Below are 228761 nucleotides of genomic sequence, written 5' to 3'. Positions count from 1 at the left end.
GCCGCCTGATGAAACCAGCGAGACAACGCTTTTCACCATGTCCTTGGCAAGATCGACCGGCGATTTGGGCGGATCGACGATCAGGTCGTTTTCCGCAAACTTGCCCTTGTCGACGACGCTGAGCGCCAGCGCCTTGGATTTCAGGATCTCGACCGAACTGGACATGCGGTTGTCGATCTGCTGCGCGGTCTGGCCTTCGGTTTCCTCTTCCGCATAGCGGGACAGGTTGTCGTCCACCAATATCTGCGTCGCGGCCGTGTATTTCGGCTGCGCCGTAAACAGATAGGCTGCCGCAAGCGCGACCATGGCGACCACGCAGATGATGATCACGCCAAGCCGACGCATAGCTGCCGACCACAGCTTGTCGAGGTCGATGAACGTGTCAGTTTCTTTTTGCTCGTTCGGGAAGATGTTCATCGGCCTATAATTAACCTGGTCCATGGCTTTGTCCGCTTTCCGGAATTGTCGAGAGGAACGGCAGAAATGGACTGCCGTTCCTCGGGCTTTGGTCTGACTGCGACGTTGGAGCGGCCCTTAAGCCGCCTTAACCTTCGATTCGTGGTTGGCGAGAAGCTCCTTGACGGAGTGATAGATCTCCTCGCCCATATCGCTCCGCAACATCGCGAAGGCCACATTGGCTTCGATGAAACCGCGCTTGGAACCGCAGTCGAAGGTCCGTCCGGTATAGGGCTGTGCGTGGAACGGCTGCTTCTGCAGCAGTTTCTGCATGCTGTCGGTCAGCTGGATCTCGTTGCCGGCTCCGCGTTCCTGGCTTTCCAGCAGTTCGAAGATCTGCGGCTGCAGGATATAGCGACCATTAAGGTAATAGTTCGACGGTGCATCGGCCGGTGCCGGCTTTTCGACCATGCCGGTCACTTCGAAGCCGTGCTGCTTGCTTTCGCCGATCGCGACGACGCCGTAGCTCGACGTCTCCTCGGGCGCGCACTGCTCGACACCAAAGACGTTGCCGCCGACTTCCTCGTAGAGATCAACGAGGCCTGCCATGCAGCCGCGGGCGCCATAGGACACCATATCCGGCAAAAGCAGCGCGAAGGGCTCGTTGCCCACCAGTTCGCGGGCGCACCAGACGGCGTGGCCGAGACCGAGCGGAACCTGCTGGCGGGTGTAGCTGACGGTGCCGGCGAGCGGCAGCATCTTTTCGAGCTGGGTCACCTGAACCGTCTTGCCGGCGCGGGTGAGGCTGGCGATCAGTTCGGGATTGCTGTCGAAATAGTCTTCGATCGCAGTCTTGTTGCGGCTGGTCACGAAGATGATGTGCTCGATACCGGCCTGCATGGCCTCATCGACCGCATATTGCACGACGGGCCTGTCGACGATCGTCAGCATTTCCTTTGGCATCGCCTTGGTAGCCGGCAGGAACCGTGTTCCATTGCCTGCAACCGGAATGACCGCCTTGCGAACAGGTCTCATTTCCATAGTGTCGTTGTCCTTTCCGGGACGCCCCCGCCCCGTCGATCGGATTGTCAAGAAACGCCGGCAGCTCTTGCGAACCGGCGCATACGGACGGCAATCGGCATGCGCAGGTGCTTGAGCGCCCGCGGGTTGTCGATTGCCGTTTTCAGAATCCCGCCGAATGATCGTTTCTTGATCTCGTCGACGAGTGTGAGGAAGGAAGCCGCTTCGCGAATGCTCTGCGTGCGGCGGCGCTGGGCGCTCGTTGCCCGCGGCTCGAGAGAGAAGCGCTTGAGGAACTTCTCGTCGCCGGCAAGCATCGCCGTGAGATGTTCGGGTTTGAGGACCCGCGAGATCGAACCGTGGCGCAGATGGTAGACGTAACCGGCCTCGGGCTCGATGGCGCAGATGCCGCCGCTCGCGATCGCAGAGGCAAGCAGGATGTAATCCTCGCCGATCCGCAGGTTTTCGTCAAACCGCAGACCGTGCTCGTTGAGGAAATCGCGGCGGAAGATCGGCTTCATATAGCCGAAATTGAAAGTGCTGCCGAAGATGATGTTGGACTGGATGAAATCGGCGAGATCCAGCACCTTGCGCGTCTCGAGATCGGCGCGCGAAAACATCGCCGTGGGCTGACCGCCCTCGAGCGGGACGACATCGATATTGTCGACCACGATCCGAGCATCCATCGTCTCGGCGCGTGCGATCATCCGCTTCAGGCGCTGCGGATGGATCGTGTCGTCGGCATCGAGCACGGCGATCCAGCGGCCGGTTGCGGCGTCGAAACCGGCATTGCGCGCGGCCGCCGGTCCGCCATTGGCGGGCTGGACGATGAGCTTCACGCGATCGTCGCGATCGCGGCAGCGAAGCGCAAGCTCGCGCGTGCCGTCGCTGGAGCAGTCGTCGACGACGATTACTTCCAGGGACACGTCGACCTGGGAGAGCGCGCTATCGATCGCGCTTTCCAGCGTCTCCTCAGCATTGTAGGCGGCGATGACGAAGCTGACATCGGGTGCGGTGACAACGGAAGTCATGTGGCCTCCACCATGCCGTACTGGCGGATCTCGCGCATGCCGAGCGTCCCCATGACCGAACCGGCGTGAAGCGCTGCCCGCAGAGCATAGCGCGTGCGGGTAACTGGAATTGCGACAGTTGCGATGGTGACGACGGCGCAATAGCCAAATTTTAGCGCAGCGCTTGCGGCTTTCTTCACCCGTGACAGGCCCGCACTCTTTGCAGCAACGATGCGGCCATGGGTCTGGCCGGAGCGGAAGCGGCGTTTGGCAAGCCAGGAGAAGCTGGCGCGCTTGTGCGGCACAGGCTCTTCCAGCAGGGCGTCACGGGCAAACTCGATTTGTCCGCCGGCATCGGTCAGCTGGGTGAAATAATGCGTATCCTCGCCACCGCTCTGGCCGAGCGACAGCGCGAACTTGCGCGCCGCAAGCTTCGGCGAGCGCATGTCGAGAAGCACGTTGCAGGTATAGCCGGTGACGATACGGCCATCGACCCAGACGGGATTGGTGGAGTGGAAATCACCGCTGCGCATCCAGGCCGGCACATCGTCGGGATAGATGGCGCGGACAGGGCCGAGGACAGCATCGGCCGACGTCGCTTCGGCGCGGTCGACAAGCGCTGCAAGCCAGCCAGGACCGGCTGTCTCGTCGTCGTCGATAAACGCCAGATAATCGGCCTGGCAGGCAGCAAGGCAGGCATTGCGGGCAATCGAGATGTTCGATTTCGGGCAGTGAACATACTGGATCTCGAAGGGTGAGACGGCTTTCAGCCGCTCCACCAAGGCTTGCGCACTCGGCTCCGCGTCATTGTCGGCGACGATCAGCCGGACCTGCGTGTGTTCAGGCACGTCGAGCGCGAACAGCGACCGCAACGTGACCTCCAGTTCCGGGCGCCGATAGGTGCAGATGCCGATATCGATGCGGAGCTTGCCGCTGCCAGCCACGATCATGCACGCCTCCTCGATTTGATGCCGATCAGTTCCATCCAGAAGCCTGCCGACCAGGCGAAGTGCATGATCATCGCGGACACCGCAGCAAGCGGGCCGAGCGGGTTATTTTGGCCCACAGCCATCCAGACGCCGTAGCCGAGGCAGGCGACCGCCCAGACAACCAGCGGAATTGCCGCCCACCAGTAGAGGACGGCAAGCACGGCGCCGATCACGACCGGTGCGACCGCCAGCGGAATGGCCTGGCGGATCTTGGGGATCGACCGATGCTTCAGAAGGTTCTTTGCCCGGCCCCGGCCATAGCCGAGATACTGCCGGAACAGCGCCGAGGCGGTGGAGCGCGGATAATAGGTCATGTAAGTCTTGCCGGTCATCCAGATGCGAAAGCCGGATTGGCGAAGGCGGAAATCCAGTTCCGCATCCTCGTTATGGCTGAAGCTCTCGTCGTAGCCGCCGACAGCCTGAAACGCGAAGATGCGCATCAGGGCGTGGTGGCCGTGATCGACCCACTCGCCGCCGCCGCCGGCCCGGTGCTTGGAGCCGCCATTGCCGAGCTTGGAGTTTTGCGCCGCAGCCGTTGCCCGCTGGAACAGGCCAAAGCCGACCGTTTCCATGCCGACCACGATGGAATCCGCCTCAAGCGACACCGCTTCCTGCAGAAGCGTCCGGCAATAATCGTCGGGATAATCGCCATGCGCGTCGATGCGGATCAGATATTCGAACTCCGCGCCGAAGCGCTGGACGGCGAGATTGATCGCCGCACTCTGGATGCGCTTGGCATTGTGCATCAGCGCCACGTTCGGCAGTTCCTGAGCGACGCGAAGGACGATCTCCTGCGTGCCGTCCTTGCTACCGCCATCGGCAACGACGATCATGTCGCTGGCCGAGCTACGCTGCTGGTCGAGCTTGCGCAAAAGCGGCTCGATGGTCTCTGCCTCATCAAGGCACGGAACGACGATCAGTGTCCGGATCAAGGACAGGTCGCCATAGGAAACATCGGCATTCGAAGGCACACGCATGACCTATCTCACCTCACGACTGCACGGTTGAAATGGCCGGTACCGACGGTACGGCCAGCGAAATATTGCGATTGAGGCCCGCAAGCCTGTCGACCAGCGCGCGGCAATCGTCTGCATCAGTAACCCACTGGCTGCGATCGACGGCCGCAAGCCGGGCGAACCGATCGAGGTAGAGTGCGTCGGTCATGCCCGAGAACAGGGTTTCCAGATCGGTAGGCGTCGCGTTGTCGAGAAGGATGCCGATATCGCGCTTAGCCACAAAGCGGCCGGTCTCGGTGCGCGCAAGCGCGATCGGAACCGCGCCATGCAGCCCGCCTTCATAGAGACGGTTCGGCAAAAGCCACTCGGAGTTCAGCCCTTCCTCGAAGAAATCGATCGCCCAGGTGAACTGCACCTCGTTGTAGATCTCCGCCAGATCCTCCGGATTGCGGTAGGGACCCTCGAAACGCACGAACGGCGCGTTCTTCACCTGCGCGTCGAAATCGGCAAACTCGCTATAGGCCGGCCGTCCGCGGATGATGACCTCGACCCCGCCGTTCATCTTTTCGGCGAAGGCCGTCAGGATATCGAGCGACTTGCGGCAGCGGATCGCACCGAACCAGCCGATCTTCCAGGGCTCACCCTGCTTGGGCAGACGCGGTTGCGGCTTTGCGACGGACGCTTCGCCCAGCTGCAGAACCTTGTTCTCGAGCAGAAGGACCGGAAGATCGAGCCCGGATTTCGGCTTGAAGAAGTTTTCGACAAAGGCCGGCGAGCTGGTGATCAGCAGCCGGGCCGACTTTGCGAAATGCCGCTGCACGGCACGCAGCACCCGCCCCTTCACACCCTCGTCAAGCAGCAGGCGGTGAATATCGAGACATTCGTAGACGACAGGAACGTCGCCGCCGAACAGCGACGCTGCCCCCTCGGCGAGAACCAGCATTTCCAGATTGCGGGCGATGATGACATCCGGCATCGGAACGCCGACAAGCCTCTTTTGCAACTGCATCCGGGCAGCAATCACGGCCTTGATGCGCTGGCTGAACTGTCCGTCCTGCGTTGAACCGAGATCGATGGAGCGCACGCCTTCCTCCTGACCCAGCAGGTTTCCCGCGCGCCTGAAGCCTGCGACCGTGACGCTGGCGCCGCCGGTCTTCAACGTCAGCACCCGCCGGCGAATAGCCGGGTCGGCAAGATCATGGGCCAGATAGAGGACCTGCAGTGTCACGTCGTTCAACTCCCTGTCGAAAGATCAGTCGAGCGTGCAGAGCACGGATTGCGGGAAAGCACAGTCTTCGCCGAGCGCCGTATAGGCGATGCGATCGACTTCCATCGTGGTGGGACCGGAATAGGCGAACGGGCCCATCCAGGATTTCAGCGTATCGCTGCCCCACAGGCTCAGAAAGATCTTCTGGGCGTTCTGCGGGATCTTCGACGGGTCGGTGACTTCCTGCACCAGCTTGCCGTTGAGGAAGTAGCGCAACCGCTCCGGCTCCCAGATGAAGGCGTAGTCGTTGAAGCCCTTGTCGGCGCCACCGGCGACGGGAACGATCTTCTCGTTCTTGCCCTTGCCGTTGATATACTGGTTGAGCTGAACCTGATCGACGTTCTTGCCGAGCACCTCGAAGTCGATCTCGTCCCAAGGCTTTTTGTCGGTCGGGCCGATGTAGGTGAAGAAGGCTGAGTTGAGGCCAGGACCGGTCGCCGACTTGTAGCGCGCCTCATAGGTACCGTAACCGAACCGCGCGCGGGTCTGGACCTCGCCGCAGACGTTTTTGCGGTCCTTGTTCTGGCGCTCCTCGAAGGTGAGCTTCAGATTGCCGCCATCGGTCGTCACCTGGCGCTGCGACCAGGTGCAGTTCTGATGGGCGCCGTTGTTCCAGCCGTTCGACACGAACCAGAACGACCGGTCGAGCCGATCAAAATTCTCGACGAAGGACGTGCCCTTGGCATCCGGCTGCGGCTTGCCGCCCGGATGGGGTTTGGTATCAGGACGGTGCTTTGCGGCCGGATCCTGCGCTTGGGTCGCCGGAGCTTCGGGGGCTGGCGGCGCCTGGGCATAAGCTGGAGCGCTGGCGAGCACTGCCAACGTGGCAAATGCCGTTGCAGCGGCCCGGAAAGCGGGTCGAATCTGTCTGGCTGGTGCCGTCATGTTTCACCTCTTCTGTGGGTCAGGGCGGGCTCGCGGCCATGCGCGGAATGCCCGGACGAATTGGAGTTCTGTGTCTGCGCAAGCTTTGCCTTGCGGCCGCGACTGCCCGTCAGCGTCTGGTAAAGGCCGGGCATAAAGCGCGACACCAGCGCATTCGAAATCACCAGGATCACGAGGGCCGAGGAAATCGCGCCGACATAGAACAGCGGGTAAAGCTGATCGCCCGCAATGCGGTTCCAGACCATCCACATCACCACGAGCAGCGGGTAATGGGCGCAGAAGATCCAGAAGCTGAGGCTGCCGGTGGCGGCCAGCCGCTTCCCCAGCGTCGAGCGGATAGCAAGTGCCGACATCAGCCAGAATCCGCCCGCACCGATGATCGACAGCGCGTTGCGCAGAAGCTCAAGCGACCAGGAATAGTCCGGTCCCGTCTGATAAAGCGCGATCGACAACAGGACGGCGGCGGCGACAACCAGCGCCGTTCCGGGAACGGCGAAACGGTCGAGCGCCGAGAGATCGATCCGGTTCAAAGCGAGGAAGATGCCGAAGGTAAAGGAGAACAGGATCGACTTCTTCAAAACGATGAAGAGCGTGAGATCCGGCAGGATCGCCACCACGAACAGGATGACCAGCGTCGGCAACGCAGCCTTGCGCACGAAGAAGGCAAGGATTGGCGACAGCGCGATGCAGACGAAAAGATCACGCAGGAAATAGAGCGGGATGTCGACGGGAAAATTCTCGCTCGCAAACGCATAGTTCGCCAGTTCACGGGAGGATGCATTCCACAGGTCCGGGAAATACCCGATGCCCATGCCGGCGCGCTGCACCAGAAGGACGACGGCGAACAGGCCGAGGTTCCACAGCAGGAACGGCACAAGCACGGTCCGCGCCTTGGATTGCATCACCTTGCCGTAGTCGAAAGCATCCCAGCCACGGCGAAACAGCAGATAGCCGGAAATCGCGCTGAGGCACGGCACGCCGATACGAAACAGGCTGTCGCCGAAAAACACGCGGAGCCAATCGAAGAAACCGTTCTGGCCGAGGAACGGGCTGGTCTGCGGATCGAACGGGACGTGGACGAACACGATACCCGAGATCAGAAGGATGCGCATCAAATTGATACGGGAGGAAATGGTTTGATCAACAGTCAAACGAACTACCCTTTTTGGGCGGCGCCTCCCGTCACCACCGTTTCAATCAGAGCAGACTTTGAGCCCGCATTTTCGAGTGCCAAGGATCAGGTGCAGTTTGGCACAAAATGTGGCGGCGCAGCGAAAAGCCGGGATCCGCCCGGCCCGCAGCGGCATCCCCTTACCCGTTCCATTCGCGAGTTCTACTTTCGCGAGTGCTGAAACGCTATGGATTCCGGGGGGATCACTGATTTCTTATGCTGCACTGCACAACAGAGAAAAAAATCAATTCGTCGTGAAAATAACTTCGACCTCAGACGACACTCAATCAAATCAGTTCGCGTCCTCGCCCGATTGCGGCGCGACTAAGGCGAAAATGCGTCTCAACGATGAGGCAAGGGCATCCTTCGTTATGCAGGAGGTGCGTCCGCAACCGACCCACCACGACGCCGCTTGACCATGCCGATTATTTTTTTGACGAGCGCCCTTTCCGTCACGAGGAACATGGCGCCGTAGAGCACGCCGCCCACGACAGCGCCAACGAGGAGCTGGAGATAGGGACTGGTGAGCTGTGCTTCGAAGATGGAAAGGGTCAACCGGACCCCGACGCCCATGACGAGCGAGGTGAGCATCGACCGGCTGCTGGTCATCAGACCCCAAAAGAACGGAATGCCGTCGACCCGGAACACGGCCCAGGAATAACCGACCAGCGTGATGGCGTTGACGACGCAGAGCGCCACCATTGCATCGACAAGGTTGCCATAGGTGGCACCGAGGATGATGGCGAGTGTCGTTGCAACGGCCCGCAGCACCGCCGACCAGAACAGCACCCGGCTTTGGCCGGTGCCCTTGAGATAGGGTATGAACGTGCTGCAGGGCGTCACGATCGCCTTCGACAGCGCGAGCAGGCCAAGCACCGGCCAGGCATAGGCCCATTGCGGCCCGAACAGCACCAGCATCGCCGGTTCCGCCACCGCCCACAGCCCGAACATGGCCGGCGCCAGCACCACCGTCATTACCTGAGTGGACAGCATCAGGGCGTCGGTGCGGCGCTTGCGGTCGTCGCCCATCAGGCTGAAGGCGGGGAACAGCACGCCCATTACCGCCGACAGCACGACCTGGTTCGGAATGCTGGCAAACCGGTTGGCGGCCGAATAGGCGCCCGCATCGGCAAGCGTCAACATCCGCGCGATCACCACCATCGGCGCCTGGAAAGTCACGAAATTGGCGATCTCCGACCCCATCAGCCCCGAAGAATAGCGCACCAGCGGCCCCATCCGATCCGGCTTGATGACGAAACGCGGCACATAGCGCGTGATCGAGTAGAGGCCGACAAGCCGGATCACCGCCGAGGAAAACAGCTGCACGACCAGCGCCCAGATGCCGAACCCCATGAAGGCAAGCGCCAAGGCGACCAGCGCCGCCGTGGTTTCCGACACCGTGCTGAGGATCGCGTCCTTGCTGAAATTCATCTCGCGGGCGAGCAGCGAATAGGCGACATCGGCCGTCAGCTGCAGCGGAATGAGAAAGGCCATGATACGCAGGAGATCGGCGCTCTGGGCCGCACCCATCCAGCTGCCGATGCCGTTTGCACCGAGGAAAAGGATCACCGACATGATCAAAGACATCGCGAGATTGGCCCAGAAAACGGTGTGCACCGTATCCATGCCACTGTCCCGATCGACGATCAGTGCCGACGTCAAACCGGCACCACCGATCATCGCCAAAAACTGTACGACGGTGAGTGCGACAGCCACCGTTCCGAAATCTTCCGGGGTCAACAGTCTTGCCAATATCGGTACAGTGACAAATTTCAGCCCGAATGTGGCGGTCTTTGACAGCACACTCCAACCGACATTTGTCGTGATCGTCTTCACGCCTTGGGTTGGGGCCATCTTCGAATTCCTATTGTTGGATACTGATTGAGAGCCAGCGTGAAGCCGCAATCCAAGCCGTCGAGGCGGCTAGCGGTTTGCAATTCTTGAAAAAAGCAGGGGCAGAAACATGGCGACATTCACCGTAATTATTCCATTTTATCAACGGGAACCGGGTATCCTTACCCGGGCCCTGCAATCTGTTTTCAGCCAGAGCTTCGTGGATTTTGATATCATCGTCGTGGACGACGAGTCACCCCATAACGCAAAAATCGAACTTCAGGACGCCGATCCGACCTGGCTCGAGCGCATCCGAATCATCGAACAAAAGAATGGCGGGCCGGGGGCGGCGCGCAATACCGGGCTGGACGCGGTGCCCGCCGAAACGCGTTTTGTGGCGCTTCTCGACAGCGACGACGTGTGGCTTCCGGATCATCTCACCAACGCATTCGAGAGCATGAGCCGCTTCGGCGCCGAGTGCTACTGGGCCTCGATGCAGGCGAGCGAAGAGTTCTATTACCACTTCGGCATGGCGCAGTTGGAGAAGACCGAAGGCGGCACACGGCTATCGGAAAAGCCGCTCATCATCGAGCTTCAGGACCTGGCAAGCGTCATGCTGCGCAACTGGAGTTTCCTGCATCTCACCTGCATGGTGATGTCCCGCCCGGTCTTCGAGGCGGTCCGCTTCGAGCCCGAACTGAGACTGGCCGCCGAAGACGTGCTGTTCTTCTGCGACTGCATCCTGAAATCGAAACGGACGATCCTGTGCGACGAGCCGGGCGCTGCCCGCGGCATGGGCATCAACATCTTCCATTCGATCGACAACCAGTCGCCGGAATTCCTGCGCCAGCAGTTCAACACCTGGGTGGCGCTCGATACGCTGGAACAGCGTTTCAGCAACAGGCCGGGCGACGTCGCGTCGATTGCAGGGTATAAGAACACCGCAAGACGGCAGGCATTGTGGAGCCAGGCCGGGCGGATGAAGCGGCGCCAGAGCCCGGAATTCGGCCTGCTGGCCAAGTGGGTGATGCGCGATCCGGCACTCATCCGCGCGGCCTTCGAACTGGGCGCGGGGAAACTCGGCATGGGTGCGCGCGAGCGCTCGGCGACGTAAATTTCGCATTCTTTACAAAGACTTCACTCCCATCAGGAGGCTTGCATGCAACCTTATTACTGGGCATCCCACCACGGCAATTTCGGCGACGACCTCAATCTGTGGCTCTGGGATTATCTTCTTCCGGGCTTTCGCGACGTCCACGCCGATACGATGCTGGTCGGCGTCGGTACCGTTCTCAACCCCGTCCTGCTTCCGCCCGGGCAGAAGAAACTGGTGATCGGCAGCGGCTATGGCTATGGCGAGGCACCCGATATCAATGATCCCGAATGGGACGTGCGCTGCGTGCGCGGACCATTGACGGCGGCGAAGCTCGGTCTTCCCCTCGACAGAGGGATCACTGACCCCGCGGCCCTCATCCCCGATATGCCGGAATTCCAGAACCTGCCGAAGATCCACAAGAAGACCTTCGTTCCCCATTGGGAATCGGCGGAATTCGGCATGTGGCAATCGGTCTGCGAGCCCGCCGGACTGACTTGGCTCGACCCGCGCGGCGAAGCGAAATCGGTCATCCGGGCGATTGCCCAGTCCGAGATGATCGTTGCCGAATCCATGCATGGCGCGATCCTGGCCGATGCATTCCGGGTGCCGTGGATTGCCGTCAGCACCTCCCGATCCATCAACAATTTCAAATGGAACGACTGGGCACAGTCCGTCGGTGCGACCTATAACCCGCACTTCGTGCCGGTTTCGACGCGCGCCGAGGCGGTGGCCAAGAAAACCAAGTTCTGGGGAATGAGCTTCGATGGCGGCGGCCAGCAGCAGCCGGCCCATCACGAGCCTGCGGACACGGATGCGTCGGTAATGACGCGGACTTCTGCGCCGACAGCTCCTGCTCAGTCAGGCCTTCGCGGCATGGCGAAGCAGGTCCTTGCGGCACCGTCGATCCTGGCGCTCTGGCAGGCCAGCCGGACCGAGCCACAGCTCAGCCCGGATGCGATGCTCCAAGACAAGAAGCAGCGTTTTCGCGCTGTTCTGGACGAGATCCGCCGCGACTACTTCTGAACGGCGGCAGGGTCCGCTGCTGCCGGAACCCCGGCAAGCAGATAGCGCATAGCATGCGGCGTGGCGACCGGAACCGGTCCGCCACGTCTTGCCTCCATCTTGTCCAGCAGGATCGCCTGCGCGACATAGGGCAGGAACTGCGGCCGGCCGAACATGTAGCTAGCGGCCGCGACAATCCCCGAATTCGACTTGGTATCGAGGAAGGCGCGATGCTCGTAGCGTTCCCGGATGTGGTCGCGGTGACGGGTAATTACCGCCCTTGCCTGCGTCGGCAGAAGCGGATCCGACAGGATCGTCTCATCCGCTTCGTATAGCGTTTTAAGATCATGGGTCCGGTGGCGGCTGCTGAGCGAATCGGCCCTGACGACGGCGCCGTAGCCGCAATGCTCGATCACCTTGTAGCGCGCACCCTTGGCCAGAGCCCGCAGATAGAGATCGTAATCCTCGCCAAGCCTCAGGCCCTCGTCGTACCGAAGACGATGGGCATCGAGGAACGAGCGACGAATAATCGGCTTCAGAAACCCTGTCTCGCCGCGCGGCTTTCCGCGCTCAGAAATATTGCCCTCGACGAATTCGATGAGCGAGATCGTCCGCGCCCTCGACTCGAACTTTTCGGGCGGCACTGCGGCGGCAGGATCGGAGATGAAGGCGATGTTGTCGGCCAGCATGTCCCAGTCGCCGAGCGCCACCATTGGCTCGAACCGTCCGGGAAAGAAGAAATCGTCCGCATCGAGAATGGCGATCAGCGGCGCACTGGAAGCGGCGATCGCCCGGTTTCTCGCAGCAGACGGGCCCTGGTTCTTCTCCAGCGAGATGATCTGCAGCCGCCCGCTGCCATCATCCACACTGCGGGCAGCGCCGGCCGTGTCGTCGCTCGAGCCGTCATCGACCACGACGACTTCGCTGACAAGCGCTTCCTGCAACGCGGACCGGACGGCGGTGGCGATCGTGTCTGCTGCGTTCTTGGCTGCGATGACGACGCAAATCGTCTGAACATCGGGGTGGGCCGTTGCGCTCTCCATGAGACTGTCTCCATCGTTCGTCGTGCGAGGACCTGAACGCAGGAAGATGGCCTCCATATGGAAGCACTGCAACAAAAACCGAAATGGGACTGAGAGCGCCGGCTAGATATCCCGGGCAGGCAGGTGTGACGTCACGTCGGACGGAAGGTTGGACACCTCTCTCGAGCGCGCAGCGACGGCGGTATCTGTCCGACCCCTGCTGCCCGCGAGCTTCTCGCGGTGAACGAGGTAAACGATGCCAACGAAATAACCCACCTGGATAATAACCGCGCAGAGGAGCGTGTGTATAAATGCTGTGTAGACGGACCCGCTGATGAAAAAGGACGCGAGCGCGAAAACGACCAGGACGCAAAGGATACTTATAAATACGCGCGGCGCATACATGATCGCCCTCCCGAGCAGCTTATAGTTCTTGGCTTCTAGACGCAGGCTCCTCCCTGCACCGTCACGATAGGACCGGCAGTAGTCGGATGCAAGCAATACAGCATCTGCTATGCCGAGTATTAATGAAACTTTCGTAAGGTTTGCCGGTTCCCTGCCCCGCCTTGGCAGTTCCTTGCGATTAGCGTGAATGGTTTCTTACCTTGGTACCACAGCGCCCAATCGCATTTCCGCCACAATTTGGACGTGAAGCTCGCCGTCTGGAACATTCCGCTCCTGGATGTCGCAGTGTCGGGGTCACCGGCGTTCAACTTTTGTTACAAAGGTGACGAGGCCCGACGAAGCCATATTGCGCTGCATCATTGTATTGCGGTGCGAAATGCGTAGGCCTTTGGTCTTATACGCAAGCTACTTCCTGGCCCTGCTCAAAGAAGCAATCACAGGTTTAGCTCTGGACTGGCCCTGCGCAGAAGCCCCCCAATACGCTAATGGCACGGGTATTATTCTAACTCCGGGTATAGTTGCCAGAAAAGAACAGTAGACCTGGGGTCGCTATTCAATCGATTGTAAAAAAATCGGAGTGCTGATCGGATTTCGGCGCGCGTCGACCCGCATCGGGACAGCGCTCCCGGAAAAAATTGGCTGGCATCAAATTCCGAACACAGACTTATTATCAAATTGTCGACGAAAAGACCCGCCGAAAGGCATCACCGACTATCGCAAAACCTAAATGGAGTTACCCTCTATGAAGTCAGCGACACGTTCGGCTAGTTCGCCGTTTGTAGACTCCGACCAGGCCTTCGGTACCCTCCCGATCGGTGGCCTCGCTAAACGCAGCTTCGATATGACCGCAGCTGCATGCGCGCTGATCCTGTTCAGCCCGCTATTTCTGATGATCATGGCCCTGGTGAAACTCACCGATAAGGGCCCGGCCTTTTATGGCCATAGCCGTATTGGCCATAACGGACGCATTTTCAAATGCCTCAAGTTCCGGACCATGGCGACCGACGGCGACGAATTGCTGCGCAACTATCTGCGTAACAATCCGCATGCCGCGGAAGAATGGCGTCTGACGCGCAAGCTGAAAGACGACCCACGCGTGACGTCTGTAGGCAAAGTCCTGCGCAAGCTCTCTCTCGACGAGCTGCCGCAGTTGCTCAACATCGTGCGTGGCGAAATGAGCGTGGTTGGACCGCGTCCGGTCGTGGACGAGGAACTGAAAGTCTATGACGCGTTTGCCGTCTATTACCTTCGCACCCGTCCTGGCCTCACAGGCCTGTGGCAGATCAGCGGTCGCAACGATGTGTCCTACGAGACGCGCATCGCTTTCGACACGCAATACGTCCAGAACTGGTCGCTGGTTCGCGACATCGCCATCATTGCAAAGACCATCCCTGCGGTCTGCTTTGCCCGCGGCAGCTATTGATCTGCGTTTCTTTTGATAGCCTGAGAAATCCTGGTCGGTCACCGGCCGCAAGAAAAACCAAGAACAAGTCACCAGACGAACTCAACAGTCGAAACAAGCGCGAGCCGACCTCCCACGGATTTGCGTTTGAATGCGATTGAAGGACCCGTAGATGTTGAAGAACGATCATTCGAAAAGCGGTTCGCCGGCGCTCCTTTTTGCAGCCGGCGCCCTGCTGCTGAGTTCAGTCGCGCCAGTCCTGGCGCAGGACAAAGCCCCGAAGACCACACAACAGACCTCCACTGAGGCCGAAACCGCAACACCTGGCAAGGCCGCGGCACCCAAGACCCCTGCAGCGGTTGCCGCAAGCGGTCCTGCCAGCGGCGGCTATAAGCTCGGCGTCATGGACAAGCTGCGCATCCGCGTGGCCGAATGGCAGCCGGCCGATGGCACGGTGCGCGACTGGGACGTGGTCGGCGGCGAATACACGGTCGGCCCGTCCGGCGCGCTGTCGCTTCCGTTTATCGGCGATCTCGACGCAGCCGGAAAGACGACCGCCGAAGTTGCCGGTCTGATCGGCCAGCAGCTGCGCGACAAGTTTGCGCTTCGAAACCTGCCCTCGGCTTCGGTTGAAATCAGCCAGTACCGGCCGGTCTATCTCGCCGGCGACGTCACGACACCGGGAGAGTTTCCCTATTCCCCGAACCTGACGGTGCTGAAGGCGGTAAGCCTTGCCGGCGGCTTGCGCCGTTCCGACGCGGGTCAGCGCTTTGCCAAGGACTTCATCAATGCGCAGGGCGACGTTGCCGTCTACGACAACCAGCGCGGCCGCCTGATTGCCCGCCGGGCACGGCTTGTGGCCGAGGTTTCCGGATCGCGCGATCTGCCGATCCCGGCGGAGCTGAAAGACGTGCCCAATGCCGCGCAGCTGATTGCCAGCGAGACATCGCTGATGAAATCGCGCCGCGACCGCTATGAGCTGCAGCTGCAGGCCCTCAACGAGCTGCGCAGCCTTCTCGAAAGCGAAGTGAAGTCGCTCGCGCAAAAGACAGAGACGCAACAGCGCCAGCTCGATCTCGTGTCGGAAAACCGGGACAAGATGTCCCGGCTCACAGAACAGGGTCTGGCTACCAGCAGCCGCCTTCTGACCATCGAGGAGCGCACGGCCAGCATCCAGTCGACCCTGCTCGACATCGACACGTCGACCTTGAAGGCAAAGCAGGATATCAGCCAGGCGAACCAGGACGAGATCAACCTGCGCAACGACTGGGAAGCAGACCGGGCAAAGGAGCTTCAGGATACCGAAGCGGAACTCGAAAAGCTCGGCCTGCAGCTGACCACCAGCCGCCAACTGATCTCGGAGGCAGTTGCACAGTCCGCCGAGGCGCTGCGCTTCGACCCGAGCAAGACAGCCGCGACGATCAAATACACCGTCGTGCGCGACGAAGGCGACGGCCCCAAGGAAGTGGCCGTCGACGAGAATGCCCGTCTGATGCCGGGCGACGTGGTGAAGGTGACCTCCGAACTGCTGATGCAATAGGGGTAACCGGATGAAGATTGCCAAGTCGTCCCTGATCGACCCGGAGAAGAACGAGATCTACGGGATTGCCGCTGTCGCGCTGTCCTTTTTCGTCTTCGCCTATTCGAGCAGGTTCGGGCAGATCTCGATCCTTGCCTATTACGGCGTATGGTTCCTTCCGGTCGTGACCGACTACCGACGGGTCCTGGGCCGCTATTCCCGTTTCCTCTGGATCTTCTCCTTCGGCATCTTCTGCTTCATCTCCGCTTTCTGGTCGCCAGCCTTTGGCGTGTCGCTGCGCACGGCCATCCAGTATCTGACGCATATCGTCTGCGCATTGATTGCCATGCGGATGCTCAGCACCAAGACGCTGCTGCGCGGCGGCCTGATCGGAACCGGGATCGTGCTCGTCTATTCGATCCTGTTCGGCACCTATCTGATGGACGCGATGGACAATACGTTCAGCTTCGTCGGCGCATTTTCCTCCAAGAACCAGCTGGGTTTCTTCGCGTCCCTCGGCGTGATCTTCTCCTATGCGGCGGTGATGCTGTTTCGCATGCGCGGCATCTGGATGATCGGTGCCGGCGGCGGCGCGCTCCTGTCGGCCTACTGCTTGCTCGCCTCGCAGTCTGCGACCTCTGTCATAACCACGGCCGGTGTCGTTGCGCTCTGCATCGGCCTGCAGGGGTTCATGTTCTTTTCGCCGAAGCACCGACGCGGCTTCTTTGCGATTGCGCTCGTGTTCGGGCTTGCCGGCATTGTCGGTGCGCTGCAGTTTGGCGCGATGGATGCGATCCTCGGCGTGTTCGGCAAGGACTCGACCCTGACGGGCCGCACCTATCTGTGGCAGCAGGGCATTGCCGCCGCTGCACAGTCTCCCATCATCGGCATGGGCTACCAGGGATACTGGGTTCCAGGCGCCTCCGAGGCCGAACGCCTCTGGCAGGAATTCTTCATCACCGGCCGCAGCGGTTTCCATTTCCACAACACCTATATCGAAAGCATGGTGGAGACTGGCATCATCGGCACGGGCCTGCTTGTCTTCATCCTGATCGCCTGCCTCACCGGCCATCTGAAACGGCTGCTGACCATCTCGCGCACGCCGGAATCGCTGCTGTTTGTCGGCCTGTCGACCCTGCTTGCGATTCGGTCCTTCGTGGAGATCGACATCCTCAACCCATACCAGGTCGGGTCTTTCCTGTTCTACTTCATGGCCGGTCGTCTGACGCTGGCGGTCAGGCCGGTCAAGGCAAAGGCGGACCGCCCTCAATACGGTTTCATGCCGAATTCACCCACGGGGCCCGAGCGCGGGCAAAATGGCGAACCGGGCATTCCGGCAGGCTGACACGCCCAAACGGGCGTCGAAGGACGTGAAGACAATGCCTACTCTCTATTCAATCCAGTATCTGAGAGCCTTTGCGGCGCTGGCCGTGGTGCTGTTTCATGCTGGCGAGAAAAGCGGCCTGCACTTCACCATCGGTGCGGCGGGTGTCGACGTGTTCTTCGTCGTCAGCGGCTTTATCATGATGGCGATCAGCGACGCCCGCTCGGCAAGTCCCGGCAAGTTCTTCAAAAACCGGCTGCTGCGCATCGTGCCGATCTACTGGGCGGCGACGCTTCTGATGATCGCCGGCGCCCTCGCCGGTGCGTTTCCAAACCTCGTGCTGAGCCTGCCGCATGTGCTGGGCTCGCTGCTGTTCCTGCCCGTTGCCTCGCCCAGCACCGGCGCACTCTGGCCTGTCCTCGTGCAAGGCTGGACGCTGAACTACGAGATCTTCTTCTACGCCGTGTTTGCGCTGACCCTGTTTGCGCGCCCATCGGCCCGGCTTCCGTTGCTGGCGCTGGTGTTCGGAACGCTTGTCGCAATCGGCCTCGTCATGCCGCCCGAAAATCCGTCGGTTGGCTTCTACACGGCCCCGGTCATTCTGGAATTCGTGGCCGGTGCAGCACTTGCAAAACTCTGGCAGCGCGGCGCCGTCCCACCGGCCCCGATCGGGCTGGCGCTGATCTGCCTGTCGATCGCCGGGTTCGCGGCGATCCAGATTTTCAAGCTTGAATTCGATGCGTGGTCCTGTGGACCGCTTGCGATCATGCTGGTGACCGGCGCGCTCAGCCTTGAAAAGAGCCGCTCGGTCCCAAAGATCCCTGCCCTCGCCTATCTCGGCGATGCGTCATACTCAATCTACATCTGGCATACGTTTGCGGTCTCGGTCGCCGTCAAGATCCTGTCGTCTGCATCCCTGCCGCCTGTCGCGGCAACCACGATCGCCGTGGTCGCCGGCACGCTGGTCGGCGTCCTCGCCTATGAAGCGCTGGAGCGGCCGATGCAGGCACTGGTGAGGGGAAAGCGGACGAACCTGTGGCGCCTTCCGGCGAAGCAGACAGAAAGACAGCCGGTCCCTTGACCGGCCATCCGTTCTTAGTGGTGTGCCGCTAACTCAGGCGTATTGCGGCGGATCGTCGTTTTCATCCGGGTTCGGCACCGGATCTTCATCCGGCAACCTGTCGGGCTCCGGCTCACCGATCGGAGGGACCGGCGGAGCGGGTGTAGGCGGGATTGGGCCGGGTACGGGTTCAAATGGATCCTGGGCCATGGGCACTCCTCTCTCTTTGACTAAAGGGAACATCGCAGCCTCAAGCTGCCATGCGTTCCTCGACCGAACGCCAGTTCACGAGCTTGTCGAGGACGGCGCGGATATGCTCCGGCTTTCGGTTCTCGTAATCGACGTAATAGGCATGTTCCCAGATATCGATGCCGAGATAGGCGGGACGTCCGACAGCAATCGGGTTCTTGCCGTCCTCATAGCCGATCAGTGCCAGCTTGCCGGCGTCATCACGAGTGAGCCACACCCAGCCTGTGCCGAAGACCGTATCCGAGATATCGACGGCGCGCTTGATGAAGCCATCATAGTCGCCGAACGTCTCGTTGATTGTCGTTGCAACCTCGCCCTGCGGTCGGTTCGGGCCACCGGGAACGAACTGATCCCAGTAGGCCACATGGTTCCAGGCCTGGGCGGCATTGTTGAAGATCTTCTTGTCCGCATCGGCATCGGACTTGGCTGATTCCACAACGATCGCCTCAAGATCCATGTCGGCATATTTGGTGCCGGTCGACAGCGTGTTCAGCTTGTCGAAATAGGCCTTGTGATGCTTGCCGTAATGCAGGCCCACGGTCTTTGCGGAAATGACGGGTGCCAGATCGCCCTCGCCGAATGGCAGCTTCGGCTGCGCAAACGGCGCGGCGGCCCGCGCAATATTGGGAATTGGAAACACAGCAGCGGCCGCTGTGAAAGCGGTTGCGGTGAGAACGGTTCGACGGTTGAGTTCCATGAATTGAGCTCCTTCCCTGTTGTCTCTGGAAGGAACAACCCCTTAAGCGCTCATCGGTTTCCCGATTTCGCCGATTCCGCCTGACAATTGCGTGTTGTGAACCGCCGCCGTCATGCGTCCGGCACGTTGTCCTTGAGCTCTTTGATCCAGATCCGGCCATTGCCATCCGACGGTGCCCGCCAGTCGCCGCGCGGCGAGAGCGATCCGCCCGACGTCACCTTCGGCCCGTTCGGAGACGCAGAGCGCTTGAACTGGCTGATGGTGAAGAAGCGGAACAGGAACGTCTCCATCCAGCGCTTGATGACGGGAAGGTCGAACTGCCGCTTCTTCTCCTCCGGGAAATGCGAGGGCCAGGCGCCAGCGCCCGCATCCTTCCATGCCTGCAGCGCCATATAGGCGATCTTCGACGGCTTCAGGCCGAACCGGGTGAGATAGTAGAGCGTGAAATCATGCAGATCGTAGGGGCCGATCTTGTCTTCGGTGCTTTGCATGGCCCCGTCGGCGCCTGCCGGCACCAGTTCCGGCGAGATCAGCGTATTGAGGATGCGCTGCAGCGTTGCATTGGTTTCATCATCGAAGCTCTCGGCCTCGATGACCCAACGGATGAGGTGCTGAATCAGCGTCTTCGGCACCGAAGCGTTGACGTTGTAATGGCTCATCTGGTCGCCGACGCCGTAGGTCGACCAGCCAAGCGCGATCTCCGACAGGTCGCCGGTGCCGAGCACAAGCGCGTTGCGCTGGTTGGCAGCGCGGAACAGGAAATCGGTTCGCAGACCCGCCTGCACATTTTCAAACGTCACGTCATAGACCGGCTCGCCACCGCTGAACGGATGTTTGAGATCGTGCAGAAGCTGGGTGGCAAGCGGCTTGATGTCGACCTCTTCGGCCGTAATGCCCATGCCGCGCATCAGCGCCCAGGCATTCGACTTCGTGTCGTCGCCGGTGGCAAAGCCCGGCATGGTAAAGCCGAGAATATCGGTGCGCGGCCAGCCGAGCTGATCATAGGCCTTGGCTGCGACCAGCAGCGCATGGGTCGAATCGAGGCCGCCTGATATGCCGATGCAGAGGCGCTTGATGCCGGTCGATTTCAACCGCTTCATCAGGCCCTGGACCTGGATGTTGAAGGTTTCGTAGCAATCCTGGTCGAGCCGCTTCGGATCTGATGGCACGAACGGATAGCGCTGGATGGCCCGCTCCAGATCAAGCGTTTCTTGCGGCCGCTCGAAGTCGAACAGGACGCGCCGGAACGTCTTGCCTGCCGTCAGATGCAGCGTTGCGGCATCGTTGAACGTGCCGGTGCGCATTCTCTCGAGACGCAGCCGCTCGACATCGATATCGGCGACGCACATCTGCGGGCCGGCCGGAAACCGCTCGGTCTCGCCCAACAGATCGCCCAGTTCGTAGATGCAGGCCTGGCCGTCCCAGGCGAGATCGGTGGTGGATTCGCCGGGGCCGGCCGCCGAATAGAGATAGGCCGCAAAGTTGCGCGCCGACTGGGTGGCGCAAAGCAGCTTGCGCATCTCCGCCTTGCCGACGGTGATGTTGCTGGCCGACAGGTTGGTGAGGATCAGAGCACCGGCCATGGCGCCGAAATCGCTCGGCGGCGCTGGCAGCCAGACGTCTTCGCAGATCTCCACGTGGAAGATGAAATCGCGGATATTTTCAGCGGCAAACTGCAGATCGATGCCGAAGGGCACCGCTTGTCCGGCAACCGAAATCATCATGTCGCGCACGCTGCGGCCGGATGCGAACCAGCGCTTCTCGTAGAATTCGCGGTAATTCGGGATATGGGTCTTCGGCACCACACCGAGAATGCGGCCTGCATGGATGACGACGGCGCAGTTGAACAGACGTCCTTCGTGACGCAGCGGTGCGCCGACAAGAAGCACGGGAAGCAGCGCCTTGCTTTCCTCGACGACCGTTGCAAGCGCGCTTTCGACCGCATCGAGTAGAACGTCCTGGCCGAGCAGATCGTCGATCGAATAGCCGGAAATGCCAAGTTCCGGAAACACCATCAGCGCAACGCTGCGCGCGTGACCTTCACGGGCCAGATCCAGCGTCGCACGCGCGTTGAAGTCCGGGTCGCCGAGTTCGCAGACGGGCGTGCAGGCGGCGCCGCGAATGAAGCCGTGGCTATAGGGCGAATGGAAATTCATCTGGCACTCCGAAGGCATGGTCATTGGCCGCGATCGTGACGTCTCGCATTTGCGACTGCCCGAGACGCCTACCTAAATCATTGGCCTGTATAGCACCTCTGTAAACACGCGCCAGCATAGCGACATCAGAATCGGGTGACGTTGGAAATGGCAACGGCGATTGGCAAAATCGAATTTCCGTGACAGCTTGTCCGAACGTGTGACCGCACACGGTTTTTCCCGCATGCAATTTTTTTTAAGAAAGCCAAATTCAAACGTCATATTTTGGAGCGTTGTCATGTCCGTACTGGATGATCTTCTTCGCCAGAAAGCTGAGATCGAGGCACGCATTCTCGATGCCCGGGCGCAGGAAATCGATCGCCTCAAGCTGGAATTTGCCTTCCTCGCGCTCAAGCTGCGGGAGCTGAACGGTCTGCCGAAGCCGCTTGTGGACCTGTTCACCGACAAGGGAGGAACGTTCAACTCATTCCGGGCGCTGAACGTCAAGAAGCCATAGCCGCCAGCGTCAGAGGACCCTGCGATGGACCTGGCGCAGCTTGCGAAAGACTTAGCTCTCACCGAGCGGACACGACTGAAGATACTGCGTTCGGGCTTCACCGTCAGCGGACACAAGCTCTGGACGGACGAGGAAGACCTGATCTGCCGGATCTTTCATCCCGATTACTTTGCCATAAGCCAGGTTCTGCATGCCCGGTCGAAAAAGGCCATACAGACACGCTGCCAGAGACTGGGTCTTGCACCACGCCGGCAGGCCTGGGGATGGTCGGCCCGGCAGAAATTGCGCAGGCTCTATCCCGCCGCAGACCGGAAAGAGATCTGCGACGCGTTTCCGGGCGTCAGCTGGGACCGGATCCAGGCGGCGGCCCGCTATTACGGTTTTCGCCGCAGCCGGAAGCCCTACAAGCTGACAGGCATTCCGGCGCTGGATCAGCTGCGAAGCCGCTGCTACGCGATCCGGTGGATCATGCGCGATATGGATGAAGAGGCCGGCACCGGCCAGTATTTCCAGACCCGCGGATACAAGAGCCGCTACCCGGATTTCAAAGCCATCGACAAGGGTGTCCGGGCGCTCGGCGGCCATCTGGAAGTCCGCTGGGACGACGCAAAAGGCGGGCATGTCCCGCCGGACATACCCGCCTTTCAAACCAGCCTTGGGAGGCTAACTCGATAGAGACGTTCAGGCTGCGGCCTGGGCGCTCGCATTGAGCGGGATCTCGACGTCGATCTCCAGGATAGTGCAGTGCTCGTCGCGATCCATCTTTACCGTTACGCGGTCGGCGTCCAGCTGGACGTGTTTGGCGATGACGGCCAGAATTTCCTCGCGCAGCACGGCGACCAGATCGGTGCCGACAACCATGCGTTCATGAGCAAGCAGTACCTGGAGACGCTCGCGGGCCGCGGGCGCCGATTTCGGCCTGTTGAAAAGGCGGAACATGTTCATGCGGCCTTCCTTCCGAAGATCTTGCCGAAGAGACCGCGCTTTTCGCCCGGGATGGTCATGGGCAGGACCTCGCCGGCGAGACGCCGCGCGGCATCGAAATAAGCCTGGGCCGGAGCGCTCTTGGCGTCGGCCAGCGTCACCGGCGCACCGATGTTGGAGGCACGCAGCACATCCATGCTTTCCGGAATGATGCCGATCAGCGGGATCGACAGGATTTCCAGAACGTCGTCCACCTTCAGCATGTCGCCACGCTCGGCACGGTTGACGTCGTAGCGGGTCAGCAAAAGATACTTTTCCATCCGCTCGCCGTTTTCGGCCTTGAGCGTCTTGGAATCGAGAAGACCGATGATGCGGTCGCTGTCGCGCACCGAGGAGACTTCCGGATTGGTGACCACGACGGCCATATCCGCATGGCGCATGGCAAGTGTCGCACCGCGCTCGATGCCGGCAGGGCTGTCGCAGATGATCCAGTCGAAGTAGCGCTTCAGATCGGCCATCACGCGCTCGACGCCTTCGGATGTCAGGGCATCCTTGTCGCGTGTCTGCGAGGCGGGCAGCAGGAACAGGTTGTCGAGGCGCTTGTCGCGGATCAGAGCCTGCGGAAGCTTCGCATCGCCCTGGATGACGTTGACGAGGTCGTAGACGACCCGGCGCTCGGCACCCATGACGAGGTCGAGGTTACGCAACCCGACATCGAAATCGACGACGACGACCTTGTCGCCGCGGCTGGCGAGCGCTGCGCCGAGAGCCGCGGTCGAGGTTGTCTTACCGACCCCTCCCTTGCCCGAAGTCACAACTATGACTTTCCCCATACCAATCTCTCCTGTGTCCTGCCGGCCCGTTATCATTTGCTTTTTTTCATTTCTTAACTGAGCGTTTCTGCCATGATGATGTCGCCGTCGAGCCAGAGCTGGACAGGCTGCCCGCGAAGGCTTGCGTCCATGTCCTCGGCCATCTTGTAGATGCCGTCGATCGCGACCAGTTCGGCCTCGAGCTTGCGGCAAAATATCCGTGCCGTTGCATTCCCCAATGATCCAGCCATGACCCGGCCGCGTATTGCGCCGTAGACATGCACCGAACCGCCGGCGATCACTTCGGCACCGGAGGCAACCGAACCGATAACGGTCACGTCACCTTCCGCGAAGATGACCGACTGACCGGAGCGAACCGGCTCGTTGATCACCAGCGACTGGATGACCGGCCGGACCTCGGCAACCTTGATCGGCTCGTTGCGGAGCTGACTGTCGGTATCCGTTTCCGGCTGCTTGGCACCTTGCTTGGTAGCAACGCCAACTTGTCCGGAGCTTTCTTGAGCCGACTTATCCTCGGACTTTTCCGGGACTTCGAAATCGGATGCAGCCTTGCCGCCCCGCATCGCCGGCGGCATTCCGGGGCCAAGCATCGACGGGCGAGCGCCTTCGATCCCCATGATCCGGACATTGCGTTCGGCCAGCTGTTCGAGCAGGTTCTTCAGCTCGATCTTGTCGATCGAAACCTCGGAAATATCGAGCACGACCGGCCGGTCGAGAAAGAAGCCGGCCGAGCGGGCTGCCAGATCGTCAAGGCGCGAGAGCCAGTTGTCGAGCGGCAGATCGGGGGACAAGACGACCGCCAAAAACGAGCGGCCCTTGATACGGATTGAGCGAGCGTCTGTTAGCACTTTGGTCATCTACGTAAACAAATCGTTGACGTTAGATGTAGCGCCGGGGTGGTTAACAAAAGGTTAACGCACCCCTTCAAAGCTTTAACGAAGACCCTTTCTAGGGCAATTTCAGGCCGGCCGTTTCGGCAGCCTCGATCGCCTCGTCATAGCCGGCATCCGCATAGCGGATAATGCCGAGCGAGGTGTCGTTGGTGATCGAATGTTCAAGCCGTTCGGCGGCTTTTTCCGTCCCATCGGCAATGATCGTGACACCGGCAGATGTCATGTAACCCGCATAGCCGCCGCCGCCCGAATGGATAACGACAAGGTCCGCCATCGACGCGCACATCGTCATCGCGTTGATCAGCGGCCAGTCAGCGATCGCATCCGATCCGTCCTTCATGTTTTCGGTCATGATATTGGGATGCGCCATGGCGCCGGCGTCGAGATGGTCGCGCGAAAACGCGATCGGCCCGGCAAGTTCGCCGCTTGCGACCAGCGCGTTCACGGCCAACGCAAGCTTCGTGCGCTCGCCATGACCAAGCCAGGCGATCCGCGCCGGCAGGCCCTCGAAAGGCACGTTCTCGCGCGCCAGCCGGATCCAGTTGGTGACGATGAAATTATCCGGGAAAAGCTCGAGCACGAGATCGTCGATGCGGGCGATATCGCTCTCTTTGCCCGACAACGCCATCCAGCGGAACGGTCCGATCGCCTTGCAGAACAGTGGCCGCAGATAGGCTTCGGTAAAGATCGGAATGTCGAACGCGTTGGCAACGCCGCCCTCGCGCGCTTGGGTGCGGATCAGGTTGCCGTTGTCGAACACTTCCGCACCCCGTTCCTGCAGGGTCAGCATGGCGCGGACATGATCGGCGATCGAGGCGCGGCTCGCCGCCATCAGCTGGCCCTGGCCCTCCTTGCGAAGACGCCGCACTTCGTCAAGGCTCATCCCCTTCGGGACATAGCCATAGACCAGATCGTGCGCCGAGGTCTGGTCGGAGACGATATCGGGCACGATGCCGCGCTTGACGATCTGCGGGTAGATGTCGGCGGCATTGCCGACGAGACCGATCGAGACAGCGCGTTTGTCACGAACTGCCGCATCGATCATCGCAAGCGCCGTATCGAGATCCGGCGCGACCTCATCGAGAAACCCGATCTCGCGGCGCTTGGCGACCCGTTCCGGATCAATATCAACCACCAGGATCGCAGCGCCCGCCATGCGACCGGCGAGCGGCTGCGCGCCGCCCATGCCGCCGAGACCTGCCGTCAGGATGAAGCGACCGGCAAGCGAGCCGCCGAAACGCTTCTCGGCGATCCGCATGAAGATTTCATAGGTGCCCTGAATGACACCCTGGCTGCCGATATACTGCCACGCCCCGGCCGTCAGCCCGCCCCAGCAGATCAGCCCCTTTTCCTGCAGCGCATAGAAATACTCGGCCTTCGCCCACTGCCCCACGATGTTGCAATTGGCCATGATGACGAGCGGCGCCTTGTCATGGGTCTTGAGCAACCCGACCGGCTTGCCGGACTGGATGATCAGCGTCTGATCCTCGTCCATCGTCTTCAATGTGCGCACGATCGCCTCATGCGCCGCCCAATTGCGCGCCGCCTTGCCGAGCGCCGCATAGACGATCAGATTGTCCGGATCCTCGCCCACTGCCAGCACGTTTTCCAGAAGCCGCAGCAGAGCCTCCTGCCGCCAGCCCTTGGCGCGCAGTTCGGGCCCACCGGGGATCGGGAAGTTCGGATGGCGCGGGTTGGGCTTTGGCATGTGGATCGTGTCCTCTTTGATGTCGGGGACTTAGCCCCTCACCTGTTCTCTCGTCGCGTTGCTGCCCCTCACCCTAACCCTCTCCCCGCTCACGGGGAGAGGGGACGTGCCCCGATTCGGGCAGGGAGCGAGCGGCTTGCGTCCTTCTCCCCGCGCGCGGGGAGAAGGTGCCGGCAGGCGGATGAGGGGCAAGCCAAAACCCCCTCTGGCCTGCCGGCCATCTCCCCCACAAGGGGGGAGAAAATCTGCGGCACTGTCGCGTCCCAAAAAGGCTGTGACAGTGCGGCAGGTTAAGCCCCTCCCCCTTGTGGGGAGGGGTTTGGGGCGGGGTCTGCTCCGCCCTATCCCAGCGCATAATCCGCAATGCTGATCCCCAGCGCCGTCTCGCAGATCGGGTAGACCGAGGGATCCTTGACGCTCGACGACAGCGGGATGAGCGTCTTTGGCACATGCAGCAGAAACACCGGCATCCCGACTTCGAGCTGACCGACGCTCAACGGTTCGCCCTGCGGCGACAGTGTCGCGATGATGTCCGGGAAGGTGGCGAGCCGGTTGCCGCCGGCATCGTCCACCGCCATGTATTCGTTCATGACATGCAGCGTGATCGCCCGGTCGCCTGACCCAAGCGTGATCGTGCCGACATCGAAGGCTTCCTTGGTATAGACCACCGATTTGGCCGTTACCTCGGCCTCTGCCAGGATCGTGCCGCCGGTCGTCCTGACGATCGCGTCGATGACGGCGGATCCACCCTTGGCATCGGCCTCGATGATTTCTTCGCCGAGCGTCAACGCCAGGCTGATGCCGCCGAGCGCTGCATTTTTGCGCACATAGGAGGCGCGCAGCGGATTGCGGCATGAGGCGATGAAGCCGCCGGACATGTCCGAGGCGGTGCGCAGGATCGGCGAGACCTTGGCGGTGGCGCCGCGCACGACGAGTTCGATATAGCGGTTTTCCGCGCGGTTGCCGCCGACTGCGGTCTGGATCATCTGCTGCGGCGAATTGGCCATGCCGATCGAGCCCATGTCGCCGGTCGGATGGGCGCGCACGTCGCCGACCGCATCGAGCACCTTCGTGCCGAGGATGGCTGATGGCAGCCAGCCGTTGAGCGTCGAGGATTTGCCATTCTGGCCGATCATCAGCGCTGAGACCTTTTCGCCGAGCGCATCCTGCAGCAGCTGCACCGCCTTGACGTAGTCGATGCCCTGCATTTCCCAGGCCGTGGTCGAGGCTGGGGCACCGATCGCGGCAGCCGTCGCCACCCAGTCGTCGTCGGACAATTCGTCGATGGACACGAGTTCGGGCCGGCCGACCGAGACGGCCGCATAGCCGAGCATGCGGCCGTGATCCGACCAGCCACCGCCGCCGGCCGCATAGACCGAGCCGCCGCGAACCGCCGCCTCGACATCCTTCTCCGTCAGTATGCGACCCATGCCCTTGCCCCTATTGTTTGTCGAGTGCCAAGACCGCCTCGTAGAGAACGGCAGCGCCCAGCGCGATATCGTCGTTGTCGGACCACTCTTCCGCGGCGTGACTGCGGCCATCCTTGCTGGCGATGAAGATCATCGCAGCCGGCGCCACCTTTGAGAGAAAGGCCGCATCGTGACCGGCGCCCGACACCATCGGTCGGCTGGTCGCGCCGATCCGCTGCGCACTTTCGGCAAGCACGCCGGTCACCATGTCCGACATCGGCGTCGGCGCCGCATGCGAGACCCGGCGCGGGTCGGCGATGGTTACGCTACGCTCCGAGGCTGTCTGTGCACAAAGCGCGGTGACGGAAGCGACGAATTCGTCCATCACCGTGTCATCCACAGCACGCGCATCGATCAGCATGCGGACATGCGAGGGGATGACGTTGGCGGCGTTCGGCTCCATCGAGAACTCGCCGACCGTGCCGGCGAAATAGCTTTTACCCGAGGCGAGCTTGCGGGCGATTTCCTCGATGCCGAGCACGATGATGGATGCGGCCCCCAGCGCATCATAGCGGGCATTCATCGGCGTGGTGCCGGCGTGGTCGGCGCGGCCTTCCACCAGGATCTCGAACCGCGAGATGCCGGTGATCGCGCCGACGATGCCGATATCGACGTTTTCACGCTCCAGCACCGTGCCCTGTTCGATATGCAGCTCGAAGAAGGCTTTGATATCGGTGCGCGTGAACACGGCATCCGGATCTCCGCCGACCTGGCGGATGCCGTCCGCGAGCGTTACGCCATCGGTGCTGCGCTCCAGCCATTCCGGCGGGCGAACGCCGGTCATGCCGCGGCTGCCGATGCAGGAGACGCCGAAGATCGAAACTTCCTCGGCGAGAAAATCGACGATTTCCAGATCGTGTTCGAGCGCGATGCCGGCATCCTTGAGCGAGCGCGCCACTTCGAGACCCACGAGGACGCCGGCGATGCCATCGAACCGGCCGCCGTTCGGCACCGTATCCGTATGCGAGCCGAGCATGATCGTGCCCTTGCCCTCCACCGTTCCCCTGCGCCGCCCGGTCATGTTGCCGGCGGCATCGATGTGGGTTTCGAGCCCGGCCTCGCGAAAGATCTTCTCGACGTAAGCGCGGCCCTTCAAGAACATCGGCGTGAAGGCCCGGCGCGTCCAGGGCCTGTCCGGTTCGGTGATAGCAGCCAGCGCCTCGATATCGGCTGCGATCCGGTCGGCGTTGACGGCGAGATTGGAGGTCATGCGATCAAAAATCCTGAAGTGAAAGGTTGGCCGGGGGCCGCACGAACCGGCCGGTGCCGGGCTGCGCCAGCACCTTCGATCCGTCATAGGCGAGTGTGCCGCGAAGATAGGTTCCGGCCACCTTGTAGGGCAAGGTCATTCCGTCATAGGGCGACCATCCGACGACGTTGTTGCCGGTCTTCGACGCGTCGAACACATGCTCTTCCGCCGTCAGCACCGCGATATCGGCGTGCTTGCCGACTTCCAGCGCGCCCTTGACGTGATCGATGCGGAAATGCCGGGCGGGATTGAGCACCATCAGCCTCGCGGCCCAGGTGAGTGACACACCGCGTTCGAGTGCGCCCTTGATAAACAGCGGCACCATGGCTTCGAGACCCGGCAGGCCGGAGGCATTGGCAAGCATGTCCGGATTGGTCTTGCGGTCGAGCGACCAGCTGACGTGATCGGTGGAGAGAAGCGTGACATTGCCGGCCGCCAGATGTCGCCAGAGCTTTTCCACCTCCGCCCGCGGCCGGATCGGCGGATTGCATTTCGACTTGCCGCCGAGCCGTCTCGCATCGGTTTCCTGGTCGAGCGTCAGGTAATGAATCAGGCATTCGACCGTGGCGCGATGCCCTTGCGCGCGGTAGCCGGCGGCGATCTCGTAACCGCGACCGAGCGAGCAGTGCACCACATGGGCCGGACAGCCGGTGGCCGCACCGATCTCGTAGATCTCGGTCATCGCCAGAAGCTCGGTCAGCGGCGGACGCGACATCTCGTGGGCACGGTAATCGGTGATGCCGGATGCCTTCACCTCAGCCATCGCCCAGCGCACATATTCATCATTCTCGTTGTGGACGCCGGCCGTCAGGCCGGTTGGCGCGATCGCGGCAAAGCACTCGGCCATCAGCGGCGCGAAGATGCGCGGAAAACGCTTCGGGTCTGTCCCGAAGGTGGAGAACTTGAAGGCCGCGACACCGGCTTCAACCTGTTCGCGGATGCGCACCGCGCCCTCCTGCGGATCGACGGTGCCATAGAGCGAGAAATCGACCCGCGCTTGGCTTTCCGCATGAGCGGCCTTGCTTCGCACGGCATCCGCCGAGCAGACCAGATTGCCCTCGTCATAGGGCATGTCGACGATGGTGGTGACGCCGCCGGCAGCAGCCGAGCGGGTCGACCAGATGAAATCCTCCTGGTTCTTCTGCGAAAGCGAATGCACCTGCGCATCGACGGCACCCGGAAGGATCAGCGACGCGCCGAGATCGTGGCTTTCGCGCGCGGACGGCATCTGGCCCTGACCGACTGACGCAACCAGCCCGTCGCGGACCGCCACATAACCTTCGGGAACGATGCGGTCGGCAAGGACCAGCGTGCCTTTCAGAACAAGATCGAAATCCGACATCGGCCTGTCTCCTTGAAGCCTTGAAGCCTTGAGCCCTTTAGCCTTGGGGCGCGCGTTCGATCGGAACCGCTTGGGGGCAGACTAGGAGAATTTGATCGGCAGAGGGATATCCCATATCGTGAACGCACGATATCATTGCTGTCATCCTCTTATATGCTCACCCGGAAGCCGTCATGGACCTTGCCTCGCTGCTGATCGCCCATCATGTGCTCGCCTTGGGCGGCATCCGCGAAACGGCGAAGGTGCTGGACCGACCGGTCTCCAGCGTCTCTGCCGCGCTGGCAAGGCTGCAGTTTCATATCGCCACACCGCTGACGACGACATCCGGCAACCGCATCCAGCCAACGCTTGAGGGCGTCAGGATCGGTCGCGATCTGCAGCGAGCTGCCATGCTGGTCGGCGAGCTCTCGGGTCTCGGCGACAAGGACGGCTCGCCCGAAGACGGAGCCCGGCTTTCCGTACCGCTTCTGGCGCTGCAGCGTTTCCTCGTGGTCGGCCGCAGCGGCAGCATAAGGCGGGCGGCGCAGGAGATCGGCATCGGCCAGCCGCAGCTGACGCGGCAGATCCGCAGTCTGGAGCGCGATCTCGGCCTTCCCCTTCTCGACCGGGCGGCCGCCGGCGCCGTTCCCAATGCGAGCGGGCAACGGGTGATCGCTCTCGGAGAAGAGCTCGAAGCGATCTGGCTGAAAATTTCTGACCATGCCGGCGACCGTTTCCGGCGTGCCGCATCGACGACCCGCGTCGGCTCGGTGACGCCGCTCGGACGCGAAAGCCTGATTGCCCGGATCCTCGCAAAACTTGCCGCCGACTGGCCGAAGCACATGCCGCGACGGCCGCTCTATATCTCAAGCACCAATGCCGAGGAGCTTCTGTCCGGTATCACCGACCGGACGTATGACCTCGTGCTGGTCGACACGCTCGACATGCCGCCCGGCGTCGAACACCTGATAATCTCGCGCAGCGGACTTGCCATGGTGGGAGCAGCCGATGTGATCCCTGACCATCGCGGCGATCTGCGGCAACTGCTGCTGCGTCACCCAATCGCGCTGCCGAGCCTCAAAAGCGGGTTGCGGCAGAAATTCGGGGCGCTGACCGAGGACATTTTGACCCCGGACGAACGGGCGGCACTGACCTTCGTCGAAATCGATTCCATTCCCGTCATCGCCAACCTCGTCAGCGATCACGGCTATATCGCGCTTCTGCCGCTCTGGGCCATTCCGCAGCCGGACGAGCGGATGGCGGCGATCGCGCTTCCCGAGGCCTACGACATGCATCTGTCGCTTGCGTGGAAAAAGGGAGCGGCCGCCGAGACGATCGCTCGCACGGCCGAACAGATCCTGAGCTCGATGACTTTTCCGGTTACAGGACGAAATCGACCAGCAGCTTGATGTTGAGGGCGCCGATGACGATGGCGATCAGCCAGGCAAAGGCACGCAGCCAGAGAGGTGCGACGAACACGCCCATCTTGCGCTTGTCGGACGTGAACATCACCAGCGGGAAGACCGCGAACGAGAGCTGCAGGCTAAGCACGACCTGCGTCAGGATCAGAAGCTCCGCCGTGCCGCCATCGCCATAGAGTATGGTGACCGCGGCTGCCGGAATGATGGCGATGCCGCGGGTGATCAACCGGCGCACCCAGGCTGCCAGCCGGATATGCAGGAACCCTTCCATCACGATCTGGCCGGCAAGCGTCGCCGTCACCGTCGAGTTCAGGCCGCAGCACAGGAGCGCGATGCCGAACAGCGTCGGCGCGATGGCATAGCCGAGAACCGGTGAGAGAAGATTATGCGCATCGCCGAGTTCCGCCACCGCCGTATGGCCGTTGGCATGAAAAGCGGCGGCCGCCAGAATGAGGATCGATGCGTTGATCAGAAGCGCGAACATCAAGGCGACGGTGCTGTCGATCGTCGCGAACTTGATCGCCTCCCGCTTCTCCTCGACGCTGTCCCCGTAATTACGGGTCTGGACGATGCCGGAATGCAGATAAAGGTTATGCGGCATGACGGTGGCGCCGAGAATACCCAGCGCCAGATAGAGCATGTTGGGATTGGTGACGATCTCGGTGGTCGGCGCAAAGCCACGAATGACCTCGCCCCAGTTCGGGTCCGCCATGGCGATCTGGATGGCGAAACAAGCGGTAATGACGCCCAGCAAACCGATGACGAAGGCTTCCAGGAACCGGAATCCGAGCTTCTGCAGGTAGAGAATGAGGAAGACATCGAGCGCGGTGATGAGAACACCGATTTCCAGCGGAATGCCGAAGATCAGGTTGAGACCGATCGCGGTGCCGATCACCTCTGCAATATCGGTGGCGATGATGGCGATTTCGGCAAACAGCCAGAGCATGTAGGCGACGGGACGCGGGAATGCGTCGCGACAGGCCTGGGCGAGATCGCGGCCGGAAGCGACCGCCAGCCGGGCGCAGAGCGATTGCAGCACGATCGCCATGATGTTCGACAAGAGTGCGACCGACAGGAGCAGGTAACCGAACTGCGAACCGCCGGCGAGCGACGTCGCCCAATTGCCCGGATCCATGTAGCCGACGGCGACGAGATAACCCGGACCGAAGAACGCGAACGCCCGCCGGAGCTTCGATCCCTGTCCGCGCACCGGGATCGAGCGATGAACATCCATCAGCGAGGCATCACCGCCGCTTTTAAGCCAGCCGCTGGAATTCATTCGGGATCGGATATCCATCGTCGATCGTGCTCTCGTTGTTGCAATTGCAATTCATTCGCACATAAAGATCGTAGTTGCAAATTATTCGCAATAAGAAATCCGAAAAGCGGGAAACTGTTCCGCGCAGCTTCACATTTTGCGAAACAGCAGTATTTCAGCCATGCTGGGGAGATCTGGTTGCTTCGCGAAACGTGGAGCAGAACCAGTTGATCGGAGAACGACATGGCGCACGATAACGGCATCCGCGAGAACGAGGTTCAGGTCACGCCGCCGGAGGCGAACGATGCGGGGCTGATCTTCATCGGACGCATTTCGACCCCCTGGACCGCACGCAGCGAAACGCCGCGTCAGGGCAGCCATACCGGACCGATCTGCCGGATCGAGATATTCGAGCCCTGGGTTGCGGCCCTGAAGGGCGTCGAGACATTCGAGAGGCTGGAAATCCTCTACTGGCTGCATCAGGCGCGCCGCGATCTGGTTCTGCAGAGCCCGCCAGCAGCGGCAAGGTGCACGGCACCTTCTCGCTGCGCTCCCCTGTCAGACCGAACCCGATCGGCACGTCCATCGTGGTTCTCGAAGGCGTCGAGGGCAATGTGCTTTTGGTGCGCGGCATGGATTGCCTCGACGGCACGCCGCTTCTTGACCTCAAGCCCGACCGGAGCCTGTTCAAGCCGATCGTGTCGCCGCAGCCAGGCGAAGCCGAGCCTGACAGTAATGCACCGACGGCGCATTACTGTCAGAAAGCTTGATGCTCAGCCCTTCAGTGCCGGGCTGAAACGGATCAGGCTGAGGATTTCGAACAGCATCTGGGCGCCCGCATGCGCCGTGTTGGTGGTCGTATCGTATTGCGGCGCCACTTCGACGACGTCGCCGCCGACGAAATTCAGACCCTTTAGCCCGTGCAGGATATCGAGCGCCTGACGGCTGGTGAGCCCGCCGATTTCAGGCGTGCCGGTGCCGGGCGCATAGGCCGGATCGAGGCTGTCGATATCGAAGGACAGATAGGTCGGGCCATCGCCGACAATCTCGCGCGCCTTGGCGATGACGGCGTCGATGCCCATCTTGCCGATCTCTTCGGCATGAATGACGGTCATCCCGCTTTCGAAGGAGAACTCCCAGAGATACTCCGCCGCGCCGCGAATGCCGATCTGGATGACCCGTGTCGGATCAAGCACGCCGTCGAGAACCGCGTTGCGGAACGGGCCGCCATGGTGGAACTTGGTGAGATCGTAGGCGCCGCCCGTATCGCAATGGGCGTCGATATGGATCATCCCGACCGGTCGGTCGCGGCCGACCGCCTTGAGGATCGGATGCGTGATCGAATGGTCGCCGCCGACCGACAAGGGGATCACGCCCGCATCGACGACCTTGTTGAAATGCGCCTCGATATCGTCATGGCTCATCTCCAGCCGGTAACGGCTGCGGAACGGCACGTCGCCGATATCGGCCACCTTCACCTCGAAGGTCGGCGCTGTCTTCAGAACGTGGTTATAGGGACCGACGCGCTCGATCGTGCGTAGCGCCCGCGGCCCGAAGCGGGAGCCCGGACGGTTGGTGACGCCGAGATCCATCGGCACGCCGATCAGCGCTACCTGAAGATCGCCGAAATCCGGATTGTCCGCATCGATGTGGACGAGCGGCGCATCGAGAAGCGTCGGAACGCCCGCATAGGGGGCCGAGCGCGTGCCGCTTGCGGAAAAGATCCGGTCGGCGACGGCGCGAAATTCCGGATCATGGATGCTGCCGCCGTGGCCTTCGCCGTATTTTGCTCGAAGCTCTTCCAGCTTTTTCGTGTCGAACGTCATGTCGGTTTCTCCAGGTCTTTCTTAAAGCTCTGCGCGGGCCGCTTCCAGCGCGTCGAAATGGTCCGATATCTCGGCGCCCGTGGCAATCCAGACATCGGTTCTGCTTTGCACATGGATCAGGAAATCGCGCAGCAGATGCCAGCGCATCGGCCGTCCCGAAACCTGCGGATGGAGGACCAGCGTCGTGACGCCGCCCCAAGCATGTGTCGCCTCGAATTCGTCAATCCACAGCTGCAGCACCGCGTCGCGTCCGAAGATCGGCCGTGAACTGGTGCGGCTCGTCATGCCGAAATTCCAGTCGTCGAAGGCGAAGTTGACCGGGATCTCGATCAGACCGCGCTCGCCGCCATGATCCGCATGCCTGTAAGGCAGGATATCGTCGCGGAAGGAGCTGGAATAGCGCATGCCGGATTTCGAGAGATAGGCGAGCAGTTCCGGGAAATTCTCACCCGATGGTGCGCGGTAGCCGATCGGCCGCACGCCGAGCACCTGCTGCAACGCCTCATAGCCGCGATCGATTTCCTCGAAAGCCTCATCCAGCTTGTCGCGGTCGGGCAGCTTATGGAGATAGCCGTGATGGCCGATCTCGTGGCCAGCTTTCAGGATCGCTTCGCACTGGGCGGGATGCGCCAATGCCGTCCAGCCGGGAATGAAGAAGGTCGCCGGCAGCGACAATTCATCCATCAGCGACACGATTTTCGAAATGCCGACGCGGGCGTCGTAGCCGCCATGCGACGTCGTAACCATGCGATCGACATTGGAAGGATTGTTGCCGATCCAGGCGGTTTCCGCGTCCACGTCGAAGCCGATGAAGAGAGCGCTTTTCGCGCCGTTCGGCCAAACCATGGCGGGTGTGACAGGCGCCGGATTGAGCGGACGGGGAGAAAGGTCGAAGGGCATTATAAAACCTCCGGTCGGGAAGAATGCAAAGCCGGGCCACCGCTGAACAGATAGCCCGGCTTCCGATGCAAAACGGACTGGTCCGCCGACCGTCCGGCCTGAAGGAGATCAGGCCGGAGGCACCCGTTTTGCAAAACGTGAAAGCTTACTTCTGGGCTTCGCTGTTGACGTAGATGCCGTCGAGGGCAGCCGATTCCAGGTTCCACTTGGCAAGGATCGTCTTGTATTCGCCGCTGGCCATCAGGGCCTTCATCGCGCCGATATAGGCGTCACGCAGTTCGGTGTCCTTCTTGGAGAAACCGATGCCCTGGTAGATGGCAGTGAACGGCGCGCCGATCGAAACATACGCACCCTTCTCGAGCGTCATCAGGTAGGGAACGGTTTCCGAACCCTGGACGGCGGCATCGACGCGGCCCTGCTTCAGCTGGGTGCGGGCATCGGCCGAACCTTCAGTGCCGACGACCTTGACGGCCGGCAGGCCCTTGGCTTCGCAGTTGGCAGCGCTCCACTTTGCCGTTTCGTCCGGGAAGGACGTGCGGCGGCTCATGCCGACATTCTTGCCGCAGAGATCGGTTTCGGACTTCAGTTCATCCTTGCGGGCTGCCGTCGTGTAGAACTGGGCGCCGGACTTCATGTAGTCGACGAAATCGAGAGCGTCGCGACGCTTCGGCAGATCGCTCATGCCCGAATGGATGATGTCGACGCGGCCGGTGGCAACCGACGGCACCATCTGTTCAAAGCCGATATCCGACCATTCGACCGTCACGCCGAGCTGCTTGGCAAGCGCCAGACCAAGATCGATATCAAGGCCCATCAGCGTGTTGGTGGCCGGGTCCTTGTATTCCATCGGCGGATAGTTCGGCGTGTTGGCAACGACGATCTTGCCGGCGGTCTTGATACGCTCCGGCAGGGCCTGAGCTGAAACCGAGCTTGCGGCAGCAACGGCTGCGAGGGCGACGATTGCGAATGTCTTGGTCATGATATCCCCTGTTCTCTTGTTTTTGGTCGACTGGTTGAACGTGAAGGCGGTCAGTTATGGACCGCCCGGATGAATTCCGCGGTGCGCGCGCTTTTCGGCGCCGACAACACTTCCGAAGCGGGGCCGGTTTCAACGACCTTGCCCGCTTCCATGAACGTGACGGTGTTGGCAACGTTGCGTGCAAACCCCATTTCATGGGTGACGACGATCATGGTCATGCCGGACGCCGCCAGATCCTTCATCACGTCGAGCACTTCAGACACGAGCTCCGGATCGAGCGCCGACGTCGGCTCGTCGAACAGGATGAGATCAGGCTGCATGCCCATGGCACGGGCGATCGCGACGCGCTGCTGCTGGCCGCCGGAAAGTTCGGAAGGGTAATGGTTCGCCTTGTCGGACAGGCCGACGCGGGCGAGAAGCGCAAGCGCATCCTCGCGCGCCTTGGCGACCGGCTGGCCGAGAACCTGGACCGGTCCTTCCATGACGTTTTCGACAGCCGTCTGATGCGGGAACAGGTTGAAGCGCTGGAAAACCATGCCGATGCGGCGACGCTGGCGGGATATTTCCTTGTCGGCAAGTTCATGCAGGTTGTCGCCTTCGCGGCGATAGCCCATCAGCTCGTCATTGACCCAGATCGCACCTTCGTCCATCCGCTCGAGAAGGTTGATGCAGCGCAGGAACGTGCTCTTGCCGGAACCGGAGGGTCCAACAATGCAGGCGACCTCGCCGCGCCGGACTTCGAGGCTCACCTTGTCGAGCGCCTTGAACGCATCGAAGCTCTTGGTGACGTCGATTGCCTTGACCAGAATATCTTTCGTCATGTCCAACCTCACATCGATGCTCTGATAGACTTCGATCCGCGTCCGTAATAGCGCTCGATGCGCTGCTGGATGACGGACAGAACGGACACCACGACGAGATACCAGAAGCTTGCCACCAGCAGCAGTTCGAGAACGCGGGTGTTGGCGTAGTAGATGACCTGCGCATTGTGCAGGATTTCGGAAAACTGGATGACGCTGGCAAGCGAGGTGAGCTTGACCATGCCGATCACCTCGTTGCCGACGGGCGGTACCATGACGCGCATGGCCTGCGGCAGAACGATGCGGCGCAGCATCTTCATCTGCGTCATGCCGATCGTGCGGGCCGCTTCATACTGGCCACTATCAACCGACAGAAGGCCGCTTCGCACCACTTCCGACGTATAGGCGCCCTGCTGAATACCGAGACCGAGCATGGCGGCCACAAACGGCGTCATGATATCGACAGTGCGGAATTCGAACAGGCCGGGAATGCCGAGCGTCGGAAAGATCAGCGCCAGATTGAACCACAGCATCAGCTGCAGCAGTGCCGGCGCGCCGCGGAAGATCCACAGATAGCCGATCGCGATCCACGACAGAACCGGGTTGCCGGAGATGCGCATGATGGCGATGACGACGCCGAGCACGATGCCGATCGCCATGGCAGCAACCGTCATGACCAGCGTGTTGACGAGGCCCTGCAGGATAACAGGCGCAAACAGGAAGTCGCGCACATAGGACCATTCGATCTGGCCGACGCTGAAGGCGCGGATAAGCGCTGCCATCAGCAGAATGACGATGCCGGCGGCCACATTGCGGCCGATATGCCGCTTCGGCACCAGCTTCAGATGGGCGACTTCGTATTTCGTGCTGTCGTCTGCAGCAACGGTCGTGGATGCGCTCATCGGGTGCCAGCCTCCGAAGCGTTTGCGGCAACAGCCGTCTTTGCGCCGATCTCTTCCAGCGCGAACTGACGGCGGGCGTCGATCGCTACCTCGAACCGGCCGATCTGGTCGCGCACCGCATCGGGTGCCGTGCAGCCGTAACCGGTGCGGCTGGCAAGCGCATGTTCGAGCGTGATCGCCTCGAGCAGGCCGGGGCCGAGACGCGGATCGATCTTCGGCAGATCTTCGACGGTGAGCCCTTCAAGATCATGACCGCGCTCTTCGCAGTAGCGCACCACAGCGCCGGTAATTTCGTGGGCTTCGGCAAAGGTGACGTTCTGGCTGACCAGCCAGTCGGCCACTTCCGTTGCGAGCGTAAAGCCGCGCGGCGCTTCTGCCCTCAGCTTCTCGACGTCGAACTCAAGTGTTGCGACCATGCCGGCAAAGGCTGGCAGGATGAGCTGCAGCGTATCGATCGTCTCGAACAGGACCTTCTTGTCCTCGGCAAGATCGCGGTTATAGGCGAGCGGCATTGCCTTCATCGTGGCAAGGAAGCCGGTGACATTGCCGATCAGCGTGCCGGACATGCCGCGCGTCAGCTCTGCGATATCGGGGTTCTTCTTCTGCGGCATGATCGACGAGCCGGTGGAATAGCTGTCATGCAGGCGCACCCAGGAGAACTGCTTGGAGCTCCAGATGCAGATTTCCTCAGCCAGACGCGACAGGTTGACGCCGATCAGCGAAGCGATGAACAGGAATTCGGCGACGATATCGCGCGAGGCGACCGAGTCGATCGAGTTCTCGGCAGCTGCCGAATACCCGAGCTCAAGTGCCGAGAGATCCGGCCGATTGACGATGCCGGAACCGGCAAGTGCTGCCGCACCAAGCGGCGACCGGTCGAAACGGCGGTCGAAATCGCCAAAGCGCTCCAGATCGCGCAGCAGCGACTGCGCATGCGCCATCAGGTGATGACCGAGCACAACGGGCTGCGCCGGCTGCAGATGGGTGAAACCGGGCATGACGGTGTCGACATGCTTTGCCGCCTGCTCGCGGATCGCGTCCTCGACGTCGATCAGGCCGGCGGAGAGCTCACGTGCCATGCGACGGAGATAGAGACGGGTGTTGTTGGCGGTCTGGTCGTTGCGCGACCGGCCGGCGCGCAGCTTGCCGCCGAGAGCGCCGAGACGGGCCATCAGCAGCCGCTCGAGAAACGTATGCACATCCTCATCGCCGGCTACAGGCGTTTCGCGGCCTGCCGCGACATCGGCCTCGATCGTGTCGAGCGTCGAGCGGATGGCCGAAAACTCGGCCGCATCCAGCACGCCGGCGCGCTTCAGCTCGGACGCATGCGCCCGGGAGCCGGCGATGTCTTCGCGATAGAGACGGAAATAGGAGGCAGGTGCCCGTGAAAGATTGGCCAGAGCTTCGGAAGGACCGGACTTGAAACGTCCACCCCAGAGCTGCGCGGATGCCGACATGAGCAAACCCTTCTGTTCAGATAATGGGCAGGGATCCCATGTGCACCACGAATGGGCAAGCGAACTTATTTCCTTGGCCCTATGACAAAAACGACTAGCGCAAAACGACGCGCTGGCGATAATGGATCGAACGCATCCCGATAAAACAGCGAGACCCTGATGGAGCAACGTCGCAGGCGCCTGCCGTCCACCGCATCGCTTCAGGTTCTGCTGGCGGTGGCCGAACGCGGATCGACGAGTGCTGCCGCGGAAACGACGGCGCTCTCCCAGAGTGCTGTGAGCAAGCAGCTGCTGGCGCTGGAGGAATTGATCGGCAGCCCCGCCTTCCTGCGCACGCCGCGCGGCATGGTGGCAACCGAGGCCGGCCGCATCTATATCGACCACGCGCGCACGGCCCTGAAGGCCATGGAGGATGCGGCCCTGCTGGTCGCACGGCTGAAGCCCGGCCCGGGCGTGCTGCGCCTGCAGGTCCTGCCGATTTTCGGCGATCGCTGGCTGTTGCCGAAGTTTCATCTGTTTGCGGAACAGCATCCTGACATCGAGGTGCAGTTCACGACCTTCATCTCGCCATCGCAGTCTGAAGTCCCGGACGGCATTTTCGAGTTTGCGGCGACGCCACAACACCGAGACAACAGCACCTATCTCTTCGGTCAAGACGTGCTTCTGGTGAGCGCACCGAACTATTTCGCCAAGGCCGGAACGCCTTGTGACATCGACGACCTTGCCGAACACGTGATGCTCGAACATCCCCAGACGCCGTTTCACTGGCAACATTTTGTAGCTCATCACAACCGCGACGGGGCTACTGTTCGCCACATTACCCGCTTCGGCTATTACACGATGGTGATCCGCGCCGCACTTGCCGGCCAGGGCTTGGCACTGATCCCGCGCGGCCTGATCCTCGACGAGATAGCTACCGGCAGGCTCATCAATCCGGCCGGCCTCGGTTACCGGAGCGATTTCGGCTACTGGTTCAGCACGCCCCATATCCATTCCAGCCCGTCCATGCTGACATTCAAGACATGGCTGACCGCGCAGCTGGGACCTGAACTGGATCGCCCGTAACCGCGACTGTCCACAGCCAGATCTGGCACACCTGCCCCATGCCCGCACGCTTCTGTCGCAAAAAAGGACGGCACGAACAGTCGCGTCCAGAAATGGGAACAGCTTGTTCAGCCCTCCAGCGGTTCGCGCTGTGCGGTGCAGCATCGACGCGGTAGCCTGAAACAGGGAGCTCTAACGAAACGGAGGAGAAGACCAAAGGTCAACGTTTTTCAAACAGGAGACACTTTGATGACCAAAACCGTTTTGAACGCCCTTGGCGAAACCTTGTATTACAGCGGCACATCCAAAGCCTGGATTTCGGCGACGGGTGCCGGCACCGCACTATCAGGCACAGCGGCCAATGACTCCATGTACGGCGACAGCGCCGTCAACGTGACCATGAGCGGCGGCGCCGGCGACGACGTCTATTACCTCTATTCCAGCATCAACCGGGCCGCTGAAGCGGCAGGCCAGGGCATCGACACGGTCGATACCTGGATGAGCTACACGCTGCCGGACAATATCGAAAACCTGCGCGTCACCGGTGACAATCGCTTCGCCTTCGGAAACGAACTTGACAACATCATCTCGGGCTCGTCCTCGCGCCAGACCTTCGATGGCGGCGCAGGAAACGACGTGCTGACCGGCGGCGGCGGGGCCGACACATTTATCGTCGCCAAGGGCAATGGCAGCGACCTGATCACCGATTTCAGTGCCGACGACAAGATCCGCCTCGATGGCTACAGCTTCACCTCATTCGAACAGGTGGGCAACAGCCTGACCCAGGAAGGCGCCAATCTGCGGCTTGACCTCGGGGACGGCGACAGCCTCGTATTCGCCGGCACGACAGCCGATGACCTGTCTGCCGACCAGTTTGCGCTCAGCCTCGACCGCTCGGTCCTGACGAAGACATTCGGCGACGAGTTCACCGCGCTTTCCCTGAATAACGGCACGAGCGGCACGTGGGACGCAAACTTCCACTGGGCGCCGGACCAGGGCAGTTCCCTGCCGACGAATGGCGAAAGCCAATGGTACGTGAACCCGCTTTATGCGCCGACCGCCGGCTACAGCCCGTTCTCGGTCTCAAACGGAGCGCTGACGATCACCGCCAAGAATACGCCGGATGCGATCTCGGACGCGGTCAACGGCTACGACTACGTGTCCGGAATGTTGAACACCTATTCGACATTCTCGCAGACCTACGGCTATTTCGAAATGCGCGCCGACATGCCGACCGACCAGGCGACATGGCCAGCCTTCTGGCTGCTGCCTGAGGATGGCTCATGGCCGCCGGAAATCGACGTGGTGGAAATGCGCGGCCAGGACCCGAACACGGTGCATGTTTCCGCGCATTCCAATGAGACCGGCAAGCAGACCACCCAGACCTCGGCGATCAGCGTTCCCAGCACCGAAGGCTTCCACACCTACGGCATGCTGTGGACCGAAGAGGAAATCGTCTGGTATTTCGACGACGTGGCAATCGCCAGCGCCGAGACACCGTCAGACATGCATGACCCGATGTACCTTCTGGTCAATCTGGCCGTCGGCGGCGCGGCCGGCAAGCCGGGCGATCTGTCCGGCGGAGCCAAGATGGTCATCGACTATATCCATGCCTACGAGATCAACGACGATGCAGCGCCTACGTCGTCGATCTCGAGCGCTTCGGACGACGGCCTAGTATAGGCCGTCTGCTGCTGCCGCATGATGGCGGCCGCACCAAGCACCACGTCGGCCACTTGCAGCAACTGCTTGGCGAGCGGCGTCGAATTGCGCCAGATCATGCCGATGCTGCGGGCCGGTGGCGGCGACTGGAAACGCGAAATGGAGACCCGCGCAGAGCGGGTCTCGACCGGCACCGCCATTTCCGGAATGAGGGTGACGCCGATGCCGGCTCCGACCATCTGCACCAGCGTCGACAGCGAGCTTCCCTCCATGATTTCCCGCGACAGGATCTCGCGCGGGCGGTTCGACCCGATGCCGCAGAAAGACAGCGCCTGATCGCGAAAACAATGCCCCTCTTCGAGAAGAAGAAGCCGCATTTCCTTGAGCGCATCCGGCTCCGGCACCGGTTTGTCGCCATCCTCACGGCTGCGCACCAGCACGAATTCCTCGTCGAACAGTTTGAGCTCCGTCAGTGACGGCTCGGAGACCGGCAGCGCGACGATCGCCACATCGAGCCCGCCCTGCATCACTTCCTGCACCAGTCTGGTCGTCTGCGTTTCGCGGATCTCGACCCGGATCCCGTCGAATGCCCGGTTGAGCTCGTTGATAACAGATGGAAGCAGATAGGGTGCAACGGTCGGGATGACGCCGATGCGAAGCCGCGACAGAAACCGGTCCCGCGACGCGCGCGACAGATCCGCGAGTTCGTCGGCGGCCCGCACGATGTCGCGCGCCCGGAGCGCAAAAAGCTCTCCGAACGCGGTCAGCCGGACGTCGCGCGTGCCCCGGTCGAACAGGGCGCGACCGACTTGATCCTCGAGTTCCTTGATCTGCATCGACAGCGCAGGCTGAGAGATGGCGCAGGCTTCAGCCGCCTTGCGGAAACTCGCGTCGCGCGCCAAAGCCTCGAAATAGCGGAGCTGTTTGAGAGTAAAATTGGTCATAAGGTGAAATTATCGCAACCATCAGGAAATCCAACTTAAATTTATCGAAATGTTCCTGTAGGACTTGAGACACCGGGTTGCGACACACAATCCTCCCCTTTTCATGCAATGCACACAGACAATCTAAGGAGAATGTCATGGACACGAAAACTGACACTGCGGGCAAGTGTCCCGTTGCACATGGCCAGAACCCCCAGGGCAATACGCCGCGCGGTCGCTCGAACCGCGACTGGTGGCCAAGCCAGCTAAACGTTCAGATTCTGCATACCCACACGGCACTGGCCAACCCGCTGGGCAAGTCGTTTGATTATGCCGAAGAATTCAAGACGCTCGATCTCGACGCCGTGAAGCAGGACCTTCATGCGCTGATGACCGATAGCAAGGACTGGTGGCCGGCCGATTTCGGTCATTACGGCGGTCTTTTCATCCGCATGGCCTGGCACAGCGCCGGCACCTACCGCATCACCGACGGCCGCGGCGGCGCCGGCATGGGCCAGCAGCGTTTCGCACCGCTCAACAGCTGGCCTGACAACGTCAACCTCGACAAGGCTCGCCGCCTTCTGTGGCCGATCAAGCAGAAATACGGAAACAAGATCTCCTGGGCCGACCTGATGATCCTGACCGGCAACGTCGCGCTGGAATCGATGAGCTTCAAGACCTTCGGTTTTGCCGGCGGCCGTGCCGACGTGTGGGAGCCGGAAGAACTTTATTGGGGTCCCGAAGGCAGCTGGCTGGGCGACGAGCGCTATAGCGGCGAGCGCGAGCTGGCCGAACCCCTCGGCGCCGTGCAGATGGGTCTCATCTACGTCAACCCGGAAGGCCCGAACGGCAATCCGGACCCGCTGGCCTCGGCCCGCGACATCAGAAGCACCTTTGCCCGCATGGCGATGAACGACGAGGAAACCGTGGCGCTGGTCGCCGGCGGCCACACGTTCGGCAAGACCCATGGCGCCGGCGATCCGTCGCTGGTCGGAACCGACCCGGAAGGCGGCGAGCTGGAATCGCAGGGCCTCGGCTGGGCGAGCAAGCACGGCACCGGCATGGGCGCCGACACGATCGGCAGCGGCCTTGAAGTGACCTGGTCGCAGACACCGACCCAGTGGAGCAACTACTTCTTCGAAAACCTGTTTGGCTTTGAATGGGAACTGACGAAGAGCCCGGGCGGTGCCCATCAGTGGCAGGCAAAGAACGCCGACGCTTCCGTGCCCGACGCCCACATTCCCGGCCGCAAGCATGTGCCGACGATGCTGACGTCCGACCTGGCGCTGCGTTTCGACCCGATCTACGAGCCGATCTCGCGCCGCTTCCTCGAAAACCCGGCTGAATTTGCCGACGCGTTTGCCCGCGCGTGGTTCAAGCTGACGCACCGCGACATGGGACCGAAGGTTCGCTACCTCGGCCCGGAAGTGCCCGCCGAAGACCTGATCTGGCAGGACGTGATTCCGCCGGTCGATCATCCGCTGATCGATGATGCTGACATCGCCAACCTCAAGGAAAAGGTTCTGGCAACAGGTCTTTCGGTGCAGGAACTGGTGTCCACCGCCTGGGCCTCGGCGTCCAGCTTCCGCGGTTCCGACAAGCGCGGCGGTGCCAACGGTGCCCGCATCCGTCTGAGCCCGCAGAAGGACTGGGACGTCAACCAGCCGGAACAGCTTTCCAAGGTTCTCCGTCAGCTGGAAGACATCCAGACCGCCTTCAACACGGCCCATGCCGGTGCAAAGAAGGTCTCGCTTGCCGACCTGATCGTGCTGGCGGGTGCTGCTGGCGTTGAAAAGGCGGCGAAGGCTGCTGGTCACGATGTCGTCGTGCCCTTCTCGCCAGGCCGGATGGATGCCTCCGAGGCGCAGACCGACGCCCTGTCGTTTGCAGCGCTCGAGCCCCGCATCGACGGTTTCCGCAACTACGTGAACGAAAAGCGCACGCAGTTCATGCAGGCGGAAGAAGCACTGGTCGACCGTGCCCAGCTTCTGACCCTGACGGCACCGGAAATGACCGTTCTGGTCGGCGGCCTTCGTGTTCTGAACGTCGGCACACCTGAGCACGGCGTGTTCACGAATGCCAAGGAGACGCTGACGAACGACTTCTTCGTCAACCTCCTCGATATGGGCACCGTCTGGGCACCTGTTGCCGGCGAGCGTGGCGTCTATGAAGGTCGCGACCGCAGCACCAGCGCACAAAAGTGGACGGCCACCCGCGCCGACCTCATCTTCGGCTCGCATTCGCAGCTGCGCGCGATTGCCGAGATCTATGCCCAGGCCGATGCCAAGATGAAGTTCGTCAAGGATTTCGTTGCCGCATGGGTGAAGGTGATGAACGCAGACCGTTTCGACCTGCGCGCCTAAAAACAAACCGGCCGGACGCAACACCCGTTGCGCCCGGCCGATCTCTTTCAGGCGTCAGCGCTGGCTGAAGAAAGCCGAGAGAGCATCGATATCGTCGTCCTGAAGATATTTTGCAGCATTCACCATCAGATGGCTCGATGCCGTGCCGCCACGAGCGCCGCCTCGAAACAGATCGAGCTGCTGCTTCAGATAGGCGGCATTCTGACCCGACAATTTCGGATAGGCAGGGTTCGCACCGTCCTTGTCATGACAGCTGAGACAGACGGGGATCTTGTCCGCTGACCGTCCCTTTTCGGCAAGCTCGCGGCCTCTTTCCACAAGCGCCTGGTCCTTCGGCGGCATATCGCGTTTCGGACTTTGCTGACCGGCATAGTAGCGCGCCAGTTCCGGCAGGCTTTCCTCCGGGAGCGTCCCGACTGCGACACCCATGATGCCGCTTGGCCGCCGGTTGTCGTGATAGGCCTTGAGGCTTTCCAGCAGATAGGTCTCCGTCTGTCCCGCGAGACGCGGGATTATGCTGCCATCGTTGAGCTTTGCTTCCGCATGACAGCTTTCGCAGGTGATCGGCAGCGGCGATACTTCGCCCGCGGTTCCCATACCGTGCAGACCTGACGCGGCGATATAGGCCTTGCCGTCCATCTCGGGCAGTTTGCGCAAGAACGCCACCATCGCCCAGACTTCGTCGTCGCGTGTCTGCACCGGCCAGGCCGGCATGCCGGTAAAGCGAACACCATGCTTGACGATCTCGAACAGCTGTGCGTCGGTCCAGGTCGGCACGACTTCCTTGAGATCCGGTGGCGGTGGCAGCATCGACAGCACGGCATCGGAACGGCCCTGCGCCGGCGATCCGTGACAAGTGGCACAGCCGCTTTCGAAGTGACCTGCAGCGGCCGGCACGAAAGCCGGATTGTCGAGCGGTGGCGGATCGACCGACATTGAGGCGGTGCTGACCGAATTGCGCATCACCCAATGCAGGAACCAGTCGGTGGCCGCCCAGTGTCCGGTCGAGGCGCGCACGCTGATCAGGCCCGACCAGGCCACGCCAAGCCCGAGGATTGGAGCAAGCACTGCAAGAATGATCAGATACTTCCAGCGGATCGTCATCGTCCGTTCCCCCCAAGCTCCGGCGCCGGATCGTGCCTCAGCATGCCGGCAAGCAGCGCCACGCCGCCTGCAAGATAGACGATAGCACCAACCAGCAGCATCACCACACCGCCTGTCTGCTGATCGGCGAGTGCCGTCAGCGGAATGCCGAAACAGCTCACCTCCCCCTCCCCATAAAGCGGCCTCGGCGACAGCGACAGGAGCGCGCCGAGCAGCGTCATATGCATGGATGTAAACAGCAGGCCGAACGTGCCGGCAAGACGCCGCGCTTCGCGCCCGGATGTGGCACCGCCCAAACAGGAGAGCCACAATGTCAGCCCTGCCGTTAGAAACACCAGTTGCTCAAGCGCTGCGAACGGGACCGACCCTTCCGATAGCTCGCGCATGGCCGGAATATGCCAGCCCCAGACGGCAAACAGTTCCAGCACCGAGGCGAGCATCGGTGTGAGCCAGAGATGACCGGCCGTGAAATCGAAGCGCGTTCCGGACATGCCAAACGCGATCAGCGGCGACGCGATGGCAACGACACCCATATGCGCGACCATGTGCACCGAGAACGAGCCACGATCGGAAAACGGCAGGATGCCGAACCACAGCAGACCGAGGACCAGCGCTCCCGAGATCAGCGCAAGGCGTTTCATGGCTGGCACTCCGCAATGAAGATCAGCGGAATGGCCGCATAGACGACCGACACGAAGCTCAGGCCCGACAGAAGCAGCGTTGCAAACCCTTGGAACAGCGTGCGCGACGAGCGCGTCGGTTCGTCATGCGGCGCGTCCCTGGCACCGAACCCCCACTGGCGCCAGGCGAGATAGGCCGAAAGCACGATCATCGCGAGCGCGGCGAGTGTCACGACGACAAGCACGATCCGGACCGTATCGAAGCTGAACGACGCCGGCAGACGCTTGGCGCAGAAAACCGCGACCGTCGCATAGCAGATGATGAAATGCAGCGCCCAAACCACTGGCGCCGTAAACAGGGTCCAGAGAGTTTCGACCTCGCGGGGGATAACGCTCTTCATGATGCCACCAGCGGAAAGAGACCGAGCACGCCGAACGTGACGACGGCGGTAAACGCCATGAAATGCCAGTAGAGCGTGACGTTGCGGATATCCTGATCGTATTCGCCTGTCATATTGCCGGTGAGGCTGCGGGCAAGGCAGTAGAGCTGCATCACGACGCCGACCACGCCGTGGATGACGGTCCAGAGGGCAATCACCCAGACGGTGGCCGGATAGACGTTGGAAGTCGGGTCCATGCCGGTAAGATATGGACCGGCGAGACCGGCAAGCGAGGCGGCGATGGTAACGGCTGCGGCTGCAACGAGGGCAAAGCGGCAACCCGTTGGGCCCTTCTCGTTCAGCTGCCGGGCCAGCATCGTCAGGCCCCAGGCCGCTAGATAAAGCAGTAGTGCCACCATCGGCCAGAACACGCCGGGCCCGGCACTGACGCCGGTATAATCGTCATGCACCGTCCAGTAGAAGAAATAGCCGAAGATCAGGCTGGCAAAGGCGGTACCGTCACCGACCATAGTGATGAACATCGCCCACCATCCGACGGACGCGGGGCCTGAAACATAGACCGGCAGGCTGAGGCCCAGCCCGACATCGGTTTCAGCCGTCTCCGGAATCTGTGCCGTGCCCGTCCACAGCCAATAGATGATTGCGATAAAGGTGATGATGGCGCAGATGATGGTGGGGATCCACCAGTGGAAGGTGAGCGCGATAAACACGCCACCCAGCGACAGGGCGGCTATGATGGTGACATAGGACACACCGCCGACGCGCAGGCACTGCAGCGGCTTGGCATCGAGCACCGACGTGACCAGCGTCTCACGCCTGCCGGATTTCGCATCCGGCAGATAGAACCGGCCAGCCTCGATATCGGCCTGCAGGTTGGGCTGGTCCCAGAGCGGATAGCGGCTGGTGATGATGGGCACGGAGCGCATGCCCCAGCTCTCATCCGGATCGTTGGTCCATTCCAGCGTGCCGGAATTCCACGGGTTGAGATTGCGCTCTGCCGGCTTGGGTTTCGGGCGGAAGATGTCGATCACGAAGGTGGCGACACCGGCTGCAAAGATGAAGGCGCCGATGGTCGAGACGAGGTTGAAAATATCCCAGCCGAATTCTTCCGGGTAGGTGAAGACGCGTCGCGGCATGCCCCGCAGCCCGGAAAAATGCATCGGGAAGAACGCGGTGTTGAAGCCTGTAAACATCAGCCAGAACGACACCTTGCCCCAGGCATCCGACAGCTTTTTGCCGGTGACGAACGGGAAGTAATAGTAGATGCCGGCGACGATCGGGAAGAACATGCCGCCGATCAGCACGTAATGCAGGTGCGCCACGATGAAATAGGTGTCATGCGCCTGCCAGTCGAACGGAACGAGCGCCACCATGACGCCGGTCAGCCCGCCGATCACGAAGATGATCAGACCGCCCGCCCCAAACAGCATCGGCACGGAAAAGATCACCCGTCCCGCAAGCATGGTGGCGATGAATACGAAGATCTGCACCCCGGTCGGGATCGCCACCGCTTCCGATGCCGCCGAGAAGAAGGCGAGCGAAATCTGCGGCAGACCGGTCGCGAACATGTGGTGGACCCACAACCCGAAACTCAGGAAACCCGTGCCGACAGCGGCCAGCACGATCCAGGAATAGCCGACGATCGGACGCTGCGAAAACGTCGGCACGATCATCGCCATCAAGGCGATGGCCGGCAGGAAGACGATATAGACTTCCGGATGGCCGAAGATCCAAAACAGATGCTGCCAGAGCAAGGGATCGCCGCCGCGCGATGGATCGAAGAACGGCCAGTTGAACATCCGTTCCATCTCGAACAGGATGTCGCCGGCAATCAGCGGCGGGAAGGCAAACAGGATCATCCCCGCGACGATCAGGAGATACCAGGCAAACATCGGCATCATGTTGATACGCATGCCGGGTGCGCGGCATTTCATGATGCCGACGATGATCTCGACGGCGGCCGCAATCGATGCCACCTCGATGAAGGAGAGGCCAAGCAGCCAGATGTCGGCGCCGATGCCGGCATATTCCTTGTCTGTCGCAAGCGGCGGATACATGAACCAGCCGGCATTGGGTGCCGCGTTGAAGAAGATCGAGCCGCAGACGAAGATGCCGCCGAGAAGGAAGCTCCAGTAGCCGAAGGCCGATAGACGCGGGAACGGCAGTTCGCGTGCACCAAGCATGGACGGTAGGAGAAAGATCGCGATCGCCTCGAAGATCGGCACCGCGAACAGGAACATCATGACCGTGCCATGCAGGGTGAAGACCTGGTTGAACAGCTCGGCCGACATGAAGTCATTGTTGGGAACGACAAGCTGCAGCCGGATGAGCAGCCCTAGAACGCCGGCAAACAGCATGAAGACGAATGCGGTGACGCCGTACCAGAGCCCGATCTCGCTGTTGTTGACCGAGGTCCAGTAGCGCCAGCCCTTTGGCGTTTCCCAGGTGTCGCGCAGCCTCTTTTCCTGGGCGGCGCGCTCCTCGGGCGAGAAATTTCCGAGTTCAACGCTCATCGAAGCCCCTTCAGATACTGTGCAATGCGATCGGTTTCGGCTTCAGGCACCATGTTGTAATGCGGCATCCGCACGCCGGGCTTGATGACGGCGGGATCGCGCAGGAAGCGGGCGATATCGGCGGTGGAATTGCCAAGCGTGCCGGCACCGACCGAACCGCGCTCGCCGAATGCAGTCAGATCCGGGCCGATGACGCCGCGCGCCTCGGTGCCTGAAATCGCATGGCAGGCGGAACAGCCGTGTTTCAGAAACAGCGCCAGTCCCTCGGCATCGCCGCCACCGGAAGCGCTGCGGCGGGAGGCGAGCCAGGCGTCATAGGCCGGCTTTTCCATCACCTCCACGGTAAAGCCCATCAGCGCATGCGAGGTGCCGCAGAATTCGGCGCAGACACCGCGATAGGAGCCGGGCTTGTCACCCTCCAGCGTCAGCACGTTGCGACGACCAGGGATCATGTCCATCTTGCCGCCGAGCACCGGGATCCAGAACGAATGGATGACATCGGGTGAGGTCAGCTGAAACGCCACCCGCTCGCCGACCGGCATGCGGATCTCGTTGGCGGTCTCGAAGGCGATGGAACCGTCCGGATCGAGATAACGGACCCGCCACCAGTACTGCTCGCCCGTGACATCGATCTGTTGCAGCCCCTCACCGCCTCCCGAGAAAAACGGACGGACATTGGGCATCAGCCACATGGCGTAGGATAACAGCGCGCCAAGAACGATGCAGGGCATCACGGCGCCGCCCCAGAGGATCAGCCTGCCCGCCCCTTGTTCGGAATGGGCGTTCTTCTTGCGCGCCGCATAAAACAGAAGCACCACGACGCCGACCCAGATCACCGCGCCGCCGATCAGCATCGCGAAGAACAGTGTCGCGACACCCGCGGCTTCCCGTCCCGCGGGATCAAGCACCGACTGCACGCCGGAGCAGGAAACCATCAGCGGACAGAGGAGAATTAGGGAAAGGACTGCTTTCGCCGCAGGCAGAAGGGCGCGGACGATGACATCGTCGAAATAGGTTTGAGATCGGGTTGGCCGGCTGTCGCCGGTCACGCGGTCATCGTTCATTCTGCTCTTCACCCCCGGCTCGAACAGGCGCAATGCATGACTTCTAAATTTGTTCCCACCCCAAACGAAATTTTTTTACCCGGTGAAAACGATGAGCGTTAAGGGCCGCGTCTCATCGAACTTCATGACAACCGCTCGCGAAAAGGAACTATCGCCCTCTGGCTCCGTTACGTCACGTTCGTTGACGATCTCGCCGTCAAGCAAGGGAGCAGGTTGATATGAGTGCACCACGTGCCAACTGGAAAGGTCATATCAAGTTCGGCGAGGTGAGTTGCCCCGTCGCGCTCTATACGGCGGTTTCATCGTCGGACCGGATCAGCTTCAACATCCTCAATCGCAAGACCGGAAATCGCGTGCGCCGCGAGTTTGTGGACAGCGAGACAGGTGACCCCGTCGAGCACGACGACCAGGTGAAGGGCTACGAGACCGGCAGCGGCAAATACGTGGTGCTGGAGCCAGACGAGATCGCCGCCGCTATCCCCGAGAGCGACAAGACGCTCGATATCGACGCGTTCATCTCCTGCGCGGAGATCGACGACATCTATTTCGACAAGCCCTACTATCTCGCGCCCCAGAAGCTCGGCGAGGAAGCCTTTGCGCTTCTGCGCGACGGCATGAAGGAGGCGGGCGTCGCAGCGATCGCCAGCACCGTGCTTTTCCGGCGGTTGCGGACAGTGCTGATCCGTCCCCACGGCGACGGGCTGATCGGCACCACGCTCAATTTCGATTACGAGGTCCGCTCGACGGACAAGGCCTTCGAAGACGTGACAGAGGTCAAGATCGACAAGGAGATGCTCGAACTCGCCTCCCATATCATCGGCACCAAGAAGGGTAGCTACGACCCGACCAAGTTCGACGACCGGTATGAAGAAGCGCTGGCCGAACTGGTGAAGGCGAAGCTCGAGGGCAAGAAGATCCCGAAGCGGAAGGCCCCGACAGCCTCCAAACCATCCGATCTTCTGCAGGCCCTGCGTGAAAGCGCCGGCATGGGCGGCAAGTCCGGATCAACGGACAAGCCGAAGGCAAAGACCAAGGCGAGCGCCAAGCCGAAATCCGCCAACACCAACAAGACGCCGCGCAAGACTGCCAAGTCAGCACCATCATCCTCGACAAGCACGCGCCGCAAGGCCGGTTAAGGGAAACGACAGCCATGGCGATACGTCCCTACTGGAAAGGCTATCTGAAGCTTTCGCTCGTCACCTGCTCCGTCGAGATGACACCGGCGACCTCGGAAAGCGAGAAGGTGCGCTTTCACACGCTCAACCGCGAAACCGGCAACCGGGTGCAGAGCCACTACGTGGATTCGGTGACCGGCAAGCCCGTGCGTGACGACGATGAAGTCAAAGGCTATCAGCGCGGCGAAGACGACTACGTGATGCTGGAAGACGAGGAGCTCGACAATGTCGCGCTCGAAAGCACCAAGACGATCGATATCTCGACCTTCACGCCGCGTTCCGAAATCGACTGGATCTGGCTCGATACGCCCTACTATCTGACGCCCAACGAAAAGGTCAGCGAAGAGGCATTCTCGGTGATCCGCGCCGCGATGGACAGCCAGGAGATGGTCGGCATCTCGCGACTGGTGCTCGGCCGGCGCGAGCGGGCCGTGATGATCGAGCCCCGCGGCAAGGGCATCGTTCTCTGGACGCTGCGCTACGGCGACGAGGTGCGAGAAGCCAAGGACTATTTCGACGGACTGGACAAGGCGGAGCCCGAGAAAGAGACACTTCCGCTGATCCGCAAGCTGATCGAACAGCAGACCCGCCCCTGGGACGCAAAATTCGTGACAGATCCGGTGCAGGACAATCTGCTCGACATCATCAAGTCGAAAAAGAAGCAGCGCCGGCCGACAGCAAAGAAAGCCGAACAGGAAGACTCGGAGAAGCCCAGCAACGTCATCGACATCATGGATGCGCTGAAACGCTCGCTGGCGGCCGACAAGCGGAAAAGCAAGTAGGCTAAAGGCTTCTGGGGAACGGTGGCCTCAGGCTGCTGACAACCACTGAAGAAGCTACTGCTCAGGATGCAGGCGATACCTCGGTCGCGCAGGCCTTGAAAGTCCCCCAGCCGCGCGTTGCTTGACGAGAGCGACGCCCCACTTCCCTCATCCTCACCCTTGTGGCGGGGATCCAGCTACACGACGCCTGTCGGGTCGAAGGCTCTTGTCAGCTCAAGGACTTGAGCTGACTGGATCCACGCCACAAGGGCGAGGATGAGGGGCGTTTGGGACTAGGCTCACTTTTCCAATTGACTGTAGAGTTGTTCAATAACAGCATTGTCAGCTGCGTGAGTAGGCCGAACGCCGGCCTACTGTCCTCACCCCTCAGCCCCGGGCCTCAACCTTCTTCAATCGCTTGATCGCCTCGGCAAGCGGCCGTTCGGCATCGCAATAGTCTTTCCACGCTTCGCTTTTCGCAATCAGCGCCGGCACCGTATGAATGGTGAAGCGCTGCGGGTCGAGGTCGGCTTTGACCTGGCTCCAGGTGAGCGGCATGGACACCGTCGCACCCTCGCGCGCACGCGGCGAAAGCGGCGCGACGGCCGTCGCCATGCGGTCGTTTCGCAGATAGTCGATGAAGATGCGGCCTTCACGCAGCTTCTTCGACATCTTGGTGAGATAGAGATCGGGATCGTCCTGCGCCATCAGGTTGGAAACCCGGTGCGCGAAATCCTTGGCCTCATCCCACGTCAACTCCTTGCGGCCGCCCGTCTTCAGCGGCACGACCACATGCAGGCCCTTGCCGCCCGTCGTCTTGCAAAAGCTCATCAGCCCCAGTTCGTCGAGACGGTCCCGGATTTCACGAGCGGCCTCGACCACCCTCGGGAAGGCGACATCGGGAGCGGGATCTAGGTCGAACACAAGCCGCCCGGGAACTTCGGGCTTGGTCGGCTGGCAGTTCCATGGGTGCAGTTCCAGCGATCCGACCTGCGCGAGAGCTGCCAGTCCCTCGATGCGATCGACCTGCAGATAGGCCTTCTTGTCGCCATGGACCTTGACCAGTTCCAGAAGGTTCGATGTGCCCTGCATGGCATGCCGCTGGAAGAACTGCTCGCCGCCGATCCCGTCGGGCGCGCGGATGACCGAGCAGGGCCGACCCTTGATGTGCTCTATCATCCAGCCCGCGACCGATTCGTAGTAATGGCCGAGATCCTCCTTGGTAACAGGCGTGTCACCGTTCTGGGCATCGCTTGGCCAGAGCGGCTTGTCGGGATTGGAGAGCATCACGCCCATCACTTCCGCCTTGCCGCCCCTGCCGCGCGGCACCTTCGTGGGTTTCGCGCCGCTGGCGGTCTTTTCCGCCTTTGGCTGCGGCGTCTCCTGATCCGGTGAAGCCGGCTTTTCCGCCTCAACTTCATCAGCCGGCTTGTCTTCGCGCAGGCCCTTGAATGCCGCCTGGCGCACCTGACCATCATTGGTCCAGCCCGCGAACTGGATCTCGGCAACCAGCTCCGGTTTCACCCAATGCATGTCCTTGGTCTTCTTCGGCGCTCCGATACCGGTAAACGGACTTTTCTCGGCTGAAAGCGGTTCGAGCTTGGACATCAGATCCGCAGCCCTGCCCGCACCAAAACCGGTTCCGACGCGTCCGACATAGACGAAATGGTTGTCGCGATAGACCCCGGCGAGAAGCGAGCGGAACTTGCCTTCGGTTGTCGCATAGCCGCCGATCACCACTTCGTGGCCGGCCCGGCACTTGGCCTTGACCCAGGTGTCGCTTCGCCCCGACCGGTACGGCGCGTCCGCCTGTTTCGAGACGATGCCTTCCAGCGAAAGCCGGCAGGCGGAACGCAGAACCGCATCGCCACCGGTTTCGAAATGGTCGACATAGCGGATCCGTGTGCCGGCTTCCGCCTCGGCAATCACCTGCGACAGCCGCGATTTGCGCTCGTCCAGCGGCATGTCGCGCATGTCCTGCCCCTCGTGGAAGAGGAGATCGAAGGCAAAATAGACGAGGTCGTCTGTCTTGTCCTCGGAAAGTGCGGCCTGCAGCGCTGCAAAATCCGGCGCGCCGTCGTGATCGAGCGCGCAGATCTCTCCGTCGATGACCGTATCCGGCAGCACTGCTGCATCCTTGGCGATCTGCGAAAAACGATCCGTCCAGTCGAGCCCCTTGCGGGTTCTCAGGATCGTCTTGCCATCCTGCACGCGCATCTGAACCCGATATCCATCGAACTTGATCTCATGCAGCCAGCCTTCTGCCGATGGTGGACGGTCGCGGATCTGGCAGAGCTGCGGTGCGATGAAATCCGGCATTTTTTCCGAGGCCGGTTTCGCCTTATCTGCGCTCTTGCCCTTATCTGCGCCCTTGCCCTTGGTCTTGCCGCGCCGTTCGTCAGCCGCCAGTCCTTCGCTGCTGTCCCACACCGCATCCGCATCGACCGCGCTGCTGGTCAGCATGAACGGCTTCGGCTTGCGCCCCTTGCCCGCAGCAATCGTCGCCATGTCGCGACCGGAAGCGACCGAGGTTTCGGTCTCCTTCAGGACCGCATCGCCATCCTTGTCGACCGAGTGATCGTCGTGATGCTTGATCAGCAGCCAGTTGGTGCGCTTGCCGCCATCGCGATCTTTTTTCATCCGCACCAGCACGAAGCCGCCCTGCAGCCTCTCGCCATCCAGGATGAACTTGAAATCGCCCTTGGCGAGCGCCTTTTCGAGTGGAAGCGCGCCATCGACTTCCCAGTATCCCCGATCCCACAGCATGACCGTGCCGCCGCCATACTCGCCTTTCGGAATGGTCCCTTCGAAATCGCCGTAATCGAGAGGATGATCCTCGACCTCGACCGCAAGGCGCTTGTCCTGAGGATCGAGCGACGGGCCGCGGGTCACCGCCCAGGACTTGAAAACGCCGTCCATTTCCAGCCGCAGATCGTAATGCAGTCGCGTCGCATCGTGTTTCTGTATGACGAAGCGGCCACGCTTGGACGGCCGCACTTCAGCGGCGCCGCTCGGCTCCTTGGTTTTATTGAAATCACGCTTGCTGCGGTAGGTTGAAAGAGTATCGGACATGGAACGCTCCCGGCACGGCTAGGGAGTCCGAATGTCCCACCGGCGCAATGGTTCCACAACGCACGGTGGATGGATCGAAGGCCCTCGTCTTGCTGGCTAACTCTCTTTTAGGTACAAACGCTCTCAGCGTTAGACAGCAAGGGACACGACGCCATGAGCATCCAGCAGAAGCCGGTCTTCACAGCTGATGAAGTGGCGCGGGCAGAGAGCTACAAGGCGCGCGATTATCCTGACAATGTCGATCCCAAGGTGGAAGACCTCGTCCGCCAGATGATCTCGGGCTTTGCCGACAAGTGGACGGTCGTCATCCTGGATACGCTGTGGGACGAAGGGGTTTTAAGGTTTTCCGACCTCGCCCGCCGCGTCACCGGCATCAGCCAGAAAATGCTGACCCAGACGCTTCGGCGCATGGAACGCGACGGTCTGGTCATTCGCAAGACCTATGCCTGCGTGCCGCCCAAGGTGGAATACAGCCTCTCGCCGCTCGGCCTGACGCTGGGGGCAGCCTTCTGCAATGTGTGGATCTGGGCGGTCGAAAACCACGATGCGGTGGCAAAGGCCCGGACAGCATTCGACGACGAAGACTGAAAACGGCGGCGATACCGCCGCCTCCAGAAATTGCAGCCGTCAGCTCGGGTTGATCATCGAAAAGACCTGGTCGAAATTGCCTGTGGCTTCGGCCGTGCGCTGCCGCATCACACGCTGAACCATCACTTCCGACGGCGTCGGATCGGCGCAGAGCAGACCGACGGATTCGGACACGAAATTGGCAAGCGGCATGGCCGTCGCGAATTTCGACTGGCCGGGCGTCAGCTCCGTTGCCACCTGCGGCGGGGCAAGCTCCACCACGGCAATCTTGGTGCTGCGCAACTCGTGCCGCAGGCTCATCGTCCAGGAATGAATGGCCGCCTTGGTGGCGCTATAGGTCATGGAATCGGTGCGCGGCACGAAGGCGAGGCCGGAGGAGACGGTGACGATCGCCGCTTCCGGCTTCTGGCGCAGATGCGGAAGCAGGGCCGAGGTGAGCCAGATCGGCGCGAGAAGATTGGTGGTGATGGTGCGCTCGGCCACATCGACGTCGTAGACATCAGCGAGCACGTTCTCGCGTTCCATGATGCCGGCATTGTGGATGACGACGTTGAGATCCGGATGGTCCTTCACGACCGAAGCGGCAAACTCGTTCAGACCGTCCTTGTCCGTCACATCGAGCTGGTATCCGGAAAGCGCCGGATTGTCCTTCAGCGTTTCATTCAGGCTTGCCTCGTTGCGCCCGGTAACGATCACCTTCGCGCCGCGTTCGGAAAGGGCGACGGCGAGACCGCGGCCGATGCCGGAATTGCCGCCCGTGATCAGGATTGTTGCTTTCGTGAAATCCATTTGCATTCTCCAATGCTGCTGATGCGCTTCAATATCACCAATAGTAACTTTTAGTAAGAAGGCACCTTTTAGTAAGAAATAGGAAATCGGATGCGCCCATCACGGCAATGTGCCGCACACGGCCTGCCTGACAAGGGGCGCACGGTTTACAGGGTGGCCGGTTCTGATTTACAGCTGCGCCCGAAATCTCGTCGGGAATACAAGGATAAGCCGATGGCGCTGACAGCTTCCACCACCCATGCCCGCAAGGGTCTCGGCCATGCGGTCATCGTCACGCTCGGCATGGCGGCAACCGTCGGCACGGCCCTTGGCTTCCAGTATCTCGGCGGCTATATTCCCTGCGCGATGTGCCTGCTGCAGCGCGAACCCTATTACTACGCAATTCCGGTCGGCATTCTTGCGATGGGTGCCCTGGCATTCGGCATGCCCGCCTGGATCGGCCGCACGCTTCTGATCCTTGTCGGCCTGATGATGCTGGTTGGCGCCGGGATGGGCGTTTATCACGCGGGCGTCGAATGGGCTTTCTGGGAAGGTCCCGCAAGCTGCGGCGGCGGCGCGGGCGTCACCACCAATGCCGGCAGCCTTCTCTCCGACCTCAACACGGTGCATGGTCCGTCCTGCACGGAAGCAGCACTCCGCGTGCTCGGTCTGTCCTTTGCAGGCTGGAACGTGATCGCCAGCGTCATCCTCGCGGCCATCGCCTTCATCGGTGCCAAGAAGGCCGCGTGAGACGTAACTCTTACGGCTGCAGCTCGGAATCCCAGTAGAGATAATCCATCCAGCTTTCGTGCAGATAGTTGGGCGGAAACAGCCGGCCGTTGTTGTGCAGGTCCTGCACGGTCGGCGCGTAAGGCTTCTGGTGCGGGAACATGCCGGCCTGCTTGGGAAGCTTGCTGCCCTTGCGCAAATTGCAGGGTGAACATGCCGCGACAACATTCTGCCAGGTCGTTTCGCCGCCATGAGCGCGCGGAATGACGTGATCGAAGGTCAGATCGTCATGATCGCCGCAATACTGGCACTCGAACTTGTCGCGCAGGAACACGTTGAAGCGGGTAAAGGCGGGATTGCGGGTCGGCTGGATATAGGTCTTCAGGCTGACGACGCTTGGCAGTTTCATCGAGAAGCTGGGCGAACACACCGAATGCTCATATTCGGCAATGATGTTCACACGGTCGAGGAAAACCGCCTTGATCGCGTCCTGCCAGGACCACAACGACAAGGGATAATAGCTCAGTGGCCGATAGTCAGCGTTCAACACGAGCGCCGGTAAGGCCTGCGGGGAGACTGCAATCGTCAAATGACGCTCCTAACGGATTCGGCATCTATCTCCTCTATATTAGGACCGTTGTTACAGGATTGTGAAGCCCTTTAAATACAGGCGGCTCCGTCACTCAAACTTCACAAAATCGGAGAGACGTCGCGCTTCGTCCGGACACCGTAATAGGACCAGAAAAGCCTCGTCGCGACCGAGCGCCAGGGACGCCAGATGAGCGCGATGGCGGCGAGCTGCTTTTCTGTCGGGCGCGCTTCCATGCCAAGCCCATCGGCAACCGCTGCCTGCAGCGCCACGTCACCTACCGGAAAGAAATCCGGGTGGCCCGCGGAAAACATCATGTAGCACTCTGCCGTCCAGGGACCGATGCCGGGAAGTGCGATCAGCTGTCGTGTCGCCTCTGATGCCTCCAGTCCCGCGATGGCATCGAGATCGAAGCCCTTCTGCGCAATCGCCGTCGCAAGATGCATCAGCGTCGCAGCCTTGGCCCGCGATAGACCGAAGCTCGCCACGACCTCGGGATCGAGCGCTGCAAAAGCCTCTGCTTCGGTGGCACCGACAGCCCCCATACGCTTCCAGATCGCGTCGGCGCTTGCCCGCGATACGACCTGCGAGACGATGATGGAGGCAAGGCCGGCAAAACCCGGCTCGATCAGCCGCAGTGGCAGCTCGCCGGACAGCTCGATGATGGGGGCAAGGCGCGGATCGGCGATCACCAGTTCGGTAAGCCCCTCGTCGATATCCGATCGGTCGCGGATGATCCGCACGGTTTTCTCCATGGTTGCGCATCACAAATCATGGCAGAAGGAGGCATGCCAGCCGCCCAAATCGCCACTGATCCTGATAGACCAATCCTGCGTTTCGCGCCAAGCCCGAACGGACTGCTGCATCTCGGGCACGCGCTGTCGGCCATCCTCAACCACGACATGGCCCGGGACATGAATGGCCGCTTCCTGCTGCGGATCGAGGATATCGATCTTGCTCGCTCGACGCCTAACTACGAGGACGCCATCTACCGCGACCTTCACTGGCTTGGCCTTTCCTGGGAAGAACCGCCGCGCCGCCAGTCCGAGCATTTCGAGACCTACCGTGAAGCACTTGCTGAATTGATGGAGATGGGGCTCGTCTATCCGGCCTTCATGACGCGCGGCGAGGTGAAGGCAAGGGTCGCAGATTTCGAGGCCGATGGCGCGACATGGCCGCGCGACCCGGATGGGTCAGCGCTCTATCCTAATCATGACCGGTACCTGAGCGAGACCAAACGAAAGACGCTGATCGAAAGCGGCATCCGCCACAGCTGGCGGCTCGACATGGACAAGGCGCTGGCGAGAGTTTCGGACGCTTTGACATGGCGGGAGATAAGCGACGGCGCCGAAAAGCTCGTTCCGGCCGATCCGGCAGCCTGGGGCGATGTCGTCCTGTCGCGCTCCGATGCTCCGTCGAGCTACCATCTCTCCGTCACCGTCGACGACACGGCGCAGGGCATTACCCATGTGGTGCGCGGCATGGATCTCTATCACGCAACCTCGGTTCACAGGCTTCTGCAGGAACTGCTCGGCCTGCCGCAGCCGATCTACCACCATCATCGGCTGATCCTCGGCACAGACGGGCGAAAACTGTCGAAAAGCGAGGGATCAACCGGGCTTGCGGCCCTGCGCGACGCGGGTCTCAGCCCGCTCGACATTCGCGGCCTCCTCGGCCTTAAGGGCTAGAGCCGAAGCATCGCCCCGGCGGCGACGCTCTTTCCGGACGCGGGAGAAGACCGAATAGATCCGGTACTTCATCAACGCCGCATTGAACTCGGCGCCGAGCATGAAGATCACGCCCACCATATAAAGGAAGATCAGCACGATCATGATCGACGCCAGACCCGCATAGGTCGCTGCGTAATTGGCGAAGGTGGAAAGATAGGCCGCGAAACCGAACCCAAAGCATGTCCACAGAAGCACCGTCAGCGCCACACCCGGCATGATGTCGATCAGCCGGCGATCTCCGGCCGGAAGGTATTTGTGCGACCCGAGCAGGCCGATCATCAGGAGAAACGCTGTGCCGACGAGACCCCAGTTGGCAGCCGCGTTGAGATCGCTGATCAGCCAAGGGAAACGGGTCTGGGCAAACCGCGATGCGACCGGGACCGCCAGCAGAAGAATGCTGATGACCGCAAAGATCACCACCGCCAGGATGACATAGCCGAGACTAGCAAGACGCGTCACATACCAGGGCCGCGTCTCGGTGACCCGGTAGGCGCGGTTGAGCGAGATGCGCAGCGCCTCGACGCCGTTCGACGCAAAGTATGCAGCCGCCAGCACCGATACGGTCAGCAACCCGCCGCGCGGTATTTCCAGCACCCGCTGCAGTTCAGACGCGATCGGATCGGCGACATCGGCCGGCCACGTATCGAACAGGAGATGTACTGTCGTTTGCGAAAACCCGCCTGCACCGAGAAAGCCGGCAAGTGCCGTGCCGAAGATCAGGAATGGGAACAGCGCCAGTAGCCCCGACAGCGCAACGTGGCTCGCCATGGCCCACCCATCATCCTCCGAGAAATGCCAATAGGCATCCCAAAGCACCTTGAACGCCAGTCTCGGCCACCTGACCGGGGAGTTTTCTTCCAAAGACGACATCTCCCTAGGAGCTTAAGTGCAGGATCAGTTGAGGCTTGTGGCGAAATATGGAAGGTAGGCGGCAACTTGTACAGAGAGACCTCAACGGTATGCAATCGGCATGACAGACGGAAGAACGATTATCGTGACAGGCTGTTCCTCAGGGATCGGCGCTCACTGTGCCCGCGCGCTGAAATCCGAGGGATGGCGGGTGTTCGCGACGGTGCGCAAAGAGGCCGATCTGGCGGTGCTGGAAGAGGACGGCATCGAAGCCCTGCTGATGGACTACACCAAGCCTGAGACGATCGAGGCTCTGGTCGACACCGTTCTCGCCCGCACCGGCGGCCGCATTGATGCGCTTTTCAACAACGGCGCCTATGGCCAGCCAGGTGCTGTCGAAGACCTTTCGACCGACGTGCTCAGGATCCAGTTCGAGACCAATCTGTTCGGCTGGCATGACCTGACGACCCGCATCATCCCCGTCATGCGGCGACAGGGTCATGGACGCATCGTCAACTGCTCCTCCATTCTCGGCATCGTTCCCTACCGCTACCGCGGCGCCTACACCGCCTCGAAATTCGCGCTGGAAGGTCTGACCGTGACGATGCGGATGGAGCTTCACGGAAGCGGTATCCATGTGAGCCTGATCGAGCCCGGACCGATCGACACGCAGTTCACGGCCAACGCGCTTGCCAAGGTCAAAGAGAATATCGACCTGGTCAATTCGCCGCATGCCGAACAATACAAGCGGCAATTGCAGCGGCTGGACGGGAGCGGGCCGGTCAACCGCCACAAGCTGGGTCCGGACGCCGTTCACACGGTACTGAAGCATGCCTTGACCGCCGACAACCCGAAGCCACATTATCTGGTGACGAAGCCGGCCAAGCAGGGCGCGTTTCTGAAACGCATCCTGCCGGCAGCGCTCTTCTACAAATTTATGCAACGGATCGACTGATCGCCCGCAAGCGGAAAGCAAAATCTCGATGGCCACCTTTACCACCGTTCTGACCGTGATCGTCATCGGCCTGGTCGTGCTCGTTTTGATCAAGGGCCTGTTCAACATGGTGAAGGGCACCGATGCCAACCGGTCGAACAAGCTGATGCAACTGCGTCTGCTGCTCCAGGCCGTGGCCGTCATCCTCATCATGTTCACGCTCTGGCTGACCGGCGGCGGCCGGCCGAGCTAGAGCAAATGCCGAACTAAGGAAATTACAGTCTTCATGGTCAAGCTCAACAAGATCTACACGCGCACCGGCGATGACGGGACGACAGCACTGGTATCCGGTCCGCGACGCGACAAGCACGATATCAGGGTCGAGGCCTATGGCACGGTCGACGAGGTCAACTCGACGATCGGCATGGCGCGGCTTCATACGAACGGGATGGCGGAAGTCGACCAAATGCTGTTTCGCATCCAGAACGACCTGTTCGATCTCGGTGCCGATCTAGCAACTCCAGACACCGGCGAAAAGCCCGAATACGAGCCTCTGCGGATCATCGAAGCGCAGGCGACACGTCTCGAAACCGAGATCGACGCGCTGAACACCTATCTCGAACCGCTGAAATCCTTCGTGCTGCCCGGTGGTTCGCCGGCATCCGCCTATCTGCATCTCGCCCGCACCGTGTCGCGGCGTGCCGAACGGCTGATGGTCGAGCTTTCGCGGCATGAGGCGATCGGCCCGGCTGCGCTGAAATATATCAACCGCCTGTCGGATTTCCTGTTTGTCGCCGCCCGCGTCGCCAACGAGAATGGCAGGACCGACATTCTGTGGGTGCCCGGCAAGAACCGCTAGGCGAAAGCGCGACCAAGGCGCGACGGACGGGAGGAGAGGAAGCGACGCATGTTCATTCCGCTGCATGATGCCGTCGCGCTGAAATACATCCGCGTGCAGTGGGTGACGATCTCGCTGATTGCCGCGAACGTGCTCATGTGGCTGTTCACGACCCTTGCTCCGTCGGAAACGACGGAGATCGCCTCGCTGGGTCTCGGCTTCATTCCGGCGATCATCTTCGACTATGCGGTGCTCGACCCCTCTGCCGTGCTGGTCCCGGAAGACGCGACCTTCGTCACCTACGCCTTCCTGCACCTGGATTTCTGGCACCTTACATCGAACATGCTGTTTCTCTGGGTGTTCGGCGACAATGTCGAGGATGCGTTGGGGCATGTGCGCTTTCTGATATTTTACCTGCTTTGTGCCGCAGCCGGCGCGCTGGTGCACGGCCTCGTCGGCCCGATGTCCGAGGGGCCGCTGATTGGCGCATCGGGTGCGATCTCCGGTGTGGTTGCCGCCTATTTCCTGCTGCATCCGCGCGTTCGGGTATGGGTGCTTGTGCTGTTTCGAATTCCGCTGCCGCTACCCGCTTTCGTTCCGCTGACGCTGTGGATCGTTCAGCAATTCGTGATGCTTTGGCTCGAAGCCGATAGTGCGGTGTCCTGGGGCGCGCATGTCGGCGGAATTCTGGCGGGCGCCGCACTCGTCATCGTGATGCGGCGCCGGGGCGTTCCCCTGTTCGACCGCGAGATCGTCACGCCGAAGGCCGTGCTGCACAAGCAAAGCGTATTGCAAGAGACGCGACCGGCCGAATAGGCCTATGAGAAAACCGCAACCCAGATGGGATAATCCACGTTGTCATCAGGGCAAAAATGGGTATCCATGTCGCCCACTGACAAATGGATAAGCCGCAGATGTCGCAATCTGCGGCTGGAGAAAAGTCAAGGAAGGACCCCATGAAGATCCTGGTGCCTGTAAAGCGCGTCGTCGACTACAACGTGAAGATCCGCGTCAAGCCGGATGGATCCGGTGTCGAGCTTGCCAACGTCAAGATGTCGATGAACCCGTTCGACGAAATTTCCGTCGAGGAAGCCCTGCGCCTGAAAGAGGCTGGCAAGGCAGAGGAAGTGATCGTCGTGTCGATCGGTCCGGCAAAGGCTGAAGAAACGCTGCGCACGGCGCTTGCAATGGGCGCCGATCGGGCGATCCTGATCGAGACCGACGAAACGGTTGAACCGCTTGCCGTTGCCAAGCTCCTGAAGGGCGTCGTCGACGCCGAACAGCCGGGCCTCATCATCGTCGGCAAGCAGGCGATCGACGACGATTCCAACCAGACCGGCCAGATGCTGGCAGCACTGCTTGGCACCGGCCAGGCAACCTTTGCCTCGAAGATCGAGCTTTCCGCCGACAAGGCCGTGGTCACCCGCGAAGTCGACGGCGGCCTGCAGACCGTCGAGGTCAAGCTTCCAGCCGTCGTCACCACCGACCTGCGCCTCAACGAGCCGCGCTATGCGTCCTTGCCGAACATCATGAAGGCGAAGAAGAAGCCGCTCGACAAGAAGACCGCAGCCGATTTCGGCGTCGATATCGCCCCTCGCCTCAAGGTTCTGAAGACCGAGGAGCCGGGCGGCCGTAAGGCTGGTATCAAGGTTAAGTCCGTCGAGGAACTGGTCGGCGCCTTGAAGACCGCCGGCGTGATCTGATTTTAGGGAGATAAACTCATGGCCATTCTTCTTCTGGCAGAACACGACAATGCCAGCCTCAACGACCAGACCGCCAAGGCGCTGACGGCAGCTTCGCAGATCGGTGGCGAGGTCCACCTTCTGGTCGCCGGTTCGGGCGCGCAAGCCGCAGCCGACGCGGCGGCGAAACTCTCCGGCGTCTCGAAGGTGCTGCTTGCCGACGATGCAAGCCTTGCCAACAGCCTTGCCGAACCACTTGCAGCACTGATCGTGTCGCTGGCCGGCTCCTACGATGTCATCATGTCCTCGGCAACAGCGTCCGCCAAGAACGTCATGCCGCGCGTTGCCGCGCTGCTCGATGTGGCGCAGGTTTCGGAAATCATCGAGGTGATTTCGCCGGATACATTCCGTCGCCCGATCTATGCCGGCAACGCCATCCAGACTGTCCAGTCGACCGATGCCAAGAAGGTGATCACCGTGCGCACGGCATCCTTCGCGGCAGCCGGCGAAGGCGGTTCCGCTTCCGTGGAAACCGTGGCAGCCGCAGCAAACCCTGACGTCTCGTCCTTCGTCTCCGATGCTCTTGCCTCCTCGGACCGTCCTGAACTCGCATCCGCCAAGATCATCATCTCCGGTGGCCGCGCACTCGGGTCCTCGGAAAAATTCCAGGAAGTCATCCTGCCCGTCGCCGACAAGTTGGGTGCAGCCGTTGGCGCTTCGCGCGCAGCGGTCGACGCAGGCTATGCGCCGAACGACTGGCAGGTCGGCCAGACCGGCAAGGTGGTTGCACCGCAGCTCTACATCGCGGTCGGGATTTCCGGTGCCATCCAGCATCTGGCCGGCATGAAGGATTCTAAGGTTATCGTTGCGATCAACAAGGACGAGGAGGCACCGATCTTCCAGGTGGCCGACTTCGGTCTCGTGGGCGATCTCTTCGAGATCCTGCCGCAGCTCGAAAAGGCCCTGTAAGGCCGACCGGCTTTTTCGCACCGCAGTTCGGCGACGCGAAAATGCTGGCAAAAAACACGCTAGCAGACTAGAAAAATGCCGGGATGTCTCAAGCAACCCGGCATTTTGCTGTGAGACGCCAGATGATGATGAAAAATGCGAGACGCGGGCGAAAACCGCACCCAGGGAGCGAGTGAGATCATGAAGAATATCGGCGTCATCGGCGCAGGCCAGATGGGCTGCGGAATTGCACATGTTTCGGCGCTCGCCGGCTATCACGTGCATATCTATGATCTCTCCAAGGACCGCATCGAAGGCGCACTTGCGACCATCAACGGCAACCTCGCCCGCCAGGTTTCCGGCAACAAGCTTTCCGACGAGGATCGCAACTCAGCCCTGTCCCGCATCACCGGCTCCGCCGATGTCAACGACCTCGCACCGATGGACATGGTCATCGAAGCCGCGACCGAAGACGAAAGCGTCAAGCGCAAGATCTATGCGCAGGTCTGTCCGGTTCTCAAACCCGAGGCGCTTCTCGCCACCAACACCTCGTCGCTGTCCATTACCAGGCTTGCCGCCGCGACCGACCGGCCCGAGCGCTTCATGGGTATCCATTTCATGAACCCGGTGCCGCTGATGAAGCTGGTGGAACTGGTGCGCGGCATCGCCACCGACGAGCCGACCTTCCGGGCCGCCAAGGACTACGTGGTAGCCCTCGAAAAGACCGCGACCGTTGCCGAAGACTTCCCCGCCTTCATCGTCAACCGCATCCTGCTGCCGATGATCAACGAGGCGATCTATACGCTGTACGAAGGCGTCGGCTCGGTCGAGGCCATCGATACCGCCATGAGGCTTGGCGCCAACCATCCGATGGGACCGCTGCAGCTTGCCGATTTCATCGGCCTCGACACTTGCCTGTCGATCATGCAGGTGCTGCATGACGGCCTCGCCGACAGCAAATACCGCCCCTGCCCGCTTCTCGTGAAATACGTAGAAGCCGGCTGGCTCGGCCGCAAATCCGGCCGCGGCTTCTACGACTATCGCGGCGAAGTCCCGGTCCCGACGCGGTAGGGATCAGCCTTGTGGCGGCCCGCTCCGCACCCGCTTGACTGGATGCTAGAAGGGGTCGACTGAGGTGAAGGGCAAGCCCTTCATCCGCAGCCCTCAAGCGCCCTTAGCGGCCGTCACCAGCGCCTTTGCATCGTCGCTATCCCATGCGGCGGGGCCGTTCATGGCGCCGATCAGGCAGCCCTTCTTGTCGAGGATCAGCGTTGCCGGCAGGCCGAAGGCGAGGCCTTCCTTTTTCAGGGCGTTGAACGTGCCCATCGAACTGTCGCGGTAAAAGCCGAGCTTGTCGATCTTGTATTCTTCAAGAAAAGTCTTCGGCTTCTCGTCGCTGCCGGTATCGATGTTGATGGCGACGACTTCGAAGTCACCGCCGCCCATCGCCGCCTGCAAACCGTTCAGCGCCGGCATCTCTTCGCGGCAGGGCACGCACCAGGTGGCCCAGAGGTTAAGCAGCACCGTTTTACCGGCGAGATCGGCGGTCGTCATGTCCTGCCCCGCCGGACCCTTGAAGGACAGGGAGAGCGGGCGCGGCGGCTGTGCCTCGACCATGGCGGCAACCTGGCCCTTCGAAAAGGCACCAACGGACTTTGCCAGTTCGGCCGAGCCCTCGCATTGCCCGGCGGAGGCGGACATCGCGGCGCCCCCAGCCCCATCCAAACCATTGCCAGACCCCATGTTCGTCACGTATACGGCGACGGTGCCGGCGACGATCCCGAGGACGGCGGCAATCAGGATCAATCGGACAGACGGAAGGCCAAGCGGTCTTTTGGACGTCATCAACTACTCCAGGACTGAATTCATGGCCGACACGAAGGACGCGACATCTTCCAACCAGATGTGGGGCGGGCGCTTCGCTTCCGGGCCGGATGCGATCATGGAGGAGATAAATGCCTCGATCGGTTTCGACAAGAAGCTGTTCGCCCAGGATATCCGCGGTTCGATCGCCCATGCGACGATGCTGGCGGAACAAGGCATTATTTCGCACGAAGATAAAGACAAGATCGTTTCCGGCCTGAACACGATCATGTCAGAGATCGAAAGCGGACAGTTCCAGTTCTCGCGCAAGCTTGAGGACATTCACATGAACATCGAGGCGCGGCTGGCAGACCTGATCGGTCCCGCCGCCGGTCGCCTCCACACCGCCCGCTCCCGCAATGACCAGGTCGCGCTCGATTTCCGCCTCTGGGTCAAGGAAGAGCTCGTGAAGACCGAGAAGATGCTGACGGGTCTGATCGCCGCGTTTCTCGACCGCGCGGAAGAGCATGCAGATACGGTGATGCCCGGCTTTACCCATTTGCAGACGGCACAGCCCGTCACCTTCGGCCATCACTGCATGGCCTATGTGGAAATGTTCGGCCGTGACCGCGCCCGCGTTCGCCACGCGATCGACCATCTGGACGAAAGCCCGATCGGTGCTGCGGCGCTTGCCGGCACGCCCTACCCGATCGACCGCCACATGACGGCAAAGGCCCTCGGCTTCCGCGAACCGACCCGCAACTCGATCGACACCGTTTCCGACCGCGATTTCGCGCTGGAATTCCTGTCGGTTGCTGCCATCTGCGCCGTGCATCTGTCGCGTCTTGCCGAAGAAATCGTCATCTGGTCGACGCCGCAATTCGGCTTCGTGCGCCTGTCCGACGCGTTTTCGACCGGCTCCTCGATCATGCCGCAGAAGAAGAACCCGGATGCCGCCGAACTGGTGCGCGCCAAGACCGGCCGCATCAACGGTTCGCTGGTCGCGCTGCTGACAGTCATGAAGGGTCTGCCGCTCGCCTATTCCAAGGACATGCAGGAAGACAAGGAGCAGGTGTTCGACTGCGCCGAGAACCTGGAACTGGCGATTGCCGCCATGACCGGCATGATGCGCGACATGACCATCCGCGCCGACAAGATGCGCGCCGCAGCAGGCGCCGGCTTCTCGACCGCGACCGACCTTGCCGACTGGCTGGTTCGCGAAGTCGGCCTGCCCTTCCGCGAAGCGCACCATGCGACCGGCCATGCCGTGGCGCTGGCGGAGAAAAAAGGCTGCGACCTCTCCGAACTCACGCTTGAAGAACTGCAGGCAATCAACCCTGCCATTACCGACAAGGTCTTCGACGTTCTCTCGGTGGATGCATCGGTCGCAAGTCGCGTCAGCTTCGGCGGCACGGCTCCCTCCGAGGTGCGCAAGCAGATCGCTTGGTGGCGCGAGAGAAACTGACGCCTGCGCGACGAATGAAGCGGCAAGGATACTGCACAAGCGCGCGGAACTTCGCTATGAAGTCTGCGTGACCGTGCCGGAGAAGGAAGAGAATGTCGAAATCCCTGGTGAAAATCGCCCATGTCAGCCTGATCCTGGGCGTCGTCAGCCTCGTTGTCGCCGGCTGCGGCCGCAAGGGCGACCTCGACCGCCCCAGCACGCCCGTCGAACAGCAGAACATCCGCAAGAGCAGCAAGCCGGGTGACGCCAACAAGGAACCGGTTGCCGAGCGGCCGTTCGTCCTCGACCCACTTCTGTAGTTTTCAGACCCCTTCAGTTTTCCGAGTTTTGACGTGAATCATTTCCATTACATCGACGGCGTGCTTCACGCCGAAAACGTCGCCATCCCGGAAATCGCAAAGGCCGTCGGCACGCCGTTCTACGTCTATTCGACCGCCACGCTGGAGCGCCATTACAAGGTGTTCGCGCAGGCGTTTTCCGATGTGGACACGATGGTGTGCTACGCCATGAAGGCGAACTCCAACCAGGCCGTGCTGAAAACCCTGGCAAAGCTCGGCGCCGGCGTCGATGTCGTCTCCGGCGGCGAATTGCGGCGTGCGCTGGCGGCCGGCATTCCCGCCTCCCGCATCATGTTTTCGGGCGTCGGCAAGACCGTGGCCGAAATGGATCTGGCGCTCGAGGCCGGCATCTATTGCTTCAACGTCGAATCCGAGCCGGAACTGGAAGTGCTGAACCTGCGCGCCCTTAAAGTCGGCAAACGCGCGCATGTGTCCTTCCGCATCAATCCGGATGTGGATGCCGGCACCCATGCCAAGATTTCGACGGGCAAGAAGGAAAACAAGTTCGGCATCGCCTATGACCGGGCCCGCGCCGTCTATGCCCATGCGGCAACGCTTGCCGGCATCGAAGTCACCGGCATCGACATGCATATCGGCAGCCAGATCACCGAGCTCCAGCCGTTCGAGGATGCCTACCGGCTCCTGCGCGAACTCGTCGATGTCCTGCGCGGCGATGGCCACACGATCAGCCACGTCGATGTCGGCGGCGGTCTCGGCATTCCCTACAAGGACGACAACACCCCGCCGCCGCTGCCCGACGCCTATGCGGAAACGATCAAGCGGCAGCTGCGCACGCTCGACTGCAAGATCGTCACCGAGCCCGGCCGCCTGATCGTCGGCAATGCCGGCATCCTGGTGACCGAGGTCATCTATGTGAAGGATGGCGGCGAAAAGACCTTCGTGATCGTCGATGGCGCGATGAACGATCTGATCCGCCCGACACTCTACGAAGCCTATCATTCGATCCGCCCCGTCGTGGTACCGCCGGCCGATGCGCCGCGGATCAAGGGCGACGTTGTCGGTCCCGTCTGCGAGACCGGAGACTATCTGGCGCTCGACCGCGAGATGGCCGAACCGAAGCCCGGCGACCTGATCGCCGTCGGTTCTGCCGGTGCCTATGGCGCCGTGCAGGCCGGAACCTACAATTCCCGCCTGCTGGTGCCGGAAGTGCTGGTGAAGGGATCTGAGTTCCATGTGATCCGCCCGCGCGGCTCCTACGAGGACCTGATCGGACTGGATTCCGTGCCCGCCTGGCTCGGCTAGACCCGCGCAGAAACGTTCACTTTTGCGGCAAACCGCCTGGAAATATCGGGGCCGGCATGTCGCCGCCCTCGTCTTCGCCACAAACATTGTTATGTTGATAGCTTGATTTGGGCCGCCACGATCGGAGACGGACCGCATGAGCTTGATCCGCAAAGGTGCATTCGAAACACATCCGGCGCTCGCAAGACGCGTTGCGCTGAAACGGTCGTTTGCCCGTTTCGTGCTGTTTTCCGAACGCCTTCTGCCGAAGCTTCTGGCCCCGCTCGCGGTCGTTGCCCTGTTCTTCTCCGTCTCCTGGTTCGGCCTTTTCCGCGTCACGCCTGATCTGCTGCGCTGGATACTGCTCGGCTTTTTCACCTTCGCGTTCCTGACCTCTCTCCTTCCCTTGGCGAGGCTTCGCTGGCCCGATGCTGCCGATGCGGACCGGTTGCTGGAAGATCGCAACGGCCTGCCGCACCAGCCCGTCGCCGTGCAGGAAGACCAGCCGGCGTTCGAGACGCCGTTTGCCCGCGCGCTCTGGAAAGAACACCAGATCCGCATGGCCGAGCGGATCGCGGCGCTCGATACGGGCATGCCGCGCCCGGATATTGCCAGCCATGACCGGTTCGCGCTCCGCGCCGTACCGGCGCTCATGTTTGCCGTGGCGCTCGGCTATTCCTTCTCGAACGGCGGCGGTTCGCCCGCAGACGCCTTCCGTCCGGCACCACTGGCTGCAAGTACCAACCCAGACCTTCGCATCGACGCCTGGCTGACACCACCATCCTACACCGGCCGCGCCCCGATATTCCTGACCGGCCGCGACACGGCGCCCGCAGCCGCGGGCGATACGGCCGGCAACACGGCATCTGTGCCGCAGAATTCGGGCCTGACCGTGCGCGTAACCGGTGGCGAGGGCGAGGAAGCGGTCGTCTTCACGCCGAAATCCGGCGGAGAGCCGCTGACGCTGATCACCGAGGAAGCGCGCAAGGCGGCTGAAGACGCAAGCAAGCAGGCACAAGGTAACGCACCAGGCACGCCATTGCCCGAGGGCCAGCAGGCAAAGCCGCAGCCACCCGTCAGTCAGCCGCACACCGCACAGACGGTGCCGCCGCGCAGCTATGCGTTCAATGTGGACGAAAGCGGCGAACTCACCGTCAATGGCCAGACATGGACCTTCGACGTCATTCCCGACCGCCCCCCGGAGATCGCCTTCGACGGCCAGCCGAAGCGGTCCGTCAATGGCGCGCTGGAAATCGGTTTCCGCGGCAAGGACGATTACGGCATTCGGGAAGCCCATGCGCTGATCGAGCCTGTCGGCCCTGTCGACCCGGCGGCCACGCCTCTTTACCCGGCGCCGGAATACCGCCTCGACCTGCCGCGCCAGAACCGCGGCCAGGAGGTGAAGGCCCTGACCAGCCGCAGCCTGATCGAGCATCCACTGGCCGGAAAGCGCGTCAGGATTACGTTGATTGCCAAGGACGGCGCGGGCCAGACCGGCCGCAGCCCCGCCCATGAAATGGTAATGCCGGGCCGCGGCTTCTCGGAACCGCTGGCGGCCGCCGTTGCCGAACAGCGCCAGGTTTTCGCGCTCGACACCCGCCAGGTGCCGCGCGCGATCGAGCTCAACGACGCGCTGGCGATCCGTCCCGACGAGACCATTCCGAACCTTGGCCACTTCCTGGCAATCCGCTCGGCCCGTGAGCGCATGAAGATTGCCCGCAACGAGGAACAGCTGAAGGACGCAGCAGACTACCTGTGGGAAATCGCGCTCGGCATCGAGGACGGCGATCTTTCGGCCGCCGAACGCCGCCTGCGCGATGCGCAGCGCAATCTCTCCGACGCGCTCGAAAAAGGCGCCGGCGACGAGGAAATCGCGGCCCTCATGAAGGAACTGCGTGAGGCCATGCAGCAGTTCATGAAAGAGCTTGCGCAGCGCATGCAGAACGCACCGCAGGGCCAGCAGAACATGCAGGCGCAGAATGTCATTCGCCAACGCGACCTGCAGAACATGATGGACCAGATCGAAAACCTCGCTCGATCCGGCAATCGTGACGCGGCCAAGGAAATGCTGTCGCAGATGCAGCGGATGATGAACAACCTGCAGGCAGGACGCCCGCAGCGCGGTCAGCAGGGCCAGCAGCAGCAGCAAAACAGCCAGATGCGCCAGCAGATCGACAAGCTCGGCCAGATCATGCAGGAACAGCAGCGGCTGATGGACCAGACATTCAAGCTGGACCAGGCATTGCGTGATCGCATGCAGCGCGGCGACCCCGATCCGCAGAGCGGCGAACAGGGCGAGCAGCAGCAGGGCCAGAATGGCCAACCGGGTCAGCAAGGCCAGCAGGCACAGCGCGGGCAGCAGGGCCAGCAAGGTCAGGGCCAGAACGGCCAGGGCGGCGAACAGAATACCGACCAGATGACAGCCGAGCAGCTGCGTGAGGCGCTGAAGAACCTGCGTGCCCAGCAGGAAGGCCTCGGAAAACAGCTCGGCGAGCTACAGCAGGCGCTGAAGGGCATGGGCATGGATCCAGGCCAAGGCTTCGGGGAAGCCCAGAGTGAAATGGGCAGCGCCGGCAAGGCGCTCGGTGACGGCCAGGGCGAACAGGCCGTCGAAGGCCAGGGCAACGCACTTAACGCGCTTCGCCAAGGCGCCCAGAGCATGATGCAGCAGATGATGCAGGCGATGCAGCAGGGCCAGGGCCAAGGCGAAGGCCAGCAGGACGGCCAGGGACAGGGCATGGCCAACCAAGGCGGCCAGAACGGTCGCGATCCCCTAGGGCGCCCGCGTGCGACGTCAGGTCCGGACTTTGGCGATCAGGTGAAGGTGCCCGACGAAATCGACGTGCAGCGCGCCCGCGAGATCCTCGATGCGATCCGCGAGAAGCTGGGCAACGCCCTATCAGGCGATGCCGAGCGGCAGTATCTCGAGCGGCTGCTCGAGATCCGCTAAATCCACCTGCGAGAGATCAGGCCGCGCAGGAAGTCTGCACGGCAAGCGCCATGGCGACTGCCTTGCGGATCTCCGGCAATGCGAAAGGCTTCTGCACCACATCGACGATCTTCGACGACAGGTCATCGGCGCGTTCGCGCTGTTCGGCATAGCCGGTCATCAGCAGGATCTTCATGTCGGGATACTGGGCGGCGGCTTCGTGCGCCAGCGCAATGCCATCCATGACAGGCATGCGTATGTCGGAAAGCAGAAGATCGAACGCGCCCTGCTCGAGCTTTTCGAGGCCTTCGGCGCCATCGCCGGCCTCATGCGTCTCATGGCCATCCATCCGGAGAGCGCGCGCAACAAACATGCGCAACGTGTGTTCATCCTCGGTAATAAGGATCTTGGCCATAGCGATCATCGCTCCCATTTTGTGTATCAATCCGGGAGCAATTCACCAGAGTTTGGTTGTCGAGGAGTAAACAGGCGAGGCTCAAACCGCGCCATGGTTAACACCTTGCGACCGGATGGCGGCAGATTTCTGCCCCCATCCGAACCAAAATCAACTCACGCGTCGCCAGTCACGACGCCGACGAAAGGCAGTTCGCGGAACGCGTAGGCGACGTCCATGCCGTAGCCGACGACGAAGTAGTCGGGGCATTCGAAGCCGACGTAATCCGCCTCAAGCTCTTCCTTGCGCTTCACCTTCTTGTCGAGAAGAACGGCCAGCGAAACATGGCGGGCGCCGCGCTCATAGAGCAGTTCCTTGGCGAATTTCAGCGTGCGGCCGGATTCCAGGATGTCGTCGATCAGAAGAACATCGCGGTCCTTCACGTCGCTGTCGATATCCTTGACGATGCGAACGCCCTGCGAGACCGTGCCGGTGCCGTAGCTCGAAAGTGTGATGAACTCCACTTCCGGTGCAAGGCCCGTCTCATGCAGCGCGCGCAGAAGATCCGCTGCGAAAATGAACGAGCCCTTGAGGACGGCGATGACGAGCAGATCCTTCGTGGGACCGGTCGCGATCTGCGCTGCGATTTGGTGATTGCGCTCGGCGATCTGTTCGGCAGTGAAAAGCGGCTCGATGTTTTTGCCGCGGACGACGGGCATACGGATACTCCTGATAGATCGGAAGCGCCGCGATAGCACAATCAGAGGCGGGACGCATCCCGTTCCGCAAAGGTCAGGCGCAAATCCGGGAGTTTTCCGCCGGGATGCGGCACCCGCGCAGAAAACCCGCGGCTGTGGCCGGCAGCAATGGCGGAAGCCGGCGGGGCAATCAATGTCGAGGCGACCAGCGTGTCGCCGGCCATGAATTCGGCCCGGATCGCGGGCATGGTCTTTGCGTCACTGGTCCGGTTCTCGACGATTCCGTTGATCAGTAGAACCCGCATGCCATCCGCATCGCGTGGCGTCATGGTGATGTGAGTGATATCGAGCGATGGCTCGGCTTGGGCTTCTCCGCTGTCGTTGAACAGGAACGAGAAGCCGCCGGCACTCGCAAACACCAGCACGAAAGCGGCAGCCACAAGAGCGCAGAACAGATCGGCGGAAAGCGTATTCAGCACGCGCTCGACCTTACCGACGAAGCCATTCGGCACCGAGGCCGGAGCACCGGACCTCACCCTCTCTGCAGGCTTGCCGGTCGCCCGGTTCTTGGTCCTGTTGTCTGAATTGTCGTTGTGCGAACGCGGTCTGGACCGCTGCCACCCGCCATCAGTCACGGGCACGAACTGCGCATCGACCACGGGTCCACGCGCCTTCACCCGGCCCTTGGGGCCTGTTGTGATTTCGGGCGGCAGGATGTCCATGCGGACAATCGTCTTGCCGGCGCGGCTGCTGAACGTGTTCATCGGACCTCTTCGGCGCCGCTTGTCCCCCGATATCGAAAGAGGCGGCCATTGAAACGAATCCCCCCTAGTCGTAAATTCGATTGGTTAACCGTTTGCAAACAGCGCCCGAAATAAGCCCTTTTTGACCGGCGCTTTACCTTTCGTTTACCTTCATCGTTAAGAGATGGTCAGGTGCGAATCTGAAGGGTTCAGGGATTTGGTCTTCCGTTGATTCATTTCGAAAATGTTGGGTTGCGATACGGCATGGGCCCGGAGATTCTCCGGGACATGACGTTCAACATCCCGAAACGGTCATTTCAGTTCCTGACCGGCCCATCGGGTGCCGGCAAGACGACGCTTCTGCGCCTGCTTTTCACCTCGCTCTACCCCACCCGCGGCATCATCCGCATGTTCGGCCGTGAGCTGTCGCAGATCCCTCGCAGCGAGCTGCCGATGCTGCGCCGGCGGATCGGCATCGTCTATCAGGACTTTCGCCTGCTCGACCATCTGACCACCTATGAGAACGTCGCCCTGCCGCTTCGGGTGCGCGGCAAGGACGAGGCGTCCTATCGCAATGACGTGATCGAGCTCCTCAAATGGGTCGGCCTCGGCGAGCGCATCAATGTGCTGCCGGCCGTCCTGTCCGGCGGCGAAAAGCAGCGTGCGGCGATTGCCCGTGCCCTGATGGACCGTCCGGAAATCCTGCTAGCCGACGAACCCACCGGCAACGTCGACCCGCCCATGGCCCGCCGGCTGCTCAGCCTGTTCCTCGAGCTCAACCGGCTCGGCACCGCCGTCGTCATCGCGACGCACGATCTGGCGCTGATGGATCAGGTCGATGCACGGCGGATGATCCTCACCGAAGGGCGGCTTGATATCTATGAATGAGCCGCGCCCTCCCAAGAAGACCAAACCGGCTAAGACGGAGAAAGCCCCGGCGCCGGCAAACGCTTGGCAGGAGAAAGGCGCCGAGACAGCGAACGACCAGGGTCCGCGCCGCGCCTCGATGCGCGTGCGCCCGACAGCCCCGATCCTGCCTCCCTCCAATATCCAGGGCAATGCGCTGATGGTGGTGATCGCCATCATGGCCTTCCTCGCATGCCTGACGCTCGGCGGGGTCAGCATGGTTCGCGCCACCGCGGCCGGCTGGCAGAGTGAGATCGCCCGCGAAATCACCATCCAGATCAAGCCGGACGATGGCCTCGACATGGATGCGGCGCTGAAGAAGGCGCGCGATGTCGCACTGACCTTTGTCGGCACCCGCGACGGCACGATCATGGATGACAGCGCCACCGCGCGGCTGCTGGAACCTTGGCTCGGCACCGGCCTCGACCTTGCCGACCTGCCCGTGCCGCGGCTGGTGATCATCACGATCGACGAGCAGAACCCGCCCGATTTCGCAGCCATGCGCGACCTCCTGAAGACCGAAGTGCCGCAAGCCTTTCTCGATGACCACCGTACCTGGGTGGACCGGCTGGTCTCGATGGCGCGCACCACGGTGCTGATCGGCATGGGTGTGCTGATCCTCGTCTTTACCGCGATGATCCTGACCGTCGTGTTTGCCACCCGCGGCGCCCTGTCCGGCAACCGGCATATCATCGAAGTCCTGCATTTCGTCGGCGCCGAAAGCGGTTTCGTCGCCCGCGAATTCCAGAAGCATTTCCTGAAGATCAGCATCAAGGGATCGGCAGCCGGCGGCGCGCTCGCGGCACTGCTGTTTGCGGCCGCCAATCTGTGGCAGTCGAATTCGCGCGCGACGCCCCAGAGCGAGCAGGCGACAGCCTTGTTCGGATCCTTCACGATCGGATTCGGCGGCTATCTCGGGATCTTTGCGACGATCCTGGTGATCGCCCTTCTGACGACGCTGACCGCCCGCCTGACGGTGATGAAAACCATCGACGAGATCGACCTGATCCGCTCCGATCCGGCACGGGCGGATGGCGCGCCGAAATCATAACCCGCACGTGTTTTTTGAAGTGAACCCGTTGTGGGACTAGGCGACAACGAAATCTAGGTCTATCAACGAAATCATGACACTCGGCCAGACCCCTCCCGATGTGACGGACGACCGGACTTCGGACCGGAGACGAAGGGCTTTGCTCTCGCGCCGGAGCACGTTTAGACGAATAGCAAGACGGATCGTCATGGTGGCGTTTATCTGCGTTGCGATCGTCGTCGGCGGCTTCCTCTGGTTCGCGGACGCGGTCACATCGTTGCGAGCGCCCGATGGCGTCAAGGCCGATGCAATCGTTGTTCTGACAGGTGGATATCTGCGCATAGAACAGGCGCTCGGTCTGCTGCGCGACGGGGCCGGCAGGCGGCTTCTGATTTCCGGCGCGCATCCATCCACCACGCCGACGCAGATCCGCAAGGTCACGCAGGCCTCGCCCGATCTCTTCAAGTGCTGCGTCGATATCGGCTATGATGCGATCGATACGATCGGCAATGCCAACGAGATCTCGCGCTGGATCCACGACAACGACTACAAATCCGTGCTCGTCGTGACCAACAACTACCACATGCTACGCAGTCTGCACGAACTGCGCCGCGCAGATCCCGCGACGGAATTCATTCCCTATCCGGTCATCAATGCAGATCTCGCTCGCCGCGCCTGGTTCGCCGAGCCGGATACGCTGCGCACGATGCTGTCGGAATACGTCAAGGTGGTGCTGGCAACCATTCGCGACTGGGTGGGCATGCAGAAGGGCAGCGGGCTTCGAACAGACGGCGATCCGACCGGGTCGGTGCCGAAAAAATCTCCCTGATCTGAGCAGGCCGTCGATCTCGCGCTTTTGTCCGCTCGAGTTCTCGTGTAGGCAACGGGCAGTCTGCAAGAAAGCCCGTTCCATGCTTCTCATCCGCTCCGTCGTGTTCAATACCGCCTTCTACGCCAACATGATCCTGCGGATGATCGTGTTTGCTCCCTATTATTTCCTCGCATCGCGCAAGGCCGCATTCAGCGTTCCCAAGGGCTGGGCTTCGTCCAGCAACTGGCTGATGGGCAAGATCGTCGGTGCCACTTTCGAAATCGAGGGCCTCGAGAACATTCCGGAAGGCGGCTGCATCTTTACGCCCAAGCACCAGTCTGTGTGGGACACCTTTGCGCTGATGCCCCACTATCCCGACCCGGTCTATATCCTGAAGCGCGAGCTTCTGTGGATCCCGTTGTTCGGATGGTACCTGGCCAGGCAGCGGATGATCCCGGTCAATCGCGGCGCCCGCGGCAAGGTCATGGTCGAGGTGATGAAGCGCACCAAGGAAGAGATGGCGAGCGGCCGCCAGCTGATCATCTACCCTGAGGGAACCCGTCGCTCGCCTGGCGCCGAGCCGGACTATCGTTACGGCATCGCCCGCATCTATCGCGATGCGAAGGTTCCGGTCGTCCCGGTCGTTGCCCATTGGGGCCTGTTCTGGGGACGCCGCAAGCTGGTAAAATATCCGGGCCATTTCAAAGTCCGCATCCTTCCGGCCATCCCGCCTGGAATGGAGCCGGATGCCTTCTACAAGCACCTGATCGAAACGCTGGAAACCGCAAGCGACCAGTTGCTGGTCGAAACCGTGGCGGCGAACCCGCATCTGCCGCTGCCGCCGACGGCGTCGAAACGTCTGGCGGAACTGAAAGCGCAACAAACGCCGGTTTGAGCGGGGAACTTCAGGCCGCAAGCGCTGCGGCAACCCCTTCCAGCCACAGGTCGCGAATACCGATCTGGGCGAGATGCTCGACGGTGTTGAACACATAGGCATCGTTTGGGCCGGACTGGCCGGCCGCCTGACGCACGATGCCAGCTGCTTTCTCGACATCCATCGCACCGGCATATTGCCGGTGCGAACGATCGACCACATAGGTGACGGCCTTCACCTGCCGCCCGTCCATCAGCGTGATCGGCACGATCTTTTCGAGATAGACATTGGTGACAAGTTCGCGACGACGCAGATACTCGATCGCATCGTCCCATGCGTCACCTGCCACCCGGAAGGCCGCACCCCTGCACGATCCGCCACGATCGAGCCCCATGACCAGACCCGGACGATCCGGCGTTCCACGGTGCACTGTCGACCAGATGCACAGCGACCGGCGAAAGCCGTAAACGCGGGCCTGCGCCTTCTCTTCGAACGGAAAGCCCGGGTTCCACATCAGCGATCCGTAGCCAAACACCCAAAATTCGTCCATATCGCACGCCATGCCGTCATCGAGATTTGCGAAAAGACCTTTGGGAGAACAACATGGCAGCGTCAAGCCGAAGCGGCGTCAGCAGAAAACTATGGATCCTGGCGAGTGCCGTCATTCTGGCGATAGCCCTTTATACGGCAGGCTGGTTCTATGCCGCATCGGTTCTGAAACAGAACACGCTGGCACTGCTGGGTAGCCAGCAGAAGCGCGGCATCGTCGCCGAATGCACCGATGCCGAATATCGCGGCTATCCTTTCCGTATAGGCCTGTTCTGCTCCAAGGTGACGGTGGATGACCGTGAAAACGGCATTTCGGGCACGTTCGGCGCTTTGCGCTCGGCAGCCCAGGTCTATGCGCCTGGTCACATCGTCTGGGAACTCGACGCACCCTCTGAAGTCCGCACCAGCCATGGCTTCTCCGTATCCACCACCTGGAAATCGCTGCAATCCAGTATCGCTGCCAAGCTGAAAGGCGTCGAGCGGGCGTCGATGGTCATCGAGGGCTCGCGCGCAAGCGTCGTTTCCGCGACGAACACCCAGCCCTTCGACATCACCACCGACCGGACGGAAATCCATCTGCGCCAGAACGGCGACGATCTCGATGCCGCGATCTCGCTCGACGGCACCTCGACGACAGCCGAGGGCATGGCAGAGCTTCTGCCCAAGCTCAACGCTCTCGTGGACGTGACGCTTGCCGGTCGCGCCGGCATGATTGACGGCAGCGATCCGAACGGTACAGCACTCTACAATACCAAGGGCGAGCTTCGTTCCCTGAAGGCCGATCTCGGCGAGGGACGGGTTGCCACTATCTCCGGCCCCTTCTCCTTCGATGACGAAGGGCGCATGTCAGGCAAGCTCAAACTGCGCGTGGAAAAGATCGACGCGTGGCAGCAGAGCCTCGGCGAAGTGTTTCCGGATCTCGCATCGACCATCAAGACCGCGGCAAACATGCTGGCAGCGCTTGGAGGTGGTGAAAATGCCTCACTCGACATCACCATCCGGCGCGGCAAAGTTCTGGCGGGCGGGCTGATCCAGATCGGCGAAATTCCGCGGATCTAGTGCAGACAGACCTGCTTATTTCTTCACATCCAGTGCGTGCCGGCCAAAGTCCGGCGCGTCCACATCCTGGCCGGCCTGAACGATGGAGCGGCGGATGGTGCGGGTGCGGCTGAACAGTTCGAACAGCTTGTCGCCCTCGCCCCAGCGGATTGCCCGCTGCAGGTAGGCAAGATCTTCCGAAAACCGGGCCAGCATTTCCAGGATCGCATCCTTGTTGTGCAGGCAGACGTCCCGCCACATGGTGGGATCGGAGGCCGCAAGACGCGTGAAATCGCGGAAACCGGAGGCGGAATACTTGATGACTTCCGATTCGGTGACCGTTTCCAGATCATCCGCCGTGCCGACGATATTATAGGCGATGATATGCGGCAGATGCGAAACGATCGCGAGCACCTTGTCGTGGTGTTCGGGATCCATCTCGTCAATGCGCGAACCGAGCGCCACCCAGAAGGCCTTCAACTGCTCGAGCGCCGCCTGATCTGTGTCCGGCAGCGGCGTGAAGATGCACCAGCGATCGCGAAACAGACCCGGAAAGCCCGCATCCGGACCGGACTTCTCGGTGCCGGCCAGCGGGTGACCGGGAATGAAATGCACGCCTTCAGGCATATGCGGCGCCATCTGCGCAATGACGGAGGCTTTGGTCGAGCCGACATCGGTGACGATGGCACCCGGCTTCAGGCTGCCCGCGATCTGCTTGGCGACCGTTTCCGACGCACCAACAGGCACAGAGACAATGACGAGGTCGGCATCCTTCACCGCATCGGCTGCAGACGCGGTGTATTCGGTGCCAAGCTCCAGCTCTTCCGCCCGCTTCAGCGTCTCGCTACTGCGTGTCGAGATGACGACGTGATTGGCGAGCCCGAGCTCCTTCACGTCGCGCGCAATAGATGAGCCGATCAGGCCGATGCCGATCAGAGCGATCCGATCGAACTGCGGATGGGTCATGATGTCGGTCCCGTTGCTGTCAGCGTGCCAGAAATTCGCCGAGCGTTTCGATGACGCCGCGATTGGCTTCTTCCGAGCCGATCGTCATGCGCAGCGCGTTCGGCAGGCCATAGCCCTTGACGACCCGCAGGATATAGCCGCGGCTGGTGAGGAAGGCATCGGCATCCGGCGCACGCTTGCCGTCCACATCGGGGAAATGGATCAGCACGAAATTGGTGACCGACGGCGTCACCTTGAGGCCGAGCGTTTCGAATGCGTGGGTCAGCTTGTCGAGCCAGAGCGTGTTGTGCTCGACGGCCTTTTCGACGAAAGCCCGATCGCGGATGGCCGCAGCACCTGCGGCAATCGCCGGCGCATTCAGGTTGAACGGTCCGCGGACGCGGTTGAGCGCATCGAGAATGGCGGCCGGGCCGTACATCCAGCCGATCCGCAGCGCCGCAAGACCATAGGCCTTCGAGAAGGTCCGGCACATCACGACGTTCTTGCTGTTCGAAACGAGCTCAAGACCGGCCTCGTAATCGTTCTTCTTCACGTATTCCGCATAGGCCGCGTCGAGAACGAGGATGACGTTTTTCGGCAGGCCGGCATGCAGGCGGCGGATGTCGGAAACCGGGACATAGGTGCCGGTCGGATTGCCCGGATTGGCGATGAACACCATCTTCGTGTTTTCCGTCACAGCCGCGAGGATCGCGTCGACATCGACGGTGCAATCCTTCTCCGGCACTTCGATCGCCTTGGCGCCGGCACCGGTGATCTGGATCTTGTAGACCAGGAACCCGTGCTGGGTGATGATCGCCTCGTCGCCGGCACCGAGATAGACATGGCACAGCAGGCCGAGCAGTTCATCCGAACCATTGCCGCAGATGATGTTGGCAGCGTTCAACCCGTGCACCGAGCCGATCGCTTCGCGCAGCGCCAAGGCCTGGCCATCCGGATAGAGTTCGAGGTGACCGGCTGCCTCGCGAAAGGCTTCGATCGCAGCGGGGCTCGCACCAAGCGGCGTTTCGTTGGACGAGAGCTTGAACACGCGCGCAACGCCGGGAGCATGATCCTTGCCGGGCACATAGGCGGCGATATCCAGAATGCCTGGACGCGGAACGGGCTCACTCGCAACGATGCTCATCGATTGGACCTTCTCGGTAATGTCTGTGGGCAGGGTATGCTCAGGCATTAAAGCTCAAAAGGCCCAATGTCGAGCCGGTTTTAAGAGCCTTTGGGCGTGTCGGGTTGCGTCCGCGTCGTCGGCACGCCGCGCGGTGCCATGACCGGCACGAACACGCGCCTCGACGCGCGGGCTGCAACCGGCAGCCCCTGATACAGCCGCTTTTGCGCTTCCAGCACGATGACGCCGGAAAACACCGGCCAGAAGCGACGACCGATACGATCGAACACCTGCCGCATCTTCATGATCGTTCGCGCCTTCGACGGCGGGAAAAACAGTGCCTCGGCGCTGGCGCCTGGCGTGAAGTTCGTCTCACGCATCAGCGTGGTCAACTGTCCCCGCGAATAGGGGCGGCCGGAGCCGAAAGGCGTATGCTCCATCCGTGCCCAGACGCCGCGACGGTTTGGAACGACGATCACCAGCCGCCCGCCGGGCGCCAGCACCCGCCAGATCTCCTTCAGAGTCTCGCGCGGGTTTTCGGCAAATTCCAGCGAATGCACAAGCAGCACGCGATCGACCGAACTGTCCGGCAGCGGCAATTCCTCGTCGAACACCAAAGCCGTGCTCGAAAGCTCGCCCGGCGGCCAGTTCACCGCCCCCTGCCCGGCCGGCATGAAAGCGAAGGTGCGCTCGGTATCGGCCCGGAAGTGATCGAGATAGGGCACCGCGTATCCAAGCCCGACCAGACGCTCCTCCGGCAGGCGCGCCCAGAGCGACGACAACGCCACGACGATCGACTGCTCGGCGAACCGGCCAAGGGCAGAATGATAGAACTCACGCAGATCGACGATATCGACGGACAAGATTAATTGCTCGCTGAAGGTGATTGGACTTCAAGGCACCAGTCTCTACATTGTCTGCCAAGTGGAATTGAGCAAGAGGTGAGGCAGAATGAAGCCGTTGGAACTCGAAGTTTTTCCCTGCCGGAGCGATAATTTCGGCGTTCTCGTGCACGATCCCGAAAGCGGACTGACCGCTTCGATCGATGCGCCGGAAGAAAAACCGATCATCGAGGCCGCCGCCCGCCGCGGCTGGACGATCACCCACATCTTCACCACCCATCACCACACCGATCACGTGGAAGCCAATCTGGCGTTGAAGGAGAAGTTGGGACTGGAGATCATCGGCCCCGTCAACGAGGCGGTGGCGATCCCCGGCCTCGACCGGACAGTCGCAGATGGCGACGAGTTCCATTTCGGCGACCATCTCGTTCGCGTCATCGAGACGCCAGGCCACACGGCCGGCCATATCTGCTTCCATTTTCCGGACGACAAGATCCTGTTTGCCGCCGACACGCTGTTTGCGCTCGGCTGCGGCCGCCTGTTCGAACGCTCCGCCAGCGACATGTGGTCTTCACTGCAGAAGCTCGCGGTTCTGCCCGATGAGACGGCGATCTATTTCGGCCATGAATACACGCTCTCCAACGCCCGCTTCGCGCTGACGATCGATCCGGACAACGAGCGGCTGAAGACCCGCGCCGCCGAGATCGAAGAACTGCGCGCCGACGGAAAGTTCACCATTCCGACGATGATGGGCCTGGAAAAGGAAACCAACCCGTTCCTGCGCCCCGCCGATCCCGCGATCCGCCGCAACCTGATCATGGAAGGCAAAACCAACGAGGAAGTGTTTGCCGAAATCCGCAAGCGCAAGGACAATTTCTAAAGCGATGTCGCCACAAGAGATCATCACCACGCTCGGCATGCAGCGCCACCCGGAAGGCGGCTGGTATGCGGAGACGTTTCGCGATGGCGACGGCACCGGGCGCGGCGCCTCGACAGCGATCTACTATCTGCTGCAGGCCGGCGAGAAATCGCACTGGCATCGGGTGCGCGATGCAGCGGAAGTCTGGCACTATTATGCCGGCGATCCGCTGCTTCTGAAGATCTCGGATGGAACGACCGTCGAGGAAATCCGGCTCGGTGTGGATCTGGCCAACGGCGAGCGGCCACAGGCCGTGGTGCCGGCCGATGCCTGGCAGGCAGCAGAACCACTCGGCGCCTACACGCTGGTGGGCTGCACGGTCGCGCCGGGATTCGAGTTTGCGAGCTTCGAGATGGCAGCGCCTGGCTGGGAGCCGGGTTGAGGGCGTGCACAAACCCGAGCACAAACCGGTGTGGAGCGCCTAGTCTTCCTTGCGCTTGCCATACTTCCGTTCGTGCTGTCGCACTGTGAAATAGGCATAGGCCCATCCCAAAGCCGCGATTGAGAGCGGAAGAACGATGAACGCATATATCTGCAAACCTGTCATAGCAGCTTCCTCAATATACGCTTGCCTCCCCAATGTAGAATAGCGGCGGCAAAAAGCCAACCGGGTCCCACAACCGAAAGTATAAAAGCGTTTCCAGTCGAGACTGACGGCGCATAGATCGCCGCGGCGATCGGAGCAAACACGCCAACCGTGAGACAGGACGTCGACGCCCGGTCGAAGGAATTGGCGACGTACTTGGTTCGTTCGTTATGGATGATCGACATCGTCGGCAGATCACTCGCTGTTGCGATGGCAATCTAGCGGATAAGTTGCAGGCAACACACCCAAAGCCTGACGCTCAGGCTGCTAATCCGCTTCGACAGCTTTCGATTTCGGCCGCAGCATATCACGTGCAGCAAGCACCGCTCCACCGGTGATCAGCACGCAGGCCGCGAGAATGCGCCAGTCCGGTTCGGCAAAGCCGGAAAGCACCAGGATCAGGGTCGAAAGCAGCGGCGCGGCATAGCTTGCGGCGCCGATCACCTGGATATCACCGTTCTTGACGCCGTAATCCCAGGCGTAGAAGGCGGCGCCAACCGGCAGCAGGCCAAGGCCGACGACCGCCGCCCACTGGCTGGCGTCCGCCGGCCAAATCGTGGTCTCCAGCGCCAGATGACACACAAGCGACAATAGCGATGTGGCGAGGCAGAACCCGGTCACCACGTCGGTCGAGACACGGTCGAAGCTGCGGGTAAGCAGCGAGTACCCCGCCCAGGTGAAGGCGCAGATTAAGGCTGTGCCATAACCCAGCGTATAGGCACCGTCGAACGACAGGCCGTTGCGCGAGACGATGGCGATCGTGCCGCAAAGCCCGGCAACCGCACCGGCGACATGGTACCAGCGCAGCCGCTCGCCCGGCAGAAGCGCCGAGCCAACGACGATGAGCAGCGGCCAGAGATAGGCGATCAGACCAGCCTCGACGGCCGGCGCATTGCGCAGCGCCGTAAAGTACAGGAAGTGGTAGCCGAACAGTCCGCCGATCCCGATGATCCACACCTTGGCGGGCTGTTTGAGCAACGGGATGCGCTCAGGCCTGAAGGCGAACAGGATCAGCCCCGGCAGACTGCCGATCGCAAACGTCATCGCGTTCATCTGGAAGGGCGGAACCTTGCCGGATGCCGCCGTCATCAGCGCCAAAAGCGACCACATCAGAATGGCCGTAAAACCGATCAGCGTCCCCCGGATCTTCACTATGCCTCCTTCGGCATAAGCCGATCTGCTAATCGCCGATCTTCACGGCCGTCACGTAGAGCGGCCCCATCCTGGTCGGGATACGGGCGTAGACCGGAGCATATACATTCGCGCCATCAACCTTGGCAAACCAGATTTCCATCGGCGTCTTGCGCAGATACTCGATATCGCTGCGACCGCGCCGGAAGCCGGATTTGGGCGTGTAGCGGATCGAGCAGACGACGGCCTCTCCCTTGAACCCTTCGGCTGTAAACGGCTTGGTGCCCATCGGTGACAGCACAAGATCCATCCGCGATTCACCGTCATAGATCGGCAACCGGTTCGGGCAGATCTTGGCGTCCGCCGGAAAGATCAGCCCGCTCAAGGGATCGAGCACGGCGCGAAGGTCTTTGTCCGTCACCGGCACCCAGTCTTCCCGGTTGCGGCGAGGCGGCGGGGTGATCTTCGTATCCGTCACGTTGCCGTTGCTGTAGGAGATATCGTAGACGCGCTTTCGCTTTCCGACATTATAGGCAAGATTGTAGCGGTCGGCCTGCAGCTTTTGGCCCTGGATGCGACCCGTCACGCTGGTTTCCGCAGAAACCTTGCTGATGATATCGGCGATACCGGCAGATTTGAACGTGCCGTTGATCTTGTACTGCCCACCGTCAAATTCGCTCGAAAAGCTCGCCGTCGCGATCGGCAATATGCCAAGCGTGATACTGTAATGGCTGACCTGGCGCGTTTCCGCCGCCATCAATGGCGTAGCTGCACCGAAAGTCAGAAGAGAAGACAGGGCGACGGCGAAATATCTGCGAGAAAACATGAATGGCCCTGACGGATAGGATGAAGCGATTTGCCTGCCGAGTGTGACTGACCATAATGGCAAGAAAACAGCGATGCGCCAGCTGGAAAAAGCGCCCGGAGACGACAGGAGAGTCCGAAACGCAAGGTTTTGGCTTGACGCGCCGGACCCCACTGACTATAGAACCGCAACTTTCCACTCAGGACCAGTTGGATCGGCATGTCGGGCATTGTCCGAAAATTGCTTCCAATTGCAGAATAGAACAAAGGTGTATCCCATGTCTCGTGTATGCGAACTGACCGGCAAGGGCGTAATGACCGGCAATAACGTCAGCCATGCCAACAACAAGACCCGTCGTCGGTTCCTGCCGAACCTGTGCCAGGTCACTCTGATCTCCGATTCGCTCGGCCAGCGCTTCCGTCTGCGGGTTTCCGCTCACGCGCTTCGCTCCGTTGAGCATCGCGGCGGTCTCGACGCTTTCCTTCTGAAGTCCAGCGAGACTGAGCTGTCCATGCGCGCTCGTCTTCTGCGTCGCCAGATTGCCAAGAAGACTGCAGAAGCAGCGACTGCTGCTGCTTAATCAGCACCTTCGACATCACCGGCTTTGAAGAGGGCTTGACCGGATAACCGGACAAGCCCTTTCTCATGGTCATATCCGCAACTGGTGGCATACCCCAGGATAAAAAAATGCAAGCGAAACGCTATACCCTTATCTATGCCCTGCTGATGGCAGCGGTCGTCGTCGCCTCGAACTTCCTCGTACAGTTCCCTGTCACAGGAAGCCTTTTCGGAGTAGCCCTTGGCGATCTCCTGACCTGGGGCGCTTTCACCTATCCCTTCGCCTTCCTCGTCACTGACCTGACCAACCGCCAGTTCGGGACGACAATCGCACGCCGTGTGGTTCTGGTCGGCTTTATCTTCGGCGTAACGTTGTCGCTCTGGGCATCCGCTCCGCGCATCGCCATCGCCTCGGGCACCGCCTATCTGGTCGGCCAGCTTCTGGACATCTCGGTGTTCAACCGCCTGCGTCGCCAGTCCTGGTGGCAGGCGCCGCTGGCAGGCTCCCTGCTCGGATCGGCGCTTGATACACTGCTGTTCTTCTCGCTGGCCTTTGCCCCGATCTTCGCCTTCCTCGGCGCCAATGACGACTTCGCCGTCGGCTGGTCTCCGATTCTGGGCGCACTCTCGACCGAAGCCCCGCGCTGGGTTTCCTGGGCGCTCGGCGACCTCGTGGTCAAGATCCTCGTCGGAATCGTGCTGTTGCTGCCCTATGGCGCGCTGATGACCGTGTTGCGGCCGATGCCGCAGGTCACTGCAAAGACCGTGTGACATAATCAAGGGGAGCCTGAAGCTTCCCTTTCTTATTCCGCGAGCCGAAATTCCAGCATCAGGTTGCGCTGCAGGAAGTTGCCGTTGTCGTCGGAGACGAGGATGAGATGCGGGCGGCCGTCGGGCGCCTCGATCACGTCGAGACCTTCCATATTGTCGATCGCGTAGGTCATATCCGCTTCCAGCAGGACCTCGCCGTCGATTAGGGCACCAGGACGAATCTCTGCGGCGTCGAAGCGGCGGATGCGCATGCCGAGGCCGCCGAGAAAGCTGAAGCGGCGCTCCAGCAACAGAAAGTCGCCATCAGGAAGAAATGCGCCATCGGTCGCGTCATAGGGGTCGTGACGGACGATCTTGAAAACGCCCTTCAGCGGTCCCTCGAGAATGGCCGCAAACATGTTGCCGTTCTGATCGAGGCTGTGTTCCGTGACCGTCACGAGCGAGCCCTTGAGCGGGCTGTCTTCAGGCGAGAGTGCCAGCGTTTCCATGCCGGCATTCATCCGCAATTCCCTACGGGGAAAGACGAAGTCTATGGTGCGCGTCGGGCCTGAAGCCTCGAAACCGGGATCCGGATAGGTTTCGATGCGGTGCAGCTGCTCGAAGCTTACCATTGCCTCGCCCTTACGCAGGGCAAGACCCTCCGCATCCGAATGGAACTTCGACCCCGGCCGCCCGCCCCTGTAGAGCAGTGGCGACACCTGCAGGCGGCTGAGACCCGAGAGACGGCCCTCCGCATCCCGTTCGATCTGCCCGGTCAGCCAGTGACCGGTATCGAGCACCGAAACAAAACTCTTACCGTCCGGACGGAATCGGATCGCGGATAGCGATTGCAGCATGCTGTCATTTGAGGAGAACTGCAGCCCGCCCAAAAATTCGAGCTTGCCGAAACGGGTGGCGTCAGAGCCCGTCTTGAAACGGGAAATGGTATGGACACTCGCCTCTACATCAGGACCTGCGGCACCGGCCGGCAGAGCGGCCAGTGCAGTCGACATCAGAGCCGCAGCTACGGCGACGCGCAAGGACTTCACCGAAGCCCTCAGCCTGCCCGTCGCATACGGCCACCGCGGGCGCCACGGGCGCCCTGTGCCGACGACTTATCGGCAAAGAGTTCGGCCAACTGCTCGGTCATCGCACCTGCCAACTCGTCTGCGTCGACGATGGTCACGGCATTGCGATAGTAGCGCGTCACATCATGGCCAATGCCGATCGCCAGAAGCTCGACAGGCGACTTGGTCTCGACCTGTTCGATGACGGCGCGCAGATGCCGTTCCAGATAATTGCCCGGATTGACCGAAAGCGTCGAATCGTCGACCGGCGCGCCATCGGAGATCATCATCAGGATCTTGCGCTGTTCCGGCCGCGCGATGAGGCGGTTATGCGCCCACATCAGCGCTTCGCCGTCGATGTTTTCCTTGAGCAGGCCTTCGCGCATCATCAGGCCGAGATTTCGGCGCGAACGGCGCCACGGAGCATCGGCGGACTTGTAGACGATGTGGCGCAGATCGTTGAGACGGCCGGGCGTCGCAGGCTTGCCGTTTGCAAGCCAGTTCTCGCGGCTCTGGCCGCCCTTCCAGGCCTTGGTGGTAAAGCCGAGGATCTCGACCTTGACGCCGCAGCGTTCCAGCGTGCGCGCGAGAATGTCGGCGCAGGTTGCCGCAACCGTGATCGGACGGCCGCGCATCGAACCGGAATTGTCGATAACAAGCGTCACGACCGTATCGCGGAACTGCGTATCGCGTTCTTTCTTGAAGGAAAGCGGCTGCATCGGGTCGATGATCAGGCGCACCAAGCGGGCCGGATCGAGATAGCCCTCCTCCAGGTCGAAATCCCAGGAACGGTTCTGCTGCGCCATCAGGCGGCGCTGCAGCCGGTTGGCCAGACGACCGACGGCGCCCTGCAGATGCGCAAGCTGCTTGTCGAGGAAGGCACGCAGCCGCTCGAGTTCTGCTTCGTCGCACAATTCTTCGGCGGTGATCTCCTCGTCGAATTCCTGCGTGAAGATGTGATAATCCACCTTCTCGTTAAAATCGTCGAACGGGCTGTTCGGGCGGCGGGTTTCGCCCGGCGTCTCGGAGTGATCGTCGCTTTCGTCGGACATCTCCTCGTCCGACATTTCGGCGCCGTCCATCTCGCCTTCGTCCATGTCGTCGTCGGCAACGTCGCTCTGTTCGGCGGGCGCGGCGTCCGATCCGGCTTCTTCCTCGACTTCCTCGTTCTCGGTCTCGCCGCTGCTCGGCTGTTCCTCGTCGTTCTGGTTGTCGATTTCCTCAGGCTCGCTGTCGTCGCTGGCGAGATCCTCGGCCATCTGCATGGATGACAGCATGCGGCGCACGACCTTGGAAAAGGCCTGCTGGTCCTCGATGACATTTCTCAGATTGTCGAGATCGCCCGACGCCTTGTCCTCGATGAACGGACGCCAGAGGTCGAGCACCTTGCCGGCGCTTTCGGGCGGCTTCACGCCGGTCAGTTTCTCGCGCACCAGCATGGCGATCGCCTCGCCGATCGGTGCGTCTTCCTGACGCTCAATGCCAGTAAAATTCGCCTTGGCGTATTTTTCCTGATGCATCGAGTTGAGGTTGGAGGCAACGCCGGTCATCCGCAGCGCGCCGATCGATTCGATCCGGGCCTGTTCGACCGCATCAAACACGGTGCGCGCATCAGACCCCTGCGGCGCCAGATTGGCATGCATGGCCGTGTCGTGGCAGGCAATCCGCAGCGCCATGGAATCGCCGAGGCCACGGGTGACGGCCAGTTCATGGGCCGTCGGGCGCCTGGAGATCTCAGGCAGACGAATGCGATCTCCGGCAAGGCCGGGCCGCTCGTTGGCGAACGACACCTCGACCTCGCCATTGCCGGCAATCGACCGGACGCAACCGGTGATCGCCCGGCGCAATGGCTCGGTATCGACCATGCCGCTGGACTTGGGCTTCGAATTGTCTCCACGACCTGACATGGCCTGCATTTCCTTCGCTTGGCGCGTTAGGTCACGCCCCTGCCGACGTTCATTAAGCGCCGAGAACCATGTTGGCGGCACTTTCCTTGAGCTCGACGCCGAAGGCGCGCTGATACTGTTCGGCCACCAGCGTGCGCTCAAGCTCGTCGCACTTGTTGAGGAAGGTGATGCGGAAGGCAAAGGCGACATCACCGAAGATCTCGGCATTCTCGGCCCAGGTGATGACCGTACGCGGGCTCATCACGGTGGACAGGTCGCCGTTGATGAAGGCGGAGCGGGTCAGATCGGCGACGCGCACCATCTTCGACACGGTTTCGCGACCTTCAGCCGTCTTGCCGAACGACTTCACCTTGGCGGCAACGATATCGACTTCCTTCTGGTGCGGCAGGTAGTTCAACGTTGTCACGATCGACCAGCGGTCCATCTGTGCCTGGTTGATCTGCTGGGTGCCGTGATAAAGGCCGGTCGTATCGCCCAGACCAACCGTGTTGGCGGTCGAGAAGATGCGGAATGCCGGGTGCGGACGAATGACGCGGCTCTGGTCGAGAAGCGTCAGGCGGCCCGACGATTCCAGCACGCGCTGAATAACGAACATCACGTCCGGGCGCCCGGCATCGTATTCGTCGAACACAAGTGCTACATTGTGCTGGTAGGCCCAGGGCAGGATGCCGTCCTTGAATTCTGTAACCTGCTTGCCGTCCTTCAGGACGATCGCGTCCTTGCCGACGAGATCGATACGGCTGACGTGGCTGTCGAGGTTGACGCGCACGCAAGGCCAGTTGAGGCGGGCCGCAACCTGCTCGATATGGGTCGATTTGCCGGTCCCGTGGAAACCGGACACCATGACGCGGCGGTTATGGGCAAAGCCTGCGAGGATAGCGAGCGTCGTGTCGCGGTCGAACAGGTAGTCCGGATCGAGGTCCGGAACGTAAGGGTCGCCGTGGCTGTAGGCCGGAACCCTCAAATCGGAATCAATGCCGAAAACTTCCCGGACGGAGACTGTGGTGTCGGGAAGGTTGGAAATGTCTAAGTCTATCTTGCTCATCATAACTCCAGGGCACGGGCAAATACCCGGCCTTCATCCTCGCTGCCATATAATTTTACGGCTTAGCAGAAACCCGCCTGCTTCAACAACTGGTATGCTTGAATGACGGCGCGAAAACGGTCTTCAGAACCGCGGTCTCCGCCATTGGCATCCGGGTGGTGCTTCTTGACCAGTTCCTTGTAGCGCCGCTTGATATCGGTCGAATTCGAGTTTGCCGCCAGTTCCAGCGTATCGAAAGCCTTGGCTTCCAGCGTTTTCAGCTTTCGTCCCTGCGTTTCGAACCGTCCACCGGTGCCCGCCCGGGCCTGAGAAACGAAACCGAACGGATCCTTGAAACGCTGCTGCGCGTAAGCGGTTCCGCTGGCACCGCCTGCACTGGAGCGCGCGCTCGAATGCAATGGGCCGTCTTTCGCCGCCTTATTGACGCCAACCGTCCATGTGGGGCGATGACCGGTGATCGCTTCCTTCTGGTAGCGCGCAATCTCGCCATCCGACAGGCCGGAGAAATAATTGTAACCCTTGTTGTATTCCTTCACATGCTCGAAGCAGAACAGGAAGAACTGTCCCTCGGCATTTCGACCCACGGGCGCGCGGTGGGCGCCGGGCTTGTCGCACCCGTCCCACTGGCAGGTCGGAGCCTGCGCAGCCGTTTCCTGCTGCCTGTTCCGGCGCGTCCGGATACGGTCGAAATATTTGGAATCGAGTTTCATAAGGCTCCTATTATGGGGCCGCCTTCAGGACGGGACAAGAATTGACAAACCGGTTTGTTGCTGGTTTCTGAGATGCCCTTCTGCGTCGCCCTGTCTGCCATCAAAGGAAACCGAACATGACCGTAAGAGCCCGCATCGAAGCCACGCTTCGCGACAACCTTTCCCCCGATCGGCTCGAGGTGATCGACGAAAGCCAGCATCACGCCGGACATCAGCCGGATATTACAGGAACCGGCGAGACCCATATGCGGGTGCGGATCGTGTCTCCGGCATTTGCGGGAAAGAGCCGGCTCGACCGGCACCGGGCGGTGAATGCGCTGCTGAAGCCCGAACTTGACGCAGGCCTGCACGCGCTGGCCGTGGAAGCTGCAGCACCGGGCGAAGCGACGCGCTGGTAGCGGAGACCTATTCGCCGGGCAGCGCTGTCTCGACTGCCGGGCGGATTCTGAGCCGCGTGATGCGGTTCTTCTCGCGCTTCAGGACGATGAAGCGCTTGCCGTGGAAGGTGAAGGCCTGACGCTCTTCGGGAATCAGCTTTGATTCGTGGATGACGAGGCCGGCGATCGTCGTCGCCTCTTGATCGGGAAGGCTCCAGCCGAGCGCCCGGTTGAGATCTCGGATCGGCACCGAGCCATCGACCAGGATCGAGCCGTCCGCTTCCTGGCGCACGCCACGGACCTCGATATCGTGCTCGTCTGCGATATCGCCGACGATTTCCTCGAGAATATCCTCCAGCGTGACGATGCCCTGCACCTCGCCATATTCGTCGACCACGACCGCGAAATGCACCTTGCGCTTCAGGAACGCGGCAAGCTGGTCCTTGAGGCTGGTACTATCAGGCACAAACCACGGCCGCTGGGCGATCTTCACAACATCGACAGGGGCCCCGTCGGCCTCCACGTCGGCAAGTGTGCGCAACAGGTCCTTGGCATGCAGCACGCCGATAATGTTTTCGGTCGAATTGCGCCACACCGGCATGCGGGTATAGGGGCTTTCCAACACGGTGCGCACCAGAACCTCGGGCGGATCGTCGGCGTTCAAGGCGCGCATGACGGTGCGATGCCGCATAACGTCGGAGACTTCGAGCTCCTGAAGCTCGAACAGTCCGCTCAGCCGGTTGCGGTCCCGCTGCACGGGATCGCGCTCCCGGTGCCGGGCCTCGAGTGCCGAATGCAGATCGTCGCGGTCCGCAAAGACCAGCGTTTCCGGTGACAGCGACAGGCCGGACATGCGAAGCAGGCGGCGGATGACCGCGTTCAGCAGGCGCGATGGCAGGCTGCGTTTCGCGCTCATCGGCTCCGCTTTTCGTCAAGAAAGCTCAGCACTTCGGAAGACGGTACATCGTCGGCAACAAAGGACTGGCCGATCCCGTGGGTGAGGATGAAGGTGAGCTTGCCGCTCTTGACCTTCTTGTCCTGCGCAATCGCATCGAGAAGCTTTTGCGTCGGCGGCAAGTCACCTGGAATGTCGCTGATCCTGGTCGGCAGGCCGACGGCTTTCAGATGCGCCTCGACGCGGCTGGCATCATCAGGGCTCGCAAGGTTCATGCGGGCCGAAAACTGGTAGGCCAGCACCATGCCGATCGCGACGCCCTCGCCATGAACGAGGCGCTTTCCGTCATAGTCGACGGCGGCTTCCAGCGCGTGGCCGAACGTGTGACCGAGATTGAGGAGCGCGCGACGGCCGGTCTCGCGCTCGTCTTCGACCACCACATCGGATTTCGACTGGCAGCTTCTGGCAATCGCCTCGATCCGCTCGGGCTCGCCTGAGAACACGGCCTTCCAGTTCTTTTCCAGCCATTCGAAGAAATCCGGCTGGTCGATCAGCCCGTATTTGGCGACTTCGGCATAGCCTGCGCGAAACTCCCGCTCCGACAGCGTGTCGAGTGCTGCGGTATCGGCGAGAACCAGATCCGGCTGGTGGAAGACGCCGAGCAGGTTCTTGCCGTGACGGGTGTTGATGCCCGTCTTGCCGCCGACGGACGAATCCACCTGCGCCAGAAGCGAGGTGGGGATCTGCACGAAGCGCACGCCGCGCCGCACGATGCCTGCCGCAAAACCTGCGAGATCGCCTATCACGCCGCCGCCAAGCGCGATCACGGCATCGTTACGTTCGATCCGGGCCGACAGAACCATGTCGCAGACGGTTGACAGGTGTTCGAGGCTCTTGGTCTTTTCGCCGGCCGGCAGCGTCAGCGATACGGCTTCGATGCCGTCGGTCTGGAGGCTGTCCATCAGCGCTTCGAGATAGAGCGGTGCCACGTTTTCGTCCGTTACGATCGCCGCGCGCCGGCCTTTCAGCCGCGACGTGATCTCGCCGCCGGCGCGCTCGATGAGACCGGGGCCGATCAGAATATCGTAGGCGCGCCCTTGGAGCGGCACATGCACCAGGCGTTCGGAAGCACGGGAGGTTTCGTTCATGGCATGTCACCTGTCTTTGCAAGGCCGGCCTTGGGAAGCCCGGCCAGCGCTTTTAGCACCTCGTTGACCATCACGTCCTTGCGGACATTATGCGACAGCACGGTGAGATCGGCTTCGGCATAGATCGGGTAGCGCTGGATCATCAGGTTCTCCAGCGTCTGCTTCGGGTTTTCGGTTTTCAGAAGCGGGCGGTGATCGCGCCGGTTGACGCGCTCCCACAGAACATCCAGATCCGCTTTCAACCAGAGCGAAACGCCGCCGGCCTTGATCTGCGCGCGGGTCGCCTCGTTGATGAAGGCACCGCCGCCGGTCGAGACCACCCGCGGTCCCTGCTTCAGCAACCGCTCGATGACCCGCGTTTCCAGCGCCCGGAACTCCGTTTCGCCGTATGCGGCAAAAAGCTCCGAGATCGTCATGCGGGAAACTTTTTCGATTTCCGCGTCGGTATCGACGAAGGGCACGTTGAGCGCCTGGGCGACCAGCTTTCCGATCACCGACTTGCCCGCTCCCATCAGACCGACAAGGGTCAGGTTGCGGCCATCGAGTGCCGCGCTCGCCCGCTGCTTGAGCGACTGTTCCGCAATGGATGCAACTTCGTTCATCGTCTCGTCCGTTTGCGAAACGGTATCGACAAATGCGGGATGGGCGTCAAGCCGCGCGGCGCCTGAAACACCGCCCTCACCGTTTCTTCTTGTCGATCTATAAACATTTACGGATATAGTGCAGCGCAACGAAGCGGAGTTCTCGATGCCTACCCTGTTCCGGTTTCTATTCGTGCTCGCGGTGATCGCTGGCATCATCTACGGAAGCATGGTGGCACTGGTCTTTCTGGTGGAGCCGCGCGAACGCGATGTCACGGTGCGCGTGCCCTCCGAGCGGCTGAACCCGCCCGCCCAGAAGCCCTGACCGCCCGAATAAGGGCTAGGACGTACCGATGGCAGACCTGTCTCGCGCTCACATCGAAGCCTTTCTGGAAATGATGAGCGCCGAACGCGGTGCGGCGATGAACACGCTTTCGTCCTATGAGCGCGATCTGGAGGACATGCATTCCTTCCTCGCGACCCACAAATCGACGCCGTCGTCTGCGCAAAGCGCCGATCTGTCGGCCTATCTTAGCCATCTCGGCAAGCAGGGCTTTGCCGCGTCCTCGCAGGCACGGCGGCTATCTGCCATGCGACAGTTCTACAAGTTCCTCTATGCCGAAGGCCTGCGCACCGACGATCCCACATCCATTCTGGACGCCCCGAAGAAGGGTCGGCCGCTGCCAAAGATCATGACCGAGGCAGACGTGACCCGTCTTTTAAGTCTTGCCATGAAGGAAGCGGCACAACCGGGACCCGACCAGATTTCCCGCGCGCGCATGCTGGCCCTGCTGGAGCTTCTTTATGCAACGGGAATGCGGGTGAGCGAACTCGTCTCACTGCCGGCAAAGGTGCTGGACCAGGAAGGCCGGTTCCTGATGGTGCGCGGCAAGGGCAACAAAGAACGGCTGGTGCCGCTCTCCCGCTCGGCCATCGCCGCGATGAAGGTTTATGGCGAAATGCGGAGCAGCCGCGAAAAAGATGCGGACAGCATCTGGCTCTTCCCTTCCAGCAGCAAGGAAGGTTATCTTCCCCGCCAGGTTTTTGCCCGCGACCTTAAGGGACTGGCGGCGCGGGCGGGCTTAAAAACCGCTGCGATCTCGCCGCATGTGATGCGCCACGCGTTTGCAAGCCATCTTTTGGCGAATGGCGCCGACCTTCGCGTGGTGCAGGAACTGCTTGGACATTCAGACATTTCCACCACTCAAATATACACGCATGTCCTGGAAGAACGGCTTCGCCAGACGGTGCAAACACATCACCCTCTTGCAAAACAGGCCAAAAACCGGGATTAGAAGCCCCGATCGAAAATTGGAACGCTACGTTCCTCAAGAGAAAAACAACCGGAAACCGGATCTCATGCAAACGTATCTCGACTTCGAAAAGCCAATCTCTGACCTCGAGGGCAAGATCCACGAGCTCAAGAAGCTCACGGACGAGAATGAAGGCATCGACACGACCGACGAGATCACCCGCCTCGAAGGCCGGGTGAAGGAAGCGGTCAAGGACATCTATTCCAAGCTCGGCGCCTGGGAGAAGACGCAGGTTGCCCGCCATCCGCAGCGCCCGCATTTCGTCGATTATGCCGAAAAGCTGTTTACCGATTTCACGCCGCTTGCCGGCGACCGCAATTTCGGTGAGGACGCGGCGATCCAGGCAGGCCTTGCCCGCTTCAACGGCATGCCTGTCGCCCTGATGGGCCAGGAAAAGGGTCACGACACCAAGAGCCGCCTGAAGCATAATTTCGGCAGTCCGCGTCCCGAAGGCTATCGCAAGGCGATCCGCATCATGGAAATGGCAGATCGCTTCGGCCTGCCGATCATTTCCCTGATTGATACGGCAGGCGCCTATCCGGGCGTCGGCGCGGAAGAGCGCGGCCAGGCGGAAGCCATCGCCCGCTCGACGGAAATGTGCCTTGGCGTGAAAGTCCCGTTGATCTCCATCGTCATCGGCGAAGGCGGCTCCGGCGGTGCGATTGCCATCGCCACCGGCAACCGGGTCTATATGCTCGAGCACTCGATCTATTCGGTCATCTCGCCGGAAGGCGCCGCCTCCATCCTGTGGCGCGATTCGACCCGCGCCCGTGAAGCTGCGACTAACATGAAGATCACCTCCGACGACCTGAAGGGTCTCGGCATCATCGACGAGATCATTCCGGAGCCGATCGGCGGCGCGCATCGCGACCCGGAAACCGTTATTGCTGCCACCGGCAAGGTGATTGCTTCGGCTCTGGAAGAACTTGGGAAGCTCTCCGGCATCGAGTTGCGCAACCAGCGCCGGCAGAAATTCCTCGATATCGGCCGCAACCTGTAGGATTAGGCGTAAAACCGATCGTCTGCCCCTGAAATTGCCAAAATCGCCGGTATAGGACTTTGGCAATTGCCGGTGTGCGGTGAAAACCGCGGCGGTTTCGCTAGACAGCCGCGTGCAAGCGTTTAAGAAGATGTAAAGCTTACCGTCTTATTGATCGTGTCTCGTACGGTTTTGTTCGCCATTCCTGATATGTGGTTTGTCTCGATGCGCCTGAAACACATCGCCTTCGCCCTTCTTGTCGCAACGGCCCTTACCGGCTGTAACGATACGCTGGACTCTGCAAAGATCGATCTCTCGACCGTCAAGAACAAGAAGGAGCAGCCTCTTCCTTCCAGCATCGTTGCCGAGATGCAAAAGAGGAACATGCCGCGCCAGTCGCCGATCATGATCCGCATCCTCAAGGAAGAGGGTAAGCTCGAGATCTGGAAGGCGAAGGCCGACAACCGCTTCGACGTCATCAAGAGCTATGACATCTGCGCCTGGTCCGGAAAGCTCGGACCGAAGGTGAAGGAAGGCGACCGTCAGGCGCCGGAAGGCTTCTACAGCCTGACCCCTGCGCACCTGAACCCCAATTCTCAGTATTACCTCGCCATCAACACCGGCTTCCCGAACCGCTACGACGCCGCCAACGGCCGCAGCGGCACCAATCTGATGATCCACGGCGCCTGCTCGTCGTCGGGTTGCTACTCCATGACCGACGAACAGGTTCTGGAAATCTACGCCTTTGCACGCGACGCCTTTAAGGGCGGCCAGACCTCGATCCAGCTGCAGGCGCTTCCCTTCCGCATGAGCGCGGAAAACATGGTGCGCCACCGCGACAACCAGAACTATGACTTCTGGAAGATGATCAAGACCGGCTACGACAATTTCGAAGTGACGAAGCGCCCGCCGGAAGTGAACGTCTGCGAAAAGAAATACGTCTTCAACCAGCAGGCGGACAGCAACGGCAAGTTCGCACCGGCCGCCGCCTGCCCGACCATGTCGACGCCGCCGACGCTGGTATCCGCACTGTCGTCCTATTCCAAGACCTACGAACTCGCCTATCAGAAGGCGATGGACAAGTATGACGGCAAGGTCTGGTACGAACCGACGGAAGCCGAGCGCAAGGCCGTCGTTGCCGGCAAGCGCAAGGGCCGTGAACTCGCCTATGCGCCGACAGGCACCTCGCTGGAAGCCGGCAAGCTGCTGAGCCAGTCGGAATTCAAGCAGATGATGGAAAAGCGCATGGCCTCGGGCGGCGAGAAGCCGGCGACCACCGTGCTTGCCTCCGCTGGCCCGACGTCTGCCCGTACAGCCTCGATCAACGAGCGTATGATGGTAAAGCAGGACCGCCTGCCTGCAACGACGACCGGCTCGATTGCCAATACGCAGTTGCGTGGCGCCCAGACCGCCAGCGTTCCATCGGCGCCGGCACCACAGGCTGCAACGCCGACCGTTCAGACAGCGCAGGGCACGACCGTTGCCGTTCCTGTGCCGGAACAGAACCCGCTTGCCTATACGGCAACGCAGCCGGTGACCGAGACCGCCAAGAAGCCCGCCTGGAAGTTCTGGTCCAAGGACTGACGCCAGTGCCTGGTGAAGCCCTCGGAGAGACCTATGATCTTCGCGGGCTGAAATGCCCCCTGCCCGTGCTAAAGACCCGCAAGCGTCTGAAGTCGATGGAGACGGGCGCGTCTCTCACCCTGGAAACCACCGATCCCCTTGCCGGCATCGATATCCCGCATTTCTGCAGCCAGGACGGCCACGCCCTGCTCTCGTCCGAGCGGACGGAGACGGGGCACAGGTTCGTGATCCGCAAGGGTTGATCCCGGCGACAGCATCAGATCGAAAATTGGAACTGGCGATGCAGCCTTAGAACTGCATGCCCGGCACGGCCAGCGGATTGTCTTCGAGCGCCGCACGATCCGGACGATCGATCTGCGGCTTGCCCGTGAAGGCCGCGAAAAGATCCTGCACAAACGCCTCCGGCAGATCCTGGGTGATCAGCACCATGCGCGTCAGACGATCGGAGCCTTCAGGCCATTTCGCCAACCGTTCCGGCGGATGGAAAATGCTCTGCACGCCGTGCAGCACCAGCGGACGCTCGAGATTATCAGACATCGCCACGATCGCCTTCATGCGAAGAAGCTTTTCGCCATGCGCCGAACGCAGCAGATCCACGAACATGCTGAGCGCCATCGGCTCGATCGGCTTGTCGTGGACGATCGAGAAGGAGCGGATGTTGGCGCCGTGGCGGTTTACGTCATGATGGTGGTGGTGGTGGCCGTGATCATGGTGGTCGTGCCCATGAGCCTCGTGCGCGTGATCATGCGCCACCTCTTCCCGCAGCCAGCGGCCAACATCGGCAATCTTCGTCTGCGGATCATACAGCCCGTTGATCAGGATCGCCGCGGCACCGGCACTTTCGTCATCGCCATCCACAATTGGCGCCCGCGGATTGAGCGCGCGCAGCCTGGCCCGCAGCGCCTCGATCTCCTTCGGGCTCGACATGGAAAGCTTGGAGAGAACCAGCCGGTCGGCGACCGCAGCCTGCTTGACCGCTTCCGGATGACGATCGAGCGTCGAGATACCGTTGACCGCATCGACAACGGTAACGACGCCGTCGAGCTCGAAATTCTGCGCGATAACAGGATTGCCCATGACCGACTGCATGACCGGCGCCGGATCGGCAAGCCCTGTCGTTTCGATGACCACCCGGTGGATCGGCTTCAGCCGCCCGGTCTGCACGCCGTCCATCAGCGTGGCGAGCGTATCGATCAGCTCTCCGCGCACGGTGCAGCAAAGGCAGCCGTTGGACAGTTCGAGCAGCGCATCGCCCGAGCTTTCGACCAGGAAATTGTCGATGCTCACATCGCCGAATTCGTTGATGATGACGGCCGTGTTGCTGGCGGCCGGATCCTTCAGGATCCGGTTGAGAAGCGTGGACTTGCCCGCCCCCAGAAAGCCGGTGAGGATGGAAACCGGAATGCGACCGCTAAAGGACATGTTTTAGTACCTTAAAGTTCAGCCAGCTTTTTAGAGATTGGCTGGGCGCGGCTGCGGGATCGGTACGGACTTAGTCCCCGTATTGGCATCCGGCACGTCTTCACCGCCGAGGATGAGGCTTGTCACCGCATATTGCGGCGGCCGCGTCATCTCGTGAATATAGGGCGAGTGCAGAACGGTTCGCCCGGCATCGTCGCGATTTTCACTGCGGACTTTGGCAGCCTTCGGGTTGCAGATCTCGGCGCTGACATCATTCACCTCGGCCGTGTTTCCATACGGCGGCAGCGAGGCGAGCGGCACGCCTTCGTTTGCCTGGGAGGTGAGCCCCTGCTGCAGAAGGTTCGCAGTATCATCCGCCCGGCCGGCGAGACTGTCGGAACCGAGCACGACCGAAATCACCGTGCGGCCGTTGCGGGTGGCCGAGCCAATCTGGTTGAAGCCGGCGGCACAGATGAAGCCGGTCTTCATGCCGTCGGCCCCATCAAAGCGGCCGATCAGTGTGTTGAAGTTCGGATACTGCTTCTTGCCGGTATCGATGCCTTCCAGCGAGAAATAGCTCTGGTACTGCGGAAATTCCCGCTTCAGCGCCAGCGTCAGCACGGCGAGATCGCGCGCCGTGGTAAACTGGCCCTTGCCCGGCAAGCCATGCGGATTGATGAAATGGCTCGATGCCATGCCGAGCCCCTGCGCTTCGGAATTCATCATTTCCACGAACTGGTCGAGCGAGCCACCCACCGTTTCGGCGACGGCAACGGCGATATCGTTGGCAGACTTGACGAGAAGGATCTTCATCGCATTGTCGAGCGTCAGCCGCGTGCCGGGCTTGAAATACATCTTGCTGGCCGGCTGGTCCGTCGCCTTCTTGCTCATCACCACCTGGGTTTCGAGCGAAAGGCGGCCGCTTTTGATCGCCTTGAAGGTGACATAGGCCGTCATCAGCTTGGTCAGCGAAGCCGGATACCATTTCAGGAACGCATCCTGATGGGCGATGACCCGCCCGCTCTTCACATCGACGATCAGCCGCGGATTGGCCGCAGCGCTGCCGGCGGAAACGAGGAGGCCTAGTGCCGCAATGGCGGAGACCACCCGAACGGCGGTCGCGGATTTCAGATGCAAGAATGACAAGAGCGTTCCTCGTCGCTGGAGCCGGGAATGGAGGCCCGAAACGTTTGGCGCATATGTGGCCACTGTGGCCAAGCAATGGCAAAGATGATTGATTACGTCAATCAGGCGAGGCACACTCCCTTCGGGAGGATGGGTCACAACCTTATGAGCAGCAGCACAGGAAATCCGAATGCCCATCTTGAACCGAGCCGCCGAACTTCAAGGCGAAGTCAGCGAATGGCGCCGACACCTCCACCAGAACCCCGAAATCCTCTATGACGTCGTTGAGACCGCAGCCTTCGTAGCCGCTAAGCTGAAGGAATTCGGCGTCGACGAGGTCGCGACCGGCATCGGCCGCACCGGCGTTGTCGGCATCATCAGGGGCAAGGGCGCCGCGGGCTCAGGCGCAGGGAGCAGTGGACGCACGATCGGTCTGCGCGCCGACATGGACGCGCTGCCGCTGACCGAACTCACGGGAAAGACCTGGGCCTCGAAAACCCCTGGCAAGATGCATGCCTGCGGCCATGACGGGCACACGTCCATGCTGCTGGGTGCTGCAAAATACCTTGCCGAAACCCGCAATTTCGAAGGCTCCGTGGCGCTGATCTTCCAGCCCGCCGAAGAAGGCGGCGCCGGCGCGCTGGCGATGATCGAAGACGGCATGATGGAGCGCTTCGGCATCGACGAAGTCTACGGCATGCACAATATGCCGGGCATTCCGGTCGGCCAGTTTGCCATCCGCAAGGGCGGCATCATGGCCGCACCCGACCGCTTCACCATCACCATCAAGGGTCGCGGCGGCCACGCGGCCCAGCCTCACAAGACCATCGACCCGATCTTCATCGGCTCGCAGCTGGTGGGCAGCCTGCAGGCAATCGCCGCCCGCAATGCGGACCCCGTCCAGTCGGTGGTGATATCAGTGACCCGCTTCGATGCCGGAACGACACACAATATCATCCCCGACAACGCGATCATCATGGGCACCGTGCGCACGCTGAACGAGGACACCCGCGATCTCGCCGAAAACCGCATCCGCCAGATCGTCGAAGGCTTGGCAAGCGCCCACGGCGCCGGCTGGTCGATCGACTATGAGCGCAAATGCCCTGTCACCTCCAACCACGACAGCGAGACCGACCACGCAATCGGCGTCGCCTCATCGATCGTCGGCGCCGCCAATGTGGATGCCAACGTCGAACCGACCATGGCCGGCGAAGACTTCGCCTTCATGCTCAAACGCCGCCCCGGCGCCTTCATCTTCATCGGCAACGGCGATACGGCAGCCCTTCACAACCCCAACTACGACTTCGACGACGAAGCCCTCGCCTACGGCATCTCCTACTGGGTCAAGCTCACGGAGCAGCGCCTGTCACCATAACCCGCAGAAAAACACTTGGCTAAACGCATCACCTTTTGTATGGGTTTTGCCGAGTGGTCCCATAGCTCAGCAGGATAGAGCGCAAGATTCCTAATCTTGAGGCCATTGGTTCGAATCCAATTGGGATCACCACATTTGCAGGACTTTTGGGGCGTCCGCGTTCCCGGCGTTCCCACAAACTGATCATTCGCTGGCTGATTACGTCCGAGTTCGCTCAGCCGTTACCCGCGACGTGATGCGTTGCTGCACAGTAAGAACAGCTCAGCACCACAACCATCCGCTACCGTCGAAATACGCAAACTCAGAACCGCGGCGAGAACTCGTAGTTGCAAAGGATTTGCTTCGACCCAAGCCATCGTAACTGCTTTGCTGCGGCCATGCTCAACGTCTCGATTTTGGCCAGGCTTGAATTTTCGCATGGCTCTTTCAACACACAATAGAGCGCCTGCAAAATTCATCAAACAGCGGATCAACTAAATCCCGACCTCGACGAAATTTATACTGTTTAGCTCGAATTTATTTAACGTTGCCTCGAGACAAGATTGAAGATCGGTGTCCAAGGCCATTCTGATTGCGCTGATCATCTCTGCCTCGAAAGCATCGATGCTGTCGTAAGCGATCAGGTTGGACGACGAAGCCGCCTTACACAGCACTTCGACAACGCGTCTTTCGTTCGTGAGGCCCCTCAATGCTCCAGCGCAGGCGACCACGGCATCATGGTAAGCTGCGTCCCGGGAACCCGGCCACGCTTCGATCAAATACTTCGCCGCCTCCTTCGTGCTTTTGATACGCACAAAGGTCTTGGTTTCCCCCCGCAACTCGATGGTGACGGCGTTGTCCCATTCAGCCATGGCTATGCTCGCCCAATCCGCAAGTAGAGCTAATTTAGCGGGCAATACTTGAGCGGGGCTGGTGACTGTCGTGTGGAAAAGAGGACCTGGCGATGTAGTAGATCAGCGCCAATGTACGAGATCGACTTGAAGTCGATACCTATAGAAAGCGGGTAATTGGCCAACGTGTAGCGCCAGCAGGTCAAACTCTTATACCAGTGTACGATGTCTACACATTGCGCCACGCCTTTCATTTCCCGAAGGCCGCTCCCGTGGCTGAGAACGCGCGCTTTCGGAAGGATGTCGCGTTTTTCCCTACGAAAATTCCGTGTTCCCGGGATTACGTTCTCGGAGATTTCGCCGTCCATTCGGGATCACCACTTCCGCGCCCTCCTCGTCTATACTTGCGGCGTGGCCTGCTTGCTGCCGCGGTTTGTGCGAAATGGGCGGGTCGCCCCCTTGAGCACAAAACCGAGAATGCCGGCGAGCAGCCAGCCGGCGAAGAAGCCGCCGCCGGCCCAGATGAGGCCTGCGGCGTCGATCGGCACCGCCGGCACGTAGTCGCGCCAGGTATTGGTGAAGGTCATGGGGTCGGCGTTGCGCATCACCACGAATGGCTTGATCGGCAGCGGGGCCTTGATCAGTTCATCCTGCTGCGTCAGCAAAGTCTCGTAACGCTGAAAGATGCCGCGCATCGTGTCGCCCTGGTCGCGCAGAAAGGTTTCCGGCGAGCTCGAATAGACGTTGAGCGCTTCTTGCCGGCCAAGACCGTGGTGGTTGGCCTGGATGTCGAACTGGGTGATCATCACCTTCAGCTCATCGAGCGCGCCGCCGATGCGCTGGCGGTATTGCTGGGCAAACTCGGGCGCCTGAGAGAAAATGAGGCCGCCCAATATCGCTGCAGCCATCGTCAGCATTCGTCCGAACATCAGCATCGCATCACCCCGTTCGTGGACCCCTTTCACAACGGGAGATACCTGGAAAGGTTGCGGGCAGGAATGCTGGTGGCATTTTGAGGCGCCTCAAAGTTGCGCTTTTCCCGCTGCGCCGACCTCGTCGATCTGAAAACCCACGGCGAACGGTTCAGGTCTTGCGGACATGCTCCATACGGAAGCCGAGGCCCATCAGTCGTCCCGAGAGATGGGCGAGAAGCGGAAAGCGGGCGATGCCGCGGATAAAGGCGGGCGGGCCTTTGCGTTTTTGCGCGTCGCCCTCATCGCTGCGGCGGCTCGAGCGCATCATCAGCTGCAGTTTCTGCGTGGCGCGCGTCGGAAAGCTGCGGCGCTTTTCCACGGCCGCGAGATCCGCATCCGAGAGCCTGTTTTCCCGCAGCGGCTTTGCCAGAATGTTTGCCGCCGCCACCGCATCCTGGATGGCAAGGTTGACGCCAACGCCGCCGATCGGCGACATCGCATGGGCCGCATCGCCGATGCAGATCAGGCCGCTGCGCCACCATTGTGTCAGCCGGTCGATCCGCACGGTCAAAAGGCTGACGTCGTCGAAGGAGGAGATCTCCGCCATCCGCGCGGCCGGAAGCGGCGAAACATCCACCACTCGCTGACGAAAAGCCTCGATGCCTTTTTCGCGGATGTCTGCATAGGTCGTGCGACGGACCACATAGCCGCATTGCCAGTAGTCACCCCGGTCGATCAGCACCAGACCCTGGCTTGGACCGGCATGCCCCATCACCTCGTTCGGATCATCCTTCTGCTTGGAAAGCTTCATCCACAGGACTTCGCTCGGCTCTCCAAAGCTTTCGACAGTGAGGCCGGCCTTTTCCCGGGTGATGGAATTGCGGCCATCGGCCCCGACGACGAGTTGCGAGCGGATGGTCAGCGGACCATCCGGCGTTTCGACGCAGAGGCCGGCAATTGCGTCCTTCTCCTCGATGAGCCCGGTTACCTTGGCATCCATGATCAGCTTGAAATTGGGATAGCTTTGCGCCTGCCTTGCCATGAAATTCAAAAAATCCCATTGCGGCATGAAGGCGATGAAACGGTTCTTGACCGGGAGACGGGAGAAATCCGCCATGGTGATCGTCTCGCCGCCCATCTGCGCGGAAAGCTTTGGCGCCCTTGTATGCGGCAGTGCCAGAAAGTCATTGATCAGGCCGAGCTCTGTGATCACTTCCAGCGTCGAGGGATGGATGGTATCGCCACGGAAATCGCGCAGGAAATCCGCGTGCTTTTCGAGCACGACCACATCGACGCCGGCCCGCGCCAGAAGAAAGCCCAGCATCAGGCCCGCCGGCCCTGCCCCGGCGATGACACACTGGGTTTCGATCTTCTGGGTTTCGATCGTCTGGGTCTCGATCGTCTGGGTCTCGATCGTCTGCATATCCGTCATGACCTATCGGGCTCTTCGAAAGTTCGGAGTTGAGCGCTTACACTTGTGAGCCGCTGCTTTCTCTTTTAGACCAGCGGTCACCGTAAAGACAGGACATACCATGGCCGAAACCGGCAAGCGTCGCATCAGCATTCTTGGTTCCACCGGCTCGATCGGCGTCAACACGCACGATGTCGTGAGCCAGCTTGGCGGGCGCGACGCATTCGATGTCGTGGCAATTACCGGCAACGCCAATGTCACATTGCTGGCCGAGCAGGCGATAGCCTGCGGTGCAGCGCTGGCCGTAACCGCCGATGATGCCCATTACGACGCGCTGAAATCGGCACTGTCAGGCACCGGGATCGAGGTCGCGGCAGGACGCGCGGCGCTGATCGAAGCGGGTGCACGACCATCCGACCTGGTCATGGCGGCAATCGTCGGGACTGCCGGCCTTGCGCCGACGCTTGCTGCTGCGGAGCGCGGAGCAGACATCGCCCTTGCCAACAAGGAGTGCCTGGTTTCCGCCGGCGAACTCTTCGTTCGGGCGGTGGCCGAGGGCGGCGGTCGACTGATCCCGGTCGACAGTGAGCACAGCGCGATCTTCCAGTCGCTGGAAGACGACCAGCACCATGCGGTGGAACGCATCGTTCTGACCGCGTCCGGCGGACCGTTCCGGACATGGAGCCGCGAGGAGATGGCCGGCGTCACGGCAGAGGTTGCCCGCGCCCATCCCAACTGGTCCATGGGACTGAAGATCTCGATCGGCAGCGCCTCGATGTTCAACAAGGCGCTTGAAATCATCGAGGCGAAGCACCTGTTCAATATCAGGCCGGACCAGATCGAGGTGATCGTGCATCCGCAATCCATCATTCATTCCATGGTGGGTTACCAGGATGGATCCGTCATTGCGCAGCTCGGCAGTCCGGATATGCGCACCGCCATCGGCTATGCGCTGACCTATCCCGAGCGGCCGAAGCTGAATGTGGACCGGCTCGATTTCGCCAAGCTGGCAAGGCTCGATTTCGAGGCGCCGGACGAGGTTCGGTTTCCGGCACTCAGGCTTGCCCGCACTGCGCTGGAGCGCGGCGGCGCGCAGGGCGCGATCATGAATGCCGCGGAAGAGATGGCGTTTCATGCCTTCTGCGCCGGCAGGATCGGCTTTCTCACCATGGCGGATGTCGTCGAAGACGTGATGGACGCGATGATGGGTCACGCGGCAACAACGATGGACGCCGTGTTTGCAGCAGACGCTGAAGCACGCCGCGTTGCCGACGAAATCATCGACAAACGGGAAATGGCCGCCTAAGCGCCGAAAGCCATCGGCTACGGCGGGACGGCCGCGTGATCAGACAAGTTCATTGCGTGATGTGAAGACGGGGCGACTTGGAGCGCCCGGCATCCCCGTGACACGCACGGGGATGAGGCAAACGTCGTGTCAGGCGACCTGGCGTGCCAATGCGCAGCGCGACCACAGCTGATGCAGCGAGCTGACCAGATGTTCCAGATCCGCATCCGTATGCAGCGGCGTCGGTGTGATGCGCAGGCGCTCGGTCTTTTTCGCAACCGTCGGATAGTTAATCGGCTGGACATAGACGTCGCAGGTGTCGAGCAGGATGTCGGAGATCCACTTGCACTTGGCCGCATCGCCGACCATGACAGGCACGATATGGCTTGGGTTGTGCATATGCGGGATGCCCTGCTGGTCAAGCATCATCCGCAGCTTCTTGACGCGGTCCTGGTGACGCACGCGCTCGAACGGGCTTGCCTTGAGGTGGCGGATCGAAGCGATCGCGCCGGCCGCAAGTGTCGGTGGCAAAGCCGTGGTGAAGATGAAACCGGATGCGAACGAACGAATGAAGTCGCACAGCGCCGTTGATGCCGCGATATAGCCGCCCATGACGCCGAAAGCCTTGCCAAGCGTACCTTCGATGATCGTCAGACGATCCATGAGGCCTTCGCGTTCGGCAATGCCGCCGCCGCGCGGGCCGTACATCCCGACCGCATGAACTTCGTCGAGATAGGTCATCGCACCGTATTTGTCGGCGAGATCGCAGATCTCCTTGATCGGCGAGATATCGCCGTCCATCGAGTAGACGCTCTCGAACGCGATCATCTTGGGCGCCTTCGGATCGGCTGCCGCAAGCTTTGCTTCCAGATCGTTCAGATCGTTATGCTTCCAGATCACCCGGTCGCATTTGGCATAGCGGATGCCCTCGATCATCGAGGCATGGTTCAACGCGTCGGAAAAAATGATCAGACCGGGGATCTTCTGGCCGAGCGTACCCAGCGTCGCCCAGTTGGAGATATATCCGGACGTGAACACGAGCGAGGATTCCTTGCCGTGAAGGTCCGCGAGCTCCTGCTCCAGAAGAACATGGTAGTGGGTGGTGCCAGAAATATTCCGGGTGCCTCCCGCACCCGCGCCACAGTGATCAATGGCCTCGTGCATGGCCTCGATCACGGCCGGGTTCTGGCCCATGCCGAGATAATCGTTGGAACACCAGACGGTAACCTCCCTCGGTCCCTCGGGCGTATGACGCGTCGCGCGCGGAAAACTTCCGCGATGCCGCTCGAGATCGGCGAACACGCGGTAGCGGCCTTCCGAATGAAGTCCGTCCAGTTCGCTTTTGAAAAATGCCTCGAAATCCATGTCACACTCCAGAACCTACCCCGGTTTTGGGTCCGGTTTCGCCATGCGTCAAGCCCGAATAGGTCAATTTGCCCCGACCTGCGGCGAAAAGTCCGATTTTTTGGAACAATTCCAATGAAGCGAAACTACCATTGAAATCTGCCAAAATCGTTACGAGTCAGGCGACCCCGAAAAGACGAACGACTTTCCGAACAATCGGCTCGAGCTGGCGTGATGCGACTTCCCCCACCATCTCATCATTCCCCAAGTCGGCCAGCCGATCAATACCCATTTCATACCGGCGAAACCTGACTGAAAGCGGATTTTTGCCACAGCCATCGAAGAATGAGATCAGAATGTGTCTTGTTTATATGGACTATTTGAAGAGCCGGCCTATTGTTCATCGGATGCACAAAAGCCCGGCGTGCGCACCTGCAAGGGTTTCGCCGGACACAATCAACCGGCAGGAACTACTCAGGAGGAATTCATGAAAAAGGCTTTGATGCTTCTCGTGCTCGGCGCATCTCTCGCGAGCTGCACCGCGACTGAAAAGGGTGCCGGTATCGGCGCTGCATCCGGCGCCATCATTGGCGGCGCAGTCACCGGTAACGTCCGCGGCGCAGCCGTTGGCGCAGCCATCGGCGGCGTTTCCGGTGCGGTCATCGGCAACGTGTCGGAACAGCCGGGCCAGTGCTATTATCGCGATCGCTACGGCCGTCGCTACATCGACGATTGCCCGCGCCGTTACTAATCGGAGCGGCGCTCGACGAGCACCGCAAGACTGTGGCCCTGGAGCATGCTCCAGGGCTTTTTCATTTATGAAGACATACTTATCGACGAGACGGGGGTACCCCGTTAAACAATTTGCGGCTACACAAGACCAGGAGCTGGTCATGATGGCCGGGGCGGTGATAAGTCGGCAATAAGTTAGCGTATGCAGAACGTAAGCAGCGGGCGGAAGAAGATGAATTACCGGAGGACCGGTTCCGTCGCAGCGATTGCGGCCGCCCTTCTTTGTTCGCCTGCGCTCATCGAGAGCGCCTACGCTTTCAAGCTTTTCGGCATTACACTGTTTGGCGACGACGAGGACAAGGTCGAGGTGATCGACCCGGTCCGCTACGACGCGACTCTGGAAGCCGGTGATGCGGACAAGAAACTCAAGGATCGCCTGGAAACCGCGGCATCGCTGATCGCCGACAAGGACGAGCCTGTATCCGGTGATCTCGGCATCGTCATCAAGGCCCGCGAAGACCGGGACCGCCTGGTTGCTGTTCTCTACGAAGAAGCCCGGTATGGCGGGGTCGTCCGTATCTCTGTTGCCGGAACGGATATCGACGCGCTGCCACCCAACCCCACCTTCGACCACTCATCACCCGTTCCCGTGACGGTTCAGATCGAACCCGGACCGGTTTTCAAACTTGGCTCGGTGCGGTTCGACAAGGATGCGACCGGTCGTAACCCCGCGGACTACGATCTGGAGCCTGGCGGCGAAGCCGGCTCGCGCGTGATTCTGAAAGCCGGCGAAAAGCTGCTGGTCGACGTCAAGGCAGAAGGTCGACCGCTTGCCAAGCTGACCGAACGGCAGGTGACCGCCGACCATCGCACCAACACGGTCGATGTCGTGCTTGGCGCCATCTCGGGCCCGATCGCACCGTTCGGCATGGTCACGGTCAAAGGCTCGCGCACAGTCGACCCAGCCTTCATCAAACACTATTCCCGCCTCGACAAGGGCGGCCGCTATTCACCGGTGCAGCTGAAAAAGGCCAATGACCGGCTGCGCGAGCTCGGCGTGTTTTCTAGCGTCACGATTCAGGAATCCGATGCCCTTGCGCCGGATGGATCGCTGCCGCTGATGATCGAGGTTTCGGACGGCAAGCAGCGGTATTTCGGCTTTGGTGCCGAATACTCTTCGCTCGATGGAGCGGGTCTCTCGGGTTACTGGGGGCATCGCAATCTGTTTGGCCAGGCCGAATCGCTGCGCGTGGAAGGCAAGGTCTCCGGCATCGGCGCAACGACCGACGTCACCACATTCGACTATTCCGCCGGTATCGTCTTTACCAAGCCGGGCTTTCCCGTGCCTGAGGCAACGTTCGAATCGCGCCTGGAAGCCAAAAGCGAAAATCCAGACGATATCTACGACGCGCAGTCGATCGCCTATTCGGCCGGCTTTTCCTACGAACTCAACGACACCGACAAGCTCACCGCCGGCGGTGAAGTCGCGTATATTCTCGCCGACGATGCCTTCGGAAAGAATGAGTACCTGACGTTCAGCGTGCCTGTCGGCTTCGAACGCGACGCGCGTGACAACAAACTGGACCCAACCGAAGGTTACCGCGCAACGCTTTCCGCCAAGCCTAGTTATGAGTTCTTCAATCAAAGCATTTTCTCGTCTTTCGAGGGCTCGATTTCCGGGTATCTCGGATTGGGTGCAGAGGATCGGGTCGTGTTTGCAGGCAAGCTGAGTGCGGGGACGCTGGTCGGCGCCGACGAGCTGCAGGACATCCCAGCCACCAGGCGCTTTTATGCCGGCGGCGGCGGATCGGTGCGCGGCTATTCCTATCGCGAAATTTCGCCTTATAACGGCGATGACGAAGCGCTGGGCGGACGATCCTACACTGTGGCCTCTTTTGAAATGCGCGTAAAAGTGTCAGATAGCATCGGCATCGTACCGTTTCTCGACGTCGGTACGGTTTCGACCGAAATCGTGCCTGATTTTTCTGATATAAGAGCTGGAGCGGGGATCGGGTTGCGTTACGCCACTCCTTTCGGGCCGATCAGGCTGGACGTCGCGCTTCCGTTGCGACGCTATGACGACGGTAGCCAGTATGGAATTTATGCCGGCATTGGCCAGGCATTCTGAAAGGTAAAGTTGCCAGCATGACGCTTTTCGTTCGCCTGCTGAGATGGGTCTTCAAGGCCGCGATTGCCGCGGTCGGGGTCCTTTTCGTCATGGCGCTCGGCGTCGTCCTGTTCGTTGCATTGACGCCGTTCGGCGGAAACATTGCGGCAGAGCGGATCTCGGCGCTGGTGTCCACCCCGGACCGCAAGGTCAGTTTCTCTCGACCGGAAGGTCTGCTGTCGGGTGATCTGCGCATCGACAGCCTGACGCTGTCGGACAAGGACGGTGCCTATGCCGAAATCGGCGGCATCGAAGTCGACTGGTCGCCATCGGCGCTGGTCTCCGGCGTGTTCCGCGCAGACCGGGTTTCCGCAACGACCGTGAACTTCATTCGTCCGCCGCAGCCGGATGCGACCATAACGACGCAGAGCACGACAAAGTCGTCCGGCTCGCCGCTGCCGGTCGGCATTCGGGTCGCGCAGATAGATCTGCCGGATATCAACCTGTCGCAGGCCCTCTCCGGACGCGATTTTGCGCTGTCGGTGAAGGGCTCGATCGATGCGACCGGCCCCAACATCTCGCTCAAGCTAGAAGCAACCCGCAAGGACGAGATGGATGCGAAGGCATCCGCAGATATCGTCTACGCACCGTCGGAAAACCGCCTGCAGCTGAAGGCCTCGGTCTCCGAACCGCAGGGCGGACTGCTCGCCCGCCTGTTGCGCCTTCCCGGCGCTCCTGCCGTCGCATTGGGGCTGGATGGCGAAGGACCTCTCTCGAACTGGGCCGGCCGTCTCGTCGGCAATGTCGATGGCGCACCTGTCATCTCCGTGGACGGCAAACATGTCCTGGTCGACAACGGCGCCCACCGCGTGGAAATCATCGGTGGCGGCCAGCTTGCAACGCTGATGCCGCCAGCCTTCCGGTCGCTGGTCGAAGGTACAACGGACATCAATGTCGCCGCCATCTACGCGCCTTCGGGTCGCGTCGACATCCAGCGCGGCGACCTCACCTCCGGCGCCGTGAAGATTACCGCCAAGGGCGCATGGGACCCGAACGGCGACAACAGCCTGACGGCCGGCGTTTCCGGCACCAAGGGCCCGGTCTCGATCGCGTGGCCGATCAACGGCCAGGAGAGCCGCTTCTCCATTGATACGATCAATTTCACCCTAACCGGCGCCGCAGCCTCTGCTCGTTTCAATGCGACGGCAGCGCTGAATTCCGCAGAGCTTCCGCAAGGCCGGTTCGGCCAGGTGCGGCTACAGGCTGAAAGCGAGGATCTCGACCTCATCCAACGGGCCGGCAGCATCCGCAGCCGCCTCACGATTGGTCAGATGAGCTTCGTCAATCCCGACCTCAACCGTGTGATCCGCGGGCCGCTGACGCTCGACGCACCACTTCGGCTGGCACCACCGGCCATCGGCCTGGATGCAGCGACGCTCGAAAGCGCCGGCATCAGCGGTACGGTCAGCGGCGCATTCGATACGTCGAAGCAGACAGTCACCGGCAATTTCCGCATTTCGACCAATGCCTCGGTCCTGCCGCCGTCGCTGGCACCGAAGTTCGAAGGCGCAATTGCCGCCGAAGGCTATGTCGACGCCTCCTCGGCAAACCGCATCAGCCTGGAAAACGTCACGCTGAAATCGAACGCACTCGAAGCCCGCGGCAACGTGCTCTATGAAAACGGCACGCTGGTCAGCCACCTTGCCGGACGCCTTCCGGACATCAAGCGCTGGCTGCCGGATGCCGAAGGCGCCGCAGGCTTTGACATCACCACCAGCGGCCCCACCACGGCACTGGCCGTCAAGGCCGTCGTCAACTCCGCCGAGGCAAGGCTCGTCGGCCGCAAGCTCGAAGATCTGAGCTTCACGATCAATGGCACCGCCAATCCACAGGCGCCGCAGGGCACGATCGTCGCCAAGGGCACTCTGGACAGCCAGCCGATCCGCATCAATGCCGATGTGCAGTCGGCGAACAGCCAGACGTCTGCCCCCAATATCGTCGCCGAAATCGGCCCGAACCGCCTGAACGGCGCACTGACCTTCTCGCCGGAATTCCTTCCCACCGGGGAAGTCACATTCAACTTCCCCGATGTGGCACTTCTTGCCGCACTCGCAGCCCAGCAGGCGCAAGGCGACCTTCGCGGTTCGGCGACCTTTGCCAATGTCGACGGCAAGGCGAGCGCTGTCGTGAAGGCCGAAGGTTCCTTGCTGAAGCGCGGTGCTATCGAGATCGCCCAACCCAAGGTCGACCTGACGATACCGGACCTGAAGGCGATTGCGGCTGCCGGTTCGATCAGTGCGGCGCGCATCGGCAGCGGCACCAACGTCATCGATAACATGCAGTTGGGTATCACCCACGGTGGTACGACGACGGACTTCAAGCTGTCCGCGACCTACGACAATGCGCCACTCGAGGGTGCCGGCGCGATCCAGACCGCGGACGGGCTTGCTGTCGAGATCAACAGCTTCAATGCGACTCCGCGCAAGATCCCCGTACGCCTCGCTGCCCCAACCCGGATCGTTGTCGAGAACGGCAACGCGCGGTTTACCGACTTTACCATTGCCACAGGCAACGGCCGTCTGTCTCTGAACGGGACCGCCGGCACGGCGCTTGATCTTTCCGCCAAGATCACGTCCCTGCCGGCCAGCCTGATCAACACGTTCGTACCCTCGATCAATGCAGCCGGCGTCATTTCCGGCACGATCAATGCAACGGGCACGACCTCTGCCCCGGCGATCAAATATGATTTGGAATGGAGTGATGCACAGCTTCGCCAGATGCGCGACGCTGGCATCGCACCCTTTCGACTCCAGGCTGCCGGAAGCTTCGCCGACCGTACAGTCACACTAGACCGCACCCGTCTCACGGGATCCGATGGTCTCGAATTGACCGCCGACGGACGCGTGATCCTCAACGCCGACGGCGCGCCGGCGCTCGACATCAATGCAAGGGCCAGATCTGTTCCGGCCAGTCTCGCAAATGCCTTCGTACCGGGCCTCGGCGCAAAAGGCGCGATCTCCGGGACCGTGGTGGCAACCGGAAGTCCCCAGGCGCCGGCCGTTCGTTACGATCTGCGTTGGGCGAACGCCTCCGTCAGCCAGTCGACATCCGCAGGCGTTGCTTCGGTGGATGTGACTGCCAAGGGTACCTATGAGGGTACGCGCGTAACCGTCGACCTCGGTCTTACCGGCGGCGGCGGTATTTCGCTCACCGGTGGCGGCGCTGTCTCGCTCGAAGGCGACAAGGCGCTGAACCTCAAATTCGATGGGCGCTTTCCGTTTTCCATACTCGCGGGCCAACTTGCCGCCCAGGGCTTCGTGCTGACAGGCACCGGCAATGTCGATCTCGGCATTCGCGGAACGGCCAAGGCACCGCTTCTCTCGGGCAGCGTCACCTCCTCAGGGGCGAAGTTCGTCGATGCCAGGCGCAATCTCGCCATCAACAATCTCGCTCTCAACGTTCGGCTCGACGGCACCCGCGCCACGATCGAGCGGCTGGGCGGAACGCTTGCAAGCGGCGGCACCGTCGCCGTGACAGGCTCTGTAGAGACGACCGAGGGCTTTCCGGCCGATCTGCGCATCGTCCTCAACAAGGCGAGCTATGCGGACGGAAACCTGTTTGCGGTCACCGCTGACGGAGATCTCACGATCAACGGCCCGCTGCTGTCGGGCCCGGCGCTGAAGGGCAAGGTGTCGCTGACCAAGGCTGCAATCACCGTGCCGGCCCGGCTTCCGTCATCACTGTCATCGATCGATATCCGCCACCGCAACGCCCCACGCGACGTTGTGCGCCAGATGGAGGAAATCCGGCCGAAAAGCGCAAAGGGTGCCAGCGAGCCGATTGCACTCGACCTGCAGATCCTGGCACCGAACGGTATCTTCGTGCGAGGCCGCGGTATCGACGCCGAGCTCGGCGGCGACCTGACGATCAGGGGCGACGCAGTCACCCCTGTCATTTCCGGTGGCTTCGACATGCGTAGAGGCCGTATTGTCATCCTGTCAAAGCGGCTGGACTTTACCGAAGGCAAGATCACCTTCGGCGGCGGTCTGGTACCGATCCTCGACATGGAAGCAAACACGAGCTCCGGCCAGACGACGATCACGGTGAACATTACCGGCGTTGCCAACGATCCGACGATTTCCTTCTCCTCCGCCCCTGCCCTGCCGCAGGACGAGGTTCTGGCACGACTGATCTTCAACCAGTCGATGTCGCGTCTGTCGCCGCTGCAGATTGCACAGCTGGCCGATGCCGTGACCCAGCTTGCCGGCGGGGGCTCGACGTCGCTGCTCGAAAAGCTGCGCAGCAACCTCGGCGTCGATGACCTCGACATCAGCACAGACGATACGGGCCAGACGACGGTATCGGTGGGGCGCTACATCAACAAGCGCACCTACTTCCAGGTCGAGCAGGGCGGCCAGAACGGCGCTCAGGCCACCATCAATCTGGATGTCGGGCGTGGCGTCAAGCTGAAGGCCGGCGCCGGCAGCGAAGGCGGCACCGCAGGCGTATTCTACGAAAAAGAATACTGACCAGGTGACGTAGAGCCACCCACAGCCCACCAGACGGGAAACATCCGACTGCCCCGAACGTGGCCGGCAACCGGGCGCAGCAAGAGCTGCCCTGCCTGCGGAGACATGCCAGAACATTAGCGAACTGGTGAGCAAGTTTAGAATTGCGAAATACTCTTCGCATACAGTTAGCGAATTGAAACTTGCCATACGGTTTGCAGCACCGTTGCGGAAAGGTCAGCAGCGCCAGCTGAAAGCCTTGAACCGGACCTGCCGCTGTCGCCGTAAAGGCCTGCACGAACCGGGAAGAACTTTGATGTCCGCGACGATCAACTCGAAGACTTACAGTGGCGATACGCTTGAGATCATCGCCTTCCGCCTTCACGATCAGGAGTTCTGCGTGAAGACCACCACCATCCGCGAAATCCGCGGTTGGGCCCCGTCGACACCGCTCCCGCATGCACCGGCCGACGTCATCGGCGTCATGAACCTGCGCGGATCCGTCATCCCGATCATCGATCTGGCCTTCAAGCTGGGCATGAAGAGCACTGTCGCCAACGAGCGGAGCGCGATCGTCGTCGCCGAGGTGCATAACATGGTCATCGGCATGCTGGTCGATCGCGTGTCCGACATCCTGACCATTCCCGCAAACACGGTTCAGCCGGTTCCGGAAGTCTCCGCTTCGTTCGACAAGTCATTCTCGGAAGGCATCATCGCCAACGAAAACGGCATGATCTGCTTCCTCAACCTGTCAAAGATGTTCAAGGGCACCGAAGTAGAAGAACTCGCTGCCTAAACCATCCCCGCGATTTGAACAAAGGCCGCATGACTTAGTCATGCGGCCTTTGTCGTTTGCTTCGTAATACTTGCTCACAATCAGGTTTCATCCATCACTTTTTAATATTTATGCTTTCTAATATTATCCCGGGGCGACGACCATCCCGCTGTTGGGAAAAGGCGTCAAAAGTACGCAGCCAAGTGTCCGACGCGGCGCGGCAAGGGGATAATCATGCTGGGATTGGGTAAAGCCGGGGATGTGGCGCGGATCTTCGACGCCATATCGCGTTCGCAGGCCGTTATTGAATTTGATCTGACCGGCACCATCCTGGATGCCAACGAGAATTTCTGCCAGGCGCTGGGGTACACGCTCGCAGAAATAAAAGGCAAGCATCACCGCATGTTCTGCGAGCCCGCTTTCGTTGCGTCCGACGAATACCGCTCTTTCTGGAAAGACCTCGCTGCCGGCAAGTTCGAGGCGCGGGAGTACAAGCGTATCACCAAATCAGGCGGGGAAATCTGGATCCAGGCCTCCTACAACCCGGTCATGCGCAACGGCAAACCATACAAGGTCATCAAGTTCGCGACCGATATCACGGCCACGAAGCTGAAGGCAGCCGATGACGCGAGCAAGCTTTCGGCGATCAGCCGGTCGCAGGCCGTCATCGAATTCACACCACAGGGCGAAATCCTCGACGCCAACGAAAACCTCTGCAACGCTGTCGGCTACGATCTGGCCGAGATCAAGGGACGCCACCACCGGATGTTCTGCGAGCCCGGCTATGCGGCGTCACCTGCCTATGCGGAATTCTGGAAGAAGCTGTCGGAAGGCGAGTTCATCGCTGACGAGTTTGTCCGCTACGGAAGGGGTGGCCGCGAGATCTGGATCCAGGCCGCCTATAACCCGATCCGCGATCTCAACGGCAAGGTCACGAAGGTCGTCAAGTTTGCAACCGACGTGACGCCGCGCATGAACGCAATCGGCATGCTGAGCAAAGGCCTGCGCAATCTCGCGGACGGCAAGCTTGACCAGTCGCTCGATACGCCCTTCGTGCCGAGCATGGAAACCACCCGAAGCGACTTCAACGAGGTCGCCGCCAAGCTGACCGATGCCATGCGTACCGTGGCGCAGAATGCAGCCGGTATTGCCGCGGCTTCAACCGAAGTCCGTGACGCATCTGGAGAGCTCGCAAAGCGCACCGAGCAGGCGGCAGCCGCGCTTGAGCAGGCCGCAGCAGCCCTTGAGGAAGTGACGCGCACCGTCACCGATTCCAGCAGCCGCGCCGACGAGGCCGGCAAGCAGGTCAGGGCCACCAAGGAAAATGCCGAACAATCCGGCCTTGTCGTCCGCAGTGCCATTTCGGCGATGGACGAGATCGCCGCCTCGTCGAACGAGATCAACAACATTATCGGTGTGATCGACGACATCGCCTTCCAGACCAACCTCCTAGCCCTGAACGCCGGTGTCGAGGCGGCGCGCGCGGGTGAAGCGGGCAAGGGATTTGCCGTGGTTGCTCAGGAAGTGCGCGAACTCGCTCAGCGTTCGGCCAAGGCCGCCAAGGAAATCAAGACTCTGATCAACACCTCGGCACATCAGGTCTCCAGCGGTGTCGAACTGGTCGGGCGTACCGGCCGATCACTGCAGGAAATCCTCGTGCAGGTGGCAAGCATCCATGAAAATGTCGGCGCGATCGTCGAGGCATCCCGCGAACAGGCAACCAGCCTGCGAGAGATCAGCAGCGCGGTCAATCACATGGACCAGGCGACCCAGAAGAACGCCGCGATGGTGGAGGAAACCACCGCTGCCAGCTATTCACTGGCCAACGAGGCCGATAGCCTGAAGGCTCTGCTCAGCCAATTCGATATCGGCTCCGTCACCTCACAGGTCCGCAGGCCGGAGTCGAACTATACGCCGGCAGCAGCCAACGTGGCGCCGCTGCGCATGGTCCAAGGCAATCTGAAAACCGCCGGTGGCTGGGAAGATTTCTGAGACACCCTCAAGAGCAGCCGGGGCGGCGTTCAGGCAACCTCGGCTTACTCGAAACGGATCCGGTGCGGATGCGTGAAGATCTCGAAATCCTCGCCGCGTGAGAGTGCGACAAGGGTCATGCCTGCGGCGTCCGCCGTGCGGATGGCCAGTGCGGTCGGCGCCGATATGGCGATCAAGACTGGGGCACCGAGAATGGCGGCCTTCTGCACCATTTCTACCGAGATGCGGCTGGTAACGACGACGACGCCTTCGGCGCCCGTGCGGCCTGCGCGCATCACGGCGCCCGCAAGCTTGTCGAGCGCATTGTGCCGACCGACATCCTCGCGCACCGCAACCAGTCCCTCGCCGAGGACGTAGAAACCGGCTCCGTGAACCGCGCGAGTCTGGGCATGCAACGGCTGGGCGGAATTGAGCGCGTTGCTGGCACGCGCAATGTCGGCGGCTGACAGAAGCATGTCGACACCGGAGACATCAGGCACCGGACGCATCGCCTGCTCGATCGATTCGATGCCGCAAAGGCCGCAGCCGACGGGTCCTGCCATATGGCGTCGTCTGGCGCGCAGAGCATCTTCCTTGTCTTCGGCAAGCGTGACCTGAACATCGAGACCGTCGCCCTCCTGGAGCACCTCGATCCCTTCAATCTCGGCGATGGAAGCAATGATGCCTTCCGTCAGCGTGAAACCGGCCGCGAAGTCCTCGAGATCGGCAGGCGTGCCCATCATCACCGCCTGGGTTGAGCCACCGTAGGAAAAGGCGATCGGCACCTCCTCGGGTACGAACCGGCTCGTTTCCTTGACGAGCCCATCGCGATAGGACGTTTCAGCCAGCGAAACGGTCGGCGCGATGCCGCCCTTGTGTTCATCATTCAACGTGGACATCAGGACTTTCCGAGCAGGCGCGCCTCGTGGAGCAGCGCTGAAACCAGTGGCGTATTGGGTTCGCGATGCGGAGCGACAAGACCAACCGTATGGCTGACATGCGGCTCCACGATCGGAATGGTGCGGATATTCTGCGAGAAACCGAAGGACTCGGCCACGTTCTGCGGCATGATGCTGGCCCAGCGACCGGTACCGACATGCGCCAGCAGCGTGACCATTGAATTGGATTCAAGCATCGGCCTCGCCGTCACGCCGGCTTCCGCGAGGTGCTGGCTTATAATCCGGCGGTTCTGCATATCCGGCGTCAAAAGGCAGAGCTGCAACCCGGCCATTTCGGTCCAGGTCACCTGTTTACGGTCGGAAAGAGGCGTGCCGTCGGCCGTGACGAGATTGTAGCTTTCTGAATAGAGCGGAATGCTGACGACACGACCGAGCGGCTCGTTGTCGAGATAGGTAATGCCCGCATCGATCTCGAAATTGTCGAGCTGCGTCAGGATCTGCAGCGATGTGCGAGACACGACCGAGAACGTCACATCCGGATACCGGGTCTGGAAAGGCCCCGTCAGGCTGGGCACCATGGCAAGCGCCGTCGGGATGACGGCAAGACGGATGTGGCCCGCAAGCCCCTTGCGCGCGGCGCGCATTTCCTCGCGCATCGTGCGGGCGTCGCCTACAATGCGTTTTGCCCATTCCAGCACGCGCTGTCCCTCGGGCGTCAGGCCCTGATAGCGCGAACCGCGCACCACGAGCTGGACGCCGAGACTGTCTTCGAGGTGCCGGATCGCCGCCGACAGAGAAGGTTGGGCAATGCCGCATTCCTCGGCCGCGCGACCGAAATGGCCTTCCCGTGCCAGCGCAATGAAGAATTCCAGCTTGTCGATCAAAGCCCGCTCCCACACGATATGGCTCTGAATTGCCGGAACTTCCGGCGCCACATCCCATCAAATCACTCTGCCGGCAACTTATAGCGGCAAAAGAAATCGAATGCGCAGGAGATTTCGGCGTCGTCAATCACCTCTTCGTTGGTCGACGCTGGTAGACCGCAGGCTCTGCGAACTCAGGGCGCGCACCACCCGGGATCAGGCAATCCGGGTTGACGCGAGACGATCCTCTTCCAGCACGATGCCGAGACCCGGCGCATCGCCCAGTTCCAGCCAGCCGTGACTGTGCTTCAGAGGCGAAGCCATCGGATAATCCCGCCGCGCCTCGCTCCATTCCGGATTGTCATATGGGTATTCGAGGAAAGGCGCATCCCCCACGCCGGCAGTCAGATGCGCGTTGGCAAGCACGCCGATGCCGTTGGTCCAACTGTGCGGCGTAAACGTCACCCCCGCCTCCCGCGCCTGATAGACGAGGCGCCGGCAACCGGTAATGCCGCCCACCAGCGCAACATCCGGCTGGATCACGTCAAACGCACGCTCCTCGATGATATCGCGGAATTCCGAGAGCTCGCGGGTCATCTCGCCGCCCGCGATCCTCACCGACGTCGCCTCCTTCAACGCTCGCATGCCCTTGCGGTCGGACCGGAACAGCGGTTCTTCCATCCAGTAGATGTCGAGCCTTTCCAGTTCCTTCGCAACCGCAAGTGCATCCTTGAACGTCCATGGCAGTGTCGTATCCCAGGGCATGCGCCAGCCCTGATTGCAGTCGACCATCAGTTCCAGGCGATCGCCGACGCGGGCACGGATCGCTCCCAGCGCCTTGATGTCATCCCGCCAGCTCGACCGTCCGCCGGCAGAGGACGAGAAGCGCACCTTCATGGCCGGAAACCCCTCCTCGACGTAACGCTCCGCCTGATCCGCCATCGCCTGTGGATCGCGCAGCACGCCCGAGGATGCGTAGAGGTGCACCTTGTCCGACCGCCCTCCGAGCATCCGCCAGACGGGCTCTCCATTGATCTTGCCCGACAGATCCCACAGAGCCAGATCCAGCGGCCAGCAGCGGCCATAGTGAAAGTTGATATGTGAGAGCACCTCGTAGTGCCGCTCCAGATGACGTGGGTCCTGGCCGATGAACAGGTCCTCGTGACCCTCGAAACCCTTCATCAGGTCGCCCGACCCGATCCCCTCCCGGCCCTCGTCGTCCTTGACGCGCACGATGGTGGCGTCGAAATGCCGCCGCGGCCTGCCATCCCAGCTCGCCTTGAACGGCGGATCGAGCGGCAGGCGATGATGGGTGATCTCGATCGATGCGATACGGCTCATGTTCTTTCCTCCGCTGATGTTGCCGGACTGACGAAGACCCCTCCCCACCCTCCCCACGAGGGGGAGGGCTTTAACCCGCCGCAACGCCGGAGATCAATTCCAGACGAGCGACCGCCACGAGTCTTCTCCCCCCTTGTGGGGGAGATGGCCGGCAGGCCAGAGAGGGCCTTCCTACCCAAACTGCTGCCAGATGGTTTTGTAGTCGCAGTACTTGTCGATCGCATGCACCGACCGGTCGCGTCCGAAACCGGATTGCTTGAAGCCGCCGAAGGGTGTCGAGAAATTTGCCATGTCATAGGTGTTGATCCACACCGTGCCCGCATGGATCGCTTCCGAAACGCGGTGGGCGCGGTCCATGTCTTTGGTAAACACCGCGCCAGCCAGACCATAGATCGTATCATTGGCAAGCCGCAGCGCCTCCTCCTCCGTATCGAAGGGGATGACGGCAAGCACCGGGCCGAATATTTCCTGCCGCGCCAGGCTCATGTCGTTGGTCATGTCGATAAAGACGCCGGGCGAAATGTAGAAGCCCCCCGTTTCGGAAAGCACCCGCTCGGCTCCGAAGACACGTTTGGCACCCTCCGTCTCGCCGGCAGCGATCATGCCGAGTACTTTTTCCATATGCGCTTCGTCGATCAGGGCGCCGATCTGGGAGGAAGGCTCGAACGGATGCGCGAGCGCTATGTCGCTTGCGGTCACCGCCTCAATCTTGGCGATCAGCTTCTCCTGAACCGAGCGCTGCACCAGAAGGCGGGTCGAGGCATGGCAGGTCTCGCCGGCATTGTAGAAGCATCCCCAGGCGGCGGCAGATGCTGCGGCATCAAGGTCTGCATCCTCGAACACGACGATGGGCGACTTGCCACCGAGCTCAAGCGCCACGCGCTTGACGTTGGATTGGGCTGCATACCCCATGATCAGCTTGCCGACTTCGGTCGAACCGGTGAACGCGATCATGTCCACATCCATATGCAGCGCCAGCGGCTTACCCGCCTCTTCGCCGTAGCCGGTGACGACATTGAACACGCCGGGGGGAAGACCGGCCTCCACCGCCAGTGCCGCAAGCCGGAGCGCCGAGAGAGACGACTGTTCGGCCGGTTTGAGGACGACGCTATTGCCGGCCGCGATCGCCGGGCCGAGTTTCCAGGCATCGATGATCATCGGGTAGTTCCAGGGCGTGATGACCCCGATCACGCCGAGCGGCTCTTTTCGCACCAGGGCCCGGGCGTTCGGGCCGGTCGGTGCTATCTCGTCATACTGCTTGTCGATCATTTCGCCGTAATACTGGATGCCATCGGCGCAGAGGCGGACATCGACATTGAGCGAAGCCAGAACCGGCTTGCCGACATCGAGCGTTTCGAGCACCGCAAGCTCTTCCGCATGGGCGCGGATGAGTTCGGCCCATCGGAGCATGACCTTCTTTTTCTCGAGCGGCTCCTGTTTTCGCCAGACGCCGCTTTCGAAGGCGGCGCGGGCCGAACCGACCGCCGTATCGATATCGGCGCCGACGCCGCGCGCGAGCGGCGTCCCCGGCTTGCCGTCCATCGGGCGCGGACGGGTAAACGTCTCGCCTGATAGTGCCGGGCGATAGTCGCCCCCGATGAAGAGGCGGCCTTCAAGCTTGAGCGTGGAAAGCGCGCTTTCCCAGTAGTCGCGGGTATAGGTCGTGGTCATCGGAGTGTCCCTGTTCCTAAAGCGTCTTCGGCAGCGTCATGATCGTGTTCGCGAAGGCATGGATATCGGCGTCGGAAATTTCGCGGACCGTCGAGCGCCGCATCGGCTGGTTTTCCGCCGCCCGCATTTCGGCGGCGAGGTCTGACGCTGAAAAGGCGACGAATGCCTTCGGCAGCGCTCGCTCCACCCCGCAGCGATCCATGAGATCGGTAACGAACCCGGGCAGCGCCTGCGCATCGGCAAGACCCAGCACATGGGCCGCCTCGTTCAGGTCCGGTGTATCGGCATCGCACAGCCACGAGAGCGTCGCCTCGAAGCCGAGCGCCGTTGCAAGCCCGTGATGAACCGGCGCAAGCCCGGCCAGCGCATGACTGATATTGTGGGCGATAGCCGTGCCGCAGTTGTCGATCGCGATACCGGCATAGCAGGAGCCCAGCAGCACCTTGCCGCGCGCATCGAGATTGCCTGGAGCCTTGACGGCCGTTTCCAGCGAACCTGCCACCAGCCGCATGGCCTCATGGGCATAGAGTCTCGCGCCCGCATGGGTATTGCGGTTGGTCGCCGCCTCGAAAGCGTGAATAAAGGCGTCCATGCCGCACCACGCCGTCAGGTGCGGCGGAAGCGAGATGGTGAGTTCCGGGTCGAGGATGACGAGATCCGCCTTGGTCTCCGCTCCCCAGATCCATAGCTTCTTGCCTTCCGGCCCGGCGAAGATGTTGGTCGCAGACGTCTCCGAGCCGGTGCCCGCCGTCGTCGGCACCATGATCTTCTTCAGGGGGGCGCGCGGAAGCGGATTGGCGGCCAGCGCATAATGCATCGGGTCCTCGCCGGACGCGGCGCAGCAGGCAGCGATCTTTGCGATATCCAGCGCCGATCCACCGCCGATACCGATGACGAGATCGGAACCGCGGGCGAGTTCACTTGCAGCGCGAAGATGCGCGAGTTTGGGCTCGCCCGAGAAATCACAATACAGTCGCGGCTCGATCCCGGCGGTGACCAACTCATCCGCAAGTACTGCGGCAAGCCCGCTCAAGGCCAGGAACCCGTCCATGACAACGGTCGCGATCGCCACGTTCTCGAAGCTTTTGGCAGCGGATGCGAGATCGCCAAACAGGCCGGAGCCGAAGCGGATATCTGGTACTGATGACGTCTGGAACTGCATGACGGAAACACCCTGACAGGATCGCTTGCCGTGAGTGTGCATCACAATTTCACATCTTCAAATCCATCGGTTTTTCGGGCTTACTGATGACTTGAGATCATGGAGGGCGAAATGCTGGACAGAATTCCGCTGGAAGCCTTCCGCGTCTTCGATGCCGCCTGCCGGTTCATGAATTTCTCCCGCGCGGGCCGTGAGCTCCACATCACCCAGGCCGCCGTCAGCCGTCGTATCCAGGGGCTGGAAGAACAGCTCGGCGCAAAACTCTTCACGCGGCGCGGCCGCAATCTCAGCCTGACATCGGAGGGAGACCGGCTTGCCCAAAGGGTGCGCGCAACGCTGGAATATCTGGAGGAAAGTCTGGAGCCGTTCCGGGGCGGCGGAAGGGAAACCATCTCGATCGCCGCCAGCAGTTCGGTGTCGCACCTGTGGCTCGGCAAGCGCCTGAAGGATTTCGACAATGAAAGCCCATCGGTCTCCGTCCGTTTGCTAACAACCGACGTGCCGTCGGAACTGGCATCGGAAGCCAACGACCTCGTCATCCTCTATGCCGCCGGCGAACACCCACGGTGGAACCTCACTTTGTTGATCCGAGAAAGCCTCGTGCCCGTCGCCTCCCCCGCCTACGTGGAAAGACGGGGGCTCGATGCAGCCTCGCTGACGGCAGACGCTTTGACCCAGTTGGACCTGATCGATTACGAGCGCTTCAACGCCCACTGGATCTCGCTCAGGCAATGGTTCGCGCGGTTGCCGAAGCCACCGAAGGCTGCGATCAAGCCGCGGCTATCGTTCTCGACCTATTCGCTGGCCATCGATGCCGCCCTGCGCGGCGAGGGCGTGACGCTTGGCAGCAGGGGATTGATTGCCGAAGAGCTTGCGTCCGGAACACTGGTGGAGCTCGGAACCGCCCAGCTCGATACGGGCTATGGCTACTATCTCGGCATGCCGCGCTACCGCTCGCTCACCCCGGGCGCCGCACGTCTCCACCAGCACCTGCTCGGAAACCCATAGGCACCGAAAGCGCTAAAACGCGAAAGGCGGCCCGATGGACCGCCCTTCGTAAATTATATCGACCTCTGAAACATCAGGCCGGAACGACGATGCCGTTCAGGTGCGTCAGTTCGGACAGGAACTGTTCGAGCTTGGTCTTGTGCTCGTCGCTGTTGGCGTTGTCGATGGCAGCCTGGGTTGCCTCGATGCGCTTCTGCAGCGTGTCCTGGTTCAGTTCGGTCACCGGCACAGCGGATTCCGCGAGCAGCGTGCAGCTGTCCTGAACGATATCGGCAAAACCACCGAAAACGACGTATTTGGTGACCTGACCCGAGGCAAGCTTCACGGACACGACGCCCGGCTTGATCGTCGTCATCGTCGGCGCATGGTTGGCAAGCACCGTCATTTCGCCAAGCGTAGCCGGAATCACCACTTCGGAGACATTCTCCGACACGAGCAGGCGCTCGGGCGATACCAGTTCAAATTTGAAAGCGTCGGCCATTAAGGTCCACTTCCCTCGAGTGTTTCAAGCAGGAATGGCGCGCCGGATCATGTCCCGCGCGCCGTCTTATAGGATCAAGCAGCTTCGGAAAGCTTCTTGGCCTTTTCAATCGCTTCTTCGATCGAGCCGACCATGTAGAAGGCAGCTTCCGGCAGGTGATCGTATTCGCCGGCGACGAGGCCCTTGAAGCCCTTGATCGTGTCTTCGAGAGCAACCAGCTTGCCCGGCGCACCGGTGAAGACTTCGGCGACGAAGAACGGCTGCGACAGGAAGCGCTCGATCTTGCGGGCGCGCTGAACGGTCATCTTGTCCTCTTCCGACAGTTCGTCCATGCCGAGGATGGCGATGATGTCCTGCAGAGCCTTGTAGCGCTGAAGCGTCGTCTGAACCTTACGAGCGATCTCGTAGTGCTCTTCGCCGACAACCAGCGGGTCGAGCATGCGCGAGGTCGAGTCGAGCGGATCCACAGCCGGGTAGATACCCTTTTCAGCGATCGAGCGCGACAGAACCGTCGTTGCGTCCAAGTGGGCGAACGAGGTTGCAGGAGCCGGGTCGGTCAAGTCGTCGGCGGGAACGTAGATGGCCTGAACCGAGGTGATCGAACCCTTGGTCGTGGTGGTGATGCGTTCCTGCATCTGACCCATGTCGGTCGCAAGCGTCGGCTGATAACCAACGGCCGAAGGAATACGGCCGAGAAGAGCCGACACTTCGGAACCTGCCTGGGTAAAGCGGAAGATGTTGTCGACGAAGAACAGAACGTCCTGGCCCTTGTCGCGGAAGTCTTCAGCGATGGTCAGACCCGTCAGAGCGACGCGAGCGCGCGCACCCGGAGGTTCGTTCATCTGGCCGTAAACGAGAGCTGCCTTCGAGCCTTCGCCGCCGCCGTGCTTGTTCACGCCGGATTCGATCATTTCGTGGTAAAGGTCGTTTCCTTCGCGGGTACGTTCACCCACGCCGGCAAATACCGAGTAACCACCGTGCGCCTTGGCGACGTTGTTGATCAGTTCCATGATGAGAACGGTCTTGCCAACGCCGGCGCCACCGAACAGGCCAACCTTACCGCCCTTGGAATAGGGAGCCAGCAGATCGACGACCTTGATGCCGGTTACCAGGATCTGGCCTTCAGTCGACTGTTCGACGTAGGACGGTGCTTCCTGGTGGATCGAGCGCTTGCCCGACGTGATCAGCGGACCAGCTTCGTCGACCGGCTCGCCGATGACGTTCATGATGCGGCCGAGCGTCTCAGGACCAACCGGAACGGTGATCGGAGCGCCGGTATCGGTAACGCGCTGACCGCGAACAAGACCTTCGGTCGAGTCCATGGCAATGGTGCGAACCTGGTTTTCACCAAGATGCTGCGCGACTTCAAGAACGAGGCGGTTGCCGTTGTTCTCTGTTTCAAGCGCGTTGAGGATCGCCGGCAGTTCGCCGTCGAACGCCACGTCGACGACAGCGCCGATAACCTGGGTCACTTTGCCGAGGGACGTGCCCGTTGCGGTAGCCATGATTATTACCCTCTTTCTTTACCTCAGAGCGCTTCCGCGCCCGAAATGATTTCGATGAGTTCCTTGGTGATCTGTGCCTGGCGCTGACGGTTGTAGGAGAGCGTCAGCTTGTTGATCATGTCACCGGCATTGCGCGTCGCGTTGTCCATTGCAGACATCTGCGCGCCATAGAAGGAAGCGTTGTTTTCAAGAAGTGCACGGAAGATCTGCACTGCGATGTTCTTCGGCAGCAGGTCTTCCAGGATTTCCTGTTCGCTCGGCTCGTATTCGTAGAGTGCGGCAGAACCGGCATCCGGCTGTGCTGCATCCCTGACGTCGAACTTTGCGGGGATGATCTGCTGGGCAGTTGCCACCTGTGCGATAACCGACTGGAAGCGCGCAAAGAAAAGCGTCGCAACGTCGAATTCGCCGGCGTTGAACAGCTCGAGCACCTTGTGGGCCACTTCGTCGGCCTGGACGAAACCAAGCTGCTTGACTTCGCGGAAGGTCACGTAGTGGACGATGTTGTCCTTGAACGTACGGCGAAGCACGTCGTTGCCCTTGCGGCCGACGGTCAGGATCTTGACCGTCTTGCCCTGTGCAATCAGCTTCAGCGCATGCTCGCGTGCCAGACGGACGATCGAGGAGTTGAATCCCCCCGCCAGACCACGCTCGCCGGTCGCAACGATCAGGAGATGAACCTGATCCTTGCCAGTCCCGGACAGAAGAAGCGGTGCTTCGGCATTGCCGGCATTGGCAGCCGTGAGGCTGGCCAACACCTTGGTCATACGCTCCGCATAAGGACGGGCAGCCTCGGCCGCCTCCTGTGCACGGCGCAGTTTCGCAGCGGCGACCATTTTCATCGCCCTGGTGATCTTCTGCGTCGCCTTGACGGAGGCGATCCGGTTTTTCAGATCCTTAAGTGAAGGCATCCGTTATCGGTCCTCGATCTAGATCCGTTTTAGGCGAAAGACTTGGCGAAGCTGTCGAGAGCTGCCTTGAGCTTTGCCTTCGTGTCGTCGGAAACCTGCTTCTCGCTGCGGATCGTTTCGAGAACCGCCTTGCCTTCGGAACGAAGGTAGGAAAGCAGACCCTGCTCGAACTTGCCGACATCGGAAACCGCGATCTTGTCGAGGTAGCCGTTGACGCCCGCAAAGATCACCGCAACCTGCTCTTCGGTCTTCAGCGGCGAGAACTGCGGCTGCTTCAGAAGTTCGGTCAGGCGTGCACCGCGGTTGAGCAGGCGCTGGGTCGAGGCGTCGAGGTCGGAACCGAACTGCGCGAACGCAGCCATTTCACGATACTGGGCAAGCTCGCCCTTGATCGAGCCGGCAACCTGCTTCATCGCCTTGATCTGCGCGGCCGAGCCAACGCGGGACACCGACAGACCGACGTTCACGGCCGGACGGATACCCTGGTAGAACAGGTCGGTTTCAAGGAAGATCTGACCGTCGGTGATCGAGATCACGTTGGTCGGAATAAACGCCGAAACGTCGTTACCCTGGGTTTCGATGACAGGCAGAGCCGTCAGCGAACCGGCGCCACGCTCGTCGGAGAGCTTGGCAGCGCGCTCGAGAAGACGCGAGTGCAGATAGAAGACGTCGCCGGGGTAAGCTTCGCGGCCCGGAGGACGACGCAGCAACAGGGACATCTGACGATATGCAACGGCCTGCTTGGAAAGGTCGTCATAAGCGATCAGCGCGTGCTGACCGTTGTCGCGGAAGTACTCGCCCATCGCGCAACCGGCGAACGGAGCAAGATACTGCATCGGTGCAGCGTCGGATGCAGTCGCAGCGACGATGATCGAGTAAGGCAGTGCGCCGCGTTCTTCAAGAACCTTGACGAACTGGGCAACTGTCGAGCGCTTCTGGCCGATGGCCACGTACACGCAGAACAGCTTGTCGTTTTCCGGGCCGTTCTCGTGAATGGCCTTCTGGTTCAGGAACGCGTCGAGAATGATCGCGGTCTTGCCGGTCTGACGGTCGCCGATGACGAGCTCGCGCTGGCCTCGGCCAACCGGGATCAGAGCATCGATGGCCTTGAGGCCGGTCGACATCGGTTCGTGAACCGACTTGCGCGGAATGATACCAGGAGCCTTCACGTCGACGCGCGAACGGCGGGTCGCGTTGATAGGGCCCTTGCCGTCGATCGGGTTGCCGAGCGCGTCAACGACGCGGCCGAGCAGTTCCGGACCGACAGGGACGTCAACGATGGCGCCGGTCCGCTTGACGGTGTCGCCTTCCTTGATGTTACGGTCGGAGCCGAAGATAACCACGCCGACATTGTCGGATTCGAGGTTCAGCGCCATACCGCGGACACCGCCCGGGAACTCGACCATTTCACCAGCCTGGACATTGTCGAGGCCGTAAACGCGAGCGATACCGTCACCGACGGACAGAACCTGGCCGACTTCAGAGACTTCGGCTTCCTGGCCGAAGTTCTTGATCTGGTCCTTGAGAATTGCGGAAATTTCCGCTGCACGGATATCCATCAGCCGACCTCTTTCAATGCAAGCTTAAGGGTGGAAAGTTTGGTGCGAAGGGACGTATCGATCTGACGCGACCCGACCTTGACGATCAGGCCACCGAGGATCGACGGATCGATCGTAACGGCGATTGTCACATCCTTGCCGGTGACGCCCTTCAGCGCCGACTTAAGTTCAGTTTCCTGCGCTGGGGTGAGCGCGTGGGCAGACGTTACCTCTGCGGTAACCTCGCCACGATGCTCGGCAGCGATTTGACGGAAGCTACGGATCATGCCCGGCAGAGCAAACAGACGGCGGTTGCCGGCAACGACCTTGATGAAGTTGAGAACGGCACCGGTGATGCCAGCCTTTTCGGCAACGGCTGTCACCGCGTTCTGCTGATCATGGGCGGAAAACACCGGGCTTGCAACCAGACGCCGAAGGTCTTCGCTCTCATCCAGCAACGCCTGAAACCGATCGAGATCGGCGCTGACTTTATCGATGGAACCGGTTTCGAGCGCGAGCTCAAAAAGCGAAGAAGCGTAACGCTCTGCGACACCGGAAATAAGCGGGGACGTGTCAGCCACGGGCACAGTTTCCCTGAATTGCCATCCAAGCGCTGCGCCCTTTTTTAGAGGATCAGCAAGACCTTGAAAATATTTGATTTTTAATCAGAACCAGCGGGGCCTCCACCCCACCCTTTCCGACTTTCGCGGTCCGTCTAGCATAGGATGTAGGGACTCGCAACACGGGAGAGGCGGGAAAACGCCCCTGGGACTAGAGCTTGAGTCGTTTTTATGTCGGACTCCGCTGGAATTGACCGCGTCTGAGATGAACGCTCTTGATTGGATAGCTCAGAGATAGCCGAAGACATAGGCGAGCGGGCCGGCTGAAAGGACAACTTGTAGTAGGAAAATCAGCGTGTTTTTCACAGTTGCGCCACGATCGAAAGCAAACGAGACCAGCCTTCCGAATGCCCCCAGACCAAGCACGATGCCGAGCACCATATAGAACCAGTCCTGGGCAAAGATGATCGGCACGACGCCGAGGCCGACATACTGAGCGCCGGCGGCCCGCACCGATCCGTAACCCTCCGGCCGGACATCGCCGACACGGAACGCCGAAAGCCGCAGGCAGGGGCTGGGAAACAGGAGGATGAGGAGCCCGATGAGAGCCGTCGCGGCAGCGCAGACAAACGCCAGCTGCTCGCCGGTCTCGGTGGGGAAATACAGTTCCATGGAATCCTCGAATCGTTCTTGTGCGGCGATTTTATCGAAAGCGGTAAACAACTCGCAAAGATAGGATCAGAGAAAACTCTGAGGATCGATATCGAGCTGGATCTGCACCGTACCACGGACCTTCGGGCCGGCAGACATCATCGCCTTCAGGAAAGCCTGCATGTCGGAATTGCGCCGTCCGTGCACCAAAAGCCGGAATCGATGGCGGCCGCGTACCAGCGCGAGCGGCGCTTCAGCTGGACCAAGCACGGAAATCCCGGTCACCCTTGGTGCGGCCGCGCGCAATCCCCGTGCATGGGTTTCCGCATCGGCGCGCGTATCGGCCGAGACGATCAGCGACGCAAGCCGCCCGAACGGCGGCAGGATCGCCTTTTCGCGCTCTGCGATCTCACGCTCGTAGAACGCGCCCGCATCGCCTGAGACGATTGCCTGCATGACGGGATGCTGCGGCTGGAACGTCTGGATCAGGCCATGGCTCTTCAACCCTGTTCGCCCGGCGCGGCCCGTTACCTGGCTGAGCAACTGGAACGTCCTCTCGGCGGCCCGCGGGTCGCCGTTCGACAGGCCGAGATCTGCATCGACGATGCCGACCAGCGTCATCAGCGGAAAGTTGTGGCCCTTCGCCACCAGCTGCGTGCCGATCACTATATCCACATCGCCCTTGGCGATCGCATCGAGCTCCATCCGCAGCCGTTTGACGCCGCCGAGCAGGTCCGACGACATGACGATGGTGCGCGCTTCCGGAAAATGCTTCTCCACCTCTTCCGCGATCCGCTCCACGCCGGGCCCGCAGGCGACGAGGTGGTCGAACGTCCCGCATTCCGGGCAGGCTTCCGGCGTATGTTCGTGATAGCCGCACTGATGGCACTGGATCTGGTTTCTGAAGCGATGCTCGACCAGCCAGCTCGAACATTGCGGGCACTGGAAGCGGTGGCCGCAGACACGGCAGAGCGTCAGCGGCGCATAGCCGCGACGGTTCAGAAACAGCAGCGACTGCTCGCCGCGCTCCAGCGCCTTCTTCATGCCGCGCAGGAGAATGGGCGAGAGGAACCCACCGCGTTCCGGCGGATGGCGGCGCATGTCGACGAGATGCAGGTCCGGCAGTGCTGCATCACCAAAGCGGGTCGGCAGGTGGACCGTCGTGTAGCGCCCGGAGAGCCCGTTGACCTGGCTTTCCACTGAAGGCGTCGCCGACACCAGCACGATCGGAAAATCGCCGATCCGGGCCCGCACCACCGCCATGTCGCGGGCATTGTAGAAGACGCGGTCCTCCTGCTTGTAGGCAGGGTCGTGTTCTTCGTCGATGACGATCAGCCCCAGATCCTCGAACGGCAGGAACAGAGCCGAACGGGCCCCGGCAACCACCCTCACCTCCCCCGTCACGACGCCGCGCCAGACTTTCTCACGGATACGGGGGGATAGATCCGAATGCCATTCGGCAGGCTTTGCCCCGAACCGCTGCTCGAACCGATCGAGAAAGCTCGACGTGAGTGCGATTTCCGGCAACAGGATCAGAACCTGCTTGTCTTGTCGGAGCGCCTGGGCAATCGCCTCGAAATAGACTTCCGTCTTGCCGGACCCGGTGACGCCATCGATCAGCGAGGCGGCAAACCCGCCGGCGCTAACCGAAGCGACGATCTCTTCGGCCGCTCCCTTTTGAGGTCCCTCGATGCGGGGCGCAGTATAATCCGGGTCAGGCCGTGCCACGACAGGCGGCGGCGGTAGGAAAATCGTGTCGAACACACCCTGCTTGATCAATCCGTCGACGACGCTCAGCGACACGCCGGCGGCGTGCGCAAGGCCGCTCCGGGTCCAGGGCGCTTCCTGCTCTTTCGCAAGGTCGAGCACCCGGGTTCTGGCCGGCGTCAATCGGGACGGCTCGCCGCCGATAAAGCGCAGACCCTCCACCATCGGTTCCGGATCGAGCGCTGCCGGAGCCCGGATCGCCATGCGGGCCACGAAACCCGGCGGTGATAGCGTGTAGGCCGAGACCCAGTCGACGAAATCGCGCATCTCCTTGGAGAGCGGCGGGCAATCGAAGGCAAGCGTGATCGGCCGCAGCTTCTTCGGGTCGAGCGTGCTGTCGTCCGCGCCATCCCACACGACGCCGATCATCTGGCGTGGACCGACCGGTACCTGCACGACGGAACCAGGCACCACGACCAGTCCCTCGGGCACGGCATAGCTGTACGGACCCGGCACCGGCAGCGGCACCAGGACCGGCACGACGGCCGCGACGGGCTTATCGAGGAGCGGACCGAACAGGTCGGACGAATCTGTGTCCATGGCGGGACCATGCCCAAAACCGGAACGAAAGGGAACCGCTGTTTGAGCAGCCGCCCCATCGACGGCAAACATCGCGGCGTGAAATTCAGGTTGCATTTTAAACAATTGTTTACTATAGGTAGAGCTGAAAACCGGAGTGGGGGCTGCGGATGTTCATCAGGTCAATGACGACACTTTTGGTGCCTGCTTTTCTGCTGGCCGGCTGCAATATCCATCCTCTGCCGGAGGATATCTCGAAGGATGATACGACCTATCAAATCGTCAGGAAGGTTCGATGTGAAGCGCGCGACGCGATCCGCAATATTGCGATCTCGCAGCTTCTGGATGGGTCCGACGACGATAAACATCTTGCGAAGCGGCTGACTGACAAGAAACTTACATTTCTTGAAGCGTACCGAAAGGACTTCAGCCAAGAAACGAAGCAATACTTCGACCGGTACGAAAATGCTGCCATAGCCTACGATTTTCAGCTGAACATCACCGAGACCAATAACAACGAATTGTCCGTGAAGTTTCTAAAGCCGTTCTCGAATGGCTCGCGTTCCATTGGCCTCGGGGGTGGTGTAGAACTCAGTCGTCGGAACGACAGAAGTTTTAGAATAGCGGATAAATTCGCCGATCTTGCGGTGAGTGAAGCGACCGATCGCTATTGCAGCATCCAGAGTGCGAAAGTCGATATCGTATATCCTTTGACCGGACGGATTGGTCTGTCCGAGGCCCTGGATACGTTCATCAAACTGAATGAATTTGGGAACCTATCGTCAAACGACGACAAGACCAGCCGAAAATTTGCGGACTTGATCGAATTCACGACAAAACTTATGGGCTCGTTTTCACCAAAATTCTCGATAGAGGAGCCGAAAGCTGGCTTCCACCTGAGCGAGGCCTCCTTGACCAACGCCAATTCCCGCACGGATACGCACACCGTGACATTTTCGTTGTCGCTTCCGCCATCAGAGAAAGAGATAGTGCAGGCAAAAAGATCAAGCGCCCAGACCAAACCCACGACAAAGCCGACTGCGGTGACGGCTAAGGACCTTGCTATAGAAGAACTGGATCGGCAGCAGGGACTGCGCCTGAACCGGTCGCTCGAGAAATTTCTCAACAAGTATTGAGGTTTAAGGCGTTCGAAGTCGTCTGTGTCGCGATCGGCACAAACCGTGCGTCGCCGTCGGCTGCGAGACCGAAAACCGTATGCCGCTCCAGCGCCTTGGTGACCTCGACGACGTCACCCTCCAGTTGATCCGGTTGGATCATCTGTCCGATGGTGAAATCGAACTGGTTGCCCTTCTTGTTCAGGAGCTCATGAAACACCGTCATGTCGCGGAGTTCGGTCGACCATTTGGCAAGCCAGTAGAACAGCCCGGAATTGCGCGCAGTCATATGGATCGGCAGGATCGGCAGATTGTATTTGCGGGCAAGCCCGACGGCCGAGGTCTTCCACGGGCGTTCGTTCAGCCGGCCATTTTCCCAATAGGCGATGCGGCCGGATGGAAACAGGATCATCACCTTGCCCTCCTCGACCGCCTTGTTGGTGAGAACCAGCGTCTCGCGGGTCTTGAGCTTGCTCTTGTGATCGTCGCGCCATTCGACGGGAATGATCATTTCGGCAAAACGCGGATTGACCCGCACCGCATCGCGGTTGGCAAACACCATCAGGTCCGGACGGCGCGACTTCAACAGGTCGAACACGGCGACGCCGTCGGCAATGCCGGTCGGATGGTTGCTGACGAGGATGAAACCGCCCTTTTCGGGGATCCGCTCCTCGTTTTTGACCGAAAGCTTCAGCTTCAGATGCGCGCTCAGATATTCGAAACACTGGTAGCCGGACTTCGGCGCAATGTCGTCGGCGAACTCGATCGCCCGGCCGTAGCGCAGCAGCGTGTAGAGAAACGGACGCATGAACGGCCAGAACGGACTGCCGACGATCCGCTTGCCCCGCTCGGCGATGAGCGTATCGACGATGTGGCCCGGACGCCCTTGAGATACGCGTGCGATGGCTTCGGCGAACTGGCCGAAGCTCGTCATGGAATCACGGCGGTCCATGCAAACTCCTTAAAGCGGGCCTGCACTTGAGCAGTGCCCGCGTGATATTACGGTGGCAGGGTTACCGCGCCTTTAGGGATTCCGTAACGATGCTGGGTGCAATCTGGGGCGGCATGCCACGGAAATCAACGTCGCCCTCATGAACGAACTGCTCATTATCGCCGCCCCCGATCTTCTCGAGAGGCGCCGCGAATGGCTGGAAAGCCTGAGTGGCGAGCGCCGGCTGTCGCCCAACACGCTTGACGCCTATGAGCGCGACACCCGGCAATTCCTGACTTTTCTGACCACGCACCTCGCCGGACCGCCGACGATTTCGGATATCCATACGCTGCGTCCGGCAGACTTGAGAAGTTTTCTGGCAGCACGGCGGCGCGAAGGCTCCGGTGCGCGTTCTCTCGGCCGTCATCTCGCGGGGCTGCGCTCGTTCCTGCGGTACCTGGAGCGCAAGGGACTGGTGAATGCGGCAGCCGCCGGCGCTATCCGTGCCCCGCGTCAACCGAAATCGCTGCCGAAGCCGCTGACCGACGCCCAAGCCCTCAACATCGTTACCTCAGAGGCGCAACTGCACGAGGAGCCGTGGATCGCGGCACGCGACGCGGCCATCCTGACGCTGCTCTATGGCTGCGGACTTCGCATTTCGGAAGCGCTTGGCCTGACGCCCGCCGATATCGATGCAGGCGCCACCTCGCTTCGCATTCTTGGCAAAGGCGGCAAGACGCGGATCGTGCCGCTGCTTCCCGTCATTCTCGAAGCTGTCGAAACCTATAGGAAACTCTGCCCCTACCATCTGTCCGCCGATGCCCCGATGTTCCGTGGTGCGCGCGGCAAGACTCTGCAGCCGGCGATCATCCAGCGCGAGATGCAGAAGCTCAGAAGCGCGTTCAACCTGCCCGACAGCGCCACCCCGCATGCGCTGCGCCATTCCTTCGCGACCCATCTTCTGGCCGGAGGCGGCGATCTGCGCACGATCCAGGAACTGCTGGGACATGCCAGCCTTTCCACCACGCAGGTCTATACGGGCGTCGATACGTCGAGACTGCTCGAAGTCTACGACCGCGCCCATCCAAGGGCATGAACCCATCCTTAACCACATCGGTTAAGCCGCTGTTCGAGCAGTCCCGCTAGGGTGAGCCCTACAATTGGGACTGATGACATGATCCGCAGCATTTTCGCCGGCACAATCCTTCAACGCGCCCAGACGGCTGCGCTTTGGTTGCTTGCCGCCCTGCACGTTCTGCTGCTGGCCTCGGTCTGCCTCGTGATCACCTCGCTTGCCGCACGCGCGGAGACGCCGGCCTGCACCGGGCGGGACCTGATCGCGGAGATGAAGGCCAACGATCCGGCCGCCTATCGGCAGGTTGTCGCAGAGGGCGAAAAAATCCCCAACGGCCGCGGCATCTTCTGGAAAATCGAGAAAGCCGGCCTCCCCCCGTCCTACCTTCTCGGCACCATGCATGTGACCGATCCACGCGTTCTGAAAATGCCTGAGGGCGCCCATGCCGCGGGCAAGGAAGCAAAGACCATCGTCGTCGAATCGGACGAAGTGCTCGACGAGCAGAAGGCGATGGCGGGCATGCTGTCCAAGCCGGAGCTGACGATGTTTACCGATGGCAGCTCGATCGAGAGCCTGCTGACGAAGGATGACCTCGCACTTCTCAGCGATGTCCTGAAACAGCGCGGCGTGCCGCTGGCCGCCGTTTCGAGAATGAAGCCCTGGCTACTGATGGGCCTGGTCTCGATGCCCGCCTGCGAGATGGCCCGCAAGACCCAGAACGCCGCTTTCCTCGACAAGCAGCTGGCGCTGGATGCGGCGAAAGCCGGCAAGTCGGTGAAGGGGCTTGAGACCTTTGCCGAGCAGCTTTCGACCTTGGCTGCCATTCCGGTCGATATCCACATGAAGTCGCTGATCGAAGCGATCAAGCTCGGTCCCAAGCTGGACGACGTGTTCGAGACGATGACCGGGCTCTATCTCTCCGGCGACATGGGCATGACCATCCCCTTCCTGAAGACCGTCGTGCCCGAGGGCGAGGATGATGAAAGCGGTTATGCCGAATTCGAGGAACTGGTCGTGCGCAAGCGCAACCTGCTGATGGCCGAACGCGCGGCACCCATCCTCTCAGAAGGCGGCGCCTTCATCGCCGTCGGCGCACTGCACCTGCCGGGCGATGACGGCCTGGTCGAGCTCTTGCGCAAACAGGGTTTCACAGTCACCGCTGTGAACTGAGCCCTCTGGCGAGGGACGTACGCCCGTCAACCGGACACAAAAAAACCGGCCCTGTTACGGGGCCGGTTTTCCGATGCGATATTGTTGCCGATCACATATGGATCGGCTTGGCAAAGGTCGCGAGTGCGGCTTCCTTCACGGCTTCCGACAGGGTCGGGTGAGCGTGGCAGGTGCGGCCGAGATCTTCGGACGAACCGCTGAATTCCATCAGCACGGCAATCTCGTGGATCATGTCGCCGGCGCCGAAGCTGACGATATGGCCGCCGAGAACACGATCGGTTTCCTTGTCGGCGAGGATCTTGACGAAGCCGTCGGTGGCGAGCATCGCGCGGGCGCGACCGTTCGCCGTGAACGGGAACTTGCCAACCTTGTAGGCGATGCCTGCAGCCTTCAGCTCTTCTTCCGTGCGGCCGACCGATGCCACTTCCGGCTGGGTGTAAACGACAGACGGAATGACGTCGTAGTTCACGTGTCCGTGCTGGCCGGACAGGATTTCTGCGAGAGCGACGCCCTCGTCTTCGGCCTTGTGCGCCAGCATCGGGCCCTTCACCACGTCGCCGATCGCGTAAATGCCGGCAACATTGGTCTTGTAGCCGCCGTCGATTTCGACGCGACCGCGATTGTCGAGCGCAACGCCTGCTTCTTCGAGGCCAAGGCCTGCTGTGTATGGCTTGCGGCCGGTGGAGATCAGCACGACATCGGCTTCGAGGCTGACGGCTTCGCCACCCTTGACCGGCTCATAGGTGACCTTGGCGCCGGTTTCTGTCTTCTCGACGCCGGTAACCTTGGCTTCCGTGCGGATGTCCATGCCCTGCTTGGCCATCATGCGCTGGAACTGCTTGGACACGTCCGCGTCCATCGAGCCGAGCAGCTTGTCGAGATATTCGATGACGGTGACCTTGGCGCCGAGACGCGACCAGACCGAACCGAGTTCCATGCCGATGACACCGCCGCCGACGACGATCATGTTGGCCGGAACCTTGTCGAGCGTCAGACCGCCCGTCGAGGAGACGATGACCTTCTCGTCGATGTCGACATTGACGCCGGGAATGCCGGCGATGTCGGAGCCGGTGGCGATGACGATGTTCTTCGTCTCGATTTCCTGGACCTTGCCGTCTTCGCCGGTGACCGAGACCTTGCCGGCCGAAACAATCTTGCCGGTGCCGATGAAACCGTCGATCTTGTTCTTCTTGAACAGGAAGGCGACGCCGTCGGTGTTCGACTTTACCGTCGCATCCTTATGGGCCATCATCTTCGAAAGGTTCAACGTCGGTGCCGGAACCTCGACGCCGAGTTCTTCGACGCCATGCGCCACATGCGCAAACATTTCCGAAGCATGCAGCAGCGCCTTGGACGGAATGCAGCCGATGTTGAGGCAGGTACCGCCATAGGTGGACCGCTTTTCGACGACAGCGACCTTGAGGCCGAGCTGGGCCGCCTTGATTGCGCAGACATAGCCGCCCGGGCCGGATCCGATTACGACAACATCATAAGCCATCAGACTATCCTTTTGATTGAGCAGGAGGCGGTCACACGAACAGTGCGATCATCATCAGCGCAAGGCCGACGAGGCTGACCAGCCATACAAGCGAGCGGACATAGGGAATGCCCTTGAGATAAAGTGGAATGTAGACGATACGCGCCACCAGCCAGACCGCGGCCCCGAACAGGCCAAAGCCCGACGAATCCCCGGTAAGGATCATCGCCAGCAGCAGGCCGATAAAGGCGGGATAGGTTTCCTGGTAGTTTCGCGAGGCGCGGGCCGCACGACCGGCCATCACGCTCTGGGGTTCGTTATCGCCGTCCCGCGGACCGGCATTCCATGCCGTGCCGCGATCCTTGGTGGCGAAATTCCCCTGCAGCAGAATATGCACGAGAAGCAGGACGACACTCAGGCACAGAAGTACCAAGAGATAGGTCGCATTGGCTGAAGCGGCGTCCATTTTGCTCTCCGCAAATTACAGATCGAGAACCAGACGTTCCGGATCTTCGAGGCTTTCCTTGACGCGAACGAGGAAGGTGACCGCTTCCTTGCCGTCGACGATACGGTGATCGTAGGACAGCGCCAGATACATCATCGGACGGATCACGACCTGGCCGCCGATCGCAACCGGACGCTCCTGGATCTTGTGCATGCCGAGGATACCCGACTGCGGCGCATTGAGGATCGGCGACGACATCAGCGAACCGTAGACGCCACCATTGGTGATGGTGAACGTGCCGCCCTGCATGTCGGCCATCGACAGCGTACCGTCGCGGGCAGCCTTCGCGAGACGACCGAGTTCCTTTTCGACGCCGGCGATCGAGCGCTGGTCGGCATCGCGGATGACAGGAACGACGAGGCCCTTGTCGGTACCGACGGCCATACCGACGTGGCAGTAGTTCTTGTAGATGAGGTCCGTACCGTCGATCTCGGCGTTGACGGCCGGCAGTTCCTTCAGCGCATGCGTGACGGCCTTCGTGAAGAAGCCCATGAAGCCCAGCTTCACGCCGTGCTTCTTCTCGAACACGTCCTTGTAGCGGTTGCGAAGGTCCATCACTGCCTTCATGTCCACCTCGTTATAGGTGGTGAGCATGGCGGCGGTGTTCTGCGCATCCTTGAGGCGCTTGGCGATCGTCTGGCGCAGACGCGTCATCTTCACGCGCTCTTCGCGCGATGCATCGTCAGCCGACGAAACCGGGCGCGGAGCTGCCGGAACCGAAGCCGGAGCGCCAGGAGCAGCCGGGCCCTTGGAAATGGCAGCGATCACATCGCCCTTCAGGACCTGACCGCGCTTGCCCGAACCGTCGACATCCGAGGTGGAGATGTTGTTGTCGGCAGCAACCTTGGCGGCAGCCGGTGCTGGCGGCATGGACGAGCCACCAGCAGGCGCTGCGGCGGCAGGTGCCGGAGCAGCAGCTGCGGGTTCGGCAGCCTTTCCCGGAGCGGCTTCCGCCGGCTGTGCAGCCGGTGCGGCAGTGCCGGCAGCAGCGCCGCCGGCCGAGATCTGGCCGAGCAGCGCGTCGAGGCCGACGGTCTCGCCGTTCTGGGCGACGATCTCTGTCAGAACGCCGGATGCTGGAGCTGGAACTTCGACGGTAACCTTGTCGGTTTCCAGTTCGACCAGCGGCTCATCGGCCTTGACCGTGTCGCCGACCTTCTTGAACCAGGTGCCGACGGTTGCCTCGCTGACGGACTCGCCGAGGGTAGGGACGCGGATTTCGGTGGCCATGATCTATTTTCCGTGTTTGTCAGATATCGTTTCGGAGCAATTGGTGGAGACGGCTGAAAAATCAGCCGCCGAGAGCGTCTTCGAGGAAGGCTTCCAGCTGTGCCAGATGCTTGGACATCAGGCCGGTTGCAGGCGATGCTGCCGCCGGACGGCCGGTATACCGGACGCGCTGATACTTGGCATCGATATGCGCCAGAACCCATTCGAGATACGGATCGATGAACGACCACGAACCCATGTTCTTCGGCTCTTCCTGGCACCAGACCATTTCCGCATTGCGGAAGCGGCTGAGCTCGTTGATGAGCGCCTTGGCCGGGAACGGATAGAGCTGTTCGATGCGCAGCAGGTAGATGTCGTCGATGCCGCGCTTTTCGCGCTCTTCCAGCAGATCGTAATAGACCTTGCCCGAGCACATCACGACGCGACGGATCTTCGCGTCCTTCTGCAGCTTGATCGGACCGTCCTTGATCATCTCCGCGTCGTCCCACAGCAGACGGTGGAACGAGCTTTCGCCCGCCATTTCCGCCAGCGTCGAGGTCGCGCGCTTGTGGCGCAGCAGCGACTTCGGCGTCATCAGGATCAGCGGCTTGCGGAAGTCGCGCTTCACCTGACGGCGCAGGATGTGGAAGTAGTTTGATGGCGTCGTGACGTTTGCGACCTGCATGTTGTCTTCGGCGCACATCTGGAGCCAGCGTTCCAGGCGGGCGGAGGAGTGCTCCGGACCCTGCCCTTCGTAGCCGTGCGGCAAAAGGCAGACGAGACCCGACATGCGAAGCCATTTGCGTTCACCCGACGAGATGAACTGGTCGAACACGACCTGCGCGCCGTTGGCGAAGTCGCCGAACTGGGCTTCCCAGAGCGTCAGCGCGTTTGGACGCGCCAGCGAGTAGCCGTATTCGAAACCGAGAACAGCCTCTTCCGACAGCATCGAGTTGATGACTTCGTACTTGCCCTGGCCAGCCTGGAGGTTGGACAACGGGATGTAGCGCTCTTCGGTTTCCTGATCGTAGAGAACCGAGTGACGCTGCGAGAACGTGCCGCGTTCGCAATCCTGACCCGAAAGACGGATCTTGGTGCCTTCGACGGTGAGCGAGCCGAACGCCAGCGCTTCCGCCATGGCCCAGTCGATCCCCTCACCGGTCTCGATCATCTGCGCACGGTTATCCATGAAACGCTTGATCGTGCGGTGGGCGTTAAAACCTTCCGGAATGGTCGAAAGCTTGCGACCGATCTCTCTCAGATCCTTGATCGGCATCGCGGTCTTGCCGCGGCGCTGCTCGTCCGCATTGTCGGCGGAGCGAAGACCCGACCACTGGCCGTCAAGCCAGTCGGCCTTGTTGGGCTTGTAGCTCTGGCCGGCCTCGAACTCTGTTTCGAGATTGGCGCGCCAGTCGGCCTTCATCTTCTCGAATTCGCCTTCGGTGATGACACCTTCGCCGATCAGACGTTCGGCATAGATCTCCGCCACGGCCTTGTGGGCGCGGATGACCTTGTACATTTTCGGCTGAGTGAACGCAGGCTCGTCGCCTTCGTTATGGCCGAACCGGCGGTAGCAGAACATATCAACCACGACCGGCTTGTGGAACTTCATCCGGTATTCGATGGCGATCTTGGCGGCGTAGACGACCGCTTCCGGATCGTCGCCGTTGACGTGGAAGATCGGCGCCTCGATCATCTTGGCAACGTCCGACGGATAAGGCGACGAACGCGAGAAGCCAGGATTGGTGGTAAAGCCGATCTGGTTGTTGATGATGACATGCATCGTGCCGGCCACGCGGTGGCCGCGGAGACCCGACAGGCCGAGAATTTCAGCCGTCACGCCCTGGCCGGCAAAGGCCGCATCGCCGTGCAGCAGCAGCGGCAGAACCTTGGCGCGCTCGGACAGCGGAATGATGTTGTCCTTGTCCCAGACCTTGGTCAGCATGTCCTGCTTGGCGCGGGCCTTGCCCATGACGACAGGGTTGACGATTTCCAGGTGAGACGGGTTGGCGGTCAGCGACAGGTGAACCTTGTTGCCGTCAAATTCACGGTCCGATGAGGCACCCAGATGGTACTTCACGTCGCCCGAACCCTCGACTTCGTCGGGCTTGAACGAACCGCCCTTGAACTCGTGGAACACGGCGCGATGCGGCTTGCCGAGGACGTTGGTCAAGACGTTCAGACGACCGCGGTGGGCCATGCCGAGGATGACTTCCTCGAGGCCTTCCTGACCGCCGCGCTTGATGATCTGCTCCAGCGCCGGGATGAGCGATTCACCGCCATCCAGGCCGAAACGCTTGGTGCCCTTGAAGCGCACGTCGAGGAACTGCTCGTAGCCTTCGGCTTCGACCAGCTTCGAAAGGATTGCCTTCTTGCCTTCAGGCGTGAACGTGACGCCCTTGGCGGGACCTTCGATACGCTCCTGGATCCAGCCCTTTTCCTCGGGGTTGGACATGTGCATGAATTCGACGCCGATGGTCGAGCAATAGGTGCGCTCGAGGATCTCGATCATTTCGCGAACGGACGCGTATTCAAGGCCGAGAACGTTGTCGATGAAGATCTTGCGATCGTAATCGCTCTCTTCGAAGCCGTAGGACTTCGGCGACAGCTCGTTGTAATCGTCGACCGGGCTCGCGATCCCGAGCGGATCGAGCTTGGCATGAAGGTGGCCGCGCATGCGGTAGGCGCGGATCATCATGATGGCGCGAACGCTGTCGCGGGTCGCCTGCAGAACGTCGGTCTGCTGCACCGGCTGGCCGGTCACTGCAGCGGATGCTTCCGCCTTCGCCTTGACCTTAGTCTCGATCGCCTTTTCGACGATCGGCCAGTTGCCGTCGAGTGCCGAGATCAGATCGCCATTGGCGGGGATCGGCCAGTTCGAACGTTTCCAGGAGGCGCCCTGCGCGGCCTTCCTGACATCTTCGGGGCTGTCTGCCAGCGCCTTGAAGAAGGCCTGCCATTCCTCGGAAAGCGACGTTGGATCACTTTCGTAGCGCCCATAGAGCTGCTCGATATAGGCAGCGTTCGCACCATCGAGGAAAGACGTGATGAGGAACTGTTCGTTGGCTTCTTGCCGTGCCATTGCTTCCCGCGGGCGCCGCGCCCGCCTCCTGACCTGATCGGCACCGGATGAATTGACCGGAAACCGCATTCTCTGACGTATGGCTCGATACCGCTGCGAGCGGCGCCGCTCTTTAGTAGACCTACCTCGGGTAGACCTACCCTTGAGCGACTTACCCGCAGGTCGCATGCAGCAACCCGCGGGTCATTTGATGTCTGGTCCATCGCCGTCTATCTATCGGCGATGGGTGACCTTTATGTGGCGTTAGCCCTTGAGGACTTCAACCAGCGTCGTGCCGAGACGTGCTGGCGAAGGCGAAACCTTGATGCCCGCTGCTTCCATGGCAGCGATCTTGGATTCCGCATCGCCCTTGCCGCCGGAAACGACAGCGCCGGCATGGCCCATGGTGCGGCCCTTCGGAGCGGTCCGGCCGGCGATGAAGCCTGCCATCGGCTTCTTGCGGCCCTTCTTGGCTTCGTCGATCAGGAACTGTGCCGCTTCTTCTTCAGCCGAGCCGCCGATTTCGCCGATCATGATGATCGACTGCGTGGCTTCGTCTGCGAGGAACATTTCCAAGATGTCGATGAACTCGGTGCCCTTGACCGGATCGCCGCCGATGCCGACAGCCGTCGTCTGGCCGAGGCCTTCGTTGGACGTCTGGAACACGGCTTCATAGGTCAGCGTGCCGGAGCGCGACACGATACCGACCGAACCCTTGCGGAAGATCGAGCCCGGCATGATGCCGATCTTGCATTCTTCCGGCGTCAGAACGCCCGGGCAGTTCGGGCCGAGCAGGCGCGAGCTGGAACGGTCGAGGCGAGCCTTGACGCGAACCATGTCCATGACCGGAATGCCTTCGGTGATGCAGGTGATGAAGGGGATCTCGGCTTCGATCGCCTCGATGATCGCATCAGCTGCACCGGCTGGCGGAACGTAGATCACGGACGCATCGGCGCCGGTCTTTTCCTTGGCTTCGGCAACGGTCGCATAGATCGGCAGGCTTTCGCCCTTCGAACCGGTCCAGGTTTCGCCACCCTTCTTCGGATGGATACCGCCGACCATCTGCGTGCCGTAGTAGGCAAGCGCCTGTTCGGTGTGGAACGTGCCGGTCTTGCCGGTCAGGCCCTGAACCAGGACCTTGGTATTCTTGTTAACGAGAATAGACATTATCAGGTCCCCAAATTAGGCTTTGATCGCCGCGACGATCTTCTTGGCAGCATCGTCGAGATCGTCAGCAGCCGTGATCGCAAGACCCGATTCGTTGAGGATCTTCTTGCCCAGCTCGACATTGGTGCCTTCGAGGCGCACGACGAGCGGAACCTTGAGGCCGACTTCCTGAACCGCTGCGACAACGCCTTCGGCGATGACGTCGCACTTCATGATGCCGCCGAAGATGTTGACGAGGATGCCCTCGACCTTCGGGTCAGCCGTGATGATCTTGAAGGCTGCAGCGACCTTCTCCTTGCCGGCGCCACCGCCGACGTCGCAGAAGTTTGCAGGCTCTTTGCCGTACAGCTTGATGATGTCCATCGTCGCCATCGCGAGACCGGCACCGTTGACCATGCAGCCGATGTTGCCGTCGAGCGCCACGTAAGCGAGGTCCCACTTGGAGGCTTCGATTTCCTTGGCGTCTTCTTCCGACTCGTCGCGCAGCGCCTTGACGTCGTCATGGCGGAAGATCGCGTTGCCGTCGAAGGACATCTTGGCATCGAGAACGCGCAGGTGATCGTCCTTCATGACGATCAGCGGGTTGATCTCGAGGAGCGCCATGTCCTTCTCGTTGAAGGCCTTGTAGAGCAGCGGGAACAGCGACTTTGCGTCTTCTGCGGCAGCACCCGAAAGTTCGAGCGCCGAAGAGATCGCAGCGATGTCTGCTTCCGTCACGCCGGCTTCCGGATCGATCGCGATCGTGTGGATCTTCTCGGGCGTGTCGTGAGCGACAGCTTCGATGTCCATACCGCCTTCGGTCGAAACGACGAAGGCAACGCGACCGACCGAACGGTCGACGAGCAGCGAGCAATAGAGTTCGCGGGCAATGTCGGCACCGTCTTCGATGTAGAGGCGGTTGACCTGCTTGCCGGCGTCGCCGGTCTGCGCGGTCACCAGCGTGTTGCCGAACATTTCCTTGGCATGGCTCTTGGCTTCATCGATCGAGAAAGCCAGGCGAACGCCGCCCTTGGCTTCCGGTCCGAGTTCCTTGAACTTGCCCTTGCCGCGGCCACCAGCATGGATCTGGCTCTTCACCACATAAAGCGGACCCGGCAGCTGCTTTGCAGCAGCTTCGGCTTCTTCTGCGGAGAAGATTGCAACACCTTCCGCAACCGGTGCGCCATAACCCTTCAGGAGGGCCTTGGCCTGATATTCATGAATGTTCATCGACGTATCCTTAAATCCGTGCGCCCGAAGGCGATTACTTCAGCGCAGGCGCGATATTGATGCAGGCTTCGCAGAGAGCCGAAACAGCGCCGACCGACTTCGCGAAGGCAGCTTCTTCGTCCTTGTTGAATTCGACTTCGATGATCCGCTCGATACCACCGGCACCGATGATCGTGGGAACGCCGACATACATGTCCTTCACGCCGTACTGGCCGGACAGGTAAGCAGCGGCAGGCAGAACGCGCTTCTTGTCCTTGAGGAAGGATTCAGCCATCTCGATCGCCGAAGCAGCCGGAGCGTAGTAGGCAGAACCGGTCTTCAGCAGGCCGACGATTTCAGCGCCACCGTCACGGGTGCGCTGGATGATTTCTTCGAGACGCTCGGCAGAGACCCAGCCCATCTTGACGAGATCGGTCAGCGGAACGCCGCCAACGGTCGAGTAACGGGCGAGCGGCACCATCGTGTCGCCGTGGCCGCCGAGAACGAAGGCCGTGACGTCCTGGACGGAAACGTTGAATTCTTCCGACAGGAACAGGCGGAAACGAGCCGAGTCGAGAACGCCGGCCATGCCGACGACCATGTTCTTCGGCAGGCCGGAGAACTTCTGCAGAGCCCAGACCATCGCATCGAGCGGGTTGGTGATGCAGATGACGAATGCGTTCGGGGCGTATTTCTTGATACCGGCGCCGACCTGTTCCATCACCTTCAGGTTGATGCCGAGCAGATCGTCGCGGCTCATGCCGGGCTTGCGGGCAACGCCGGCCGTGACGATGCAGACGTCAGCGCCTTCGATGGCGGAATAGTCGCTAGCACCGGAAAGCTTGGCGTTGAAGCCTTCGACGGGACCGGACTGGGCAATATCGAGGCCCTTGCCCTGCGGGATGCCGTCGGCAATGTCGAAGAGGACGATGTCGCCCAGCTCCTTCAGGCTGGCAAGATGTGCCAGCGTGCCACCGATCATGCCCGAACCAATAAGTGCAATTTTCTTGCGCGCCATCGAAAAGCTTCCTCTCAAGACTTTACCTGCGTCAAGTCATAGCAGGTTCACGTGCGGCGCCACCGATAGCGCCATATCGGAAAAATCGCAATCGATTATTTCGGAGTGATATTTTTCAATCGGTTAGATATCAATTACCTTACGTAAACGTAAGAACTTCTGTCATGAAAGTGTCAGGCTTCTTGACGCTTTGCGTTGTGCAGAGCGAGGTAATCGGCGCTCCGCATCTCCCAGAGACGGGAGATTGTTCGATCGAACTCGAACCCCTCGGTGCCGCGCTTCTCCAACAAAAGCTGATCCGGTTCGCTCGCGGCGGAGACGTAGAGTCTGACCGAATGGTCGTAGAACGCATCGACGAGATTGATGAAGCGCTTGGTTGCGTTGCGCTTTTCGGGTCCGAGCTGCGGGACGTGCTCAATGAAGACAGCGTCAAAGCGATCGGCGATCGCCAGATAGTCCGACGCGCCTAGCGGTTTTTCACACAAGTCCGAAAAGCTGAACCGTGCAGCCCGGCCGGACGCCAGCGGCACTTTGATGGTGCGACCTTTCATCGGCAACTCGACAGGGCTCGCCTTCTCGCCGTCGATCACCTGATGCCAGGTGTTTTCGATCGCGAGATCCGCTTGGGGGCTGAGAGGCGTCACATAGACGGGCAGGCTCGCCAGCTTCTGCATCCGGTAGTCGGTTGGCGAGTCCAGCGTGACGACATCCACGTAGCGGCCGAGCAACGCGATGAACGGCGTGAACAGACCGCGGTTGAGGCCATCCCTGTAAAGATCGTCGGGGGCTACGTTCGAGGTCGCGACGAGAACGCATCCAAGGCCGAACAATTCCGTGAACAGACGTGCAAGGATCATGGCATCGGTGATATCGGTCACCGAGAATTCGTCGAAGCAGAGAAGTTCCGCTTCTGCGAACAGGGCCGCAGCGATCGGCGGCACCGGATCTGCCTGTTTCGTCTCTCCGCGTTTCAGCTTTTGACGGTGCTCGTGGATACGTCCATGCACGTCGGCCATGAATTCGTGAAAGTGCAGACGCCGCTTTTTTGCGATGGATGCCTTCTTGAAGAACATGTCCATCAGCATGGTCTTGCCGCGACCGACGCTGCCATGCACATAAAGTCCGCGGATTTCCCGCGGCTTGCCGCCACCGCGGGCAAACAGCCAGCCGAGTGCACTCGTCTTCTTGGCTGGCTTCGTGTCTCTGAAGCATTTGAGAATGTGGTCGAGCTTGGCGGCCACCTGCATCTGCGCAGTGTCCGGAGTCAGCACCCCGGACGCCGCCAGTGCCTTCAGCTCTTCACCGACGCTCGATGTGTAGTCCGGGATCGGCTCCACCCTGCCGCCTCCGCAGACCGTTTACCGGCTGAGACCGAGGGGCTGGCCCGAATTGGTGGTGCCGTCGAAACGGGTATCGCCGCTCTTGTAGACGCGGCCGATGACGTCGCCGGCGCGGTTCTTGAACTGAACCATCTTGCCCGACACTTCCCACGAACCCATCGTCGTCAGTTCGCCGGAGCAGCCACGGGTGCCGCCGCGCGATCCGCTGCCGAGATTGGTGAGCGTCAGGAACATGTCGCAGGACGAGCCGCCATTGGCAACGCGCCAGTTGCCGACCATCTGCTGCTTGGTAATATCGAGAGCATTGGCAGGCGCCGCAGCATTCGGATCGACGGATGCCATCTGCTGGCCACCCTGAGGCGCCGTCGGATATTGGGCTGCACCACCCGGAGGTGGAAGCTGGCCGCCCTGCACACCCTGAACAGGCTGTGCCTGGAGCGGCGCGGGCCGGGACGGCTGTGCTGGCAGATCAGCATAAGAGGAGGTATTGGACGTCCGCTGGCAACCGGCAAGAGCCAGCGCAAGAACAACGCCTGTCGCCACATATCTGAACTGCATCACAAAACTCCTGCTTTCAGCCGCATCTCTGCATGGAACTGATCCATTCAATTGAGACGGAATTACCGTAAAAGGACTTAGTTAATCAAGTCATACCGGCGCTATTTGGCGAAGGCACGACAACTGTCACGATTACGCGAGCTGTTTTAATCGAAAAATCCCGACCGTGCGTCTGCAGGGTCGGGATACTGTAAGGTTTTACTAGACGCGGCGCTCGACCATCATCTTCTTGATTTCGGCAATCGCCTTGGCAGGGTTCAGACCCTTCGGGCAGGTCTGCGCGCAGTTCATGATCGTGTGGCAGCGATAGAGCCGGAACGGATCCTCGAGGTTGTCGAGGCGCTCGCCCTTGGCTTCGTCTCTGGAGTCGATCAGCCAGCGATAGGCCTGAAGCAGAACAGCCGGACCGAGATAGCGGTCGCCGTTCCACCAGTAGCTGGGACAGGATGCCGAGCAGCAGGCGCAGAGAATGCACTCGTAGAGACCGTCGAGTTTCTGACGGTCGTCGTGGCTCTGCTTCCATTCCTTGGCAGGCGTCGGCGAGACGGTCTTCAGCCAGGGCTCGATGGAGCGGTGCTGGGCGTAGAAGTTTGTCAGATCCGGAACCAGGTCCTTGACCACAGGCATATGCGGCAGCGGATAGACTTTGACCGTTCCCTTCACGTCATCCATGCCCTTGGTGCAGGCAAGCGTGTTGGTGCCGTCGATGTTCATCGCGCAGGAACCGCAAATGCCTTCGCGGCACGAACGGCGCAGTGTCAGCGTCGGGTCGATATTGTTCTTGATGTAGAGAAGACCATCGAGAACCATCGGGCCGCAATCGTCGATATCGATGTAGAACGTATCGATGCGCGGGTTCTGGCCGTCATCCGGGCTCCAGCGGTAGACGCGGTATTCTCGGACGTTCGTGGCACCATCCGGCTTTGGCCAGACCTTGCCTTCGGTCATCTGGGAATTCTTGGGCAGAGCGAGTTCAACCATGTTCCAGTTTCCTCAGATCAATACACGCGCGCTTTCGGCTCGATCTTGTAAGGATCGATGCCGTCGGCGATCAGGTCCGTGTGGACCGGGCGATAGTCGAGCTTCACGTCGCCCGCGTCGTTGACCCAGGCAAGCGTATGCTTGCGCCAGGTCACGTCGTCGCGGCCGGAAAACGCGCCGTCCGTATAGTCCTCGCGTGCGTGAGAACCGCGGCTTTCCTTGCGCGCTTCGGCGCCGTAGACCGTGGTGATCGCGTTCGCCATCAGGTTATGCAGTTCGAGCGTTTCGACGAGATCCGAGTTCCAGATCATCGAATGGTCGGTGACCTTCACGTCGCGCATTTCGCCCCAGATTGCCGACATGCGCTTGCAACCGGATTCCAGCGACTCCTGTGTGCGGAACACGGCGGCATCATCCTGCATGGTGCGCTGCATCTTGTCGCGCAGGATCGCCGTCGGCGTGGAGCCGCTGGCGTGGCGCAGGCTGTCGAAGCGGTCCATGATCTTGTCGCAGGCGGCCGTGTTCAATGCCGGGATTGGTCCGACGCGGTCGATCACCTGGCCGGCGCGGATGGCGGCGGCACGGCCGAACACGACGAGATCGATCAGCGAGTTGGAGCCGAGACGGTTGGCACCGTGCACCGAGGCGCAACCGGCTTCACCGACGGCCATCAGGCCAGGCAGGATGCGTTCCGGGTTGTTGGCGTCCGCATTCAGCACTTCGCCCCAGTAATTGGTGGGGATGCCGCCCATGTTGTAATGCACGGTCGGCAGAACCGGGATCGGCTCGCGCGTCACGTCGACGCCCGCAAAGATCTTGGCGCTTTCGGAAATGCCGGGAAGACGTTCGTGAAGGACGGCCGGATCGAGATGGTCGAGATGGAGGAAGATGTGGTCCTTGTTCTTGCCGACGCCGCGGCCTTCGCGGATTTCCAGCGTCATGCAACGCGAGACCACGTCACGGGAGGCCAGATCCTTCGCGGATGGCGCATAGCGCTCCATGAAGCGCTCGCCCTCGGAATTCACGAGGTAGCCGCCTTCGCCGCGTGCACCCTCGGTGATGAGACAGCCCGAACCATAGATGCCGGTCGGGTGGAACTGGACGAATTCCATGTCCTGAAGAGGCATGCCGGCACGCGCCACCATGCCGCCGCCGTCGCCGGTGCAGGTATGGGCAGAGGTTGCCGAGAAATAGGCGCGGCCGTAACCGCCGGTCGCCAGAACCACCATCTTGGCGGTAAAGCGATGGATCGTGCCGTCGTCGAGGTTCCAGGCGACAACGCCGGTGCAACGGCCGTCATCCGACATGATCAGGTCGAGTGCGAAATACTCGATGAAGAATTCCGCGTTGTGCTTCAGCGACTGGCCGTAGAGCGTATGCAGGATGGCGTGGCCGGTGCGGTCTGCGGCAGCGCAGGTGCGCTGCACCGGCGGGCCGGCACCGAAATTCTGCATGTGGCCGCCGAACGGGCGCTGGTAGATCTTGCCTTCTTCGTTGCGCGAGAAAGGCACGCCGTAATGTTCGAGTTCGTAAACGGCCTTGGGTGCTTCCATGACCATGTACTGCATGGCATCGACGTCGCCGAGCCAGTCGGAACCCTTGACGGTGTCATAGAGGTGCCACTGCCACGAATCGGGTGTCATGTTCTGCAGCGAGGCGGCAATGCCGCCCTGCGCTGCGACCGTATGCGAACGGGTCGGGAAGACCTTGGTAATGCAGGCCGTCTTGAAGCCCTGTTCGGCCATGCCGAGCGTGGCGCGCAATCCTGCACCGCCGGCCCCAACGACGATCACGTCATAGGAATGGTCGACATAGGTATAGGCCTTGCCGGTCTGAGAGGCGCCTGGAGCGATGGGGGTGACGGATGCCATGACGGATTATCCTACGAAAGCGATCTTCAGAACGGCGAACAGACAGAGCCCGGCGATCAGGATCGAGAAGAATGTGTTGAGCATGACGAACAGGATCTTGGCGAACTCGCTGTGCACGTAGTCCTCGATGATGACCTGCATGCCGAGCTTCATGTGGATGATGCCGGAGATCACGACAAGGCCCATGACGACAGCGACGAACGGGTTCGACAGCGCTTCGACCACTTCGGCAAACGGCTTGCCGGCATAGATGATCATGAAGATCACGAAAAAGGTCATCAACGGCACGTTGGCAACAGCGGTCATCCGCTGGCGCCAGAAATGTTCGGTACCGTCTTTGGCGGAGCCCAGTCCGCGGACCTTACCGAGCGGGGTGCGCATATCCATGGAAGCTGTTCCTTAGCGAACGATGAAGCCGACCACCCAGACCAGCACGGTCAGACAGAGCGATGCGATGATGTTGGCGATGGCGAGCTTGGTCGAAAATTCCTTCTCGAAGCCACGGCCCAAGTCCCACATGAAGTGGCGGAAGCCGCCGAGCATGTGGTGGATCAGCGCCCATGTATAGCCGAGAAGAACCAGCTTGCCGGGAATGCTGCCGAGCGCCCAGTTGGCCCAGTCGTAGTAAGCCGGGCCGCTTGCTGCAGCGATCAGCCACCACGCGACAAGGATCGTGCCGAAATACAGAGCGCCACCGGTGATACGGTGAACGATCGACATGACCATTGTGGGGATTGGCTTGTAGATTGAGAGATGCGGCGACAGAGGCCGGTTGTTAGTCACATTCGCCATCAGAACCTCGCGGCGTCGTAATGCGTCAAAGAGCGGGAGCCCTTGGCAATGCACGCTGCCGAGAAAATGTGCATTGCATCATTCGCGTGGTTTAATCTTGGAATTCCCCAACGACAAGAACAATTCTAAACGATCGAGAATTTAATCGATTGTGTTTTTCTCAAGGTCTCGGGTTTGCCAGATCGCGGCACGATATCTGGCAAACCCGAACAATTGGTTTCTTGCCAGAAACCCGCTTTCGCTCCATGTTAATGTTTCGTTAACCTGTGTGTCGCGGAGTTCGTCATGATCAGTCACCGGATCAAGCCCCTTGTCATCGCCGCAGCAGTGCTTGCAGCCTTCGCATCAGTCGCTTCTGCGGCAGATCGCAGGCATCACCATCAGGGCTATGCCGACCGTGGATACGACAGAGGCCATCGCCACCAGTTCGTCGAAAACAATCGCTGGGATCGCCAGGGTGACGGACGACGCAACCGTCCTGCCGAGATCAACCGGATGACCCGTACTTATGCATCGGGTCGCTTTGATCGGGGCTCGTCATCCTTCACGCGCGGGATTGATACCTATGCAGGTTCGATCCAGGCCTACTCGGTCCCTGGCAATGGGACCTATTTTGTGCGCGACGATATCTACTGGCCGCAGCAGGAACGCCGCAGTCTGGCACTCGCCCCGAAAGCCAAGGTGATCGATGTAGCGCAGGAGATGGGCGGCAACGCGGTGGCCTCGAACAAATCCTGCTCGTTTGAAGCCGGCGTCTGCGTCATTCGCGGCGGCCGATAGTCGTCTCAGGCGAACTGCCACACGGTCGTCTTTTTGACCTCGCTGTCTTCAAGTGCCCGGGTGACGGGTACCTGGTAGACGGCCATCTCGGTAAGCCGATCCTTGGGGCAGTAGCTCCTGCCGGGATCACCGACCAGAACGACCTTTCCCGCTTCCGATAACCGGGTAAACCACGGTATCAACAGATCGGCCATGACGCGATCGTAGAATACGTCGCCGGCGAGCAGCACCTCCGCCTCGATCTCTCGCCCGATCAGATCTTGCGACGTGAAGGATATCTCTACGTCGTTCTCCGCGGCGTTGAGCCGCACCGCAGTTTCCGTCCAGGGATCGATATCGGCGGCGAGCACTTGGGCTGCAGCAGCCTGTTTTGCCGCGATCGCCACCAGCCCGGATCCCGATGCGAAATCCAGCACCCGCTTGCCGGCTACTGTACCCGGATGATCGAGGATATAGCGGGCGAGCCCCTGCCCGCCGGCCCAGGCGAAGGCCCAGAACGGCGGCGGCAGACCGATCGCCTGCAACTCTTCCTCCGTCTTCAGCCAGAGGTCATGCGCCTCGGTCGCCAGATGAAGCCGGATCTCCGGAACATGCGGCGGCGCGGTGACATCCGTGTTGGCGAGGATGAAGGTCGCAGGGTCGGTTTTCAAGGACGCGTCAGTCCGGCGAGCGGGGCGGGTTCTTGACACCACCCAAGCGGCAGATCTCGAGATATTCCTCTTCCGTCACCGGCTGTACGGAAAGCCGCATCGAGGTGACCAGCGCCATCTTTTCGAACTGCGGATTGGCCTTGATGTCCTTCAGCGTGATCGGCTTCGGCACATCCTCGACGGCGCGAATATCGACGCAGTCCCACTTCGGATCGCCCTTGGCCGAGGAATCCGGATGCGACAGCGCGCAGACCTCGACGATGCCGACGATCTCCAGCCCCTCGTTGGAGTGGTAGAAGAACCCCTTGTCGCCGATCTTCATGGCCCGCATGTTGTTGCGGGCCTGATAGTTGCGCACGCCGGTCCATTCCTCGCCGGCTTTTCCCTTGGCCTTCTGCTGCTCCCAGGACCAGACATCCGGTTCGGATTTATAGAGCCAATAGGCCATGGTTATCTCACTCCGCAGGCTTGTTGATCGTCCAGTTCCACGGCTTCACATCGACCTTTTCGAACAGGCCGGCGAGGTAATAGGGATCGGCCTCGGCAAGCGTGCGGGCAGCCGCCATATCGGCAGCCTCGACCACGACCAGGCTGCCGTTCGGCTTGCCTTCATCGTCAAGGAAAGGCCCGGCAAACTTCAGCGTACCGTCGGCATTCAGTTTGTTGAGATGTTCGAGGTGGACCGGACGGGTTTCCATCCGGACGTTGAGATGGCCGGGCTTGTCGGTGCAGAGGAAGGCAAACAGCATCGTTCTCTCCTGGGGTTGATCTATTCCGTGGTGATCGGGCGGGTCATCAGGCGTTCCATCGCGTCGGCCACGCCAAGCCGTCCGTCGATGATCGCGGCAACGGCCTCGGTCACCGGCAGATCGACGGAATGGGTCTGCGCGAGCTGGGCAGCCACCGACGCGGCAAAGGCGCCTTCGACCAGCGGTCCGCCGGAGGCCGATGCCGGCTCCCCTCGCCCGAGCGAAATGCCGAAGCGCAGATTGCGGGACTGGTGGCTGGTTCCGGTCAGAACCAGATCGCCGAGACCGGACAGGCCCCGAACCGTATCCGCCTTGCCGCCCATCGCCTCGACCAGACGCGACATTTCCGCAAGTCCGCGCGAAATCAGTGCGGCACGGGCCGAATCACCAAGGCCTGCGCCCTCGACGATGCCGCAGGCAATCGCCAGCACGTTCTTCATCGCACCGCCGAGCTGCACGCCGATCCGGTCGGACGAGGCGTAAAGCCGGAAGGTCCGGCTGGACAGCACGGTCGCCAGACGCTCAGCGAGCAGTTGGTCCTCCGCCGCAAGCGCCATCGCCGTCGGAAGCCCGCGCGCAATGTCGAATGCAAAACCGGGGCCGGAGAGAACCGCGATCGCGTGGCTCGGAAGCGATGCCTCCAGAACGTCCGTCAGCAAACGCCCTGACACACGGTCTATGCCTTTGGCACAGGTAACGACCGCCGCATCCTTTGCGAGATATGGACCGTAATACCGCGCCGCATCGCTCTGCGCCTGCGAAGGCATGGCAAACAGCACGATGCTCGCATCCGAGATGGCGTCGGGTTCAGCGGAGAATTCGAGCGCATCCGGCAATGTCACGCCGGGAAGTGCCGCGTCATGGACGCGGTCGTTTCTGAGATCGGCCATCAGGCCGGTATTGCGACCGATCAGCGTAACCGGGTGACGACCTTCGAGCGCGATGACGGCAGTGAGTGCCGTGCCGAAGGCGCCGGCCCCGATCACGACGATCCGTTCCTGCGCCGTCCCTGCCCCGTTCATGCCTTGGCCCCCCGTTTGCCGGAACCAAGCAGCGTCTGCGCATTGGCATCCAGCGGCCAGCGTGAGCGCGGCGCGACATCCATCCCGTCGAACGGCATGTCTTCGGCCAGACGTTCAAGCCCTGCCCAGGCGATCATGGCCGCGTTGTCGGTGCAAAGTTTCATCGGCGGCGCAATAAAGCGAAATCCGTGTTCGATGCAGAGCGCCTGCAGCGTGCGGCGGATCTCCTGGTTGGCGGCAACGCCGCCCGCAACCACCAGCGCAGGACCGACATCCAGATGGCCAAATTCCTTGGCAAACCGCGCAAGTCCACGCCCGATCCGGTCGCGCAGCGTTCGCGAGATTGCCTTCTGGAACGAGGCGCAGATGTCGGCGATATCCTGCTCGGACAGCGGCGCGATCTCGGTCGCGGCCTGACGCACGGCGGTCTTGAGACCGGAGAAGGAAAAGTCCAGCCGGGCTTCACCAACCAGCGGCCGCGGCAATTGAAAACGATCGGGATTGCCCGTCAGCGCCGCCTTCTCGACGGCCGGACCGCCCGGGTATGGCAGGCCAAGCAGCTTTGCCGTCTTGTCGAAGGCTTCGCCCAGCGCATCGTCGATCGTGGTGCCCCAGCGCTCATAATCGCCGACGCCGCGCACAAGAACCAACTGCGTATGGCCGCCGGAGACCAGCAGCATGAGATAGGGGAACGACAATCCGTCCGTCAGCCGCGCCGTCAGCGCATGTCCCTCGAGATGGTTGATCGCTATCAGAGGCTTGCCGGTGGCGCGCGCAATCGCCTTCGCCGTCATCAGCCCGACGATCAGTCCGCCGATCAGGCCGGGACCGGAGGTCGCCGCCACCGCATCGATCTCATTGAGCGAGACGTCGGCGCGCGAAAGCGCCTCCTCGATCAGGCCATCCAGCGCCTCCACATGGGCGCGCGCCGCAATCTCGGGCACGACGCCGCCATAGGCGCTGTGTTCGTCGAGTTGCGAGAACACGACATCGGAGAGGATTTCGCCACGACCGTCCTCGTGGCGCACGACAATGGCGGCCGCGGTTTCGTCGCAGCTTGTTTCAATGCCGAGGATGCGAAGAAATGCCGCCATGACCTATCGTTGATTGAAGAGGAAAACAGGTTTACGAGGGCTTCCGGTAACAATGGAATGACGCGGATGCAAACAAAACCTTTCCGGATAGGAACGCGGGGCAGCCCGCTGGCGCTCGCTCAGGCGGCCGAAACCCGTGCACGGTTGATGGCAGCCCATGCCCTTCCGGAGGAAATGTTCGAAATTGTCGTCCTGTCCACGACCGGCGACCGCATCACCGACCGCGCGCTGAGCGAGATCGGTGGCAAGGGCATGTTCACGCTGGAACTGGAGGAAAAGCTCTCTTCGGGTGATCTCGACTTCGCGGTGCATTCCTCCAAGGACATGCCGACCAAGCTTCCGGAGGACCTTTACATCTCCGCCTACTTGCCCCGCGAGGATATCCGCGACGCCGTGATCGGCCGCACGGCGCCGAGCCTCAAAGCCCTGCCAGATGGTGCGACCGTCGGAACCGCATCGCTTCGGCGCCAGGCGCTGGTGCGCCGTCTTCGTCCCGATATCCAGGTCGCGATTTTTCGCGGATCGGTCGGCACGCGCCTTCGCAAGCTCAATGAAGGCCATGTGGACGCGACGCTTTTGGCGTATGCCGGGCTGAAGCGGCTGGCCCGCGAGGAAGTTGCGACCGAACTGCTCGACCCCGTCGATTTTCCGCCAGCGCCTGCACAGGGCGCGATCTGCCTCGAGAGCCGCATCGGCGACACGGCCATCGATGACCTGCTGAAAGCCGTCAACGACTGTCCCACCTTTGACGCGGTCAGTTGCGAGCGCGCGTTTCTGGCAGCCCTCGATGGCTCATGCCGGACGCCGATTGGCGGCTACGCGATCTGCGACGGTGATCATCTGAAATTTTCAGGCCTGATCCTGACGCCGGACGGATCGACCGAACACGCGGTCGACATCAGCGGCCGACGGGCGGATGCGGAAACGCTTGGTCGCCAGGCCGGAGAAACCGTCCGCGCCGCTGCCGGACCGGGCTTCTTCGAAGGCTGGGTCTGACGCCATGCGGGTCATCGTTACCCGCCCTGACCATTCCGCCCGGCGAACCGCAGCACGGCTCGAAACCCTCGGCCATCAGCCGGTCTTCCTGCCGCTCACCCGCGCCGAGCATCACCTGGAGATCGCCCGAGAAGCGCTGTCCGAACCCCATTCCGCACTTGTCGTGACCAGCGCCGAAGCCGTTCGCGTGCTTGGCGAACTTGGACACGAACTCCGGCATCGCCTGTCCACGCAGATATACGCCGTCGGCGAAGCGACCGGCGAGGCAGCACGCACCCTCGGCTTTACCGATATCCGCTGCGGCGATGGCACCGGGCATGATCTGGTGGAGAGGATCGCCCAGGATGTCGGCGAAACATCCAGTCTCCTCTATCTTGCCGGCAATCCGCGTTCGCCGGATTTGGAGGACGGGTTACACGCCCGCGACATCGCCTGCAAAACGATCGAGATCTACCGGATGGTCAAGGTCGGCTACCGGACCGAGATCATCGAACCGCTTCTGACCCGCCCGGCGGCCGACGCAGTCCTTCTCTATTCGCGCCACAACGCCGCGCTGTTCTTCGAACTCGTGCAGCCGTTTGCAGCCTCGATCGAACATTTGCAGGTCATCTGCCTCAGCAAAAACGTCGCTACCGCGGTGCCTGAAAAATTTCATCCTGCTATCTTCGTCGCTGAAACACCCGACGAAGACGCACTTTTCGCGTTTCTTTCACCATAGTGCCAAGCCAAATTCTCTCGCTCCCCTTTCCTTACCCTGCCCCACCAACTACTTTCCCTGAGCAGATGCGAAAAGAGGTCGAGATGGTAACGGAAAAACCACCCCGCCGATCGATGGCGGAGAAAGAACCGGTCACGATCGACCTGACGGCCGATGGCGCTGGCGTGGTGGCCGAGCCCGTGCGCAGCAATGACAGCGACATCCCGGAAACCGCTTCGGAAGAAGTCGAAGCTTCTGAGACGACGGATGCCATCCCGCTGGCCGGCGAGCCGGTGACATCGACCGTGCCTGAAGAGAGCGACACGTCCCATGTGATCGGCGAGCCGGATAGCTCCCATGGGCGAGACGAGCCAGGTGTGACGGGAACAGCCGATCCGGTTGTGACCGAGCCGGACGCGCCGATTGCGACAGACGCTGCTCGTGACGCTGCCCCCTCGCCGACCGAGGAATTCACCCCGTCGCCCACGCCAGGTTTTGACGAACCTGCCGCTAAGCATGAAACCTTTGACAAGGCATCGGACGCCCAGCCAGCCACCCGCTCCGGTGGGACCTCGGCGTCCACGCTGATTGCTGCCGGCATTTTCGGCGGCATCGTAGCGCTTCTGCTGGCGGGCAGCATGCAATATGCCGGTTATCTTCCGTCATCGTCTCCGGCGGCATCCGGCTCGGCCGAACTGTCGGACGAAGTCGAAGCTCTTCGCCAGGATATCCAGACGCTGCGCAGCCAGCCGGCGTCTCCCGATACGGAACTCGCAAGCCGCGTTCAGGCGCTGGAAAGTTCTGTCGCGCAGAATTCCGGCGGTCCGACCGAAGAAAGCTTGAATGCCCTCCAGCAGCAGCTGGCAGACACCAAGGCTGCGGCAGCCACGCAGACGGCCGAGCTTTCCCGCCGGCTCGAAGCGGCTGAGGCCCAGATCAACGATCGCGGCCCGGAACAGCAGGTTGCCCGCGCCGTCGCTGCCGCTGGCCTCAAGGCCGCCATCGATCGCGGCGGCTCGTTCGAGGCAGAGCTTCAGGCCTATACGAACATTGCCGGCGACGATCCCGCGATCGCCGAGCTCAAGACATTCGCCGCAGACGGCGCGCCGTCGCGTGAACAGCTGCAGAGCGAGTTTCCCGCCGTCGCGGATGCGATCATCCAGGCGTCTGTGCCTGCAGATCCGGACCAGGGCATTGCCGGCCGGCTTCTGTCCTCCGCCATGTCGGTGGTGAAGGTTCGCCGCGTCGGCGATGTCGAGGGTGACACGGTCGACGCGATCGTATCGCGCATCGAGGACCGGTTGCGCAGCGGCGACCTTCAGGCGGCTGCCCAGCAGTGGGATACGCTGCCGGAAGCCGCAAAATCGGCGTCTACCGAGTTCAAGCGGAAGCTGGATGCGCGGGTACAGGTTGAAAATCTCGTGAGCGGAACTCTTTCGCGCGCGCTTGCTGGCACGAAATCAGGCTCTTAAGGCTGAAGAAGAAAGAAACGGATGATCATCAGGCTCTTCATTTTTCTTCTCGTGGTTCTGGGCCTCGGCTGGGGCTTTTCTTGGATTGCGGATCGCCCAGGGCTGATCTCGATCACCTGGCAGGACCATCTGATCGAAACCAGCATCATGGTAGCCGCTTCCATGGTCGTGGCGCTGATCGCGGCCGTCATGATCGTCTGGTGGGTCATCGGCGTCATCTGGACGTCGCCGCTCTCGGTGCGTCGCTATTTCCGCACCCGCAAGCGTGACCGCGGCTATCAGGCGCTCTCGACCGGCCTGATCGCAGCCGGTGCCGGCAATGCCGTTCTTGCCCGCAAGATGAGCATCCGCACCCGCGGCCTGCTCAGCGCCGATCAGGAACCGCTCATTCACCTTTTGGAAGCGCAGGCGGCCCTGATCGAAGGCCGCCATGCGGACGCACGGGCCAAGTTCGAACAGATGTCCGAAGACCCGGAAACCCGTGAACTCGGTCTTCGCGGCCTTTACATGGAAGCACGCCGTCTCGGCGCCAACGAAGCTGCTCGCCAGTATGCCGAAAAAGCCGTCGAACATGCGCCCTACCTGCCCTGGGCAGCCCAGGCGACGCTCGAATCGCGCAGCCAGTCCGGCCGTTGGGACGAGGCCATCCAGCTACTCGATCAACAGCGGGCGGCAAGTGTGCTCGAACGCGGCGAAGCCGAGCGCTTGAAAGCCGTTCTTCTGACCGCCAAGGCGAGCGAACGCCTGGAAGGCGACCCGAACGGTGCCCGCGAAGATGCAAAGGCCGCTCTGAAGCTCGCCAAGGGCCTCGTGCCGGCCGCGATCATTGCAGCCAAGGCCTATCTGCGCGAAGACAATATCCGCAAGGCAGCAAGCATCCTCGAAAGCGCCTGGAAGATCGAGCCGCATCCGGACGTCGGTCGTACCTACGTTCGCGCCCGCAGCGGCGATAGCACGCTTGACCGTCTGAAGCGTGCCGAAAAGCTCGAAGCGCTGCGTCCCAACAACATCGAATCGCTGCTGGTCGTCGCGCAGGCAGCTCTCGATGCCCAGCAGTTCCCCAAGGCGCGCGCCAAGGCGGAAGCTGCAGCCCGCATGCAGTCCCGTGAGGCCGCCTATCTCCTGCTGGCCGATATCGAGGAAGCGGAAACCGGCGATCAGGGCCGCGTCCGTCACTGGATGGCGCAGGCTCTGCGCGCCGGCCGTGACCCTGCCTGGGTTGCCGACGGTATCGTTTCGGACAAATGGCTGCCGCTCTCGCCGGTCACAGGACGTCTTGATGCCTTCGAATGGAAAGTCCCGTTCGGCCAGATCGAAGGACCCGTGGAAGACGGCACCCTGGCCGCAGACGAGGCGATCGCAACGCTTCCGGCAATCACGATTCGCGAAGACGTCACGCCGGCTGTCGAAACACCGGAAAACGAGAGCATCAATCAGGTTGTTGCCGACATGCAGCCCGTTGTAGTGCCTCAGGAGGACTTAGCTGTTGCAGCAAAAACACCTACGGCCACGAATGTGACAGCGGAGCAGCCCCCGGAGGCAGAAAAGCAGGACGAGCCCGTTCCCTTTTTCGGTCGTCCGCCCGATGATCCCGGTGTCAAGGACGCAAGTGCCGAGAAGTCTCCCACGAGGCTGAGGCTTTATTAGAAAAACCGGAGAAGGCCCAGATTACATATGCTCGATCGCATCCAGGCCTTCCTCCACACGCTGACAGCCCCGCACCATACGGATGAATTTGCGCCCGACGACCCGCGCGTAGCCTTCGTGGCGCTCTGTTTCCAGGTCATGGAAGCCGATGGCAACATGTCCGAGGAAGAGCAGCAGAAATTCCGCGATCTGATGCGCGATCGTTACGATCTGAGCCCGGAAGGGTTGCAGTCGCTGATCGAGGCGGGCCGGCAGGCTGGAAGCGAAGCCGTCGACTATTACCGGTTCACCTCGGATCTCAGAAAGCATCTGGTTGACGAAGAGGACCGGATCGAGCTTCTCGGTATCCTCTGGGATATCGTCTACGCGGATGGGCAGCGCAGCGAGATCGAGGACCACGTGATCTGGCGTATCGCCGATCTCCTGGGCGTTTCCGCCCGAGACCGGGTTCTACAGCGGCAGGAAGCGGCCGCGCGCACCTCGACTCATCCGGTCGCAGGGGAAGAGGAAGAAAAGGTCTAGCCAGGAACGCTTCAGGACGTGACGTCATGAGAACCCCTTCCCGCCCATCCTCCAAACTCCCCATCCTCGCGATCCTGCATCAGGAAACCTCGTCCACCGGTCGCGTCGGCCAGATGCTGGTCGACAAGGGCTTTGCGCTGGATATCCGCAGGCCCGCTCTCGGCGATCCCCTCCCCGACTCGATGTCCGGCCACGCAGGCGCCGTCGTCTTCGGCGGTCCGATGAGTGCCAACGACCCGGACCCGTTCATCAAGACGGAAATCGACTGGATCGACGTGCCGTTGAAGGAGAACAAGCCCTATCTCGGGATTTGCCTCGGCGCCCAGATGCTGGTGCGCAATCTCGGCGGCCGCGTTGGGCCGCAGAAGGGCGAACTGACCGAGATCGGCTGGTATCCGCTGCGTGCCACCGAGCACGGCCGGCTTCTCATGCACTGGCCGAAAATGGTCTACCACTTCCACCGCGAAGGCTTCGACGTGCCGCGTGGCGCGAAGCTTCTGGCAGAAGGCGACGCCTATCCGCATCAGGCGATCCGCTACGGCGAGAATGCCTGGGGCGTACAGTTCCATGCGGAACTCACCCGCGCCATGATGCATCGATGGGTGGTGCACGGCGCCGAACGTTTCGGCATGCCGAATGCGCAGCAGGGAAACCAGCATTTGGAAGGACGGATGATCTTCGACCATGCGTTGAAGGACTGGCTTTGGAACTTCCTCGACATCGTTTTCGACCGGCCAGCCGCCGAAGCGAACCGACCGGCAGCACCTGCCTACCCCGCCCAGGGGAATGGATAACTCAGCGCTGCGGTGCTTCCAGATTGTCGATCTTGCGCAGCTTCGGAAAGCCGATCGACCAGATGACGGCGACGGCCAGTGTGCCGATACCGCCGATGACGACGGCAGGGACCGCGCCGATCGCATGCGCCATGGTGCCGGCACGGAACTCGCCCAGCTCGTTGGATGCGCCAACGAACACCATGTTGACCGCATTCACCCGGCCGCGCACCTCGTCCGGCGTCCAGAGCGCGATCAGCGTCTCGCGGACATAGACGGAGATCATGTCAGCCGCACCCATCAGCATCAAGGCTGCGATGGAGATCCACGGCGTAGCAGAGAGCCCGAAGATCAGCGTTCCCAGCCCGAATAGCGCGACGCCGATGAACATCGCCGTGCCCGCATGGTGGCGGATCGGATGGAGAGCGAGCCAGACCGCAACGCCGATCGCGCCGATGCCGGGCGCTGCACGCAGCAGGCCGAGGCCCCAGGGGCCAAGCTCCAGCACGTCGCGGGCAAAGATCGGCATCAGCGCAACGGCGCCACCGAGCAGCACCGCAAACAGATCGAGCGAGATCGCACCGAGCACGATCTTCTCGCCGGCGATGAAGCGGAAACCGGCCAGCATCTCATCCCAGCTGACTTTCGAGGCAGGCGTGCGCTGCGCAGGCTTCGGGATCATGAACACGAGGATGGCGGCGATCGCCATCAGGAAGCAGGCGACCGAATAGGCCGCAATCGAACTGGCGCCATAGAGTAGCCCGCCGAACACCGGCCCGAGGATCGATGCCGTCTGCCAGGACGACGAGTTCCAGGCGATGGCGTTGGGGAGGTCTTCTTCCGGCACGAGGTTGGGTCCCAACGACTGCACCGCCGGCCCCATGAAGGCGCGCTCGATGCCGAAGACGACAAGGATCGAAAACACCAGCCACGGCGTGAATGAGTCGGTGATGGTGAGCGCCAGAAGCGCCGCCGAACACAGTCCGCCGACGACCATGCAGATCGCCATGATCATGCGTCGGTTGTAGCGATCGGCAACCGAACCGGTCACCAGGATCAGAAGCAGCGACGGCAGAAACTGGAAGAGCCCGATCAGACCGAGATAGAGCGGATTGCGCGTCTCGTCATACATTTGCCAGCCGACGGAGACGCTGACGATCTGGATCGCGAAGGCTGCGAAGAACCGGCTGAGAAAGAAACGCGTATAAGCTGCGTGACGAAAGGCGGCGAAGCGATCACCCGATGTGGGTATGGACATGGAACCTGTACTTTCAGCGAAGCCGGAAACCCACGATATGCACACGCCGACGTTAAACATCCTGCGACGCGGGCCATAGACGGCACTTGCCCGTTAGTTCGCCAATGTCTACATGTCTGTCAACAAAGAAATGGAGACGTGAATGCTCGCCCTGTTTCAGACCATTGACTTGGCCTTGAACCTTTACACCTGGATCCTGATCGCCAGCGCCATCTTTTCATGGCTGTTCGCCTTCAACGTGATCAATTCGAGCAACCAGTTTGTCGATGCAATCGGCCGGTTTCTCTTCAATGTCACCGAGCCCGTTCTCGCGCCGATCCGCCGGGTCATGCCGAACCTCGGTGGTATCGACATCTCCCCGATCATCGTGCTTCTGATCATCTTCTTCATCCGCTCGCTGATGTGGACCTCGATCTATCCTGCTCTCGCAGGCTGAAGCCAAAGACTTTCAGCACGGACACGGTCGGCCCGCGCTGGGAAATTTCCCGCGCGGGCCGTTTTTGTTTTGGGCTTACGAGCGAAACAAAAAATCCCCCGGCTCGAGACGAACCGGAGGATTTTGGAAGCGGTCAGCGGTAAAGATTACTTCTGAGCGTTGAAGCGTTCGATCGCCGCGACGATCATTTTCTTGGCGACGTCAACGTCCTTCCAGCCTTCGATCTTCACCCACTTGCCGGGCTCCAGATCCTTGTAGTGCGTGAAGAAGTGCTCGATCTGCTTCAGCGTGATCTCTGGCATATCGGTATAGTTCTTGATCTTGTCGTAGCGCTGGGTCAGCTTCGGAACCGGCACGGCAATGATCTTCTCGTCCTTGCCGCCGTCGTCTTCCATCACCATCACGCCGATCGGGCGGACATTGATGACGCAACCGGGTACCAGCGGGCGGGTGTTGCAGATCAGAACGTCGATCGGATCACCATCCTCGGACAGCGTATGCGGCACGAAGCCGTAATTGCCCGGATAGGTCATCGGTGTGTACAGGAAACGGTCGACGATCAGCGCGCCGGCTTCCTTGTCCATCTCGTACTTGATGGGCTGGCCGCCGACAGGTACTTCAACGATTACGTTGACGTCTTCAGGCGGATTCTTGCCAACAGAAATTGCATCGATGCGCATAGTCTTCCCCGATGAGGTTTACGAACTTGTGAACCGTCGATAGCGGGAATTGGCTGGCAAGGCAACACAGGTTTGCCGCCAAGGTTAAGTCGTGGCGCACCTTTCCGCCCCGAAGTCAGTGCCAGACGAAACCAATCTTCTTTAGGGACTTTCCGTCGAAGTCCTCCATGCCCTCTGCCAAATCCGCCCCGCCATGGGATCGCAGAAAGCGGACGGCATGCTCGCTGTCTTCCAGGCACCAGACGACCAAGCCCTTGCAGCCAAGCGATTTCAGCAGCCTGCGGCTTTCGCCGAACAGGCGTCGGCCAAGGCCGACGCCCTGATATTCCGGGCGCAGGTAGATCTCGTAGATCTCGCCGTCATAGGGAAGCGCACGGGCGCGGTTGAGGCCGATCGTCGCATAACCCGCGATAACGCCACCAATATCCAGAACCAGAAGCGTCGCCGGCCCGCGGACGGCCTTGCGCCACCACCCCTCGCCGCGGCGCTCCAGCATCTGGATCAGCGGCTTGTGCGGAATGAGGCCGGCATAGGCTTGCGACCATGCCTGGCGGTGCACCTCGGAGATAGCCGGGGCGTCTTGCGGCTCCGCACGCCTGACATCGATCGATAACGTTTTCATAACGCGATTCTAGGTCCTGCCATGGGCTCTCCGCCATTCCCGAGACCCGGGTAAAGTGGATTGCCCACAAGCTTCTCATGTGGACGATGGCAAGGAGGTTAACGCATTTTTTACCTTCGCCACAAGCGTGGCCCAGACCAAGCCACAAAAAAACCCCGGCATTTCTGCCGGGGTCTTGAATGGTCTTGGAGGCGCGCTGTTAGAGAGCGGCCTTCGACTTGTCGAAGCGCTTGCGGTCGTTTGCGTCGAGGTAGATCTTGCGCAGGCGGATCGACTTCGGCGTGACTTCCATCAGCTCGTCGTCCTGGATCCAGGACAGCGCGCGGTCGAGCGTCATGCGGATCGGCGGCGTCAGGCGAACAGCTTCGTCCTTGCCGGCCGAGCGGATGTTGGTCAGCTGCTTGCCCTTGAGAACGTTGACTTCGAGGTCGTTGTCGCGGGTATGGATGCCGATGATCATGCCGGCATAGACCTTTTCGCCTGGCTCGATGATCATCGGGCCACGGTCTTCCAGGTTGAACATCGCGTAGGCGACGGCTTCACCGGACTGGTTCGACAGGAGAACGCCGTTAACGCGACCGACGATCGCACCCTTGTAAGGCTGGTAGTCGTGGAACAGGCGGTTCATGATCGCCGTGCCGCGCGTGTCGGTCAGAAGTTCAGACTGGTAGCCGATCAGGCCGCGGGTCGGCGCGTAGAATACCAGGCGAACGCGGCTGCCGCCGGACGGACGAAGCTCGACCATCTCGGCCTTGCGCTCGGACATCTTCTGCACGACGATACCGGAATGCTCTTCGTCGACGTCGATCACGACTTCTTCGATCGGCTCCAGCGTCTGGCCGGTTGCTTCGTCCTTGTGCATGACGACGCGCGGACGCGAAACGGCAAGCTCGAAGCCTTCGCGACGCATGGTCTCGATCAGAACGGCAAGCTGCAATTCGCCGCGGCCGGATACGAAGAACGAATCCTTGCCGTCAGACTCTTCGATCTTCAGCGCAACGTTGCCTTCGGCTTCCTTGAACAGACGGTCACGAATGACGCGGCTGGTAACCTTGTCGCCTTCGGTGCCGGCAAGCGGGCTGTCGTTGACGAGGAAGGACATGGTAACGGTCGGCGGATCGATCGGCTGAGCCGTCATCGCTTCGGTGACCGCAGGATCGCAGAACGTGTCGGCAACCGTACCCTTGGAAAGGCCGGCGATCGCGACGATGTCACCTGCATGGGCTTCTTCGATCGGCTGACGCTCGATGCCGCGGAATGCGAGGATCTTGGAGATACGGCCGGTTTCGACGGTCTTGCCGTCCTGCGACAGAACCTTGACGGCTTGGTTCGGCTTGATCGAGCCGGATGCGATGCGGCCCGTGATGAGACGACCGAGGAAGGGGTTGGCTTCGAGAAGCGTACCGATCATGCGGAACGGGCCTTCGCCGACATTCGGCTCCGGAACGTGCTTCAGGACCAGATCGAGCAGTGGTGCAAGACCTTCATCCTTCGGACCTTCTGGGTTAACGTTCATCCAGCCATCGCGACCCGAACCGTAGAGGATCGGGAAGTCGAGCTGCTCGTCGGTGGCGTCGAGGTTCGCGAACAGGTCGAAGACTTCGTTGATGACTTCTTCGTGGCGACCGTCCGGACGGTCGATCTTGTTGATCGCGACGATCGGGCGAAGACCGACCTTCAGCGCCTTACCGACCACGAACTTGGTCTGCGGCATCGGGCCTTCCGAGCTATCGACCAGAACGATGGCGCCATCCACCATCGACAGGATGCGTTCGACTTCGCCACCGAAGTCGGCGTGGCCGGGGGTGTCGACGATGTTGATGCGAACACCCTTCCACTCGACCGAAGTTGCCTTGGCGAGAATGGTGATGCCGCGTTCTTTTTCGAGGTCGTTCGAGTCCATCATGCGCTCGACGGTGCGCTGATTGTCGCGGAACGAGCCGGACTGCTTCAGGAGTTCATCGACAAGGGTCGTTTTGCCGTGGTCGACGTGCGCGATAATCGCGATATTCCGCATAGCCATTTTTAGATCTCGGATGTTTCGGGGCGCAGATCGACGGACCGCGCCTATTTCGTTGGCGCGCTCATACCCTGTTTTTCGCAAATGCGAAAGGGGGCGAGCGCGATCTGCGATCAACGCCCGCTCTTCATCTTTCCGCGTGGATGGCTTTTGTCAGCCGTCTCCGCCCGAAAGCTCGGCCATGATGGAGAGCCCACGCTTCTTCAGCATGGCGGTCGGATCCGGCAGCTTGCCGCGGAAGGCTGCATAGGCTTCCTCCGGATCGATCGAGCCGCCGACCGAATAGATATTGTTCTTGAGCTTGCGCGCCGTCACCGGATCGAAAGCATTGCCGACCTCCTCGAACGCGGCAAAGGCATCCGCATCAAGGACTTCCGACCACATGTAGGAATAGTAGCCGGCCGAATATCCGTCACCGGCAAACACGTGCTGGAAATGCGGCGTGGCATGGCGCATGACGATCGAAGCCGGCATGTCGAGCTCGGCCAGCACCTTGGCCTGCACCGCCATCGGGTCTTCGACCGTGCTTTCCTGTGTGTGGAAAGCCATATCCACCAGCGCCGACGAGGTGAATTCCACCGTCGAGAAACCGGCGTTGAAGGTCTGCGCGGCAAGAACCTTGTCGAGCAACTCCTTCGGCATCGGCTCGCCCGTCTTGTAATGGACCGCATATTTCTCGAAGATTTCCGGCACCGTCAGCCAGTGTTCGTAAAGCTGCGACGGCAACTCCACGAAATCGCGCGAGACGCCGGTGCCCGATACCGATGGATAGGTCACGTTCGACAGCATGCCGTGCAGCGCATGGCCGAATTCATGAAACAGCGTGCGCGCATCGTCGAGCGACAGAAGCGCCGGCTTGCCTTCGGCAGGCTTTGCGAAATTGCAGACATTGTAGATGATCGGCAGCTCACCCTCAGTGCCGTTCTTCAGCGTCAGCTTGTGCTGCGACTGGAACGAACTCATCCAGGCGCCGGAGCGCTTCGAGGAGCGGGCAAAATAATCGCCGAGGAAAAGCGCTTTCAGATTGCCTTCCTCGTCATGGATCTCGAACACGCGCACATCAGGGTGATAGACCGGCAAATCCTTCACCTCGACAGCCTTGATGCCGAACAGCCGCTCGGCCACATCGAAGGAGGCCTCGATGATCTTCTCGATCTGGAGATAGGGCTTCAGTTCACTCTCCGAGAAAGAGAACGTCCGCTCGCGCAGCTTTTCGGCATAATGGCGCCAGTCCCAGGGCATGACCGGATGATTGCCGCCTGCTTCCGAGATCAGGCCCGCAAGACTTGCCTCTTCCTCCAGCGCCTTGGTACGGGCCTTCTGCCAGACCTGGCCGAGCAGACCGTTCACCGCCTTCGGTGTCTTCGCCATCGTGTTGTCGAGCTTCAACGCGGCATAATTCTCATAGCCGAGCAGCTTGGCCTTTTCGGCCCTGAGTGCCAGCGTTTCGCGAACGATCGCGACATTGTCCCGCTCGCCGCCATTTTCGCCGCGTGCGACCCAGGCCTTGAACGCCTGTTCGCGCAGATCGCGGCGGGTCGAGAAGGTCAGGAACGGCTCGATGATCGAGCGCGACAGCGTCACGAGATAGCCTGAGCCCTCGCCGCGCTCCTTGGCAGCTTCCGCCATCGCCTCTTTCACAAAAGCCGGCAGGCCCTCGAGATCGGCTTCTTCAGTCAGCTTCAGCGACCAGCCCTTCTCGTCGCCGAGAACATTCTGGCCGAAGCTTGCGCCGAGACCGGCAAGCGTCTCGTTGATGCTCGAAAGCCGCTTCTGCTGGTCCTCAGGCAGATTGGCACCTGATTTGACGAACCCCTTCCAGTGACGCTCCAGCACGCGCTGCTGCTCGACGGTCAGATCAAGGTCGTCCCGCTTTTGCCAGAGCGCATCGATGCGTGCGAACAGTTCGGCATTGGTGCCGATCTTCGAATAGTGGCGCGACATTTTTGGCGCGATCTCGCGCTCCAGCGTCTGGATCGTATCGTTGGTATGCGCACCCGCCTTGCCCCAGAAGATCGAGGAAACGCGAGACAGCTCGTCGCCGGCGATTTCCAGTGCAACGATCGTGTTTTCGAATGTGGGCTCATCGGAATTGCCGGCGATTTCGGCAATTTCCGCCTCGTGCAGGGCGATGGCGGCATCGAAGGCCGGCGCGAAATCCTCGTCCTTGACCTGATCGAAGCGCGGCATGCCATGATGCCCGTTCCAGTCGACAAGCGCGGAATTCGCTGAGAAAGTTGCCATTGGGTCGTCCTTCACTGTGCTGCTTCGATACCGTCTAATTGCGTAGAGCGACCATATATAGGCAGGCACGGCAAGAGCTTCATCCGCTGATGCAGATTTTTGGAACGCACATCGTTGCGAAATCGCCCGGCACACGGTTTCCAGGCATTTCGATTTGCGTCGTCGGGGAAAGATAGTAAGGCTGCCTTATGAAGCTCGCGAACGAACATCGCCCTGAAACGCCAGGCTTGGTCGCCCAGGGTGAAACCCTCGGCTTCCTGATCGCCGATGCCGCGAGGCTTCTGCGCACGGCTTTCGAGCGGCGCATCGCCCAGGCGGGCCTCGGCCTTACCGCCGGCGAAGCACGAGCACTTATCCATATCGCCCAAGTCGATGGCAGCCGCCAGCTCGACATCGCGTCGCGCATGGGCGTCGAACCGATGACGCTTTGCGCTTATCTCGACGGGCTGCAGGCGCTTGGCCTCATCGAACGGCAACAATGCTGCGCCGACCGACGGGCAAAGCGCATCATGCTGACACCGACCTCCGCCGACATACTGGCGTCAATCCAGCAGGAACTGCGCGCCATCATCACCTGCGCCACCGAAGGGTTGGATGCCGAAACCGCGAACCTCCTCGGACACGCCATGAAACTTTTCAACGGCAACCTGCGGAGCTTCAATTCGTCTCAGGCCGCAATTGATGACAGCTGATACGCAGGCCGCCTCCGCAACGACACCTCCCAATCGAATGACCGCGCTGCGAACCACGCTGCTCGGCGCCCTCCTGACGGCAATCGGCCCGGTCTCGATGGCGATCTATACGCCTGCGATGCCGGAACTCGTGAAGGCCTTCGGCACGTCGGAAGCGGCAATCAAGCTCAGTCTGACGCTTTACTTCGGCGGCTTTGCCGTCGCACAGCTCCTGGCAGGACCGGCCTCAGACGCATTCGGTCGCCGGTCCGCGAGCATCGCATTCCTGCTGATCTATCTCGTCGGCTCGCTGATGGCGGTCTTTGCGCCCTCGGTCGACTGGATCCTGGCCGGACGGCTGGTGCAGGGGATCGGCGCTTCCGTCGGCATGACCGTTGCCCGTGCCGCGGTTCGCGACCAGTTCGTCGGTTTTGAAGCCACCCGAATCATGAACATGATCGGCATCATGCTGGCGGTGGGTCCAGCAATCGGCCCCACGATCGGCGGCCTGTCGCTGTCGGTATTCGGCTGGAAATCCGTCTTCGTGCTGATGGTCATCTTCGGCGTTATCGTGCTTGCAAGCTGCCTGCTGTTCCTCAAGGAAACAACGGTTCCCGACCGAAGCCGGCTCAGACCCTCGACCCTTGTCGCGACCTACGTTTCGCTTCTGAAGGACCTGCGCTTTCTGCTTCCTTCGCTTGTTCTCGGCGGCGCGATCGGCGCGCTCTACGCCCAGGGAACGATGCTTCCCTTCGTGCTGATCGGTGAAGTGGGGCTGACCCCGACGCAGTTCGGCCTCGGCATGCTCATCCAGACCGGCGCTTTTCTCAGCGGGTCGATTGCACTGCGGCTTGTGTCCGGGCGCATCAGCGGGCCGACGACGGTGGTGATCGGGCTCATGTTCAGCGGTATCGGGGGCACGATGATGGCGCTTTCCGTATATCTGCTGCCGCCATCCTTCCTGTCGATCATGCTGCCGGTCGGCGTCTCCACCTTCGGCATCGCGTTCATCTCGCCCTACACAGTGACGGTCGGCCTCGCCCCATTCCCGAAGACGGCAGGCTCCGCTTCCGCACTGATGGGTTTCATCCAGATGGGCGGCGGCTTTGTCGGCGGCCTTCTCGCCGCTTTTTTCGGCGACCCGCTGACGGCGATCGGCACGATCATTCCCGCCATGGAATATATCGCCGTCGGCAGCTACATCGCGTACCGGATCATCAACCGCCGCCAATGACAAAAGCCCGCCTCCGTTTTCGGAAGCGGGCCTCTAAGACTAATCCGATGCGAAGGCGCTTAGCGGAGTTGGTTGCGCTTGGCGAGCGTACGCAGGCGCAGAGCATTCAGCTTGATGAAGCCGGCTGCATCCTTCTGATCGTAGGCGCCCTGATCGTCCTCGAACGTGACCAGCTGGTCGGAATAGAGCGACTTCGCGCTCTCGCGGCCGATGACCATGACGTTGCCCTTGTAGAGCTTCAGCGTCACTTCGCCTTCCACATGCTCCTGGCTCTTGTCGATCATGGCCTGCAGCATCTCGCGCTCCGGCGAGTACCAGAAGCCGTAATAGATGAGCTCGGCATATTTCGGCATCAGCTCGTCCTTGAGGTGCGCTGCACCCCGGTCGAGCGTGATGGATTCGATGGCACGGTGAGCGGTGAGCAGGATCGTGCCGCCGGGGGTCTCGTAGATGCCGCGCGACTTCATGCCGACGAACCGGTTCTCGACCAGATCGAGACGGCCGATACCGTTGTCGCGACCGTAGGTGTTGAGCGCGGCAAGCAGCGTTGCCGGAGACATCTCGACGCCGTTGATCGAGCAGGCATCGCCCTTGCGGAAGCCGACCTTGATGGTTGTCGCCTGATCCGGTGCAGCTTCTGGCGAAATCGTGCGCATATGCACGTATTCGGGAGCCTCGACCGCCGGGTCCTCCAGAACCTTGCCCTCGGAGGACGAGTGCAGCAGGTTGGCATCGACCGAGAACGGCGCTTCGCCCTTCTTGTCCTTGGCAACCGGGATCTGGTTCTGTTCGGCAAACGTCAGAAGGTCTGTGCGGCTCTTGAACGCCCAGTCGCGCCAGGGCGCGATGACCTTGATATCCGGGTTGAGCGCATAGGCTGACAGCTCGAAGCGGACCTGGTCGTTGCCCTTGCCGGTCGCGCCATGTGCGATCGCATCGGCACCGGTCTTGCGGGCGATCTCGATCAGATGCTTGGAGATCAGCGGCCGGGCAATCGATGTGCCGAGCAGGTAGACGCCTTCATAGACGGCATTGGCACGGAACATCGGGAAGACGAAGTCGCGGACGAATTCCTCGCGGACGTCCTCGATATAGATCTCCTTGATCCCGAGCATCTCGGCCTTCTTGCGCGCCGGTTCAAGCTCTTCGCCCTGACCGAGATCGGCGGTGAAGGTCACCACTTCCGCGTTGAGTTCGGTCTGCAGCCATTTCAGGATGATCGAGGTGTCGAGACCGCCGGAATAGGCGAGAACGACCTTTTTTACGTCTTTCGGAAGTGCCATGTCGAATTGTCCGTCTGCGGGTGGCGGCGGTTGGATCAACCGTCGTGTCTGGGATGGCGCACTTTTAGCGAGTTTCAAAAGCCGCGCAAGAAAAACCCGGAAGCGGCCGCATCAGAGATGCCGCGACAGGTTCATGCGTTGATGCAGGATGCGGATGATCACGACCTGGGTTTTTGTCTCACGATAGATGATGAAGTGAGACCGATAGGTCAGCGCCAGATACCCGGTCTTGATCCCGCGCACATGCCGGCCGCGTCGTTCGCCCGCAGCGAGGATCCGGCACGCCTGCCTCAGGCTGAACGTATAGTCCTCAGCCTGTTCGAAGCCCCAGAATTCTTCCGTATGATCGTAAATCCCATCAATATCGGCGACGGCGTTCGGCGCAAAAACCAGCGCCTTCATGGCTGCAGGCGCCGCGCCCGCTTCTGCTCTATGAATTCATCGAAATCGAACGGCTGCGGCTCACCAGAGTCTTCGCCTTCTTGGATCGCCGCGCGGATGGCCTCCAGCGAGGCGGCGTCGCTTTCCTGCAGCAGGCGCAGCGCGTCCTCGATCACTTCGCTGGCGGAGCCATAACGTCCGTCCTCGACCTGCTTTTCAACAAAGGCGGCCAGTTTTTCGTCAACTCTGATAGATCTAAGTTCGCCCATCATGCCGGCTCCGGTTCGATCTCGCGTCATGTTGACGGATCCCGTGGAGGATACCATATCGCGCCGAGCCTTTGAACACCCGAGCGTTTGATCACTTCAAGCCTTTCAGCAGAAGCGTCAAAGAGGAGACTTTCCATGTCCATCACTCACCCTGCTTTGAAGAAAGACAATGTCGCCGTCGTCACCGGCGCCGCCTCCGGTATCGGTCTTGCCGCTGCCAAGGAATTTGCGAAACTCGGCATGTGCGTCGTCCTGGCGGATTTCGAGGGCGACCGGCTTTCAGAGGCGTGTCGCGAGGTTGCCGCCCTTGCCGACGATGGCGAGGCCGATGTCGTGGCAATCGGCACCGACGTCTCGAAACCGACGGAGATCGAAGCTCTGGAACGCGCCGTTCTGCAGCGCTTCGGCCGGGTTCACGTGCTGATGAACAATGCCGGCATCCAGCCCGGCAGCAGCCTGTTTGGCCCGCAGGTGAACTGGGAGAACGTTCTCGCCGTCAACCTGATGGGCGTCGTCAATGGCAGCAGAACTTTCGGCCCCGGCATGATCGCCCATGGCGAACCGGCCCTCATCATCAACACCGGCTCGAAACAGGGCATCACCACACCGCCCGGCGATCCCGCCTACAACGTCTCCAAGGCCGGTGTGAAAGCCTTCACCGAAGCCCTGCAGCACGAATTGCGCAACATGCAAGAGTGCAAGGTCAGCGCCCACCTTCTCATTCCGGGCTTCGTCTATACCGGCCTGACCACGGGCGACCGCACCGAAAAGCCCGATGCCGCCTGGACCTCAGAACAGACGGTGCAGTTCATGCTGGAAAGTCTCGAGCGCGGCGATTTCTACATCCTTTGCCCGGACAACGATGTCGACCGCCCGACGGACGAACGGCGCATGGCATGGGCGATCGGCGACATCATCGAAAACCGCCCGCCTCTGTCGCGCTGGCATCCGGACTTCACGGATGCATCAAAAAAATTCATCAGCGGTAGTTGATCGACAGGTTTGGCAGGAGATCGAAAGCCGGATAAAAAGCGACAACCGTCATCCGGCTTTCGAGGACATCAATGGAATTCCTGCCAAGCCTTGCATCGCTTCTGGCCTTCACCGCAGCTGGCCTGCTTCTGGCTCTGACGCCTGGGCCTGATATGACGCTGTCGATCAGCCGGGCGCTTGCGCAGGGGCGCAGATCGGCACTGTTCGTGGTGCTCGGCACCAGTCTCGGTGTCGTTTGCCACACGCTTCTGGTCGCCTTCGGAATCTCGGCGCTGATTACCGCCTCGCCCACCGCCTTCTTCATCCTGAAAACAGGCGGCGCCGCCTATCTGCTGTGGCTGGCGATCCAGGCGATCCGCTTCGGCTCCAGCTTCTCCGTCGAAACCGTGGAGCGCGCAACGGCAAGCCCGCTCGCAAATATCTCGATCGGCTTCTGGGTGAATATCCTCAATCCGAAGGTGATCATCTTCTTCATGACCTTCCTGCCGCAGTTCGTGACGGCGACAGATCCGCATGTGACGGGCAAGCTGGTCTTCTTCGGGATCTTCTTCATCGCCATCGGCATGCCGGTGAACCTGATCGTCGTGCTTGCTGCCGATCGGCTTGCGAACTGGCTGCAAAGAAATCCGAAAGTCCTGCGCGGCCTCGACTACACCTTCGCCGGCGTGTTCTCGGTCTTCGCCGTGAAGATCTTCATGACGCAGTCGAGATAAGGTCGCCCTTTCGTTTCAAACTACCTTCGCTTCGCGTCGAAGGACGACTCTTCTGTTACTCCCTCTGGCCGCGGGTGGGCGGGGCACCAATTCCGATGTCGGACTGCGGGCCATGCGGGTATTCGACGCTGTGGGAATGGGTGGTCTTTTCGGCCGCCACCGGCCCGGAAAAGCCTCCGGCACCATAGAAGGCGAGATGCAGGCCCCAATAGCCACTCATGAAAACCACGATGGCGACAGCCAGCCCGGCAGGGATGGCCGAAAGCTTCTGCTTCAGTCCGGGCAGCAGCCCGTCTGCCCGGTTCTGGTCGCAGGCAACCGCCACCAGGATGGCGGTGATCAATCCGTGGCCGATCAGATCTATACGCCCGAACGGCAAGACGGCCGAGGTGAAGATGACGATCATTGCGATGGCCGAAAGGCGGCGGATAAGCGCGGTCCAGAGAAGACCGAAGCCCATGGTGAATTCGGCGATACCGGCCATGGGAATAAAGACATCGCGGGGCATGCCCATCGTGAGAAAGGGCTTTTCCACCACCAGCGGATAGAACCATTCGGGATAGGCAAATTTTTCGAGGCTCGACCACATCAGCGCGATGGCTAGCCCCCAGCGCAGCACTTCAAAACGGTGGACACGCCAGTCGTCTTTCATCGGCTCGATGATCAGGTAGGCGGCAACGCCGAGCCCGAGCGCCAAATAGTCGAACAAGTGGAAGAGATCGTAGTCCCGCGCCGCGAGCAGCCATAGGGCAACAATTCCAAGGCCGGCGAAAGGCATGGTCCGCCGCGAGAAGATCAGGGCAGCGATCAGCAACTGCAGCCAGGACACCCATTCGGCAGGCGTCTTCAGGTCCGGCGTCAGGTAAACGCCACCCGTGGCAAAGATCGCGACGAAGAACGAGGCAATGACGACGCGGACATAATCGTCGATCCTCGCCCAGAGCGGCGAGGTAAAGCGATCAAGCGCTTCGAAGATCAACGGTCCAAAACGGCTAGTTTCGATCGCCCGGGCTGCGGCGAAACAAACGAGAACGAGTGCGATCGCTACCCAGAACCAGATATCACGCAGAACAGTTTCGACCGGCTGCAGTGGCGCACCCACGATGTAGGGTGCGAACCATTTCACATGCGCTTCGGCGGTTGTGGCAATTAAGGCCACCACTGTCGTTCCGACTGTTAGTGAGACATAAAATGCAGACTTCCTAATGGGATGCTGAAACATGGCGGCATCTTCCGGTTGCACCTGGATGAGCCACATCGATATCAGATTATTGCAGTCTGCATATGACCCCTACAACGGAATCAAGCGCATTTGCGCCGCGCCAGGCGGCAGTTTTGCCGCCCCTCGAGCGCTCGGTGTCAGAAACGAAAGCACTGATGAGAGGTTTCCAGGCTTCGAGCCGGTTCAGCCAGCAATCGAAGCCCTCCCGGCGTCAGTCGTCTTCGCCATGGCCGGCGATCATCATCGCTTCGAAGGCGAGACGCTCCGTCTTGCGCATGCGCTCCGATTCCGACTTCAGCTGACCACAGGCGGCGAGAATGTCGCGGCCGCGTGGCGTGCGGATCGGCGAGGCATAGCCTGCCTGGTTGATGAAGTCGGCAAACTTGGTGATCGTCTCCCAGTCCGAGCACTGGTAATTGGTACCGGGCCACGGGTTGAACGGGATGAGATTGATCTTCGCCGGAATGCCCTTCAGCATCTGGGTCAGCAGCTTGGCATCCTCCAGGCTGTCGTTGACGTCCTTCAGCATCACATATTCGAACGTGATGCGACGGGCGTTGGACAGGCTCGGATACTGGCGGCAGGCTTCCAGCAATTCCTTCAGCGGATACTTCTTGTTGATCGGCACCAGCATGTCGCGCAGTTCGTCGCGCACCGCATGCAGCGAGATCGCCAGCATCACGCCGATTTCCGTGCCGGTCCGATAGATTTCCGGCACGACGCCCGACGTCGACAGCGTGACACGACGCTTCGACAGCGAAAGCCCGTCGCCGTCTGTCGCGATCAGCAGCGCGGTCTTGACGCTTTCGAAATTGTAGAGCGGCTCGCCCATGCCCATCATGACGACGTTCGTGACCTTGCGGTCGCCAGTCGGCACGAAAGCGCCAGGCGGCGTATCGGCACCGGGAAAATCGCCCAGCCGGTCGCGCGCCAGAAGCAACTGGCTCAGAATTTCCTCGGCCGTCAGGTTGCGCACGAGGCGCTGGGTGCCGGTATGGCAGAAGGAACAGGTCAGCGAACAGCCGACCTGGCTTGATATGCAGAGCGTGCCGCGGCCCTCTTCGGGAATGTAAACCGTTTCGACCTCGACCGGACGACCGGCACCGCGCGGCGGGAAGCGCAGCAGCCACTTGCGGGTGCCGTCGTTGGAAATCTGCTCTTCCACCACTTCGGGACGCGCAATGGTGAAATGCGTCTTCAGCATCTCGCGCATGTCCTTGGCGACATTCGTCATCGCGTCGAAATCCGACACGCCGCGAATGTAGAGCCAGTGCCAGAGCTGGCTGACACGCATGCGCGCCTGTTTTTCCGGTATGCCCTTTTCTCGCAGCGCCGCGCTCATATCCTCGCGCGACATACCGATCAGCGACGGCTTTTCACTGAACAGGTCCGGATTGGCGACGAGCGGCTTCTTGATGGCGACAGGCGCAAAGGCCTCGGAGACCGACATTTCTTCATATCCCGTTCGAATAACATGCCTTCGCCCAGCGCAGGTTTCGCGCATCGCCGTGGCATGTCTTTCTGTGAAATCATGGCGTCCCGGGTAAGCGACTTTCCGAGGAACGGTCGCGCAGGACTAATCTTGACGGGCGCTTTATCATCAAAACGACGCCACGTCACTATTCTTCGTCAAACGCAAAAGGCCGGTCGATGACCGGCCTTCCAATGCGGTGGTGGCAATCTCTGCTTACTTGCAGGATTCGACCTGCTTCAGAGCTGCTGAAATGCCCTGCAGCGAATAGGCGTAGGACGTCTTGGTGCCGCGACCGGATACGGCGCTGACGCTCATCTTCTGACCGGTGCGCATCGCTGCAACGAGAGCCGGTTCTTCGGCGGCGTTCTCGACCCAAGCGGCCTTGTCCTTGGTGAACATCGTGAAGTTCTTGTTGTCGATCGTCACGGTGACCTTGGAATTGGTCTGCATCGTGTAGCCCATCATCGCCTGCGGTTCGTAGGAGATGTTCTGGCCCGGGCGCTGCGACACGATGAAGAAGATATCGCCGTGATCGACGCTTGCAGGCTCCTTGGTCGTCGGGACGGACAAGACGTAGCAGACCGTAGCCGCGCCCTGCTTGTAGGAATACGCACCCCACGCCTTGAACTGCTGGATGCGGTTCGGCGTCTGGGCGGAAGCGGTACCCGTGCCGGCGCCAAGTCCTGCGCCAATTCCGGCGAGAGTAAGCGCCAATGCGATTGCGACGGTTCTAGCGGCCATGATCTCCTGCCAATTTTCGTAATTTCAAGGGCCCGAGCCGGGCCAGTACGGACATGCCTTCTCGGCGTCATGTCTGGGCGTCATATGCGGCGTCCCAACGGTCGGGTCCCATTTTGACTTCATTCCGGTTACCAAAGAGTCAACACTATCGGTTGGATGCTGAATATGTAGTGAACCGGGATGTGGTCGAATGCGGCGCAGGGTTGCGTTTGATGATGCCCGTTCCAGACGTCGGGTTTTCTGGGCGCATCACTCAACAACGATTTGGGCAAGAGTTTGTCCGTCCGATGACGCAGGCCGCAGCACTTTGAAACTACGTATAAATCCTGCTTAAAACCGCTACCCGTTTTTCTACCGATACGGTAGGATAGTCGCAAAGCTGACGCCTACTCACAAAGAAAGCCTACTGCCGGTTAGATGCTAGGGGACGAGAGAGACCGCTTCGCCCGCCTGGTCAGGGCAGTGGCTGCAACGCGTGATCAAGACGCGTTCACTGCGCTTTTTGATCATTTCGCGCCACGCCTGAAATCCTGGCTGATGAAGCGCGGCATGAATTCGGACGAGGCAGAAGAACTCGTCCAGGATGTCATGACCATCCTTTGGCATCGTGCCAGCCTCTATGATCCCGCAAGATCAAGCCTGTCGACCTGGCTGTTCCGGGTCGCACGAAACCGCCACATCGATGCCAAGCGCCGCGCCCGAAACCGCAAGTTTGACGGCCAGGACACATTTCTTGCCTTGGCGGAGGTACCGGGCGTCGACACCCTGTTTGAAAGCAAGGAGCGCGACGAGCGGGTCCGTGATGCCCTTTCTCAGATTCCGGACGAGCAGATGAAGCTGGTGCGGGCCGCCTTTTTCCTGGGTCAGTCCCATTCCGAAATCGCCGCTTCGACCGGGCTTCCGCTGGGCACCGTAAAGTCGCGCATCAGGCTGGCGTTCGAGCGCCTGCGGCGAGCACTGGAAGAGACTTCACCGAACTGAAGCGGCGGGGCGGCCGGATCAGCCGCTCGTCTTCATTCCAGCTGCAATATCGGGGTGATCGGCAAGCGCGCTGTCTGCTGCGTCGTAATGTCCGTCGTTGATATGGCCCTGGATCATGCGCAGAGCCGCAGCAAGAACCGCGATATCATCGCTGAACCCGACGACCGCAAAGAAATCTGGGACGATGTCGATGGGGAGAATGAAATAGGCAAGCGCTGCCAGCAAGGTCCCGCGAACGCGCAAGGGTGTTTTTCGGTCCACGGCGCAGTAATAGGCGGCGACCAGATCGCGGCTGAATGGAATTTGCCGCGCGGCTCGCCGCATCGTCGGCCAGAACCTGGCACGCACCTGCTTTTCCCGGCGATCCTGCGTTTTTTCGTCGCCGGGCAGAAGGATCTCGCCGATCTTGACGTCATCCACGCTCATTCCGTCACTCCAGATGCTCGCTTCAATGCATCAGCATATGGGAATGCCGGTGTGAAGTTCAATTCCGGGGCGTGACGATCCGTGCGCGAAATGCCTCGTCCATGGCTCGCGCCAGCTTGAAATCACGATCTGTCAGCCCCTTCTTCGCATGGGTGGTGAGCTGCACCTCGACACGCGAATAGCTGTTGGACCAGTCCGGATGATGGTCGAGTTTTTCAGCCGCCAACGCGCAATCCGTCCTGAACCCGAAGGCTTGGGGAAACGACGCAAAGACAAAGCTCCTCGTTATCGCGTCGCCATCAGGGCCCATCGTCCAGCCATCGAGAGTGGCGATCTCGCGCTCGATGGCTTCTCTGTCCAGCACCTCATAAGCCATCAGCATACCTTCGCCAGAGACTAGAAACGGTGCTCGGCCGTTTCCATCTCGTCCTGGGCATAGCCGTAGCTGAGCTCGCGCAGCGGGAAGATTTCCTCCGTCAGGTAGGGCCCGCCACCGCAGGATTCCTTGGAAGACATCAGCACGAAACGCGGAACGAGAAAGGGCGCGGTGTGAAAATTCCCGCGCCCTGAAAGGTAATGTACGACTTCATCGAGTCGGCAGTGTTTGAGACGTGCCAAAGTGACATGCGGCGTGAATTTCCGCGGATCCGGCGCCAGTCCGATACGCTGGCAGATCCGCTCGGTTTCCCCCTGCAGCGCGTGAAGTTCGGGCGACGGGGAGACACCGGCAAAGATCGAGTGCGGCTTCTTGGACCCGAACGAACCGATCCCGGTCAGCTTTAGCTGGAATTCCGGACGGTCGATCCGGTCCAGCCGGTCGACGATCTCGTCTGCGGTCCGTCCGTCGATGTCGCCGATGAAGCGAAGGGTGATGTGATAGTTCTCCACATCGATCCACCGTGCGCCGGGGATGCCGCCACGAAGCAGCGACAGGCTCATGGCGACATTGCGTGGAACTTCGAGGGCGATGAAAAGTCTCGGCATAGGGACCTCCTCGAATCTTTTGCAGATGCTAACAGCGGAACATGCAACTCGCTTCCGCGCAAGATATTATTTTTGCTGACTACCGATGTCCCCAAGGAAGGCTTCGACGGAAGGAAGGCTCTTTTCGACCATGGCCGCGACACCCTTTGCGTTTGGATGCATGCCGTCTTCAAGCTGCATTCCGGCAACCGTGGTCACGCCATCAAGGAAGAACGGATAGAGCGGCAGCGCGTGTTTCTTGGCGAGCCTTTCGTAGATCGGGTTGAACTTCTGCGCATAGTCGCTGCCCATGTTCGGCGGCGCCATGATGCCAACCAGATAGATCGCAATGTTGCGCGCCTTCAGCCGCGTGATCATCGCATCGAGGTTCTTTTCCGTCTGCTCGGGTGCGATGCCGCGCAGCGCATCGTTGGCGCCAAGCTCAAGGATCACGCCATCAGTGCCATCTGGAACCGACCAGTCGATGCGTCCAAGCCCGCCGGAACTGGTGTCGCCGGACACGCCGGCATTGTTGATCGCCACATTGAGGCCCTTCGCCTTCAGCGCTGCCTCGAGCTGGGCGGTGTAGGATTCTGCCGGCGCCAGTTGGTAACCGGCCATCAGACTGTCTCCAAAACCGACGATCTGGAGGGTCTTGTTCTGGGCGAAAACCGGGGCTGCGGTCAGTGCTGCCAGTATCATGACGAGGAATTGAAGCGGTCTTGCTTTAAAACGCACGATCGGTCTCCTAGATTTGGGCTTAACCGCAGCGCGGCATGAATTGCTCTTGAAGCCTATATAGGACGGTCTGCATTGACTAAAACCATCATCACGCTGCGAAAAGCCGATCTCACCCTCGGCAGCGCGGCGGCATCCGTTCACGTTTTGAAGAGCATGGATCTTGACGTCGACGCAGGAGAAGCGGTCGGCATCGTTGGTCCCTCCGGTTCCGGCAAATCGACACTGCTGATGGTGCTGGCCGGCCTCGAACGCCTCGACAGCGGCGAGATCGTCATTAACGGCCAGGCGCTTCACAACCTTTCCGAAGATGCGCTGGCGGATTTCCGCGGCCGTAATATCGGCATCGTCTTCCAGTCCTTCCATCTGATCGCCAACATGACCGCGCTCGAAAACGTCGCAGTCCCGCTGGAGCTTGCAAATGCGAAAGATCCGTTCGAGATCGCCCGCCGCGAGCTGACAGCCGTTGGCCTGGGTGAACGCCTGCACCATTATCCCGGCCAGCTCTCTGGCGGTGAACAGCAGCGCGTGGCGATTGCCCGCGCACTCGCCCCCTCGCCCGCCGTGCTGATCGCGGACGAACCGACCGGCAATCTCGATACCGAGACCGGGCGCCAGATCGCCGACCTTCTGTTTTCCAAGCAGGCCGAGCGCGGCATGACGATGATCCTCGTCACCCATGACATTTCGCTCGCTGCCCGCTGCTCGCGCCAGATCCGCGTCCGCTCCGGCGAAATAATCGACGACGGAGCAGGCGCTCCGGCCGTTCAGGTCGCATCCGTATGATGGTCGCGGTCCCTCGGCTTAAGATTGCGCTGCGCCTGGCATTGCGGGAAATGCGCGGTGGCCTTAGCGGCTTCTACATCTTCCTCGCCTGTATCGCGCTTGGCACCGGCTCGATTGCCGCCGTCAATTCCGTTTCGCGCGCCATTACCGAAGCCATTGCCGGCCAGGGCCAGCAACTGCTTGCCGGCGATATTCGTTTTGAGCTGAACAACCGCGAAGCGACCGAACAGGAACGCGCCTTCTTGAGCGGGCTCGGCGAAATGTCTGTCTCAACCGGCCTGCGCTCCATGGCCCGCAAGCCGGATGGATCCGAACAGGCGCTGGTCGAGGTCAAGGCCGTCGACGGCGCCTATCCGCTCTACGGAGAGTTTAAGGCCGAGCCGGCCGCGCCCCTGCAGGAACTCGTCGCCAAACAGGGCGAGACCTTCGGCGCACTGGCCGCTCCGCTTCTGCTCGAGCGCCTCGGCATCAAAACCGGCGACGAACTGTTGCTTGGCAATATCAGGCTCGTCCTGCGCGGCACGATCGCGTCGGAACCGGACGCGGTGTCCGATGGCTTCGGCTTTGCACCCCGCCTGATGGTCAGCCGGGAAGCGCTGCAGGCGTCGGGCCTGATGGCAAACGGCAGCCTTGTCGAACACGCCTACAAGATCAAGCTGCGTGATCCTGCCAGCCGAACCGGGTTGGCCGATCGCGCCAACCGCGAGTTCCCGGCCGCCGGCTGGTCGATCCGAAGCAGCGACCGCGCAGCCCCCTCGCTTACCGAAAACGTCGAGCGCTTCTCGCAGTTTCTGACGCTGGTCGGCCTCACCGCGCTGATCGTCGGCGGTGTCGGCGTGGCGAACGCCGTGCGGGCCTTCCTCGATGCCAAACGCACCACGATCGCCACGTTCAAATGCCTCGGCGCACCCGCAACTGTTGTCACGCTGATCTACCTGTTCCAGATCATGGTTCTGGCAGTGATCGGCATTCTGGCCGGCCTCGTCATCGGCGCCGTTTCGCCCATCGTGGCACTGCGCTTTCTCGAAGGCGTGCTTCCGGTACCCGATGGCATCAACATCTATCCCTCTGCGCTTGGGCTTGCCGCCCTGTTCGGTCTGCTGATCACCTTTGCGTTCGCCATTCTGCCGCTTGGACACGCGCGAGAGGTCCCTGCCACAGCTTTGTTCAGAGAACAGAGTTTCGACACGGGCCGGCTTCCATCCTGGCCGTATCTGGCAGCCGCAGGCGCAGCACTCGCCGCTCTCGCGATCCTTGCGATCTTCTCGTCCGAAAATCACTTCGTCGCCTCGGTCTTCCTCGGCGCAGTCGCCTGCGCCTTCGTGTTGCTGCGGCTGGTTGCAGCGCTCATCTCGTGGCTTGCCCGTCGGGCTCCGCGCGTCAGTTCGCCGGCCTTGCGGCTGGCGCTCGGCAATATCCACCGTCCCGGCGCCTTGACGCCCTCGGTCGTGCTCTCGCTCGGCCTCGGTCTGGCACTCCTGGTGACGCTGGCGCTGATCGACGGCAACATGCGCAACCAGCTGACCGGCAACATCGCCCGCAACGCGCCGAACTTCTTCTTCGTCGATGTCCAGAGCGCCGAAGTCGATGGTTTCCGCAAGCTGCTGCAGGAGCAGGCACCCGGCGCCAAGCTGTTCGAGGTGCCGATGCTGCGGGGTCGCATCCTCGCCTTCAACGGTCAGGATGTCAGTCAGATGAATGTTCCGGCAAAGGGCCGTTGGGTCCTGCGCGGCGATCGCGGCATCACTTACGCCAAGAACAAGCCGGAAAGCTCGACCCTGACGCAGGGTGAATGGTGGCCGGCCGACTATGACGGCGAGCCTCTCGTTTCGTTTTCGGCGGAGGAGGCAGGCGAACTCGGACTGAAACTCGGTGATACGGTCACCGTCAACGTGCTCGGCCGCAACATCACCGCCAAGATCTCCAGTTTCCGCAACGTCGAATGGGAATCGCTGTCCATCAACTTCGTCATGGTCTTCTCGCCCAACACGTTCCGCGGCGCGCCGCATGCCTGGCTTGCGACCCTCACCGATCCATCGGCAACGGCGCAGCAGGAAGCGACAATCCTGCGCTCCGTCAGCAATGCCTATCCGACCATCACGAGTGTTAGGGTCAAGGATGCGATCGATATCGTCGACCAGTTGATCGGCCAGCTGGCAACCGCGATCCGGGCAGCTGCCGCCGTGGCGCTGATCGCTTCGGTGCTGGTGCTTGCCGGGGCGCTCGCGGCCGGAAACCGCGCCCGTACCCACGATGCCGTGATCCTGAAGACGCTGGGCGGAACGAGATCCATGCTCATTCGTGCCTTTAGCTACGAATACATGATCCTCGGCTTCGCCACCGCCGTGTTTGCGCTTCTGGCCGGCGGCGTATCCGCCTGGTTCATCGTGTCGCGCATCATGCGCCTTCCCTCGACCTTCCTGCCGGATGTGGCGATCATCACGGTTGTGGCCTCGCTGGTGCTGACCGTCGGCATCGGGCTTATCGGCACGTGGCGGGTGCTGGGCCAGAAGGCGGCGCCGGTCCTCCGGGAATTGTGATCGGGAGCTTTGGGATCCATTGCGTTCCTTCCCCCTTGTATAGGCGTGGTTATCGCCTCATATTTGATGGTAGGCTTGCTGGGCTCCGCAGCGGCGCCTGGGTCTGACCGTTAGGGCCCGACACCGTGACAAATTCCGGAGCTTGAAGAGGATACTATGGCTGACTTCAACAACTATCAAAACCGAGCCGCCCAGACGGGTGCGCAGTCCGGTGCGATGATCGATGAAGGCCTGCGCGCCTATATGCTCAAGGTCTACAACCTGATGGCACTCGGCCTGGCAATCACCGGCATCGCGGCATTCGCGACCTGGCAGATGGCCGTCGCCGATGGCCAGCTGACCCCCTTCGGCCAGCTGCTGTTTGCAAGCCCGCTGCGCTGGGTCGTGATGCTGTCGCCGCTCGCCGTCGTGTTCTTCCTGAGCTTCAGGATCAACAAGATGAGCGTAAGCGCCGCCCAGGCAACCTTCTGGGGCTACGCTGCCCTGATGGGTCTTTCGCTGTCGTCGATATTCCTGGTCTTTACCGGCCAGAGCATCGTGCAGACGTTCTTCGTGACCGCAGCTTCGTTCGGCGCTCTGTCGCTCTACGGCTACACGACGAAGAGAAGCCTGTCGGCAATGGGCTCGTTCCTGATCATGGGCCTGTTCGGCCTGATCATCGCCTCGATCGTCAACATCTTCCTGGCGTCTTCGGCACTCGGCTTCGCGATCTCCGCGATTGGCGTGCTGATCTTCGCAGGCCTTACCGCCTACGACACGCAGAAGATCAAGGAAATGTACTACGACGCGGATGATGCGACGGTCATGGGCCGCAAGGCGATCATGGGCGCGCTGACGCTCTACCTCGACTTCATCAACCTGTTCACCTTCCTGCTTCAGTTCATGGGCAACCGTAACAACTGATCCACGGAGTGGACGACAGATCAGACGACACACAAGAAGGCGGCCGCAAGGTCGCCTTTTTTGTTGCCCGCCGGGAGGCTGCGTCATAGGCTTGCTGCCTCACTTCAAGCCCCAAGTCCTGCCATGCCCCAGCACCTTCGCGACGTCACAACCGACGACCTACCCGCCATCACGGCCATCTACCGGGACAGTGTGCTGAACGGCACCGCAAGCTACGAGATCACCCCGCCTGATCTGAAAGAGATGACCGCGCGCTTCCACGCCATCCGCGAGAAGGGCTATCCTTACATCGCCGCCATCGACGACGCCGGCGTCCTCATCGGCTATGCCTATGCATCCGCCTTCCGCACGCGGCCGGCCTATCGCTGGCTGGTAGAGGATTCGATCTATCTCTCTCCGGGGGCGCGTGGAAAGGGTGCCGGGAAGGCACTGCTCCAGGAACTGCTCAGCCGCTGCACAGCGCTCGGCTTTCGCCAGATGGTGGCCGTGATCGGTGGCGCAAGCCCCGCATCCGTCGCGGTCCACAAGAGCCTAGGCTTCGAAATGACCGGTACGCTGAAAGGCACCGGCTTCAAGCACGGTCAGTGGCTGGACACGGTCCTGATGCAGATTGCACTCGGCGAGGCTAGGGATACACCGCCTGACCCGACGGTCTATCCCGGTTCGCTGTTCACCGAGTGAACCAGTTCAGTCGATGAGCTTCAGCGCCTTGTCGAACACTTTCAACACCTGTGGCAGCTCGTGACCACGCTTCAGGATCACGCCGTTCGTGTTGATGACGGAATAGGCACCCTGCTTGTTGGCAAGCTTGGGGTTCTTCTCGATCCTGAACAGCGGCAGCTCGCCCGATCGCTTGAAGATCGAAAAGACGGCCTTGTCCTTCAGGTGGTCGATCGCGTAATCCTTCCACTCGCCCTCGCCCACCATCCGACCATAGATCCACAGGATGGAGTCGAGCTCTCGACGGTGAAATGTCACGGGCGCAGGATCGAGGCTCTGTCGGTATTCGCTGAGATTGACGACGACGGCAGCATCGTGAGGCCGGTGGCCCCTCGGAAATTCAGGCTGATCGGTCATCAAGACTCCCAATCATAGATGTCAAAGCAGTGACAGTGTGCCCCGACATTTTAGAAATTGCAACGCTGCCATACCAGGTTACCGGCTGCCGCGATGTTTTCTGAGAAAGCCGTATTTCGGTCAAAACAGCGCCCGAATTGCAAGCGAGATTGCAGATGTTGGTTTGGCGCGTTCTTTAGCGCCATTTGGCCCGGTTCGGTTCGCTGACCCTTACCCCCAGCCCCCCAGTGGATTTGGACCGGGCCGCCAACAAACTTCCCGTCGAAAAGAATGAGCGCGCGGCGCTCCGCGACCAGCTTGCTGGTGAGCGGTGTTGGTATGCCCTGTCAGTCGTCCAGCTTCTTGCGCCCGGCCATCAGGATTGTTGCGCCGATGATCTCGGCCGGCTCGCCATTCGGGCCCGATGCCTGAAGCAGGATTGCGCAACCGTCCTTCTTAGACTTGCCCATCAGCTTGCCTGGCAGCTTCAGCGACATGGTCTGGCCGTTCCACATGCCAACGGACTGCACGTCGTAGACGCTATGCCAGTAATCCATGTTCTTGCCGCTGTTTTCGCCCTTCGTCACCTCGACCTGCTGCTTCTTCGTGAAGTAGGCGACGACGACTTCGGCCTCGGCCGGTATCTGTGCATTGCCGGCGCCGATCTCGATTTCGATCTCGTCTCCGTGCATGGCAGCCGAGACGGGAACAACCAGCCCCTCTCCCTTGCTGCGCATACCATCGACCTTGGAGTTGATGCCGACCAGGTCCGTACCTTTGACATGGTCGCGACCGTTGATGATGGCCTGCGGCGTGTAGACGCCGCTGCGGCCCATCGTCTTGGCATAGCCGTACTGACGCTCGGTATTTTCCTTGGAGGCAAGCGTGTCGGTCCAGCCGAGATAGTTCCAGTAGTCGACGTGATAGGACAGCGCCACGACGTCGCCCTGGGCCACAAGCTGGCTGAACGTGGTGTCCGCAGGCGGACAGGAGGCACAGCCCTGCGAGGTGAACAGTTCCACGACGCCCTTCGGGGCCTTCGATTCCCCTGCCGAAGCCGAGCCTGCTATCAGCAGACCGGCAACGAGGACCATGGAGCGAAAACGAAGCAGCATGAATGGCAAACCCTTTGATAGGTTGTTTGTTATCCACGATTGCGAGGGGCAATCAAGGCCATAACGGTGGGACGCCGGATAAGTAACCGCGGCACCGGTTCAAGAGGAAGTCACGAACGGGTGAGGATCCGACATGTGATCGCTCTCTGCGATCGCGTGTCCGGCCCGTTCCGCCTGTTAGAAAAAGCTCAGCATTCCCTGGGTCAGGTAGACCGCGCCGACGCCGGTCACCACCCATCGGGTCCAGCTCCGAAAATTGGCGTCCGTCATCTTTTGCAGGATACCATTGCCCGCCCGAGCGCCGAGGATGGCGATCGGCGCGGCGATCAGCACCGCCACCATGTCGACGGTCGGAAGGTTCGAAGCGGCATCCCAGTAGAAGGCGATCTTTGCCAGATGCGAGATCGTCTGGATCGACGCCTTGGTGGCGATGACCTTGCGCCGGTCCATCTCTGTGCGAATGAAGAAGATATCGACCGTCGGACCTGCCACGCCGACGCTGATCGTCATGCCGCCGGACAGCAGTCCAGCCAGAAACGCATGCGAGGGACGGGACGCATCGAGCTGCAGCCTGTTGACCGGCAACCAGACGAGAACAGGCATCAGGCCGACACCGATCAGAACCACGATCAGGCTTGGCATATAGCTCGTCAGAAACAGGATGAGGGCGGAAACCGCCACACCAGAGCACAGGATCGAGAGGATCTTCCAGTCGATATAGGCACGGGAGAACCAGGCGCGGGATCCGTTGGAGACCATCTGGATGACGCCCTGGATCGCGATGGCGGTGCCGACCGGATAGAGAAACAGCAGGACCCACAAGAGGATGAGCCCGCCCGCCATGCCGAAAATCCCAGACAGAAGCGACGTCAGGAAAACCGTAACGGCCATGCCGATAAAAATGATGAGGGACAAGGAATGAAGACCTTAACGTCGGTGGCCAAGGCGAAATGCTCACCACCGCATCCCCGTGCTGGTCAGGGGAATTGAGCGACCCGGCACATGCAAGGTCGGAAAACCGGTTCTCCAGCCCAGGAGTTTGGGCTGACGAAGTCTTGCGAAAAGCACATCCAGGCGGGTNAAAGAATGCCCCCCCGCCGGTCTGACCGGCGGGTGGAGGATTTTTATTAAGCGACAAGATCGCGAAGAACGGTCTGCAGAATGCCGCCGTTGTTCATGTAGATCACCTCGTCCAGCGTATCGATGCGGCAGAGGATGTTGATTTCCTTCACCGAACCGTCGCCATAGGTGATCTTTGCGATCTTCCACTCGCGCGGCTTGATATCGCCTTCGAGACCGACGATCTCGACCGTCTCGTCACCCTTGAGGTCGAGCGAAGCCCAGGTCACGCCCTCTTCGAAGACGAACGGGACGACGCCCATGCCGACCAGGTTGGAGCGGTGGATACGCTCGAACGACTGGGCGATGACTGCCTTGACGCCGAGCAGGTTGGTGCCCTTTGCAGCCCAGTCACGCGAGGAACCGTTGCCGTATTCGACGCCGGCGAAGATGACCAGCGGCGTGCCCTCGTCCTTGTACTTCATGGCCGCATCGTAAATCGACATCTCTTCCTTGGACGGATAGTGGATGGTGTAGCCACCTTCCTTGCCGTTCGGGCCGAGCATGTGGTTGCGGATGCGGATGTTGGCGAACGTGCCGCGCATCATGACTTCATGATTGCCGCGACGCGTGCCGTACTGGTTGAAGTCGGCAACGGCGACGCCGTTTTCCGACAGGTAGGCACCGGCTGGCGAAGCAGCCTTGATCGAACCGGCCGGCGAGATGTGGTCGGTGGTGATCTTGTCGCCGAACAGACCGAGCACGCGAGCGCCGTGGATGTTCTTGAGACCGGTTCCCGTTTTGCCCATGCCGACGAAATACGGCGGGTTCTGCACATAGGTCGACTTGTCGTCCCATGCATAGGTGTCGCCGTCAGGGATCTGGACTGCCTGCCAGTTCTCGTCGCCCTTGAACACGTCCGCATACTTGCTCTCGAACAGTTCGCGGGTCACGTATTTCTGGATGAACTCCTGGACTTCCTTGGACGTCGGCCAGACGTCCTTGAGGAATACCGGCTGGCCATCGCTGCCGATGCCGAGCGGTTCCGTGGTCAGGTCCTTGCGCACCGAGCCGGCCAGCGCATAAGCGACGACGAGCGGCGGCGAAGCCAGGTAGTTGGCCTGGACGTCAGGCGAAATACGGCCTTCGAAATTGCGGTTGCCGGAAAGAACGCCGGCAGCAATCAGACCCTTGTCGTTGATCGTCTTGGAGATCGGCGCCGGCAGAGGACCGGAATTGCCGATGCAGGTCGTGCAGCCGAAGCCGACGAGGTTAAAGCCGATCGCATCGAGCGAATCCTGCAGGCCCGACTTGGCGAGATATTCGCCAACAACCTGCGATCCCGGTGCAAGCGACGTCTTCACCCAAGGCTTGGACGTCAGACCCTTGGCGACTGCGTTGCGGGCGAGAAGGCCGGCAGCGATCAGCACCGATGGGTTGGACGTGTTGGTGCAGGACGTGATGGCGGCAATCGCCACATCGCCATGGCCGAGATCGTAATCCGTGCCTTCAACCGGGTAGCGGTTTTCAAGCTGGCCCGGCTTCTTGTAGTCGGTGTCCATCGAACCGGCAAAACCGGAGGCGATGTTCTCGAGCGAGATGCGACCTTCCGGACGCTTCGGGCCCGCCATCGACGGTACGACGTCGTTGAGGTCGAGTTCCAGCGTGTCGGTGAAGACCAGCTCGGCACCATCGGTGTCGCGCCACATCCCCTGAGCCTTCGAATAGGCTTCCACGAGCGCGATGCGCTCCTTGGTGCGGCCGGACATGTGGAGGTAGCTGACGGTTTCGGCGTCGACCGGGAAGAAGCCGCAGGTTGCGCCGTATTCCGGACCCATGTTGCCGATCGTCGCGCGGTCTGCGACCGGCATGTTGTCCATGCCCGGGCCGAAGAATTCGACGAACTTGGAAACCACGCCCTTCTTGCGCAGCATCTGCACGACTGTCAGCACGAGGTCGGTCGCGGTAACGCCTTCCTTGAGCTTGCCGGTCAGCTTGAAGCCGATGACTTCAGGCAGAAGCATCGAGACCGGCTGGCCGAGCATCGAGGCTTCCGCTTCGATACCGCCGACGCCCCAGCCGAGAACGCCGAGACCGTTGATCATGGTCGTGTGCGAATCGGTGCCGACGCAGGTATCCGGATAAGCGACGGTTTCGCCGTCCTCTTCACTGGTCCAGACCGTCTGGCCGAGATATTCGAAGTTTACCTGGTGGCAGATGCCGGTGCCGGGCGGAACGACGCGGAAATTCTTGAACGCCTGCTGTCCCCACTTGAGGAAGCGGTAACGCTCGCCGTTGCGCTCGTATTCGAGCTCGACGTTGCGGGCAAAAGCAGTCGGTGTGCCGAATTCGTCGACGATGACCGAGTGGTCGATGACGAGATCGACCGGAACCAGCGGGTTGATCTTTTCAGGATCGCCGCCGAGTGCCTTGATGCCGTCGCGCATGGCTGCGAGATCGACGACTGCCGGAACGCCGGTGAAGTCCTGCATCAGCACGCGGGCTGGACGATAAGCGATCTCAGCCTCGGCCAGACCCTTGTTGTTGAGCCATTCGGCAACCGACAGGATCTGGTCCTTGGTAACGGACTTTCCGTCTTCGAAGCGCAACAGGTTTTCAAGCAGAACCTTCATCGAGAAGGGCAGCTTGGAAACGTCCGGCAGACCATTCTGCTCGGCTTTCGGAAGGCTGTAATAGACATAGTCCTTACCGCCTACGGTAAGGACGGAGCGACAATTGAAACTGTCGACAGATTTAGCCACGGATAAACCCCGCTGATGTAAGAGCCAACACGCGCGTGCGGACGCCTATGCACTTCATGCACATCAGGATGCGGGTACGACCATTTCCGCTGTCCGCACGAAAGGACTTTTGATGATCCTCAAGTTCGGCGCTAGATGAAAATCACGCCGGCCGCTGGCGTGTTGCGATGCTTATAGATAATTTCTAAGAAGCGTTCCAGACACTTTGACGCAGGTCGCCAAACATTTTTTGGCAGCGGTGTGATCGAAGGCTTAATCCGGCCCGAAAAGGCATAGACCATATGCGGCTGATTGCCGAAAATCTGAGCGCCCGGCGCGGCGAAGATCTGATCTTCCAGGGCGTCTCCTTCGCACTGTCTGGCGGCGAAAGCCTTGTTCTGACGGGGAAAAACGGATCAGGAAAATCCACGCTGCTGCGCGTCGTCGCAGGCCTCCTGCGCCCCGAAAGCGGCACCGTCATCTTGCAGGCGGACACGGCCGACAAGGGCATGCGGGCAGCCGAAGCCTGTCACTACCTCGGCCACCGCAATGCCATGAAAACCGAGCTTTCGGTGCATGAGAACCTGACATTCTGGCAGCAGTTTCTCGGCCAGTCCCCGCACGGCAACTGTCTCTCGGTCGACGATGCGGCCGATGCGGTCGGGCTTTCCGACATCACCCATCTGCCGTTCGGATATCTTTCCGCCGGCCAGCAGCGCCGCATGGCATTTGCCAAGCTTCTCGTCTCCTTCCGGCCGGTCTGGATCCTCGATGAACCGACCGCGGCACTCGACGTGAGTGCGGAACGCGTGTTCACCGGGCTCATCGAATCACATCTGCGAAATGGCGGCATGCTGATCGCCGCAACGCACCAGTCGCTCGGACTGAAAAAAGCACAGGAACTGAAGATGGCAGGCTTTGCCGGTTTTGCGGAGGAGGTCTGGTGATGACCGCTCTCCTTCTGCGCGACCTGAAGCTTTCCGTCCGTGCCGGCGGTGGCGCGTTGATCGGCGTCCTGTTCTTCATCACGGTTGTCGCCGTCATTCCCTTCGGCGTCGGTCCCGATCTCAATCTCCTGGCGCGAATCGGTCCGGCTATCGTCTGGATCGGAGCGCTCCTCTCCGCCCTGCTCGGCCTCGACCGGATGTTCCAGACCGATCGCGAGGATGGATCGCTGGACGTGATGCTGATGCAGGAACATCCGCTTGTCCTCACCGTGCTCGTCAAATGCCTGGCGCACTGGATCGGCAACGGCCTGCCGCTGGTCATCGCCTCGCCGCTGCTTGGCCTGTTCATGAACATGGACGAAGTGGCGATCGGCGCCACCATGCTGACGCTTCTGGTCGGCACGCCGGCGCTGACCTTTATCGGTGCCGTCGGTGCAGCTGTGGCGGTCACGCTGCCGCGCGGCGGGCTGCTTGTCTCGATCCTGGTCCTCCCGCTTGCCGTGCCGGTGCTGATCTTCGGGGTCAGCGCCTCCTATGCGGCGGTGGAGGATCCTGCTCCATTCCTGCCGCCTTTTCTGATACTGGTGGCAATCACGATGTTTTTTGCAGTGCTTGGGCCCCTTGGCGCGGCACTCGCTTTGCGAAACGCCGACGATTGATTAGATGGAACCTCTTCTCGTCCTGAAGTAGAAAAGCCCTGATGTCCGAAAGCCTTGCCATCACCAAATTCAGCGATCTCGCCAACCCGACCCGGTTTCTCGGCCTGGCCTCGCGCGTCCTGCCCTGGCTTGCAGCGGTCACCGCGATCCTGTTTGCAGCAGGCCTCTATCTGAGCTTTGCCGGCGAAGGCGACTATCAGCAGGGGCTGACGGTTCGCATCATGTATGTGCACGTGCCCGCGGCATGGCTATCGATGATGTGCTACACGGTGATGGCGCTTTCGGCGATCGGCACGCTGGTCTGGCGCCATCCGCTGGCAGACGTTGCCCACAAGACCGCCGCCCCGCTCGGCGCCGCCTTTACCCTGATCGCACTCGCCACAGGCTCTCTCTGGGGCAAGCCGATGTGGGGAACCTGGTGGGTCTGGGATGCGCGCCTCACCTCCGTCTTCGTGCTGTTCCTGATGTATCTCGGCCTGATCGCGCTCAACCGCGCCATGGATGATCCCGGCAAGGCCGCACGCCTTTGCGCCATCCTCATCCTGGTCGGCTTCGTCAACATTCCGATCATCAAGTTCTCGGTGGATTGGTGGAACACGCTGCATCAGCCGGCAAGCGTCATTCGCATGGGCGGATCGAGCATCGACGGGTCTTTCCTGCGGCCGCTGCTTGTGATGGCACTGGCCTTCACGATGTTGTTCTTCACCCTGCACATCGCCGCCATGCGCAACGAGATCTGGCGCCGCCGCGTGTCGGCGCAGCGCCGGATGGCAGCAAGAATGGCCGGCGACAAACCCGGCCTGACGACTGAGATGAGCACGTGACATGAGCCACACATTCTATATCGCCATGTCCTATGGAATTGCCGGCCTCGTCTCGCTCTGTCTGATCGGCTGGGTCTGGCTCGATGGCCGCGCCCGCCGAAGGGAGCTTGCGCAGCTCGAAGCCGCCGGCATCCGCCGCCGCTCGGCAACGTCGCCGGCGCCGGAAGGCGGCAAGGCATGAGCGCCGAACCCTCGTCCTCGCAGGACATCCAGCCGAAACGTCGCGGTCTTGCCCGTTACGCATTCGCGCTGATCCCGCTTCTTGCTTTCGCAGGCTTTGCCGCAATCGCCGGCAAGATGCTCTACGACCAGGATGTCAACGGACGCGACATTTCCGCCATTCCGTCAGCCCTGATCGGCAAGAAAGCGCCGTCCCTGGCGCTGCCGCCTCTCGAAGGGTCCCGGACGCAAGCGCTGACCTCCTCTGCCATTTCAGGCAAGCTGACGCTGGTCAATGTTTTCGCGTCCTGGTGTGTCCCCTGCCGGCAGGAACATCCGATCCTGAAGCAACTGGCAGAAGACAACAGGCTCACCATCGTCGGCATCAACTACAAGGACCGCAACGACAACGCGCTGCGCTTCCTCGGCGAACTCGGCAACCCCTACAAGGCGATCGGCATCGATCCGAACGGCAAGTCCGCGATCGACTGGGGCGTCTACGGCATTCCGGAAAGCTACCTGGTCGGCCCCGACGGCACGATCCTCTACAAGAAGGTTGGCCCCTTCGACAGTCGCAGCGTCACCCAGGATCTGCTACCGGCCATCGAGAAAGCGGCAGCGGGAAAAGGCTGAACCAGCACTTGCTGGGTCTCAACTTTGCTCACGCCTCACAGCGCGTTCTGCCAGACCTTGATCGCATCCACAGGCCAGACCAGCATCAGCACGTTGAGGACGAGGTTGTCGCGGATCACCCAGCCGGTGAAGAGCTCGAAGAACAAAGCGATGCAAACCGTGAGCCAGATGGGCGCGCGTGCGGCAAACAGGAAGCCCAGGGCCATGAACACGGTGTCCATCGCCGAGTTGATGATGCTGTCGCCTGAATAGCCGAGCGCCATCGTCGCGGTCCGGTAGCGATCGATGATAACGGGAGAATTTTCGGCGATCTCCCACGCGGCCTCGAGGAGGACGGCAAGCGAGAGCCGGGCCGGCACCGACGCTCGGCGCAGGATCAGCCAGCCGAGCCCGTAGAACAGAAAACCGTGGATGATGTGGGACGGCACATACCAGTCCCCCAGATGCTGGGAATTGCCTGACGAATTCACATCAGGCTCAAACAGTTTGATGTAGCCGCATTCGCAGATCGGAATGCGGCCCATCGCGTAGAGAATGGCGATCTGCGCCACAAACAGGACCAGTGCTGCGAGAAGCAAGCGTCGTCCGGATGAACCGCTTGAGGGCAGCACCCCGGCAGTCACACCTCGGAACCTGATTTCGGCTCTTCGACGGAGTGGCGCATGATCAGCGGCATCTGCGAAAGGGTGAACAGGATGGTGATCGGCATCGTGCCCCAGACCTTGAAGTTGACCCAGGCCTCGTCGGAGAAATTGCGCCAGACCACTTCGTTGAGCACGGCGAGAAACAGGAAGAAGATCCCCCAGCGCAGGGTGAGCTTTCTCCAGCCCTCTTCATTCAGGCTGAAGGCGGCATTGAAGACATAGCCGAGCAGCGACTTGCCGAAGAAAAGCCCGCCGAGCAGCACCACGCCGAACAGCGTGTTGACGATGGTCGGCTTCATCTTGATGAAGGTTTCGTCCTGCAGCCAGATCGACAGCGACCCGAACACCATGACGACCACGCCCGACACGAAGGGCATGACCGGCAGATGCTTGAAGACGATCTTGGAGATCACCAGCGAGATCACCGTGGCGACCATGAACAGCGCGGTTGCCACCAGAAGCGGGCCGCCGACGGCCGAAAGTGCCGGGAATTTCTGCACCAGCCATTCGCCGCGCAGGTTGCCGAAGAAGAACACCAGGAGCGGCCCGAGCTCCAGCGCCATTTTCAGGCCCGGATGCTGCTTTTCTTCCTTGGTCGGCTTGGTGTCGCTTTCAATCGTCTGCATGGGGTCCAACTTCAAAGCCAGCGGTTGCCTGGAGCAAATTCGTTTCTGTGTGTCATCAATGCGGCGCGGGCGCCAGCCCGGCGATCGCTTCGGCGAAATCCTTGGCCTCGAAAGGCTCGAGATCGTCGACCCCTTCGCCGACGCCGACGAAATAGACCGGCAGCTTGTGCTTGGCGGCGATCGCGACGAGGATACCGCCGCGCGCGGTGCCGTCGAGCTTGGTCATGATCAGACCGCTGACGCCGGCGATATTGCGGAAGATCTCGACCTGGTTCATCGCATTCTGGCCCGTCGTCGCATCGAGCGTCTGCAGCACCGTATGCGGCGCGTCCGGATCGAGCTTGTTCAGCACGCGAACGATCTTTTCGAGTTCGGCCATCAGCTCGGTCTTGTTCTGCAACCGGCCTGCGGTGTCGATGATCAGCACGTCCGACTTGTTGGCGCGCGCCTGCTCGAAAGCGTCATAGGCAAGACCCGCCGCATCGGCGCCGAGCTTGGTGCCGATGAACTGCGAGCCCGTCCGGTCGGCCCAGATCTTCAGCTGTTCGATGGCAGCGGCACGGAACGTATCGCCGGCGGCCAGCATCACCTTCAGCCCGGAGCCCGAAAGTTTCGCCGCAAGCTTGCCGATCGTCGTCGTCTTGCCGGTGCCGTTGACGCCGACGACGAGAATGACATGCGGCTTGTGGCTGAGATCGAGCTGCAACGGCTTGGCAACCGGCGTCAGCACCTTGGTGATTTCCGCCGACATGATGCGCGACACATCCTCGCCGGTCACGTCCTTGCCGTAGCGCTCGGAAGACAGCGTGCCGGTGATCCGCATTGCGGTCTCGACGCCGAGATCGGCCTGGATCAAGAGGTCCTCGAGATCCTCGAGCGTCTGGTCGTCCAGCTTGCGCTTGGTAAACAGCGCCGCGATCTGGCCGGTGAGCTGCGACGAAGTCCGCGACAGGCCTTCGCGCAGACGCTGGAACCAGGTGAGTTTGGCCGGCGGCACGATGGTGACCGTTTCCGGTTCCGCGCTGGCGGTGGAAAAGCCCTTGGGAAGAACGGGCGCCGGCAGCGGGGCGGAATCAACATCTGCCGCCGCTTCGGCTTCGAGCAGCGACAGCGGCACGATGCCTAGTTCGGAGGTTTCCTCGACACCCGGGAGAATGGCAATGTCGTCCTCTGCGGCGGGCTCAGAAAGGGGCTCTTCGACGCCAGCCATATCGGCAGGCGCATCCGACGCCGGTCCGCCGGCAGTCTCCATCTCGATCGCAGCCACCGGATCGATGGCGGCGACAGGCAGGTCTTCCGCGCGCGTCTTTGGTTCCAGCTCCGCCCGGACGGCTTCCGCTTCTGTGATCGGTGCCGGAGCGCGATCTTCGACCTGCTGTTCGGGGGGGACGTCGCCGAAGGTGAAGACGCGTTTGATGAAACTCAGTGCCATAAGAAATCCGTTCCGGTCAGGCCGCCCGCTCTGTGGCGGGAGCGGCCATGACCCGCATGTCGAGATGTTTGCCGTTATGGCCAGTTATCATAATGCGCTGGATGTCCCGGGGAACCAGCCCCGGCACGGCGACCAGCGAAAAGTTTTCGGTATGCGCCAGGCCGTTGTTTTCAACGATGACGATCTGTTCGGTCCCCACCATGCGGTCGAGATGGGCTTTATGCAACGCTTCGCCCGTTGCACGAAGCCGTGCTGCACGCTCCTTGACCACTGCCCGGTCGAGCTGCGGCATCCGCGCGGCCGGCGTTCCGGGACGCGGGCTATAGGGGAAAACATGCAGAAAGGAAATGCCGGCGTCCTGCGCAAGCGTCGCCGAATTCTCAAACATCTCTTCCGTCTCGGTCGGAAATCCGGCGATCATGTCGGCGCCGAATGCGATCTCGGGCCGCAGGCGCCGTGCCTGCTCGACAAAGTCCAAGGCTTCGCGGCGACTGTGGCGGCGTTTCATCCGCTTCAGGATCATGTCGTCGCCATGCTGCAGCGAGAGGTGCAGGTGCGGCATGAAGCGCGGCTCGTCGGCGATCAGATCCCAGAGGTGATTGTCCGCCTCGATACTGTCGATCGACGACAGCCGCAGCCGCAGGATATCAGGCACCTGCTTCAGAAGCGTCTTCGCAAGAAGACCGAGGGTCGGCTGGCCGGGAAGGTCGCCGCCGTAGCTGGTGGCATCGACGCCGGTCAGCACGATCTCGCGATACCCGCTTTCGGTTAGCCTGCGCGCCTGTTCGACGACCGCGCCCATCGGCACCGAACGGGAATTGCCGCGACCGTATGGAATGATGCAGAAGGTGCAGCGGTGATCGCAGCCGTTCTGGACCTGGATGAAGGCCCTCACGTGACCGTCGATATGACGGATCATCTGCGGCGCCGTCGCCTTGATGCTCATGATGTCGTTGACGCGCAGCTTTTCTTCCGACGACACGCCGAAATCCGGCAGCGCGCGATAGGATTGGCTCTTCAGCTTTTCCTCGTTGCCGAGCACCATGTCCACTTCGGGCATCTCGGCAAACGTCTGCTTCTCGGTCTGGGCGGCGCAACCCGTCACAACGATCCGGGCATGCGGATTGTCACGACGCACGCGACGGATCGTCTGGCGGGCCTGGCGCACGGCTTCCGAGGTCACAGCACAGGTATTCACCAGCACGGCATTGTTGAGCCCGGCCTTTTCGGCCTCCGCCCGCATCACTTCCGATTCGTAGGTGTTCAGCCGACAGCCAAAGGTGATGACCTCGACGCCACTCAATGGACCTTCGCCCCTTGGTAAGCGCCCTGCCCGACTTCCTCGTCACGCGAAAATTCACCGCTGACCGGATCGACCTTGCCGGACCATTCCCATTCCGCAGGGCCGGTCATCACCACGTGATCGTCTTCACGCCACTCGATGACGAGCGGCTGCCGGCTGGGCGCCGAGGCAACGTCGATGGTCACGGTGCGACCCGTGCGGCCGGTGCGCGCCGCCGAAACACCCGCGGCACAGGCGGCGGAGCCGCACGCAAGCGTCAGCCCCGCGCCGCGTTCCCATGTCCGGGTGCGCAGCGACGTTTCCGATGTCACCTGCGCCAGCGTTATATTTGCCTTTTCCGGAAAGATCGGATGGTTTTCGAGAAGCGGTCCGAACCGTTCCAGATCGAAATCCATCGGGTCGCGGTCGATCCAGAAGATCGCATGCGGATTGCCGATCGCCATTGCGGACGGCGAATGCAGGATCGGCGCATCGATCGGGCCGATCTGCAGCTCGATCCGGCTGGTATCGTAGAATTCTTCAGACAACGGGATCTTGTCCCAGGCAAAGGCCGGCTTGCCCATATCGACCGAGATCGTGCCATCCTCGTGCTCACGCGCATTGAGAATGCCGGCAACCGTCTGGAAGGTGAAAACCTTGCGGCCAGTCTCGGAGCTCAAGGCCTGCACGACGCAGCGCGTGCCGTTGCCGCAGGCCTGGGCCTTGCTGCCGTCGCAGTTCAGGATGTCGATAAACGCGTCGGTACCCGCTATCTTCGGATCGTGGATCGCCATGATCTGGTCGAACTGGGTCGCAGCATCAGCGTTGAGCGCAACGGCTGCTTCCGGCGTGACCTTGTCGGCGCGACCGCGCATGTCGATGACCAGGATCTTGTTGCCAAGCCCGTTCATGCGCGCAAATTCGACCTGTTCTGCCATGATTGCCAACCCGTGCGGTAAATTACCGGTCATCGGCCGTATATGGCGGAAATCGCCACGAATTGCCAGTAGCGCGCGCAACTTGTGCGGCGAGCGCCATTCTCCGATCGTGTCATCCGAAGATCTGGTCGACCAGCGCATGCACCCGGCGGAACGCCGCCCTGGCGCCTTCTGCCGCCTCGAGTTCCTCTGCCTCGGTCAGCAGAAGCTCGTTATAGGCCGAAACGAAGTTGCGCCAGTGCAGGCCACGGCCGTCCGTGTGGCCGGCCAGATGCCGCGCACCGAAATCGTCCGACAACCCGAGCTTTGCTGCTTCCTTGCGCAGGAAAGCAGCGCCGAGATTGGAGCCTTCGGCGACGTAGAGCCAGCCGAGCGCGGTCGCAGGATTGAGGGGGCCGGTCGTCGATCCCAGCTGTTCCGGCACGCCGCCGAGATCCGCAATGTCATGGCGAAGCGCTTCCAGCCGGCAACGCTCGGCAAGGCCGGGCAGCAGCCGGTTGAGTTCGGCGGCCGCGTAAAGCGGCGCGACATCGGCGTGAAACCGATGCTGGACGTCGAGAAACAAGGCATAGCGCTCGCGATTGGCGAATGGCTCCGCCCGCATGATCCGCTTGTCGAGCGTATCATGCGTACCCGCTGTCTGCGCCTTGAGGCGCTGGATGCGAGTAGCGTCCGTCAGGCGGCCCAGTTCGATCTGCATATCTTGCCCCAAATACTCATGTTTCCGCATCAAGCAAACTGTGGAGCGGCTCATCAAGCTCCGTCACGCCGGAACGTCGAAAACCTCACCTACCCGCATCGGCCGGAATCGTTCACGCGCAATACCACGACTGTCGAGCGCCGCAAACAGCGCCTCGACCGGCTGGTCGATGCCCTCGTCGGTCAGCTTGACCGTGCCCCAGTGATGCCCGGCAACGAAGGAGGCTCCGCAAAGCTGCATCCCTTCGACGGCTTCCTGCGGATCCTGGTGCTGCGCCTTCATGAACCAGCGCGGCTCATAGGCGCCGAACGGCAGGTTCGCCAAGCGGAAAGGACCATGCTTACTGCCCGCGGCGCGATAGTTGACGCCCTCGTGAAATCCGGTATCGCCCACATGATAGACCTTGCCGGCCGGCGTTTCAAACACGAAGGCCGCCCACAATGCCTTGCGCCTGTCGCCGAGACCCCGCGCCGACCAGTGATGGCAGGGCTCGCAGTGAAACACGACGCCGGGCGCGACCGTCTCGCTGCCGCCCCAGTCCATGACCGTGATCTTCGCATCCGGAACCTTCGAGCGGATGATCGCATCATTGCCGAGCGGGGTGATGAAATGCGGCTTGTCGCGTCCCTCAAGCACCCAAAGCGTTTCGAGATCCATGTGGTCGTAGTGATTGTGGGTAACGAGCACGATATCAATCGGCGGCAGATCACCGATGCGGATGCCCGGTGGATTGACCCGCTTGGGCCCGGCGAAGGAGACCGGACTGGCGCGCTCCGACCAGACCGGATCGGTCAGAATATTGACGCCGGCAACCTGGATCAGCAGCGACGCATGGCCGACCATGATGACGACAAGACGATTGCCGGTCACGCGCGTCTCCGGCACGGCCTGCGGAAACGGGCTGGCAAACGTGTCCGGCCAGGGAATATTGCCGTTGCCGAACTTCCAGCGCAGCAGATCGAGAGTTCCGCGCGGCTCCTCTCCGCCGGGATTGAAGAAATGCGTTCCGTCGAAGTGATCGGACACCGGCCCGGAATAATAGCTGTTGGCTGCCATGGCACCTCGTGCGGTCAACCCGCCGGCAAGGGCCACCACTGCGCCGATCCCGGACCATTTGAGAAAATTGCGACGTTTCATGAGGTCTGTTCGATCACCAGGGTTTGCAAGAGCTGCGCCATCAAGGCCACCTCTATCTAGGTTCGCATATATCCCCTATAGAATACGGCAAATCGCGCACGGGCGGAAGCTTGCGGCAACATCAGATCTCCGGCATCTCGTCAGCGGACGCCCTCGCCCGCGGCAAAACCCCGGCGCGCCTTGACTTCCAACCCCATTTCCTGTTTAAGCCCGCTAATCTGCTGACAAGTCCGAGAACTTGGAGCCGCCGACCGGGAGCCGAACTATTCGGAAACCCGGAGGTCAACACCCGACAGCGCGTGGCGCCCTCGGGTGCTATTTGGCTTTGCGTACTCCTTGGTGCCTTGTATTTGCCGGCGAAAGAACCGACGTTTTTGGGCACCCGGAAACGAAGAAGGAATACACGATGTTCGAAAACCTCCAGGACCGTCTTGGCTCCATTCTGAATGGACTGACCGGCCGTGGCGCATTGAGCGAAGCGGATGTATCCGCCGCCCTGCGCGAGGTTCGCCGTGCGCTTCTGGAAGCCGACGTGGCGCTGGAAGTGGTGCGCGCCTTTACCGACAAGGTTCGTGAAAAGGCCGTCGGCGCCGAGGTTCTGAAATCGATCAAGCCCGGCCAGATGGTCGTCAAGATCGTCCATGACGAACTGGTCGAAATGCTCGGGACCGAAGGCGTCGGCATCAGCCTGCATGCCGCGGCCCCTGTTGTCATCATGATGGTCGGTCTGCAGGGTTCGGGTAAGACCACGACCACAGGCAAGATCGGAAAGCGGCTGACCGACCGCGAAAAGAAAAAGGTGCTGATGGCGTCGCTCGATACGCGACGTCCGGCAGCTCAGGAACAGTTGCGCCAGCTTGGCGTCCAGACCGGCGTCGATACGCTGCCGGTCATTGCCGGCCAGTCGCCGACCGATATCGCCGCGCGCGCCGTCCAGGCGGCCAAGCTCGGCGGCCATGACGTCGTCATCCTCGACACCGCCGGCCGCACGCATATCGACGAACCGCTGATGGCCGAAATGGCGGAAATCAAGCGGAAGTCCAACCCGCATGAAATCCTGCTGGTGGCCGACAGCCTGACCGGCCAGGACGCCGTCAACCTGGCGCGCAATTTCGACGAACGCGTCGGCATTACCGGCCTCGTTCTGACCCGCATGGATGGCGATGGCCGCGGCGGTGCAGCGCTTTCGATGCGCGCTGTCACCGGAAAGCCAATCAAGCTGATCGGTGTCGGCGAACGGATGAACGAACTCGAAGAGTTCCATCCCCGCCGCATCGCCGACCGTATTCTCGGCATGGGCGACATCGTCAGCCTGGTCGAAAAGGCAGCCGAAAACATCGACGCGGAAAAAGCCGCGGCGATGGCCAAGAAGATGCAGTCGGGCAAGTTCGACCTGAACGACCTTGCCGACCAGCTGCGCCAGATGAAATCGCTCGGCGGCATGGGCGGCATCATGGGAATGATGCCCGGCATGGCCGGCATGAAGGACAAGCTTGCCGCATCCGGCATGAGCGACAAGATGTTCGACCGCCAGATCGCCATCATCGGCTCGATGACGAAGGCCGAACGCGCCAACCCGGATATGCTGAAGCACTCCCGCAAGAAACGCATCGCAGCCGGCTCCGGCACGGACGCATCCGAAATCAACAAGCTGCTGAAAATGCACCGCCAGATGGCCGACATGATGAAAATGATGGGCGGCAAGGGCAAGGGCGGCATGATGAAGCAGATGATGGGCGGCCTTGCCGGCAAGATGGGTCTTGGTGGCATGGGTGGCGGAATGGGTGGAATGGGCGGCATGCCCGATCTTTCCAAGCTCGATCCGAAGCAGCTGGAAGCCCTGCAGAAGCAGGCCGAAGCTGCCGGCATGAAGCCTGGCTCCATGCCGGGTCTCGGCGGTGGAATGCCGGGTCTTGGCGGCGGAAAGCTCCCCGGCCTCGGCGGCTTCCCGGGTCTTCCCGGCCTGCCTGGCAAGAAGAAGTGAGGGGAGGACACGATGGTTGACCCTGAGATCAAGGCAAAGCTTTCGAGCTACCGCCAGTCGATCGACAATATCGATGCGGCACTGGTGCATATGCTGGCGGAACGCTTTCGCTGCACCAAGGAAGTGGGTGTCCTCAAAGCCCAATACGATTTGCCGCCGGCAGACCCGGCGCGCGAGGAATACCAGATCGAACGCCTTCGCCGCCTGGCCGACGACGCTCATCTGGACCCGGATTTCGCCGAGAAGTTCCTGAACTTCGTCATCAAGGAAGTCATCCGGCATCATGAAGCCATCGCCGCCGAACACGGCGGTAAGGAAACAGCTTAAACCAATAACGACACGGCCCGCCGGGACGGCGGCCCAGACAAACCTAGGAGTGAATACAATGCCCTTGAAGATCCGTCTTGCCCGTGGTGGCTCGAAGAAGCGTCCTTACTACACGATCGTCGTCGCTGACGCCCGTTCGCCGCGTGACGGCCGCTTCCTGGAAAAGGTCGGTTCGTGGAACCCGATGCTTGCCAAGGACGACGCAAAGCGCGTTGAAGTCAACGTAGAGCGCGTTCAGCATTGGCTCGACAACGGCGCACAGCCGACCGACCGCGTTCTGCGCTTCCTGGCAGAAGCCGGCGTTGGCCAGCGCGATGCCAAGAGCAACCCGGAAAAGGCAAAGCCGGGCAAGAAGGCTCAGGAACGCACTGCCGAGCGCGCAAAGAAGATCGAAGACGCCAAGGCAGCTGCTGCCGCGGAATAAGATCTGCTTCTTTTGCTTCGACGGGTGGTGCGGCAACGCACCGCCCGTTTTGCTGTTTTCATTCCGCCGAGACTGTTTTCATTTCACTGTGTTGCGCTTAAATGGGCGCGAAGAAACCGGAGCCTTCCCGCATGACCAAGCTCGAAAACCCAGTTCTGATGGCAACGATCGGCGCTGCCCAGGGCCTGCGGGGCGAGGTGCGGGTGAAATCCTTTACCGAGGATCCGACAGCGCTTGGCGACTACGGCAATCTCTACACAGCCGACGGCCGGGTCTTCGAGATCCTCGATATCCGCGAGGCGAAAACCGTCGTCATCGTCCGCTTCCGCGGCATCAACAGCCGCGAGGATGCAGAAGCGCTGAACGGCATCGAGCTGTTCGTCGACCGTGACAACCTGCCGGACGAGGAACTGGACGACGACGAATTCTATTACGCCGACCTCGAGGGCTTGGAAGCCGTCGACAAGGACGGCAAGAGCTTCGGCACGGTCAGCGCCGTTTTCGATTTCGGCGCCGGCGACCTTCTGGAGCTGAAAGGCCCCGGCCGTCGGCCGTCGCTCATTCCGTTTACCGAGGCAGCCGTTCTGGAGATCGATCTCGAAGGCGGCAAGATCCTGATCGATCCCGAAGCTGCGGGCCTGATCGAAAACCCGGACGAAGACGACGCGAACTCGAACTTTCCGCGCAAGGACAAGTGACCGCGATGCCGTTTCGCGCGACGGTGCTCACCCTCTATCCGGAAATGTTTCCCGGCCATCTCGGCTTTTCCCTCTCCGGCAAGGCAATGGAACGCGGGCAGTGGTCGCTTGAAGCGATGCAGATCCGTGATTTCGCGGAGGACAAGCACCGTACTGTCGACGACACGCCGGCCGGCGGCGGCGCCGGCATGGTGTTAAGGGCGGATATTCTCGGCAAGGCGATCGATTCCCTCGTAGATGACAGCCGCCCCCGCCTGCTGATGAGCCCGCGCGGAAAGCCGCTCAGCCAGAAGCGCGTTCGCGAGCTTGGCGATGGCGAGGGCGTGGTGATCGTCTGCGGACGTTTCGAAGGCGTCGACCAGCGGGTGATCGATGCACGCCAGCTCGAGGAAGTGTCGATCGGCGACTATATCCTTTCGGGCGGCGAGCCGGCAGCCCTGACCCTGCTCGACAGCGTCGTGCGCATTCTGCCGGGCGTGATGGGCAATGCCCTGTCCGGCACCCACGAAAGCTTCGAGCACGGCCTGCTCGAACATCCGCATTATACCCGCCCACAGGTCTTCGAAGACCGGGAAATCCCCGCTATTCTGACCTCCGGCAACCATGCCGCGATCGAGAAATGGCGGCTCGAACAGTCGCTGCGGCTTACTCGGGAACGCCGCCCGGACCTGCTGAACGAGAGCTAGCCGGTCACGAAATAGTAGACGGTGAGGCCTGCGCCGACCGCCACCACGCACCAGCGCAGCACTGCCTGCGGAACGCGCCGTGCGAGCCACACGCCGCAATAGCCGCCAAGCGCGCCGGCCGGCATCATGATGATCGTTTCCGGCCAGGCAATCACGCCGCCGCCGACAAAGACGACGATCGCGACGCCGGCAATCAGCGCCGCCAGCATGTTCTTCAGCGCGTTGAGATGGTGATAGCTGCCGCCGGTCGTCATACCCAGCACCGCCAGCATCATGATCCCCATTCCGGCCCCGAAGAACCCACCATAGATCGATGTCAGGAACTGACCGATGACCGAAAGCGGCGAGTTGGCAGGGCGCTCGGACGAGGCTTTCGGCTTAAGCCATGGGCCTGCCGCAAACACGGCGGTCGCGGCGCCCAGGAGCCACGGCACGACCTGGCGAAACGCGTCATTGTCGAGCGCCAGCAGGATCAGCGCTCCCAAAATCGAGCCGATGACGGAGACGATTGCGAGCGCCAAAGCACTTCGCCAGTGGCTGGCAATCTCGCGGCGATAGGCAAGCGTCGAGGTGACATAGCCCGGAAACTGCACGATCGACGATGTTGCATTGGCCGAGATCGGCGGCACGCCGGCAAGCGTCAAGGCGCCGAAGACGAGAAACGTCCCGCCGCCGGCAATCGCGTTGGCGGCGCCCGAGAAAAAGCCGGCAGCGGCCAACAGCACCACCATGGTGATCGACATGAATCCTCCCGAATTCTTTTCGGTCAGCCTTTAGACCTGCTATAGAGAGGCAGCAAGCGGCGAAAACGCCACCGATCGCCACAAAATTGCGGCATGCCCGATGACAAGCGCATGCCTTTCGTGTAATGGCGCGAACGGAAATGGGAAAACTGTCCCGTCTGCCAGCAACAAAGAATGGCGAAACGCTCTGCCGCAAGGCAGATCCAGAGGCTTTGACCAACGGATCCTAAGAGCGCTCTGGCTGTTTCAGAAAAACCTGAGGTTTGACACATGAACATCATCCAGCAGCTTGAGGCCGAACAGGTCGCCAAGATCGAAGCCAAGCGCTCGCTTCCAGAATTTTCCCCGGGCGACACCGTCCGCGTCAACGTCCGCGTGACGGAAGGCACCCGTACCCGCGTACAGGCCTATGAAGGCGTTTGCATCGCCCGTTCCGGCGGCGGCATCAACGAAAGCTTCACCGTTCGGAAGATCTCCTACGGCGAAGGCGTCGAGCGCGTATTCCCGGTCTACTCGCCGCTCGTCGAAGGCGTCGAAATCGTTCGCCGCGGTCGCGTCCGTCGCGCCAAGCTGTACTACCTGCGCGATCGTCGCGGCAAGTCGGCTCGTATCGTCGAGAACACCGGCACGCGCGCACGCAAGCTGAACGAAGCCGAGCGCGCTGCAGTTGTCGAAGAAAAGGCACGCATCGAAGCTGAAAAGATCGCAGCAGCACAGGCTCTCGCCGCCGACAAGGCAGCAGCAGAAGCCGCTGAAGCGAAGGCTGCGGAAGAAGCAAAGGCTGCAGAAGCAGCATCTGCTGAATAAGATTTCCCTTCATGGGATGCGAAAAGGCGGCCGTTTGGCCGCCTTTTTTATTGCCTGCGATTGCCCTCGGGCATTGATATCGACCCCACTGCAGTTGCGTCTGCAAAGGCAAACCCAGCGATCTTCGTCTGAGGGAATGGTTGTGCTTGTCTTCCCGCAGAAATTGGTGAGATTTGGCTGAGATATTCCTCTTGAGGATCGCCCCATGCTGAAAAGACGTTTTGTCATTGCCGCCCTCGCAGTTGCAAGCCTGGCACCGGTCACTGCTTTTGCGCAAAACCTGCCGGACCTGAAGGCCCGTTCCGTGGTCGTCGTCACCGAAAACGCCTACCCGCCCCTGCAGTTCGTCGATCCGAAGACGGGCCAGGCGATCGGCTGGGAGTATGATGCGATGAACGAGATCGCCAAGCGGCTGAACTTCAAGGTCGAGTACCAGAATGTCAGCTGGGACGCGATGATTCAGGCCGTGTCCGATGGCCAGTACGACATCGGCATGACCGGCATCACCATCAAGGATGAACGCAAGGCACAGGTCGATTTCTCCGATCCCTACCTGCGCTCCGAACAGTTCATGCTGGTGCGTGGCGACGAAACCCGCTTTGCCGATGAAAAGGCCTTTGCGGCCGTAGACGGCGCACTGATCGGCGCCCAGCCGGGCACATCGCCCTTCTACACGTCAGTCTACAGCATCCTCGACGGCAACGAGCAGAACCCGCGCATCAAGCTGTTCGAGACCTTTGGCGCAACCGTGCAGGCGTTGAAAGGCGGCGACGTCGATCTCGTGCTGACCGACAGCGTCGCGGCCAAAGGCTATGTCGACGCGTCGAACGGCGGGTTGAAGGTGATCGGCGGCCCGCTCGGAGCCGAAGATTTCGGCTTCATCTTCAAGAAGGGATCGGATCTCGCAGCGCCAGTCAACGCCGCGATCGCCGCGCTGAAAGCCGACGGCACGCTGGATGCCCTGAACAAAAAGTGGTTCCTCGACTACAAGATGGGCCAGTGACCATCAGGATGGCAGGCACCACGGACAGGGTCGAAACCTGATGACCTTTCAGACCCTGCCGACATCGGGCGGCGATGGTGATCGTCCGTGGTGGCTCGCAGCCGTCGTCGTCATAGGCCTCGCGCTCGCAGCCGTGATCGTCGTCAACGATCTCTATGCCCAGGTTTTCGCCACCGTCTCGCGCGGCATCTGGGTGACGGTGTTCGTGACGGTCACGGCCTTCGTGCTTGCCACCGCTCTGGGGCTGGCCATCGCCCTTGCGGGCCTTTCCGATCGCCTGGCCCTCCGGCAAGCGGCGCGCTTCTATGTGGAAGTCGTGCGCGGCATCCCGATCCTGGTGCTTTTATTCTACATTGCCTTTGCCGGCGCACCGGCGATCGTCGGTTTTTACAATGTCCTGATCACGCCATTGGTCGACGGCGGCTGGCTGGAGCCGATGCAGGTCCGCGATCTGTCGCTGATGTGGCGAGCGATCATTGCGCTGACGATCGGCTATTCCGCCTTTATCGCCGAGATCTTTCGCGCCGGTTTCCAGTCCATCGATCGCGGCCAGGTCGAAGCGGCCATGGCGCTCGGGCTGACGCGGGGTCAGCGCTTTCGCCTTGTCGTGTTTCCGCAAGCGATACGGGTGATCTTCCCACCCCTCTCGAACGACTTCGTTGCCATGGTGAAGGACAGTTCTCTCGTTTCGGTTCTCGGCGTGGCCGATATCAGCCAGGCCGGCAAGATCTATGCGTCCGGCTCGTTCCGGTTTTTCGAAACCTATTCGATCGTCGTCTATATCTACCTGATCCTGACGATCGGCTTGTCGATTGCCTTGCGGCAAGTCGAAAAGAGGATGCGGGAACAGGGGATCAGAAAGGCAAGCCGTCGATAGAAGGCATCGCCCGCATTCGCCGCCGTCAGGAGGACCTGAGGACGAACCTGTCGCGGCCGGAGGCCTTCGCCTCGTACAGCGCTTCATCCACGGCCTGCAACAGGCTGAGGCGATCAGACCCTGCATGCGGCGCAAGGGCAGCACCCACGCTCAGACGTGCATTGACGATATGCCTGCCCACGGCAAACGGGCTGCGGAACCGTTTCACGAGGCGTTCCGAAAGACCGGCCAGCGCATCGGCATTGGCAAGGTTCGGTACGAAGACGGCAAACTCGTCGCCACCCATCCTGACGGCAATTTCCTGGACACCGAGGCATTCGGTAATGCGTTGCGCCGCCTGCTTCAGCACTTCATCGCCCGCGGGATGGCCGAGCGTGTCGTTGATCGTCTTGAACCCGTCCATATCCATGTAGAGGACGCCGACCGTCTGCTGCGCCGAAAACGCATCGGCCAGCATGCCGTCGACGATCGAGACCAGCGCCGCGCGATTGTAGAACCCGGTCATCGGATCGGTGATTGCGGCCAGCCGCAGCTTTTCCTCGGCAAAACCCATCACATGATTTGCCTTCTGCAGCCGCAAAAGACCGCTCGCCACCTCGGCGAAATGCATGAGATTGGCGATCTCCCGGTCGCTGAATTCGCGCGGCTCCGTATCGAGAAGGCAGAAGGCACCAACGGGAAGACCCGGCTCCAGCGCCACCGGTGCGCCGGCATAGGATCGAAACCCCGGTTCGCCCAACACATAAGGCAGATCGCGTAGTTCCGGATGGCGGGCAAGATCGGGAACCACCACGACCTCGTTCTCAAGCACGACACGGGAGCAGATCGAAATGTCGCGCGGGCATTCGCTCGTTCGAATGCCAACTTGGCAGGCCACCCGATGCCAATCGGCGTCGACGATGTTGACGGCCGCATAAGGCGTCGTGAACACATCCTTGGCAAGCTTCACCAGCGCCTCGAGCTCCGGCGTGGAGGGTCCGTCGGCGGAAATCAGGGCCCGCACAGAGAGCAGGCGTTCAGCCTCGTTGTCGGGAAGCTGGGCTGGCAAAGCCATTCTCGTCTCCTCTTTCAGGCCCGGGAGGCGCTGCAGACCGACCCCCGATAAGGGGGATCCTTTAGTAGCGTTCTCGCATGTACGTTTTCTGGAGGCAATTGCCGAGAATTCAAAAAACTGCTACACCCTTTGCCATGGGATCGAAATTCGGATGTCTCGCGAACCGCATGATCGTGCTGCAGGACCACAAGCGTCTGCCGTCACGCTTTTTTGCGCGCGTATCCGGCGCTCTATGCAGCCGACTTAGCTGACCGGGCAGACATGTCCGGCGCGGCCTAAGATGCCGCCTCTATTTCCCCACCCATTCTCAATCTTATTGGACCGCAGCCATGAGCGCACCTCGTACTTTGTATGACAAGATCTGGGACGACCACGTCGTCTCCCGCGATGAAAACGATACCTGTCTTCTCTATATCGACCGTCACCTGGTGCATGAGGTGACGAGCCCGCAGGCCTTCGAGGGCCTGCGCCTTGCCGGACGCAAGGTGCGCTCGCCACAGCGCACGCTCGCCGTCGTCGACCACAACGTGCCGACCTCGCCTGACCGTCACCTCGGGATCAAGAACGAGGAGAGCCGCATCCAGGTCGAGGCGCTGGCGGAAAACGCCAGGGATTTCGGCGTCGAATACTTTTCCGAAAGCGATGTCCGCCAGGGTATCGTCCATATCGTCGGGCCGGAACAGGGTTTTACCCTGCCGGGCATGACGATCGTCTGCGGTGACAGCCATACCTCGACGCACGGCGCCTTCGGTTCGCTGGCGCACGGGATCGGCACATCGGAAGTGGAGCACGTTCTGGCCACCCAGACGCTGCTGCAGACAAAAGCAAAGAACATGCTGGTCCGCGTCGACGGCAAACTGCCCGCCGGCGTCACGGCAAAGGACGTCATCCTGTCGATTATCGGCGAGATCGGCACGGCCGGCGGCACCGGACACGTCATCGAGTTCGCCGGCGAGGCGATCCGGTCGCTCTCCATGGAAGGCCGCATGACCGTCTGCAACATGACGATCGAAGGCGGCGCCCGTGCCGGCCTGATCGCGCCTGACGAGACGACGTTCGAGTATATCAAGGGTAAGCCGCGCGCGCCGAAGGGCACGGCGTGGGATATGGCCGTCGACTACTGGAAGACGCTGCATACGGACGAAGGCGCTCATTACGACAAGGTCGTGGTGCTGGACGCAGCCGCCCTGCCCCCGATCGTTTCCTGGGGCTCCTCGCCCGAGGACGTGACTACGATCGAAGGCACTGTTCCCGATCCCGACCAGATCAAGGACGAAAACAAGCGCACCTCCAAATGGCGCGCGCTCGAGTATATGGGCCTGACGCCGGGCACGAAGATGACCGACATCACCATCGATCGCGTCTTCATCGGCTCCTGCACCAACGGCCGCATCGAGGATCTGCGCGCTGCGGCAAAGATGGTCGAAGGCAAGACCGTTGCGTCGACGGTGTCGGCCATGGTCGTTCCGGGCTCCGGCCTCGTCAAGGAACAGGCGGAAGCCGAAGGTCTCGACCGGATCTTCAAGGCTGCCGGTTTCGATTGGCGCGAGCCTGGCTGCTCCATGTGCCTTGCCATGAACGACGACCGCCTGAACCCTTATGAACGTTGCGCGTCGACCTCGAACCGCAATTTCGAGGGCCGTCAGGGCTCCAAGGGCCGCACCCACCTGGTCTCACCGGCCATGGCAGCAGCTGCCGCCGTCGCCGGTCGCTTCGTGGATATCCGCGACTGGAAATAGGCTGAAGGCTCTTCATGCCAGACAAGCGAAGCCGCTGGATGTGAAAGCATCCGGCGGCTTTTTGCTGCGATGAGCAGCGCTCACAGCCGGTTCAGGAAAACACGTTTGACCTTTCGGGACGCGCCAATACGGTAGATTTTTAAGGAGATCGGTACGGCAATGCCTGTCTGCCCGCTCCGTCTTTTGCCGCGGGCCGGAAGGATCGCCAAGCAATGAGCCCGACCGTCATCGCGCTGGCGCTCACCGCCGCCGTCATGCATGCCAGCTGGAATGCATTCCTGCGCTCGGGCGCCGACAGGCTGTGGTCGATCACCGTGATGGGCATCACGGGCATTCTCGCCGCTCTCCCGGTTATGCTATGGTTTCCATGGCCAACGGCTGCGGGATTCGGTTTCATCCTTGCCTCTTCGATACTGCAGGTGGCCTACAGCATCTTCCTCGTCTTCGCCTACCGGCTGGGCGACCTCGGACAGGTCTACCCGATCGTGCGCGGCTCCGTGCCGCTTCTGGTGTCGCTCATTGGCTTCCTGATGATGGGACAAACGCTCACCTCGTCCCAGATCCTTGGCGTCTTGCTGGTGGCTACCGGCATCATGAGCCTCTCGACCGGCAGCCAGCGCGCGCCGACAACGTCCATTTTGTGGGCGCTGCTGACCGGCCTGATCATCGCCACCTACGCGACAGTTGATTCCATCGGCGTGCGCTATCTGGCCGATCCAGGTGCCTATGCCGCCTGGGTGCTGTTCACCTATGGCGTGCTTCTGATTGTCGCGTATACGCTGATGCGGGGGCGCTTGCGCCTGGACATCCGCGAGCGGGAAACCCGAAAGGCCCTGCTGGCCGGCATCTTCGTGCTGATCGCCTATGGCGTCGTCATCATCGCCTACTCGATGGGGCCTGCAGGCCCCATCACCGCCATCCGCGAAACGAGCGTGGTTTTCGCGATGATCATCGGTCGGCTGTTCCTCGGCGAGACACTCACGCCAAAGCGCATCGTGGCCGGGCTCATCGTGGCGGCCGGCGCGATTGCCATCGGCCGGTAGCCTATCCCAGCACCCTCACCCCATCACCCGCACCACCGTCCCCTTGCGCAGAAACGGCAGCAGCCGCTTCATGTCGCGTGGATGAACCGCGACGCAGCCGGCGGTCGGCTGGTAGCCCGGGCGGATCAGGTGGAAGAAGATGGCCGAGCCGCCGTGGCGCTTGCGCGAGGTGATGTTCCAGTCGAGCACGAGGCAGATATCGTAGAGTTCGTCTACTCGTTGCATCTCCTCATGACTGGGCTTGAACGGGGCCTTCACCAGGCGGTTGTAGGCCGGGTGCTTCGGCTCGTCGCACCAGAGCATGTCGTGGCCGATGCGGCGAAGCGGAAGCCGCGTGCCCGGCACGGAAAGACGGTCGCCGCGGATGAAGCCGCTGAGGATCCGCATCGCGGCAATCGGCGTTCCTCCGTCGCCTTCGCGCTTGAAGGCGGTCGTTCCGGATCGCCCCAGTGCTGCCTGAACGGTGATCCCGCCACATGTCACGATGGCACGCCGGCGGTCACGCGGAGCGGTACGAACCACGACGACGGGTCCGGTTTTGTGATCTTTTTCGCGAAAACGATGCATTTCACTCACAAGGTTTTGCTTTGAATATGATTTCGTTTGAATTCATAGCGGGTTGGGTTTTACATCGAAGATCCCTAGATACGTCTTACAAACGCAATAGGCGCTACGGAAGGCAAGAACTGCATGGCGAGAACGATACTGCTGGTCGATGACGACGATGATCTGCGCGAGACCCTTGTGGAGCAGCTCGGCTTCTACGACGAATTCTCGATCCTGCAGGAAGCCAATGCAACCAAGGCGGTCAATACCGCCAAGGCGACCCAGGTCGATCTTCTGATCATGGATGTCGGCTTGCCGGATATGGACGGCCGCGAGGCGGTCAAGGTTTTGCGCAAGAACGGCTTCAAGGCCCCGATCATCATGCTGACCGGCCACGACACCGATTCCGACACGATCCTCGGCCTAGAAGCCGGCGCCAACGATTATGTGACGAAGCCGTTCCGCTTTGCGGTTCTGCTGGCGCGTATCCGCGCCCAGCTTCGCCAGTACGAACAGAGCGAGGACGCCACGTTCACCGTCGGCCCCTACCTGTTCAAGCCGAGCCAGAAGCTTCTGACCACGGACGATGGCAAGAAGATCCGTCTGACCGAAAAGGAAGCGGCGATCATCCGCTATCTCTATCGCGCCGGGCTGAAGGTCGTCACACGCGATATTCTTCTGGAAGAAGTATGGGGCTATAATTCCGGTGTTACAACGCATACACTGGAAACCCATGTCTATCGTCTGAGACAGAAGATCGAGCGCGACCCCTCGAATGCTGAGATTCTGGTGACGGAAAACGGTGGATACAAGATCGTTCCTTAACCTCGAAGACCGCAAACCCGCAAAATGGCACTGTCCGACGATATCCGGCTTCTGTCGCAAGTGCCGCTTTTCAGGGAACTGGATGGCGACCAGCTGCGGCTGATTGCGTTCGGGGCGGAACGACGCTCAACATCCGGCGGCCAGGAGCTGTTTCGCGAGCGTTCCCCCGCCGAATCCGCCTTCATCGTCTGCAAAGGCAGTTTCGACCTTTACTCGACCACCCGCGACGGCACCGTTCGTCTCGACAAGACGGTCGGGGCCGGCACGCTTCTATCCGAGCTCGCGCTGGTGACCATGGTCGAGCGCAAGTTCACGGCAATCGCCGCCGAGGATTCCGAAACGCTCAGGATCGGCCGATCCCTGTTCGAACGCCTGCTGGAGGAATACCCTCAGGTCGGGCGGTTGATCGAAAACCGGATCCGCGACAACATCGTCAGCCTCGCCAAGGCAGCACTCGCCATGCAGCACCGGTTCCGCTGAGATGACTGCTCCTTAGAACTTGAACACTGCCGTCACCGGAACGTGGTCCGATGGCTGGGTCCAGCCTCGGGCTTCCTTCAGCACCTCGATCCGGTCGAGAAACGGGCCAAGGTCCGGCGATGACCAGATATGATCGAGACGGCGACCCTTGTTGGCGGCTTCCCAGTCCTTGGCGCGGTAGCTCCACCAGGTGTAGATCTTTTCCGGCTCCGGCGTGTACTGGCGCATCAGGTCGAGCCAGCCGCCCTTGGAGATGATCTCCTTCATGCCCTCAGTCTCGACCGGCGTGTGACTGACGATCTTTAAAAGCTGCTTGTGCGACCAGACATCGTGCTCCAGCGGTGCGATATTCAGATCGCCGACGAGAATCGACGAAATGCCGGGCGTCGCATCGGCCTGCAAAACCTTCATCTCTTCGACAAAATCCAGCTTGTGACCGAATTTCGGATTGATCGTCCGGTCCGGCTCGTCGCCTCCTGCAGGCACGTAGAAATTATGCACCCGGATACGCCGGGAACCCGTCCCGAAAAGCGCCGAGATGTGCCGGGCATCGCCGACATTGCAGTAGTTCTGGCGGTGATCTTCCGACAGCGGGATCCTCGAGGCGATGGCGACGCCGTGATAGCCCTTCTGGCCATGCACGATGATATGCTCGTAGCCGAGGTCTCTCAGCGGCTGGTAGGGAAACTCAGGCTCCTGGCACTTGATCTCCTGCAGGCAGAGAATGTCCGGCTGGTTGCGGGTAATGAACTGCTGCACGATCGGCATGCGAAGCCGGACCGAGTTGATGTTCCAGGTGGTGATGGAGAATGTCATGCCTGCCCTCGCTGATGGGCATCACCTCTAGGCAATTTCGGATAGCAGTAAAAGCAAAAAGGGCCGCGTTTCCGCAGCCCTCCAAAAGCGATCCGTCTCGGCGGATGGGTCTTATTTCACCTGATCGTAGGGGATGGTGAACACTCTCTCGTCCATCGCCACGCCGTTGCGGACGTTATAGACCATCACGGACGTATCCTTGTTCTGGGCGTCGGTGATCGTCCACTGGCGAAGGTCGAAGGTCTTGGTGTCGAACATCATGGTGATGGTCGAATCGCCGAAGATCGACTTGTTGCCGAGCACGATCGTCGTCAGGTCGGTCTCTTCACGCACGCTGCGCACGGTCGCGGATGTCAAATCGATGCGCTCGGACAAGAGCAGGCTGAGCGGCGTCTTCGACAGCGGGTAGATATCCCAGGTCTTGAGCTTGACGTTGCCCACGACCACGTTGCGGCCATCGGCAATCACGCGCAGCGGCGACGGATCCTCGAAGTTGAAGCGCAGCTTTCCGGGGCGTTCGATAAAGAACTTGCCGCCGGTCTGTTCACCGCGCGGCCCGAACTGAACGAACTCGCCCATCATCGTCTTCACCGACGAGAAATGGTCGGCGATCCGCTGAGCCGAGGCACCGGCTGCGGCCTGCGCCAGAACGGGCTTGGCCGCTCCCGCAACCAGCAGTCCGGCAACACCGCCGGCAAGGCCGAGCGAGAACTGGCGACGGCCGAGAAGTCCGGTCATGCTTTTGGAAAGAGTGGTCTTTTGTTCTGTCATTCTGGTCTCCTTCCGTGTTTCTGTTGTGGAAACACGGCGTCTTGATGGCCGCTTGCGCCGGATCACGAACCCCTGAAGACCGCTTTACCGGCCTTACCGATCCAGCACATCCGCTTCGGTCGGCACGAGGATCTCGCGCTTTCCGGCATGGTTGGCCGGGCCGATCAGGCCCTCCTGCTCCATCCGCTCGATCAGCGATGCCGCACGGTTGTAGCCGATGCCGAGACGGCGCTGGATGTAGGATGTGGAGGCCTTGCCGTCTTTGAGCACAACCGCCACCGCCTGGTCGTAAGGATCGTCCGAGTCGGAGAGGTTGGAAGTGCCGGCAGGTCCTGCGCCCTCGCCATCCTCGTCGTCATCAGCCGTGATAGCTTCGAGATATTGGGGCGACCCTTGAGTTTTCAAGTAGGCGACGATCTCTTCGACCTCGGTATCGGAGACGAAAGGCCCGTGGACACGCTGAATCCGACCGCCGCCCGCCATGTAGAGCATATCGCCCTGACCCAGCAGCTGTTCGGCACCCTGTTCGCCGAGAATGGTACGGCTGTCAATCTTCGACGTGACCTGGAAAGAGATACGGGTCGGGAAGTTGGCCTTGATCGTGCCGGTGATGACGTCGACCGAGGGGCGCTGCGTCGCCATGATCACATGGATGCCGGCCGCACGCGCCATCTGCGCCAGACGCTGGACAGCGCCTTCGATATCCTTGCCCGCTACCATCATCAGGTCGGCCATTTCGTCGATGATGACGACGATATAGGGGATCGGCTGCAGGTCGAACTCTTCCGTCTCGTAAACCGCCTCGCCGGTCTGGCGATCGAAACCGGTCTGGACGGTACGGGTCAGAACCTCGCCGCGTTCCATCGCCTGCTCGACGCGCGAATTGAACCCGTCGATATTGCGCACGCCGATCTTCGACATCTTCTTGTAGCGCTCTTCCATCTCGCGGACGGTCCATTTGAGCGCGACAACGGCCTTCTTCGGATCGGTGACGACGGGAGACAGAAGATGCGGGATGCCGTCATAGACGGAGAGTTCGAGCATCTTCGGGTCGATCATGATCAGGCGGCACTTCTCCGGCGTGTAACGATAGAGAAGCGAGAGGATCATCGTGTTGATAGCGACGGACTTACCCGAACCGGTGGTACCGGCCACGAGAAGATGCGGCATCTTGGCGAGATCGGCGACAACAGGCTCGCCGCCGATCGTCTTGCCGAGTGCCATGGCAAGCTTTGCCTTGCTGGTTTCGAAATCCTTCGAGCCGATCATTTCGCGCAGATAGACGGTTTCGCGGATGCGGTTCGGCAGCTCGATCCCAATCGCGTTGCGGCCGGGAACGACCGCGACACGGGCAGCAATGGCGCTCATCGAGCGGGCGATATCGTCGGCAAGTCCGATCACGCGGGACGACTTGATGCCCGGCGCAGGTTCCAGTTCGTAGAGTGTCACGACAGGGCCCGGGCGGACGTGGATGATCTCGCCCTTGACGCCGAAATCCTCCAGCACGCCTTCCAGCATGCGGGCGTTCTGCTCCAGCGCGTCAGCCGACAGCGAAGCATCGCGGGCAATCGCCTTTGGTTCGGCAAGCAGGTGCACGGAGGGCAGTTGGAACCCGTCGGCAGAGATGAACGAGCCCTGCGCATCGCGACCGACGCGGGCGCTGGGCTTGGGAGGCGGTGCCGCCGGGACGACGCGCGGAGAGCCGTTGCCAGCAGATTTCGGCCCGCGCGCGGCCGCGAAATCCTCATCGTGGTCGGCGAGGATCCCGGCCGGGCGCCGTGGATTGTCTCCCGTATCGAGCGACGAATCATCGTCGTCATCCGCGTCATTGGAGGACATCGGCGGTGCCGATACGATCCGGCGTGGCGACAGGACCCGCTCCGGTGCGCCATCGAGCGACGGCTCCATCCGGCTTCTGCCACCGGCAGAGGCCTGCTTGGCACGAACCGGCTCGTTCAGTGTGCCGAATTCGTCGTCGTTGAAATCATAGGGCTGGTCGAAACCGACACGGGCGCGGGGCTTTGCCCCAGTCAGCCGCCGCAGGCGCGCCTGAGCGATATACCAGTAGTGTGCCAGTGCGCCGAACGCCAGGAAGCCTCCGAAGAGGCCGTTGTCGTCGCCGTCATCGTCCTCATCCTGACGGTTGCGCGCGGAGACGGCAGCCACGGGCGCATCGTCGTCATCGCTTTCCGTCTCGACGGCCTCGCCGACAAAGCCTGAGGCAAACAGCATCAGCCAGATGCAGGGAATGGTGAAGATGCAGCCAAGCACGGTTGCAACCATGCCGGTGGGATAGGCGCCGACGAAGAGAGCCGGGAAGCGCAGGATCATGTCGCCAATGACGCCGCCGATGCCGTTCGGGATCGGCCAGGTCGCCGGCGCCGGAAAGCAGCCGAGCGTCGCCGAGGCGAGAAGCGTACCGCCGCCCCATGCTGCAAGCCGCGCCGGAATGCGATCGTAACGACGCCCGGAAATCAGAGCGAGCGCCAGGGCAAGGATTGGAAGCAGCGCAAAGATGCTCGCAAGTCCGAGGAACTGCATCATCAGGTCGGCGAAGGCTGCGCCCGAAAAGCCGAGGATATTGGCAGGCGGGTTGTCGGTGGCGTAGGAGAAACTCGGATCTGCGACATTCCACGTGGCAAGGGCTGCCACCGCCAGCGCCAGCAGCGTGAAAATGCCAAAGCCTGTCAGCGCGAGCGCCTGTCGCCAGACAAAGGCCGTGAGTACCAGGCGGGTGGATCGATTTGCCATAGCCGCCGAACTGCTTCTGCCCATCTTGTCTGCCCGCCGTCCTGAAAAACCGCCTGTTTCATGAACCGGCAGGTTTCGGCCGGTCACGCAATTCCAGGCAGAATACCCCCGCGATGGTTAACGCGACTTTAACCAAGATTGATCGGCTGGAATTCGCTTGGCAAAACGCAAAAGCCCGGACCAGAGGCCCGGGCTTGAGTGATGGTCATCAGAGATTGACGCTGCCTTCGAGAGGCAGTTGCAGCCTCTTACGAGTGGTAGGCAGCTTCGCCGTGCGACGCGAGATCGAGACCTTCGCGTTCTGCTTCCACGGTGACGCGCAGGCCGACGACGAGATCGACGATCTTGTAGATGACCAGCGAGCCGATACCGCACCATGCGATGGTGACGAGAACGGCATAGACCTGGGTCATGAACTGACCGCCCATCGTGACGCCTTCGGCATAGCCGATACCGCCGAGCGAGGCGGATGCGAAGATGCCCGTGGCAAGAGCGCCGAACAGGCCGCCGATGCCGTGGACGCCGAACACGTCTGCCGTGTCGTCATAGCCGAACTTGTTCTTGATGACGGCAACGAAGAAGTAGCACAGCGGCGAGACGATCAGGCCCATGACGATGGCGCCCATCGGACCGGCAATGCCGGCAGCCGGCGTGATGGCGACGAGACCGGCGATCATGCCCGAGACAGCACCGAGCAGCGAAGCCTTGCCGCGGGTGAAGGTTTCGACGACGCACCAGGAGAGGACGGCTGCAGCGGTTGCAACAAAGGTGTTGACCGTTGCGAGCATTGCGCCGCCCGAAGCTTCGAGGTTGGAGCCTGCGTTGAAGCCGAACCAGCCGACCCAGAGCATTGCAGCGCCGACCAGCGTCAGCGTCATCGAATGCGGAGCCATCATGTCCTTGCCGTAGCCGGTGCGCTTGCCGACCATGATCGCACCGATCAGACCTGCAAGACCTGCATTGATGTGAACGACGGTGCCGCCGGCAAAGTCAAGCGCGCCCCAGCCGAAGATCAGGCCGTTTGCGTCCCAGACCATGTGGGCGATCGGGAAGTAGACGAAGGTAACCCACAGGATGCAGAACAGGATCGAAGCCGAGAACTTGATGCGCTCGGCGAAGGCGCCAATGATCAGTGCAGGCGTCAGAGCCGCAAAGGTCATCTGGAACATCACGAAGATGAATTCCGGAATGACCACGCCGTCGGAGAAGGTTGCAGCCGTCGAGTCCATGTTGACACCCGACAGGAACATTTTCGCCGTACCACCCCAGAAGGCGGAGGTGCTGCCGCCGAAGGCAAAGGAATAGCCGTAGGTGACCCAGATGATCATGATGGCGGCGCCGGCAACGGTGCACTGCATCAGGACCGACAGCATGTTCTTGGTGCGGACGAGGCCGCCGTAAAACAGGGCGATGCCCGGCATCAGCATGAACAGCACGAGAAGCGTGCAGATGAACATGAACGCGGTGTCGCCCTTGTCGGCAACCGGGGCCGCGGCCGCGGCAGCGACTGCCGGTGCGGCAGCGTCCTGCGCAAAGGCGACGGCGGGCGCGGCGAAGGCCGCAGCCGCGGCACCGAGACGCCCGAGAGTGGAAAATTTGGTAAATTGCATAGCTTGAAGACTCCCCTGTCAGCCGTTCTTACAGCGCTTCAGTATTGGTTTCGCCGGTGCGAATGCGCACGGCCTGCTCGATCGAATAGACAAAGATCTTGCCGTCGCCGATCTGGCCGGTCTTGGCGGAAGAGGCGATTGCTTCAACGGCTTTTTCGACGAGGTCGGTCGGAACCGCGATCTCGATTTTCAGCTTCGGCAGGAAGCTGACCGCATATTCCGTCCCACGGTAGATTTCCGTGTGTCCCTTCTGGCGTCCGTAGCCCTTTACTTCGGTCACGGTAAGGCCCTGGATACCGACAGCGGTGAGGGCTTCGCGCACCTCATCCAGCTTGAATGGCTTGATAATGGCCATTACAATTTTCATCTGGCTTCCCATCCTTTGTTGCTCGGCTCGGGGCCGATTCTCCTGGATCACTGCCTGATCAAGAGCAGCGACTGACATGACACATTCAAGGGTCATGCCAGTTTGAGAAGCCAGATTAAGCTATTGATAAGAATGACCCTTTCAGAACGTCGCCAAATAACGGGCAACGCGCCGGCCAAATTGCGGCGAAAACTTGTGCAGTTTTCTCAAAATGCCCAAATATTATTCATTTGCTCTTTTACGAATCAAACCTTCTTGCGCGACGGATGCGACGAGCTCGCCGGATCGACTGTAGATTGCGCCGCGGGTCATGCCGCGCGCGCCGGATGCGCTGGGACTGTCCTGCGAATAGAGCAGCCAGTCGTCGAAACGGATCGGACGGTGGAACCACATCGCATGGTCGATACTCGCGGCCTGGATGGTTGGATCGAAGATCGAGGTGCCATGCGGATAGAGAGATGCATCGAGAAGCGTCATGTCGGAGAGATAGGCAAGCAGCGCTGCCTGGATCGCCCGGTCGTCCGGCACCGGGCCGGTGGTCCTCACCCAGATATCCTGGCGCGGCTCCAGCTTCTCCTTGGACAGATAATGCGCAAGCGACGTCGGCCGCATCTCGATCGGGCGCTCGCGCGACCAGTAGCGGCGCACGGCATCCGAGCCGTGCTTCAGGAACATCTGCTTGAATTCGCTTTCCGGCATCAGCTCTTCCGGCATGGCGACGGGCGGCATCGACATCTGATGGTCGTAACCGCCTTCGTCGATCTGGAACGAAGCGGACATCGAAAAGATGGCATGCCCATGCTGGATGGCGACAATCCGTCGCGTGGTGAAGCTCGACCCGTCCCTGATACGCTCCACTTGGTATATGATCGGCACCAGCGGATCTCCAGGCCGCAGGAAATAGGCATGCAGCGAGTGCACGAAGCGATCGCTGGCGACCGTCCGCTGTGCCGCAACCAGCGCCTGGCCGATCACCTGTCCGCCGAACACTCTCTGCCATCCCGTGTCGGGGCCGGTCCTGCCGCGAAACAGGTTCTCCTCCAGCTTTTCGAGGTCGAGTACTGTCAGCAGTGCGCTGATGGGATCGATCGGGGTAGAAGAACTCGACATTAAGACGGACTCCGGCGGTAGGAAGCGGGCACTTGATGATCTATATCTAAGGCTAAGCGTTTCGAGCTCAAATGGAAACGCCACGAAGTGTTTGACGTGCTCGGGAGTTTTTCAATGCTGGACATGCTGGTTGTGGGTGGTGGTTATGTGGGCCTTGCGGCGGCGGTCGCGGTCAAGCAGGCGGCGCCGCATCTGGAGGTCCAGGTCGTCGAGGCCGCACCGGCCGGTGTCTGGGAAAAGGACGAGCGAGCCTCCGCGATCATCGCGGCCGCCAGCCAGATGCTCGACATCCTCGGCACCTGGGACGAAATATTGCCGCACGCCCAGCCGATCAACCGGATGATCGTCACCGACAGCCGGACATCCGATCCGGTCCGCCCGGTCTTTCTCACCTTCGACGGCACGATCCAGGCAGGCAGGCCGTTTGCCCATATGGTGCCGAACGTCGCGATGGTGCGCGCCCTGCGCGGTGCCGCCGAACGGCTCGGCGTATCGATCCGTCACAGCCTTTCCGCCACCGGCTTCGAGACGACCGCAACGCATACGACCGTGAAATTTTCCGATGGCTCGACCGAGGAAACCCGCCTTCTCGTTGCCTGCGACGGCGTGCGCTCGAAGCTGCGCGACATGGCCGGTATCCGCACTGTCAACTGGACATACGACCAGTCCGGCATCGTCGCGACGGTTGCCCATGAACGCGACCACGAAGGCGTGGCGGAAGAGCATTTCCTGCCGTCCGGCCCGTTCGCCATCCTGCCGCTCACCAACAATCGCTCGTCGCTGGTCTGGACGGAGCGCACCGATGCCGCCGAGCGCCTGATGGCATCGGACGACTTGATCTTCGAGGAAGAGCTGCAGCGGCGCTTCGGCCACAAGCTGGGCGAGATCCGGCTGGTCGGCGGTCGCAAGGCCTATCCGCTCAGCCTCACCCTGTCGCGTGCCTTTGTCGCACCGCGCTTCGCGCTTGCCGGCGATGCCGCCCACGGCATTCATCCGATCTCCGGCCAGGGTCTCAACCTCGGCTTCAAGGATGTCGCAGCGCTTGCCGAGACGATCGTCGAGGCGGATCGCCTCGGCCTCGACATCGGCTCGCTCAATGTGCTCGAGCGCTACCAGTCGTGGCGGCGTTTCGATACGTTCCGGATGGGCGTGACGACGGATGTGCTGAACCGGCTGTTTTCCAACGACGTCACGCCAATCCGTATCGCCCGCGATTTCGGCTTGGGCGTCGTGGAGCGGCTTCCGAAGATCAAGGATTTCTTCATCGGCCAGGCCGCCGGAACGACGGTCAAGGATAACCCGAAACTGCTGAGCGGCCGATCGATCTGAAGGTTGCTCACGGCTCGATCTGAAGGCTAGTCCTCGAGCTTGCGGGCTTCCGACATGAGCATGATCGGGATCCCGTCGCGGATCGGATAGGCAAGGCGCGCGCCTTGCGACACGAGCTCGTTGTTTTCGCGATCGAGTGACAGCCTGCCCTTGGTCAGCGGACAGACGAGAAGATCGAGCAGTTTCGGGTCCACCTTGCTGAGTTTTTCGTCCATGACCGGCCTTTGCCCTACTGCAGCACGTTCGCTGTCCCGGACCCCTGCGCGAGCAGGATCTCGGTGATTGCGATCAACGTATCAGCCCGGCTCTTCAGATCCGGTGCCTCGAGAAGCGCCTGCTTCTCGGCAGGGCCAAAGGGCGACATCATCGACAGCGAATTCACCAGCGTCCGGTTTCCGGCCCGCTCGATGCTTTCCCAGTCCGCCTCCAGCTTGTTGGCGTCGAGATAGGCCTTGAAGACCCGCAGCAGTTCCGGCCGATTGACGGCTTTTTCGTCATCCTCGTCGGTCAGATCGGACAGGAACGGCGCGTGTCTGAATTTGCGGAACGGATGGCCGCCACCGATCTCATCGAGCAGCCTGAAGCGGCAGATCCCGCTGAGCGAAATGATGTAGCGGCCATCGCCGGTTTCGGCAAAGGACGTGATCCGGCCGGCGCAACCGATCGACGACAGCGCCGAGCGCCCGCCGCCGAGCGGCTCGTCCGGTTCCATCAATGATGGCTGCACGATGCCGATCAACCTGTCGCCCGCAAGCGCTGCATCGAACAGGGACAGATAACGCGGCTCGAAGATATTGAGAGGAAGCTGGCCTCCCGGCAGGAGCAAAGCCCCAGTCAGCGGAAAGACCGGGATCGTTTCCGGAAGATCCTCCCGCTTCAGATAGCGCGCGTTTCCAACATGCATTGGTCCGATACCTCCCAGACCACATTCACCGGACAAAAATGTCTGTCCGAATCTGGCCGTTGTCCAAACCTGGCCGTTCAGCCAAACCTATAAAACTAATGTGGGGCATCGTCGCCGGAACGCAAGGCTGCGATCCGGCTTAGCGATCAATCGGCAACACAATCAGGAGAACAGGATCGACGAAAGGCGGCGGCGCCCGGAAATCGTAGCCGGATCTTTCGGGCCCCAGACCTCGAAGAATTGCAGCAGCTGGCGGCGCGCGCCATCGTCGTCGAAGGTGCGGTCCTTGCGCATGATGGTCAGCAGGTGATCGGCCGCCTTTTCGCGTTCGCCCTGGACGTTGAGGATCTTGGCGAGGCTCACGCGGGCCTCGTGATCGTCGGGGTTGGCGGCAAGCTGCTGCTCGAGTGCGACAGGGTCACCCAGCTTGCGGGCTTCCTCGATCTGCTCCAGCTTCTTGGCGACCGCCTGTATTGCGGGATCGGCAGCCATCTCTTCGGGCAGGGAGGCGAGCATCTCGCCGGCGCGGGCCGTTTCGCCCATGCCGATCAGGCACTGCATCATGCCGGCCGCAGCCTTGGGGTTTTCCGGGTCGGCCTGCAGCACGGCGCCGTAGAGCTGTGCGGCACCCTGGATATCGTCCTGTCCGAGCAGGGTTTCCGCATCGCCGAGCACCGCCTCGATCTCGGCCGCCTGGTCCATGCCCTCTGGACCTGCGACCTTTTCGATGAACTCGCGGATCTGGCTTTCCGGAATGGCACCCATGAATCCGTCGACCGGACGGCCATCGGCAAAGGCGATCACGGCCGGGATCGACTGGATCCCAAGCTGTCCGGCGATCGAGGGATGGTCGTCGATGTTCATCTTGACGAGCCTGACGCGACCCTGGGCTTCGTTGACGACCTTTTCGATGACGGGCGTGAGCTGCTTGCACGGACCGCACCAGGGCGCCCAGAAATCGACGAGAACCGGCTGGCTGCGCGATGCCTCGATCACGTCCTTGCCGAAGCCTGCGGTCGTCGTGTCCGAGATATAGCTACCGGCAGCAGCAGGGACAGAGGAAGCCGCGGGCGCTGGGGCCGCAGCAGGCGTCGAACCGAAGTTCACCGTCGCGTTTTGGCCGCCGTAGTTACCGGCGCCATAGGAGCCACCATAAGGATTGTTCGTGCCGCTCATGAAAGTGTTCTCCCGGAAAAAGTCCAATCGGCACACGGCCGATGCGCATTATGTCTTACTCTGAATTGCAAAGATCGTATGTCAGCCCGTCACTTTCAAGACAAGCGGCGTATGGCCCGTCGCCTCCAGAAAGCGGATAAGATCGTCGCGACCGATCGACGTCGTCGCATCGTTTGAGAGTGGATGGCCATTGATCACCTCTTCGCGCATGAGGTCTTCGTCGAGCACGAACGTGACGTTGTTATCCGTGTCGTTCAGTGCTCCGAACACGGTGACGGAGCCTGGCACGACGCCGAGAAATTCTAGCATC

General features: G+C 61.2%; 221 protein-coding genes, 1 tRNA gene and 2 pseudogenes (2 of these 224 cut by a window edge). 91 read left to right on the top strand and 133 right to left on the bottom strand.

The features are described 5' to 3' along the window. From ASF70_RS18690 to ASF70_RS18650, 9 genes are all read right to left on the bottom strand, one after another. Nucleotides 1-441, bottom strand: partial view of a Wzz/FepE/Etk N-terminal domain-containing protein gene (locus ASF70_RS18690; RefSeq protein ID WP_062581882.1) — the 5' portion only. Its footprint begins 1899 nt before the window's first position; 441 of the gene's 2340 nt are visible here — the first part of the coding sequence; its start codon is at nt 439-441; its stop codon lies off the left edge, out of view. A 93-nt stretch (nt 442-534) separates the two neighbouring features. Then, nucleotides 535-1437 carry a UTP--glucose-1-phosphate uridylyltransferase gene (locus ASF70_RS18685; RefSeq protein ID WP_062461568.1) on the bottom strand — a complete coding sequence of 301 codons (903 nt, stop codon included), beginning with the start codon at nt 1435-1437 and terminating at the stop codon, nt 535-537. A 47-nt stretch (nt 1438-1484) separates the two neighbouring features. Next, nucleotides 1485-2447, bottom strand: a complete 963-nt coding sequence (locus ASF70_RS18680; RefSeq protein WP_062581880.1) for a glycosyltransferase family 2 protein — start codon at nt 2445-2447, stop codon at nt 1485-1487. Further along, the gene (locus ASF70_RS18675; protein ID WP_062581877.1) at nt 2444-3376 is read right to left on the bottom strand and encodes a glycosyltransferase; all 933 of its coding nucleotides are present in this window, start codon (nt 3374-3376) and stop codon (nt 2444-2446) included. Before ASF70_RS18675 ends, ASF70_RS18680 begins: the two co-directional genes overlap by 4 nt. Then, nucleotides 3373-4392 (bottom strand): glycosyltransferase family 2 protein, encoded by a 1020-nt coding sequence (locus tag ASF70_RS18670; protein WP_062581875.1) that lies wholly within the window; start codon nt 4390-4392, stop codon nt 3373-3375. The genes ASF70_RS18675 and ASF70_RS18670 overlap by 4 nt, the downstream gene beginning before the upstream one ends. Nucleotides 4393-4405: 13 nt before the next feature. Next, nucleotides 4406-5599, bottom strand: coding sequence for a glycosyltransferase (locus ASF70_RS18665; RefSeq protein WP_082472026.1), 1194 nt, complete (start codon nt 5597-5599; stop codon nt 4406-4408). Between the two features lie 24 nt (nt 5600-5623). Next, nucleotides 5624-6523: a family 16 glycosylhydrolase gene (locus tag ASF70_RS18660; RefSeq protein WP_082471975.1), complete on the bottom strand. Its 900-nt coding sequence runs from the start codon at nt 6521-6523 to the stop codon at nt 5624-5626. Continuing rightward, nucleotides 6520-7674, bottom strand: coding sequence for an acyltransferase (locus ASF70_RS18655; RefSeq protein WP_244474079.1), 1155 nt, complete (start codon nt 7672-7674; stop codon nt 6520-6522). Before ASF70_RS18655 ends, ASF70_RS18660 begins: the two co-directional genes overlap by 4 nt. Before the next feature lie 389 nt (nt 7675-8063). Further along, nucleotides 8064-9548, bottom strand: coding sequence for a lipopolysaccharide biosynthesis protein (locus ASF70_RS18650; RefSeq protein WP_062581871.1), 1485 nt, complete (start codon nt 9546-9548; stop codon nt 8064-8066). A gap of 109 nt (nt 9549-9657) precedes the next feature. On the opposite strand from ASF70_RS18650, the gene ASF70_RS18645 reads away from it, so the two are divergent. Further along, on the top strand, nt 9658-10641 hold the full coding sequence (locus ASF70_RS18645) for a glycosyltransferase family 2 protein (RefSeq protein WP_062461584.1): 984 nt from the start codon (nt 9658-9660) through the stop codon (nt 10639-10641). 45 nt (nt 10642-10686) lie between these two features. Continuing rightward, nucleotides 10687-11646 carry a polysaccharide pyruvyl transferase family protein gene (locus ASF70_RS18640; protein ID WP_062581870.1) on the top strand — a complete coding sequence of 320 codons (960 nt, stop codon included), beginning with the start codon at nt 10687-10689 and terminating at the stop codon, nt 11644-11646. On the opposite strand, the gene ASF70_RS18635 is transcribed toward ASF70_RS18640, so the two are convergent. After that, entirely contained in the window at nt 11637-12668 is a 1032-nt protein-coding gene (locus ASF70_RS18635; protein ID WP_062581868.1) for a glycosyltransferase family 2 protein, read from the bottom strand. The genes ASF70_RS18640 and ASF70_RS18635 overlap by 10 nt on opposite strands. Nucleotides 12669-12770: 102 nt before the next feature. Further along, a complete protein-coding gene (locus ASF70_RS18630) occupies nt 12771-13052 on the bottom strand; it encodes an exopolysaccharide production repressor protein (protein WP_082472025.1) in 282 nt (93 codons plus the stop codon). Nucleotides 13053-13794: 742 nt separating this feature from the next. Between ASF70_RS18630 and ASF70_RS18625 the strand changes: the two genes are divergently transcribed. From ASF70_RS18625 to ASF70_RS18610, 4 genes are all read left to right on the top strand, one after another. Next, the gene (locus ASF70_RS18625; RefSeq protein ID WP_062581867.1) at nt 13795-14475 is read left to right on the top strand and encodes a sugar transferase; all 681 of its coding nucleotides are present in this window, start codon (nt 13795-13797) and stop codon (nt 14473-14475) included. A 151-nt stretch (nt 14476-14626) separates the two neighbouring features. Continuing rightward, nucleotides 14627-15994, top strand: coding sequence for a polysaccharide biosynthesis/export family protein (locus ASF70_RS18620; RefSeq protein WP_082471974.1), 1368 nt, complete (start codon nt 14627-14629; stop codon nt 15992-15994). A 10-nt stretch (nt 15995-16004) separates the two neighbouring features. Continuing rightward, nucleotides 16005-17318, top strand: a complete 1314-nt coding sequence (locus ASF70_RS18615; RefSeq protein WP_082471973.1) for an O-antigen ligase — start codon at nt 16005-16007, stop codon at nt 17316-17318. Nucleotides 17319-17352: 34 nt separating this feature from the next. Then, entirely contained in the window at nt 17353-18378 is a 1026-nt protein-coding gene (locus ASF70_RS18610; RefSeq protein ID WP_062583043.1) for an acyltransferase, read from the top strand. 33 nt (nt 18379-18411) lie between these two features. Here ASF70_RS18610 and ASF70_RS24365 read toward each other — a convergent pair whose 3' ends face one another. The 3 genes from ASF70_RS24365 to ASF70_RS18600 all read right to left on the bottom strand — a co-directional run bounded on the left by ASF70_RS24365 (nt 18412) and on the right by ASF70_RS18600 (nt 21459). Beyond that, the gene (locus ASF70_RS24365; RefSeq protein WP_092659468.1) at nt 18412-18567 is read right to left on the bottom strand and encodes a hypothetical protein; all 156 of its coding nucleotides are present in this window, start codon (nt 18565-18567) and stop codon (nt 18412-18414) included. A gap of 40 nt (nt 18568-18607) precedes the next feature. Then, nucleotides 18608-19303 carry a superoxide dismutase gene (locus ASF70_RS18605; RefSeq protein ID WP_062581865.1) on the bottom strand — a complete coding sequence of 232 codons (696 nt, stop codon included), beginning with the start codon at nt 19301-19303 and terminating at the stop codon, nt 18608-18610. A gap of 110 nt (nt 19304-19413) precedes the next feature. Beyond that, complete coding sequence (locus ASF70_RS18600) at nt 19414-21459, bottom strand: NAD(+) synthase (RefSeq protein WP_062581864.1); 2046 nt, start codon at nt 21457-21459, stop codon at nt 19414-19416. 277 nt (nt 21460-21736) lie between these two features. Here ASF70_RS18600 and ASF70_RS18595 point away from each other — a divergent pair, with 277 nt between their 5' ends. Both ASF70_RS18595 and ASF70_RS18590 read left to right on the top strand, forming a co-directional pair. After that, nucleotides 21737-21955, top strand: coding sequence for a hypothetical protein (locus ASF70_RS18595; protein WP_062461605.1), 219 nt, complete (start codon nt 21737-21739; stop codon nt 21953-21955). A 24-nt stretch (nt 21956-21979) separates the two neighbouring features. Continuing rightward, the gene (locus tag ASF70_RS18590; RefSeq protein WP_174197076.1) at nt 21980-22630 is read left to right on the top strand and encodes a hypothetical protein; all 651 of its coding nucleotides are present in this window, start codon (nt 21980-21982) and stop codon (nt 22628-22630) included. Nucleotides 22631-22636: 6 nt separating this feature from the next. Here the strand turns inward: ASF70_RS18590 and minE are convergent, their stop codons facing one another. The 7 genes from minE to ASF70_RS18555 all read right to left on the bottom strand — a co-directional run bounded on the left by minE (nt 22637) and on the right by ASF70_RS18555 (nt 30373). Next, on the bottom strand, nt 22637-22900 hold the full coding sequence (minE, locus tag ASF70_RS18585; RefSeq protein ID WP_062461607.1) for a cell division topological specificity factor MinE: 264 nt from the start codon (nt 22898-22900) through the stop codon (nt 22637-22639). Next, a complete protein-coding gene (minD, locus tag ASF70_RS18580) occupies nt 22897-23712 on the bottom strand; it encodes a septum site-determining protein MinD (protein ID WP_062581861.1) in 816 nt (271 codons plus the stop codon). The genes minE and minD overlap by 4 nt, the downstream gene beginning before the upstream one ends. Nucleotides 23713-23765: 53 nt before the next feature. Further along, a complete protein-coding gene (gene minC, locus ASF70_RS18575; RefSeq protein WP_062581859.1) occupies nt 23766-24569 on the bottom strand; it encodes a septum site-determining protein MinC in 804 nt (267 codons plus the stop codon). Nucleotides 24570-24660: 91 nt separating this feature from the next. Continuing rightward, on the bottom strand, nt 24661-26313 hold the full coding sequence (locus ASF70_RS18570; protein ID WP_062581857.1) for a urocanate hydratase: 1653 nt from the start codon (nt 26311-26313) through the stop codon (nt 24661-24663). A gap of 341 nt (nt 26314-26654) precedes the next feature. Beyond that, nucleotides 26655-27743, bottom strand: coding sequence for a DUF917 family protein (locus ASF70_RS18565; RefSeq protein ID WP_062581855.1), 1089 nt, complete (start codon nt 27741-27743; stop codon nt 26655-26657). 10 nt (nt 27744-27753) lie between these two features. Next, nucleotides 27754-28992, bottom strand: a complete 1239-nt coding sequence (locus ASF70_RS18560) for a Zn-dependent hydrolase (protein ID WP_062581854.1) — start codon at nt 28990-28992, stop codon at nt 27754-27756. 4 nt (nt 28993-28996) lie between these two features. Next, nucleotides 28997-30373 (bottom strand): amidohydrolase family protein, encoded by a 1377-nt coding sequence (locus tag ASF70_RS18555; protein WP_062581852.1) that lies wholly within the window; start codon nt 30371-30373, stop codon nt 28997-28999. 173 nt (nt 30374-30546) lie between these two features. On the opposite strand from ASF70_RS18555, the gene ASF70_RS18550 reads away from it, so the two are divergent. Beyond that, entirely contained in the window at nt 30547-31761 is a 1215-nt protein-coding gene (locus ASF70_RS18550; protein ID WP_062581850.1) for a LysR family transcriptional regulator, read from the top strand. On the opposite strand, the gene ASF70_RS18545 is transcribed toward ASF70_RS18550, so the two are convergent. Beyond that, the gene (locus tag ASF70_RS18545; protein ID WP_062581848.1) at nt 31733-33052 is read right to left on the bottom strand and encodes an Nramp family divalent metal transporter; all 1320 of its coding nucleotides are present in this window, start codon (nt 33050-33052) and stop codon (nt 31733-31735) included. The two genes, ASF70_RS18550 and ASF70_RS18545, sit on opposite strands and share 29 nt — an antisense overlap. Nucleotides 33053-33274: 222 nt before the next feature. On the opposite strand from ASF70_RS18545, the pseudogene tsaA reads away from it, so the two are divergent. Continuing rightward, nucleotides 33275-33801 (top strand): annotated as a pseudogene (gene tsaA, locus ASF70_RS18540) (tRNA (N6-threonylcarbamoyladenosine(37)-N6)-methyltransferase TrmO). Nucleotides 33802-33804: 3 nt separating this feature from the next. Here tsaA and speB read toward each other — a convergent pair. From speB to argH (ASF70_RS18510), 6 genes are all read right to left on the bottom strand, one after another. Continuing rightward, nucleotides 33805-34857, bottom strand: a complete 1053-nt coding sequence (gene speB / locus ASF70_RS18535) for an agmatinase (RefSeq protein ID WP_062581844.1) — start codon at nt 34855-34857, stop codon at nt 33805-33807. Between the two features lie 21 nt (nt 34858-34878). Further along, the gene (locus ASF70_RS18530; protein WP_062581842.1) at nt 34879-35757 is read right to left on the bottom strand and encodes a polysaccharide deacetylase; all 879 of its coding nucleotides are present in this window, start codon (nt 35755-35757) and stop codon (nt 34879-34881) included. A gap of 145 nt (nt 35758-35902) precedes the next feature. Continuing rightward, nucleotides 35903-36736, bottom strand: a complete 834-nt coding sequence (locus ASF70_RS18525) for an ABC transporter substrate-binding protein (RefSeq protein ID WP_062581841.1) — start codon at nt 36734-36736, stop codon at nt 35903-35905. Between the two features lie 50 nt (nt 36737-36786). Next, nucleotides 36787-37557, bottom strand: coding sequence for an amino acid ABC transporter ATP-binding protein (locus ASF70_RS18520; RefSeq protein ID WP_062581839.1), 771 nt, complete (start codon nt 37555-37557; stop codon nt 36787-36789). Between the two features lie 8 nt (nt 37558-37565). Beyond that, the gene (locus tag ASF70_RS18515) at nt 37566-38438 is read right to left on the bottom strand and encodes an amino acid ABC transporter permease (protein WP_062461649.1); all 873 of its coding nucleotides are present in this window, start codon (nt 38436-38438) and stop codon (nt 37566-37568) included. Then, nucleotides 38435-39895: an argininosuccinate lyase gene (argH, locus tag ASF70_RS18510; RefSeq protein ID WP_062581837.1), complete on the bottom strand. Its 1461-nt coding sequence runs from the start codon at nt 39893-39895 to the stop codon at nt 38435-38437. Before argH (ASF70_RS18510) ends, ASF70_RS18515 begins: the two co-directional genes overlap by 4 nt. 159 nt (nt 39896-40054) lie before the next feature. On the opposite strand from argH (ASF70_RS18510), the gene ASF70_RS18505 reads away from it, so the two are divergent. Together ASF70_RS18505 and ASF70_RS18500 are read left to right on the top strand one after the other, a co-directional pair. Then, complete coding sequence (locus tag ASF70_RS18505; RefSeq protein ID WP_062461655.1) at nt 40055-40960, top strand: LysR substrate-binding domain-containing protein; 906 nt, start codon at nt 40055-40057, stop codon at nt 40958-40960. A gap of 228 nt (nt 40961-41188) precedes the next feature. Then, the gene (locus ASF70_RS18500; RefSeq protein ID WP_062581835.1) at nt 41189-42622 is read left to right on the top strand and encodes a family 16 glycosylhydrolase; all 1434 of its coding nucleotides are present in this window, start codon (nt 41189-41191) and stop codon (nt 42620-42622) included. On the opposite strand, the gene ASF70_RS18495 is transcribed toward ASF70_RS18500, so the two are convergent. Continuing rightward, nucleotides 42553-43545: a hydrogen peroxide-inducible genes activator gene (locus tag ASF70_RS18495; protein WP_082471971.1), complete on the bottom strand. Its 993-nt coding sequence runs from the start codon at nt 43543-43545 to the stop codon at nt 42553-42555. The two genes, ASF70_RS18500 and ASF70_RS18495, sit on opposite strands and share 70 nt — an antisense overlap. Nucleotides 43546-43682: 137 nt before the next feature. On the opposite strand from ASF70_RS18495, the gene katG reads away from it, so the two are divergent. Beyond that, a complete protein-coding gene (gene katG / locus ASF70_RS18490; protein WP_062581833.1) occupies nt 43683-45887 on the top strand; it encodes a catalase/peroxidase HPI in 2205 nt (734 codons plus the stop codon). Between the two features lie 54 nt (nt 45888-45941). On the opposite strand, the gene ASF70_RS18485 is transcribed toward katG, so the two are convergent. Genes ASF70_RS18485 through coxB form a run of 5 tightly spaced genes read right to left on the bottom strand, consistent with a single transcriptional unit; the run spans nt 45942 to nt 51589 of the window. Continuing rightward, nucleotides 45942-46991, bottom strand: coding sequence for a c-type cytochrome (locus ASF70_RS18485; RefSeq protein ID WP_062581831.1), 1050 nt, complete (start codon nt 46989-46991; stop codon nt 45942-45944). Then, the gene (locus tag ASF70_RS18480; protein ID WP_062581829.1) at nt 46988-47632 is read right to left on the bottom strand and encodes a cytochrome c oxidase assembly protein; all 645 of its coding nucleotides are present in this window, start codon (nt 47630-47632) and stop codon (nt 46988-46990) included. The genes ASF70_RS18485 and ASF70_RS18480 overlap by 4 nt, the downstream gene beginning before the upstream one ends. Next, nucleotides 47629-48012 carry a hypothetical protein gene (locus tag ASF70_RS18475; RefSeq protein WP_062581826.1) on the bottom strand — a complete coding sequence of 128 codons (384 nt, stop codon included), beginning with the start codon at nt 48010-48012 and terminating at the stop codon, nt 47629-47631. Before ASF70_RS18475 ends, ASF70_RS18480 begins: the two co-directional genes overlap by 4 nt. After that, nucleotides 48009-50525, bottom strand: a complete 2517-nt coding sequence (gene ctaD / locus ASF70_RS18470; RefSeq protein WP_062581824.1) for a cytochrome c oxidase subunit I — start codon at nt 50523-50525, stop codon at nt 48009-48011. The genes ASF70_RS18475 and ctaD overlap by 4 nt, the downstream gene beginning before the upstream one ends. Then, nucleotides 50522-51589 (bottom strand): cytochrome c oxidase subunit II, encoded by a 1068-nt coding sequence (gene coxB, locus ASF70_RS18465; RefSeq protein WP_082471970.1) that lies wholly within the window; start codon nt 51587-51589, stop codon nt 50522-50524. Before coxB ends, ctaD begins: the two co-directional genes overlap by 4 nt. Nucleotides 51590-51807: 218 nt before the next feature. On the opposite strand from coxB, the gene ASF70_RS18460 reads away from it, so the two are divergent. Both ASF70_RS18460 and ASF70_RS18455 read left to right on the top strand, forming a co-directional pair. Beyond that, a complete protein-coding gene (locus ASF70_RS18460; protein WP_062581821.1) occupies nt 51808-52725 on the top strand; it encodes a Ku protein in 918 nt (305 codons plus the stop codon). 14 nt (nt 52726-52739) lie between these two features. Continuing rightward, a complete protein-coding gene (locus tag ASF70_RS18455; RefSeq protein WP_062581819.1) occupies nt 52740-53546 on the top strand; it encodes a Ku protein in 807 nt (268 codons plus the stop codon). A gap of 366 nt (nt 53547-53912) precedes the next feature. Here the strand turns inward: ASF70_RS18455 and ligD are convergent, their stop codons facing one another. Then, nucleotides 53913-56597, bottom strand: a complete 2685-nt coding sequence (ligD, locus tag ASF70_RS18450; RefSeq protein WP_062581817.1) for a DNA ligase D — start codon at nt 56595-56597, stop codon at nt 53913-53915. A 153-nt stretch (nt 56598-56750) separates the two neighbouring features. Here ligD and ASF70_RS18445 point away from each other — a divergent pair, with 153 nt between their 5' ends. Beyond that, complete coding sequence (locus ASF70_RS18445) at nt 56751-57185, top strand: helix-turn-helix domain-containing protein (protein ID WP_062581815.1); 435 nt, start codon at nt 56751-56753, stop codon at nt 57183-57185. A 39-nt stretch (nt 57186-57224) separates the two neighbouring features. Here the strand turns inward: ASF70_RS18445 and ASF70_RS18440 are convergent, their stop codons facing one another. Further along, on the bottom strand, nt 57225-57974 hold the full coding sequence (locus tag ASF70_RS18440; RefSeq protein ID WP_062581812.1) for an SDR family oxidoreductase: 750 nt from the start codon (nt 57972-57974) through the stop codon (nt 57225-57227). Between the two features lie 219 nt (nt 57975-58193). Between ASF70_RS18440 and ASF70_RS18435 the strand changes: the two genes are divergently transcribed. Beyond that, nucleotides 58194-58703, top strand: coding sequence for a disulfide bond formation protein B (locus ASF70_RS18435; protein ID WP_062583038.1), 510 nt, complete (start codon nt 58194-58196; stop codon nt 58701-58703). Between the two features lie 10 nt (nt 58704-58713). Here ASF70_RS18435 and ASF70_RS18430 read toward each other — a convergent pair whose 3' ends face one another. Together ASF70_RS18430 and ASF70_RS18425 are read right to left on the bottom strand one after the other, a co-directional pair. Next, on the bottom strand, nt 58714-59271 hold the full coding sequence (locus ASF70_RS18430) for an HNH endonuclease (RefSeq protein WP_062581810.1): 558 nt from the start codon (nt 59269-59271) through the stop codon (nt 58714-58716). Between the two features lie 101 nt (nt 59272-59372). After that, on the bottom strand, nt 59373-60026 hold the full coding sequence (locus ASF70_RS18425) for a DNA-3-methyladenine glycosylase 2 family protein (RefSeq protein WP_200943564.1): 654 nt from the start codon (nt 60024-60026) through the stop codon (nt 59373-59375). A gap of 33 nt (nt 60027-60059) precedes the next feature. On the opposite strand from ASF70_RS18425, the gene gluQRS reads away from it, so the two are divergent. Beyond that, nucleotides 60060-60959: a tRNA glutamyl-Q(34) synthetase GluQRS gene (gene gluQRS / locus ASF70_RS18420; RefSeq protein ID WP_062581808.1), complete on the top strand. Its 900-nt coding sequence runs from the start codon at nt 60060-60062 to the stop codon at nt 60957-60959. Here the strand turns inward: gluQRS and ASF70_RS18415 are convergent. Next, a complete protein-coding gene (locus ASF70_RS18415) occupies nt 60882-61871 on the bottom strand; it encodes a YihY/virulence factor BrkB family protein (protein ID WP_062581806.1) in 990 nt (329 codons plus the stop codon). The genes gluQRS and ASF70_RS18415 overlap by 78 nt on opposite strands. A 100-nt stretch (nt 61872-61971) precedes the next feature. Here ASF70_RS18415 and ASF70_RS18410 point away from each other — a divergent pair, with 100 nt between their 5' ends. The 7 genes from ASF70_RS18410 (at nt 61972) to ASF70_RS18380 (ending at nt 67323) form a co-directional block, all read left to right on the top strand. Beyond that, nucleotides 61972-62805, top strand: coding sequence for an SDR family oxidoreductase (locus ASF70_RS18410; RefSeq protein ID WP_062581804.1), 834 nt, complete (start codon nt 61972-61974; stop codon nt 62803-62805). 28 nt (nt 62806-62833) lie between these two features. After that, nucleotides 62834-63037: a twin transmembrane helix small protein gene (locus ASF70_RS18405; RefSeq protein ID WP_062461700.1), complete on the top strand. Its 204-nt coding sequence runs from the start codon at nt 62834-62836 to the stop codon at nt 63035-63037. A 33-nt stretch (nt 63038-63070) separates the two neighbouring features. Continuing rightward, nucleotides 63071-63643, top strand: coding sequence for a cob(I)yrinic acid a,c-diamide adenosyltransferase (locus ASF70_RS18400; protein ID WP_062581802.1), 573 nt, complete (start codon nt 63071-63073; stop codon nt 63641-63643). Nucleotides 63644-63691: 48 nt separating this feature from the next. After that, nucleotides 63692-64438 (top strand): rhomboid family intramembrane serine protease, encoded by a 747-nt coding sequence (locus tag ASF70_RS18395; RefSeq protein WP_062581800.1) that lies wholly within the window; start codon nt 63692-63694, stop codon nt 64436-64438. A 140-nt stretch (nt 64439-64578) separates the two neighbouring features. After that, on the top strand, nt 64579-65325 hold the full coding sequence (locus ASF70_RS18390; RefSeq protein ID WP_062461709.1) for an electron transfer flavoprotein subunit beta/FixA family protein: 747 nt from the start codon (nt 64579-64581) through the stop codon (nt 65323-65325). Between the two features lie 18 nt (nt 65326-65343). Then, nucleotides 65344-66273 (top strand): electron transfer flavoprotein subunit alpha/FixB family protein, encoded by a 930-nt coding sequence (locus tag ASF70_RS18385; RefSeq protein WP_062581797.1) that lies wholly within the window; start codon nt 65344-65346, stop codon nt 66271-66273. A 180-nt stretch (nt 66274-66453) separates the two neighbouring features. Beyond that, nucleotides 66454-67323, top strand: a complete 870-nt coding sequence (locus tag ASF70_RS18380) for a 3-hydroxybutyryl-CoA dehydrogenase (protein ID WP_156461879.1) — start codon at nt 66454-66456, stop codon at nt 67321-67323. A 93-nt stretch (nt 67324-67416) separates the two neighbouring features. Here the strand turns inward: ASF70_RS18380 and ASF70_RS18375 are convergent, their stop codons facing one another. Further along, the gene (locus ASF70_RS18375) at nt 67417-68097 is read right to left on the bottom strand and encodes a TlpA disulfide reductase family protein (RefSeq protein WP_062581793.1); all 681 of its coding nucleotides are present in this window, start codon (nt 68095-68097) and stop codon (nt 67417-67419) included. Between the two features lie 22 nt (nt 68098-68119). On the opposite strand from ASF70_RS18375, the gene argH (ASF70_RS18370) reads away from it, so the two are divergent. From argH (ASF70_RS18370) to ASF70_RS18355, 4 genes are all read left to right on the top strand, one after another. Further along, the gene (gene argH / locus ASF70_RS18370) at nt 68120-69520 is read left to right on the top strand and encodes an argininosuccinate lyase (RefSeq protein WP_062461722.1); all 1401 of its coding nucleotides are present in this window, start codon (nt 68120-68122) and stop codon (nt 69518-69520) included. 92 nt (nt 69521-69612) lie between these two features. Beyond that, nucleotides 69613-69819 carry a lipoprotein gene (locus tag ASF70_RS18365; RefSeq protein WP_062581790.1) on the top strand — a complete coding sequence of 69 codons (207 nt, stop codon included), beginning with the start codon at nt 69613-69615 and terminating at the stop codon, nt 69817-69819. Between the two features lie 33 nt (nt 69820-69852). Next, nucleotides 69853-71121, top strand: a complete 1269-nt coding sequence (lysA, locus tag ASF70_RS18360) for a diaminopimelate decarboxylase (protein ID WP_062581788.1) — start codon at nt 69853-69855, stop codon at nt 71119-71121. Nucleotides 71122-71257: 136 nt separating this feature from the next. After that, entirely contained in the window at nt 71258-74050 is a 2793-nt protein-coding gene (locus ASF70_RS18355) for a TIGR02302 family protein (RefSeq protein ID WP_062581786.1), read from the top strand. A gap of 16 nt (nt 74051-74066) precedes the next feature. Here ASF70_RS18355 and ASF70_RS18350 read toward each other — a convergent pair whose 3' ends face one another. The 3 genes from ASF70_RS18350 to ASF70_RS18340 all read right to left on the bottom strand — a co-directional run bounded on the left by ASF70_RS18350 (nt 74067) and on the right by ASF70_RS18340 (nt 75885). Next, on the bottom strand, nt 74067-74444 hold the full coding sequence (locus ASF70_RS18350; protein WP_062462002.1) for a response regulator: 378 nt from the start codon (nt 74442-74444) through the stop codon (nt 74067-74069). A gap of 155 nt (nt 74445-74599) precedes the next feature. Beyond that, nucleotides 74600-75142 (bottom strand): hypoxanthine phosphoribosyltransferase, encoded by a 543-nt coding sequence (gene hpt / locus ASF70_RS18345; protein ID WP_062461735.1) that lies wholly within the window; start codon nt 75140-75142, stop codon nt 74600-74602. Between the two features lie 41 nt (nt 75143-75183). Next, on the bottom strand, nt 75184-75885 hold the full coding sequence (locus ASF70_RS18340; RefSeq protein WP_062581784.1) for a hypothetical protein: 702 nt from the start codon (nt 75883-75885) through the stop codon (nt 75184-75186). Nucleotides 75886-76092: 207 nt separating this feature from the next. On the opposite strand from ASF70_RS18340, the gene ftsE reads away from it, so the two are divergent. The 4 genes from ftsE (at nt 76093) to ASF70_RS18320 (ending at nt 79506) form a co-directional block, all read left to right on the top strand. Continuing rightward, nucleotides 76093-76752, top strand: coding sequence for a cell division ATP-binding protein FtsE (gene ftsE, locus ASF70_RS18335; protein ID WP_062581782.1), 660 nt, complete (start codon nt 76093-76095; stop codon nt 76750-76752). Nucleotides 76753-76870: 118 nt separating this feature from the next. After that, the gene (locus ASF70_RS18330; protein WP_062583035.1) at nt 76871-77821 is read left to right on the top strand and encodes an ABC transporter permease; all 951 of its coding nucleotides are present in this window, start codon (nt 76871-76873) and stop codon (nt 77819-77821) included. 73 nt (nt 77822-77894) lie between these two features. Then, nucleotides 77895-78629, top strand: coding sequence for a YdcF family protein (locus ASF70_RS18325; RefSeq protein WP_062581780.1), 735 nt, complete (start codon nt 77895-77897; stop codon nt 78627-78629). Nucleotides 78630-78711: 82 nt separating this feature from the next. Continuing rightward, nucleotides 78712-79506 carry a lysophospholipid acyltransferase family protein gene (locus tag ASF70_RS18320; protein ID WP_062581778.1) on the top strand — a complete coding sequence of 265 codons (795 nt, stop codon included), beginning with the start codon at nt 78712-78714 and terminating at the stop codon, nt 79504-79506. A gap of 10 nt (nt 79507-79516) precedes the next feature. Here the strand turns inward: ASF70_RS18320 and ASF70_RS18315 are convergent, their stop codons facing one another. Beyond that, nucleotides 79517-80035 (bottom strand): gamma-glutamylcyclotransferase, encoded by a 519-nt coding sequence (locus ASF70_RS18315; protein WP_062583033.1) that lies wholly within the window; start codon nt 80033-80035, stop codon nt 79517-79519. Nucleotides 80036-80088: 53 nt separating this feature from the next. Between ASF70_RS18315 and ASF70_RS18310 the strand changes: the two genes are divergently transcribed. Continuing rightward, entirely contained in the window at nt 80089-81093 is a 1005-nt protein-coding gene (locus ASF70_RS18310) for a DUF2125 domain-containing protein (RefSeq protein ID WP_062581776.1), read from the top strand. A 15-nt stretch (nt 81094-81108) separates the two neighbouring features. Here the strand turns inward: ASF70_RS18310 and ASF70_RS18305 are convergent, their stop codons facing one another. From ASF70_RS18305 to ASF70_RS18295, 3 genes are all read right to left on the bottom strand, one after another. Beyond that, a complete protein-coding gene (locus ASF70_RS18305; protein ID WP_062581774.1) occupies nt 81109-82038 on the bottom strand; it encodes a prephenate/arogenate dehydrogenase family protein in 930 nt (309 codons plus the stop codon). A gap of 19 nt (nt 82039-82057) precedes the next feature. Then, nucleotides 82058-83161 carry a histidinol-phosphate transaminase gene (gene hisC / locus ASF70_RS18300; protein WP_062581772.1) on the bottom strand — a complete coding sequence of 368 codons (1104 nt, stop codon included), beginning with the start codon at nt 83159-83161 and terminating at the stop codon, nt 82058-82060. A gap of 80 nt (nt 83162-83241) precedes the next feature. Continuing rightward, on the bottom strand, nt 83242-84003 hold the full coding sequence (locus ASF70_RS18295) for a class I SAM-dependent methyltransferase (protein ID WP_062461762.1): 762 nt from the start codon (nt 84001-84003) through the stop codon (nt 83242-83244). Nucleotides 84004-84091: 88 nt separating this feature from the next. Between ASF70_RS18295 and gloB the strand changes: the two genes are divergently transcribed. Next, entirely contained in the window at nt 84092-84862 is a 771-nt protein-coding gene (gloB, locus tag ASF70_RS18290; protein ID WP_062581769.1) for a hydroxyacylglutathione hydrolase, read from the top strand. Between the two features lie 4 nt (nt 84863-84866). Further along, complete coding sequence (locus tag ASF70_RS18285; protein WP_062581767.1) at nt 84867-85283, top strand: cupin domain-containing protein; 417 nt, start codon at nt 84867-84869, stop codon at nt 85281-85283. A gap of 39 nt (nt 85284-85322) precedes the next feature. Here ASF70_RS18285 and ASF70_RS24780 read toward each other — a convergent pair whose 3' ends face one another. The 3 genes from ASF70_RS24780 to ASF70_RS18275 all read right to left on the bottom strand — a co-directional run bounded on the left by ASF70_RS24780 (nt 85323) and on the right by ASF70_RS18275 (nt 87444). Beyond that, nucleotides 85323-85448 carry a hypothetical protein gene (locus ASF70_RS24780; RefSeq protein ID WP_256413811.1) on the bottom strand — a complete coding sequence of 42 codons (126 nt, stop codon included), beginning with the start codon at nt 85446-85448 and terminating at the stop codon, nt 85323-85325. Nucleotides 85449-85754: 306 nt separating this feature from the next. Continuing rightward, on the bottom strand, nt 85755-86639 hold the full coding sequence (locus tag ASF70_RS18280) for an EamA family transporter (RefSeq protein WP_062581765.1): 885 nt from the start codon (nt 86637-86639) through the stop codon (nt 85755-85757). A 28-nt stretch (nt 86640-86667) separates the two neighbouring features. Beyond that, the gene (locus ASF70_RS18275) at nt 86668-87444 is read right to left on the bottom strand and encodes a DUF3108 domain-containing protein (protein WP_062581763.1); all 777 of its coding nucleotides are present in this window, start codon (nt 87442-87444) and stop codon (nt 86668-86670) included. A 256-nt stretch (nt 87445-87700) separates the two neighbouring features. Between ASF70_RS18275 and rpmB the strand changes: the two genes are divergently transcribed. Together rpmB and ASF70_RS18265 are read left to right on the top strand one after the other, a co-directional pair. Next, nucleotides 87701-88003 carry a 50S ribosomal protein L28 gene (gene rpmB, locus ASF70_RS18270; protein ID WP_062461777.1) on the top strand — a complete coding sequence of 101 codons (303 nt, stop codon included), beginning with the start codon at nt 87701-87703 and terminating at the stop codon, nt 88001-88003. Nucleotides 88004-88110: 107 nt separating this feature from the next. Further along, nucleotides 88111-88752: a queuosine precursor transporter gene (locus tag ASF70_RS18265; RefSeq protein ID WP_062461780.1), complete on the top strand. Its 642-nt coding sequence runs from the start codon at nt 88111-88113 to the stop codon at nt 88750-88752. A 32-nt stretch (nt 88753-88784) separates the two neighbouring features. On the opposite strand, the gene ASF70_RS18260 is transcribed toward ASF70_RS18265, so the two are convergent. From ASF70_RS18260 to ASF70_RS18245, 4 genes are all read right to left on the bottom strand, one after another. After that, entirely contained in the window at nt 88785-89744 is a 960-nt protein-coding gene (locus ASF70_RS18260) for an esterase-like activity of phytase family protein (protein ID WP_062583030.1), read from the bottom strand. 44 nt (nt 89745-89788) lie between these two features. Further along, nucleotides 89789-91705, bottom strand: coding sequence for a cobaltochelatase subunit CobT (gene cobT / locus ASF70_RS18255; RefSeq protein WP_062581761.1), 1917 nt, complete (start codon nt 91703-91705; stop codon nt 89789-89791). Between the two features lie 52 nt (nt 91706-91757). Continuing rightward, nucleotides 91758-92750: a cobaltochelatase subunit CobS gene (cobS, locus tag ASF70_RS18250; protein WP_062583028.1), complete on the bottom strand. Its 993-nt coding sequence runs from the start codon at nt 92748-92750 to the stop codon at nt 91758-91760. 62 nt (nt 92751-92812) lie between these two features. Next, nucleotides 92813-93460 carry a J domain-containing protein gene (locus ASF70_RS18245; protein WP_062461786.1) on the bottom strand — a complete coding sequence of 216 codons (648 nt, stop codon included), beginning with the start codon at nt 93458-93460 and terminating at the stop codon, nt 92813-92815. Nucleotides 93461-93576: 116 nt separating this feature from the next. Between ASF70_RS18245 and ASF70_RS18240 the strand changes: the two genes are divergently transcribed. Beyond that, nucleotides 93577-93858, top strand: a complete 282-nt coding sequence (locus tag ASF70_RS18240) for a BolA family transcriptional regulator (RefSeq protein WP_062581759.1) — start codon at nt 93577-93579, stop codon at nt 93856-93858. Nucleotides 93859-93865: 7 nt separating this feature from the next. Here ASF70_RS18240 and ASF70_RS18235 read toward each other — a convergent pair. The 3 genes and pseudogenes from ASF70_RS18235 to ASF70_RS18225 all read right to left on the bottom strand — a co-directional run. Then, nucleotides 93866-94720 (bottom strand): annotated as a pseudogene (locus tag ASF70_RS18235) (transporter associated domain-containing protein); the annotation flags it as partial. A 29-nt stretch (nt 94721-94749) separates the two neighbouring features. Beyond that, a complete protein-coding gene (aroB, locus tag ASF70_RS18230; RefSeq protein WP_062581754.1) occupies nt 94750-95880 on the bottom strand; it encodes a 3-dehydroquinate synthase in 1131 nt (376 codons plus the stop codon). After that, complete coding sequence (locus ASF70_RS18225) at nt 95877-96482, bottom strand: shikimate kinase (RefSeq protein WP_062581752.1); 606 nt, start codon at nt 96480-96482, stop codon at nt 95877-95879. Before ASF70_RS18225 ends, aroB begins: the two co-directional genes overlap by 4 nt. A 145-nt stretch (nt 96483-96627) precedes the next feature. Here ASF70_RS18225 and ASF70_RS24360 point away from each other — a divergent pair, with 145 nt between their 5' ends. The 5 genes from ASF70_RS24360 (at nt 96628) to ASF70_RS18200 (ending at nt 100579) form a co-directional block, all read left to right on the top strand. Then, entirely contained in the window at nt 96628-96786 is a 159-nt protein-coding gene (locus ASF70_RS24360; RefSeq protein WP_092660944.1) for a hypothetical protein, read from the top strand. A gap of 28 nt (nt 96787-96814) precedes the next feature. Beyond that, on the top strand, nt 96815-97756 hold the full coding sequence (gene xerD, locus ASF70_RS18215; RefSeq protein ID WP_062581749.1) for a site-specific tyrosine recombinase XerD: 942 nt from the start codon (nt 96815-96817) through the stop codon (nt 97754-97756). 64 nt (nt 97757-97820) lie between these two features. Further along, nucleotides 97821-98774 (top strand): acetyl-CoA carboxylase carboxyltransferase subunit alpha, encoded by a 954-nt coding sequence (locus tag ASF70_RS18210; protein WP_062461806.1) that lies wholly within the window; start codon nt 97821-97823, stop codon nt 98772-98774. A 204-nt stretch (nt 98775-98978) separates the two neighbouring features. Then, nucleotides 98979-100337: a murein L,D-transpeptidase family protein gene (locus ASF70_RS18205; RefSeq protein WP_062462017.1), complete on the top strand. Its 1359-nt coding sequence runs from the start codon at nt 98979-98981 to the stop codon at nt 100335-100337. Between the two features lie 5 nt (nt 100338-100342). Next, entirely contained in the window at nt 100343-100579 is a 237-nt protein-coding gene (locus ASF70_RS18200; protein ID WP_062581748.1) for a sulfurtransferase TusA family protein, read from the top strand. 46 nt (nt 100580-100625) lie between these two features. Here the strand turns inward: ASF70_RS18200 and ASF70_RS18195 are convergent, their stop codons facing one another. Beyond that, the gene (locus tag ASF70_RS18195) at nt 100626-101759 is read right to left on the bottom strand and encodes a GTP-binding protein (RefSeq protein ID WP_062581746.1); all 1134 of its coding nucleotides are present in this window, start codon (nt 101757-101759) and stop codon (nt 100626-100628) included. Between the two features lie 30 nt (nt 101760-101789). Beyond that, nucleotides 101790-102875: a D-alanyl-D-alanine carboxypeptidase family protein gene (locus ASF70_RS18190; protein WP_244474111.1), complete on the bottom strand. Its 1086-nt coding sequence runs from the start codon at nt 102873-102875 to the stop codon at nt 101790-101792. A gap of 178 nt (nt 102876-103053) precedes the next feature. Between ASF70_RS18190 and ASF70_RS18185 the strand changes: the two genes are divergently transcribed. Both ASF70_RS18185 and ASF70_RS18180 read left to right on the top strand, forming a co-directional pair. Continuing rightward, nucleotides 103054-104238: a M20 aminoacylase family protein gene (locus tag ASF70_RS18185; protein ID WP_062581744.1), complete on the top strand. Its 1185-nt coding sequence runs from the start codon at nt 103054-103056 to the stop codon at nt 104236-104238. A 55-nt stretch (nt 104239-104293) separates the two neighbouring features. After that, nucleotides 104294-104370 (top strand) — tRNA-Arg (locus ASF70_RS18180). Nucleotides 104371-104711: 341 nt separating this feature from the next. Here ASF70_RS18180 and ASF70_RS18175 read toward each other — a convergent pair. From ASF70_RS18175 to ASF70_RS18160, 3 genes are all read right to left on the bottom strand, one after another. After that, entirely contained in the window at nt 104712-105089 is a 378-nt protein-coding gene (locus ASF70_RS18175; RefSeq protein ID WP_062581737.1) for a DUF982 domain-containing protein, read from the bottom strand. 377 nt (nt 105090-105466) lie between these two features. Then, a complete protein-coding gene (locus tag ASF70_RS18165) occupies nt 105467-106003 on the bottom strand; it encodes a DUF2937 family protein (RefSeq protein ID WP_062581734.1) in 537 nt (178 codons plus the stop codon). 148 nt (nt 106004-106151) lie between these two features. After that, nucleotides 106152-107405 carry an FAD-dependent oxidoreductase gene (locus tag ASF70_RS18160; RefSeq protein ID WP_156461915.1) on the bottom strand — a complete coding sequence of 418 codons (1254 nt, stop codon included), beginning with the start codon at nt 107403-107405 and terminating at the stop codon, nt 106152-106154. Nucleotides 107406-107514: 109 nt separating this feature from the next. Here ASF70_RS18160 and dxr point away from each other — a divergent pair, with 109 nt between their 5' ends. Beyond that, a complete protein-coding gene (dxr, locus tag ASF70_RS18155; RefSeq protein WP_062581730.1) occupies nt 107515-108699 on the top strand; it encodes a 1-deoxy-D-xylulose-5-phosphate reductoisomerase in 1185 nt (394 codons plus the stop codon). Nucleotides 108700-108828: 129 nt separating this feature from the next. Here the strand turns inward: dxr and hemA are convergent, their stop codons facing one another. Further along, entirely contained in the window at nt 108829-110043 is a 1215-nt protein-coding gene (gene hemA / locus ASF70_RS18150; RefSeq protein WP_062581729.1) for a 5-aminolevulinate synthase, read from the bottom strand. 466 nt (nt 110044-110509) lie between these two features. Between hemA and ASF70_RS18145 the strand changes: the two genes are divergently transcribed. The 5 genes from ASF70_RS18145 to ASF70_RS18125 all read left to right on the top strand — a co-directional run bounded on the left by ASF70_RS18145 (nt 110510) and on the right by ASF70_RS18125 (nt 120136). Further along, on the top strand, nt 110510-110773 hold the full coding sequence (locus ASF70_RS18145; protein ID WP_062462576.1) for a glycine zipper domain-containing protein: 264 nt from the start codon (nt 110510-110512) through the stop codon (nt 110771-110773). Between the two features lie 213 nt (nt 110774-110986). Continuing rightward, nucleotides 110987-112882, top strand: coding sequence for an autotransporter assembly complex family protein (locus ASF70_RS18140; protein ID WP_062581728.1), 1896 nt, complete (start codon nt 110987-110989; stop codon nt 112880-112882). Nucleotides 112883-112899: 17 nt separating this feature from the next. After that, nucleotides 112900-117390 carry a translocation/assembly module TamB domain-containing protein gene (locus ASF70_RS18135; RefSeq protein WP_062581727.1) on the top strand — a complete coding sequence of 1497 codons (4491 nt, stop codon included), beginning with the start codon at nt 112900-112902 and terminating at the stop codon, nt 117388-117390. Nucleotides 117391-117685: 295 nt separating this feature from the next. Continuing rightward, nucleotides 117686-118165 carry a chemotaxis protein CheW gene (locus ASF70_RS18130; protein WP_062462566.1) on the top strand — a complete coding sequence of 160 codons (480 nt, stop codon included), beginning with the start codon at nt 117686-117688 and terminating at the stop codon, nt 118163-118165. Nucleotides 118166-118378: 213 nt separating this feature from the next. Further along, the gene (locus ASF70_RS18125; protein ID WP_062581725.1) at nt 118379-120136 is read left to right on the top strand and encodes a PAS domain-containing methyl-accepting chemotaxis protein; all 1758 of its coding nucleotides are present in this window, start codon (nt 118379-118381) and stop codon (nt 120134-120136) included. A gap of 44 nt (nt 120137-120180) precedes the next feature. Here the strand turns inward: ASF70_RS18125 and fdhD are convergent, their stop codons facing one another. The 5 genes from fdhD to ASF70_RS18100 form a co-directional block, all read right to left on the bottom strand. Continuing rightward, nucleotides 120181-121014 (bottom strand): formate dehydrogenase accessory sulfurtransferase FdhD, encoded by an 834-nt coding sequence (gene fdhD / locus ASF70_RS18120; protein WP_062581723.1) that lies wholly within the window; start codon nt 121012-121014, stop codon nt 120181-120183. Further along, nucleotides 121014-121898: a LysR family transcriptional regulator gene (locus tag ASF70_RS18115; RefSeq protein ID WP_062462554.1), complete on the bottom strand. Its 885-nt coding sequence runs from the start codon at nt 121896-121898 to the stop codon at nt 121014-121016. Before ASF70_RS18115 ends, fdhD begins: the two co-directional genes overlap by 1 nt. Before the next feature lie 195 nt (nt 121899-122093). Further along, nucleotides 122094-123218, bottom strand: a complete 1125-nt coding sequence (locus ASF70_RS18110; protein WP_062581721.1) for a mandelate racemase/muconate lactonizing enzyme family protein — start codon at nt 123216-123218, stop codon at nt 122094-122096. Between the two features lie 171 nt (nt 123219-123389). Continuing rightward, on the bottom strand, nt 123390-124889 hold the full coding sequence (locus ASF70_RS18105; RefSeq protein WP_062581717.1) for an aldehyde dehydrogenase family protein: 1500 nt from the start codon (nt 124887-124889) through the stop codon (nt 123390-123392). 16 nt (nt 124890-124905) lie between these two features. Further along, on the bottom strand, nt 124906-126051 hold the full coding sequence (locus ASF70_RS18100) for an iron-containing alcohol dehydrogenase (RefSeq protein ID WP_062583025.1): 1146 nt from the start codon (nt 126049-126051) through the stop codon (nt 124906-124908). A 111-nt stretch (nt 126052-126162) separates the two neighbouring features. Between ASF70_RS18100 and ASF70_RS18095 the strand changes: the two genes are divergently transcribed. After that, on the top strand, nt 126163-127059 hold the full coding sequence (locus ASF70_RS18095) for a LysR substrate-binding domain-containing protein (RefSeq protein ID WP_062583022.1): 897 nt from the start codon (nt 126163-126165) through the stop codon (nt 127057-127059). A gap of 73 nt (nt 127060-127132) precedes the next feature. Here the strand turns inward: ASF70_RS18095 and ASF70_RS18090 are convergent, their stop codons facing one another. The 7 genes from ASF70_RS18090 to ASF70_RS18060 all read right to left on the bottom strand — a co-directional run bounded on the left by ASF70_RS18090 (nt 127133) and on the right by ASF70_RS18060 (nt 135012). Beyond that, nucleotides 127133-127540 carry a F0F1 ATP synthase subunit epsilon gene (locus ASF70_RS18090; protein ID WP_062581715.1) on the bottom strand — a complete coding sequence of 136 codons (408 nt, stop codon included), beginning with the start codon at nt 127538-127540 and terminating at the stop codon, nt 127133-127135. 74 nt (nt 127541-127614) lie between these two features. Then, nucleotides 127615-129045, bottom strand: a complete 1431-nt coding sequence (gene atpD / locus ASF70_RS18085) for a F0F1 ATP synthase subunit beta (RefSeq protein ID WP_062581713.1) — start codon at nt 129043-129045, stop codon at nt 127615-127617. A 23-nt stretch (nt 129046-129068) separates the two neighbouring features. Continuing rightward, nucleotides 129069-129956 carry a F0F1 ATP synthase subunit gamma gene (locus ASF70_RS18080; protein WP_062581712.1) on the bottom strand — a complete coding sequence of 296 codons (888 nt, stop codon included), beginning with the start codon at nt 129954-129956 and terminating at the stop codon, nt 129069-129071. Between the two features lie 29 nt (nt 129957-129985). Beyond that, nucleotides 129986-131515 carry a F0F1 ATP synthase subunit alpha gene (atpA, locus tag ASF70_RS18075; RefSeq protein WP_062581711.1) on the bottom strand — a complete coding sequence of 510 codons (1530 nt, stop codon included), beginning with the start codon at nt 131513-131515 and terminating at the stop codon, nt 129986-129988. Then, nucleotides 131515-132081 carry a F0F1 ATP synthase subunit delta gene (locus tag ASF70_RS18070; protein WP_062581709.1) on the bottom strand — a complete coding sequence of 189 codons (567 nt, stop codon included), beginning with the start codon at nt 132079-132081 and terminating at the stop codon, nt 131515-131517. Before ASF70_RS18070 ends, atpA begins: the two co-directional genes overlap by 1 nt. Before the next feature lie 261 nt (nt 132082-132342). Further along, entirely contained in the window at nt 132343-132726 is a 384-nt protein-coding gene (locus ASF70_RS18065; RefSeq protein WP_062581707.1) for a hypothetical protein, read from the bottom strand. A 66-nt stretch (nt 132727-132792) separates the two neighbouring features. Continuing rightward, on the bottom strand, nt 132793-135012 hold the full coding sequence (locus tag ASF70_RS18060) for a primosomal protein N' (RefSeq protein WP_062581705.1): 2220 nt from the start codon (nt 135010-135012) through the stop codon (nt 132793-132795). A 164-nt stretch (nt 135013-135176) separates the two neighbouring features. Here ASF70_RS18060 and ASF70_RS18055 point away from each other — a divergent pair, with 164 nt between their 5' ends. Beyond that, nucleotides 135177-136127: a hypothetical protein gene (locus ASF70_RS18055; RefSeq protein ID WP_156461878.1), complete on the top strand. Its 951-nt coding sequence runs from the start codon at nt 135177-135179 to the stop codon at nt 136125-136127. On the opposite strand, the gene ASF70_RS18050 is transcribed toward ASF70_RS18055, so the two are convergent. Next, complete coding sequence (locus tag ASF70_RS18050) at nt 136114-137058, bottom strand: 1-acyl-sn-glycerol-3-phosphate acyltransferase (protein WP_062581701.1); 945 nt, start codon at nt 137056-137058, stop codon at nt 136114-136116. The two genes, ASF70_RS18055 and ASF70_RS18050, sit on opposite strands and share 14 nt — an antisense overlap. A gap of 139 nt (nt 137059-137197) precedes the next feature. Here ASF70_RS18050 and ASF70_RS18045 point away from each other — a divergent pair, with 139 nt between their 5' ends. Together ASF70_RS18045 and ASF70_RS18040 are read left to right on the top strand one after the other, a co-directional pair. Then, the gene (locus tag ASF70_RS18045; protein ID WP_062581699.1) at nt 137198-138133 is read left to right on the top strand and encodes a tyrosine recombinase XerC; all 936 of its coding nucleotides are present in this window, start codon (nt 137198-137200) and stop codon (nt 138131-138133) included. 78 nt (nt 138134-138211) lie between these two features. Beyond that, the gene (locus ASF70_RS18040; protein WP_062581697.1) at nt 138212-139282 is read left to right on the top strand and encodes a TraB/GumN family protein; all 1071 of its coding nucleotides are present in this window, start codon (nt 138212-138214) and stop codon (nt 139280-139282) included. Nucleotides 139283-139373: 91 nt separating this feature from the next. Here ASF70_RS18040 and lpdA read toward each other — a convergent pair whose 3' ends face one another. The 13 genes from lpdA to sdhC form a co-directional block, all read right to left on the bottom strand. After that, complete coding sequence (gene lpdA, locus ASF70_RS18035; protein WP_062581696.1) at nt 139374-140780, bottom strand: dihydrolipoyl dehydrogenase; 1407 nt, start codon at nt 140778-140780, stop codon at nt 139374-139376. A 31-nt stretch (nt 140781-140811) separates the two neighbouring features. Further along, a complete protein-coding gene (locus ASF70_RS18030) occupies nt 140812-141225 on the bottom strand; it encodes an MAPEG family protein (RefSeq protein WP_062581695.1) in 414 nt (137 codons plus the stop codon). A 15-nt stretch (nt 141226-141240) separates the two neighbouring features. Then, entirely contained in the window at nt 141241-142494 is a 1254-nt protein-coding gene (gene odhB / locus ASF70_RS18025) for a 2-oxoglutarate dehydrogenase complex dihydrolipoyllysine-residue succinyltransferase (protein WP_062581693.1), read from the bottom strand. Nucleotides 142495-142555: 61 nt separating this feature from the next. After that, nucleotides 142556-145555, bottom strand: coding sequence for a 2-oxoglutarate dehydrogenase E1 component (locus tag ASF70_RS18020; RefSeq protein WP_062581691.1), 3000 nt, complete (start codon nt 145553-145555; stop codon nt 142556-142558). A 243-nt stretch (nt 145556-145798) separates the two neighbouring features. Then, nucleotides 145799-146701 (bottom strand): succinate--CoA ligase subunit alpha, encoded by a 903-nt coding sequence (gene sucD / locus ASF70_RS18015; RefSeq protein WP_062581687.1) that lies wholly within the window; start codon nt 146699-146701, stop codon nt 145799-145801. 15 nt (nt 146702-146716) lie between these two features. Then, nucleotides 146717-147910 carry an ADP-forming succinate--CoA ligase subunit beta gene (gene sucC / locus ASF70_RS18010; protein WP_062581685.1) on the bottom strand — a complete coding sequence of 398 codons (1194 nt, stop codon included), beginning with the start codon at nt 147908-147910 and terminating at the stop codon, nt 146717-146719. A 34-nt stretch (nt 147911-147944) separates the two neighbouring features. Continuing rightward, nucleotides 147945-148907 carry a malate dehydrogenase gene (gene mdh / locus ASF70_RS18005; RefSeq protein ID WP_062581683.1) on the bottom strand — a complete coding sequence of 321 codons (963 nt, stop codon included), beginning with the start codon at nt 148905-148907 and terminating at the stop codon, nt 147945-147947. Between the two features lie 173 nt (nt 148908-149080). Next, nucleotides 149081-150244: a cell division protein ZapE gene (gene zapE, locus ASF70_RS18000; protein ID WP_062462489.1), complete on the bottom strand. Its 1164-nt coding sequence runs from the start codon at nt 150242-150244 to the stop codon at nt 149081-149083. Between the two features lie 21 nt (nt 150245-150265). Then, on the bottom strand, nt 150266-150805 hold the full coding sequence (locus tag ASF70_RS17995; protein ID WP_062581681.1) for a protease inhibitor Inh/omp19 family protein: 540 nt from the start codon (nt 150803-150805) through the stop codon (nt 150266-150268). A gap of 201 nt (nt 150806-151006) precedes the next feature. Beyond that, nucleotides 151007-151786: a succinate dehydrogenase iron-sulfur subunit gene (locus ASF70_RS17990; RefSeq protein ID WP_062462483.1), complete on the bottom strand. Its 780-nt coding sequence runs from the start codon at nt 151784-151786 to the stop codon at nt 151007-151009. Between the two features lie 17 nt (nt 151787-151803). Further along, nucleotides 151804-153657 carry a succinate dehydrogenase flavoprotein subunit gene (sdhA, locus tag ASF70_RS17985; RefSeq protein ID WP_062581678.1) on the bottom strand — a complete coding sequence of 618 codons (1854 nt, stop codon included), beginning with the start codon at nt 153655-153657 and terminating at the stop codon, nt 151804-151806. 6 nt (nt 153658-153663) lie between these two features. Continuing rightward, nucleotides 153664-154044: a succinate dehydrogenase, hydrophobic membrane anchor protein gene (gene sdhD, locus ASF70_RS17980; RefSeq protein ID WP_062581676.1), complete on the bottom strand. Its 381-nt coding sequence runs from the start codon at nt 154042-154044 to the stop codon at nt 153664-153666. Nucleotides 154045-154056: 12 nt separating this feature from the next. Then, nucleotides 154057-154449, bottom strand: coding sequence for a succinate dehydrogenase, cytochrome b556 subunit (gene sdhC, locus ASF70_RS17975; protein WP_062462475.1), 393 nt, complete (start codon nt 154447-154449; stop codon nt 154057-154059). Between the two features lie 285 nt (nt 154450-154734). Here sdhC and ASF70_RS17970 point away from each other — a divergent pair, with 285 nt between their 5' ends. Then, nucleotides 154735-155229, top strand: coding sequence for a hypothetical protein (locus tag ASF70_RS17970; protein ID WP_062462473.1), 495 nt, complete (start codon nt 154735-154737; stop codon nt 155227-155229). A gap of 5 nt (nt 155230-155234) precedes the next feature. Here the strand turns inward: ASF70_RS17970 and ASF70_RS17965 are convergent, their stop codons facing one another. The 5 genes from ASF70_RS17965 to tsaD are packed head-to-tail and all read right to left on the bottom strand — an operon-like array spanning nt 155235 to nt 158744. Continuing rightward, nucleotides 155235-155879 carry a methyltransferase gene (locus ASF70_RS17965; RefSeq protein WP_062581672.1) on the bottom strand — a complete coding sequence of 215 codons (645 nt, stop codon included), beginning with the start codon at nt 155877-155879 and terminating at the stop codon, nt 155235-155237. A 7-nt stretch (nt 155880-155886) separates the two neighbouring features. Further along, nucleotides 155887-156327 carry an EVE domain-containing protein gene (locus tag ASF70_RS17960; RefSeq protein ID WP_062462467.1) on the bottom strand — a complete coding sequence of 147 codons (441 nt, stop codon included), beginning with the start codon at nt 156325-156327 and terminating at the stop codon, nt 155887-155889. A 7-nt stretch (nt 156328-156334) separates the two neighbouring features. Continuing rightward, entirely contained in the window at nt 156335-156628 is a 294-nt protein-coding gene (locus tag ASF70_RS17955; protein ID WP_062581670.1) for a YciI-like protein, read from the bottom strand. Between the two features lie 20 nt (nt 156629-156648). Beyond that, entirely contained in the window at nt 156649-157650 is a 1002-nt protein-coding gene (locus ASF70_RS17950) for an NAD(P)H-dependent glycerol-3-phosphate dehydrogenase (protein ID WP_062581668.1), read from the bottom strand. After that, nucleotides 157647-158744, bottom strand: a complete 1098-nt coding sequence (gene tsaD, locus ASF70_RS17945) for a tRNA (adenosine(37)-N6)-threonylcarbamoyltransferase complex transferase subunit TsaD (RefSeq protein WP_062581665.1) — start codon at nt 158742-158744, stop codon at nt 157647-157649. The genes ASF70_RS17950 and tsaD overlap by 4 nt, the downstream gene beginning before the upstream one ends. Nucleotides 158745-158810: 66 nt before the next feature. On the opposite strand from tsaD, the gene hemC reads away from it, so the two are divergent. The 6 genes from hemC (at nt 158811) to ASF70_RS17915 (ending at nt 164872) form a co-directional block, all read left to right on the top strand. Beyond that, nucleotides 158811-159740, top strand: a complete 930-nt coding sequence (gene hemC, locus ASF70_RS17940; protein WP_062583020.1) for a hydroxymethylbilane synthase — start codon at nt 158811-158813, stop codon at nt 159738-159740. 4 nt (nt 159741-159744) lie between these two features. Beyond that, nucleotides 159745-160458 carry a uroporphyrinogen-III synthase gene (locus tag ASF70_RS17935; RefSeq protein ID WP_062462456.1) on the top strand — a complete coding sequence of 238 codons (714 nt, stop codon included), beginning with the start codon at nt 159745-159747 and terminating at the stop codon, nt 160456-160458. 83 nt (nt 160459-160541) lie between these two features. After that, complete coding sequence (locus tag ASF70_RS17930; RefSeq protein ID WP_162237999.1) at nt 160542-161909, top strand: mitofilin family membrane protein; 1368 nt, start codon at nt 160542-160544, stop codon at nt 161907-161909. 21 nt (nt 161910-161930) lie between these two features. After that, nucleotides 161931-163556 carry a heme biosynthesis protein HemY gene (locus ASF70_RS17925; protein ID WP_082471965.1) on the top strand — a complete coding sequence of 542 codons (1626 nt, stop codon included), beginning with the start codon at nt 161931-161933 and terminating at the stop codon, nt 163554-163556. Nucleotides 163557-163583: 27 nt separating this feature from the next. Further along, on the top strand, nt 163584-164078 hold the full coding sequence (locus ASF70_RS17920) for a TerB family tellurite resistance protein (protein WP_062581660.1): 495 nt from the start codon (nt 163584-163586) through the stop codon (nt 164076-164078). Between the two features lie 26 nt (nt 164079-164104). Beyond that, complete coding sequence (locus ASF70_RS17915) at nt 164105-164872, top strand: glutamine amidotransferase (RefSeq protein ID WP_062581658.1); 768 nt, start codon at nt 164105-164107, stop codon at nt 164870-164872. A gap of 1 nt (nt 164873) precedes the next feature. Here ASF70_RS17915 and ASF70_RS17910 read toward each other — a convergent pair whose 3' ends face one another. Continuing rightward, nucleotides 164874-166109: an MFS transporter gene (locus ASF70_RS17910; RefSeq protein ID WP_062581656.1), complete on the bottom strand. Its 1236-nt coding sequence runs from the start codon at nt 166107-166109 to the stop codon at nt 164874-164876. A gap of 142 nt (nt 166110-166251) precedes the next feature. Here ASF70_RS17910 and ASF70_RS17905 point away from each other — a divergent pair, with 142 nt between their 5' ends. Continuing rightward, on the top strand, nt 166252-166545 hold the full coding sequence (locus ASF70_RS17905; RefSeq protein WP_062462428.1) for a YggT family protein: 294 nt from the start codon (nt 166252-166254) through the stop codon (nt 166543-166545). A gap of 146 nt (nt 166546-166691) precedes the next feature. Here ASF70_RS17905 and ppa read toward each other — a convergent pair whose 3' ends face one another. The 4 genes from ppa to ASF70_RS17885 all read right to left on the bottom strand — a co-directional run bounded on the left by ppa (nt 166692) and on the right by ASF70_RS17885 (nt 172111). Beyond that, the gene (gene ppa / locus ASF70_RS17900) at nt 166692-167225 is read right to left on the bottom strand and encodes an inorganic diphosphatase (RefSeq protein WP_062462425.1); all 534 of its coding nucleotides are present in this window, start codon (nt 167223-167225) and stop codon (nt 166692-166694) included. A 115-nt stretch (nt 167226-167340) separates the two neighbouring features. Continuing rightward, complete coding sequence (locus ASF70_RS17895; protein WP_062462422.1) at nt 167341-167847, bottom strand: GNAT family N-acetyltransferase; 507 nt, start codon at nt 167845-167847, stop codon at nt 167341-167343. 199 nt (nt 167848-168046) lie between these two features. Beyond that, nucleotides 168047-169870, bottom strand: a complete 1824-nt coding sequence (typA, locus tag ASF70_RS17890; protein ID WP_062581654.1) for a translational GTPase TypA — start codon at nt 169868-169870, stop codon at nt 168047-168049. 150 nt (nt 169871-170020) lie between these two features. Next, on the bottom strand, nt 170021-172111 hold the full coding sequence (locus ASF70_RS17885) for a M3 family metallopeptidase (protein WP_062581652.1): 2091 nt from the start codon (nt 172109-172111) through the stop codon (nt 170021-170023). Nucleotides 172112-172299: 188 nt separating this feature from the next. On the opposite strand from ASF70_RS17885, the gene ASF70_RS17880 reads away from it, so the two are divergent. Both ASF70_RS17880 and ASF70_RS17875 read left to right on the top strand, forming a co-directional pair. Further along, nucleotides 172300-172803: a MarR family winged helix-turn-helix transcriptional regulator gene (locus ASF70_RS17880; protein ID WP_062581650.1), complete on the top strand. Its 504-nt coding sequence runs from the start codon at nt 172300-172302 to the stop codon at nt 172801-172803. A gap of 37 nt (nt 172804-172840) precedes the next feature. After that, nucleotides 172841-174016, top strand: coding sequence for a multidrug effflux MFS transporter (locus ASF70_RS17875; RefSeq protein ID WP_062581648.1), 1176 nt, complete (start codon nt 172841-172843; stop codon nt 174014-174016). Nucleotides 174017-174075: 59 nt separating this feature from the next. On the opposite strand, the gene ASF70_RS17870 is transcribed toward ASF70_RS17875, so the two are convergent. The 3 genes from ASF70_RS17870 to ASF70_RS17860 all read right to left on the bottom strand — a co-directional run bounded on the left by ASF70_RS17870 (nt 174076) and on the right by ASF70_RS17860 (nt 175952). Beyond that, on the bottom strand, nt 174076-175299 hold the full coding sequence (locus ASF70_RS17870) for an argininosuccinate synthase (RefSeq protein WP_062581647.1): 1224 nt from the start codon (nt 175297-175299) through the stop codon (nt 174076-174078). A 111-nt stretch (nt 175300-175410) separates the two neighbouring features. After that, nucleotides 175411-175701 (bottom strand): type II toxin-antitoxin system RelE/ParE family toxin, encoded by a 291-nt coding sequence (locus ASF70_RS17865; RefSeq protein ID WP_062462402.1) that lies wholly within the window; start codon nt 175699-175701, stop codon nt 175411-175413. Beyond that, entirely contained in the window at nt 175698-175952 is a 255-nt protein-coding gene (locus ASF70_RS17860) for a type II toxin-antitoxin system ParD family antitoxin (protein WP_062462644.1), read from the bottom strand. Before ASF70_RS17860 ends, ASF70_RS17865 begins: the two co-directional genes overlap by 4 nt. Before the next feature lie 132 nt (nt 175953-176084). Between ASF70_RS17860 and ASF70_RS17855 the strand changes: the two genes are divergently transcribed. Together ASF70_RS17855 and ASF70_RS17850 are read left to right on the top strand one after the other, a co-directional pair. After that, a complete protein-coding gene (locus tag ASF70_RS17855; protein WP_062581645.1) occupies nt 176085-176942 on the top strand; it encodes an SDR family NAD(P)-dependent oxidoreductase in 858 nt (285 codons plus the stop codon). Between the two features lie 71 nt (nt 176943-177013). Further along, on the top strand, nt 177014-177655 hold the full coding sequence (locus ASF70_RS17850; RefSeq protein WP_062462396.1) for a LysE family translocator: 642 nt from the start codon (nt 177014-177016) through the stop codon (nt 177653-177655). Nucleotides 177656-177710: 55 nt separating this feature from the next. On the opposite strand, the gene ASF70_RS17845 is transcribed toward ASF70_RS17850, so the two are convergent. The 3 genes from ASF70_RS17845 to ASF70_RS17835 all read right to left on the bottom strand — a co-directional run bounded on the left by ASF70_RS17845 (nt 177711) and on the right by ASF70_RS17835 (nt 181092). Beyond that, nucleotides 177711-178814 (bottom strand): hypothetical protein, encoded by a 1104-nt coding sequence (locus tag ASF70_RS17845; protein ID WP_244474078.1) that lies wholly within the window; start codon nt 178812-178814, stop codon nt 177711-177713. A 274-nt stretch (nt 178815-179088) separates the two neighbouring features. Next, complete coding sequence (rlmN, locus tag ASF70_RS17840) at nt 179089-180327, bottom strand: 23S rRNA (adenine(2503)-C(2))-methyltransferase RlmN (protein WP_062581643.1); 1239 nt, start codon at nt 180325-180327, stop codon at nt 179089-179091. A 237-nt stretch (nt 180328-180564) separates the two neighbouring features. Continuing rightward, on the bottom strand, nt 180565-181092 hold the full coding sequence (locus ASF70_RS17835) for an invasion associated locus B family protein (protein WP_062462391.1): 528 nt from the start codon (nt 181090-181092) through the stop codon (nt 180565-180567). Between the two features lie 417 nt (nt 181093-181509). On the opposite strand from ASF70_RS17835, the gene ASF70_RS17830 reads away from it, so the two are divergent. Beyond that, nucleotides 181510-182073 carry a sigma-70 family RNA polymerase sigma factor gene (locus ASF70_RS17830; RefSeq protein ID WP_062581641.1) on the top strand — a complete coding sequence of 188 codons (564 nt, stop codon included), beginning with the start codon at nt 181510-181512 and terminating at the stop codon, nt 182071-182073. A gap of 18 nt (nt 182074-182091) precedes the next feature. On the opposite strand, the gene ASF70_RS17825 is transcribed toward ASF70_RS17830, so the two are convergent. The 4 genes from ASF70_RS17825 to ASF70_RS17810 form a co-directional block, all read right to left on the bottom strand. Beyond that, nucleotides 182092-182493, bottom strand: coding sequence for a YkvA family protein (locus ASF70_RS17825; RefSeq protein ID WP_062462639.1), 402 nt, complete (start codon nt 182491-182493; stop codon nt 182092-182094). Nucleotides 182494-182557: 64 nt separating this feature from the next. Beyond that, the gene (locus tag ASF70_RS17820) at nt 182558-182875 is read right to left on the bottom strand and encodes a 4a-hydroxytetrahydrobiopterin dehydratase (RefSeq protein ID WP_062583014.1); all 318 of its coding nucleotides are present in this window, start codon (nt 182873-182875) and stop codon (nt 182558-182560) included. Between the two features lie 20 nt (nt 182876-182895). After that, nucleotides 182896-183483 carry an RNA 2',3'-cyclic phosphodiesterase gene (thpR, locus tag ASF70_RS17815; RefSeq protein WP_062581639.1) on the bottom strand — a complete coding sequence of 196 codons (588 nt, stop codon included), beginning with the start codon at nt 183481-183483 and terminating at the stop codon, nt 182896-182898. Nucleotides 183484-183549: 66 nt separating this feature from the next. Next, nucleotides 183550-184200 (bottom strand): arylesterase, encoded by a 651-nt coding sequence (locus ASF70_RS17810; protein WP_062462382.1) that lies wholly within the window; start codon nt 184198-184200, stop codon nt 183550-183552. A 75-nt stretch (nt 184201-184275) separates the two neighbouring features. Here ASF70_RS17810 and ASF70_RS17805 point away from each other — a divergent pair, with 75 nt between their 5' ends. From ASF70_RS17805 to ASF70_RS17790, 4 genes are all read left to right on the top strand, one after another. Continuing rightward, complete coding sequence (locus ASF70_RS17805; protein ID WP_062581638.1) at nt 184276-184986, top strand: ABC transporter ATP-binding protein; 711 nt, start codon at nt 184276-184278, stop codon at nt 184984-184986. Next, nucleotides 184983-187526 carry an ABC transporter permease gene (locus tag ASF70_RS17800; RefSeq protein WP_062581636.1) on the top strand — a complete coding sequence of 848 codons (2544 nt, stop codon included), beginning with the start codon at nt 184983-184985 and terminating at the stop codon, nt 187524-187526. The genes ASF70_RS17805 and ASF70_RS17800 overlap by 4 nt, the downstream gene beginning before the upstream one ends. A gap of 156 nt (nt 187527-187682) precedes the next feature. Continuing rightward, complete coding sequence (locus tag ASF70_RS17795; RefSeq protein WP_062581634.1) at nt 187683-188429, top strand: Bax inhibitor-1/YccA family protein; 747 nt, start codon at nt 187683-187685, stop codon at nt 188427-188429. A gap of 123 nt (nt 188430-188552) precedes the next feature. After that, nucleotides 188553-189110 carry a GNAT family N-acetyltransferase gene (locus tag ASF70_RS17790; RefSeq protein WP_062462370.1) on the top strand — a complete coding sequence of 186 codons (558 nt, stop codon included), beginning with the start codon at nt 188553-188555 and terminating at the stop codon, nt 189108-189110. Nucleotides 189111-189116: 6 nt separating this feature from the next. Here ASF70_RS17790 and ASF70_RS17785 read toward each other — a convergent pair whose 3' ends face one another. The 4 genes from ASF70_RS17785 to acnA all read right to left on the bottom strand — a co-directional run bounded on the left by ASF70_RS17785 (nt 189117) and on the right by acnA (nt 194421). Next, nucleotides 189117-189506, bottom strand: coding sequence for a DUF2794 domain-containing protein (locus ASF70_RS17785; protein WP_062462366.1), 390 nt, complete (start codon nt 189504-189506; stop codon nt 189117-189119). Between the two features lie 326 nt (nt 189507-189832). Beyond that, on the bottom strand, nt 189833-190600 hold the full coding sequence (locus ASF70_RS17780; protein WP_062462362.1) for a thioredoxin family protein: 768 nt from the start codon (nt 190598-190600) through the stop codon (nt 189833-189835). A gap of 177 nt (nt 190601-190777) precedes the next feature. Further along, a complete protein-coding gene (locus ASF70_RS17775; protein ID WP_062581632.1) occupies nt 190778-191515 on the bottom strand; it encodes a sulfite exporter TauE/SafE family protein in 738 nt (245 codons plus the stop codon). A gap of 212 nt (nt 191516-191727) precedes the next feature. After that, nucleotides 191728-194421 (bottom strand): aconitate hydratase AcnA, encoded by a 2694-nt coding sequence (gene acnA / locus ASF70_RS17770; RefSeq protein ID WP_062462356.1) that lies wholly within the window; start codon nt 194419-194421, stop codon nt 191728-191730. Nucleotides 194422-194702: 281 nt separating this feature from the next. On the opposite strand from acnA, the gene ccmA reads away from it, so the two are divergent. From ccmA to ASF70_RS17745, 5 genes are read left to right on the top strand one after another with little or no spacing between them, the layout of a single operon-like run. Continuing rightward, nucleotides 194703-195347 (top strand): heme ABC exporter ATP-binding protein CcmA, encoded by a 645-nt coding sequence (gene ccmA, locus ASF70_RS17765; RefSeq protein WP_062581629.1) that lies wholly within the window; start codon nt 194703-194705, stop codon nt 195345-195347. Beyond that, complete coding sequence (gene ccmB, locus ASF70_RS17760) at nt 195347-196006, top strand: heme exporter protein CcmB (protein ID WP_062581626.1); 660 nt, start codon at nt 195347-195349, stop codon at nt 196004-196006. The genes ccmA and ccmB overlap by 1 nt, the downstream gene beginning before the upstream one ends. A 41-nt stretch (nt 196007-196047) precedes the next feature. Next, nucleotides 196048-196830 (top strand): heme ABC transporter permease, encoded by a 783-nt coding sequence (locus ASF70_RS17755; protein ID WP_062581625.1) that lies wholly within the window; start codon nt 196048-196050, stop codon nt 196828-196830. 1 nt (nt 196831) lies between these two features. Next, nucleotides 196832-197011, top strand: a complete 180-nt coding sequence (gene ccmD / locus ASF70_RS17750) for a heme exporter protein CcmD (protein WP_062462343.1) — start codon at nt 196832-196834, stop codon at nt 197009-197011. Further along, a complete protein-coding gene (locus tag ASF70_RS17745) occupies nt 197008-197622 on the top strand; it encodes a DsbE family thiol:disulfide interchange protein (RefSeq protein ID WP_062581623.1) in 615 nt (204 codons plus the stop codon). Before ccmD ends, ASF70_RS17745 begins: the two co-directional genes overlap by 4 nt. A gap of 35 nt (nt 197623-197657) precedes the next feature. Here the strand turns inward: ASF70_RS17745 and ASF70_RS17740 are convergent, their stop codons facing one another. The 7 genes from ASF70_RS17740 to ASF70_RS17710 form a co-directional block, all read right to left on the bottom strand. Then, nucleotides 197658-198200 carry a DUF2585 domain-containing protein gene (locus tag ASF70_RS17740; protein WP_062581621.1) on the bottom strand — a complete coding sequence of 181 codons (543 nt, stop codon included), beginning with the start codon at nt 198198-198200 and terminating at the stop codon, nt 197658-197660. A gap of 41 nt (nt 198201-198241) precedes the next feature. After that, entirely contained in the window at nt 198242-198892 is a 651-nt protein-coding gene (locus ASF70_RS17735; RefSeq protein WP_062462334.1) for a septation protein A, read from the bottom strand. Between the two features lie 55 nt (nt 198893-198947). Continuing rightward, nucleotides 198948-200324, bottom strand: a complete 1377-nt coding sequence (ftsY, locus tag ASF70_RS17730; RefSeq protein ID WP_062581619.1) for a signal recognition particle-docking protein FtsY — start codon at nt 200322-200324, stop codon at nt 198948-198950. Nucleotides 200325-200340: 16 nt separating this feature from the next. Further along, nucleotides 200341-201627 (bottom strand): tRNA (N(6)-L-threonylcarbamoyladenosine(37)-C(2))-methylthiotransferase MtaB, encoded by a 1287-nt coding sequence (mtaB, locus tag ASF70_RS17725; RefSeq protein ID WP_062581617.1) that lies wholly within the window; start codon nt 201625-201627, stop codon nt 200341-200343. Beyond that, nucleotides 201624-202544, bottom strand: coding sequence for a diaminopimelate epimerase (gene dapF, locus ASF70_RS17720; RefSeq protein ID WP_062581615.1), 921 nt, complete (start codon nt 202542-202544; stop codon nt 201624-201626). Before dapF ends, mtaB begins: the two co-directional genes overlap by 4 nt. Nucleotides 202545-202656: 112 nt before the next feature. Next, a complete protein-coding gene (locus ASF70_RS17715) occupies nt 202657-203244 on the bottom strand; it encodes a biliverdin-producing heme oxygenase (RefSeq protein WP_062581614.1) in 588 nt (195 codons plus the stop codon). 63 nt (nt 203245-203307) lie between these two features. Continuing rightward, complete coding sequence (locus ASF70_RS17710; protein ID WP_062581612.1) at nt 203308-204381, bottom strand: MBL fold metallo-hydrolase; 1074 nt, start codon at nt 204379-204381, stop codon at nt 203308-203310. A gap of 406 nt (nt 204382-204787) precedes the next feature. Between ASF70_RS17710 and ffh the strand changes: the two genes are divergently transcribed. The 5 genes from ffh (at nt 204788) to trmD (ending at nt 208500) form a co-directional block, all read left to right on the top strand. Then, a complete protein-coding gene (gene ffh, locus ASF70_RS17705; protein ID WP_062581609.1) occupies nt 204788-206365 on the top strand; it encodes a signal recognition particle protein in 1578 nt (525 codons plus the stop codon). Between the two features lie 12 nt (nt 206366-206377). Then, on the top strand, nt 206378-206692 hold the full coding sequence (locus ASF70_RS17700; protein ID WP_062462309.1) for a chorismate mutase: 315 nt from the start codon (nt 206378-206380) through the stop codon (nt 206690-206692). A 58-nt stretch (nt 206693-206750) separates the two neighbouring features. Then, nucleotides 206751-207116, top strand: coding sequence for a 30S ribosomal protein S16 (gene rpsP / locus ASF70_RS17695; RefSeq protein WP_062462306.1), 366 nt, complete (start codon nt 206751-206753; stop codon nt 207114-207116). A gap of 131 nt (nt 207117-207247) precedes the next feature. Then, nucleotides 207248-207814: a ribosome maturation factor RimM gene (gene rimM, locus ASF70_RS17690; protein ID WP_062583011.1), complete on the top strand. Its 567-nt coding sequence runs from the start codon at nt 207248-207250 to the stop codon at nt 207812-207814. A 5-nt stretch (nt 207815-207819) separates the two neighbouring features. Continuing rightward, nucleotides 207820-208500 (top strand): tRNA (guanosine(37)-N1)-methyltransferase TrmD, encoded by a 681-nt coding sequence (gene trmD, locus ASF70_RS17685; protein ID WP_062462630.1) that lies wholly within the window; start codon nt 207820-207822, stop codon nt 208498-208500. On the opposite strand, the gene ASF70_RS17680 is transcribed toward trmD, so the two are convergent. Then, nucleotides 208497-209243 carry a sulfite exporter TauE/SafE family protein gene (locus tag ASF70_RS17680; protein WP_062462303.1) on the bottom strand — a complete coding sequence of 249 codons (747 nt, stop codon included), beginning with the start codon at nt 209241-209243 and terminating at the stop codon, nt 208497-208499. The two genes, trmD and ASF70_RS17680, sit on opposite strands and share 4 nt — an antisense overlap. Before the next feature lie 270 nt (nt 209244-209513). Here ASF70_RS17680 and rplS point away from each other — a divergent pair, with 270 nt between their 5' ends. From rplS to ASF70_RS17665, 3 genes are all read left to right on the top strand, one after another. Continuing rightward, nucleotides 209514-210050: a 50S ribosomal protein L19 gene (gene rplS / locus ASF70_RS17675; protein ID WP_062462300.1), complete on the top strand. Its 537-nt coding sequence runs from the start codon at nt 209514-209516 to the stop codon at nt 210048-210050. Between the two features lie 205 nt (nt 210051-210255). Next, nucleotides 210256-211053 carry a transporter substrate-binding domain-containing protein gene (locus ASF70_RS17670; protein ID WP_062581607.1) on the top strand — a complete coding sequence of 266 codons (798 nt, stop codon included), beginning with the start codon at nt 210256-210258 and terminating at the stop codon, nt 211051-211053. Nucleotides 211054-211093: 40 nt separating this feature from the next. Then, on the top strand, nt 211094-211930 hold the full coding sequence (locus tag ASF70_RS17665; protein ID WP_062581605.1) for an amino acid ABC transporter permease: 837 nt from the start codon (nt 211094-211096) through the stop codon (nt 211928-211930). A 25-nt stretch (nt 211931-211955) separates the two neighbouring features. Here the strand turns inward: ASF70_RS17665 and ASF70_RS17660 are convergent, their stop codons facing one another. Further along, nucleotides 211956-212984 carry a sensor domain-containing diguanylate cyclase gene (locus tag ASF70_RS17660; RefSeq protein WP_062581603.1) on the bottom strand — a complete coding sequence of 343 codons (1029 nt, stop codon included), beginning with the start codon at nt 212982-212984 and terminating at the stop codon, nt 211956-211958. Nucleotides 212985-213313: 329 nt separating this feature from the next. Between ASF70_RS17660 and leuC the strand changes: the two genes are divergently transcribed. Together leuC and ASF70_RS17650 are read left to right on the top strand one after the other, a co-directional pair. Further along, nucleotides 213314-214723: a 3-isopropylmalate dehydratase large subunit gene (gene leuC / locus ASF70_RS17655; protein ID WP_062462289.1), complete on the top strand. Its 1410-nt coding sequence runs from the start codon at nt 213314-213316 to the stop codon at nt 214721-214723. A 212-nt stretch (nt 214724-214935) separates the two neighbouring features. Then, nucleotides 214936-215766 (top strand): EamA family transporter, encoded by an 831-nt coding sequence (locus tag ASF70_RS17650; protein ID WP_062581601.1) that lies wholly within the window; start codon nt 214936-214938, stop codon nt 215764-215766. 15 nt (nt 215767-215781) lie between these two features. On the opposite strand, the gene ASF70_RS17645 is transcribed toward ASF70_RS17650, so the two are convergent. Continuing rightward, nucleotides 215782-216333, bottom strand: coding sequence for a L,D-transpeptidase (locus ASF70_RS17645; RefSeq protein ID WP_062581599.1), 552 nt, complete (start codon nt 216331-216333; stop codon nt 215782-215784). 123 nt (nt 216334-216456) lie between these two features. Here ASF70_RS17645 and ASF70_RS17640 point away from each other — a divergent pair, with 123 nt between their 5' ends. Beyond that, nucleotides 216457-217137: a response regulator transcription factor gene (locus ASF70_RS17640; RefSeq protein ID WP_062462280.1), complete on the top strand. Its 681-nt coding sequence runs from the start codon at nt 216457-216459 to the stop codon at nt 217135-217137. A 24-nt stretch (nt 217138-217161) separates the two neighbouring features. Continuing rightward, nucleotides 217162-217617, top strand: a complete 456-nt coding sequence (locus ASF70_RS17635; RefSeq protein ID WP_062581597.1) for a cyclic nucleotide-binding domain-containing protein — start codon at nt 217162-217164, stop codon at nt 217615-217617. A 12-nt stretch (nt 217618-217629) separates the two neighbouring features. Here ASF70_RS17635 and ASF70_RS17630 read toward each other — a convergent pair whose 3' ends face one another. The 6 genes from ASF70_RS17630 to tesB all read right to left on the bottom strand — a co-directional run bounded on the left by ASF70_RS17630 (nt 217630) and on the right by tesB (nt 225042). Beyond that, nucleotides 217630-218433 carry an exodeoxyribonuclease III gene (locus ASF70_RS17630; protein ID WP_062581595.1) on the bottom strand — a complete coding sequence of 268 codons (804 nt, stop codon included), beginning with the start codon at nt 218431-218433 and terminating at the stop codon, nt 217630-217632. Nucleotides 218434-218544: 111 nt separating this feature from the next. Further along, entirely contained in the window at nt 218545-219204 is a 660-nt protein-coding gene (locus ASF70_RS17625; RefSeq protein WP_062581593.1) for an outer membrane lipoprotein carrier protein LolA, read from the bottom strand. Nucleotides 219205-219297: 93 nt separating this feature from the next. Next, entirely contained in the window at nt 219298-221979 is a 2682-nt protein-coding gene (locus ASF70_RS17620) for a DNA translocase FtsK (RefSeq protein WP_062581591.1), read from the bottom strand. A 224-nt stretch (nt 221980-222203) separates the two neighbouring features. After that, nucleotides 222204-223565, bottom strand: a complete 1362-nt coding sequence (locus ASF70_RS17615; RefSeq protein ID WP_062462266.1) for an ammonium transporter — start codon at nt 223563-223565, stop codon at nt 222204-222206. Nucleotides 223566-223593: 28 nt separating this feature from the next. Continuing rightward, nucleotides 223594-223944 carry a P-II family nitrogen regulator gene (locus ASF70_RS17610; RefSeq protein WP_062462263.1) on the bottom strand — a complete coding sequence of 117 codons (351 nt, stop codon included), beginning with the start codon at nt 223942-223944 and terminating at the stop codon, nt 223594-223596. Nucleotides 223945-224154: 210 nt separating this feature from the next. After that, nucleotides 224155-225042: an acyl-CoA thioesterase II gene (gene tesB / locus ASF70_RS17605; protein WP_062581589.1), complete on the bottom strand. Its 888-nt coding sequence runs from the start codon at nt 225040-225042 to the stop codon at nt 224155-224157. Between the two features lie 114 nt (nt 225043-225156). Here tesB and ASF70_RS17600 point away from each other — a divergent pair, with 114 nt between their 5' ends. Further along, nucleotides 225157-226371 carry a ubiquinone biosynthesis hydroxylase gene (locus ASF70_RS17600; protein WP_062581587.1) on the top strand — a complete coding sequence of 405 codons (1215 nt, stop codon included), beginning with the start codon at nt 225157-225159 and terminating at the stop codon, nt 226369-226371. A gap of 26 nt (nt 226372-226397) precedes the next feature. On the opposite strand, the gene ASF70_RS17595 is transcribed toward ASF70_RS17600, so the two are convergent. From ASF70_RS17595 to ASF70_RS17580, 4 genes are all read right to left on the bottom strand, one after another. Beyond that, a complete protein-coding gene (locus ASF70_RS17595) occupies nt 226398-226586 on the bottom strand; it encodes a Trm112 family protein (protein WP_062581585.1) in 189 nt (62 codons plus the stop codon). Between the two features lie 14 nt (nt 226587-226600). Then, nucleotides 226601-227275, bottom strand: coding sequence for an LON peptidase substrate-binding domain-containing protein (locus ASF70_RS17590; protein ID WP_062462253.1), 675 nt, complete (start codon nt 227273-227275; stop codon nt 226601-226603). Nucleotides 227276-227437: 162 nt separating this feature from the next. Continuing rightward, nucleotides 227438-228451, bottom strand: coding sequence for a thioredoxin (gene trxA / locus ASF70_RS17585; RefSeq protein WP_062581583.1), 1014 nt, complete (start codon nt 228449-228451; stop codon nt 227438-227440). An 81-nt stretch (nt 228452-228532) separates the two neighbouring features. After that, on the bottom strand, nt 228533-228761 hold the 3' end of the coding sequence (locus ASF70_RS17580; RefSeq protein ID WP_062462247.1) for a prolyl-tRNA synthetase associated domain-containing protein. 269 nt of this gene lie beyond the right edge of the window; only the last 229 of its 498 coding nucleotides appear in the window; its start codon lies beyond the right edge, outside the window — the gene reads right to left on this strand; the stop codon is at nt 228533-228535.

Source organism: Rhizobium sp. Leaf321 (assembly GCF_001423215.1).
GTDB lineage: Bacteria > Pseudomonadota > Alphaproteobacteria > Rhizobiales > Rhizobiaceae > Neorhizobium > Neorhizobium soli.
The sequence above is the reverse complement of the archived record's forward strand: the minus strand, read 5'-3'. Positions and strand labels throughout refer to the sequence as shown.

Coding starts and splice junctions, on each gene's coding strand:
- ASF70_RS18125 (WP_062581725.1), top strand. CDS start 118,379: ATGCTGGGATTGGGTAAAGCCGGGGATGTGGCGCGGATCTTCGACGCC.
- ASF70_RS18500 (WP_062581835.1), top strand. CDS start 41,189: ATGACCAAAACCGTTTTGAACGCCCTTGGCGAAACCTTGTATTACAGC.
- ASF70_RS17710 (WP_062581612.1), bottom strand. CDS start 204,381: ATGAAACGTCGCAATTTTCTCAAATGGTCCGGGATCGGCGCAGTGGTG.
- ASF70_RS17615 (WP_062462266.1), bottom strand. CDS start 223,565: ATGCAATTTACCAAATTTTCCACTCTCGGGCGTCTCGGTGCCGCGGCT.
- odhB (WP_062581693.1), bottom strand. CDS start 142,494: ATGGCCACCGAAATCCGCGTCCCTACCCTCGGCGAGTCCGTCAGCGAG.
- ASF70_RS18105 (WP_062581717.1), bottom strand. CDS start 124,889: ATGACCACGACCTATACCCGCGACTACTGGGAAAGCGCGCTTTCCACG.
- ASF70_RS18525 (WP_062581841.1), bottom strand. CDS start 36,736: ATGACCAAGACATTCGCAATCGTCGCCCTCGCAGCCGTTGCTGCCGCA.
- ASF70_RS18065 (WP_062581707.1), bottom strand. CDS start 132,726: ATGGAACTGTATTTCCCCACCGAGACCGGCGAGCAGCTGGCGTTTGTC.
- ASF70_RS17680 (WP_062462303.1), bottom strand. CDS start 209,243: ATGTCGATCACCATGGTGGTGCTGTTGGCCGCTGCCGGCTTTTTCTCG.
- ASF70_RS18110 (WP_062581721.1), bottom strand. CDS start 123,218: ATGAGCCGTATCGCATCGATCGAGATCACCCATCATCGCCTGCCGCTC.
- ASF70_RS18455 (WP_062581819.1), top strand. CDS start 52,740: ATGGCGATACGTCCCTACTGGAAAGGCTATCTGAAGCTTTCGCTCGTC.
- ASF70_RS18320 (WP_062581778.1), top strand. CDS start 78,712: ATGCTTCTCATCCGCTCCGTCGTGTTCAATACCGCCTTCTACGCCAAC.
- ASF70_RS18210 (WP_062461806.1), top strand. CDS start 97,821: ATGCAAACGTATCTCGACTTCGAAAAGCCAATCTCTGACCTCGAGGGC.
- ASF70_RS17935 (WP_062462456.1), top strand. CDS start 159,745: ATGCGGGTCATCGTTACCCGCCCTGACCATTCCGCCCGGCGAACCGCA.
- ASF70_RS18630 (WP_082472025.1), bottom strand. CDS start 13,052: ATGTATGCGCCGCGCGTATTTATAAGTATCCTTTGCGTCCTGGTCGTT.
- ASF70_RS17830 (WP_062581641.1), top strand. CDS start 181,510: ATGCTAGGGGACGAGAGAGACCGCTTCGCCCGCCTGGTCAGGGCAGTG.
- trxA (WP_062581583.1), bottom strand. CDS start 228,451: ATGAGCGGCACGAACAATCCTTATGGTGGCTCCTATGGCGCCGGTAAC.
- ASF70_RS18130 (WP_062462566.1), top strand. CDS start 117,686: ATGTCCGCGACGATCAACTCGAAGACTTACAGTGGCGATACGCTTGAG.
- typA (WP_062581654.1), bottom strand. CDS start 169,870: ATGGCTATGCGGAATATCGCGATTATCGCGCACGTCGACCACGGCAAA.
- ASF70_RS17865 (WP_062462402.1), bottom strand. CDS start 175,701: ATGAAGGCGCTGGTTTTTGCGCCGAACGCCGTCGCCGATATTGATGGG.
- hemA (WP_062581729.1), bottom strand. CDS start 110,043: ATGGATTTCGAGGCATTTTTCAAAAGCGAACTGGACGGACTTCATTCG.
- ASF70_RS18605 (WP_062581865.1), bottom strand. CDS start 19,303: ATGGAACTCAACCGTCGAACCGTTCTCACCGCAACCGCTTTCACAGCG.
- ccmB (WP_062581626.1), top strand. CDS start 195,347: ATGACCGCTCTCCTTCTGCGCGACCTGAAGCTTTCCGTCCGTGCCGGC.
- ASF70_RS18245 (WP_062461786.1), bottom strand. CDS start 93,460: ATGAAACTCGATTCCAAATATTTCGACCGTATCCGGACGCGCCGGAAC.
- ASF70_RS17800 (WP_062581636.1), top strand. CDS start 184,983: ATGATGGTCGCGGTCCCTCGGCTTAAGATTGCGCTGCGCCTGGCATTG.
- ASF70_RS17895 (WP_062462422.1), bottom strand. CDS start 167,847: ATGAAAACGTTATCGATCGATGTCAGGCGTGCGGAGCCGCAAGACGCC.
- ASF70_RS18310 (WP_062581776.1), top strand. CDS start 80,089: ATGGCAGCGTCAAGCCGAAGCGGCGTCAGCAGAAAACTATGGATCCTG.
- ASF70_RS17880 (WP_062581650.1), top strand. CDS start 172,300: ATGAAGCTCGCGAACGAACATCGCCCTGAAACGCCAGGCTTGGTCGCC.
- ASF70_RS18090 (WP_062581715.1), bottom strand. CDS start 127,540: ATGGCCGACGCTTTCAAATTTGAACTGGTATCGCCCGAGCGCCTGCTC.
- ASF70_RS18635 (WP_062581868.1), bottom strand. CDS start 12,668: ATGGAGAGCGCAACGGCCCACCCCGATGTTCAGACGATTTGCGTCGTC.
- trmD (WP_062462630.1), top strand. CDS start 207,820: ATGCCGTTTCGCGCGACGGTGCTCACCCTCTATCCGGAAATGTTTCCC.
- ASF70_RS17715 (WP_062581614.1), bottom strand. CDS start 203,244: ATGCAGATCGAACTGGGCCGCCTGACGGACGCTACTCGCATCCAGCGC.
- dxr (WP_062581730.1), top strand. CDS start 107,515: ATGGCCGAAACCGGCAAGCGTCGCATCAGCATTCTTGGTTCCACCGGC.
- tsaD (WP_062581665.1), bottom strand. CDS start 158,744: ATGGCGGCATTTCTTCGCATCCTCGGCATTGAAACAAGCTGCGACGAA.
- ASF70_RS18600 (WP_062581864.1), bottom strand. CDS start 21,459: ATGAATTTCCATTCGCCCTATAGCCACGGCTTCATTCGCGGCGCCGCC.
- ASF70_RS18545 (WP_062581848.1), bottom strand. CDS start 33,052: ATGAATTCCAGCGGCTGGCTTAAAAGCGGCGGTGATGCCTCGCTGATG.
- sdhC (WP_062462475.1), bottom strand. CDS start 154,449: ATGGCGAATGTGACTAACAACCGGCCTCTGTCGCCGCATCTCTCAATC.
- ASF70_RS17650 (WP_062581601.1), top strand. CDS start 214,936: ATGAGCCCGACCGTCATCGCGCTGGCGCTCACCGCCGCCGTCATGCAT.
- ASF70_RS17970 (WP_062462473.1), top strand. CDS start 154,735: ATGATCAGTCACCGGATCAAGCCCCTTGTCATCGCCGCAGCAGTGCTT.
- aroB (WP_062581754.1), bottom strand. CDS start 95,880: ATGAACGAAACCTCCCGTGCTTCCGAACGCCTGGTGCATGTGCCGCTC.
- ASF70_RS18165 (WP_062581734.1), bottom strand. CDS start 106,003: ATGCTGATGTTCGGACGAATGCTGACGATGGCTGCAGCGATATTGGGC.
- ASF70_RS18030 (WP_062581695.1), bottom strand. CDS start 141,225: ATGGACGCCGCTTCAGCCAATGCGACCTATCTCTTGGTACTTCTGTGC.
- ASF70_RS17790 (WP_062462370.1), top strand. CDS start 188,553: ATGCCCCAGCACCTTCGCGACGTCACAACCGACGACCTACCCGCCATC.
- ASF70_RS24365 (WP_092659468.1), bottom strand. CDS start 18,567: ATGGCCCAGGATCCATTTGAACCCGTACCCGGCCCAATCCCGCCTACA.
- tesB (WP_062581589.1), bottom strand. CDS start 225,042: ATGTCGAGTTCTTCTACCCCGATCGATCCCATCAGCGCACTGCTGACA.
- ASF70_RS18415 (WP_062581806.1), bottom strand. CDS start 61,871: ATGTCGTCTTTGGAAGAAAACTCCCCGGTCAGGTGGCCGAGACTGGCG.
- dapF (WP_062581615.1), bottom strand. CDS start 202,544: ATGGCAGAACAGGTCGAATTTGCGCGCATGAACGGGCTTGGCAACAAG.
- ctaD (WP_062581824.1), bottom strand. CDS start 50,525: ATGAGCGTTGAACTCGGAAATTTCTCGCCCGAGGAGCGCGCCGCCCAG.
- ASF70_RS18400 (WP_062581802.1), top strand. CDS start 63,071: ATGGTCAAGCTCAACAAGATCTACACGCGCACCGGCGATGACGGGACG.
- ASF70_RS18610 (WP_062583043.1), top strand. CDS start 17,353: ATGCCTACTCTCTATTCAATCCAGTATCTGAGAGCCTTTGCGGCGCTG.
- minC (WP_062581859.1), bottom strand. CDS start 24,569: ATGACCAAAGTGCTAACAGACGCTCGCTCAATCCGTATCAAGGGCCGC.
- ASF70_RS17745 (WP_062581623.1), top strand. CDS start 197,008: ATGAGCGCCGAACCCTCGTCCTCGCAGGACATCCAGCCGAAACGTCGC.
- ASF70_RS17870 (WP_062581647.1), bottom strand. CDS start 175,299: ATGGCACTTCCGAAAGACGTAAAAAAGGTCGTTCTCGCCTATTCCGGC.
- ppa (WP_062462425.1), bottom strand. CDS start 167,225: ATGCGCATCGATGCAATTTCTGTTGGCAAGAATCCGCCTGAAGACGTC.
- ASF70_RS18095 (WP_062583022.1), top strand. CDS start 126,163: ATGCTGGACAGAATTCCGCTGGAAGCCTTCCGCGTCTTCGATGCCGCC.
- sucC (WP_062581685.1), bottom strand. CDS start 147,910: ATGAACATTCATGAATATCAGGCCAAGGCCCTCCTGAAGGGTTATGGC.
- ASF70_RS18675 (WP_062581877.1), bottom strand. CDS start 3,376: ATGATCGTGGCTGGCAGCGGCAAGCTCCGCATCGATATCGGCATCTGC.
- ASF70_RS17955 (WP_062581670.1), bottom strand. CDS start 156,628: ATGCTGTTTGCCTTCCTCTGCACCGACAAGCCCGGCCATCTCAACGTC.
- cobS (WP_062583028.1), bottom strand. CDS start 92,750: ATGAGCAAGATAGACTTAGACATTTCCAACCTTCCCGACACCACAGTC.
- ASF70_RS24780 (WP_256413811.1), bottom strand. CDS start 85,448: ATGACAGGTTTGCAGATATATGCGTTCATCGTTCTTCCGCTCTCAATC.
- ASF70_RS17925 (WP_082471965.1), top strand. CDS start 161,931: ATGATCATCAGGCTCTTCATTTTTCTTCTCGTGGTTCTGGGCCTCGGC.
- ASF70_RS18395 (WP_062581800.1), top strand. CDS start 63,692: ATGTTCATTCCGCTGCATGATGCCGTCGCGCTGAAATACATCCGCGTG.
- ASF70_RS17950 (WP_062581668.1), bottom strand. CDS start 157,650: ATGAACGGGGCAGGGACGGCGCAGGAACGGATCGTCGTGATCGGGGCC.
- ASF70_RS18550 (WP_062581850.1), top strand. CDS start 30,547: ATGGACCTTGCCTCGCTGCTGATCGCCCATCATGTGCTCGCCTTGGGC.
- argH (WP_062581837.1), bottom strand. CDS start 39,895: ATGTCGGCATCCGCGCAGCTCTGGGGTGGACGTTTCAAGTCCGGTCCT.
- ASF70_RS17755 (WP_062581625.1), top strand. CDS start 196,048: ATGTCCGAAAGCCTTGCCATCACCAAATTCAGCGATCTCGCCAACCCG.
- ASF70_RS18565 (WP_062581855.1), bottom strand. CDS start 27,743: ATGGGTCGCATACTGACGGAGAAGGATGTCGAGGCGGCGGTTCGCGGC.
- sdhD (WP_062581676.1), bottom strand. CDS start 154,044: ATGGATATGCGCACCCCGCTCGGTAAGGTCCGCGGACTGGGCTCCGCC.
- ASF70_RS18240 (WP_062581759.1), top strand. CDS start 93,577: ATGACCGTAAGAGCCCGCATCGAAGCCACGCTTCGCGACAACCTTTCC.
- ASF70_RS18515 (WP_062461649.1), bottom strand. CDS start 38,438: ATGAGCGCATCCACGACCGTTGCTGCAGACGACAGCACGAAATACGAA.
- ASF70_RS18225 (WP_062581752.1), bottom strand. CDS start 96,482: ATGAACGAAGTTGCATCCATTGCGGAACAGTCGCTCAAGCAGCGGGCG.
- ASF70_RS17785 (WP_062462366.1), bottom strand. CDS start 189,506: ATGACCGATCAGCCTGAATTTCCGAGGGGCCACCGGCCTCACGATGCT.
- rpsP (WP_062462306.1), top strand. CDS start 206,751: ATGCCCTTGAAGATCCGTCTTGCCCGTGGTGGCTCGAAGAAGCGTCCT.
- katG (WP_062581833.1), top strand. CDS start 43,683: ATGGACACGAAAACTGACACTGCGGGCAAGTGTCCCGTTGCACATGGC.
- ASF70_RS17630 (WP_062581595.1), bottom strand. CDS start 218,433: ATGACATTCTCCATCACCACCTGGAACATCAACTCGGTCCGGCTTCGC.
- ASF70_RS18680 (WP_062581880.1), bottom strand. CDS start 2,447: ATGACTTCCGTTGTCACCGCACCCGATGTCAGCTTCGTCATCGCCGCC.
- ASF70_RS18425 (WP_200943564.1), bottom strand. CDS start 60,026: ATGGAGAAAACCGTGCGGATCATCCGCGACCGATCGGATATCGACGAG.
- ASF70_RS18055 (WP_156461878.1), top strand. CDS start 135,177: ATGACGACACTTTTGGTGCCTGCTTTTCTGCTGGCCGGCTGCAATATC.
- ASF70_RS18650 (WP_062581871.1), bottom strand. CDS start 9,548: ATGGCCCCAACCCAAGGCGTGAAGACGATCACGACAAATGTCGGTTGG.
- ASF70_RS18265 (WP_062461780.1), top strand. CDS start 88,111: ATGCAAGCGAAACGCTATACCCTTATCTATGCCCTGCTGATGGCAGCG.
- ASF70_RS18410 (WP_062581804.1), top strand. CDS start 61,972: ATGACAGACGGAAGAACGATTATCGTGACAGGCTGTTCCTCAGGGATC.
- ASF70_RS18060 (WP_062581705.1), bottom strand. CDS start 135,012: ATGGACACAGATTCGTCCGACCTGTTCGGTCCGCTCCTCGATAAGCCC.
- ASF70_RS18185 (WP_062581744.1), top strand. CDS start 103,054: ATGCCCATCTTGAACCGAGCCGCCGAACTTCAAGGCGAAGTCAGCGAA.
- ASF70_RS17590 (WP_062462253.1), bottom strand. CDS start 227,275: ATGCATGTTGGAAACGCGCGCTATCTGAAGCGGGAGGATCTTCCGGAA.
- gluQRS (WP_062581808.1), top strand. CDS start 60,060: ATGCCAGCCGCCCAAATCGCCACTGATCCTGATAGACCAATCCTGCGT.
- speB (WP_062581844.1), bottom strand. CDS start 34,857: ATGACGTTCGACACGAAAAAGCTGGAAGAGCTTCGAGCAAAATACGGC.
- ASF70_RS17820 (WP_062583014.1), bottom strand. CDS start 182,875: ATGGCTTATGAGGTGCTGGACAGAGAAGCCATCGAGCGCGAGATCGCC.
- rlmN (WP_062581643.1), bottom strand. CDS start 180,327: ATGTCGGTCTCCGAGGCCTTTGCGCCTGTCGCCATCAAGAAGCCGCTC.
- ASF70_RS18385 (WP_062581797.1), top strand. CDS start 65,344: ATGGCCATTCTTCTTCTGGCAGAACACGACAATGCCAGCCTCAACGAC.
- ASF70_RS18315 (WP_062583033.1), bottom strand. CDS start 80,035: ATGGACGAATTTTGGGTGTTTGGCTACGGATCGCTGATGTGGAACCCG.
- ASF70_RS18355 (WP_062581786.1), top strand. CDS start 71,258: ATGAGCTTGATCCGCAAAGGTGCATTCGAAACACATCCGGCGCTCGCA.
- ASF70_RS17910 (WP_062581656.1), bottom strand. CDS start 166,109: ATGTCCATACCCACATCGGGTGATCGCTTCGCCGCCTTTCGTCACGCA.
- ASF70_RS18570 (WP_062581857.1), bottom strand. CDS start 26,313: ATGCCAAAGCCCAACCCGCGCCATCCGAACTTCCCGATCCCCGGTGGG.
- ASF70_RS18615 (WP_082471973.1), top strand. CDS start 16,005: ATGAAGATTGCCAAGTCGTCCCTGATCGACCCGGAGAAGAACGAGATC.
- ASF70_RS18285 (WP_062581767.1), top strand. CDS start 84,867: ATGTCGCCACAAGAGATCATCACCACGCTCGGCATGCAGCGCCACCCG.
- thpR (WP_062581639.1), bottom strand. CDS start 183,483: ATGCCGAGACTTTTCATCGCCCTCGAAGTTCCACGCAATGTCGCCATG.
- ASF70_RS17595 (WP_062581585.1), bottom strand. CDS start 226,586: ATGGACGAAAAACTCAGCAAGGTGGACCCGAAACTGCTCGATCTTCTC.
- ASF70_RS18590 (WP_174197076.1), top strand. CDS start 21,980: ATGGACCTGGCGCAGCTTGCGAAAGACTTAGCTCTCACCGAGCGGACA.
- atpD (WP_062581713.1), bottom strand. CDS start 129,045: ATGGCTACCGCAACGGGCACGTCCCTCGGCAAAGTGACCCAGGTTATC.
- ASF70_RS17665 (WP_062581605.1), top strand. CDS start 211,094: ATGACCTTTCAGACCCTGCCGACATCGGGCGGCGATGGTGATCGTCCG.
- ASF70_RS18195 (WP_062581746.1), bottom strand. CDS start 101,759: ATGTCCTTTAGCGGTCGCATTCCGGTTTCCATCCTCACCGGCTTTCTG.
- ASF70_RS18530 (WP_062581842.1), bottom strand. CDS start 35,757: ATGCCCTTCGACCTTTCTCCCCGTCCGCTCAATCCGGCGCCTGTCACA.
- ccmA (WP_062581629.1), top strand. CDS start 194,703: ATGCGGCTGATTGCCGAAAATCTGAGCGCCCGGCGCGGCGAAGATCTG.
- ASF70_RS18620 (WP_082471974.1), top strand. CDS start 14,627: ATGTTGAAGAACGATCATTCGAAAAGCGGTTCGCCGGCGCTCCTTTTT.
- ccmD (WP_062462343.1), top strand. CDS start 196,832: ATGAGCCACACATTCTATATCGCCATGTCCTATGGAATTGCCGGCCTC.
- ASF70_RS18625 (WP_062581867.1), top strand. CDS start 13,795: ATGAAGTCAGCGACACGTTCGGCTAGTTCGCCGTTTGTAGACTCCGAC.
- ASF70_RS18330 (WP_062583035.1), top strand. CDS start 76,871: ATGCGCGTGCGCCCGACAGCCCCGATCCTGCCTCCCTCCAATATCCAG.
- ASF70_RS17660 (WP_062581603.1), bottom strand. CDS start 212,984: ATGGCTTTGCCAGCCCAGCTTCCCGACAACGAGGCTGAACGCCTGCTC.
- gloB (WP_062581769.1), top strand. CDS start 84,092: ATGAAGCCGTTGGAACTCGAAGTTTTTCCCTGCCGGAGCGATAATTTC.
- ASF70_RS18640 (WP_062581870.1), top strand. CDS start 10,687: ATGCAACCTTATTACTGGGCATCCCACCACGGCAATTTCGGCGACGAC.
- ASF70_RS18100 (WP_062583025.1), bottom strand. CDS start 126,051: ATGCAGTTCCAGACGTCATCAGTACCAGATATCCGCTTCGGCTCCGGC.
- ASF70_RS18175 (WP_062581737.1), bottom strand. CDS start 105,089: ATGGCTGAATGGGACAACGCCGTCACCATCGAGTTGCGGGGGGAAACC.
- ASF70_RS17835 (WP_062462391.1), bottom strand. CDS start 181,092: ATGGCCGCTAGAACCGTCGCAATCGCATTGGCGCTTACTCTCGCCGGA.
- ASF70_RS18365 (WP_062581790.1), top strand. CDS start 69,613: ATGTCGAAATCCCTGGTGAAAATCGCCCATGTCAGCCTGATCCTGGGC.
- minE (WP_062461607.1), bottom strand. CDS start 22,900: ATGAACATGTTCCGCCTTTTCAACAGGCCGAAATCGGCGCCCGCGGCC.
- ASF70_RS18350 (WP_062462002.1), bottom strand. CDS start 74,444: ATGGCCAAGATCCTTATTACCGAGGATGAACACACGTTGCGCATGTTT.
- ligD (WP_062581817.1), bottom strand. CDS start 56,597: ATGTCCGATACTCTTTCAACCTACCGCAGCAAGCGTGATTTCAATAAA.
- ASF70_RS18440 (WP_062581812.1), bottom strand. CDS start 57,974: ATGGATTTCACGAAAGCAACAATCCTGATCACGGGCGGCAATTCCGGC.
- ftsY (WP_062581619.1), bottom strand. CDS start 200,324: ATGGCACTGAGTTTCATCAAACGCGTCTTCACCTTCGGCGACGTCCCC.
- ASF70_RS18375 (WP_062581793.1), bottom strand. CDS start 68,097: ATGACGTCCAAAAGACCGCTTGGCCTTCCGTCTGTCCGATTGATCCTG.
- coxB (WP_082471970.1), bottom strand. CDS start 51,589: ATGAACGATGACCGCGTGACCGGCGACAGCCGGCCAACCCGATCTCAA.
- ASF70_RS18260 (WP_062583030.1), bottom strand. CDS start 89,744: ATGTCGACTGCACTGGCCGCTCTGCCGGCCGGTGCCGCAGGTCCTGAT.
- cobT (WP_062581761.1), bottom strand. CDS start 91,705: ATGTCAGGTCGTGGAGACAATTCGAAGCCCAAGTCCAGCGGCATGGTC.
- rplS (WP_062462300.1), top strand. CDS start 209,514: ATGAACATCATCCAGCAGCTTGAGGCCGAACAGGTCGCCAAGATCGAA.
- sdhA (WP_062581678.1), bottom strand. CDS start 153,657: ATGGCATCCGTCACCCCCATCGCTCCAGGCGCCTCTCAGACCGGCAAG.
- ASF70_RS17620 (WP_062581591.1), bottom strand. CDS start 221,979: ATGGGCAGAAGCAGTTCGGCGGCTATGGCAAATCGATCCACCCGCCTG.
- ASF70_RS17795 (WP_062581634.1), top strand. CDS start 187,683: ATGGCTGACTTCAACAACTATCAAAACCGAGCCGCCCAGACGGGTGCG.
- ASF70_RS17875 (WP_062581648.1), top strand. CDS start 172,841: ATGACCGCGCTGCGAACCACGCTGCTCGGCGCCCTCCTGACGGCAATC.
- rpmB (WP_062461777.1), top strand. CDS start 87,701: ATGTCTCGTGTATGCGAACTGACCGGCAAGGGCGTAATGACCGGCAAT.
- ASF70_RS17700 (WP_062462309.1), top strand. CDS start 206,378: ATGGTTGACCCTGAGATCAAGGCAAAGCTTTCGAGCTACCGCCAGTCG.
- ASF70_RS17600 (WP_062581587.1), top strand. CDS start 225,157: ATGCTGGACATGCTGGTTGTGGGTGGTGGTTATGTGGGCCTTGCGGCG.
- ASF70_RS17670 (WP_062581607.1), top strand. CDS start 210,256: ATGCTGAAAAGACGTTTTGTCATTGCCGCCCTCGCAGTTGCAAGCCTG.
- hemC (WP_062583020.1), top strand. CDS start 158,811: ATGCAAACAAAACCTTTCCGGATAGGAACGCGGGGCAGCCCGCTGGCG.
- ASF70_RS18505 (WP_062461655.1), top strand. CDS start 40,055: ATGGAGCAACGTCGCAGGCGCCTGCCGTCCACCGCATCGCTTCAGGTT.
- ASF70_RS18645 (WP_062461584.1), top strand. CDS start 9,658: ATGGCGACATTCACCGTAATTATTCCATTTTATCAACGGGAACCGGGT.
- rimM (WP_062583011.1), top strand. CDS start 207,248: ATGACCAAGCTCGAAAACCCAGTTCTGATGGCAACGATCGGCGCTGCC.
- ASF70_RS18390 (WP_062461709.1), top strand. CDS start 64,579: ATGAAGATCCTGGTGCCTGTAAAGCGCGTCGTCGACTACAACGTGAAG.
- ASF70_RS17930 (WP_162237999.1), top strand. CDS start 160,542: ATGGTAACGGAAAAACCACCCCGCCGATCGATGGCGGAGAAAGAACCG.
- ASF70_RS17905 (WP_062462428.1), top strand. CDS start 166,252: ATGCTCGCCCTGTTTCAGACCATTGACTTGGCCTTGAACCTTTACACC.
- ASF70_RS17960 (WP_062462467.1), bottom strand. CDS start 156,327: ATGGCCTATTGGCTCTATAAATCCGAACCGGATGTCTGGTCCTGGGAG.
- ASF70_RS18520 (WP_062581839.1), bottom strand. CDS start 37,557: ATGACGAAAGATATTCTGGTCAAGGCAATCGACGTCACCAAGAGCTTC.
- ASF70_RS24360 (WP_092660944.1), top strand. CDS start 96,628: ATGCCTACCCTGTTCCGGTTTCTATTCGTGCTCGCGGTGATCGCTGGC.
- ASF70_RS18555 (WP_062581852.1), bottom strand. CDS start 30,373: ATGTCGGATTTCGATCTTGTTCTGAAAGGCACGCTGGTCCTTGCCGAC.
- ASF70_RS18485 (WP_062581831.1), bottom strand. CDS start 46,991: ATGACGATCCGCTGGAAGTATCTGATCATTCTTGCAGTGCTTGCTCCA.
- ASF70_RS18080 (WP_062581712.1), bottom strand. CDS start 129,956: ATGCCTTCACTTAAGGATCTGAAAAACCGGATCGCCTCCGTCAAGGCG.
- ASF70_RS17610 (WP_062462263.1), bottom strand. CDS start 223,944: ATGGGAAGCCAGATGAAAATTGTAATGGCCATTATCAAGCCATTCAAG.
- ASF70_RS18380 (WP_156461879.1), top strand. CDS start 66,454: ATGAAGAATATCGGCGTCATCGGCGCAGGCCAGATGGGCTGCGGAATT.
- ASF70_RS18275 (WP_062581763.1), bottom strand. CDS start 87,444: ATGTTTTCTCGCAGATATTTCGCCGTCGCCCTGTCTTCTCTTCTGACT.
- ASF70_RS17860 (WP_062462644.1), bottom strand. CDS start 175,952: ATGATGGGCGAACTTAGATCTATCAGAGTTGACGAAAAACTGGCCGCC.
- ASF70_RS18445 (WP_062581815.1), top strand. CDS start 56,751: ATGAGCATCCAGCAGAAGCCGGTCTTCACAGCTGATGAAGTGGCGCGG.
- argH (WP_062461722.1), top strand. CDS start 68,120: ATGGCCGACACGAAGGACGCGACATCTTCCAACCAGATGTGGGGCGGG.
- ASF70_RS17915 (WP_062581658.1), top strand. CDS start 164,105: ATGAGAACCCCTTCCCGCCCATCCTCCAAACTCCCCATCCTCGCGATC.
- ASF70_RS18595 (WP_062461605.1), top strand. CDS start 21,737: ATGTCCGTACTGGATGATCTTCTTCGCCAGAAAGCTGAGATCGAGGCA.
- minD (WP_062581861.1), bottom strand. CDS start 23,712: ATGGGGAAAGTCATAGTTGTGACTTCGGGCAAGGGAGGGGTCGGTAAG.
- lpdA (WP_062581696.1), bottom strand. CDS start 140,780: ATGGCTTATGATGTTGTCGTAATCGGATCCGGCCCGGGCGGCTATGTC.
- sucD (WP_062581687.1), bottom strand. CDS start 146,701: ATGTCTATTCTCGTTAACAAGAATACCAAGGTCCTGGTTCAGGGCCTG.
- ASF70_RS17885 (WP_062581652.1), bottom strand. CDS start 172,111: ATGGCAACTTTCTCAGCGAATTCCGCGCTTGTCGACTGGAACGGGCAT.
- ASF70_RS18325 (WP_062581780.1), top strand. CDS start 77,895: ATGACACTCGGCCAGACCCCTCCCGATGTGACGGACGACCGGACTTCG.
- ASF70_RS18045 (WP_062581699.1), top strand. CDS start 137,198: ATGAACGAACTGCTCATTATCGCCGCCCCCGATCTTCTCGAGAGGCGC.
- ASF70_RS18160 (WP_156461915.1), bottom strand. CDS start 107,405: ATGCAGACGATCGAGACCCAGACGATCGAGACCCAGACGATCGAAACC.
- ASF70_RS18145 (WP_062462576.1), top strand. CDS start 110,510: ATGAAAAAGGCTTTGATGCTTCTCGTGCTCGGCGCATCTCTCGCGAGC.
- ASF70_RS18135 (WP_062581727.1), top strand. CDS start 112,900: ATGACGCTTTTCGTTCGCCTGCTGAGATGGGTCTTCAAGGCCGCGATT.
- ffh (WP_062581609.1), top strand. CDS start 204,788: ATGTTCGAAAACCTCCAGGACCGTCTTGGCTCCATTCTGAATGGACTG.
- ASF70_RS18660 (WP_082471975.1), bottom strand. CDS start 6,523: ATGACGGCACCAGCCAGACAGATTCGACCCGCTTTCCGGGCCGCTGCA.
- ASF70_RS18140 (WP_062581728.1), top strand. CDS start 110,987: ATGAATTACCGGAGGACCGGTTCCGTCGCAGCGATTGCGGCCGCCCTT.
- ASF70_RS18040 (WP_062581697.1), top strand. CDS start 138,212: ATGATCCGCAGCATTTTCGCCGGCACAATCCTTCAACGCGCCCAGACG.
- mdh (WP_062581683.1), bottom strand. CDS start 148,907: ATGGCGCGCAAGAAAATTGCACTTATTGGTTCGGGCATGATCGGTGGC.
- ASF70_RS17645 (WP_062581599.1), bottom strand. CDS start 216,333: ATGCATCGTTTTCGCGAAAAAGATCACAAAACCGGACCCGTCGTCGTG.
- ASF70_RS18405 (WP_062461700.1), top strand. CDS start 62,834: ATGGCCACCTTTACCACCGTTCTGACCGTGATCGTCATCGGCCTGGTC.
- ASF70_RS17735 (WP_062462334.1), bottom strand. CDS start 198,892: ATGCAGACGATTGAAAGCGACACCAAGCCGACCAAGGAAGAAAAGCAG.
- ASF70_RS18050 (WP_062581701.1), bottom strand. CDS start 137,058: ATGGACCGCCGTGATTCCATGACGAGCTTCGGCCAGTTCGCCGAAGCC.
- ASF70_RS18205 (WP_062462017.1), top strand. CDS start 98,979: ATGCGCCTGAAACACATCGCCTTCGCCCTTCTTGTCGCAACGGCCCTT.
- ASF70_RS17990 (WP_062462483.1), bottom strand. CDS start 151,786: ATGGTTGAACTCGCTCTGCCCAAGAATTCCCAGATGACCGAAGGCAAG.
- ASF70_RS18020 (WP_062581691.1), bottom strand. CDS start 145,555: ATGGCACGGCAAGAAGCCAACGAACAGTTCCTCATCACGTCTTTCCTC.
- ASF70_RS18475 (WP_062581826.1), bottom strand. CDS start 48,012: ATGAAGAGCGTTATCCCCCGCGAGGTCGAAACTCTCTGGACCCTGTTT.
- xerD (WP_062581749.1), top strand. CDS start 96,815: ATGGCAGACCTGTCTCGCGCTCACATCGAAGCCTTTCTGGAAATGATG.
- ASF70_RS17995 (WP_062581681.1), bottom strand. CDS start 150,805: ATGCAGTTCAGATATGTGGCGACAGGCGTTGTTCTTGCGCTGGCTCTT.
- ASF70_RS18305 (WP_062581774.1), bottom strand. CDS start 82,038: ATGACCCATCCGCAGTTCGATCGGATCGCTCTGATCGGCATCGGCCTG.
- ASF70_RS17920 (WP_062581660.1), top strand. CDS start 163,584: ATGCTCGATCGCATCCAGGCCTTCCTCCACACGCTGACAGCCCCGCAC.
- hisC (WP_062581772.1), bottom strand. CDS start 83,161: ATGAGCATCGTTGCGAGTGAGCCCGTTCCGCGTCCAGGCATTCTGGAT.
- ASF70_RS17635 (WP_062581597.1), top strand. CDS start 217,162: ATGGCACTGTCCGACGATATCCGGCTTCTGTCGCAAGTGCCGCTTTTC.
- ASF70_RS17640 (WP_062462280.1), top strand. CDS start 216,457: ATGGCGAGAACGATACTGCTGGTCGATGACGACGATGATCTGCGCGAG.
- ASF70_RS18495 (WP_082471971.1), bottom strand. CDS start 43,545: ATGACCAATTTTACTCTCAAACAGCTCCGCTATTTCGAGGCTTTGGCG.
- ASF70_RS18685 (WP_062461568.1), bottom strand. CDS start 1,437: ATGGAAATGAGACCTGTTCGCAAGGCGGTCATTCCGGTTGCAGGCAAT.
- ASF70_RS17850 (WP_062462396.1), top strand. CDS start 177,014: ATGGAATTCCTGCCAAGCCTTGCATCGCTTCTGGCCTTCACCGCAGCT.
- ASF70_RS18480 (WP_062581829.1), bottom strand. CDS start 47,632: ATGAAACGCCTTGCGCTGATCTCGGGAGCGCTGGTCCTCGGTCTGCTG.
- ASF70_RS17625 (WP_062581593.1), bottom strand. CDS start 219,204: ATGACAGAACAAAAGACCACTCTTTCCAAAAGCATGACCGGACTTCTC.
- ASF70_RS17855 (WP_062581645.1), top strand. CDS start 176,085: ATGTCCATCACTCACCCTGCTTTGAAGAAAGACAATGTCGCCGTCGTC.
- leuC (WP_062462289.1), top strand. CDS start 213,314: ATGAGCGCACCTCGTACTTTGTATGACAAGATCTGGGACGACCACGTC.
- ASF70_RS18460 (WP_062581821.1), top strand. CDS start 51,808: ATGAGTGCACCACGTGCCAACTGGAAAGGTCATATCAAGTTCGGCGAG.
- ASF70_RS18560 (WP_062581854.1), bottom strand. CDS start 28,992: ATGACCTCCAATCTCGCCGTCAACGCCGACCGGATCGCAGCCGATATC.
- hpt (WP_062461735.1), bottom strand. CDS start 75,142: ATGCCCGTCGTCCGCGGCAAAAACATCGAGCCGCTTTTCACTGCCGAA.
- atpA (WP_062581711.1), bottom strand. CDS start 131,515: ATGGATATCCGTGCAGCGGAAATTTCCGCAATTCTCAAGGACCAGATC.
- ASF70_RS18340 (WP_062581784.1), bottom strand. CDS start 75,885: ATGAACACGTTCAGCAGCCGCGCCGGCAAGACGATTGTCCGCATGGAC.
- ASF70_RS17780 (WP_062462362.1), bottom strand. CDS start 190,600: ATGCTGCTTCGTTTTCGCTCCATGGTCCTCGTTGCCGGTCTGCTGATA.
- ASF70_RS18670 (WP_062581875.1), bottom strand. CDS start 4,392: ATGCGTGTGCCTTCGAATGCCGATGTTTCCTATGGCGACCTGTCCTTG.
- fdhD (WP_062581723.1), bottom strand. CDS start 121,014: ATGTCCACGTTGAATGATGAACACAAGGGCGGCATCGCGCCGACCGTT.